The sequence below is a fragment of the Burkholderia sp. AU32262 genome (assembly GCF_020419985.1).
GTDB lineage: Bacteria > Pseudomonadota > Gammaproteobacteria > Burkholderiales > Burkholderiaceae > Burkholderia > Burkholderia semiarida.
The window spans coordinates 1-210,722 of record NZ_JAIZRS010000012.1; the positions used below are offsets into that span (position 1 = coordinate 1).

The window sequence follows — 210,722 nt, forward strand, 5'->3', positions numbered from 1 at the left end:
AACGCTCGTCTTCGCTCAGCACCAGTTCCGCCTTCGGTCGTCCCATCGCCATGCTGACGTCTCCCGTTCCGTTGACGTCAACATGCTACGCGAAGATAGACCAGTTAACAACGGAACAGGACACTAGGTCACCGTTCCTTTCTTCAGTTCGTCGATGCACGTGATGCCCGCGCGCCGTTTCGGCCGCAGGAATTTCGGCACCGTGCTCGCCTGGTCAGCACGAACACACCGTTGGCCACCGCCGGCGCGATCGGCGGCACGCCGGCGTCGCTCAACCCGGTCGGCCGAGCGTCGAATCGCGCGGCGTCGGTGACGCGTCCTTTTGTGTTTCGGGGAACTCCGGCATCGGATGCGGCCATCCCGCACTTCCCGATCTCTTCCCGTCCGCATCGGTTTGCCGCCCGTCGAAGGTCGCGATGTGCCGCTTTCCGCCGTCGTGGTCGAATGAGAGAACGGGACCCGCGCGACCGACGCCACGTCGTTCATTCCCGACGCATACGCCGCATGCACAAGCGCGTGCGTATCGAACCGTCAGTCCGGCGCCGTCCCGGTCGATTCGCGCACGACGAGCTCGGGCGCGCCGATCGTATGCACGGCCACGGCCGGCTCGATTCCGTCGATCATGTCGAGCGTCAGCGCGATCGCCCGCGCGGCGATCTGCGCGGTCGGGAACCGCACCGTGGTCAGCGCGGGACGGAACTGGTGGGCGAGCTGGATATCGGTCATGCCGACGACCGACAGATCGGCCGGCACGCGCAGGCCGAGATCGGCGGCGGCCTGCATCGCGCCGATCGCCATCAGGTCGTTGGTCGCGAACAGCGCGGTGAGGCCAGGCTGCTGCCGCAGCAACGCGGCGGCCGCTTCGTAGCCGCCTTCGATCGAGTCGTGCGCCGATACGGTCGTCAGCGCATTCGCGGGGTGGCCGCGTGCCGCGAGTTCGTCGGCGAAACCGCGCAGCCGCACCGACTGCGGACCGCCCGACCCCTTGCCGACGAGCGCGCCGAACGCGCGATGTCGCAGCCCGGACAGATGCGCGGCCGCCAGCGCGCCCGCCGCCGCGAAATCGACGGTCACGCACGGCAGCGAACGCGACGCATGCACGTGTTCCCACATGCACAGCACGATCGATGCGCCGTGACGCGCGATGTCGGCGAGTTCGGCTTCGGCGAGATCGGTGTTCATCACGATCGCACCGGCCGCGAGCGTCCCCGCGATCCGCTCGAGGTAGTTGCGGGTGATCGCCGGATCGTCGTCGGTATTGGACACGAGCAGGTAATGGCCGCGCTTGCGCGCCTCGCGCTCGGCTGCCAGCACGAATTCCGGATAGAACGGGTTCGTGATGTTCGACAGCATCAGCGCGAGCGTCGACGTGCGGCCCTCGGCGAGCGCGCGCGCGGTCAGGTTCGGCCGGTAGCCGAGTTCGCGGATCGCCGCCATCACGCGTTCGACGGTCGCCGGCTTCACCTTCTGCGGATTGCGCAGCACGTTCGAGACGGTCGCCGCCGTGACGTTCGCGCGCTGCGCGACTTGCGCGAGCGTCACCATGCGCGGCCTCCGATCGGCCGGCTGGCGTGATGCAGCGGAAGTGAAGCGGGAGAGTGTCTGCTCATATTCTGGGAGTGCGTCCCACAAGTTGCACGGCGGTAGCCGATACGCTAATTTCTCGATACATCAGAGGAAGGAGACGACATGGTACGGCGAAGCGGGCGAATCGCGCCATCAAAATTTAAGCGTTTAAATTTTCCGATCCGATGCGTGTGACGGACGACAGGAGAGCGCGATGACCGCCATTTCAATGAAGGACGTCTCGAAGCGCTACGGCGACCATGCGCCGGTGCTGCGCGACGTGAACCTCGAGATCGCGTCGCACGAATTCTGCGTGTTTCTCGGTCCGTCGGGCTGCGGAAAATCCACGCTGTTGCGGATGATCGCCGGGCTCGAGGACGTGACCGAGGGCGAGCTGCGGATCGGCGGCGCGCGGATGAACGACACGCCGCCCGCGGCGCGCGGCGTCGCGATGGTGTTCCAGAGCTATGCGCTGTTTCCGCACATGACCGTGTTCGACAACATCGGTTTCGGGTTGCGGATCGCCGGCACGCCGAAGGACGAGATCCGCCGCCGCGTGACCGAGGCCGCGCGTGTGCTGCAGCTCGAAGCGCTGCTCGATCGCAAGCCGAAGGCATTGTCCGGCGGGCAGCGCCAGCGCGTCGCGATCGGCCGTGCGATCGTGCGCGAACCGCGCGTGTTTCTGTTCGACGAGCCGCTGTCGAATCTCGACGCGACGCTGCGCGGCCAGACGCGGGTCGAAATCGCGCGGCTGCACGCGCGCTTCACGCAATCGAGTTCGGTCTACGTCACGCACGACCAGATCGAGGCGATGACGCTGGCCGACCGGATCGTGCTGCTGCATGCGGGCGACGACGTCGCGCGCTTCGGCAGCATCGCGCAGGCCGGTGCGCCGCTCGAGCTGTATCACCGGCCGGCCAACCGCTTCGTCGCGGGCTTCATCGGCTCGCCGCGGATGAACTTCCTGCCGGCAGTCGTCGACGCGGGCGAGGTGCACGGCTGCCGGCTGACGCTGGAAGGCACCGGCGAAACGCTGACGCTGCGCGATCGCGCGTTGCCGCGCCACGTCGGCCGCGGTGCGCGCGTGACGCTCGGGATTCGTCCCGAGCACCTGCTGCTCGCCGCGTCCGGCGATGCCGGCTTGCCGTCGATCGTGCGCGACATCGCGCTCGTCGAGCAGCTCGGCGAAGCCGCATACGTGCATCTCGACCAGCCCGACGGTGTGCCGCTACTCGCTAAATTGCCGGGGCAGGCCGCGTTGCGGCGCGGCGAACGGCATGCGTTTCTCGTGCCGCCGTCGAGTTGCCATCTGTTCGACGAAGCCGGCATCGCGTTGCCGGCCCTTCACGCCGAAGCGGCGTTCGCGTAGCGGCGCCATGCCGACCGGCCGCGTGCGACGCGGCATTCAACACACCAATATCAGGAGACAACGATGAGATTTCGTGCGAGCCGACTGCTGCTTGCCCTGACGACTGCCGCGGCGTGCGCCGCGGGCGCGGCCGACGCGGGCACGCTGAAAGTGAACGTCGCCGCGCGCGGCAACCAGCGCGCGACGTGGCAGGCCGCGTTCGACCGGTTCCGCAAGGCGAATCCGGATATCGACCTGAAGGTCAGCTACGTCGGCGAGGAGGCGTACAAGGTGCAGATGTCCGGCTGGCTCGCGACCGATCCGCCGGACGTGCTGAGCTGGAATAACGGCGAGCGGCTCGCGTATTTCGCGAAGCGTGGGCTGATCGAGGACCTGAGCGCGGACTGGCGGAAGAACGGCTGGAACGACACGTATGCGTCCGTCAGGCAGTCGTCGACCTACGGCGGCAAGCTCTACAGTTTGCCGCTCGGCTATGACGCGTACGGGCTGTTCTATCGCAAGGACCTGTTCGAGAAGGCCGGCATTCACGTCGAGCCGGCCGACTGGCCGCAGTTTCTCGACGCGTGCCGCAAGCTGAAGGCGGCCGGCATCGCGCCGATCGCGGTGGCCGCGCGCGATGCATGGACCCTCGCCGCGTGGTTCGACTACCTCGACCTGCGGATCAACGGCTATGCGTTCCACCAGAAGCTGATGGCCGGCGACGTCGCCTATACCGATCCGCGCGTGCGGGCCGTGTACGCAGCATGGAAGAAGCTGATCGACGACAAGTATTTCATCGACAACGCATTGTCCTACGACGTCGATTCGCTGAGCCCGTTGATCGTCAACGGTCAGGCCGCGATGACGCTGATGGGCACCTGGTATTCGGCAGGACTGCTGAGCGCGACGCGTAACCCGATCAGCTTCTTCCGCTTTCCGGTGATCGACGCGTCGGTGCCGCTTGCCGAGGACGGCCCGGTCAACGTGCTGATCGTGCCGGCGAAAGCGCACAACAAGGCCGATGCGCGACGCTTCCTCGCGTTCATGGGGCAGCCGGCGGTCAGCGGCGAGTTCGCGAAGGGGATGGGGCAACTGCCGTCGAACAACAAGGCGCCGGAGCCGCAGGACCCGATCTCGAAGATCGGATTCCATACGCTCGCGACGACGCCGGGCGGCATCGCGCAGTTCTACGATCGCGACATGACGAAGGAAATGGCGGACGAGGGGATGAAGGCGATGCAGCAGTTCCTGTCCGACCCGACGCAGCTCGATGCGATCCTGCAACGCCTCGAGCAGACGCGCAAGCGCATCTACCGGAAGTAATGCGCCGCGCGGCCGGGCCGGCGAGGATGTCGGCCCGGTGCTGCGTCGTCACCGTCACGTTCGTTTCATCGAAGGTCATCTCATGTCAACCAGCCTGTCCGAAAGCGCCGCGCGCCGCGATGCCGGCCCACGGCGGCCTGCGCGCGCGTCGCTCGCGCGGCGGCGCAATCGCGCGGCCCTGTGGTTCGTGCTGCCGGGTTTCGCGCTCTTCACCGTGTTCGTGCTGTACCCGATCGTCAGCAGCATCTGGCTGAGCTTCCATCAGTGGGACGGGATGACGCCGATGACGTTCGCCGGACTCGACAACTATCGCGAGCTGCTGCAGTCCGATACGTTCACCGTCGCGCTGAAGAACAACGTGTTGTGGCTCGCGCTGTTCCTCGCCGCGCCGCCGCTCGGCCTCGCGCTCGCGCTGTACCTGAACCAGAACGTGTTCGGCATCCGGCTCGTGAAGTCGCTGTTCTTCGCGCCGTTCGTGCTGCCGGGCGTCGTCGTTGGCCTCGTGTTCTCGTGGTTCTACGACCCGACGTTCGGGCTGCTGAAGCTGATCGTCGGGCACGGGATCCCGGTGCTCGGCGATCCGCGCTATGCGACCTACGGTGTGATCGTCGCCGCGCTGTGGCCGCAGATCCCGTTCTGCATGATCCTGTACCTGACCGGGCTCACCGGCATCAACGGCGAGATCGTCGAAGCGGCGCGGATGGAAGGCGCGCGCGGCTTCACGCTGATGTGGCACGTGATCCTGCCGCAACTGCGGCCCGCGACGTTCATGGCGGTCGTGCTGACCGTGATCGGCGCGCTGCGCAGCTTCGACCTGATCTCGGTGATGACGGGCGGCGGCCCGTTCGACAGCTCGACCGTGCTCGCGTACTTCATGGTCGACCAGGCGATCAAGTACTACCGCGAAGGCTATTCGGCCGCGATCGCCGTCGTGCTGTTCGCGATCATGCTCGTCTATATCGTGTGGCAGCTGCGCAAGCTGGTGCGCGTCGAATCGTAAGGATCGCAAATGTATCCGATGCCCGTGTCCCGCTGGGGACGTCCCGCCCGCCTGCTGTACCGGCTGTCGCTGCCGTGTGCGCTCGCGCTGTGGCTCGTGCCGCTGCTCGCGGTGCTCGTCACGTCGATCCGCTCGACCGACGAGATCATGGCAGGTCATTACTGGAGCTGGCCGAAGCAGTTCGCGCTCGTCGACAACTACGGCGCCGCGCTCACGCAGACGCCGATGCTCCACTACTTCGCGAACAGCCTCCTGATCACGGTGCCGTCGGTCGCCGCGTCGATCCTGCTCGCGTCGCTCGCGGGGCACGCGCTCGCGAACTACCGGTTCCGCGGCAATCTCGTGCTGCTCGGGCTGTTCGTCGCCGGCAACTTCGTGCCGATCCAGATCCTGATGATCCCGGTGCGGCAGATCATGCTCGCCGTCGGCCTGTACAACACCGTATGGGCGCTCGTGCTGTTCCACACCGCGTTCCAGACCGGCTTCTGCACGCTGTTCCTGCGCAACTTCATCCGCGAGCTGCCGTTCGAGCTGATCGAGGCCGCGCGCGTCGAGGGCGCGTCCGAGTGGGCGATCTACTGGCGCGTCGTGCTGCCGCTCGTGCGGCCCGCGCTCGCGGCGCTCGCGATCCTCGTGTTCACGTTCGTGTGGAACGACTACTTCTGGGCACTGTGCCTCACGCAAGGCGACGACGCGGCGCCGATCACCGTCGGCGTCGCCGCGCTGAAAGGGCAGTGGACGACCGCCTGGAACATCGTGTCGGCAGGCTCCGTGCTCGCCGCGCTACCGTCGGTGCTGATGTTCTTCGCGATGCAGAAGCACTTCGTCGCAGGGCTCACGTTCGGCGCGACCAAGGGCTGACCCGTCCATCCTCTTTCTCCAAGGAATCCACGATGCACCTCGGCGTTTGCTACTACCCCGAACACTGGCCGCGCGAACAATGGGATCGCGATGCGCGGCGCATGGCCGAACTGGGCCTGACGCGCGTGCGGATCGCCGAATTCGCGTGGAGCCGGATGGAGCCGGAGCCCGGCCGTTACGACTGGGCATGGCTCGACGACGCGATCGACACGCTCGCACGCCAGCAGTTGAAGATCGTACTCGGCACGCCGACCGCCGCGCCGCCGAAGTGGCTCGTCGATCGTCATCCGGAGATTCTGCCGGTGGGTGTCGATGGCGCGGTGTGGCAGTTCGGCTCGCGTCGCCATTACGACATCGCGAGCCCCGTGTATCGCGAGCACTGCGTGCGCATTGCCGACGCGATGGCGCGGCGCTACGGCGCGCATCCGGCGGTGATCGCGTGGCAGACCGACAATGAACTCGGCTGTCACAACACGTTGCCGAGCTATACACAGGCGGCACTCCAGGGTTTCCGCACGTGGCTCGCCACGCGTCATGGCGATATCGACGCGCTGAACCGCGCGTGGGGCAACGTGTTCTGGAGCATGGAATATCGCGGCTTCGACGAGATCGAACTGCCGCGTCATACGCCGACCGACGCGAATCCCGCCCACCTGCTCGACTTCCGGCGCTATCAGTCCGACGAGGTCGCGCGGTTTCATGCCGCGCAGGTCGACGCGATCCGTCCGCACGCGCCGGGTCGCGACGTGCTGCATAACTTCATGGGTTTTTTCGCCGAGTTCGATCATTACGCGTTCGCGCGCGGTGGCCTCGACGTCGCCGCGTGGGACAGCTATCCGGTGCCGCGCACTGAAGTGCTGCCGCTCGATGAAGCGGACAAGCAACGCTGGGCCCGCACCGGGCATCCGGACGTGTCGGCGTTCTCGCACGACCTGTATCGCGGGGTCGGCAACGGCCGGATGTGGGTGATGGAGCAGCAGGCGGGGCCCGTCAACTGGGGGCCTTACAACCCGGTGCCGCACGCGGGCGCGGTGCGGCTGTGGACGTGGGAAGCGTTTGCGCACGGCGCGGAGCTCGTGTCGTATTTCCGGTGGCGGCAGTATCCGCATGCGCAGGAGCAACTGCATTCGGGACTCAACGCGCCGGACGACCGGCTGTCGCCGGGCGGTCACGAAGTGGCGCGCGTCGCACGCGAGATCGCCGCGCTGGATCCCGCGCTCGTCGCCGGCGAGCGTGACACGGCCCGCGTCGCGCTGCTGTTCGACTACGAGGCCGACTGGATGATCCGGATCCAGCCGCACGGCGCCGATTTCGACTATCAACAGCACGTGTTCGATTGGTATCGCGCGCTGCGCGAGCTGGGCCTCGACGTCGATATCGTCGCGGCTGGCGCCGACGTGTCGCGTTATGCGTTCGTCGTCGCGCCGACGCTGCCGGTCGTCACGGATCGCATCGTCGAGCAGGCCGCGAGCGGACACGCCCACTGGCTGTTCGGGCCGCGCACGGGTTCGCGCACCGCGGAATTCGCGATCGCGCCGGGTCTCGCTCCCGGCAAGCTGCGCAACGTGCTACCGGTGCGGATTGGCCAGGTCGAGTCGCTGCGGCCGTCGCTCGCGCCGCGTGTGTCGTTCGACGGCGTCGATGGTCATGCGCTGAAATGGCGCGATCACGTCGATATGGACGCGGCGCCGGGCGTCGACGTACTGGCCGCATGCGACGACGGTGTGCCGGCGCTCGTGCGGCGCGCTCACGTGACGATGGCGACTGCCTGTTTCGATCGGACGCTGTTGCGCGCGATCGTTGCCCGCTGCGCACGCGATGCGGGGTTGCAAGCGTACGCGCTGCCGGACGGTGTGCGGTTGCGTCGACGCGGGCGCGTCACGTTCGCGTTCAACTACGGTGACACGCCATGCATGCTGCCCGCGCCGGGCGGTGCGCGCTTCGTGCTCGGCAGCCGCGACCTCGGCGCGGTCGACGTGGCCGCCTGGGTCGAGCCGGACTGACGCGATGCAGTCGTTGCGGTCGCCGCGGTTGCATTTCGCGCGCCTTGCGGGAATCGCGTACTTCGTGCCGCTTTCCGCGGCGGCGCTGATGCTCGGCGTCGCGATGTCGTTCACCGCGCCGTACCTGTCGCTGTTCGCCGTCGAGGCGGCGGGGATGTCGCCGTTTCTGGCCGGCGTCTTCCTGACGCTGATCGCGGCGAGCGGCGTCGTCGCGAGCACGTGGGCCGGACGCTGGTCCGACCGTCGCGATCGGCACCGGCCGCTGCTCGTGGTGTCGCTCGCGGCTGCCGCGCTCGGCTTTGCGCTGCTGTGCGTGCTGCGCGCGCATGGGCCGGTGATCGCCGCCGGCACGATCCTGCTCGGCGCGGGCGCCGTGTCGCTGTCGCAGATCTTCTCGTTCGCACGCGCGGTGCTGCCCGTCGCCGACGATGCACAGCGCGAGCTTGCATCGGCCGCGCTGCGCACGATGCTGTCGATCGCGTGGGTGTTCGGTCCCGCGCTCGGTGCGCTGATGCTCGCGCAGACGGGTTTTACCGGACTCTTTCTTGCGGCTTCCGCGGGCTTCGTCGCATGCGCGGCGATCGTCGCACGGATTCCGGAGCCGGCGCGGCGGCCCGCGGCCGTGCACGTGCGGGCAATGGATCGCGCCGGGCCACCGCCTGACGATGCGCGTGCGGCGATGGCCGTCGCGCCGCGCGCCAGCGTGCTGCGCACCCTCGTCGCGCTCACGTTGATCGGGCTCGCGGCGAACGCGACGATGATCGTGCTGCCGCTCTATATCGTGCGCGCGCTCGGCGGCACGCCGGCGAACGTGTCGGCCGCGCTCGGGCTGGCCGCGCTGCTCGAGATTCCGATGATGCTGTGGCTCGGCATGCGCTCGACGCGCCTCGACAAGGCGCGCTGGCTGACCGCGTGCGCGCTCGTGCATGCCGCATATTTCATCGGGCTCGCGGCGGTGACGCGCGCGAACCTGATCCTGCCGCTGCAACTGCTGAGCGCATGCGTGGTCGCGATCACGTCGTGTCTCGGGATGACGCGCGTGTGCGACCTGATGCCCACGCGCCCCGGCACCGCGACCGCGATGTTCTTCAGCACGGCGCGGGTCGGCTCGATCGCATCGGGGGTGCTGTCGGGCGCGTGCGTCGATCTGTTCGGCTATCGCGCGACGTTTGCCGGATGCTGCGGGCTCGCGCTCGTGGCGTGCGCGCTGCTCGCCGTGGATGCGTACGGCGAGCGGGGCGGCGCCGACGGTGAGAGCGGTACGGGCAGTGCGCGCCGCGGCTTCGATTCACCGCACTGACGCGGCATGCGCCGGTGCGGTGAAGCAGCGATGCCGTGACGCGTCAGCGCTGCCGGAACGCGTCGAGCGACGGCAGTGCGTGACCGTGGAAATCGAACAGCGTGTTGTTGTCCCATTGGTCGCCCGCACCGAGCTTCCAGCCGACACCCGGCGTCGGAATCCATTCCGGCTCCCACCAGAATACGCCCTTGCCGCGATTGCCCGGCACGCCCTTCACGATATCGACGACCGCCGCGAGGAATTGCGCCTGGCCGGCCGGCGACGGCGGGAAGGTCGTCGATCCGGTGTTCGTCATCGCGTTCGGCTCCGAATCGCCGTCGCTCGTGGTCCACGGATAGGCGGTCTCCACGACGATCAGTTCCTTGTCGTAACGCACCGCGAGATCGTTCGCGTTGTTGCGCAGATCGTCGAGCGCGCCTTGCCATTGCGGGTAGTACGACAGGCCGATCACGTCGAACGCGACGCCGCGCTGCGTCGCGCTGTCGAACCACCAGCGGCTCTTGCCGTTGTCGCCGCCGCTGTCGATGTGCAGCATCACCTTGATGCGCGGATCGACGGCCTTCACCGCGTCGTGGCCGGTTTTCAGCAACTGCGCGAGGTTGTCCCACTGGTCGTAGCGGCCGAGCGGCCACAGCATGCCGCCCGTGATCTCGTTGCCGATCTGCACCCACTCCGGGCGCACGCCGGCGCGTTGCAGCCGGCGCAGCACGTCGGTCGTGTACGCCGACAGCAGCGCGCAGGTTTCGGTCAGGCTCTTGCCGGCCCATGCATGCGGCGGATACTGCTTGCCGGGGTCGGCCCACCAGTCGCTGTAGTGGAAGTCGATCAGGATGCGCATGCCGAGCGCGGCTGCGCGCTGCGCGAGCGCAACGGCGTGCGCGGCATTGTTGTAGCCCGCTGCAGCGCTCTGGTTCGCGGGGAAGAAATCCGGATTGCCGGGATCGTTCCAGACCTTGATCCGGATCGAGTCGACGCCGTGCGCGCGGAGAATCTTCAGGCAGTCGCGCGGCGCGCCGCCGCGGTCGAAGAAGGCCGCGCCATGCGCTTCGAGTTCCGGCAACGTCGAGATGTCGGCCCCCATCGCGAATGGGCTCGCCGCCGCACGGCGCGGGGCGGGTTGTGCGAAGGCGGGCAGCGGGCCAGCCAGGTCGAGGCACGCAAGCGCCGCGCTCGACATGCTCCAGCGCAGCATCGATCGTCTGTTCATCGTCATCCTCCGTGTGATGGACCCCGTCGGACGCGGGGTCGGCTTCTGAGTGTTTAAGCGCTTAAATTTTGACCCGCGATACGAGGTCGAATGGAGCGTAGCGCACCTGTCGCCGCCGATGCAAAGAACGCACGCGTTGCCTACTATCTGGCGCGCGCCGTCGCGCACCACTCCTCATCGCAGCGCGGCCCGACGCGTGGAACGGTTGGCGCGGACGCGGCCGTCGGCATGCATCCGGCATCGCACCGCGGTCAGCGTGGTCACCGCGATCAGCGAGCGCGCGGCATGCGCGCCGCGCTACGACCGGTCGCGATTCCGGGCGCGCGTCGCGCCCGTGATGACCGCGATGCCGAACAGGATGACGGCCACGATCTCGATGACGTACTGCGCGACATGCAGCGTCATCAAACCCCAGGCGACGCCGCCGATGAAAATGATCCATCCCACCAGATAGATAAGCAGGGTCATCGCTTTTCTCCTTGCAGTGTTGGCCCCATGGCGCCGGTTACCGGTCATGCAAGATTTACCGGGCGCACACGGCGGGCGCGATGAAGGGCGCGAGCCGGGAGAACCGGAGCATATTGCGCGCCCGCCCACGCGGTGCCCGGACGGCGTGCCCGATGCCCGCGGCGCGCCGAGCATTTCATTCGGTTACCGCATCATGCGCATGCAGTCCGAGCCGCGCCATCAGCCGCCCGGCATCGAACGGCGCCTGCGTTTTCGTGTCGTTGTCGAAATAACAGTAGACGTCGCGCGTCTGCGCACGCGGCGGTTGCAGCGCCGGTGCGGCGAGGCGCGCATCGTCGGGCTGCGTGCCCCGGCTCCACGCTTCGATTCTGCGCGCCCATCGTTCGAGCGCCGCATCGGCGTATTCGCCCGAATACTTCGTTTCGGTGCCGTGCAGCCGGATGTAGACGAACCGCGCGCTCAGATCCTCGAACTGCGGCCACGCCTCGGTCGAATCCGACACGACGAGCGCCACCTTGTGGCGGCGCAGCAGCTTCACGAACGCCGGGTCCACGAAGCTGTCGTGGCGGACTTCCACCGCATGACGCAACGGCCGCTTGCGGTCGATCCGCAAATACGGCTCGCGCACCCGCCCGTCGTGCCGGCGGACGAGTGCGAGCGCGGCTTCCGTGTCGGGCGGCAGCAGGCTCAGGAAGCGCTCCATGTGCGCCGGGTCGAACCGCAGCGACGGCGGGAACTGCCACAGCAGCGGCCCGAGTTTCTCCTTCAGCGCGAACAAGCCCTGAGCGAAAAAATTCGCGCACGCGATCGTGGCCGTTTCGTCGCGAAAGCGGAGCATGTGCGTCAGGTAGCGCGAGCCTTTCACGCTGAAAACGAATCCGGGCGGCGTATCGGCATACCAGCGCCGCCAACTGTCGGGCGCTTGCAGGCTGTAGTGCGTGCCGTTGATCTCGATCGTCTGCATCCGGCCCGACGCGTACCGCAGCTCGGCCGCCTGCTTCAGGTCGTCCGGATAGAACGTGCCCCGCCAGCCCGCGTAGCGCCAGCCCGAAATGCCGATGTGAATTTTGCCGGATGTGCGTGTCACGTCGATGCCCGGCTGCGCCGGGGTGCCTGATGCGATCGCGGCGATGCGCAAGATGCGTGCCGCGGCGCGGGCCGCCTGCGCGCGACGGGGTACGGGTTGCGCCGGCGGCCGGTGCGGCGGGCCACCTTCGTGAACCGGCGACCGCGATGACGCCGCCGCCCGCGGGATCGACAATGCGCCACTTTGAACCTGCGGGCAGTGCCGACCGGATTATTTTTTAAAGACCGCGCCACGTTCGGCCGGTATGATCGCTGCGCTCGCGAACGACGCGATCGGCCGGTGCTTGCCGTACGACGCGGCAGCGTCATCGCGAGCACGACAATCACGACATCATCGGGCGGCCCTCCGGCGACATACGGTCCGCCGATCCGGCAGAACGGGCCAACCCAGCACGACGGAGTATCGACACGATGTGGACGGAGACAGGAGCGCGGCGGCGCGCGCGGGCGATCGCGGCCGGCGGGGCATTGTGCGTGGCCGCCGCGGGCGGCGCGCACGCGCAGGCATCGGCGCCGGGCGCGGCGGCGGCGGCCGTGCTGCCGGCCATCGACGTGCGAGGGCCGACGGACGCTTCGTCCGTCGGGCTCGTCGGGCGGCGCACCGCCACCGGCACGAAGACCGACACGCCGATCGACGAGATTCCGCAAACGATCAACTTCGTGACCGCGCAACAGATCGACATGACCGGCGCGGCCGACCTGAACCAGGCGTTGCGCTACGTGCCGGGTTTCGCGACGTTCGGCGCCGACAGCCGCACCGACTGGTATGCGGCATTGCGCGGCTTCACGCCGACGCTGTACGTCGACGGGCTGCCGGCGCCGGACACGGCCGTGATCGCGAACTGGCGGGTCGATCCGTACACGATCGACTCGATCGCGGTGCTGCGCGGGCCGACGTCGGTGCTGTACGGCGCGGGCGAGCCGGGCGCGATCGTCGATGCGCACACGAAGCTGGCCAACGGCGAGCGCGTGCGCGAAGCCGGCGTGCAGATCGGCAACGATGCGCGCAAGCAGGCCATGCTCGACGTCGGCGACAGGCTCGACCCGGACGGCAAGTATGCGTACCGGTTCGTCGGCGTCGCGCGCGACGGCAATGCGGTGACCGGCCCGAACGGCGACCGGCGCGTCGCGCTCGCGCCGTCGTTCCGGTGGCGGCCGAACGCCGACACGTCGCTGACGTTCTCAGCGACGTTTCTGCAGGATAGCGGCGACATCTCGTCGAACTTCCTGCCCGCGTCGGGCACGGTGCTGCCGAACCCGAACGGCCGCCTGTCGCAGGACCTCTACATGGGCGACCCGTCGTTCAACGACTATCGCAAGAAGCAATGGTCGCTCGGCTATGCGCTGGAACACCGCGTGAACGCGATCTGGACGCTGCATCAGGATGTGCGCTGGTCGCATCTGTCGCTCGACGACGCGACGGTGTTCGGCAACGGCCTCGGGCCGCGCAGCACGACGAACATGATGCGTTTCGCGGGGCTGTTCCAGCTCAACTACAGCCGGCTCGACGTCGACAATCACGCGCAGGCGCACTTCGGCACGGGGCCGCTCGAACACACGCTGCTGTTCGGCGTGCAATTCGACCGGCAGACGACGACCAACAGCGTATGGCTCGCGCTCGCCCCGTCGCTCGACCTGTATCACCCCGTCTATCGGCCCGTGACGGCCGCGATCTTCGCCGGGCCGACGTCGCTCGGCCACGTCGATCAGTACACGGCGATGAACTCGGTTGGCGTGTACGCGCAGGACCAGATCCGCTGGCGGCGCTGGACGCTGACGCTCGGCGGCCGCGAGGATTTCGTGAATGCGCGCTTCGACGACCGCACCGCGGGCACGCATGCCCAGCAGGACGTCAGCGCGTTCTCCGGGCGCGTCGGGCTCACCTATCGCGGCGACGCCGGGTTGTCGCCGTACGTCAGCTATTCGACGTCGTTCGATCCGGTCATCGGCGTGCGGATGTTCGGCGGCGGCCTGCCGAAGCCGACGCGCGGTGCACAGACGGAGGCCGGGCTGCGCTGGGAGCCGCCCGGCCGGAACCTGATGCTGAATGCGGCCGTGTATCAGATCGACCAGACCAACGTCGTGACGCCGACGCCGGTGAATCTCGACGCGAGCGCCACGACGTCGGTGCAGACCGGCAAGATACGCTCGCGCGGCATCGAGCTGAGCGCGGTCGGCAAGGTGACGCGCGAGTTGTCGATCGTCGCGTCGTATGCGTATCAGGACGTCAAGAACGTGCAGGCGAACGACGCGTCGCTGAACCACTGGCCGGTGTCCGTGCCGCTGCCGCGGCAGATGGCGTCGATGTGGGCCGACTGGACCTGGCGCACGGGCGCGCTGGCGGGCCTCGGCGTCGGCGGCGGCGTGCGCTACCAGAGCGCGTCGGCCGGCGCGCCCGACAATTCGCTGACGGTGCCGAGCGCGACGCTTTACGACCTCGCGATCCATTACGACCTGCCGCGCTGGCGTTTCGCGGTGAACGTCGCGAACCTGTTCGACCGGCGCTACGTGAGCGGCTGCCAGTCGTATGCCGTATGCGTGTTCGGCAACGAGCGGACCGTGCTGGCCAGCGCGAAATACAACTGGTAGGCGTGACCGTGCCGCATCGGGCCTACGCGCGGCGTTGCGGCTGCCGGGTAGCGGCGCGCGCGCCCGTATCGCGCTGGCGCCGCCATTCCGTTGGCGTGATGCCGAACCGTTCGCGGAACGCGGTCGCGAAATTGGCCGGCGTGGAAAAGCCGATTTCCTTCGCGATGCTGGCGATGCTGAGCGTGGTCGAATCCAGCAGATCCTGCGCGATGCGCAGCCGTTCGTAGCGCAGATATTCGAACACCGTCTGGCCGAGATTGTCGCGAAACGCACGCGACAGGCGCTTCTCGTGCGTGCCGACCGCGCGCGCCAGTTCCTCCACCGTCGGCGGATCGTTCAGCCGGCGCGACAGGTGGCGAATGGCCGCGCGCACGATGATGTCGTCGTCCTTGCCGCCGGCGAACGGGTTTTCCGCCGGTTCAGGGTCGGCCGGCCGTTCGCGTCGCGTCCGCGAGAGCTGCACGCGAATCCGCGCGATCACTTCCGCCGGCTCGAACGGCTTCACCACGTAGTCGACGCCGCCGATCTCGAGCCCCTCGAGCCGCTCGTGCAATGCGCCGGCCACGGTCAGGAAGATGACGGGGATCGCGTACGTCAGCGGATCGGCGGCCAGCAGGCGGCACGCGGTGAAGCCGTCCATGCGCGGCATGCGCACGTCCATCAGGATCAGGTCGGGCCTCAGCGCCTGCGCGCGCTGGCACGCCTGCGCGCCGTCGAATGCGATGCTGATCCGGCATCCCGTGCTGCGCAGGATGTCGGTCAGCAACCGGAGCTGGTCGGGTTGATCGTCGACGATCAGGATATGCGCGTCGCTCAATGCGGAGATCGATGAAGGCATCGTGCACCTGTGGTGAAAAGGCGGTTGGCTGCGTTTCCGCGGGTGGCCTGCCCGGTGCGGAGGAAACGTCGGAGCCCGCTCTGTGGCGATGCACCCGTCGCATCGCACGCTCGCATCGATTCCGGCACGGGCGGACCCGCGCGGCACGCAACCGTTCGACGTATCGCGCGGCGTTCGCTGTCTGGATCGCCGAGTCGGTCGGGACGCGAGGGATTGCCGTGCTCGCGTCGAGGATGGCCGCGGCTGCCGGAATCGGTGCGAGCGGAATTGTAGGAGCATATTTCGAATCCGGCCAGCCATGGCGGCGCTATTCTCGCAATTCCTCCTTTTCGATTATCGAAAATGGCGGTTTTCGACAGGAAACATGAAGCGTCGATGCGCGTCGAGCCTCGTGGTTTACGCGTATTTTTCGTCGCGAATGCGCACCTGCGGCCGGCTTGCCGATTGTCGCTTTCAGAAAAAATATCATTTCAATCCGCTTGGGCAAAGTATTTATCCGCCCGATAAAAGATCTGGATTAATTGCATTGTCGCGAAATCGTTTGCGGAATGGGTGTATTTATCGTAACTCATTGAATGTTTTGAATTTTACAATCTATAAAGAATGCCGCCTTTAATAATTCAGGCTCGTGTCTCATAATTCGTCCGAACTTTGAATGACGGTTGGAGCAGGGCAGCGCAAGCGGTGACGGACGTTGCCCGACCCGGGGGGGGGGCTGCGCATCGATTGATGACGGTCCAGGCAAGTGCTCGCCGCACGGCAATGAAACTCCGGTTTCCGGAGATGAAATAAAAGAAGCGGGGTAGGTCGCGGTCGGCGCGGCAAAAAAATCGGAGATGTCACGACGGCGGATTGAATCTCGGGATTCAGTCGGGGAAAAGCTCGTCCACAATAATCAATATGTATTCCTGATGAAGTTGTCGAATTAACGGAACGGAACATCGATCCGGCGTCATGCCCGGGGCCCTCGAACGCCCTGCCGAAACGGGTGCTCGATACGCATCGTGTCGACATGGCCAGCCCGGCGGCGGAATCCGTTTCAGAACCGAAGTCGCAATCGAAGTCGAAGCTGTCAATAAAAGTAAGTAGTCCGTATTCAAACCAGACGCTACACAACGGAGCAGAAGACCATGAAGAGGAAGCAGATTTCGGCGCTCGCCGCCGCGATGTTCACCGGCGCGGGTGTGCTGATCGCCGGCGCCGCCCACGCGGACAATTTCGTCGACCGCGGCAACCCGGACAACGCGCTGAACGGCCAGTGCATCGACGGCACCAACCCGCTGTGCGTGGCGACGAAGAACGGCAGCTACGTGGCCGTCAGCACCACCAACGTGACGCAAGGCACCAACGCGAAGGCCGGCGCCAGCGGCATCGCGATCGGCGACCAGTCGAACGCGGGCAGCAAGGGCAGCAGCGGCAGCGGCGGCGCGATCGCGATCGGGGTCGGCTCGCAGGCGCTGGCGAACTCGGCCACCGCGATCGGCACGGTGGCGGTGGCACAAGGCAATACGTCGCTGGCGGTCGGCCGCCAGTCGGCGGCGGTGGGCGATTTCTCGATGGCGCTCGGCAACGTCGCCGATGCGCACGGCACGAGCTCGATCGCGCTGGGCCACTCGGCGCTCGCGAGCGGCGACCGCTCGGTCGCGATCGGCGGTGCGAATCCGACGTCGAGCGACGGCGTATCGGCCGGCGCATCGTACGACGCGGCCACGCAGACGCGCGCCGGCGGCACGCAGTCGGTGGCGATCGGCGCCGGCGCGCAGACGAACGACAACAACCAGGTGGCGATCGGCTCGGGCAGCATCGGCGCGAACAACGGCGGCACGCCGGTGTTCGGCGGCACGGCCGCGCCGGTCGGCGGCGCGGTCTCGTTCGGCGCGCTCGGCAGCGAACGCCAGCTCAAGAACGTCGCGGCGGGCGCGGCCGATACCGACGCCGTCAACGTCCAGCAACTGAAGAACTTGAACACTACGCTGAGCACGGGCATCGGCAACGTCGACGCACGCGTGACGTCGGTCGGCAATGCGCTGTCGACCACGATCTCCAACGTCGACCAGCGCGTGACCAGCGTCGGCAACAGCTTGAGCACGAGCATCGTCACGGCGACGCAGAACGTCGTCAAATACACCGACGACTCGCATGCGGCGATCGCGCTCGACGGCGCCACCGGCACGACGATCGGCGGCGTGGCCGCCGGCGTCGCCGATACCGATGCGGTCAACGTCGGGCAGTTGAAGGGCGGCATCGCGCCGCTGCAGACGTCTCTTTCGACCGCGGCGTCGAACATCACGAACCTGCAGAACAGCGTGACCGGCATCAACGGATCGCTGAGCACGGCGGCCTCGAACATCGCCGGCCTGCAGGCGGCCGATACGCGCAACGTGAAGTACGACGGCGCGAGCGGCTTCGACTCGGTGACGTTCGCCGGCCCCGACGGCACCACGCTGCGTAACGTCGCGGACGGCAAGGACGCGCACGATGCGGTGAACGTCGGCCAATTGAACGGCGGCCTCGCGTCGCTGAGCACGAGCGTGACGAACAACCTGAGCACGACGCTCGGCAACCTGAGCACGTCGATCGCGAGCCAGATCGGCAACGCGACGAAGAACGCGGTGCAGTACGACGATGATGCGCACGGCGGCGTCACGCTCGGCGGCACGGGTGCAACGGCGCCGGTCGGCCTGCACAACGTGGCGGACGGCGTGGCCGCGAACGACGCGGTGAACGCGGGCCAGCTCGGCAAGGCGACCGACGCGCTGAACCAGTCGATCACGGCGGTCGGCAACCAGGTGACGACGAATACCGGCAACATCGCGGCGCTCCAGCAGGACGCGCTGCAGTGGAACCCGGCCCTCGGCGCGTACGATGCGAGCCACGGCGGCCACGGCCCGCAACTGATCAGCAACGTCGCGGCCGGCAAGAGCGGCACCGATGCCGTCAACGTCGATCAGCTGACCGCGGCGATTCACGACGGGACGAGTCAGCTCGACGCGCTCGCGGTGAAGTACGACGATGCGAGCAAGCAGCAGGTGTCGCTCGGCGCGGGCAACGGCGGCAGCCCGGTGCGCGTGACCAACGTCGCGCAAGGCAACGTGGCGGCCGGCAGCACCGATGCGGTGAACGGCGCGCAACTGCGTCGCACGACCGACGGCGTGGCGGCCGCGCTCGGCGGCGGCGCGACGGCGAACGCGGACGGTTCGATCGGCGCACCGGACTACAGGATCGGCGGCAACGCGTTCAACAACGTCGGCGACGCGCTGACGAACCTCGACGGCCGTGTCGGCAGCAACACGACGACGCTCGCGAATCACGAAACGCGCCTCGGCAATGCCGAAACGAACATCGCGGGCAACACGGCCGCGATCGCCGGGCTGCAACAGGATGCACTGCAATTCGACCCGACGCTCGGCGCGTTCAACGCCGCGCGCGGCGGTGCGCCGACGAAGCTGACGAACGTGGCCGACGGCAACCTCGCCGCGGGCAGCACGGACGCGATCAACGGCGGGCAGTTGTCGGGCGTGAAGACCGCGCTCGAACAGCAAATCACGAACGTGTCGAACCAGGCCGGCGAAGCGGTGAAGAACGTCGTCAAGTACGACGTCGACCCGAGCGGCAACCGGCTGAATTCGGTGTCGCTCGTCGGCGGCGATGCCACGTCGGCGGTCGTGCTGAAGAACGTCGCGGCGGGCACCAGCGATACCGACGCGGTGAACGTGAAGCAGTTGAAGGACGTGCAGTCGAACCTGAACCAGCTCGGCGCGCTCGCGGTGCAGTACGACGACAGCTCGAAGAGCACGATCACGCTCGGCGGCGCGGGCGGCACGCGCATCACGAACGTGCAGGCCGGCACGTTCGGCGCGACCAGCACCGACGCGGTGAACGGCTCGCAGCTCTACGCGACCAACCAGCAGGTGGCGAAGAACACCACCGACATCTCGAACCTGCAAGGAAGCGTGACCAACATCGCGAACGGCAAGGCCGGCCTCGTGCAGCAGCAGGATCCGAACGGCGCGATCACGGTCGGCAAGGACGCGGGCGGCACGAGCGTGAACTTCTCGGGCACGGCGGGCGACCGCGTGCTGACCGGTGTCGCGGCGGGCGTGAACGACAACGACGCGGTCAACGTAGGCCAGTTCAACAACGCGCTGAAGAACGTGGCGGCCAACGACCGAATCCGCGCGGTCGCGACCGATGCGAATACCACGTGGATCGCACGTGCCGACGCGGGCGCGATCGGCTCGACGGCGACGGCAACCGGCAAGAACGCGGTGGCGGTCGGCCAGGGTTCGGTCGCCGATCGCGACAACTCGTTCTCGGTCGGCGCGAAGGGCAGCGAGCGCCAGATCACGAACGTCGCGGCCGGCACGGCGCCGACCGATGCGGTGAACGTGCAGCAACTGAACGACAATCTCGCGACGGCGTCGACGCAGGCGAAGGGGTATACCGACCAGCGCATCGGGCAGGTGTACAACGCGTTCAACGACCTGAAGAAGGACATGTACGGCGGCGTCGCGTCGGCGATGGCGGTGGCCGGCTTGCCGCAGCCGACCGGCGCGGGGCGCTCGATGGTGTCGGCGGCGACGTCGAACTATCACGGCCAGCAGGGCTTCGCGGCCGGCTACTCGTACGTGACGGAGAGCAACCGCTGGGTCGTCAAGGCATCGGTGACGGGCAACACGCGGTCGGACTTCGGCGCGGTGGTCGGCGCGGGTTATCAGTTCTGATGCGGCTTGCATCGCATTGAGCGATGCGCGGTGCGGGCAACGCATGCGACGCCCGGCATCCGCTGTCGATCCGCGGCCCGGGATTCGTTCGCGAATCCCGGGCCGTCGTCGTTCGTCGCCGCCGGCCGATCGCGCATTTCGCACCGACGATGCCGTCGCGAATGCGAGCAGCGCCTTCCGCCGTGTTCGTCGCCATCCCGTAACGCCCGGCCCCGCAAGGGTTTCGCGCGCCCGCGGCGGAACGTCCAATGCGAGTTGTGGAATGCGAGCTTGCGCTCGTATTCTGAAGTCCTCGGGCGGCACGGCATGGGGCCTGCGCCCATCACTGCATCGGAGCACGCGACAATGACCGACACCACACAGACGATGAAGCTCAACCACCTGAGCTTTCCCTCCGCCGACACGCTGGCGACGGCCCGATTCTTCGAGCGATACCTCGGCTTCACGATCGCGGGAAGCTGGGACAAATCCTGGATCCTCAAGCGCCCGGGCTTCGACGTCGTGATCGATCACGTCGGCGACGGCGTGCCCGCGTGGCCGACCAATTTCCACGTCGGCTTCGAGCTGCCGAGCCTCGATGCCGTGCAAGCGCTGTTCGCGCGCTTCAAGGAAGAGGGCGTCGCGATGGAGACGGACGTCTTCAACAACGGGCGCGGCTCGCGCTTTTTTTGCCGCGCGCCGGGCGGCGTGATGTTCGAACTGAACACGCGAGCGGATGCGGCGCCGGAATATCAGGGCACCTTCGACGACTGACGCGACGCGGTTGCGGCCGCGCATGGGCGTGACCACGGGCCGAAGGTGAAGCCGCGCGGTATGCCCGATGCGCGACGGCCGCCACGCGGCCGTCGTCGCTCGTCGCTCGTTGCGATGCGTCGCGCCGTCAGCGCGGCTGAAAGCGGATCCATGGCGTCGAGTTGTTGGTCGGATAGACCACCCACCAGTGCGCGTACACGTCGACCCGCAGCTCGTTGGCCAGCGCCTGCGCGAAACCGAAGCGGCCAGCCATCCCCGCGAAGCAGGTGACGAGCTTGATCGGCCTGCCCGACGCCGCGGGAAAGTTCGTATCGGCCGCGCCGTAGCCCTGCGCGCGCAGGAACCGCGCCAGCGTGGACGCGGAGATCGGCCGGTTGATCTGCACGCCGTTGTTGCCCGTCCACTCGACCATCGCGCTGCGCGAGATGCCATGCGTCGCCACGACGTCGACGTCGAGGTTGCCGATCCGGGTGAGATTCTGCGCGAACTGCTGTCGCTGCAGATCGGTGGTGAACGCATCCCACGTGCGTTTCACGCTGGTCGTGACCGGATCGTTCGGCATCAGGATCCGCACCTTCCCGACCAGGCCGCTCTGGCCGGGCTCGCTCGGCAGGCCGGGCGTGTTCGGCGGCGGATAGTTCGGGATTTCGCCGGCGTTCTCCAGCGGCGTCGGGTTGACGCCGAGCGATTCCTTGCCGGTGAAGAACGTGAGGTGCGCGCCCGCCGCCATCAGCCCGGCGCCGCCGCCCGCCACCGCGCCGATCGCGATGTTCAGCGCGGTCGCGCGGCTGAAGAACGGCTGCCCGGTCATGCCTGCCGTCACGCCGGCCCCGGCCGCCCCGCCGGCCACGCCGCCCGCGATGCCGGAGACGAGCGACACCGACAGCGTGGTGGCCACCTTGCCCGCGCTCAAGCCGAGCGCCGCGCGCGCGGTCAGGGCGCCGGCGCCGCCGCCGGCCAGCGCACCGGCCGCGCCCGCCGCCGCGCCGGCCAGCGCGTCGATGCCGAACTGCTTCCAGCTGATCTGGTCGCCGGTGGCCATGCTCATGAGGTCGCCGGCCATCGACCCGACCGCGCCGGCCACCACGCCCACCAGGATCGCCGCGCCGATGCCGGTGCCGAGCAGCACCACGCCGGCCACGCCCACCACCAGCGTGACCAGCGCGCCGACGATGATGCCCCACACGTTCATGCCGCTCGGATCGGTGAAGACGAGCGGGTTGTTGCCGACATAGACGTACGGCGACGGCGTTTCCAGCATCGGATCGACGCTGAGGTAACGGCCGTATCCGGGGTGGTAGAAGCGCGCGTTGCAGTCATAGAAACCGGAATCCGCGTCGTAGTTGTGGCCGGTAAACAGCCGCGGCCACGCAAGCGGCGCGGCCACGAGCACGGTGGGCTGGCCGTATACGTCGTACTGCCACGCGCCGACGGTCTCGCCGCTCGCGTCGAGCAGCACGCGCACGCTGCCGAGATGGTCGAGCAGCCCGAAGTAGAAGCGCCCGTCGTGCCATGCCACCTGGACGTCGAGCGCGGCGATGAAGCGGGTCGGCTCGCTCGCGCCGTTTGCCGTATCGATCACGACTTCGCCGTCGGGCATCGACATCTGGAAGCGCTGCGTGGTCGCGCCGCCGCTCGTGCGGGTCAGCGCCGCGCGATTGCCGTCCGCGTCGCGCAGGATCGACAGCGACACGCCCGGATTGGCGTAGCTGACGGGGCGCCCGGTGCCGGCGTCATAGCCGATCTGCCAGCGCGCCGCACCGGCGCCGTCGCTCGCGCCGATGATCCCGCCCGCATGGTCGTAAGCGAACGTGGTGGTGTCTTGCGCGGCCGTGTAGCCGGTCAGTCGGTTGGTGCCGGCCGCATACGTGTAACCGGCCGAATCGGCGCCGCGCGTGTGCCGCTCGAAGTTGCCGTTCAGGTCGATGTCCCAGCGTTGCGCGTCTGTGCCGGCACCGAACGCGGTCAACTGGCCGAGCGAATCCATGGTGGTGCAGGCCGGCCCGAGCGACCCGCCGGGCACGTCCGCCGTGACGGTCTGACTCGCGACTTCGCCGTTGTAGTAGCCGCCGCCCTGACAGGCGCCGGTGTCGTAGCCGAGCGTTTCCCGGAGCACCGCCCCCGCATCGCTGAGGGTGGGCCAGCCGGGCGGCGTGTACGCGAAGCGCCGGGACAACATCGCCGAACCGTTGCCGTCGGGCAGCAGCCGGGTGAGCGCCGGCTTGCCGTTCGGCTCGTACTCGTGCGCGATCAGCACGGTCGTCGTGCCGCCGGTGTCGGCCGCGACCTCGAGCACGCGGCCGAGCGCATCGTAACGGCGCAGGCTGACGAGCCCCGTGGCCGAATCCGTGCTCGACAGCAGGTTGCCGCCGGCTGACCACGTATTCGCGATGACGCAGTCGCCCGCGGGCATCCCGGCGAATTGCCGGCGCCGCGCGAGCACGCGCCCGGCCCGGTCGTACGCGACCGTCTCGGTCAAGGCGGCCAGCCCGGCGTTGCCCTGGTTGACTTCGACCTTCCAGAGCCGGCCGACGAGATGGTCGTCCTGCGTCGCATCCGAGCCGTCGCCGTCGTAGTGGCGGCGCACGCTCCAGGTGGGCGGCGACGGCGGCCAGTCGGGGTCGTCGGCATGCTGCTGAAGCTGCGTGCGATCCCACGCGACGGCGAAGGTGCCTTCCTCGATCACGCGGCTCAGCGTGTCGTATTTGCGATAGGCGACGTAGCCGCCGTTCAACGCATTGCCGTCGGCGAGGAAGCGCATCAGCCCGGCGCTGCTGTAGACGATCTGCGTGGTGCCGCTGTCGGGGTCGGTCGAGCTGAGCCGATGCCCGGCGAAATCGTATTCGGCGGTGCTGCTGCCGGCCGGCACGGTTTTCGTGCCGGCGCCGCCCGCCGCGTACGACGCGGGCGGCACCGACGCGACGGTGCGGCCCTGCGCGTCGTGGATCTGGCTCATGCGCCAGTCGAGGCTGTCGTCGGTGGCCGAGTTCTGCACCACGCGGCCGATCAGGTGCTCGGCCGTGTCCGACCAGGTTTGCGTGAGCGCGCCGTTGGGATCGACGTCCACCGTCAGGTGATATTCGCCGAGCGGCAACGGGTACGCGAAGCGCCCCGCATCGGTATTGACGCCGTAGCCGCGCGTCGCGTAATGCGTGTTGCCGGGCCGGATCGCATAGTCGTAGCCGGGCTGGCCGAACGCCACCGGCCGGCCGAGCGGCGCGTTTTCGTACGCGGTGCGCGAGAACGGATAGCCGCCGGCATCGGGGTGCCAGGCGGCCAGCGCGCCTTCGAGCGGCGCGCCTTCCCAGAGGCTGCCGCCGGCGCCGCCGTTGGTCACCAGGCCGTCCTGGTAGACGAACAGCGCCTGGGCGCCGGACACCGTGACGCGGCTCGTGAGCGCCTGGATCGCGCTGTTGCCGCGCTCGTCGTACACGCCGGTGTCGAGCACGGCGCTATCGACCGATTCGAGCTTGAGCGTCTGCAGGCTGCGCGCGAGGCCGTCCCGGTACTCGACGCTCAGGCCGACGTCCTCGGCCACGGCCAGCGCCGAGAAGCTGCCGGGCGCCGTCATGCCGAGCTGCAGGCCGAACGGGGCGGCGATCGCGGCGTTCGCATATTCGAACACCTTGCGCCCGTCGGCGAAGAACAGCACGCGGCCCGTCACGGCCACCAGCAGCCATTCCCGTGCGGCCGGCGCGCCGCTGTCGGATTGCAGCAGCACCGCGTTCGCGCCGTCGAGCCGCCACAGACGCCAGCCCTGCGCCGGGCTGAAGCCGACGAACCACGTGCCGGTGCCGAGCACCGCGTCGCCGAGCGTGGCGCGATCGACCAGCACGCGTGCGGCGATGCTCGTCGCCGCGAAACCGGTGCGTTCGAGCCGCGCGCCGAGCGGCCCGCCGGCCTCGCCGTGATAGCTGAGCAGGCCGCCGCCCGCGGTCCAGTCGGCCGCATTGCCCGACGCGGCCGTGTAGAACGCCAGCGCGCCGTTGCAGAAGCCGTCGTACACGCCGGTTCCCTGGCCGGTGACGTTGATCGCCGCGTTCGGCGTGGCGCGCGGAAACGGGGCGGCCGGGCCGATCGTCGTGTCCTGCGCGGCGAACCAGGTCATGCTGATCAGGCTCGGGTTGTCCCAGGGGCCGACCGTCACGGACGGCTCGGCGAACGGGTTGTAGAGCGTGCGCGAGCGCACGCCGTTCGGCGCGGTGGTGCCGAGCGTGCGCAGCCGTGCGCCGTCGTAGGCGATCGACTGGAACTGGCAGTCGAGCGGCGTGAAGAACACGTCGTCGAGCCGCAGCCACGCCGCGCCGCCCGCCGGCAGTTCCGCCTGAATGCCGAGCGTGACGGTGGCGTTCGCGCCGAGGCCCAGCGACGACGGATCGACGGTCCATTGCTGCGGTTGCCACTGGCCGGCGGTGGGCGCGAGGCGCCGGCTCACCTGCGCGCCGCCCGGCGCGGTGAGCGTCAGCGTCACGGCGAAGTCGCGCGCGGTCGCGCCGGGCGGGCTCTTGAACCAGAGGCCGAACAACTGCCGCGCGCGGCCGTCGGTCAACGTCACGGCGCGGGTGAGCGTCGCCGACGCGGTGATCTGCAGGCACGCGGTGCCGCTGGCCGCGTCGTCGCGATAGACGGCCGCGCCGGCCGGCAGGCTCCAGGTCGGCCGCTGGTAATCCTCGAAACTGTCGTACGCATTGCCGCTGGCCGAATTGACGAAGCCCGCGATCCGAAAACGCCCCGCGTCGTCGAACAGCGAAGCCATCGGTCGGCCGGTGACGTCGTGCGACAGCAGCACGTTGCCTTCGCCGTCGCGGGTGTCGATACGCTCTTGCAGCAGCCAGCCCGCGCCGGGCTGACCGCCGTTCCACGCGGCGAACGGCGGCGCATCCGCGTCGACCGCGACCCAGCTGTCGGCTTCCGCCAGATAGGTGGTGCCGTCGTCGCGGGCCCAACTGCGGAAGGTCTGCGCTTTCGCGGCCTGCAACAGCCAGCCGCCGTCCGCCTGCACCCGCGTCGACGCACTGGCCACCGGCGCGAGAATGTGCGCGCTCCACATCGCCGGGTAGACCTCGAAACCGAACAGCGACGTGCGCTGCGTGACGTTGAGCTCGCCCCGGCTGTCGTAGTAGGCGGTCTGCACCGTGGCCGGATAGCCCGAGGCCGCGTTGTACGCATAGGTCATGGTGCGCTCGACGCCCTGCAGGCTCTCGATCGACGTCGCGATCTGCGGCACGGCGTCGTAGAGATTGCGCAGCGCGGTGCCGTTCGCGTCGCTCGCGACCTGGTCGGTGTAGGTCCAGTCGCTGGTGGTGGACGACAGCAGCGTGCCGTCGCGGTCGTACACCGAGGTCGACAACAGCAGGCCGGCCGCGAGCGAATACGCGTCGTCGACGGGCGCGGCCGTACCGCATGCGCCGGCACGGACGCGGCAATCGTCCGGCAACTGCAGCGTGCGCGCGGGCAGGCCGTTGTAGAAATGGCTCGTGGTCCAGCCGTAGCGCTGTGCCTGCGGCGTCTCGCACGCCTGGTATTCGGACACCGTCGAGAATTGCACGATGCTGCCCGACGGATCGGTGTTGGCCGACACGTCCGCGTACGCATAGCAGCGCAGCATCGTGTCGTAGCCGCTGTCCATCGCCAGCGCGGTCACGACGAAGGCCGCGAGCGGCGCATGCAGCGAGTGATTCGCATAGCGGTGCAGCGTGACGTGGGTCGATGCGTCGATCTCGTTGCCCGACGGGAAGGTCACGAAGCCCGACGGAATCGCCGGCAGCTTGCCCGAGATGGCCGTCTCGTACTGCAGCGTGCTGTTGAGCAGGCGGAACATCTGCTGCCCGGGGAACCGCTCGACCACCGGCTCGCCCTGCGCGTCCCGCAGCAGCCCGCCGTTGCTGAAGAAGCGCACCTGCGTGTCGAGCGGCGCGCCGTCGGCGTCGAGCGTCATGAACGCGAGGAAATCCGGCGCCTGGTTGATGACGGTCGTGCTGTCGAAGCGATCGACGGTGATTTCGCCCAGCCGGAATCCGGCGAGCGGGTTCCACGCGGGCCAGACCGAACGGCCGTAGAGGTCGCGGTTCTGCGACAGGAATTCGCCGGCCAGCGTCGGGAAGCCCTGCGTCTGGCGATCCGCGGGCGCCGGATCCTCGTCCTGCAGCACCTGGGTGACCCAGGGCGTGTCGGCATCGGGATCGAAACTGTCGAGCGCGGAGTAGAGCGCCGACGTCGTGTTCTCCGTCTTCAGCACGCCGAGCGGGTCCCACGCGTACCAGTAGAACTGGCGGTTCGCGTCGCTGCCGGGCGGGTACTGGATGCCCGCGAAGTGGTAGGACCAGCTCACGCCGTCGAACACCAGCACGTTCGGGCCCGAGCCGATCAGGCTGTTGCCGGTGATCACGGGGCCGAGCGTCTGCATGAACGCGGGCGACAGGTTCGTGAAGCCCGGGCCGTCGAATACGTCGGGCAGCGGGCGCAACGCGAGGTTGCCGTAGTCGTCGTCCCACGCGGGCACCGCCAGGCGGTAGTCGAAGGCCTTCACCACGCCGCCCGACGACGCATAGCGGTCGATCCACGCGGCTGCCGCGAAGCCCTGGCCCATCGACAGCTGGAAATACGACGTGGCGCCGACGGCCGGAATCGTGATCGCGTCGGTGTCCAGCGTGCTGCCGAGCCGCCACGCGAGCGTCGCCGCATCGCGGACCATCAGGCTGAACCGGCCGCGCGCCGTGTCCTCGTCATAGCAGAACACCAGATAGTGATTCGTGGCCGCCGCCACGTACGATTGCGTATTGATGCTGCCGGACGGGCAGCACGTGCCGCTCGCGAGCGCGGGCGCGACGTCCCAGCCGCGCGTCTGCCAGTTCAGCGCGTAGCGGTCGACGCGGCGATCGTCGTTGTCGACCACGACGAAGAAGTCGGCGCCGTTGGCGATTCGCAACTGGCTGCTGGCGTAGCGGTACGGCGTGGGCGCGCCGGGCTCGCCCGCGAAACGCCAGTCCGCGTTCGCGACCGGCCGGCGCGACGCGAGATAGAGCGTCGATTGCGTGTCGTCGAGGCTCGCCAGCACGAGCACGAAGCTGTCGGCGCTGGTCGTGGCCACCGTCCGGTCGAGATCGAGCGCGCCGTCGAAGCGCTGCCAGTCCGTCCAGGCCGGAATCCAGCGGCCCAGCCACGTGTAGACGTTCACCAGCAGCGCGTTCTCGCTGGCCTCGTACCACGCGACGACCACGTAGTCGGCGCCGTACCAGATGCGCGGCGCGCCCGGCCGGCTCGCGCCGAACGGATTGTCGACGGTGAGATTGCGCGAGCCCGGATCGACGTTCTCGTCCGCGCCCACGTCGATCTCGGCGTACGTGTAGCGCAGCACGCCGCCGGTGGGCAGCGTCATCGACGTCATCGCGCCCGGGTTCGGCGCGCCGCCGGCATCGAAGTTGTAGTCGAACGTGATGCCGGGGCGGGCCGCGCCGCCGCTGAACGTGTCCGTCACGCTTTTCAGATAGCGTTTGTAGCAGGCGCCGGTGGCGAGCGGATTGGCGGCGTCGCGCGGCGCGAGAAGGGTCAGGTCGTACCAGTCGAAATCGAGGCGGGTCTGCTGCGCGCCCGAGCCGTCGATCACGTCGACGTGGTCGAGATAGCGCGTCTCGTAACGGTCCTGCCACGCGTTCGGCTGGCCGCCCGGCACCTGGGTCGGGTCGCCGTGCGCGGCCAGGTATTCCTTCGGCGCGTCGAGCGAGCGGGTGTCGTAGGTCATCGGCTGCCACGCGAACCGGCACGACCAGCCGAGATCGTTTTCCATGCTCGCGATCTGGCATTCGCGCGTGTAGGTCAACGTGCCGTCGCCGACCGCCTGCTCGATCGTGCTGTACGAAAATTCGATCCAGTGCCCGAGCGTGTTGCGCAACTGCGCGAGATTCCACGCCACCGCATAGCGCTGCTGGTTTTCCGCGCGGCGGCTCGGGCCGACCCAGTTGCCCCAGCGGATGCCCCACTGGATCAGGTTGCGCGCGGCGGCGGCCGCATCCGAGCCGCCGTAGGTGGCGACCGTGCCGTCCGGGCGGACGACTTCCCAACTGTCCCAGGCCGGGTAGTGCGTGATCTGCCAGAACTGGTAGGGCGCCGTTTCATAGGACTGGCCGTCGGTGGTCACGGCGATCGTGCCGTCCGCTTGCCGGCGCAGCAGATGGGAGCGGCGCAGCGGCGCATCGTCGAGGCGCCACTCGCCGGGGCGGCCGGTGGGCGACACACGCGCGTCGCCCGACGGGCGCCAGCCGTGTCGCTCCAGCGCGGACGCGAGTGCCGCCGGCACGCGATCGCTCGCGAACGGCGCCGCGCTCGCGGCGTCGTCGAACGCGTCGGCGGCCAGCGTGCCGCGGCCCCACGCCGTGGGGATCGGCACGAGCTGCATCGCCTGGCCCTGGCTCATCAGGTAGTACTGCACGTCGAGCGGGCTGCCCGTGCCCTGCGTTTCCGCGACGATGCGCTCGAGCGGCATGCTCCAGCCCACGCCGAGCGCGCCGCTCGGGTTCGTGAGGTTCCATTGCGAGACCTGGTCGGCGACGTTGCTCTGGTACAGCAGGGTCAGGTCGAACGCCAGCCCGCCACGCGCCGGCAGCGTCAGCAGCTTGAGCGGGAAGGCGAGATTGCCGCGGAACAGGTTCACGGCGGAACCGAAGCTGCCGGCGTCGAACTGGAGCACGCCCAGGGCGGGAATGTCGGCCTGCTGGCTGGCGCTGGTGGACATGGCGACTCCTCGAGAAAATGGTCCCCGGCCCGAACGCCGGGCGGAGGACCACGAAAGGCACGACCGCAAACCGGGCAATGGAAACGACGCCGCCGCCCATCGCGGCGGCGCGGCGGCGAACCCCGCTTATTGCGCCCAGGCAATCACCGACGCGATCAGCGAGCAACTGCTCGGATTGAGCTCGTTGCTGCTGTTGTCGATCAACTGGAGCGAGCCCGTGATGGTCACCGTCGGCGAATTGTTCTGCGTCTGCACCTGCACGCTCGCGCCTACCGTGCGCAGGTGGTGGTCGGTGTTGCCGAACGAGACCGAGTAGCTGGCCACCGACGCGCCGGCCGCAATCACGTTGGTCGGGAAGCTGTAGGTGGCCTGGGCCGTGATGACGCCCGAATCGGACGGCTTGGCGTCGCTCAGGGGAATCGAGATGTTCTGCACGTAGACGGACGGCATGAAAGACTCCTGTCGATCGGTAAGGTGGGGAAGACACGCTGCGCGCCGGATGACGCGCACGGGCCGTGCGACTGCCGATTGCCAACTGCCGCGGCGCGGCGGCCCGTCCCGCGCGCGGAACGCGGTTCAGGGCAGGGTGACGCCGTGAGAATCGTTCTCGCCGGTCACGCCCGACTGCGATTCGCTGTTGCGGGTCCAGAAGATGTACAGGTACTTGCGCTCGCCCGGGGCCGGATCGCCCCATTGGTTGCTGGCCGTGAATACGCGCTGGCCGTTCTGGTAGGCCGCCGCCACCTGGCTCGTGACATCGATGGTCGAGTTGTAGACCCCGTAACCGGCACTTTCGATCGTCGTGGTACTCATTTTTATTCCTTTATCAATATATGAAATATCGAAGCGACAGATTTAAGAAAATCCCGAATTGATAATGCATCGCCGGTGAAATTCGGGATCCACCGGATTTTTAAAATGGATATTCCGCGAACATACCGTCTCGCATTGAAACCCGACGCACGAGCGATGCGATCCGGGTGGACGACGCGCGTCGCGGCGCCGCCCCGGTTCTATCGGAAAACCGGCGGCAGGCCTGCGGGGTCGGATGGCTGAATGGCGGGAATCAACCGCCAGGCGGCGGTTTGGTGGTAGCGGACATGGATGTGGCCCCCGGTCGGATCAAGCCTGTTTTACTTCTCGGTCTTGCATTTCGCCGACGCGTATTGCTGCGCGCCGCTGCAAATGCAACTCTCATTCCTGTTTTTCGTCGTGCGGTTTTTCGTATTGCATCGATTGCAATGGCAGTAAATACCACGCGATTCGGCATGTCAAGGATGCGTTTATGAAAAGCGTTTGTAATCGGCGGTAATTGAATATGCCCGTTTTTTCGGCGGCTCGGCGGGCGTGGTGTGCGCGCCGTCGCCGGTCGCGCATTCTCGAACGATTCCGATGTGAAGCGGGTGCCCGAAGGGCGACGCGGGGGCTGATTCGTGCCGGTGAACGCTGGCGCCTCAATCGAGCGGCGGCACCGCGCCATCCTGCAAGGTCTTGATGAGCCGCGCACGCCGCTTTTCCAGATCGGCGATCTGACGGTCGATCGCTTCGAGGCGTTCGCGCTGAACCTCGGAGATCTGATCGCACGAACGCGCGCCCTCGATCAGCAGCATGCAGTCCGGAAAGCCGCGAATGTCGTCGAGGGTGAAACCGGTCGCGATCATGCGCTGGATCTGTCTGACCTGCGTCACCGCGTTGTCGGGGAACATGCGGTAGCCGTTGGCCGCGCGCACCGACGCGAGCAGGCCGTGCTCGTCGTAGTGCCGGATCGAGCGCACGCTCGCGCCGGTGAGCTGCGCGAGTTTGCCGATGGTCAGCAGCGGCTGCGGAGGCGGGTTTTTCATGCGGGGCAGGTTAGCACGATTCGCTTGACTCTCACATCAGTGTGAGGGTTGAGACTGTGCGTCCGTTCATGCCTGGAGGAAAAATCGTGACTACCCGAGTGCTGATCCGCTGGCTGCTGGCCGTGGTCTGGTGGGCGACGCCGTTCGCGTCGGCGTACGATGCGGCGGCCGCGCCGCTCAGCTATACCGTGACGTCGACGGACGGCGTGAAGCTGGCCGTTCAGGAAAGCGGCGACCCCGACGGCGTGCCGGTCATCCTGATTCACGGCCTGCTCGGCAGCCGCCTGAACTGGGACGCGCAGGTCGAGAGCCCCGAGCTGCGCGGATTCCGGATCATCACGTACGATCTGCGCGGCCACGGGCTGTCGGACAAGCCGTCCGGCGCGCGGCCGTATCGCGACGGAGGCCGCTGGGGCGACGATCTCGCCGCGGTGATCGACGGCGCGCATGCGCGCAAGCCCGTCGTGGTCGGCTGGTCGCTCGGCGGCGTGGTGATCTCGAACTACCTCGCCAGATACGGCGACGGAGCGATCGCGGGGGCCGTGTACGTCGACGGCGTGGTCGAACTCGCGCCGGGCCAGATCGTCGATCACCCGGACGTGTACCGTGACATGAACGCGCCGGACCTGAAAACGCATCTCGACGGCGAGCGCACGTTCGTCGGTCTGTGCTTCAACCGCCGGCCGGATGCCGCCACGTTCGAGCGGTTGCTCGCCAATGCCGCGATGGCGTCGTGGGACATGCAAAAGGCCATCCCGACGATGTCGGTATTCGCCGCGGCGGGGCTCGGCCACGCGCGCGTGCCGCTGCTCTTCATCTACGGCGGCCGCGATGCACTGGTCGATACGCCCACGACGCTGGCTCGCGCGGCCGAGCTGAATCCGCGCATCGCCAGCAAGGTGTATGCGGAGTCGGGGCACGCACCGTTCATCGAGGAAGCCGAGCGGTTCAATCGCGATCTGGCCGCGTTCGTGCGGTCGGTGTCCACGCGATGACGTCGTGTGCGGTGCGGGCCGGCGATGTCAGTCCGGCGTGGCCGGGATCCCCGCCGTGTCGCCGGCCGCGCGATCGTGAAAGCGCTGGAACGCATCGAGCAGCCGCGCGCGCAGCGCGGCCAGCGACGGATCGCGCCGATCGCGCGGCCGCGCGACGTCGACGTGGAGTTCGTCGTCGACGCGGTCCGGGTTCGGCGCGAGCATCAGCACGCGATCGCCGAGATACAGCGCCTCGTCGAGATCGTGCGTGACGACGGTCGCGGCCATCCGGCGCCGCTGGACGACATCGAGCAGCAGCGTCTGCAGGCGCATCCGCGTGATCGCGTCGACCGCGCTGAACGGCTCGTCGAGCAGCAGCAGGTCCGGCTCGCCGAACAGCCCGCGCGCGATCACGGCGCGCTGCGCCATTCCGCCCGACAACGTGGCCGGCAGTTGCCGCGCGACGCCGGCCAGACCGACTTCGTCGAGCAAGCGCGCGACGCTCGGGTCGCGTCCGCCCCGCGCACCGGCCGCGAAGCCGACGTTGTCGGCGATCGACAGCCACGGCAGCAGCCGCGGCTCCTGAAAGATCACGCCGACGCGCGCGGACGGCCCGGCGAGCGCGCTGCCGTCGAGCGTCACGCTGCCGCGGAAGTTCGCGTCGAGGCCGGCGACGATCCGCAGCAGCGTGCTCTTGCCGCAACCGCTCGGGCCGACCACGCAGACGATCTCGCGTGGCGCGACCTGCAACGCGATGTCGGCGAGGACCGTGCGATCGCCATACAGCTTGCGGGCGATCCGCCGGTCGAGCAGCGGTGCGGCGAGGCCGGCCGCCGGGCGGCCGGAAGGAGATAGCACGGCCCGCGCAACTTTATGACGCACGCCGATTAATTTATCGGTTTATATCGCTTGGGATTGCCGGGCCTGGAGAACAGAATTTCCGGTGCCGGCAAGCGACGCATTCGACGACGGCCGGAACGCATTCGTTCGACGGCCCGGGCCGCGATGCCCCTGTCGCGGCGGCCGGCATCCTGCAAACTTCGCCGCTCATTCGCCGGCCATCCGGCGACACACTAAGGAATCCGATGAGTTCGATCGACCTGAGCCCCGTTACGCCGGTTTCTTCCCCCATCCGCTCGGTCAGCGACGTCGCGCGCCTGATCAACACGGTCGACAGTTCGGTCAGCCATGCACGGATGATCGTGCTGCTGGCGCTCGGCGGCGTGTTTCTCGACGCGTACGACCTGACGACGCTGTCCTACGGCATCGACGACGTGACGCGCGAATTCGGGCTGACGCCCGCGCTGACCGGGCTCGTCGGGTCGGCGATCATGATCGGCACGATCTTCGGCAGCCTGATCGGCGGCTGGCTGACCGACCGGATCGGCCGCTACCAGGTGTTCATGGCCGACATGCTGTTCTTCGTGGTCGCGGCGATCGCGGCCGGGCTCGCGCCGAACGTCTGGGTGCTGATCGCCGCCCGCTTCGTGATGGGGCTCGGCGTCGGCATCGACCTGCCGGTCGCGATGGCGTTTCTCGCGGAATTCTCGAAGTTCAACGGCCGCGGCAACAAGGCGTCGCGGCTCGCCGCGTGGTGCCCGATGTGGTACGTCGCGTCGTCGGTGTGCTTCCTGCTGATCTTCGGCCTGTACTTCCTGCTGCCGGCCGAGCATGCGGGATGGCTGTGGCGCGCGTCGCTGATCTTCGGTGCGGTGCCGGCGCTCGTCATCATCCTGTTCCGCAACCGCTTCATGAACGAATCCCCGCTGTGGGCCGCGAATCAGGGCGATCTGGCCAACGCCGCGCGCATCCTGCGCCAGTCGTACGGCATTCACGCGCACGAAGCGCAGGACGTGCGACGCGAGCCGAGCCCGCCGCCGGTGCGGATTCGCGTGCTGTTCCAGCGCCCGTATCTCGGGCGCACGATCGTCGCCAGCGTGATGAACCTGTGCATCCCGTTCGAATACACGGCGATCGCGTTCTTCCTGCCGTCGATCCTGTCGCAATTTCTCGGCGCGGGCGTGTTCGAGACGATCGCGGCATCGCTCGCATTGAACGTGCTGTTCGCGTTCACCGGCGGCTTGCTGGGCATGCGGCTCGCGTATCGCCATGCGTCGCGCCACGTCGCGATCGCGGGGTTCGCGCTGCAAACGGTCGCGCTCGTCGCGCTGGCGCTGGCGGGCCATCCGCACGGCGCGCTGGCGGTGGGCGTCGTGCTGCTGATGCTCGGCACGTGGCTGTTCGCCGAAGGCTTCGGGCCCGGCGCGCAGATGATGATCTATCCGACGCTGTCGTATCCGGCCGCTATCCGCGGCACCGGTGTCGGCTTCGGGCGATCGCTGTGCGGCATCGGCCAGGCGCTCGCGCTGTTCGTGCTGCCGATCCTGCAAGCCCGCCTCGGCACCGACATGTTCTGGGTCGTCGCGATCAGCGCGGTCACGCCGATCGTGTTCCTGCTGATCGTGAGGTATGAACCGACGGCGCACGACGTCGACGACGAAAGCGCGGCGTAAGCGCTGACCGGGGCGCTCGCCGTTGCCCCGGAAAATACGCACGGCTTCGTCGGACTGCACGAAGCCGTTTGTGCTGAAGCTGAAGCCGGTCGCCGCGCGAATGCGGACAGCCCGGCTTCGACGTTGCTGGACGTGCCGTTAAGCGCCGACCGTTTCCCGCTCGGCCGCGCGCTTGACCTGCTCGATATCGCGAAACCGCGCGGCCGGATGCTCGTCGGGCAACCGCGCCGTGCCGCCGAACAGTTTTTCGCGCAGCGTTCCGGGCGCATATGCGGTCGGATACACGCCGCGCCGCTGCAACTCCGGCACGAGATGGCGCACGACATCCTCGAAGGTTTCATGCGCGACCGCATACGCGAGATTGAAGCCGTCCACGTCGGTCGCCGCCACCCATTCCTGCAGGATGTCCGCGACGGTCGCCGCCGACCCGACGAACACCGGGCCCATGCCGCCGATGCCGCCCCAGGCGGCCAGCGCCTCGATCGTCCACGCGGTGTCGCTGCCCGACAGGTGCTCGACCGCCGACACGATCGCGTTCGTGTCGACGCGCCGGACGGGATCGGTCGGCGCGTACTGGCCGAAGTCGATGCCGGTCCAGCCGGACATGAACACCAGCGAGCCGTCGTACGACACATAGCGCCGATACTCGTCGAACTTGGCCTGCGCCTTCTCGTCGGTCTCGTCGACGATCACCGTCACGAGGTTGTAGATCAGCACCTTCGCCGGGTCGCGCCCGGCGGCCGCAGCCTTCGCGCGCACGTCGGCCACGTAGCGCGCGAGCTGGTCGCGGGTCGGCGCGGCGACGAACACGCATTCGGCGTGCCGCGCGGCGAACGCCTTGCCGGGGCCCGACGCGCCGGCCTGGAACAGCACCGGCGTGCGTTGCGGCGACGGCTCGCACAGGTGATAGCCGGGCACATCGAAGAAGCGGCCCTTGTGGCCGATCTCGTGCACTTTCTCCGGATGCGTGAACACGCGGCCGTCGCGGTCGCGCACCACCGCGCCGTCTTCCCAACTGCCCTCGAACAGCTTGTACAGCACCTCGACGTACTCGGCCGCGACCGCATAGCGGTCGTCGTGCGTGCGCAGCCCGTGATCGCCGACGTTCTTCGCGCCGCTCTCCAGATACGACGTGACGATGTTCCACGCGAGCCGGCCCTTCGTGTGATGGTCCGCGGTCGACAGCCGGCGCGCGAACGTGTACGGGTGCTCGAACGTCGTCGACGCGGTGATGCCGATGCCGAGATGCTCGGTCGCCATCGCGATCGGCGCGGCCAGTTGCAGCGGATCGTTGACCGGGATCTGCGCGGCCTGGTGCAGCGCGTGATAGTTGCTGCCCTTGTACACGTCGTAGTAGCCGATCACGTCCGCGATGAAGATCGCATCGAAGATCCCGCGTTCGAGCACGCGCGCAAGGTCGGTCCAGTAGTCGAGATCCTTGTACTGCCACGAGCGGTCGCGCGGATGCGCCCACAGGCCGGGCGACTGGTGACCGACGCAGTTCATCTCGAACGCGTTGAAGCGGATGGTCTTGCTCATCGCGCGGCTCCGGTTTCCGCACCGCCGCCCGCACTGTTACCCACGCGCCACACGAACGGCGGCGTGCGGCCGTTGATGATCCAGTCGCCGACGATGCGCGCCTTGTACACGAGCGGATTGTGCGACGACACCGTGCGTGCGTTGCGCCAGTGGCGATCGAGCGCGGTCGTGCTGCGGGTCGCGGATGCGCCGAGCGCGTCGAACAGGCGCGTCGCCGCGCGCAGCACGAGTTCGGACACGACGAGCTGGCTCTGCGCGGATTCGATTTCGGCCGCGACGTTCGCGGCCTGCTCGGCCGCTTCATCGCCGCCGAAGCGCGCTTCATAGGCTTGCTGAAGCGGCTGCGCGGCGCGCAGCGCGAGCGCGTCGGCCGCGTACGCCCATGACGCGATCTCGCCGATCACCTGCTGCAGCTGTGCATCGTCGCCGGCCCGCTGCGCATTGCCGTGGCTGTACACGCGCGTGCGGTTGCGCACGAGCTCGCCCGCATCGCGCACGATCGCGTGGCCGATACCGGCCAGCGTCGCGACGTGGAACAACTGGTAGAACGCGGTCTGGTACTTGAAGCGGCGCGCGAAATCGATCACGTTGTCCGCGTCAACCGCCGCGTTCTCGAAACGCGTCGTGCCGCTGCCGGTGGTGGTCTGGCCGAAGCCGTCCCAGTCGTCTTCGCGGATCACGCCCGGTTGCGCGGTCGCGACGGCGACGATCACGTCGCTGCCGTCGTGCGCGCGCTGCGCGAACACGTCGATCCAGTCGGCGAACAGGCTGCCGGTGCTGTAGAACTTCCGGCCGTTCAGCACGAGCCGGCCGTTGTGCTCCGACACCTTCGTGACGGTCTGGCCGAGCGGCACGTCGCCGGCTTCCGACCACGCATTGCCGACGAGCTGGCCGCTCGCGAAGCGGTCGAACCAGGTCGTGCGCTGCGGCCCGGCCGGTGCATTGAGCCAGTCCTCGACGAACGCGAAGTGCCCGCGCAATGCCTGCGGCAAATTGGAATCGGCGGCGGCGAGCTCGGTCAGCAGCCGGAACAACTGCGGCAGCGATGCGCCGGCGCCGCCGGCGCTCACAGGCAAACGTATCGCGCCGAAGCCGGCCGATTTGAGCCAGCCGATCGCCTCGTGCGGCAATTCGCGGCGGCGATCGCGCTCGGCGGTGCCGGCGGCAATGCGCTCGAAGATCGGCCGGAACCGGCTCGCGAGCGCATCGTAATCGGTACCGGTGGAAAGGTCGGGAACTGCGTGCGATGAAGTCATGCGGATTTCCTCGAAGGGCGTGGCCGTTTGCGCCGGGAGCCCAGTATAGGAAGCGCGACGCGGGCGTTCCAATAACGGATTCTCGGATCGTTATCGTCGCTGCGTATTACTGTCGCCGCGCGGCGCGTATCGACGTTCCGGCATCGATTGCGACGTCAAAACGCGCAATCGCCTTCGCCATTCGCGCATCGTTTGTTATCCAAAGGAATATCGTTTCGAGAATCGCTCGGTTTTCCGGCCCGCGCGGCGCTGCTAGATTGAACGCTTTCACCATTTGACAGGAGAGCCCGATGTCAGACACGAGCGCGACGATTCAGGAACGGCCGTCCGATGCACGACCGCAGGCGGCCCGCGTGATCGCCGACGATGCGGAGGCGATCGAGGTCGCGCATGCGCTGGCGCAACGCCTGGCGCAAGGGGCCGCCGAACGCGACCGCGAACGCCGCCTGCCGCGCGAGGAAATCGAATGGTTCTCGCAGTCGGGGCTGTGGGCGATCACGGTGCCGAAGGCATACGGCGGCGCGGGCGTATCGCATGTGACGCTCACCGAGGTGATCAAGATCGTCGCCGCGGCCGATGCGTCGCTCGGGCAGCTTCCGCAGAATCACTTCGGGCTCGTCGACGTGATCACGCTCGTCGGCAGCGACGCGCAGAAGCGTCATTTCTTCGCCGAAGTGCTGAGCGGCAAGCGGTTCGGCAACGGCTTCTCGGAGAAGGGCACGAAGCACGTGCTCGACCTGAAGACGCGCGTGCGCCGCGACGGCGACGACTATGTCGTCGACGGCACCAAGTTCTACTCGACCGGGGCGCTGTTCGCGCACTACGTGCCGGTGCTCGGGCTCGACGACGCGCGGCAGGCATGGCTTGCGTACGTGCCGCAGCCGACGCCCGGGTTGACCGTGATCGACGACTGGTCGGGCTTCGGCCAGCGCACGACCGCGAGCGGCACGGTCGTGCTCGACGCGGTGCGCGTGCCGGCGTCGCACGTGCTGCCTGCGCAGCGCGTGTCGGACGTGCCCACGCTCAACGGACCGCTGTCGCAGATCATCCAGGCGGCGATCGACGCGGGTATCGCGAAGGCGGCCATCGACGATACGCTCGCGTTTGTCCGGACCCGCGCGCGGCCGTGGGTCGACAGCGGCGTCGAGCGGGCCGCGGACGACCCGCTGACGATTCGCGAAATCGGCCGGCTGCACATCCAGCTGCATGCGGCCGACGCGTTGCTCGAACGCGCGGCGCGCACGCTCGACGAGATCACGGCAAAGGGCGACGTGACCGAGGACGACGTCGCGCGGGCGTCGGTGGCGGTGGGCGAAGCGAAGGTGCTGACGACCGAGGTCGCGCTGCTCGCGGGCGAGAAGCTGTTCGAGCTGGCCGGCACGCAATCGACGCTCGCCGAGCACAACCTCGACCGCCATTGGCGCAACGCGCGCACGCACACGCTGCACGATCCGGTGCGCTGGAAGTATCACCTCGTCGGCAACTACTATCTGAACGGCGCACGCCCGGCGCGCCATGCGTGGAATTGACACGCGGGCGGCAAGCGGCTCGTCCGGCCGCCGCGCATCGCGTTAGCGGTCGGACGCCAGCAGCGCGTGGGTCAACCCCCGCGCGATGCCGTCGAGCGTGAAGCCCAGTGCGCCGATCACGACGATCACCGCGGTCAGTTCCGCATACGCGAGCCGGTCGCGCGTGTCGAGGATCAGGTAGCCGAGGCCCGCGTTGACGCCGAGCATCTCGGCCGGCACCAGCACGATCCACAGGATGCCGATCGCGAGCCGGATGCCGTTGAGCAGCGGCCCCGCGATGGCGGGCAGCACGATATGCACCAGCAGCTCGCGGCGGGTGGCCGCGAGGCTTGCGCCGAGCTGCAGCCAGCGCCGGTCGATCTGCGCGACGCCGGCCGCCGTGCTCATCAGCACCGGCCACAACGCGGCGAACCCGAGCAGGAAGTAGATCGCGCGATCGCCGATGCCGAACGACATGACCGCGAGCGGCATCCACGACAGCGGCGACACCATGCGCAGAAACTGGAACGTCGGCGACAGCATCCGCTCGACCCATCGCACGCGGCCGAGCAACAGCCCGAGCGGGACGCCGGCCAGCAGCGCCGCGCCGAGCCCGACGCCGATGCGTCGGAGGCTGACGAGCGCGTGTTCGAGCAGATGATCGTCCGCGCACAGCGACCGCAGGCTGGCGAGCGCGCTGTCCGGCGCGAACTGCCGGCCGAGCGAGCCGGGCTCGGTCAACGCATGGATCGCGGCCCACCAGACGACGATCGTCGCGACGAGCCCGGCCACGCCGAGCCATCGCGCGGCCGCGCGTGCCGGGTAGCGGGAGCCGCCGGCCCGGCGCGTGTCGGGTGCGGACGAACGGCGGGAGGCGAGCGCATCAGACAACGATGGTCTCCTCGCGCTGGAACGCACCCGATTGACCGAACGCGCTCAGCCCGCCGACCGCGTCGATGCTCTTGCGCACGAACCGGTCGTCGACGAGATCGCGGGCCGCGAATGCCGGGTCCAGCGACGCGAGGAAGGCGCCGTCGCCGTCGACCACCGTGCGTTTCAGCCGTTGAACCAGCGCCTCGGTATAGCTCGGGAACGGATACGGCTGGAAGTCGATCCGCTTTGCGTGCCAGTCGGCATGGCGGATCGCGCCGCTCGCGCGATAGGTGTCGGCCAGCGACGACGACGGCACCAGCACGCGGTCGAGCGACGCGAGCGTATGCGGCGAATAGCGGTGCGTGCCGTCCTTCGACAGCAACTGCGCGGTTTCCTGCGGATGCGTGCGCGCCCACAGCTGCGCCTTCACGATCGCGTTGACGACCTTTTGCGACCACGCGGGGCGCTGCGTCAGATCGTGCTCGTGCATGAACACGACGCAGCATGCATGGTTCTTCCAGACATCGCCGGTGAAGCGCAGGATCTTGCCGATCTTCATCAGTTCCGCGGTCGCGTTGAACGGCTCCGCGACGATATACCCGGCGATCTGGCGCGCGGCGAGCGCGGGCAGCATGTCCGACGGCGCCATCACGACGAGGTTGACCTCGTTCGCCGCGGGCGTGCCGCGCCGCTTGAGCACGGGCACGAGCCCTTGCTGACGCAGCAGGTCCTGCAGCACGACGTTGTGAATCGAGTACCAGAACGGAATCGCGACGGTCTTGCCGCCGAGATCGCGCAGCGAATCGATGTCGGGCGCGACCGTGAGCCCGGAGCCGTTCACGTGGTTCCAGGCGACCACCTTCGCCGGTGCGCGGCTGCCGTAGCGCGCCCAAAGCGTCATCGGCGACAGCAGGTGCACGACGTTGACCTGGCCCGACAGGAATGCCTCGACGAGCTGCGCCCAGCTGCGCAGCAGCTTCGGTTGCTCGACGGTCAGGCCTTCGGACGCGAAATAGCCGTTGTTGTGGGCCACCAGCAACGGGGCCGCGTCGGTGATCGGCAGATAGCCGATCCGGACCGGCGCATCCGGCTCGGCCGCGGCGTGCGCGTTCGCCATCGAGAGCAACGGGGCGGCGCCCGTCGCGGTGAACAGGGCCGCGAGCTTCAGCCATTCGCGGCGCGACATCGGAATCTGGCACATGGATAGGCGGGTCAGGTCAGTCAGTTCAGGGAATGAAGTTCGGACGCGTGCGGGCGCTTCATGCCGGCCTGCAACGCCTTCAGGATGTCGATGCGCATCGTGCCGAGTTCGCTGACGAACGCGTCGCGCGGATGCGGTAAATCGACCCGCCACGCGTCGATGAAGCGCCCTTGCGTGCCGAGCAGCACGATGCGATCGGCCACGAGCAGCGCTTCGTCGATGTCGTGGGTCACGAGCACCGTCGCGCAGCGTGTCGTCGACACGATGTTCACCAGCAACTGCTGCATCGCGGCGCGCGTGACTTCGTCGAGCGCCGAGAACGGCTCGTCGAGCAGCAGCGCGTGCGGCTGACGCGCGAGTGCACGCGCCAGCGCCGCGCGCTGCGCCATCCCGCCCGAGAGCTGGGCCGGGCGCAGCGCCGCGGCGGCTTCGAGCCCGACCGCGCGCAGCGCCGCGCGGACGCGCTCGCGTTGCTGATCGCGCGTGAGCCGAGCCTGATGCGCGAAGGCGAGGCCGAACGCGACGTTCTTTTCGGTCGACAGCCACGGCAGCAGGCACGGGTCCTGAAACGCGATCGCGATCCTCGGGTGCGGGCCCTGCAGCGTCGTACCGTCGATCGACACGGTGCCGGATTGCGGCCGCTCCAGCCCGGCCAGTGCGCGCAGGAGGCTCGACTTGCCGGTCCCGCTCGGGCCGATCAGCGCGACGATTTCGCCGCGATCGACCGACAGCGAGACATCGGCAAGGACGGTATTGCGCCGCTCGCCGTCGTAGCCGAGCGTCAGATGGCGCGCGTCCAGCAGGGGGGCCGTCATGCGGCGATGCTCCGCGTCTGCGCGGCGAGTTGCGCCTTCAGCTGCACCACGCTCGGCGTGACGATCGGAATGAACGCCGCTTCGCGCCAGCGTCGCTCGAAGCCGAGCCCCGCATCGCGCAGATAGCCGCGGCCGCCGCTTGCTTCGAGTTCGAGGTTCACGGCGGTGGCCACGTGCGTCGCGAGCGCGATGCGCAGCTCGAACAGACGGTTGGGATGCAGGCGCAGGCTGCCGTCGGCGATGCCGGACGACAGTTGCGCGCATGCGGCGGCCAGTCCGGCCGCGCAGGATTCGACTTCGGGGCCGAGAATGCCGCGCGTCGTCTCGGCCGCGCGTCGCGCTTCGGCCAGCGCGCGCCGCGCGAGCCCGATCGACAGCCCGCACTGCAAGCCGAGGAAGGCCGGTCGCACCGCCGGCAGGAACGTTTGCGCATCTGGATGGATCAGCCACGCGGTGTCGCTCGGCACGTCGTCGAGATGCAGCGCGGCGGTGTTGCTGCCGCGCAGCGCGATCAGGTCGAGATCCGTGCTGCGTGTCAGGCCGGGCGCGTCATCGGGAATCGCGACGATCGCGGACGGCCTGCCGTCGCCGAACGCAACCGCGGCCGCCACGACGAACCGTTCCGTGCGCAGGTTCGTCACCCACGCCATCCTGCCCGTCAGCCGCCAGTCGTCGGCGCTTTCCGCGTGCGGCGTCGCGTCGATCTGAAGCGACTCGATGCCGGACAGATACTTCATCGCGTTCGACAGGCCGCTCGCGCCCGCGCAACGGCCGTCGAGCAGCGCCGGCAGCCAGCGCTCGCGCAGCGCGGCGTTCGGGCTTTGCAGCAGGTATTCGATGAAGCTGCGCTGGCCCCACAGCACGAAGGCCGCGGTCAGCGAACGTTCGGCCACCGCCGCGATGCCCGCGATGGCGTCCGTGGTCGTCCCGCCCGCGCCGCCGAGGCTCGCCGGCACGCCGGTCCGGAACAGGCCGGCCGCCGCGAGACGCGGCACGACGTCCGCTTTCAGCGCGGCGCTCGTGTCGAGCTGCGTGGCGTTCGCGTCGAGCCAGTCGGCGAGCGACGCGTCGAGTGCGGGCGCCGTCAGGCGGCCTGTGTCCGGGGTTCCCATCGGTATGCGGCCAGTTCGGGGTTGAGTTCGTTGCGCGCCAGGTTGTTCGCGAAGTTGCACAGCGTCGCGAGGCTCACGCCCAGCACCACTTCGAGCGCGTTCGCTTCGGTGAAGCCGGCGGCCAGGAATGCGTCGAGCGCGTCGTCGGTCACGCCGCCGCGCGTCGCGATCACGGCGCGCGTGAAGGCCGCGACCGCGTCGAGCCGCGGATCGGCAACCGGCTCGCCGTCGCGCAGTGCGTCGACGTCGGCGCGATCGACATGGGCTTTCTTCAGCGCGGCGGCGGTGTGTCCGGCCACGCAGAACGCACAGCCGTGGACGGCGGCCGCGGTGATCTGCACGGCTTCGCGCTCGGCGAACGTGAGGCCCGCGCGGCTGTTGATCTCCGCGACGGTCAGATAGGTTTCGAGCGCGACCGGCGCATTCGCGAGCGAGCGCACGAGGTTCGGCAGGAAACCGTTCGCGCGCTGCGACTTTTCCAGGAAAGGCTGGCTGGGTGCGGGCGCGGTTTCGACGGTAGGCAAGGGCAGGCGGCTCACAGGATTCTCCGGAGGGGCAGTGCGATCATTGTCGAGGCGGCGCCCCCGCCGGACAATGCGCGAACATCCGCGATTCCTGTGCGTTCGTCCCGCGTCGTGCGTTTCGACGGCGCGCCGGCCCGTCGGCTAGTGCAGGCGCGCCGCCGATTGCGACGCGTCGTCGCGCCCGCGCCGCCACGCGCCGGGCTGCATGCCCATCGTGCGCTTGAACGCATGCGCAAAGGCCGACTCCGACTGATAGCCGACGAGTTCGCCCGCACGCGAAATCGGCAGGCCCTGTTCCAGCAGGTCCGCCGCGAGCCGCATCCGCACCAGCGTGACGAACTGCATCGGCGGATGGCCGGACGCTTCGCTGAAGTGCTTGCAGAACGCGGTGCGGGACATGTTCGCGAACGCGGCCATCGAGTCGGTGGTCCACGCGTCGGCGGGCGCGTCGATGATCGCGGCGACGAGCGTGCCGAAGCCGGTCCGCTGCATCAGCGACGCGAGCCCGCTGGCGACGGTATCGTGCCCGGCGGCGTCCCGTACCGCATAGAACAGCAGCAGTTCGACCAGCTTGTCGATCAGCGGGGACGGCGCGTCGACGCCGTGACGGCCTTCGGCGCGAATCAGCTCGAACAGCCCGTGGATGCCGCGATAGGCGTCGTCGCCGCGCCGCACGATCAGGTACTCGGGGAAGAGCGACACGATCGCGCGCGACACGGTGGAGTGGAATTCGATGAAACCGCAGGCAAGGCCGACGCTGCCGTCGACCGACGCGTCGAGCGGCTGCATGGACCCGCGTCGCTCGAGCGGGTGGCTGCCCGCGACCGCGCAGGTCTGCGGATTGACCGGGCTCGGCGACAGCCCGTGCGGCACGTCGCGCAACAGAAAGACGGCTTCACCGGCGGCAACCGGAATGCTGTCCCGCCCGTCGGCGAAGTGAAGCCATGCCGATCCATGCAGGAGGATGTGGAAGCTCGCCTTCGCACGGCCGGCGGTGGACGCCTGCCAGTCGCCGCAATACTGGCCGACGTGGAAAAGCTGGCTTTTCGGCTCCAGGCTGGACAGCAGCCAATGGACGACCTTGTCTGTTTGCGCGGACATTCCGATGCTGGAGGATGGGTGACGCGCCCATGCTACGGGCTGCGCCGCGCCGCTCAAACCAACGAATCGTAGAAAGCATTTTCCTGCCGTCGCAATGTCACGGGAAGCGGCGCGGCATCGCGATCGGCCGGAATTCGCACGGCGCTACCCGGGCGCCGGCGATGCAGCCCGCCCGCTATGCATGCACCCCCACCCGATACCGCGTGGTCTGTCGATACACGTCGCCCGGATGAACGATCACGTCGTCGCGCAGGCCGTCCATGTTGACTTGATTCGGGAAGCCGCCCGCCTCGACGCACAGCGCCGCGTGCCGCACGCACGGCGTGCCGCCGCTCACGCGCAGGCCGTCGAGATAATTGCCCGTATAGAGCTGCAGGCCGCGCTGATCGGTCGATACGGTCAGCTCGCGGCCGCTTTCCGGATCGTAGATTCGCGCGACGGGCCGGACTTCGCGCGCGCCGTTGCCGACGACGTAGCAGTGATCGAAGCCGCGCGCCCGCGCCAGTTGCGCATGCGGCCAGTCGAGGCGCGCGCCGAGCGGCGCGCTTTGCCGGAAATCGAACGCCGTGCCCGTCACGTCGGCCGTGCCGGTCGGGATCAGCGCGTCGTCCACTTCGAGGAACGCGTCGGCGTCGATGTGCAGCAGATGGCCGCGCACGTCGCTGCCCGCGCGCCCGTTCAGGTTGAAGTAGCTGTGATTCGTCAGGTTCAGCGGCGTCGGCGCGTCGGTCCACCCCGTGTAGTCGATCGTCAGCGTGCCGTCGTCGTCGAGCGTGTAGCGCACCTGCACGCTCACGTTGCCGGGGAATCCCGCGTCGCCTTCCGGCGAATCGAGCCGCAGCGTGAGCCCGCCGCCATCGTCGAGCACGTCCCACCGCGCGCGATGAAAGCCGTTCGCGCCGCCGTGCAGCAGGTTGCCGTTCTCGTTGCGGTCGAGCAGGTAGTCGACGCCGTCGAGCGTGAAGCGCGCGCCGGCGATCCGGTTCGCCCAGCGGCCGACCGTCGCGCCGAGATAGGCGCCGGATGCGAGGTATTCGGCCGGCGTGTCGTGCGCGAGCACGATATCGGCCAAGCGCCCCGTGCGGTCGGGCGCGAGCCACGACACGACGGTCGCGCCGAGATCGCTGACGACGACGCGCATTCCGTGCGCATTGCGCAGCGTATAGCGCCGCACCGGCTCGCCGTCGGGCAACGTGCCCCACGGCTCGGCGTGCACGCGTGCGACGCCGGGCGTCAGGTATGAGGAATCGGTATCGATATGCATGAGTGGAGGTCGGGTGGGCGGCGGCGTCAGTTCGTGGCGGCCGCGCGTTCCTGATATTCGCGCGGCGTGCAGCCGAGTTCCCGCCGGAACACCGCGTACATGTATTGCAGCGACGTGAAACCGCAACGGATCGCGACTTCGGCGCTCGACGCCTGCCGGCCGGCAAGCAGCGCCTGCGCGGCTTCGAGCTTGTGGCGCAGGATCTCCTGGTGCACGGTGCGCTGCAGTTCGCGCCGGAAGTGCTCCTCGAGCAGCGAGCGCGACACGCCGACATAGTCGGCGACCTGTTCGGTCTTGATCCCCTGGCACGCGTACTGGCGGATGAAATGCCGGGCGCGCATCACGTGCGGGCTCGCCAGCGGCTGGTGGCGCGTCGATTCGAGCACGTTGATGCCGACCGGCGGCACGAGAATGCGCTGCCCGGGAAAGCGCGCGCCGCGCAGCATCCGGTGCAGCAGGTGCGCGGCGGTGCGGCCCATTTCCTCGGTGCCCTGGATGACCGACGACAGCGGAATGCGCGTCAGCGTGCGCGTGAGCGGATCGTTGTCGATGCCGATGATCGCGACCTGTTCCGGCACCGCGATGCCGGCGATCAGGCAGGCCTGCAACAGATGCCGCGCGCGTGCATCGGTCACCGCGATCACGCCGACGGGCTTCGGCAGCGCATGCAGCCAGCCGATCAGTTGCTCGATCGCGTGATTCCAGCCCGACGCGCTCGTCGACAGCCCGCGATAGATCGGCGCGTCGAGCCCGTCCGCGCGCGCGAGCCGGTCGAACGCGAGCTCGCGCTGCTGCGCCCAGCGGTTCTCCTGCGCGACCGGCAGGCTGTACATCGCGAAGTGCGCGAGTCCCGCGCCGATCAGGTGCGTATACGCGAGCGACACGAGCTTCGCGTTGTCCGTCGCAATATATGGGACATCGTCCGGGTATTGCGCCGGGTCCTCGTACGACGAGCCGATCGCGACGATCGGCAGCGGCGAGCCGGCGAGCGCGTCGGCGACGGCCGGATCGTCGAAGTCGGCGATGATGCCGTCGCCGTCGAAACGCTCGATGCCGGTGAGCCGGCAGCGGAAATCGTCTTCGAGGAACAGGTCCCACACGACGCGCGTCGTGTGCAGGTACTGGCCGATGCCGCTGATGATCTCGCGGTCGTAGACCTTGTTCGCGTTGAACAGCAGCGCGATGCGGTGCGGTGTCTGGGCGGAAGGGGCGCGTGTCATCTCGGTGTCGGGGCGCGCGCCTTGCGGGCGCGGTGCCATTGTCTCCGGGGCGCGCCCGGGACGGCGGCGCGCGGGTTGGTGTACGGCGATTGTAGGACGGAACGCGCGCCGCACGCAGCGGCTGGCAAGAAACATCAAGCGTGCTGCGCAATTTCGCAATTGCCGGACGGCAGGCGCGGGGGCACGATCCAGCCAACCGAATTCGGCCGCGTGCGTCGTCGCGATGTACGTTGCGCCGCAACAAGAACCTGCACGGAGACGCCATGTCGTATTTCGAACACATTCCCGCGATTCGCTACGAAGGCCCGCGGTCGGACAACCCGCTCGCCTATCACCATTACGACCCCGAGCGGCGTGTGCTGGGCAAGACGCTCGCCGAGCATCTGCGGATCGCGGTGTGCTACTGGCACACGTTCGTGTGGCCGGGCCACGACATCTTCGGGCAGGCCGCGTTCCAGCGGCCGTGGCAGCAGCCGGGCGACGCGCTCGAGCGCGCGCGGCAGAAGGCCGATGCGGCGTTCGAGTTCTTCACGAAGCTCGGCACGCCGTTCTATACGTTCCACGACACCGACGTCGCGCCGGAAGGCGACAGCCTGCGCGAATACGCGGCCAATTTCGCGCGCATGGTCGACTATCTCGGCGAGCGCCAGCAGGCGAGCGGCGTGCGGCTGCTGTGGGGCACCGCGAACCTGTTCTCGCACCCGCGCTTCGCGGCCGGCGCCGCGACGAACCCGAACCCCGACGTGTTCGCGTGGGCCGCGACCCAGGTGTGCCATGCGCTCGACGCGACCCACCGGCTCGGCGGCGAAAACTACGTGCTGTGGGGCGGCCGCGAAGGCTACGAGACGCTGCTCAATACCGACCTGAAGCGCGAACGCGAGCAGTTCGCGCGCTTTTTGTCGATGGTCGTCGAGCACAAGCACCGGATCGGCTTCAAGGGCGCGCTGCTGATCGAGCCGAAGCCGCAGGAGCCGACCAAGCACCAGTACGACTACGACGTCGCGACCGTGCACGGCTTCCTCGTGCAGTACGGATTGCAGAACGAGATCCGCGTGAACATCGAGGCGAATCACGCGACGCTCGCGGGCCATTCGTTCCATCACGAGATCGCGAACGCATTCGCGCTCGGCGTGTTCGGCAGCGTCGACGCGAACCGCGGCGATCCGCAGAACGGCTGGGACACCGACCAGTTCCCGAACAGCGTCGAGGAGCTGACGCTCGCGTTCTACGAGATCCTGCGCCACGGCGGCTTCACGACCGGCGGGATGAACTTCGACTCGAAGGTGCGCCGCCAGAGCATCGACCCGGAAGACCTGTTCTACGGTCACGTCGGCGCGATCGACGTGCTCGCGCTCGCGCTCGAACGCGCGGCGGTGCTGGTCGAGAACGACCGGCTCGACGCGCTGCGCCGGCAGCGCTACGCGCAGTGGGACGACGCGTTCGGCCGCAAGATCCTGTCGGGCGGCTATACGCTGGAGTCGCTCGCGGCCGACGCGCTCGCGCGCGGCGTCGACCCGCGGCACGTGAGCGGCGCGCAGGAGCGGCTCGAGAACATCGTGAACCAGGCGATCTACGGGCTGCGCTGACGCCATGTACATCGGACTCGATCTCGGCACGTCCGGCGTGAAGGCGGTGCTGCTCGACCGCGACGGCGCGGTGCGCGCGAGCGCGAACCGCCCGCTGACGGTGAGCCGGCCGCAGCCGCGCTGGTCCGAACAGGCGCCGCGCGACTGGTGGGGCGCCGCATGCGGCGCGCTCGCCGCGCTCGTGGCGGATGCACGCGCGGCCGGCATCGACCCGCGCGACATCCACGCACTCGGGTTGACCGGTCAGATGCACGGCGCGACGCTGCTCGATGCGCATGGCGACGTGCTGCGCCCCGCGATCTTGTGGAACGACGGCCGGGCGGACGCCGAGTGCGAGGAGCTCGAACGGCTCGCGCCCGCGCTGCGCACGGTGGCCGGCAACGTCGCGATGCCGGGCTTCACGGCGCCCAAGCTGCTGTGGGTGCGTCGGCACGAACCCGACGTGTTCGCGCGCATCGCCTACGTGCTGCTGCCGAAGGATTATCTGCGCTACCGGCTGACCGGCGCGTTCGCGACCGATCCGTCGGATGCCGCCGGCACGCTGTGGCTCGACGTCGCGAAGCGCGACTACGACGACACGCTGCTCGCCGCGTGCGGGCTGTCGCGCACGCAGATGCCGGCCGTGTTCGAGGGCAACGCGGTGACCGGCACGCTGCTGCCGGCCGTCGCGCGCGCGCTCGGACTGCGCGAGATTCCGGTGGTGGCCGGCGGCGGCGACAACGCGGCCGGCGCGGTGGGCGTCGGGATCGTGCGGCCCGGCGACGCGCTGCTGTCGCTCGGCACGTCGGGCGTGTATTTCGCGGTGTCGGACGGGTTTCGCGCGAATCCCGAATCGGCGGTGCACAGCTTCTGTCATGCGCTGCCCGATACGTGGCACCTGATGTCCGTGATGCTGAACGCGGCCGGCTGCGTCGACTTCACCGCGCAACTGGCCGGTTACGACGGCGTCGCGGCGCTGCTCGACGATGCGCGGACGAGCGCACGCGAGAGCCGCCCGTGGTTCCTGCCGTACCTGAGCGGCGAGCGCACGCCGCACAACGACGTGAACGCGAAGGGCGTGTTCTACGGGCTCACGCCCGACACGCGGCGCGCGGATCTCGCGAACGCGACGCTCGAAGGCGTGGGCTTCGCGCTGCTCGACGGCATCGACGCGCTGCATGCGGCCGGGCTCGCGCCCGACAGCATCACGGTGATCGGCGGCGGCTCGCGCAGCGCGTACTGGACGCAGATGCTCGCCGACCTGAGCGGCCGTGCGCTGACGCTGCGCGCGGGTGGCGAGATCGGGCCGGCGCTGGGCGCCGCGCGCCTCGCCCGTCTCGCGCTCGAACCGGATGCGGCGCTTGCCGACGTGTGCCCGCAGCCGAGCGTCGTCGCGGTGCGCGAGCCCGATCCCGGGCGGCACGCGTGGTATCGCGACGTGCGGCGGCCGACGTTTCGCGCGCTGTACCGTGCGCTCGAACCGGTATTCGCGACGGGCGCCTGACCGGCGGTGCGCCGGCGCGGGCCCGCGCGCGGCAGTGACTCGATGCGGGTGGTGCAATCCGGCGGCCGCCCGCGATTCGTGAGGTGGTTCCATAACAAGGAGTGGAGACATGAAATCCGTGACGCGTCGTACCGTACTGAATTCCCTGGCCGGCGCCGCCGCGCTGGCGGTGTTCGCGTTGGGCACGCCGCTCGCGCACGCGAGCAAGGACAAGCCCGAGATCGGCTTCTGCATCGACGACTTGCGCGTCGAGCGCTGGTCGCGCGATCGCGACTATTTCGTTGCAGCCGCAACCAAGCTCGGCGCGAAGGTGTCGGTGCAGTCGGCCGATGCGAGCGAGGCGCGGCAGATTTCCCAGATCGAGAACCTGATCTCGCGCGGCGTCGACGTGATCGTGATCGTGCCGTTCAACTCGAAGACGCTCGGCAACGTCGTGGCCGAAGCGCGCAAGGCCGGCATCAAGGTCGTGTCGTACGACCGCCTGATTCTCGACGCGGACGTCGACGCGTATATCTCGTTCGACAACGAGAAGGTCGGCGAGCTGCAGGCGCAGGGCGTGTTCGACGCGAAGCCGAAGGGCAACTACTTCCTGCTGGGCGGCGCGCCGACCGACAACAACGCGAAGATGCTGCGCGAAGGGCAACTGAAGGTGCTGAAGCCGGCGATCGACCGCGGCGACATCAAGGTCGTCGGTCAGCAGTGGGTGCCCGAGTGGAGCGCGTCGACCGCGCTGCGGATCGTCGAGGACGCGCTGACCGCGAACAACAACAAGATCGACGCGATCGTCGCGTCGAACGACGGCACGGCCGGCGGCGCGATTCAGGCGCTCGCCGCGCAGCATCTGGCCGGCAAGGTGCCGGTGTCCGGGCAGGATGCGGATCTGGCCGCGGTCAAGCGCGTGATCGCCGGCACGCAGACGATGACCGTCTACAAGCCGCTGAAGCTGATCGCGAGCGAAGCCGCGAAGCTTGCCGTCGATCTCGCGAAGGGGACGAAGCCCGCGTTCAATGCGCAATACGACAACGGCAAGAAGAAGGTCGATACGGTGCTGCTGCAGCCGACGCTGTTGACCAAGCGCAACGTCGACGTCGTCGTGAAGGACGGCTTCTATACCCAGGCCCAGCTGGCGAGCCAGTAAGCGGGCGACGGACGCGACGCGCGGCCGCCGCGACGGCGGCCGCGTTTACTGCGAGGCAATGAACGAATGACGGAACCCTTGCTGACGATGCGCGGCATCGTCAAGGCCTTCGACGGCGTGAAGGCGCTCGACGGCATCGACCTGAGCGTGCGCCCCGGCGAATGCGTCGGGCTGTGCGGCGAGAACGGCGCCGGCAAGTCGACGCTGATGAAGGTGCTGTCGGGCGTGTACCCGCACGGCACGTGGGACGGCGAGATCCGCTGGGAAGGCGCGCCGCTCGTCGCGTCCGGCGTGCGCGACACCGAGCGCGCGGGCATCGTGATCATCCATCAGGAGCTGATGCTCGTGCCCGAGCTGTCGGTCGCCGAGAACATCTTCCTCGGCAACGAGATCACGCTGCCGGGCGGGCGCATGCACTACGCGGAAATGGTGCGACGCTCGGAAGCGCTGCTGCGCGAGCTGCGGATCGATGCGATCAACGTCGCGCAGCCGGTGATGAACTACGGCGGCGGCCACCAGCAACTGATCGAAATCGCGAAGGCGCTGAACAAGCGCGCGAAGCTGCTGATCCTCGACGAGCCGTCGTCGTCGCTGAGCGCGTCGGAAACGCGCATCCTGCTCGACATCGTGCGGGACCTGAAGCGGCGCGGCGTCGCGTGCGTCTACATCTCGCACAAGCTCGACGAGATCGACGCGGTGTGCGACACCGTGACCGTGATCCGCGACGGCCGCCACGTCGCGACCGAACCGATGCGCGCGCTGACCACCGATCGGATCATCGCGATGATGGTCGGCCGCGAGATCCGCGACCTGTATCCGCGCGAGCCGCACGAGATCGGCGACGTCGTGCTCGACGTGCATCACGTCACCTGCCACGACGTGACGAATCCGCGCCGCAAGCGTGTCGACGACGTGTCGTTCAGCGTGCGGCGCGGCGAGATTCTCGGCGTTGCCGGGCTGGTCGGCGCGGGCCGCACCGAGCTGATGCAGGCGATTTTCGGTGCGTATCCGGGCGACTGCACGGCGAGCGTGCGGATGAACGGCCGGCCGCTCGCGATCCGCTCGCCGGCCGATGCGATCCGTGCGGGTATCGCGATGGTGCCGGAGGACCGCAAGCGCCACGGGATCGTGCCGCAGCTCGGCGTCGGCCACAACATCACGCTGGCGGTGCTGCGCCGGTTCGCCGCGCGCGGCCGGATCGACGCGGCCGCCGAACTCGACGCGATCCGCACCGAGATGCAGCGGCTGTCGGTGCGTGCCGCGCATCCGTTCCTGCCGATCGCGAGCCTGTCCGGCGGCAATCAGCAGAAGGCGGTCCTGGCCAGGATGCTGCTGGCCGACCCGCAGGTATTGATTCTCGACGAGCCGACCCGCGGCGTCGACGTCGGCGCGAAGGCGGAGATCTACCGGCTGATCTTCGCGCTCGCGAAGCGCGGCGTCGCGCTGATCGTCGTGTCGTCGGAGCTGCCGGAAGTGCTCGGGCTCGCGGATCGCGTGCTCGTGATCGGCGAGGGCGAGCTGCGCGGCGATTTCGTCAACGACGGCCTCACGCAGGAACAGATTCTCGGCGCCGCGCTGACGCCCGCGCGGCGTCCGGCCGAACCCATTGCAGCGAGCACGACATGAACACCGAACTTTCGTCTTCCCGGCCCGTGTCGCCGGACACCGATACGCGCGTCGCGCGCGGCCATCCGCTGCGACGCATCTTCGTGCGCTACAAAATCCTTGCGCTGCTGTTCGCGGTGGCCGCGATCTGGGCGTTCTTCTCGGTGCTGACGGACGGCGCGTTCGTCACGCCGCGCAACCTGTCGAACCTGCTGCGGCAGATGTCGATCACCGGCATGCTCGCGTGCGGGATGGTGTTCGTCATCATCGCGGGCGAGATCGACCTGTCGGTCGGCTCGCTGCTCGGGCTGCTCGGCGGCGTCGCCGCGATCCTCGACGTCAACCGCCACTGGCCGGTGGCGGCGACGGTCCCGGCCGTGCTCGCGCTCGGCGTGCTGATCGGGCTCTTCAACGGCTGGTGGTCGACCTATCGGCGCGTGCCGTCGTTCATCGTCGGGCTCGGCGGGATGCTCGCGTTCCGCGGCATCCTGCTCGGCGTCACGGGCGGCTCGACGATCGCGCCGGTGTCGGACGGCTTCGTGTTCATCGGGCAGGGCTATCTGCCGCGCGTGGCGGGGGACGGCCTCGCGGTCCTGCTGTTCGCGCTCGCGGCGCTGCTGGTGGTGCGGCAGCGCGGCACGCGGCATCGCTACCGGCTCGCGGTCGCGCCGCTGTGGCAGGACGTCGCGAAGATCGTCGGCGCCGGCGCCGTGCTGTTCGCCTTCGTCGCGACGCTCGACCGCTACGGCGGCATTCCGGTGCCGGTGCTGCTGCTGCTCGCGTTGCTCGGCGTGTTCTCGTGGATCGCGACGCAGACGGTATTCGGCCGGCGCATCTATGCGGTGGGCTCGAACCTGGAGGCCACGCGGCTGTCGGGCGTGGATACCGATCGCGTGAAACTCGCGATCTTCGCGCTGATGGGGCTGATGTGCGCGTTTGCCGGCCTCGTGAACACGGCGCGGCTCGCGGCCGGGTCGCCGTCCGCCGGCACGATGGGCGAGCTCGACGCGATCGCCGCGTGCTTCATCGGCGGCACGTCGATGCGCGGCGGATCGGGCACGGTGTACGGCGCGCTGATCGGTGCGCTCGTGATGGCGAGCCTCGACAACGGGATGTCGATGCTCGACGTCGACGCGTACTGGCAGATGATCGTCAAGGGCGCGGTGCTGGTGCTGGCGGTGTGGATCGACGTGGTGTCGCGGTCGAACCGGCGGTGACGGGCCGGCCGGTCGCGTGCCGGAAAAGGGAAGGACCATGGAACGAAACACGATGCGCGTGCCGGATGTTTCCGTGCGGGCGGCCGGGCCGTTCGCGATGCGCATCGCCAACCAGTGCGGCCGTCCCCGGCCCGACGCGGCCGACTTCGCGCCGACCGACATCATTCGGCTGGCGCGCATCGTCGAGCGGATCGAGCGGGACGGCGCGTAGAAGCGCGCTGCCGTATCCGCGGGTGCGCGCCGACGGCCGCGCTTGACGTCGACGGTGCGGCCGTTCGGCAGCACGATCGACGCGTTTCTCTCTCCCTGGCGACTCGGTCCCACCGCGAACAACCGGATCGGGCGCTCCTCGTTCGAGGCCGATCCGGCGGCTCGCGCCGTACGATACATGGCGGCCGTGACGGCTTCACGTCGCATGCAATACGCTATGCTGTCGTCCTCGACCGCCAGCCTGATCCGATGAAGCGTCCGTCGTTTTCCACCCAACTCGTCATGCTCTGGGCACTCGTCGCGGCGCTGTGCGCGACGCTGGTCGCGGTCGTCTGGGTCACGGCGAGTTCCGCCGAGAGTCAGCAGGTGGCCGGCGCGAAGGCCGCCGGCGCGTCGGCGTGCGAAGCGGTGGCGTCGCGTTACGGCGCTTCCGCGTCGGCGGGTGCCGAGCCCGCCCCCGAACTGATGCACGCGATCCTCGACATCGTGCTCTCGCGTGCCGCGGACATGGAGGGCGGGTTCTGGATGCCCGGCGCCGCGCCTGCCGCGAGCGGCTTTCTCGCGTATTCGTTTCCTACTTATCAGGGCAGCGGCGTCAAACGCGACGTTCCGGAAGCGGAAACGCCGCTGATTCTCCGCACGCTGCGAGCCGCGGCCGCGACGCATGCCGCGACGGCGAACGTCGTCGAAAGCGCGCAGGACGCCGTGATCGCGGCGGCGTGTCCGGTGCGCGGCGGATCGGGGCTGTACGTGTGGATGCTGACACGCGCGCGCCCGCCGCTGGGCCGGCACGGGGAATTGCTGGCAACGGGGCTCGCCGCCGTGCTCGCGGTGATTCTCGCGATCGCGGCGGCGCTGGCCGTGGCGCTGCGCCGATGGAAGCGCAATCTCGCACGGATCGAGAGCGGGCTGGGGCCCGACGGTCGCGAGCATCACCTGCCGTACGTCGGCGAACCCGATCTCGACCGCGTCATCGATGCGTTCAACGAGCGGGCGCGGCGCGCCGACCTGCTGCAACAGCAGGCCGCCGAGCTCCGCACGCGCCTCGCGCAGGCCGAGCGCTTCGGGATGCTGGGCAAACTGGCCGCGCAGGTCGCGCACGAGATTCGCAATCCGATGGGTGCGATGCGGCTGAAGGCGGAAAACGCGCTGGCCGGCGACAGCCGGCGGCAGCAGGATGCGCTGCGCGTGATCCTCGCGCAGATCGAGCGCATCGATGCGCAGTTGTCGAGCCTGCTCGCGCTGACGCAGCCGGTGCGTCCGCATGCGACGCGTGTCGACGTCGACGCGTGGCTCGCGCAGGTCGTCGACGCGCACCGCGAGCTGGCGCAGCGGCAGGCGATCGACTTGACGCTGTCGCTCGCGGGGCAGGGCGAACGGCTCGCGTGGCCGTCGGATTTTCCCGCCTTCGATCCCGACCAGATGCGGCGCGCGCTCGACAATCTGCTGCTCAACGCGCTGCACCACGCGGGCGCGGGCGGCGCGGTCACGCTCGCGGCCGAACGATATCCGTTCGCCGGGCGCGACTGGTTGCGCATCACCGTGTCGGACAGCGGCCCCGGCGTGCCGGCCGCGCAGCGCGAGCGGATTTTCGAGCCGTTCGTGACGGGGCGCGCGGACGGAACGGGCCTCGGTCTCGCCGTCGTCCGCGAAGTGGCGGCGGCGCACGGCGGGCACGCGCGGCTCGACGAGGGCGCCGCATTCGTGATTGAAATTCCATGGCAAACATCCTCATAGTCGACGACGACGCGGCATTTCGCGACGGCCTCGCCGAAACGCTGGCCGATCTCGGCCATCGGGCCGTCGAGGCCGCATCCGGCCGGGCCGCGCTGAGCGCGCTGCGCGACGGCGGCAACATCGAATGCGTCTTTCTGGACTTCCGCCTGCCGGACCTGGACGGGCTGGCCGTGCTGGCGCAATTGCGCGACGATCCCGCCCTGGCCGCGATGCCGGTCGTCATGCTGACGGCCCACGCGACCAGCGACAACACGATCGAAGCGATGCGGCTCGGCGCATTCGATCATCTGACGAAGCCGATCGGGCGCCGGGACATCGCGCAACTGCTCGAACGCATCGTGTCGGCGAATCAGCCGCCCGCGCTCGCGCCGGTGGAAGGCGGTTTCGCGGGCGAGCCTTCGGCGGACCGGCCGCGACTGCTCGGCGTGAGCGCCGCGATGCGCGACGTGCAAAAGCAGGTCGGCCGGGCCGCGATGAGCGACGCGACCGTGCTCGTGACCGGCGAGACGGGTACGGGCAAGGAAGTGGCGGCCCGCGTACTGCATGCCGCATCGGCACGGCACGCGGGGCCGTTCGTCGCCGTCAACTGCGCGGCCATTCCGGCCGACCTGCTCGAAAGCGAGTTGTTCGGGCATCGTCGCGGCGCGTTCACGGGCGCGCATGCCGATCGCGCGGGGCGCCTCGTCGAGGCCGACGGCGGGACGCTCTTTCTCGACGAGATCGGCGACATGCCCGCCGCGATGCAGGCCAAGCTGCTGCGCGCGCTGCAGGAGCGCCAGGTGACGCCGCTCGGCGCGGATCGCGCGACGGCGATCGACATTCGCGTCGTGGCCGCGACGCACCGCGACCTCGCCGCGGCCGTCGCGAACGGTACGTTCCGCGAAGATCTCTTCTATCGGCTGAACGTCATTCCGCTGCACCTGCCGCCGCTCGCCGATCGCGTGGCCGACATTCTTCCGCTCGCCGCGCATTTCCTGGGTAGCGCGGCTGGCATGCGGCCGTTGCACCTGACGAACGACGCGCAACGGGCGTTGCTCGATCACCGCTGGCCGGGCAATGTCCGCGAACTGCGCAACGTGATGGAGCGCGCGGCCGCGCTCGCTCCCGGGCCGGCCGTCAGTGCGGCCGATCTCGGCCTGCCCGCCGTGCCCGCGCGCCAGCCGGGCGCCGATGCGGTGCCGGCGCACCTGCTCGACATGCCGCTGCCCGATGCGCTGGCGACGGTCGAGCGCGCGGCGATCCTGCGTGCGCTCGAGCGCGCGAACGGCAATCGCGCGGAAGCCGCGAGGCAGCTCGGGATCGGCCGCCAGTCGCTCTACGCGCGCATGGCGAATCTCGGGATCGAGCGCGACGACTAGGGCGTGTTCACGCTAATAACGGGCTTGCGAACGTGCCTTTCCGCCCGCAGTGCAAGGAGTAAGGAGCGCCGTTTGGCCGTGCCAAACAAGCGACGCACGACGCCGCAATGTGGGCGGAAAGGCACGTTCCCCTGTCTGAAAAATGCATTCGTGGGGCTGGCCCCCAGAAGGGCCGATCGCTGCGTCATGCTCCTCGCGAATGCGTCGAGTATTCGCTTCGTCGCAATCCTCGCGCTCGGCCCTTCTGGGGGCCAGCGCAAGCCCGTTATTAGCGTGAACACGCCCTAGGCGTCGAGTCGCGCGGTTTCGACTGTCGGAATGGCCGACAGCCGGTGAAGCCACGTGTCGGAAAACCCGACACGTTGGGCGTACGTCGGCGCTCGGCGCACGGCCGCGCGGTGCGTCGCGGGTTGGCACGGGTATTGCGGATATCGATGCATCGCAACCCGTCGCCGGAACCCGTCATGAAGCCGTACCCGCCTGTCGTTCGATCGCGGCCGCGAGGCCGCACCGCCGTTCGCCGGTCGTCTCGCATGCTCTGCGCCGTCGCGTTCGTTGCCGTCGCAACGGTCAGCGTGGCGCAGGTGCCGCCGGCACCGCGCGCGCAAGACCCGGCCGGCGCCATGCCGCCTCCGCCTCCGTCCGGGCCGCGTGCGCTTTTGCCCGTCGGGCCCGGCAACGACACCGGATCGGATGCGCTGGTTTCCGGCACGCTGTCGCGCCTGACGATCAATCCGGAAGGGACCGTCGACGGCTTCGTGCTGACCGACGGCACGCTCGTCCGTCTGCCGCCGCATCTCGGTTCGCAACTGGCTGCGCTCGTGCGGTCGGGCGAGCGTGTCACGGTGGCCGGCGAACGGCGCTTCGACGATGAAATCCATGCACGCGTGGTCCGCAACGACGGCACCGGCGCGTCGCTGTCCGATCAGCCGCCCGCGCCCGTCGCGCCCGTGCCTGCCATGCTGCGCGGCGTCAACCTCGCGCGCCTGAGCGTGTCCGGCGTCGTGCGCCGCGTGACGCACGCGCCGCGCGGCGAGCCGGACGGCGTGATGCTCGACGGCGGCGCCATCGTCAAGCTGACCGTGCCGGCCGCCCGGCAATTCGGCGCGCTGCTCGCGCCCGGCGAGCGCGTGGCCGCGATCGGCTACGGCACGCGCAACGCATACGGCGAAGCGCTGCAGGCCACGGCGTTCGGCGCGCCGGGCCATGTCGTGAATCTCTATGACGATGTCGCGCGCTGAAACGCGCGGCGCCGTTCCGCAATCCATCGAAAGGAGTTCTGTCATGCACTGGATCGATCCCGCCTGCCTGCCCGAAACGCGCGGCCGCGTCACGCAGTTCCTGCTCGATCCGCACGGAGAAATCGACGGCCTGATCCTGAACGGCGACCTGCAGGTTCACGTGCCGCCGCATCTGGGCCGCGAACTGGTGCGCCATGTCGCGGTGGGCGACCGCATCCGCGTGCGGGGCATCAAGCCGCGTCGCGCGGCGATGATCGCGGCCGTGCAACTGACCGGGCGTGGCGGCGTCGACATCGTCGACGCCGGGCCCGAGCACGCTGTCCCGAAGCCGCCGCGACCGGCTCGACGGCCGATGGAATTCAGCGGAGAAGTCGCGTTCGGGCTGTACGGCCCGAAAGGCGGGTTGAACGGCGCGTTGCTGACGAGCGGCGTCGCGTTGCGGCTGCCGCCGCATGCGGCGCAAGCATTGCACGACTACCTGCAGGCCGGCATCCATGTGCAGGCGTGGGGGCACGGCGTCGTCACGCCGCACGGTGCGACGCTCGACGTGAGCGACATTGCCGAGCTCGTCGATGCGGATGTCGCATGACGGTGCGGCGACCGTGAGACCGGCACGCGCGCTCGAAGTGCTCAATTTCTTCCTGGCCGACGTGCAGGCCGGCATCGGTCCGTTCATCGGCGTCATCCTGCTGTCGCGCGGCTGGGGCGCCGATGCGATCGGCACGGTCATGACGCTGGCCGGGCTCGCCGCGATGGCCGCGACACCGTTGGCCGGCGCGCTCGTCGATGCGGTGCGCGCGAAGCGGGCGCTGATCGTCGTGGCGACCGCGGCGACGGCACTCGCGTCGCTGGCGCTGATGTTCGTGCGCGGCTATCCGGCGGTGGCGGTGTCGCAGATCCTGGCGGCGGTCGGCGGCGCGGTGCTGGCGCCCGCGGTCGCGGGCGTGACGCTCGGCATCGTGCGTCGCCAGGGTTTCGACCGGCAATTCGGGCGCAACCAGATGGCGAACCATGCCGGCAACGTCGCCGGCGCGGCGCTCGCGGGGTGGCTCGGCTGGCATGTCGGATTCGACGCGGTGTTCGCGCTCGTCGGCGTGTTCACGGTCCTTGCGATCGCGAGCACGTTGGCGATTCCCGGGCACGTAATCGATCATGCTTGCGCACGTGGTCTCGAGCCTGATGGCCGCGCACCGGGAACGGATGCTGCGCATCCGCATGCGTTGGACGCGGCGTCGACGTCGCGCGTCGGCGGCCTGCGCACGCTCGCCGAAAACCGGCCGCTGGTACTGCTCGGCGCGTCGCTCGCGCTGTTTCGTCTCGGCAACGCCGCGATGCTGCCGCTCTACGGGATGGGCGTCGTCGTCACGCATCGCAGCAACGCGAGCGCGTTCACCGCGCAGACCATCGTCATCGCGCAGTGCGTGATGATCGCGGCGGCCTGGCTCGCGCCACGGCTGATTCGCGCGCACGGTTACTGGCGCGTGCTGCTGTTCTCGTACCTCGTGCTGCCGGTGCGCGGGCTGGTCGCCGCGGCGTGGATGAGCGAAGCGGGCGTGTGGCCGGTGCAGGTGCTCGACGGCATCGGCGCCGGCCTGCAAAGCGTGGTCGTGCCCGCGCTCGTCGTTCGCCTGCTGCATGGCTCCGGCCGCGTGAACGCCGGGCAGGGCGCCGTCGCGACCGCGCAGGGTATCGGCGCGGCGCTCAGCCCCGTGCTCGGCGGCGTGCTCGCGCAGCACTTCGGCTATCCGGCCGCGTTCGTCGTACTGGGCGCCGTGTCGACGGGCTCGCTCGCGCTGTGGCTCGGTCATGCGCGATCGCTGAGCGGCGCGTGCGGCAAGCCCGCCGATCTATCGGCGACATCATCGTGAAAGCGATTTCGATTTCCATGCCTGTGTCGACTTGCCCATGAATCCTGTTTCGCTTGCCTGGCTGATTTCCGCGCTCGCCACCGCGGGCGTCATCACGCGTCCGTTCGGTTGGCCCGAGGCCACGTGGGCCGTGAGCGGCGCGCTGCTGCTGGTCGCGTTGAACCTGTTGCCCGTCGTGCAGGCGCTGGACGCCGTCGCGAAAGGGGGCGACGTCTACCTGTTCCTGACGGGCATGATGCTGTTGTCCGAGGCGGCCCGTCGCGAAGGGCTGTTCGACTGGGTCGCGACGCGCGTCGTCAATCTCGCGCAGGGCTCGCCGCGGCGATTGTTCGCGCTGATCTACGGGGTCGGTGTCGTCACCACGGTGTTCCTGTCGAACGATGCGACCGCCGTCGTGCTGACGCCCGCGGTTCTTGCCGCCGCGCGCCGCGCGAAGGCCGACCCGATGCCGCTGCTGTACAGCTGCGCGCTCGTCGCCAATGCCGCGAGTTTCGTTTTGCCGATTTCGAATCCGGCGAACCTGGTGCTGTACGGCGCGCACATGCCGGCGCTCGGCGTATGGCTCGCGCATTTCGCGGCGCCGTCCGTCGCGTCGATCGCCTGTACGTTCGTGATGCTGAGGATCGTGCAGCGACGTGCGCTTGCCGGCCACTGCGAATCCGGGCTGCCGGTGCAGCCGCTGACGGGCGGCGGGCGCATCGCGCTCGTGGGCATCGCGGCAACGGCCGTCGCGCTGATGGCGGTGTCGGTCCTCGATCGCCCGCTCGGGTTGCCGACCGCGCTCGCGGGTGTCGTCACGGTCGCGTGCGTGCTGATACGGGATCGCGCGGCCGGCGTGCCGATCGTTCGCGCGATTTCATGGAGCGTGCTGCCGCTCGTCGCGGGGTTGTTCGTCGTCGTCGAGACGCTCGACCGGACCGGCGCGGTGCGCGTACTGGCGGGGCTGCTGCGCGAGCTGACGCAACGCGGCGAGCACACCGCCGCGGCCGCGGCCGGCGTCGCGGTCGCGCTCGTGTCGAACGGTGTCAACAACCTGCCTGCCGGGCTGATTGCAAGCTCGACGATCCAGGCCGCGCACAGCCCGCAAACGGTGATCGACGCGATTCTGATCGGCGTGGATCTCGGCCCGAACCTGTCGATCACCGGATCGCTCGCGACGATCCTGTGGCTGGCGGCGATCCGGCGCGAAGGGTTGCAGGTCGGTTTCCGCGCATTTCTCGCGATCGGCGCGTGCGTGATGCCGCCTGCGTTGCTGCTCGCGCTGGGCGCGCGATTCGTGGTCGGCGGCTGACGCGCGATGCGCGTCGCGTCAGCCGTCCTGGTCGTGCTAGAACGAGTAGGCGAGCGACGCGAACAGGCTGCGCGGCGCGCCCGGCGTGACCCACAGGCTGTTGTACGAGCTGACGTACGTGGTGCGATTGAACAGGTTGTTCAGCACGACCGACGCACGCAGGTGCTTGTTGACCTGAACGTAGCCGTTGAGCTGGACGGTCGCGTAGGCCGGCAGCTCGAAGCCGTCCTGCGTGTTTGCCGTGTTGCCGGCGCGGCGCCCGACGTAGATCAGGCCGGCGCCGGCGCCCGCCTTGTCCGCGAACGGCAGGGTCGTCTCGTACATCAGCAGCGCGCTGCCGCTCAGCCGCGGTACGTCGACGAGGCGTGAACCGGGCGCCAGCACGGTGTCGCGCGTGACCTCCGCATCGACGTACGCGAGATTGGCGATGCCGCGCAAGCCGTGTCCGAGGTCGCCGCTCCATTCGAATTCGATGCCGCGGCTGCGTACTTCGCCGGCCGCGCGCGAGAAGCCGGCATTCGCCGGATCGGCGGTGAGCACGTTGCGCTTGGTCACGTAGAACGCCGAGACGGTCGTGAGCGAGCGCGTGCCCGCCCATTTCGCGCCGGCTTCGTAGCCGTGGCCCTTTTCGGGATCGAACGCGCGGCCGCCGACGTCGGCGCCGTTGTTCGGCCGGAACGAATACGCGGTGTTCGCATACAGCGACAACGCGGGGCTCATTTCATACACGACGCCGAGACGCGGGCTCAGCGCGGTCTGCAACTGGCTCGTCGTCACGCCCTTCAGGCGGTTGTCGATCGACTGGTGGAAGCGATCCCAGCGCAGCCCGGCCAGGATTTTCCAGTGCGGCCCGAACGCGAGCGTGTCCTGCGCGTAGACGCCTTGACCGTCGTCGCGTTCGAGCAGGTTGGTCGCGGTGCGCGGCGTGGGCGCGGGCTGGCCGTAGACCGGATCGAAGATGTCGATTGCGTACGGCGCCGCGGCGCTCGGCGTGGAGCGCGTGACGAACTGGTCGTAGTTGAAGCGGTACGCGTCGACGCCCATCACGAGCGTATGGCCGATGCCGCCCGTGCGGAACGAGCCGGTCGTCTCGAGGCGGCCTTGCAGGTCGTTCGAGTGAAACGCGACTTGCCGGTAGCGGCGCCACAGCGTGCGGCCGTCCGGCTGCAATGCGAACGCTTCGGACGAGCGTCCCGACAGGTCGGTGTTGCGTTGCGCGACGCCCGCGTTGATCGACCAGCCTGAATCGATGCGATGCTCGAGCGTGAACTGGTGGCCCGTGTTGCGCACGTCGTAGTCGCCGTCGCGCGGCTCGCCAAGGAAGCGCGACGCGGGGATCACGCCGAGCTGGCCGTTGACCGCCAGCACGCCGCGATCGAGCGGCGCGCGCTGACGCGCGCTCTCGAACTCGTAGTGCACCGTCGTGTCCGCGCCGATGTCCCAGGTGAACGACGGCGAGAACAGGTAGCGCTTGCTCGACACCGTGTCGCGAAAGCTGCCGTTGTTCTCGTTCATCGCGACGAAGCGGTACGCCAGCGATTTCGTGACGGGGCCGGTCGAATCGAGCGTCTGGCGCAATGCGCCGTAGCTGCCGGCCGACACGCCGATGGTGTTCGCGCGGGTGAACTGCGGCTGCTTCGTCGTATAGCTGATGATCCCGCCCGGATCGCCGCGGCCATACAGTGCGGATGCCGGCCCCTTGAGCACTTCCATGCGCTCGAGGTTCACGGTGTCGCGCGGCACGCTCATGCCGCGATTCCACGAAAAGCCGTTGACCAGGTAGTCGGTGCCGGACGTGTTGCCGTCGCCGGCGAAGCCGCGCACCGCGTAGTTGTCCCACAGGCCGCCGAAGTTGTTCTGGCGCGAGACGCCCGCGACCCAGTCGTAAAGATCGTCGCCGCGTGTCGCGGCCACGGTCTGGATCAGCTTCGTATCGACGCTGCTGACCGCGAACGGAATCTCCATCACGTCCGCCTCGCTGCGCGTCGCGCTCGTCGATTCGCGCGTGCGGAACGGCGCCGTCGCGCGTTGCGCGGACACCTCGATGGTCGGCAGCGCCGTTTCCTGCGCGTCGGCGGCGCCCATGCCGGCCGTGCCGACGACGATGGCCATCGGTGCGGCCGCCCAGTTCCTCCTGCTCATACTCCTCCCTTTTGATGTGCTTCGCGTTCGGGCACGGCGGGCGGCCTTGCGCCGACATCTGTGTTCCAAACAGTACATTCGCGCGGCAATTTAATGCAAATGAGAGGCATTTGCAATCGTAATTTTGAGATTGAGTGCGGGAAGCAAAACGGCGCGCCCGACGGATGCGATCGATCTGATGTGTCGATTTCGTTAAATTCCGAATTGTGGGAAATAGGTCGTTGGTTGATGGAGGCTGAACAGTTCGCCTGTCTTGTTACTTGCAGAATTGAACGGTGAGATTACGGGTAAACGCGGGCCTCGATGGAGTGCGAAATTGAAACTGGATGGTTTGACAAATCCCGTAATTCGGGATTACAGTAAAACACTTCAGCCAAACCCGTCGAGCAGCCGCATGAACATTCCAGCGTTGAACAGCGATATCGAAGCAACAAGCGGGGCGAGCGTCGTGCTCACCACGGCGCGTGATGCCGGCGTCGACGTCTGTTTCGCCAATCCCGGCACGACCGAGATGCCGTTCGTCGGTGCGCTCGACACCGTGGCGGGCATGCGCTCGATCCTCGGGCTGTTCGAGGGCGTGTGCACCGGCGCCGCGGACGGCTATGGCCGCATGGCCGGCAAGCCCGCGATGACGCTGCTGCACCTCGGGCCCGGCCACGCCAACGGCATTGCCAACCTGCACAATGCGCGCCGCGCCCGCACGCCGATCCTGAACATCGTCGGCGATCACACGCGCGAGCATCTGAAGTACGACGCGCCGCTGACGTCCGACATCGAATCGCTCGCCCGTCCGGTGTCCGTGTGGTATCGCAGCGTGGCGCGCGACGCGGACCTCGCGACGGATACGGCCGACGCGATTTCGGCCGCGATGGGCGCGCGGCGCGGCGTCGCGACGCTCGTGCTGCCCGTCGATCTCCAGTCGGCCAAGGTGCGCGGCGCTGCGTGGCCCGCCGTCGTGCGCCCGGCCGCGGTGTCGTTCGATGCCGCTCGCGTCGAACAGGTTGCCGATCTGCTGCTCGGCGGCCATCGCGCCGTCCTGCTGATGGGCGCCCGCGCGCTGTCGGCGCGCGGCCAGCGTGCGGCGGCGCGCATCGCGGCGGCAACCGGTGCGACCTGCTTCAGCGAGACGTTTCCCGCGCGGGCGGAGCGCGGCGGCGGCCTGCCGGACATCGACCGCCTGCCGTATTTCCCCGAGCCGGCGCTCGCGGCGCTGGCCGGCCGGCGCGTGGTGCTGGCCGGCGCGCTCGCGCCCGTCACTTACTTCGGCTACGAAGGCATTCCGGGCGAACTCGCGCGGCCGGAGGACATCGTGACGCTGGCGGCGCCGGGCGACGCGGCGGACGACGCGCTGGAGGCGCTGGCCGATCGCATCGGTGCGGCGGCAACGAATGACGATGGCGTGCGCGTCGAGCGCTGGCGCGTGGAGGACGGGCCGCTCACACCGCAGGCCGTCGGCCGCGTGCTCGCGAATGCACTGCCCGACGATGCGATCGTGTCGATCGAGGGCGGCACGTGCGGCTACCCGTTCGTGACCGCGTCGGCACGCGCGCGCCGCCACACCATTCTCACGAACACGGGCGGCGCGATCGGCCAGGGGCTGCCGGTGGCGCTCGGCGCCGCCGTCGCGTGCCCGGCGCGCCGCGTGTTCGCGCTGCAGTCCGACGGCAGTGCGCAGTACACGATCCAGTCGCTGTGGACGATGGCGCGCGAGCGTTTGCCGATCGTGATGCTGATCGCATCGAACCGGCGCTACGGCATCCTGCAGACCGAGCTCGCGCGCAGCGGCCTGTCGGCCGACACGCCGCACGCCAGCCGCCTGACGCTGCTGGACGATCCGCCGATCGACTGGCTCGCGCTGTCGCGCGGCTATGGCGTGCCGGCCCAACGCGTGAGCGACACGCATGCGCTGGTGCAGGCGCTCGACGGCGCGCTCGCGCGCACCGACGGGCCGACGCTCGTCGAAATGCGGTTGTCCTGATCGCGTCACGCGCTCGTTTCCTCAATCCCGACTCTCACCTTTCATCGACATGGATCTGCAACTGCACGGAAAAGCCGCGTTCATCACCGGCGGCAGCATGGGCATCGGCAAGGCCGTCGCGCTCGAACTGGCGCGCGAAGGCGTCAACGTCGCGATCGCCGCGCGACGCATCGAACACCTCGAAGTCGCGGCCGCCGAGATTCGCGCGGCGCTCGCGCCGCTGGGCAGCGCGGCCGGCGCCATCGTGCCCGTCACGGTGGACACGACCGACATGGCGTCGGTCGAAGCGGCGATGGCAGCGAGCGTCGAGCGCTTCGGCCGGCTCGACATCCTGCTGAACGGCGCGGCGCACCCGGGCGGGCTCGTGCGGGCGGAGCTGGAGCATGCCGATCCGCAAGGGTTGCTGCAGGACATCGATATCAAGGTGGTCGGCTACCTGCGTTGCGCGAAGGCGGCCGCGCCGTACATGCGGCGCAACGGCTTCGGCCGGATCGTCAATATCGGCGGCCTGACCGGCCGCGGCAGCAAGCAACTGTCGGGCATGCGCAACGTGGCGATCGTCCACCTGACCAAGACGCTGTCCGACCAGCTCGGCCCGTTCGGCATCACGGTCAACACGATTCACCCGGGTGTCGTCGAAACGCCGCACATCCACGAGCTCTACGAGACGGAGGCGCGCAAGCAGGGGCTCACGGCTGCGGAGGTCGAGGCCAACTACGTGAAGGTCACGCCGATCCGCCGCGTGCTGCAGCCGGAAGAAATGGGGTGGATCGTCGCGTTTCTCGCGTCGCCGAAGTCCGGCTCGATCACCGGCGAATCGATCGGCTGCGACGGCGGGCTCACGCGCGGCATTTTTCTCTGACACGAGGAGCATTTCATGACCGCAACCGTACTGGTCGCCACCGCGGGGCAAGGCATCCTGCGCTCGAACGACGACGGCAAGACCTGGCATCGCCTCGGGCTCGCCGAACCGATCGAGTTCGACGGCATCGTGCGCTCGCTCGCGGTGGATCCCGCGACGCCGTCGCGCGTCTATGCCGGCGCCGATTCGGGGCTGTGCATCAGCGAGGATGGCGGCGCGCACTGGTTTCGGCCGGACAACCTGCTGAACGGGCAGACGGTCTGGTCCATCGCGATCGATCCGGCGAACCCGGCGGTGCTCTATGCCGGCACCGGCGCGCCGTCGCGTGCCGCGCTTTACAAGTCGAGCGACGCGGGCTTGACCTGGGCGAGAACGGCCCCCGAGCTGCCGGAGTTCTGCTCGGGCGTCAACCGTCCGCGGCTGCTGACGATCTGCGTGGATTCGGACGACAGCAGCAACGTCTGGTACGGCGTGGAGGAGGGCGGCGCGTGGCGCAGCCGGGATGCCGGTGCGAGCTGGGCGCGCGTGGACGGCCCCGGCAGCGCGATCCGCAACAGCGACATTCACGCGATCGCCGTGCTGCCCGCCGCGCAAGACCGGCCGAAGACCACGGTGCTGCTGACGGTCAACGCCGTGTACGTGAGCGAGGACGACGGCCGGACCTGGGACGGCAAGCTGTCGCGCGACCGCTTCGACGGGCTGTACTACACGCGCACCGTCGTACAACTGCCGGAGCCGGAAGGCGACCTGCTGATGGCGATCGGCGACGGCACGCCGGGCACCCGCAGCCGAATCTACCGCTCGGCCGATCGCGGCCACGCGTGGCGCGAGATGGACCTGCACACGCCGCCGAACTCCACGTTCTGGGCGTTCGGCGTGCATGCGGCCCGGCCGGCGCTCGTCTATGCGGGCACCAAGTATGGGCACCTGTTCCGTTCGAGCGACGGCGGCCGGAACTGGATCAAGGAATGGCGCGATTTCAGCGAGATCACGGCGGTGGCGTGGACGCCGTTCGAGGCGCCGCTGGCCGCCCACGCGCAGTCGACCCACTGAGCGGAGCGAACGATGACACCGTCCGATATCCGGCAACACGCCGAGCGCGCGAACGCGAGCGGCCTGCCGCTGCCGACGCCGCGCGTGCAGCGCACGCACCTGTCGCTGTTCGTGCGCGACCCCGTCCGTTCGAGCACGTGGTACGCCGAGGTGCTCGGCATGACGGAAACCGCGCGCGGCGAGCAGTGGGTGTTCATGTCGTTCGGCCAGAAGCACCACGACATCGCGCTGATTCGCGCGGCGTCCGATGCGGAGCTCGGCACGATCGGCCTGCAGCACTACGGCCTCGAGATCGCCGGCGGGCTGACCGAATTGCGTCGCCTGTACGGGATGCTGCTTCGCCGCGGCGTGCCGATCGTCAAGATCACCGATCACAAGGTCGGGATCGGCGTGTATTTCACGGACCCCGACGGCAACCGGCTCGAATTCTTCTGCGAGACCGTCACGGACGACGAAGAGGGCAAGCGCGTGCTGCATCGATACAACGCGCCGAGCGATCCGTTCCAGCTCGAACCGTTGTTCGACTGAAGCGCCGCGTCTCAATCCGCATCATCGACGTTTTATAAAGGAATACTGATGAGCAAGACCGCCAATTTCGAAGGCTTTCATATCCGCAAGTGGTACACGCAGATCGAGGATTCGCTCGCGAACGAAACCGGCCAGCTCGCGGATGGCGAGCCGCTGCGCAAGATCGTGATCGCCGCGGCCGTTCACAACCCGTACGCGGGACGATTCAGCGAAAACCTCGACGATCTCGTGCGCCCGTCGCCCGCGCTCGGCAAGGAATTCGCGCGACGCATCGAATCGCTCGCCGCCGGCCGCGCGATCGAGAGCTACGGCAAGGCCTGCCTGGTCGGCTCGGCCGGCGAATACGAACACGGCAACGCGTTCCTCACGTCGATCTTCGCCGAGCCGATCCGGGCGGCGCTGGGCGGCGGGAAAGCGTGGGTGCCGTCGAGCGGCAAGCGCGGCCCGATCAATACGGTGATCGACGTGCCGCTCGCGCACAAGGATGCGCTCTACGTGCGCTCGCACTACGACACGGTGACGTGCCTGTTTCCCGATGCGCCCAACGACGACGAAGTGCTGGTGATCTTCGCGTTCGCGACGCGCGGCCGGCTGCATGCGCGGCTCGGCGGCCTGAAGGCGAGCGAGATCGTCGGTCGCGACGGTCTGGTCTGATCGCGCATGCCGGCCGGGGAGCACATGATGAACGCGGCATCCGCCAGGGATGGATGGATCGACAACGATGGATTGCGGCTGCACTACGTGAGCTGGGGGCGTGACGATGCGCCGGCCGTGGTGATGCTGCACGGCTTGCGCAGTTACGCGCATACCTGGGCGAGCGTCGCCGATGCGCTGGTCGACCGCTACCGGGTCGTCGCGCTCGATCAGCGCGGGCGCGGGCTGAGCGACTGGGATCCTCGGCGGGACTACTACGCGGCGGCCTACGTGCGCGATCTCGACGCGCTGGTGCGGGCGCTCGACCTGCGACGGTTCGTGCTGGCCGGGCACTCGATGGGCGGGGCCAACGCGTTCGTCTACGCGGCGGCACGACCGGAGCGGCTCGCCGGTCTCGTGATCGAGGACATGGGCCCCGGTGCGTCGGCCGGATCGCCGGGTTCCGAGCGCATCAAGCGCGAGCTGCGGGACACGCCGGACGCGTTCGCGTCGTGGGACGACGCGCGCGCGTTCTGGCGACGCCAGCGGCCGAACGTCGCGGAATCCGCGCTCGACTCGCGCCTCGCACACTCGCTGAAGGCGGACGCGCGCGGCCGGATCGTATGGCGGCACGACGCGCAAGGGATCGCGGCGGCCCGGCTGGCCGCGACACCGGCGCAACTCGTCCATCTTTGGCCGCTGATCCTCAATCTGCACGTGCCCACGTTGTTGTTGCGCGGCGGAGACTCGGATTTCCTGTCCGCGGACGTGGCGGCCGAAATGGCGGCCGCCAATGCGGAGATCGAACGGATCGACATACCCGGCGCGACGCATTACGTGCACGACGATCGGCCCGATGCATTCAATCACGCGCTGCGCACCTGGCTCGATCGTCTCGACGACGCCGCATGGCGCGCGGGAGGCGCCGGCGAATGAAAGCGAACAACCGGAACCGGACCAAGGTCGCCATCGTCGGCGCGGGGCCGAATGGTGCGGCCATGGCCAACCTGCTCGGCCTGTATGGCGTCGATACGATCGTCGTCGAACGCGAGGCGCGGATCGTCGAGTTCCCGCGTGCGGTCGGCATCGACGACGAGGCGCTGCGGCTGTTTCAGACGGCCGGTCTGGCCGACGAGCTGAGCCGCGACATCATCCAGAACGTGCCGCTGCGCATGTTCAAGGCGAACGGCGAATGTTTCGCCGACATCCGTCCGTCGATACGCGAGTTCGGCTGGTGGCGACGCAACATCTTCATGCAGCACCTGGCCGAGCGTACGCTGCGCGACGCGCTGGCGCGCTATCCGCACGTGTCCCTGCGCACGGGCGAAGAGGTGGTCGGCCTGGAGCAGGACGACGAAGGCGTGACGCTTCAGGTGCGTGCCGCCGACGGGCGGCAATACGAACTCGATGCCGACTACGTGGTGGCGGCCGACGGCGGACGCAGCCCCGTGCGCGAGATGCTCGGCATCAGGCTGGCCGGTACGACGCATCCGATCAAATGGGTCGTGGTCGACGTGAAGAACGCGCAGCTCGACCAGCCGTGTACCGCGCTGAACTGCGACCCGCGACGCCCGAACGTCTGCATCTATCTGCCGTTCAACTACCGACGCTGGGAATTTCTCGTGTTTCCGCACGAGGACGAAGCGGCGATCGCGCAACCGGAGTCGATCCGCGCGCTGATCGAACCGTACGTCGACGACGTCGATCGCATCGAGATCGTGCGTGCGCGCACCTACACGCATCACTCTCGCGTGGCCGAACGTTTCGTCGCCGGACGCGTGGCGCTCATCGGCGACGCCGCCCACCTGAGCCCGCCGTGGATCGGCCAGGGGCTGAACGCGGGGCTGCGCGACGTGGGCAATCTCGCATGGAAGCTCGCGGGGGTCGTGAACGGCACGTTGCACCGGAGCGTGATCTCGACGTACGAATCGGAGCGCCGCGATCACGCGAAGGCGATGATCGATCTCGCGGACACCTTCGGCGCGATGCTGATGCCGACCAGCCGTCTGGTCGCGTTCCTGCGCGACCGGTTCCTCGGGCTCGCGCGCCATGCGCCCGGCCTGAAGGATTACGTGCTGCAGATGCGCTTCAAGCCGATGCCGAGCTATACGCACGGGATCGTGGTCACCGGCGCGTCGGGCGCCGTCGGGCGCATGATCGTCCAGCCCGACGTCGAAACGGCCGACGGCGCCCGTCGCAAGCTCGACGACGTGCTCGGCCCGTGGTTTTCGGTCATCGGCTGGCGATGCGACCCACAGGCGTGCCTGAGCGACGACGATCGCGCGTTCTGGGCCGCGCTGGGCGCGAAATTCGTGCAGATCGTCCGTTCGCGCAGCGGAAAGTGCCGCGAGCAGCGCATCGCGAGCGCGCACGGCAGCGAGTGCGTCGAGGACGTCGACAACGCGATGGCCGAATGGTTCGACAGGCACGCGGGGCCGCTCGTCGTCGTCCGTCCGGACCGCTATGTGGCGGCGCAGACGGACGCGGCCGGCATGGCGGGCGTGACCGCGGCATTCCACGCGTTTGCGGCGCGACAACGGGAGAGCGCGCATGTTTGTTGAGCAACGCACGTACACGCTGGTGCCGGGCGGCGTCGCCGAGTATCTGCGGCTGTACGCGGAATGCGGTCGCGCACCGCAGGAGCACGCGCTCGGCACGATGGTCGGGTGTTTCGCGACGGAGATCGGACCGCTGAACCAGCTCGTCTATCTGTGGGCGTTCGATTCGCTGGACGATCGTGCCCGGCGTCGTGCGGTGCTGATGGCCGATCCCGAATTCAGGACGTTTCGCGGCAAGGTCCGGCATCTGCTCGTCCGGCAGGAAAACCAGATCCTCCGACAGGAAATCGGCGGCCTGCTGCGCGCACCGCCATCGGCCGCGTGATGCGATCGTCGCGTTGCCCGGCCCATCGTGCAGTTTCTACCGAGGTATCCGTCTTGATTCCGTTTACGCCCTTGACCTCCCACATAGCACCCGATGTGCGGCGCGATTACGCGTCGCTCCATCTGTATATCGACGGCCGGTTCTTTCAGGCCGACGGCCGGCGCACGCAGCCCGTTCTCGATCCGGGCACCGGCGACGTGCTCGGCGACCTGCCGCATGCGACGCCGGCCGATATCGACGCCGCGGTGCGCGCCGCGCATCGCGCGTTCGCGACGTGGCGCCGCGAGTCGCCGCTCGCGCGCTCGGACATCCTGCGCCGCGCGGCTGCGCTGGTGCGCGAGCGCGCCGACGCGATCGGACGTCACATCACGATGGACCAGGGCAAGCCGCTTCGCGAGGCGATCGCCGAGGTCGTGTCGTCCGCCGAGCAGCTCGAATGGCACGCGGAGGAAGGACGTCGCACGTACGGCCGCGTCGTGCCGTCGCGCTCCCCGGACGTCGCCCAGACGGTGCTGCGCGAACCGATCGGCGTGTGCGCGGCGTTCTCGCCGTGGAATTTCCCGTTCAGCCAGGCGATGCACAAGATCGCGGCGGCGCTTGCGTCCGGGTGCACGCTGGTGCTGAAAGGGCCGGAGGAATCGCCGAGCGCGATCGTCGCGCTCGCGCGCATCTTCCACGACGCCGGATTACCCGCGGGCTGCCTGAACATCGTCTGGGGCGTGCCGGCCGACGTGTCCAGGCAACTGATCGAGTCGCCGCTCGTGCGCAAGATCTCGTTCACGGGTTCGGTGCCGGTCGGCAAGCAACTGGCGGCGCTTGCCGCGTCGCACATGAAACGCATGACCATGGAACTAGGCGGCCATGCGCCGGTGCTGGTCTGTGCGGACGCCGACGTCGAACGCGCGGCGACGATGCTGGCCGCATACAAGTTTCGCAACGCCGGGCAGGTCTGCGTATCGCCGACGCGTTTTTTCGTGCAGCGCCCGGTGTTCGACCGGTTCGTCGCCGCATATCTCGAGGCGGTCGGCAAGATCCGCGTCGGCTACGGGCTGGAAGAGGCGACCACGATGGGGCCGCTTGCGCATGCGCGACGCGTAGCCGAGATCGACGCGTTCGTCGCCGACGCGAAGGCAAAAGGGGCGGAGATTGCCGCAGGCGGGGCGCGCCTGCCGACGGCGGGGCCGGGGCACTATTTCGCACCGACGGTCGTGCTGGGGCCGGCGCGTGATACGCGGCTGATGAACGAAGAGCCGTTCGGGCCGATCGTCGGGATCGTGCCGTTCGACGCGCTCGACGATGCGCTCGACGAAGCCAACCGCTTGCCGTTCGGCCTCGCGTCGTACGCGTTCACGACGTCGGCGCGCCATGCGCACCGGATCGGCCGTGCGCTCGAAGCCGGCATGGTCAACATCAATCACTTCGGCATGGGGCCGGCGGAGATCCCGTTCGGCGGCGTGAAGGACAGCGGCTTCGGCAGCGAGGGCGGAACGGAGACGTTCGACGGCTACCTGGTCACCAAGTTCATCACGCAGATGAACTGACCGCGCACGTGGGCGTTTCGGATGCGGCATCGTTCGCGATGCGATGCCGCGCGAATGCTCAGGTGGCGTCGCCGATCCGTGCGGTGGCGTCGATCAGGAGCTTGCCGAGTACGTGTTCGTCGAACAGCGCGAAGTGTTCGGCGCGAAAGATCAGCGACAGGCTGCTGTTGACGTCGCCGCTGCTGGCCGTGCGAATCGGTGCGGCGATGCCGACGAACCCGGCGTCGAGCTCGCCGCGCGAGATCCAGTATCCGGCCTCGACGATCTGCTGGCAGGCGCGCCAGAACTGCGTCCAGTCGGCGGCGAACTCGCCCAGCTCGGCGTTGTGCCGTTCGTGCAGGCGCTTCAGCCGCGCGCGCGACATCGCGGCGACGATCACCTTCGACGACGCGCCCTGGAACAACGGCATGATGCGGCCGCGGCCGAAGCCCAACTGCAGATTCTCGGCGCCGGTCTCGTGCATCACGTTGATGATCTGCTCGTCGAACAGCGTCGAGACGAGCGCATCGCCGCCGGTGACCTGAACCAGTTTCTGGATGACGGGTTTCGCGGCGGTGAGCGTCGGGTCCGACTGCCGCATGTTGTAGTCGAGATGGATGATGCGCGGGCCCAGCGTATAGCGGCCGTTGGTGCCGACGAGCAGGCCGACGGACGCCAGTTCCTTCACGTAGCGATAGCACGTGGTGCGCGAAAAGCCCATGTGTTCGGCGATTTCCTCGGCGGTCATCGACGTCGCGGACGAAGAGAAGACGTCGAGGATGGACAGCATTTTGGTGAGGCTCGACATGACGTGATCCGGGATTCAGACGGCTTGCGGCAATGGAACGGGAAGGACGCACGCGCTGCGGGCTGCCGGGGTGCGGCACGGCATGCGCCGCCGCGGGCGACAGGCCGTAGTCTAACTTATGTCGTGCGGGCGGCGACCGGGACCACGGCGGCGAATGGGCGCGGTGCGGGCCGGCCGCGTCGGGGAGGATCGTTTCACCTTGAATGATATGGATTCCTATTTTAATGGAAGAAATCGCACCCGGTCGAGGTTGCCGCCGAGCCGGTCGGATCGCGCGCGCATCGGCCGGGAAGTTTCGATGAGGAGAAGACGATGAAAGGGTGGTTTCGGATGATGGCTTTATGCGGCTGCGGAACCGTCGCACCGACGTTCGCGCAATCGAGCGTGACGCTCTACGGTTCGCTGGACACGGGCGTGACCTATACGAGCGACGTGGCGTCCGCCCCGCATGGCGGGCGTCAGGTCGCGTTGCAGGCCGGCGTGTCGCGCAACGACGTGTGGGGCCTGACGGGCAGGGAGGATCTCGGCGGTGCCGGCTACGCGGTGTTTCGGCTCGAAAGCCAGTTCCAGACGTCAGACGGCGCGCTGACCGTGCCGGGCTCCGCGTTCAGTTCGCAAGCGTACGTCGGGCTCGGTGGCGACTGGGGGACCGTGACGCTCGGGCGGCAGTTCGATTTCGTCGGCGATCTCCTGCCGGCGTTCGCGATCGGTGCGAACACGCCGGCCGGCCTGCTCGCGTGGGGCTTGCCGGCGAACGCGTCGGCGGGCGGCGCGCTCGACAACCGTGTATGGGGCGTCCAGGTGAACAACGCGGTGAAGTACGTGAGCCCGTCATTCGGCGGATTGTCGTTCGGCGGCATGTGGGGGTTCGGCAACGTGCCCGGGACGGTCGCGCGCGGCAGCGTGCAAAGCGCGATGCTGTCCTACGCACAGGGCGCGTTCAGTGCCGCCCTCGCTTATTTCGGCCAGCACGACGTGACCGCCGGCGGCAATCTGCGCAATTTCTCGGTCGGGGCCGGCTACAACGTCGGTCCGCTCCGCGTCTTCGGCATGGTGTCGGACGTGCGGATCAGTGCCGCCGCGCCGCTGCGGGCCACCACTTGCGACGCCGGGCTGACCTATGCCGTCACGCCGTCGTTGCAACTGGGCGGCGGGTTCCAGTACCAGCAGCGCGGCGGCGACGTCGGCTCGGCCAATCAGGTCACGTTGAGCGCCGACTATTCGCTGTCGAAACGTACGGGCCTGTACGCGGTATTCGCACGCGGGCACGACGGTGCTTACGGCGCCCAGGTCGAAGCGGCGCTTGGCGGGCCGGCGTCCGGTGCGGCGCAGACGGCGGTTCGGCTCGGCGTGCGGCATCAGTTCTGACGGTTCGGGAAAGCACGGGCTGCCGCGCACGCTGCGAGCCCGTGTGGTCCGCCGGGTTCAGAAGCGATGCATCATCCCGACGCGCAACGCCAGCTGATTGCGGCCCGACGACTGCCCGGCCGTGCCGAGCACGTGTGCGTAGTCGAAGTCGGTGCCGGTATTGCCGGTTGCATGCTGATACGCGCCCTGAATGTACGTCGAGGTCCGCTTGCTGAGATCGTAGTCGAGCATCATCGATAGCTGGTGCCAGCTCGGCGACGCATCGCCCGCCGCCGTCGCGACATGTGCATGCGTGTAGGTATAGGCCGCGCCGAGCCAGACGTCCGGCCGGAAGAAATACTGGCCGTTGACCTCGAAGTTGTCGAATTTCCACGCGTGCTGCGAGCCTGCCGCCGGCTGGTTCGCGAAGTAGAGATTCAATTCCGGGTTGGTCACGTCGACATGCGAATACGCGGCGGACAGCGTCAGCTTGTCGCTGAACTTGTACGATGCGCCGGCATCGATGTTCTGCTGCGAGCGGCCGCTGAAAACCGTATCGTCGCTCGACAACGCGCCGCCCGCGGTTGCGCCGCCATTGTCGGCCTTCAGGTACGCGACGGCAGCGGAAAATGCGCCCGCCTGGTACTGCACGGCGGCGCTGTACACGCGGTTCCGCGCGAAGCCGCCCGCCTGATTCGCGAGCCCGTACAGCACTTCGCCCTTGAAGCCGCCGTACATCGGCGACACGTACTTGATGCTGTTCTGGATGCGGTAGTCCCAGTCGGCGTTGTCGTTGTCGTACGGATGCGCGCCGAAGTCGCCGAGCCAGTTTCCGGTGGCCGTGAAAGGGCTCCATATGTCGAGCGTGGGATCGTACTGGCGGCCGAACGTCAGCGTGCCGAACCGATCGGAATCGAGCCCGACGTAGGCCTGCCTGCCGAACATCCGCGACGTGACCCCGAGCGCACCGGTGCTCGCGTTGAAACCGTTCTCGAGCTGGAACAGCGCTCTCAGCCCGCCGCCGAGGTTCTCGGTCCCTTTCAGGCCCCAGTTGCTGCCGACGGTATCGCCGCTGACCATCTGGTAAGCGTGGCTGCCGCCCGCGTTGCTCGTGAAATTGACGCCCTCGTCGATCAGGCCGTACAGCGTCACCGTGCCTTGCGCATGGGCCGTCAGGCCGAAACCCATGGCGCTCGCGGCCGATACGGCCGCCATTATCTTTTTCATCGTCGATCTCCAGGTGTGGGCGGCCCACGCGGCGCGGTTTCCGACGGCGTGCGACGGCGCCGGACGCGTGCGGCGGGTCCGCTTGTCGTTAGTAAAACGAAATATTTATGGTGAAGAAGATCGGCCCGCCGCGATCGGGCGGACCGGATGCGGAAGCTCACCGGGCGCGAGGTTTCCGCGTGGCGGCGTTACAGCATTCGCCGCAGCACGTCGTTTTCCGGGTTGCGGTCGAAGAATCGGTGCTTCAGCGCGCCGAGCACATGCAGCACGACGAGCGCGAGCAGCGTGTAGGCGAGCGTCCTGTGCAACCACTGAAACGCCTCGAACCAGTGGTCGTTCTTCGGCAGCAGCTCGGGTACGCGGAAAAAGAAGAACGGCACGCCGTCGCTCTGCGTAAACGTGCTCGACATCGAATAACCCATCAGCGGCACGACGATCGCCAGCGCATACAGCAGGTAGTGGCCGATCTTCGCGAGCTTGCGGTCGAGCGTCGGCAGGGTCGAAGGCAGCGGCGGCAACGGCTTCATCGAACGGATTGCCAGTTGCGTGACGACCACCAGCAGCGTGAGCACGCCGAATTCCTTGTGCGTCGGGTAGTACCAGTCGAACTTGGCCGGCAGGTTGTCGTCGAGCCGGACCATCGTCCAGCCGGTCCAGAGCTGCGCGCCGATCAGGATCGCCCTGACCCAGTGCAGCAGTCGAAGCGCGAGCGGGTATTTCTCCACCGTGAATGCAACGGCCCGGTTTTCCATTTGACTTGTCTTCCTTTAAAACGAAACGGGAACAGGCGGGATGCCGATCGTCGACTTCGGCGCCCCGCGGCGATCGTCGTCGAACCGAAGCCGGACGGCGACGCGCACGAACCTTCGACGAAAAGCCCGTGCGCCGGGCCGGTTCGCGCTCAGGCGATCGCCAGCGAATCCGCGCAGCATTCCTGCAGCGCTTCGCGCAGCGTCACCGCGATGAAGTCGGCTTCGTCCTGCCGCAGCGTCAGCGGCGGCGACATCACGACCTTGTTCGCGATCGCGCGGACCAGGACGCCGCGCCGGCGCGCGGCATCTGCCACGCGGGCGGCGAACCCCTTGCCCGGATCGAGCGGCGTGCGGCTGGCCTTGTCGGTCACCAGGTCGAGCGCCAGCATCAGCCCCTTGCCGCGGACGTCGCCGACGGTCTCGAAGTCTGCCTTCAGCGGCAGCAATTGCTCGAGCAGGCGCTGGCCGACCCGCGCCGCATTGCCCGGCAGATCCTCGGCCTCGACGATGTCGAGCACCGCGAGCGACGCGGCGCAGGCGAGCGGATGGCCGCTGTACGTATAGCCGTGCATGACCACGTGCGAGAAGCCCGCCCCATGTTCGATCGCGTCGGCGATCCGCCCGTTGTACAGCGTCGCGCCGAGCGGCACGTAGCCGGCGGAAATGCCCTTGGCGACGCACAGGATGTCGGCGGCGACGCCCCAGCCGCGGCTGCCGAGCAGGCTGCCGGTGCGGCCGAAGCCGGTGACCACCTCGTCCGCGATCAGCAGGATGCCGTTGCGGTCGCATACGGCGCGCACGCGAGCCCAGTAATCGGCCGGCGGGACGATCAGGCCGCCGGCGCCCTGCACGGGTTCGGCGACGAACGCGGCAATGGTCTGCGGGCCGTGGAACGCGATCGTTTCCTCGATCTGCCGGATGCAGTGCTCGACGAGCTGTTGCGGATCGTCGCAATTCCACGGATTGCGATAGAGCCACGGCGTGTCGAGCAGCACGCAGCCGGGCAGCAGCGGGCCGTGATTGTAATGGTAGACGCCGTTGCCGCCAATCGACGTGCCGCCCATGTGCACGCCGTGATAGCCGTTGCGCAGCGACAGGAATTTCGTGCGCGACGGCTCGCCCGCGGCGACCCAGTACTGGCGCGCCATCTTGAGCGCGGTCTCGATCGCGTCGGACCCGCCGCTGCCGAACATGACCCGCTGCATGTCCTCCTGCGCGAACATCGCGCACAGGCGGTCGGCCAGATCGTAGACGCGCGGATGGGCGACGCCGTCGAAGGTCTGGTAGTACGACAGTTCGTCCATCTGCCGGGCGATCGCGCTTTTCACTTCCGGCCGGTTATGCCCGACGTTGACGTTCCACAGGCCGCCCACGCCGTCGAGCATGCGGTGGCCCTCGACGTCGTACACGTAGTTGCCGTCGCCGCGCGCGATGATCACGGTGGGAGTCGTATGCCCGGCGGCCGCCGAGCTCATCGGGTGCCAGAATCGTTTTTGACGCTTTTGATAGTCCATGGTGTCTCTCGTCTCTCTTGCGAAGTGCTTGAACAGGGTTGTGGCGCGGTGCGCGCCGTCGGGTCACAGGGCTGCGGTGACGATCTTTTCCTCGAGGTACGCATCGAGCGCGGCCTTCGACAGGTCGCGCCCGATCCCGCTTTGCTTGGTGCCGCCCCACGGCAGGCGTGCGTCGATCGGGCTCCACGCGTTGATCGCGACCGCGCCGACGTCGAGCCGTTCGGCGACGCGGTGCGCGGTGCCGACGTCCTGCGTCCACACCGAGGCGGACAGACCGAACGGCGTGTCGTTGGCGATGCGAACGGCGTCGTCCTCGGTGTCGAACGGCATGACCATGCCGACCGGGCCGAATACCTCGTCGCGGGCGATCCGCATGCCCGGATGGACGCCGCCCAGAATCGTCGGGCGCATGAAGCACCCGCGCGGCGGCACCTGTTCGTCGCCGGCGAGCATCACCGCCCCTTCGGCGAGCGCGCCGTCGACGAGCGCTCGCACGCGTGCGAGGTGCCGCGGGTTGATGAGCGCGCCCATCTGCACGCCGGGCTCCGATGGCGGACCGACGCGCATCGCCCGGGCCGCGTCGGCAAGCCGTTCTTCGAGCGCCTGGGCGATCGAGCGGTGCGCGAGCACGCGCGAGCCGGCCGCGCACGTCTGCCCCTGGTTCGCGAACATGCCGGCCATCAGCGACGGAATCGCACGGTCGAGATCGGCGTCCGCGAAGACGATCTGCGCGGCCTTGCCGCCGAGTTCCAGCGTGACGCGCTTGAAGGTCCTTGCTGCCACGCCCGCGATCGCGCGGCCGACTTCGGTGCTGCCGGTGAAACTGATCTTGCTCACGAGCGGGTGCGCGACCAGCGCGGCGCCGACTTCCGCGCCCACGCCGTGGACGATGTTGACGACCCCGGCGGGAAGGCCGGCTTCGCAGACGAGTTCGCCGAGCCGGGCGACGGCCAGCGGCGTGTCCTCCGACGGCTTGACGACCACCGGGCAGCCGGCCGCCAGCGCCGGCGCGAGCTTCCACACGGCGATCATCAACGGCGCGTTCCACGGGATGATCAGACCGGCGACGCCCACCGGCGCACGCCGCGTGTAGCTGAGCGTCGGGCGGCCCATGAAGCCGTCGGTCGGAATCGTGCGGCCCTCGAGCTTGTCGGCCCAGCCGGCGAAGTAGCGCAGCGTGTCGATGCACATCGGGAGGTCCATCATGCGCATCTCGGCAAGCGGACGTCCCTGTTCGACGGCCAGCAATTCCGTCAGCGCATCGGCGTCGCGCTCGACCAGGTCCGCCAGCCGAAGCAGCCAGCGGGCGCGGGCCGCGCCGCCCGCGCGCGCCCAGGCGTCGTCTTGCAGCGCCGCGTGCGCGGCGCGCACCGCGCGATCGACGTCCTCGGCGGTCGATGCGGGCACGGCGGCCACGTAGTCGCCGGTCGCCGGCGCCAGTTTGTCGAAGGTGCGGCCGGCCGCTGCGTCGCAATGCCTGCCGTCGATCAGATTCTGAATTTTCATCATGGTGTCCGTGTTTCCAGGGGCGAATCGTCGGGCGGAACGGGGCGGCGGCGGGGGCGGCCGCCGCCGTGCTGCTTCGACGTCGCCTTTACTGTATGTCGATGGAATCGCGCGCCTTGTCCGCTATCGGCAACCGTTGCGGCGCGATCGGGATAGGGAATACCCGTGCCGGCGCGACACGTCGCATGGCGCGTGGGCGGCGGGAAAGCGTCGGGGCGGCGACGGGACGGCGGTGCGGCACCGTCCGGGCGGCGGTTATTGGACGGCGCGTCCGAGTGCGCGGTACAGGTCGGGGTCGCTGCGTTTCAACCGCAGCGCGGCGCGGATGCCGAGCGCGCCGACGGCGGCGAGGAAATACGGAAACATCGCGACGAAGGTCGAATCCGATCCGCTCAGCACCGACAGGTTGCGCACGACCAGCACGAGGCAGGCGCCGAGCGCGATCACGCTGACGAGCGGCGCGATCAGGCGGTGCACGAGGCTGGCGTCCCGATGGTCGCGCGCGAAGAACGCGATCACCGAGGCCGCCACCAGGATCTGCACCGCGATGATGCCGATCGTGGCCAGCGCGCTCATCCACGAGAACACGACCGCGAACGGGTCGAGGCGAAAGGCCGCCGATCCGGCGATGGCCGCGAGCGCGATCAGCGTCTGCACCTTGCCGGCGACGTCCGGGCAACGATGCACGGGGCACGTATGGCCGAGCTTGCGCCACAGCACGCGTTCGCGGCCCATCGCGTAGAAATAGCGCGTGATCGTGTTGTGGAACGACAGGATGGCCGCGAACAGGCTCGTGACGAGCAGGACGTTCATCGCGTCCGTCGCGATGCCGCCGAGCAGTCGACCGCTGACGGCGAACCAGAGGTTGGCCGGATCGCGTGCGGCCTGCGCGGCGATCGCGCGCTCGCCCCAGGCCTCGACGATCGCCCACGACGACAGCGCGTAGAACGCCATGATGAGGATCACGGCCACGTACGTGGCGCGCGGAATCGTGCGCTTCGGGTCGCGCGCCTCCTCGGAGAAGATCGCCGTGGCCTCGAAGCCCATGTACGAGCCGAGCACGAACACGAGCGCGGTGCCGAGCCCGGGCGCGAACACCATTGCCGGGCTGAACGGTTTCGCGCTGAAGCCGCCGGCGCTCGCGCCGTGCGCGATGATCGCGAGATCGAGCAGCATCACGATCGCGATCTCGCCGATCATCAGCATGCCGAGCAGCCGGCCGCTGAACTCGATGCGTCGCGCACCGCAGAAGTGCACGGCGACGACGCATGCGAGCGCGAATGCCCACCACGGCACGTCGACGCCGTAGTGCCGCTGGATGCTGTCGTTCAGGAAGAAGCCGAACATGCAGTAGATCGCGATCTGCACGGCGTTGTACGCGACGATCGCGACGAACGCGCCGCCCACGCCGGCGGGGCGCCCGAGCCCGTTCGCGATGTAGGCATAGAATGCGCCCGCATTGGAGATGTGCCGGCTCATCGCCGCATAGCCGATGCTGAAGATCAGGTACATGACGCCCGCCAGCACGAAGACGCCGGGCACGCCGGGGCCGTTGCCGAGCGAGAACGCCGCGGGCGTCGCGCCGACCATCGCGGTGAGCGGCGCGGCCGCGGCGACGACGAAGAAAACGATGTGTGAAAGTCCGACGGCGTTCTTGCCGAGCCCCGCTTCGGACCGGGGTGACGATTCGTTCATGAGTAGTCCCGCTGGCCGGATCGTCCGTCAGGAATCGACACCGGCATGCCTGATCGATATCCCCGTGCCGCGCGCCGATGCTGACGAGCCGGCAATCGCTGCCGACGTTCATCGACGACACGGGTATGCGCTTGGACGGCCGCTCCATGCGGTGCAGCGGGCATGCGAGCGGAGCCGACGACAAAATTTACGGTGCCGAAAACACGGGCGTTGTCCGTTATCGGCAATCCGCATGCACCACGCGGCAGGGGATTACCCGGATGAGGCGGCGCGTGCGGTGCGCTCAGCTCAGCCGCGGCGTGTGCGACGGCAACTCGTGGAAATGCTGGTGGTAATACGCGGAGAAACGCCCGAAATGGCAAAAGCCGAATTGCGCTGCCGCGTCGCCGATCCGCATCGTCTCGGGCGTCGTCATCAGGAAGCGCCGCACCGCGTTCAGCCGGATCGAGCGGAGGTAGGCGGTCGGCGTGGTGCCGACCACGTTCTGGAAGCTGTATTGCAGCGTGCGGCGGCTGATTCGGAGGTGGTGACAGAGATCGATGACCGTCGGCACGTCGTCGCACTCCAGCGCGATTTCCTGGCTGCGGCGAACGATGTAGCTTTGCGTCGACGCCGACGGCAGCGCACCGGCATCCGGGTCGTCGGGCTGCACGAGGTCGAGCAGGATGCCGACCACACTGTGCGCGAGCACGCGTTCGTCGAACGCATCGCGCGCGGTGAGCGAGTCGCCGTCGAGCGCTTGGCGCAGCACGCGCTCGAGGCCGTCCAGCGCATTGCCGTAGCGTGCGGGCGAGATCGGCAGCACCGGCTGCTTCAGGATGCGGGCGGGCAGGTTCGCGAGTTCGTCCAGTTCGCGATCGGCGGTGAGCGTGCGGTCGATCGTGAAGGCGAGCACCTCGGTGTCGCACGGCAGGTGGGCGACGAATTCCTCGCCGCCGCGCAAGGTCAGCAGGCTCGGTCGCTCGACGGTGCGACCCTGGACCACGGGCGCGACCGCGCTGGCGATCGGCAGCGCGAAGCAGAGCCGGCCGCGCGGCGCGAGGCCGTGCTGCATCACGCGCTGGTTGATGCGTTCGCGAAAGACGTGGAAACGCTGGCCGGCGACCTGACGCAGCGTGGTCGTGGCGGTGCCCGGACTGATCTGGTCGTAGTGCTGCGACCAGTTCACGATCGCCTGGGAATGGAGGAACACATCGGAGAAGCACAGTGTTTCAGCGTGCAGGTTCATGGTGTGGCTAACGCATTCCGTCTGAAATTCGATGCCGGCCGAAGCCGGCCCATGTTGCCCGGGCGCGGGCAGCGCGCTCGCGCCATGCGCGCGGGTCGACTGGACTCGCCCGGATGGACGGCTTCCGAAGGCGCCGTGCCACGCGGCTAGTCCCGCCGACGATCATATCCAGAAAAAAACACCGGGTGACGCGATCGAAACCCGATCGGCACTCGCTTGAAGGATGTTTTTGCAAATCTCATTATAGGGGATTGAATTTATCTTTATGGTGGGGTTTACATAGGGTGCGACGTGAGACCTTGCAGTAAGGGCAAAGCAGCGATTGGATGAGCATTGACCCGGTGCTTTCTTAAAAATCTGACGAATGTGGGTTGGAGGCATGACACGGTTAGCGTCCGAGGCGTTTTCTCGTGTTAACTACCAATGAATCCCGAATTGTGAGATTCGTATAATTCCCTCGCGACGCTTCGCGCAGCCTCTGTGCGCGCAACGCGTGGCGGCGCCACCGACGGCGGCCGCGAGCAACCCACGCGACGGCCGACGCATGTCCACATACCGGGAGCGGTCCATGTCCGAGTCACCCCCTGCCGTCTTGTATCGCCGGATCGCGCTGCGCGTGATTCCGTTTCTGTTCCTCTGCTACGTCGTCAACTTCGTCGATCGCGTCAACATCGGGTTCGCCAAGCTGCAGTTCCTGCAGGACCTCGGCTTGAGCGAAGCCGTATTCGGCTCCGCGACGGCGATCTTCTTCATCAGTTACGCCGCGTTCGAGGTGCCGAGCAATCTGGTGCTCGCGCGCATCGGCGCGAGCCGCACGCTCATGCGAATCATGGTGCTGTGGGGGCTTTGCACGGTGGCGCAGATGTTCGTGACCGGCAGCGTGTCGCTGTACGTGGTGCGCTTTCTGCTCGGCGCCGCCGAGGCCGGCTTCTTTCCGGGCCTGATCCTGTACCTGTCGTACTGGTTTCCGGATACGGTGCGCGCCCGTGTCAACAGCGTGCTGCTGCTCGCGGTGCCGGTCGCCGGCATGATCGGCGGGCCGCTGTCCGGCTGGATCATGGCGCACATGCAGGACGCGATGGGCATGCGCGGATGGCAGTGGCTGTTTCTGATCGAGGGATTGCCGGCCATCGCGCTCGGGCTGGTTGCGCTGCTGATGCTGAGCGACCGGCCGGAACAGGCGGCATGGCTGTCGCCTGCGGATCGGCGGGCGCTGTTGCGCGATCTCGACGCGGATCGGGCCGCGGCAGTGGTCGGCCATGATGGGGCCCGCGTGCTCGACATCGTTCGCAACGGTCGCGTGCTCGGGCTTGCCGCGATCTATTTCTGCGTCTACGTCGGGATGGGGACGGTGACGTTCTGGTCGCCCACGGTGCTGAAGGCGGCCGGGGTGTCGAGCGTCTCCGGAATCGGTTGGTTGTCCGGACTGATTTCCGTATTCACGATGATCGGCAACGTGGCGATCGCATGGAGTTCCGACCGATACGGCGAGCGCCGATGGCATACGGTGGCCTGCATGCTCGTCACCGCGTGCGGTTTGCTGCTTCTGCGCTTCTCGGTCGGCCACGTCTGGATCACCGTGACCTTGCTTGCGATCGCGCAGTTGTGCGCATTCACCGTGCCGATCGTTTTCTGGACGATTCCGGCGGCCCAACTGACCGGCCGCGCGGCGGCGGCGGGCATCGCGGTGATCAGCATGCTCGGTTCGCTCGGCGGCGCGTTCAGTTCGTGGCTGGTCGGTGCCCTGTTCGTGCGTACCGGCGCGCCGTATGCCGGGTTCGGCGTGGTCGCGGGGCTGCTGGTGGTCGGCTCGGTGCTGGTGACGAGCCTAGTGCCGCGCACGCTGCCGCCGCGCCGCACGGCGAGCGATCGGGCAGCGTTGCAGGGCGTTGAATAGCGCGTTGCCGGCGCCCGTGCGCCGGTCAATCCGGCTCCGAATCCGGCTCGGCTTTCAGCCCGCCCTCGATCCACCGCGCTTCGGACGCGCGAAGATGCGCGCGAATGGCCGTCTGGGCCGCGATCGGATCGCCGGCCTGCAGCGCGAGCAGCACGTCCTCGTGCTCGCGCACGGCGGCGGTCCACGTCTGCGGATTTTCCGCGTGGCCGCGCATGGCGGCCGCGATCGGGTCGTGGCGGCTGTCGAACAGCTCGCCGACGAAGCGCGTGAGCACCGAATTGCCGGCGGCTTCCGCGATCAGCATGTGGAATTGCCGGTCGGCCTCGACGGGCGATTTGCCGGCCTCCGCGAGCCGCTTCATGCGCTGAACCGTGCGGCGCAGGCGTTCGAGCATCGCGGCCGTCATCCGTGCGGCGGCCAGCGCTGCCACGCTGCCTTCGACGGCCGCGCGGGCCTGCATCAATTCCGACGGACTGTCGCCGAGCGTGGCCATCGGGCCGACGGCGTCGGCCGCCGTGTCGCGGACATAGACGCCGGAGCCCATCCGGATTTCGATCTGGCCGCCGATTTCCAGCGCGATCAGCGCCTCGCGAAGCGACGGACGCGATACGCCGAGCGTCAGCGCCAACTCGCGCTCCGGCGGCAGCCGCTCGCCGATCGCGAATTCGCCCTGGCGAATCAACGCGACGATCTGGGCCGCGACCGATTGGTAAAGCCGCTTGGGTTCTGTCGATTTCATTCGATCGATTGAGGTCAATGCGCTCTCGGCACAAGCGCGTGTCGCGGAGTCTATCACGCCTGCCTCATCGCCCCATGCAGCGGCTCATTCAGCCGGGTGTCCGGGTTTTTACCATTGGTAAGATCAGATTGAAATAGATAAATTGGCTTGACCAAAACGGGTTTGATTGCTGTAATTCATCCAAATTGGACTGACCAGGCGAAGCCGAGGTCGATCCGCCTCAAGGAGACGCAATGGCAATGCCTCGCAATCTGCCCGGTCAGGCCGCACAGGACGAAGCGGACCGGGAGATCCTGCGCCTGGAAGGGATTCGCAAGCGCTTTCCGGGCGTCGTCGCGCTCGACGGCATTCGCCTCGACTTGCGCCGCGGCGAGGTGCATGCGGTGTGCGGCGAAAACGGCGCGGGCAAATCCACGCTGATGAAGATCATCAGCGGCCAGTACCTGCCCGACGAGGGCGTCGTTCACTATCGCGGCGCGCCGGTGCGGTTTCGTTCGGCTTCCGAAGCGCAGGCGGCCGGCATCGCGATCATTCACCAGGAGCTCAATCTCGTCCCGCACCTGAGCGTGGCGGAGAACCTGTTCCTCGCACGCGAGCCGCTGCGCGGGCCGTTCGTCGACGCGAAACGCATGAATGCGGATGCGGCGCGCTGCATCGCGCGAATCGGCCTGAACGTCGCGCCGACGACGAAGGTCGGCGTGCTGTCCATCGCGCAGCAGCAGATGGTCGAGATCGCGAAGGCGCTGTCGCTCGATGCGCGCGTGCTGATCATGGACGAACCCACGTCGTCGTTGACGGAAGCGGAAACGGTGCAGCTCTTTCGCATCATCGAGGAACTGCGCGCCGACGGCGTGGCGATTCTGTATATCTCGCACCGGCTCGACGAAATGGCGCAGATCGTCGATCGTGTGACCGTGCTGCGTGATGGACGCCACATCTCGACGGACGATTTCGCCGACGTCAGCATCGACGACATCGTCGCGCGCATGGTCGGACGCACGCTCGACGACGCCTATCCGTCGCGGCAGTCGGCGCCGACGGACGACGTGCTGCTCGACGTGCGGGACCTGCGCCGCGACGGCGTGTTCGGACCGGTGTCGTTCGCGCTGCGCCGCGGCGAGATCCTGGGTTTCGCGGGATTGATGGGTGCCGGACGCACCGAGATCGCCCGCGCGATCTTCGGCGCGGATCGCCCGGACGGCGGCACGATCGCGCTGCACGGCCGGCCCGTGACGATCCGCTCGCCGCGCGAGGCGATCCGGCACGGCATCGCGTATCTGTCGGAGGACCGCAAGAAGGAGGGGCTCGCGCTGCCGATGCCCGTCACGGCGAACCTCACGCTCGCGAACGTGCGCGGCATCGCGTCGCGCTTCGGATTCCTGCGCTTCGACGACGAGCTCGACGTGGCGCGCCGCTACGTGCAGGACCTCGCGATTCGCACGCCGTCCGTGCACCAGCGCGTGCGCAACCTGTCCGGCGGCAACCAGCAGAAGGTCGTCATCGGCAAATGGCTGTACCGCGGCTCGAAGATCCTGTTCTTCGACGAGCCGACGCGCGGCATCGACGTCGGTGCGAAATTCGCGATCTACGGGCTGATGGACCGGCTCGCCGCCGATGGCGTCGGCGTCGTGCTGATCAGCTCGGAATTGCCCGAACTGCTCGGCATGACCGACCGGATCGCCGTCTTTCACGAAGGTCGAATGACCGCATTGCTCGACACGAAACACACCAGTCAGGAGGAGATCATGCACTACGCGTCGGGACGTTCCCATGCTTGAAATGACATCCGATCGAAGCCAGGCCGACGAGCGGGCGGCGCGACAGCGGCGGCGCGACCTGATCCAGAAATTCGCGGCGCTCGGCAGCCTAGTCGTGCTCGTGTTCGCGTTCTCGATATCGAGCGCGGCGTTCTTCTCGGTCGACAACCTGATGACCGTCGGCCTGCAGGTCACGTCCATCGCCTATCTGGGCGTGGCCGCCACCTGCGTGATCATCACCGGCGGCATCGACCTGTCGGTCGGCTCGGTGCTCGCGCTGGCCGGCGTGTGCGCGGCGCTGCTCGTCAAGGCGGGCGTGCCGGTGCCTGCCGCGATGGCGGCCGGCATCCTGGTCGGTGCGCTATGCGGGCTCGTCAACGGCATCTGCGTGACGCGCATGGGCCTGCCGCCGTTCATCGCGACGCTCGGCATGATGCTCGTCGCGCGCGGCATCGCGCTGCAGATCACGGGCGCGCGGCCCGTCTCGGATCTCGGCGACGCGTTCGGCGCGCTCGGCAACGGCGCGCTGCTGCGGATCTCGCGCATCGGCGCGGACGGCTTCCCCGACACGACGTTTCCCGGCATCCCGTATCCGGTCGTGATCATGGTCGTGCTGTTCGTCGTGGTGTCCGTGCTGCTGTCGAGAACGTCGCTCGGCCGTCATATCTACGCGGTCGGATCGAACGCGGAAGCCGCGCGGCTGTCGGGCGTGAACGTGCAGGGCGTGAAGCTGTTCACCTACGTGCTGTCCGGCGCGCTCGCGGGCGTGACCGGCTGCGTGCTGATGTCGCGGCTCGTCACCGGGCAGCCGAACGAGGGCGTGATGTACGAACTCGACGCCATCGCCAGCTCGGTCATCGGCGGCACGTCGCTGATGGGCGGCGTCGGCACGATTTCGGGCACGGCGATCGGCGCGTTCGTGATCGGCGTGCTGCGCAACGGCCTGAACATGAACGGCGTGTCGAGCTTCATCCAGCAGATCATCATCGGCGTCGTGATCCTGGGCACGGTGTGGATCGACCAGTTGCGCAATCGCCGGCCCTGACCGGCGGCAAGCAGTCCCTACCAACGAGAAGCGGAGCGAGACATGAACAAATCCATCCTGCTGGCGGCATCGGCGTGCGTGTTCGCGGCGGCGTGCAACAGCGGCGCGTATGCGGCGGGCGGCGAGATCGCCGTGATCGTCAAGACGGTCAATTCGAACTACTGGCAGAACGTTCAGAAAGGCGCGAAGGCGGCGCTCGACGGCGCCAAGGGCTACACGATGACGTTCCAGGGGCCGGCGGCCGAGTCCGACATCAGCGGGCAGGTCAACATGGTCGACAACGCGGTCACGCGTCATGTGGCGGGCATCGTGCTCGCGCCGTCCGATCCCGATGCGCTCGTGCCCGCGATCAAGAAGGCGTGGGAAGCGCACATTCCCGTCGTGCTGATCGACTCGGCCATCTCGGATGCCGGCAAGCCGTACTACCAGGCGTTCCTGTCGACCGACAACGAGAAGGCCGGCGCGTTGTGCGCGAAAGCGCTGATCGATCGCGTCGGGCAGTCCGGCAAGATCGCGATCATGTCGTACGTGCCGGGCGCGGGGTCCGAGGTCAGCCGCGTCGGCGGGTTCCGCAAGTACATCGAGAGCCATTCGAAGCTGCAGATCGTCGGCCCGTACTACTCGCAATCGCAAATGGCGACCGCGCTGAACCAGACGACCGACGTGCTGTCGGCGAACCCCGACCTGAAGGGCATCTTCGGCGCGAACGAGCCGACCGCGGTCGGCATGGGCCGCGCGCTGAAGCAGTCGGGCAAGGCGGGCAAGGTCGTGGCGATCGGCTTCGACGGCAACGAGGACCTGCAGGGCTTCGTGCGCGACGGCACCGTGCAGGCGATCGCCGTGCAGGGTTCGTGGCAGATGGGGAACCAGGGCGTGCGCACGGCGCTCGACGTGATCGAGCGCAAGCCCGCGCCGAAGCTGATCGATACCGGCGTCGTGATGGTCGACAAGCAGAACCTCGATTCGCAGGCGGCGAAGAATGTCCTGTACTGATCGCCCGTGCCGCTTTCCCGCATCGAGTTGCCGCTCATGAACGCGAACGATACGCGCACCTTGCCCCGCAGCGGGTTGACGGTGTCCGCGCTCGGTCTCGGCTGCTCGCAGCTCGGCGGCCTGTATCGGCCGATGTCGGCGGCCGACGCGGCCGCGCTCGTCGACGCCGCGTGGGCGGCCGGCCTGCGCTATTTCGACACCGCGCCGTATTACGGCTACACGCTGTCCGAGCGGCGCGTGGGCGCGGGGCTCGCCCCGCGCGCGCGGCGCCTTCACGCTCAGCACGAAGGTCGGGCGGCTGATGCGCGCCGACCCGAGCGTGCGGCCGGGCGACGACGGCTGGGCCGAGCCGCTGCCGTTTCGGCCCGTCTACGACTACAGCTACGACGGCATCCTGCGCTCGTACGAGGACAGCCGGCAACGGCTCGGGCTCGCGCGGATCGACATGCTGTACGTGCACGACATCGGTGCGATGACGCATGGCGATCGTCACGCGCACTACTGGGAACAGTTGACACGCGGCGGCGGGTTTCGCGCGCTGGAGGCGCTGCGCTCGGGCGGCGAGATCGGCGCGTTCGGTCTTGGCGTGAACGAGTGGGAAGTCGCGGCCGACGCGATGAACGAAGCGGCGCTCGATGCCGTGCTGCTGGCCGGACGCTACACGCTGCTCGAACAGACGGCGCTCGAACCGCTGCTCGACGCGTGCGCCCGTGACGGGACGGCGATCGTGATCGGCGGCGTGTTCAATTCCGGCGTGCTCGCCGGCAACGGCAAGTTCAACTATGCGGACGCGAGCGCCGACGTGATCGACAAGGCGACGCGCCTGGGCGCGCTGTGCAGGCGCTTCGACGTGCCGCTTCCCGCCGCCGCCTTGCAGTTTCCGTTCGGCCATCCGGCCGTCGTGTCGTGCGTGATCGGCGCGCGCAGCGTGGCGCAGTTGAAGCAGAACATCGAATGGCTCGAGCGCCCCGCGCCGGCCGAACTGTGGGCTGCGTTGCGCGACGAAGGCTTGATCGACGCGCGCGCGCCGCTTCCGGGAGCACGTGCATGACCGTGCGCATCGATTCCCATCAGCACTACTGGCGAATCGGCGCGCGGGCCGGCTGCTGGCCGCCGGCCGAGCTCGACGCGATTCACCGGGATTTCGGCCCCGCCGACCTGGCGCCGCTGCTCGACGCCGCGCGTATCGACACCACCGTGCTCGTGCAATCGCTGCCGAGCGAAGCCGACACGCGCTTTCTGCTCGATCTCGCGGCCGACACCCCGACGGTCGGCGCCGTGGTCGGCTGGGTCGACCTGAAGGCCGACGACGCAGCGGCACGGATCGCGGCATTTGCGGCCGCGCCGAAGGCGCGCGGCTTGCGTCCGATGCTGCAGGATCTGCCCGACGACGCATGGATCGACGATCCGCGGCTGGATCGCGCGGTCGCCGCGATGCTCGAGCACGCGCTGCGTTTCGATGCGCTGGTGATGCCGCGCCATCTCGATGCGCTGCACACGTTCGCGCGACGCCATCCCGATCTGCCGATCGTGATCGATCACGGTGCGAAGCCGTTCATCGAGCGCGGCGAATTGCAGCCGTGGCTGTCGGCGATGCGCCGGCTCGCGAGCCTGCCGAATCTTCATTGCAAGCTGTCCGGCCTCTGGACGGAGGCCGGGCCGTCTGCCGGCCCGGACGTGGTGCGGGCGCGCACGCGGCCGTATGTCCACGCACTGGCCGACCTGTTCGGGCCGACGCGCCTGATGTGGGGCAGCGACTGGCCGGTGCTGCGGCTGGCGTCGGCGTGCGGCGGCTACGGCGAATGGCTGGCCGCGTGCGAGGACGATTGCGCGCGGTGGCTCGGCGCCGCGGCGCTGGACGGCCTCTTCGGCGGCAATGCATGCCGCTTCTACCGGATCGACACCGCACGCCACGACGAATGAACCCGAACGAAAGGAACCCGACATGCTCAGCGTGATTTGCGAATCCCCCGGCGTGCTGCGCGTGCAGCAGCGCGATCTGCCCGTGCGCGGCAGCGGCGAAGTGCTGTTGCGCGTGCAACGGGTCGGCATCTGCGGCACCGACCTGCACATCTTCACCGGCAACCAGCCTTACCTCGAATATCCGCGCGTGATGGGCCACGAGCTTTCCGCGGTCGTCGTCGAGGCGGAACCGGCGTCGGGGCTCGGCGCCGGCGACGCGGTGTACGTGATGCCGTATCTGTCGTGCGGACACTGCGTCGCATGCCGTCACGGCAACACGAACTGCTGCGTGAACATCAAGGTGCTCGGCGTGCATCGCGACGGCGCGCTGGCCGAATACCTGAGCGTACCCGCGCAGTTCGTGCACAAGGCCGACGGCATTTCGCTCGATCAGGCGGCGATGCTGGAATTCCTCGCGATCGGCGCGCATGCGGTGCGCCGCGCGGACGTTCGCGCCGGGCAGCGGGCGCTGGTCGTCGGCGCCGGGCCGATCGGCATGGCCGCGATGATCTTCGCGAAACTGCGCGGCGCCGACGTCACGTGCCTCGACACGCGGGCGGATCGACTGGCGTTCTGCCGGCAGCATCTGGCCGTCGACGCGACGGTGGAGGTGGGCGCGGACGATACGGCGCGTCTCGCGGAATTGACGAACGGCGAGTATTTCGATGCGGTGTTCGACGCGACGGGCAACCTCGATGCGATGAATCGCGGCTTCGAGTTCGTCGCGCACGGCGGCAAATACACGTTGATCTCGATCGTGCGCGGGCACGTCGCGTTTTCGGATCCCGAATTCCACAAGCGGGAGACCACGCTGCTCGCGAGCCGCAATGCGACGGCCGAGGATTTCGCGACGGTGCTCGACGCGATGCGTGCCGGGCGCATTCCCGACCGCGCGCTGAACACGCACCGGATGCGGCTCGAGGACGTGCCGGACGCGCTTCCGCGGCTGCTGGAAGCGGGGCAGACCGTCGTGAAGGCGCTCGTCGAATGCTGAGCGATCGAATCCGGCACGCGGAGCGCACGCGATGACGCCGCCAATCCTGCAGTTCGGCACGAGCCGCTTCCTGCTGGCGCACGTCGACCTGTTCGTCTCCCAGGCGCTGGACGACGGCAACGCGATGGGCGGCATCGGCATCGTGCAGACGACGGGCAATCCGGCCAGCCGCGCGAGAATCGACGCGCTGCGCGCCACCGGTCGCTATCCGGTGCGGATTCGCGGGCGGGAGCGCGGCGGTGTCGTCGACGAACTCGTCGAGTGCCACGCCGTGCATCGCGCGTGGGATGCCGAGCGCGACTGGGCGGAAATACGCGGCGCAGCGATCGAGACGGTGCGCGTGATCGTGTCGAATACCGGCGACGCAGGCTATCGTGCCGATCCGCGCGACGCCGCGGACCTGCTGGCCCGGCCGGAGCACGCACCGCGCGGTTTTCCGGCGAAGCTGCTGGCGCTGCTGCATGCGCGCTGGCAGGCGCGGCCCGATGATGGCGTCTCCATCCTGCCGTGCGAACTCGTGACGAACAACGGCGACACGCTGCGCGACATCGTAATGGGCCTCGCGCGCGCGTGGCGGCTGCCCGGCGCGTTCGCCGACTATCTGTGCAACCGCTGCGTGTGGGTCAACTCGCTCGTCGACCGCATCGTGTCCGAGCCGCTTCATCCGGTCGGCGCGGTCGCGGAGCCGTACGCGCTGTGGGCGATCGAACGGCGTGCCGGCATGGCGCTGCCGTGCCGGCACGCGCAGATCGTCGTCACCGACGATTTGCGCAGCTACGAGCGCCTGAAGCTGTTCTTCCTCAATCTCGGGCACAGCTGGCTCGCGCAGCAGTGGCTCGAGGCGGGGCGCGACGCATCGGAGACGGTACTGGACGCGATGAACGATGCGCGGCTACGCGACGGTCTCGAGGCCGTGTGGCGCGATGAAGTCGCGCCGGTATTCGTGGCGCTGGGCTTGCGCGAAACGGCCGAACGCTACGTCGACAGCGTGCGCGAGCGTTTTCTCAATCCGTTTCTCGCGCATCGCATCGCCGATATCGCCGTCAACCATCGCGAGAAGGTGGCGCGGCGGATCGAGCCGTTGCTCGCGCTCGCGGATTCGCTGGCGCTGTCGGCCGGACAACCGCGCTTGCGGCAACTCGTCGCCCGCCATGAACCGGCGGCCGGCGCTCCGGCGGCCGGCATCGCAACGACAGGGAGAGATGCATCGTGAAGCCACCGGCAATCGTGATCCTTCACGGCGACGACAACGTCGCCGTCGCACTCGACGCGCTGGCGCCGGACGTGCCGATCGACGTGCGCGGCGCACCGCTGCGGCTGGCGAACGCGGTGCCGGCCGGCCACAAGCTCGCCACCGCGCCGATCGCGCGCGGCCACGCGATCGTCAAATGCGGGCAGCCGATCGGCATCGCGCTGCTCGACATCGCCGCCGGCGAGCACGTGCACGTGCACAACGTCGGGATGCCCGAGCGGCATGCGCACGATGACGGGCCCGCCGGCGACGCGCACGACGTGCCCGCGGATCGCCGCGACACCTTCGACGGATTCGTGCGGCCCGACGGCAGCGTGGGCACCCGCAACTACGTCGGCGTGATCGCGAGCGTCAACTGTTCGGCGAGTGTCTGTCATGCGATCGCCGATGCATACCGGCACGGCGCGCTCGATGCATTCGGCCATGTCGACGGCGTCGTCGCGATCACCCATCAGAGCGGCTGCGGCATGTCGGCGACCGGGGACGGCATCGAGCTGCTGAGGCGCACGCTCGTCGGCTATGCGCGCAACCCGAATTTCGCCGGCGTGCTGCTCGTCGGCCTCGGCTGCGAGGTCAACCAGGTCGGGGCGCTCGCGCAACGGCTCGACGCGGCGGCGCCCGGCACGGTGCGCACGCTGGTGATCCAGGACGAGGGCGGCGTGCGCGACACCGTCGCCTGCGGCGTGTCGATCGTGCGGGAGTTGGTGGAGGCGGCCGACGGCGCGCGGCGCAGCACCGTGCCGGCATCGCGGCTGACCGTCGGCCTGCAATGCGGGGGTTCGGATGGTTACTCGGGCATCACCGCGAACCCGGCGCTCGGCGCGGCCGTCGACCTGCTGGTTCGCAACGGCGGCACCGCGATTCTGTCGGAGACGCCCGAGATTTACGGCGCCGAGCATCTGCTGATTGCGCGGGCGGCGTCGCGCGACGTGGCCGGGCGTCTGCTCGGCAGGTTGCAATGGTGGGAGCGCTACGTCGCCGACAACGGCGGAGAAATGAACAACAACCCGTCGCCCGGCAATCTCGCCGGCGGCATCACGACGATTCTCGAGAAGTCGCTCGGCGCGGTGTCGAAGGGCGGCCGCTCGCCGCTTCGCGCCGTCTACGATTATGCGGAGCCGGTGCGGCAAGCGGGGCTCGTGTTCATGGATACGCCCGGTTACGACCCGGTGTCGGCCACTGGGCAGATCGCCGGCGGCGCGAATCTCGTGTGCTTCACGACGGGCCGCGGTTCGGTGTTCGGCTCGAAGCCGGTGCCGACGATCAAGATCGCGACGACGAGCGGCCTGTTCGAGCGAATGCAATCGGACATGGATTTCGACAGCGGCGGGATCGTCGCCGGTTCGCTCACGGTCGACGAAGCGGGCGCGCGGCTGTTCCGGCTGATGCTCGACGTCGCGTCCGGACGACGATCGCGCAGCGAGGACAACGGCATCGGCGAACGCGAGTTCGTGCCGTGGCTGCGCGGCGCGGTCATGTGACGCTAGAGTCGGTGTGCGGCCTTGCGCGCAATCGGACAGCGAAGGAGAAATCCGCGATGGAAACCAGCATGAGCGAGCCGGCGATCGGAGAAACCGGCCACGACGGCTCGCTGTCGGAACTGGAGAAGGGCTTGCTCGACGAGGCGCTGCGCTTGCTCGCCGAGACCCGCGCGCGTGCGCTGGAGCTCTGCGTCGAGGTGAGCCGGCGGCAGGGTGGCGCCGCGCCGGACGTCCATGATTTCAACCTGCCCACGATCATCGAACTGCAACGGCGCTTCGGTAGCCAGTCTCGCCCGTGGGCGGCGCCGTTGCAGGATCGATCTTCCGTGCCGGTCAGGCGGCCGACAACGTGATCGACACGCCCGCCGCGGTGTAGACCGGCGTGGCCTTGAACCCGTCGACCGTCACCGTCGCGAACTTCGCGGCGGCCGCCGCGCCGTCGATCAGCGCGATGGTGTCGCCGGCCTTCGGCGCGTAGCCGTTCACGAATTTCACGTGCAGCGTGCCGCCCGCGATGGTGAGCGGCCCGCCCACGCGCAGACGTCCGCCGCCGTTGCCGTCGATGTCGAGTTCGAGCGTCGTGTTGTCGAGCTGCGTGTAGCGGGTCGCGACCGTCACCGGCGCGGCGGCCGCGATCCGCACGCTGCCGCCCGGGCCGACGTACACGTCGCCCTTGCCGAATGCCGTCGCCGACGCGGCCGCCAGCGTGCCGCCGCTCACCTGCGTGCCGCCCGTGTAGCCGTTGTTGCCCGCCAGCGTCAGCGTGCCGCTGCCCTGCAGCGTCAGTTTGCCTGCGCCTGAAACGTCGTTGCGCCATACGTCGGCGGCATTGAGCCCGCCCTGCGACGCATCCATCGATACGATCACGTTGCCGTTGAACGCGCCGTAGCCGTCGGCGGCCGCGAACAGGTTCAGGCGGCCCCAGCCTTCCGCGTCGTCCATCACCGGATAGCCGGACGGCAGCTCGGTGGTCTTCAGCACGACGCGCCGCTGGTCGGGGCTCAGGTACGGGAAGCGCGTCTGCAGCAGGATCTCCGCGCCCTTCGGCACGACCGGCGGCGCGTTCGTCGATTCGATCGCACCGAAGCCGAACGTCATGCGGCGCAGGAACGCGGCCTTGTTCGCCGCGTAGTCGGCGAAGCGGTCGGTGGCCGTCGTGCCCGAGTGCGCGAATGCGGAGAACGTCGTGGCGCTCGTTCCCGTCAGTTGTTGCAGCGTCTGATGGGCTTGCGTGTAGGCAGCCTGCGCGTCGCTGGCGTACGCGGTCAGGTTGGCCGCGCTGACGGCCAGCGCGAGCATGCGCCCGCCGATCACGTCGAGTGGCGAATGCATGCCGGCGAGGATCCGGTTCTCGCCGAGCTCGAGGCCGCGGCTGATCATCTCCTGGAAGCGTTCCGGCACGAGCCACGCCATCGTCGTCGCATCGCGCATCGCTTCGGCCGTGTGGCCGCTGATGAAGCCGCCGTCGGTCGCGGGCGTCGCGCTTTCGGCCGGCACGAGCGTCGGCGCGACGACCACGCTCGTGCTCCAGCGGTACGGGCGCGCGTATTTGAAGAAGCGCTTGGACGGTTCGGTCGACGCGTTGTTGCCCATTTCGTTGAGCAGATCGACGACCTTCCCGAAGCTGGCGTTACCGCTGCTGCTGCCGACGCCGACGTTGTTGCCGGCGTCGTTGTACAGCACGGTCGTCGCATCGGCGGGCACGGTGGTGATGCTGGTCGTCTGCTGGGCGGCGGTGCGCCACGCGGCGGTCAGCGGGCCCATGCCGTCGGTCACGCTGTATCCCTTGCCGCGCCGGTCGTCGTAGTACGCGGCGTCGGCCTGTCGCGGCGTACGGGCGGTCGTCGCGTTGATCACGTACTGCACGTTGGCCGACAGCACCGCGTCGTTCAGGATCGTGCCGCACGGCATGCCGCTGTTCGGCAGCCCGGAGCAGGGCGATGGCGAGATGGCGGGGAACGCGCCGTTCGCCGGCGCGCTCACGCCCGCGTCGACCAGCATCGTCGCCGGTTGCCAGAGATCGAGGAAGCGGCCCAGCACGCGCACCGCGGCGTTGGTCGACAGCGTCGCGTAGCGCGCGTCGCCGCGCTGGTTGGTCGCGACGTTGTCGACGAAAGCCGGCGCGCTCGGGATCGGCGCGCTGTCGACGAAGCCGGGGTCGGCGGGCGGCGCCGGAACGGCCGCGGCGATCGTGCCGGTCGACGCGACGTCGTCGCCGCCGCCGCAGGCAGCCAGTACGATCGCACTCGACAATGCCGCGACGTGCAGCGGGAAACGGCTTCGTGACGCAAACATGCAAGACTCCATCCTGATGGTAAAGATGGAGGATTGTGGTGAGCGATCGTTACGCGGTCGTTACGGAATTGTTTCGCGCCGTACGCAGCGGGCGGAAATTCCCACTATTTGGTTAATTTCCGGTGCTGAACATGACGGACGCGAGAATCCATGCGTCGTCCGTCACCGATACGGGTGGCAGGCGCCGGCCTACGCGTTCGCCGTGCGCGTCTCCAGCCGGAACAGCGAGACGGCCTCGGCAAGCCGGAGTCCCTGTTCCTCGAGCGACTTCGACGCGGCGGCCGCCTGCTCGACGAGCGCCGCATTCTGCTGCGTGACCTCGTCCATTTGCGTAATGGCCAGATTGACCTGCTCGATGCCGCGGCTCTGCTCGCTCGACGCCGCGGCGATCTCGCCCATGATGTCGGTCACGCGCGAGATCGCGTGCGTGACCTGGCTCATCGTCTCGCCCGCGTTGTTCGCGATCTGCGAGCCGTCCTGGATTTTCCGGACCGATTGCGAGATCAGCTCGCGAATTTCCTTCGCGGCGCTCGACGAACGCTGCGCAAGACTTCTGACTTCGCTGGCCACCACCGCGAAGCCGCGGCCCTGTTCGCCGGCGCGCGCGGCTTCGACGGCCGCGTTGAGCGCGAGAATGTTGGTCTGGAACGCGATCCCTTCGATGATCCCGGTAATCTCGGCGATCTTGGCGGAACTCGCGCTGATGTCCGTCATCGTGTCGACCATCAGGCCGACGGCCGAGCTGCCGCGCTGCGCGACCTCCGATGCGTTGTCGGCCAGGCCGCTCGCCTGCTGCGCGTTGTCGGCGTTCAGGCGCACGGTGGACGTCAGTTGCTCCATGCTCGACGCGGTTTCCTGCAGCGACGCGGCCTGCTGTTCCGTGCGGGACGAAAGATCCTGGTTGCCGGACGCGATTTCGCCGGCCCCCGTCGCGACGTTGCCCGAGGCGGTACGGACTTCCGAGATCAGCCGGATCAGGTTCGCCTGCATGTCGCGCATGGAGGCCAGCACGCTGCCGGCCGGCGCGGCGCCGGTCGCGGATTCGGCGCCGAGATCGCCGGCGGCGATATGGCGGGCGATATCGCTGAGCGCGGCAGGCTCCGTGCCCAGCGCGCGCAGCAGGCCGCGGGTGATGAAGAGGCCCGAGATCGCGGCCGCGGCTGCGGCGGCGATGCAGATCGCGATCAGCATCAGTCTTCGCGACGTGTAACGGTCATCCGATTCCTTCACCCGTTGGGCGGCCATCGTGCGCGAGAACGTCGCATACGCATCGGTGGCCGCGACGAGCCGGGCCAGCAACGGTCGGCACTGTTCGTTGATCATCGTGATCGCCTGATCGCGCCGGTTGTTCGCCGCCGCTTCGACGATGGCGCGCGCCACGGGGCCGTACTGCGCCTCGATCGCCCCGATTTGCCGAACCAGTTCGCGGGCCTTGTCGGTCGCGCCGCTGCCGACGCGGACCGTATTCGTCAGTTCACCCAGCAGCGCGCCGACTTCGCGGTCGGCCTGCAGTGCGGCTTCCTTCTCGACGTCCGCATCGCGTGGCCCGGACGCCAGGACCTGGTTGCGGGCGGCAATCGCGCGCCGGTCGACCGCGGCGAGAACCTTGTCCGCCAGGGTCGCGCGGGCGTTGATGCCGTTGACATAGTCGTCGAATGCCGCGTTCGCGTTGCCGAGCGACACGATGCCGACGAGCGAGACGAGCACGACCGTGCACGTAAGAAGTCCGAAAGCCATGATCAGCTTCATGCGAACCGTTAACCGTCGATCATTCATAGGAAGAATCCAGGGGTGTTATTAAATAGATTTCCTGATTATCGGAACCCTGGATGAACAGTTTAGGAACGCTGCGCGCGGCAATCGTTTGCGAGTGACTCGCCGTCAAAAAAATTTCAGACGGCGCCCGGCGTGCGTCACGCCGAGCGGGTGAACGGCTCCGGTTCCGCACGACACACGCGGTTTCTGCCTTCGCGCTTCGCGCGATAGAGCGCCAGGTCCGCCTGATGCGACAGCGCGTGCACGGTTGCGGGGCGTGCGCGATGGCCGGTCGCGCAGCCGATGCTGACGGTGAAGGGCGGCACCGCATCCGCAAACCCGTCGAGCCGGTTGCGTTCCACCTCGCGGCGAATCGCCTCCGCGACCTGCGCCGCGCCGGTTTCGTCCGTATCGGGCAACACCGCGACGAACTCCTCGCCGCCGTAGCGCGCGGCGAGGTCGCCGCGCCGCCGCGTATGCGCGCGGATGCATTCGGCGAGAAAGCGCAGCGCGGTGTCGCCCACCGCGTGGCCGTGCCGGTCGTTGTACTGCTTGAAGTGATCGGCGTCGATGAACAGCAGCGACAGGCTGCCGTCGCCGCCCCGTTGCAGCCGCTCCCATTCGTCGGCCAGCGCGGTATCGAGCGCGCGGCGATTGTGCAGGCCCGTGAGCGGGTCGGTTCGAGTGAGCTCGGTCAGCAGCGTCTGCTTGCGAAGGTTGTCGCGCAACGCGAACGCTAGCAGCCAGACCACGGCGCAGAACAGCGTGCTGATCACGATGGCCGACACGCCGACCGTCCACGACAGACGACGGATGCCGGCCAGCACGTCGCTTTCGGCCGGCGCGACGACCGCGATCAGCGGCGTGCCCGGTATCCGCTGGTACGTATACAAGCGCACGACGCCGTCGATGCTCGAACGGGCGGGATAGAAGCCCGATTCGCTGTTCACCATCCGCTTGAACGATTTCGAGCGACGCAGGAGATTCATCTGGCCGTCGTTCAATGACGGGTTTCTCGCGAGGATCGTGCCGTCCGCGCGCACGATCGCGCTGACCCCGTTCGGGCCGACGTCGAGCCGGGACAGGAGCTGCTCGAAGTAAGCGAGATCGATGGCGACGACCACGATCCCGTTGAACGCATGATCGGGCCGCTCGATGCGCCGCGACAGCGCGATCGACTCCTTGCCGCCGCGCGAGCGTGCCCGATAAGGCTGGGACACGTAGAGCCCGACGTTGTCCGCGTCGCGATGGACCTTGAAGTAGTCGCGATCGCTGAAGTCCCAGCGATGGGTCGTGCCGCAGCATCCGTCGATCAACTGGCCGCGCCGGTCGGTCACGCCCATGCCGGTGAGGTACTGGGCCGCGGTGCGCTCGAACAGCAGGTCGTGCCGCAACCCGGTGTCCATGCGCTGTACGGCCTGCTTGCCCAGGTCGGCAGCCAGCGCGACCAGCGCGTTGTTCGACGTTTCGACCGTCCGCGCGATCTGGCTCGCGAGCACGGCCGCGACGTTGCGCGACGTCTCGTGCGCATGCTCGATGACTTCGATGCGCGCGGCCCACAGCGTCGCCGCGCTGATCCCGAGCGCCGCGAGCGACATCAGCGTGCCCAGTGCGCCGACGACGAGCGGGTGGCGTCCGGCCCAGTCGGCGATTTTCTCGATCGAAGTGAAGGCGGGCATGCTCGCGCTCATAGGGGAAGCCGGCTGCCGGGGCGTCGGCGCGGGTCAAATCCGGGTTAACGGCATGGTTAACCGAAAATCGAGGCCCGCGGGCGACCCCGTCGGCGCGCGCGATCCGCCCACTGCGACGCAAACGTGTGCGACCGAAGCGGCTGGCCGCATCGCACGCATCGTATCGGCTGCCGGCCGCGAATTTGTCCTTATGGTCGGCCTCCGCGCCGGCCATTCGGCACGACTCAATTTCCTGCCGTCGGTGCCGTTAAGTGAATAAGGGTCGGCTCGTTCATCGATCCAGTTCAATCACGCGGCAACGGAGACCGAAGTCATCATGCTGTCATCAATTCGCGCACGGATACTGGCGACGTGTGTCGCCATCGTCGTGACGGCGCTGGCCGTAACGGGAGGGCTCGTTTATTACGTCGTCAAGACCCACAACGACGAGGCCATCGACCAGAATCACAAGTCCATCCTGGCCGGCCACGCGCTGGCGATCGACGAATGGGTGGCGAGCCGGTCGCGCGAAACCCAGGCGCTCGCGGATACGATCGCGATCGGCGAAGGCGACCCGGTGCCGGCGTTGAAGCTGCTCGGCAAGTCGGGCGGCTTCGAGGTGCTGACGCTCGGCCTGCCCGACAAGACGGCGTTCTCGAACGTGCCGCTCGCGCCCGGCTACGACCCGACCGCGCGGCCCTGGTACAAGCAGGCCGTCGGCGCGGGCCATCTGGTCGTGACGGCGCTCTACCGCGATGCGACGAGCGGCAAGCCGGCCGTCGCGTTCGCGGTGCCGGTGGTGCGCGACGGCGTGGTGAAGGGCGTGCTGGCAGCCAGCCTGTTCATGGAAAACGTGAGCTCGATCGTGACCTCCGTTCACCCGACGCCGGCGAGCTTCGCATTTCTGGTGGACAAGGGCGCTCGCGTGATCGCGTCGGCCAAGACCGACCTGATCATGAAGCCGGCCACCGGTCTGTCTCCGGAACTCGATGCCGATCGCCTCGGCGCGCTGCAGACGGCGTCCGCGCCCGTCGCGGTCGACATCGACGGCGCCGCCAAGCTGATGCGTGCCCGGCCGATCGCCGGCACCGACTGGTCGCTGGTGCTCGCGCTCGACAAGGGCGACGTGACGGCCGGCATGCGCGCGGTCGCGACGACCACGCTGCTGGCGATCGTGATCGTCGCCGTCATCGCGGCCGCGCTCGTCGGCGCGATGACGAACGCGGCCTTCAAGCGCATCCTGATGGTGCGCGACGCGCTCACGGACGTATCGAGCGGCAGCGGCGACCTGACGAAGCGGCTGCCGGCCGACGGCGCGGACGAAGCCGCGCAGATCGCGCACGCGTTCAACGCGTTCGCCGAAAAGATCAGTGCGATCCTGCTGCAGATCCGTGCGTTCAGCGCGTCGGTCAACCTCGCGAGCGCCGAGATCGCCCAGGGCAACCAGGATCTGTCGGCCCGCACCGAACACGCGGCGTCGAGCCTGCAGGAAACGGCCGCCGCGCTCGAGGAGATCGCCGGCACGGCCCGCAACTCGGCCGACGCGGCGAGCCAGGTGAACCGTCTGGCGGAATCGGCGTCGGATGTCGCGCTGCGGGGCGGCACGGTCGTGCGCGAAGTCGTCTCGACGATGAACGACATCACGCAGGCGTCGGCAGAGATCGCCAACATCGTCGGCGTGATCGACGGCATCGCGTTCCAGACCAACATCCTCGCGTTGAACGCCGCCGTCGAGGCGGCGCGCGCGAACGAGCACGGCCGCGGCTTCGCGGTCGTCGCCGGGGAAGTGCGTGCGCTCGCGCAGCGCAGCGCGCAGGCCGCGCGGGAAATCAAGCAGCTGATCCACTCGTCGGTCGAGAAGATCGAAGGCGGCTCCGGGCTCGTCCAGACCGCCGGTGCGACGATGGACGAAATCGTCGACGGCGTGCGCAACATCACGAGCGTGATCGCCGAGATCAGCGTCGCCGCGAAGGAGCAGAGCACGGGGCTCGAGCAGGTGAATCAGGCGGTGTCGCAGCTCGACGACATGACGCAGCAGAACGCGGCGCTCGTCGAGCAATCGGCGGCCGCGGCGACGTCGCTGCGCGAGCAGGCGGCCCGGCTCGCGCAGACGGTCGGCGAGTTCAAGCTGGCGGAGCGCGCCGTGCCGGCGTGACGGTCCGGTTGGCTGGGCCGCAGGGCGTCGGCTTCGTGCGACGCCCTGTCGGAATATCGCGGCGGCGCAAAACCGGTCCGTTCAGGCGAGCACCGCTTCTCACGCAGGTGAAGCCGAACGCCGCGCGGCCCCGCCTTTGCGATACAGCGACAGGGTCGCGAACAGCCCACAGCATGCGGCGAAGCTGAGCCAGTATCCGGGCGCGGCCTTGTCGCCGGTCACCTCGATCAGATAGGTCGACACCGCGGGTGTGAAGCCGCCAAAGACCGCGGTCGCGAGGCTGAATGCAAGCGAGAAACCGGCCACGCGGACGCTGGCGGGCATGATTTCGGTCAGCGCCGCGACCATGGCGCCGTTGTACATGCCGAAGAAGAAGGAGAGCCACAACAGCACGGCGAGCATGCGGCCGAAGCTGGGCGCGGATGACAGCCAGGCAAGCGCGGGATACGACGTCACGATGGCCGCGACCGCGATGGCCACGAGAATCGGCTTGCGTCCGATGCGGTCCGACAGCGCACCGCCCACGGGCAGCCAGAAGAAATTCGACACGCCCACGCACAGCGTGACGATCAGGCTGTCCGCCGTGGACAGTTTCAGCACGGCCCGGCCGAACGTCGGCGTGTAGACCGTGATGAGGTAGAACGTCGTCGTGGTCATCGCGACGAGCAGCATGCCGGCAAACACCGTGCGCCAATTCCGCAGCATCGTCGCGAATACCTCGCGTGCACGCGGATGATGGGTGCGCGCCTTGAATTCGTCCGTTTCCTGCAGCGTTCGGCGAAGCAGGAAAATGACCGGCACGATCGCGCAACCGATGAAGAACGGGATGCGCCAGCCCCACGCACCGATTTCCTGGCTCGTCAGCAGATGATTCAGCAGATAGCCCAGGGCCGCCGCGATGACGATCGCCACCTGCTGGCTTGCCGATTGCCAGCTCGTATAGAAGCCCTTGTGCCCCGGCGTGGCCATTTCCGCGAGATAGACCGACACGCCGCCCAGCTCGGCCCCGGCGGAGAAGCCCTGCAGCAGGCGTCCCAGCAACACCAGCGCCGGGGCGGCGAGCCCGATCGTCGCGTACCCCGGCACGCACGCGATCAGGATCGTGCCGCTCGCCATGATCGAGAGCGTCACGATCAGCCCTTTGCGTCTTCCCACTTCGTCGATGTAGGCGCCGAGCACGATCGCGCCGAGCGGGCGCATCAGGAAACCGGCGCCGAAGACGGCGAACGTCAGCAACAGCGACGCGAACTCGCTTGCCGCCGGAAAGAAGACTCGCGAGATGCTGGTCGCATAGAAGCCGAACAGGAAAAAATCGAATTGCTCGAGAAAATTGCCGCTGGTCACGCGCAGGACCGCGCCGAGCTTCGACGTGCCTGCGGCCGCGCCATCCGGCGCGATCGACGGTGAGGGATGCATGGGATGTCTCCGTTGGATGTATTGTGCGAAGCGGCCCGGAAGCCGGACCGCTTCGATTGGCCCGGTTCAGTCCGAGCCCAGTCGCAGGCGGTCGGCCTGGCGCTTTTCGATCGACGACTTGAGGAGCGCCGCGCAGCGAAAGATGCCGTGGGCGAATTTCCCGTACGGCAACGTTGCGAAGAGGGCCATCACGATGCCGAGATGAACGGCGAGCAGCGCCGCCATTGCGCTGCTGTCGCGCCACGCGAGCAGCGCCAGTCCCGACGCGCTTACGAGCATCAGCAGCGCAATGAAGCTGCGGTCCATCGGGCGTTGTGCCGGATCGGTCCGCGCGGGGTCGCGCCGCAGGTTGAGCCACAAGAGGCCGGCAGGCCCGATCAGCAGACCGATTCCGCCGGCGGTGCCGAGCAGCACGGGCAGGCTCAGGAACGCATACGGTGCGTGCAGGTCCAGCGCGTAGTGATAGAAGGTCGCGACGAGCGTGGCGGCAAAGCACAGCATGAAGCCGTAGAACGCGAAGTGGTGAAACCGGCGCCGCGCGAGCGTGAACGCATCGTCCGATTCGTTGCAGCCGTCACCGTGGCCGCCGTCGAGATAGGTGAGCGCGAGCGCGTGCTTCGCCGCCTCGGCAACCGCCGGCATGCTTGCCGTGCCCGACGACACGTCGCGCCAGAAGCGCGTCACGCCCACCCCGAGCGCCAGAATGGCGAGCCCGAACACCGCGCCGAACATCGCGGCGAGCAGATTGTGCGGAAAGACCGCATAGAAACGGCCGCCCGACGGGCCATTCAGCAGCGAGCCGTGCATCGCGACGCCGAGCATCAGGAACAGCACCAGCCCGATCGCGAGCGCGAGCGCGACGGTCAGGCCGTTGCGCCTGTAGAGCTTGCCCAGCGCGGCGGGCCACGCATACTCGACATATGTATCGAGCCGGACCTGCGCCATCGCCTTCGGCACGTTCACCGCGAATTCGTGCGGCGGCGCATATTGGCATGCGTGATAGCACGCGCCGCAGTTGTGGCACAGGTTGGCCAGGTAGTTGACGTCTGCCTTCGCGAACTCGAGCCGGCGCGTCATCGCCGGAAAGACCGCGCAAAATCCTTCGCAGTAGCGGCACGCATTGCAGATCTGCATCTGGCGCGCGACTTCCGCTTCGTTGTCGGTGACGGGCGCGATGCGAATCACGGCGGCGCCGCTCGCGCGTGTCGACGGTCGGCCGGCGGGCGCGAGCGCCCGGGCGTCGCGAAGGTGTTCTTCAATATCGTTCACGTTGAACTCCGGTCGTTTGCGCGGCCTTCGCCGCCTCGGTGCCCGCGATACGGCCGAACGCGGTGCCGATCGACATCCCGACGCCCGCCGTGTAACCCTTGCCCAGCACGTTGCCGGCCATCATTTCGCCGGCAACGAACAGGTTGCCGCTCGGCCGTCCGCCGAAGTGAACTTGCGCGCGCTCGTTGACCTTGAGCCCGAGATACGTGAACGTGATGCCGGGACGCAGCGCGTAGCCGAAGAAGGGCGGCGTATCGATCGGGCGTGCCCAGTGGGTTTTCGCGGGGCTGACGCCTTCGGTGCGACAGTCGTCGAGCACGGTGTGATCGAACGTGCCTGCCCGGCATGCGGTGTTGTACGCGCGCAGCGTTTCCACGAATGCACGTTCGGGCAGGTTCAGCCGGCGCGCGAGTTCCGGCAACGAATCGGCGCGGACACCCGGAAATACCGGCGGCATGAAGCGCCCGACGGCCTTGGCATCGATGATCGAATAGGCTGTCTGCCCCGGCTGCTGCGCGACGAGGCGGCCCCAGATCGCATAACGCTTCGGCCAGAAGTCTTCACCTTCGTCATAGAAGCGCTGCGCATCGCGGTTGACGACGATACCGAGCGATACGCAATCGATCCGCGTGCAGATGCCGCCGTCGTAGAGCGGCGCGCGCGCGTCGATCGCGACGCAATGCGACTGCGACGGGTCGCCGATCGCATCGGCGCCGGCGTCGAGCATCGCCTTGAGCAGGACACCCTGGTTGAACCGCGTGCCGCGGATGAGGAAATTGTCGGCGGGCCACTCGCCACGCTGGTTTTGTCCCCACGCCTCGCGCAGCCATTCGCGGTTGGATTCGAAGCCGCCCGCCGCGAGCACGCAACTGCGCGCCTCGAAGCGCCGGTTTCCGCTACGCGCGGCGACGAAGCGTTCGCCGTCGAGCTCGATTGCGTCGACGGGCGTGTCGTAGCGAATCCGTACGCCCAGCGCTTCGGCGCTGCGGTAATACGCGTTCACCAGCGCTTTGCCGCCGCCCATGAAGAATGCATTGGTGCGCGCCACGTGCAGTGCGCCGGACAGCGGCGGCTGAAACCGCACGCCATGTGCGCGCATCCACGGGCGACAGTTCGCCGACGCGCGGATCGCGAGCCGGGCCAACGCCTCGTTCGTGATGCCGCCCGTGACCTTCAGCAGGTCCTGCCAGTACTCTTCTTCCGGATAGGCGCCGACCAGCACGTCCTGCGGGCCGTCGTGCATGCAACGCAGGTTGCGGGTGTGCTGGGAGTTTCCGCCGCGCCACTCCCGCGGCGCCGCTTCGAGCAGCAGCACCGACGCGCCGGCTTCACGCGCCATCAAGGCGGCGCACAGCGCCGCGTTGCCGCCGCCGATAACGAGAACATCGATCATCTGAGTTGTCTCCTTTGAGACGCACTCTACGGATCGGCCTCGTTAGCCGCCATCAGCGGCGCGGCAACACGTCTTCAGTTTTTGTGAAGAGGCGGCTCGCGGAGCGTGGCGCCGGGCCACCCGCCGGACGCGACGATCTCGCGCGCCACGTCGGCGAGGACGACTCGCGCGGCGAGCCCGGCGGGCGACAATTCATCGTCGGAGACGCTCGCGATCAGGTTCGGCCTCGTCGCGTGGTCGTCCGCGACCGGGACGCTCGCGAGCGCGGCATTCTCTAGCCGCGCGAGCGCCGCGCCTGGTTGAATGGTTGCACCGAGCCCGCCGCGCACCGCATCCATCAACATCGCGAGGCCGTCGACTTCGGCGGCGATGTGCGGGGTGAAGCCGGTGCGGGCGAATGCGACATCCAGCAATGCGCGCAGGCCATGCGGGCCGCTCGGCAGGATCAGCGGCACGGCGCCGAGGTTCGCCAGGTGCACGTGCGTCCCGTCGGGCATGCCGGGCAGGCCGGGCGCGCCGATCACGAACAGATGCTCGTCGAGCAACGGCATCACGCTCCAGCGCTGCGCGGGTTCTTCGCGAAACAGGATCGCCAGGTCGATTTGCCGCGCACTCAGCATTGCGCCGAGATAGCCCGACAGGCTCTCGACCATGCGCAGCCGGACATCCGGATAGCGCTGCCGCATCGCCTGCATGAACGCGAGACCGAGTACGCCGGTCGTACTGGGCGCAAGCCCGACGCTGACGTGCCCCGACAGGCGCGCCTGACGCGCGGCAAGCGCCGCATCGTCGACGTGGCGCAACGCGAGCTGCGCCTGTCGCCAGAATGCAAGACCGGCGTCCGTCGGCACGACGCCCGTGGAGGTGCGTTGCAGCAGGCGCGTGGACAGCTCGCTCTCGAGCCGGCTGATCTGCTGGCTCAGTGCGGACGTCACCACGCCCAGTTCGAGCGCGGCCTTGCCCATGCTGCCGTGTTCCACGACGCAGACGAAATAGCGCAGTTGCCTCAGTTCCATCGACACCTCGAATTGACTCAGCCGCGGTATTGTCGCAGCCGACGAGGCGCCGGTGGGGCGAATCGCGCTGATCGAAGCCGTGGATCGCCGCCGGAAAGAATCTGGGGTTGCGGGATGAGCTGGCGGCGCCGCTCGCGGCGGCCGCTCCGGCTCGGCGAGTGTTCAGGTCGCGCAGTGAAGGCCGGCTACGTGTGTGCCGGCGCGAACGCCCTCGTGTCATACCGCCTCGCCTGCTGCCCGTCGATGTCGTTCGCGAAGGGCTTCATGTCGTCGCGTCTCCCGGTTTCATTCGGCAAGCAGCCCGCGCGCGGCCAGATTCGCATACAGCGCGCGCACGCCGAAGGTCCACGGCGCGATCTCCGTGCAAAGCCGCACGGTGTTGACGAGCGCGCCGAGCGCGGGCGTCGAGATCGTCACGCGGTCGCCGAGGTGATGCGTGAATCCGCCGCCGGGCGCGTCGCGATCCTGGATCGGCGAGAACATCGTGCCGAGGAACAGCATGAAGCCGTCCGGATACTGGTGATGCGCGCCGCAGGTCTGCGCGACGAGGTCGGCCGGGTCGCGGCTGATCTCGCGCATGTGGCTGATGCCGTCGAGGACGAAGCCGTCGTCCGCGCCTTCGACGCGCAGCGACACGCTGCATTCCCGCACGCCATCGAGCGTGAAGCCATCGTCGAACAGCCGCACGAACGGGCCGATCGCGCATGAACCGTTGTTGTCCTTGCATTTGCCGAGCAGCAGCGCCGAGCGGCCTTCGATGTCGCGCAGGTTCACGTCGTTGCCGAGCGTCGCGCCCACCGGCCTGCCGTCGCTGGCCACGGCCAGCACGATCTCCGGTTCCGGGTTGTTCCACACCGACACGGGCAGCAGCCCGACGTCCGCGCCGAAGCCCACCGCGGACATCGGCTGTGCCTTGGAGAACACCTCGGCGTCCGGGCCGATGCCGACTTCCATGTATTGCGACCACGCGCCGCGGCGCTCGAGTTCCGCCTTCAGGCGCATCGCCGCTTCCGAGCCGGGCACGATCCTCGACAGATCGGTGCCGATGGTCGACGCGATGGTGTCGCGTACCTCCCGCGCCTTGGCCGGATCGCCGCCGGCCTGTTCCTCGATCACGCGCTCGATCAGGCTCACGGCAAAGGTGACGCCGCACGCCTTGACGGCCTGCACGTCGCACGGCGCGAGCAGGTGCGTGGCGCCCGGCGTGCCGTCCAGCGCCGCCTGCAGCAGCGGCTCGACGCGGCCGAGCGATTCGCCGGGGGCGGTGCGCGCGACGGCAACGGCATCGGGGCGGTCGAACAGGTCGGCGGTGGTCGGCGCGGTGCGCGTGATGTCGAACACTTCGCCGCCGCGTACGGCGACGACGCTCGGGCCCGCGTGGGCGCCGTCATCCCGCCAGACGCGGCCGATCAGCAGCGCTTGGGCGAGGTCGTGCGGCAGGCAGTCGGAAACGGAAGGAGTACGCATGATCAGCTCGGCAAGATTGGGGGGGGGGCGGTGGGGTCAGTGCGAATGGCGCGGGTTGCCGCGCTGCTCGATCACCTTCAGGTACAGCGTGGCCGGTTCGAGGCAGCCGCCGGTGGACAACTGGCCGACGAACCGGCGATAGAGTTCCTGCCACGGCGTTTGCGCCTGCGGCACGGTGAAGCTTGCGGTTTCGCGGCGGCGCGCGAGTTCGTCCTCGTCGACGAGCACGTCGACGCTGCGGCGATTCAGGTCCACGCGAATACGGTCGTTCGTGCGCAGCAGCGCGAGGCCGCCGCCCACCGCGGCTTCCGGCGACATGTTCAGGATCGACGGGCTGGCCGACGTGCCGCTCTGGCGCCCGTCGCCCATGCACGGCAGCGACGTCACGCCGCGCTTCACCAGCTCGGCGGGCGGCGCCATGTTCACGACTTCCGAGCTGCCCGGGTAGCCGACCGTGCCGCAGCCGCGGATCACCAGGATGCAGCGCTCGTCGATGTTCAGCGCGGGATCGTTGATGCGGGCGTGGTAGTCCTCCGGGCCGTCGAACACGATCGCGCGCGCCTCGAACGTATTCTCGGCGCCCGGCTCGGCCAGGTAGGTGCGGCGGAACGCGTCGCCCACCACCGACATCTTCATGATCGCGCTGTCGAAGAAGTTGCCCGACAGCACCATGAAGCCGGCGCCGTGCTTGAGCGGCGCGTCGGGCGTACGGATCACGTCGCGGTCGGCGTCCTGCGCGGTGTCGGCGATTTCCCCGATCGCGCGGCCCGACACGGTCAGGCAGTCGCGCCGCAGCAGGCCGGCCGCATCGAGCTGGCGCAGCACGGCAGGCACGCCGCCGGCGCGATGGAAGCTCTCGCCGAGGTATTCGCCGGCCGGCATGCAGTTGACGAGCAGCGGCACGGCTTCACCGAAGCGCTGCCAGTCGTCCAGGCTCAGTTCGACGCCCATGTGGCGCGCAATGGCGATCAGGTGCGGCGGGCAATTGGTCGAGGCGCCGAGCGCGGACGCGACGACGATCGCATTCTCGAACGCCGCGCGCGTCATGATCTTCGACGGGCGCAGGTCTTCGCGAACGAGTTCGACCGCGCGCTTGCCGGTCGCGTAAGCCATCTGGCCGCGCTCGCGGTAGGCCGCGGGAATGCTCGCGCATCCCGGCAGCGACATGCCCAGCGCCTCGGCGAGGCTGTTCATCGACAGCGCCGTGCCCATGGTGTTGCAATGGCCGATCGACGGCGACGATGCCGTGGTCAGCTGCATGAAGCCTTCGTAGTCGATCTCGCCGGCCGCGAGCAGGTTGCGCGCATGCCAGATCACCGTGCCGGAGCCGACGCGCTTGCCCTCGTGCCAGCCATCGAGCATCGGGCCGCCCGACAGCACGATGGCGGGCAGGTCGACGGTGGCGGCCGCCATCAGGCAGGCCGGCGTGGTCTTGTCGCAGCCGGTCGTCAGCACCACACCGTCCAGCGGAAAGCCGTGCAGGACTTCCACCAGCCCGAGGTAGGCGAGGTTGCGGTCGAGCGCGGCGGTGGGCCGGCGGCTTTGCTCGGCCAGCGGATGCACGGGGAACTCCATCGGAATGCCGCCCGCGTCGCGAATGCCGGCCTTGGTGCGCTCGGCGAGCTCGATGTGGTGACGATTGCATGGCGCCAGATCGCTGCCTGTTTGCGCGATACCGATGACAGGGCGGCCCGACTGCAGCTCCTCGCGCGTCAACCCGTAGTTCATGAAGCGCTCGACATAGAGCGCGGTCATGTCTGCATGCGCGGGGTCGTCGAACCATTCCTGGCTGCGCAGACGGCGGGGTGTGTGTGACATGGCAGGCTGTCTCCGAAGGGCCTTCTTGATTTTGCGTACCGGATGGTACCGGTAACATCGTCTGGATGTTAGCACGGGTTTTTTGCGTCGCGGAAGGGATTTCGTGCGCGCGTCGCGAAGGTGTGGGCCAGGGGAGCGGTGCGAAGCCGCGCATGCCGCGTGTCGGCACGCGCCTGGCGGTCGGCCGGTCAGGCGCTTTCCCGCGGGATGATCGTGTAGTCGATCCGGATGCTTTTCGACTCGGTCGGCGCGCCGCCGTCGCGCGCCTGCAACGCCGCCAGCAACGCTTCGCCCGTGCGCCGCCCGATGCCGTACGCGTCGACCGACACCGTGGTGATCGTCGGGTGGCAGCATGTCGCCACTTCGAAATTCCCGAAGCCGGCCACGGCGATGTCGGCCGGCACGGCGAGCCCGCGCCGGTGACATTCCATGATCGCGCCGAACGCCGACATGTCGCTCACGCACATCACCGCATCGGTATCCGGCCATCGCTCCAGCAGGGCCGCCATCGCGGGCCCGCCGTGGCTCATCGTGATCGGCGATTCGCCCAGCCGCACGACGCGCGGCTCGCCCAGCCCCAACGCCTTGATCTCCGCCTGGTATCCCTTGAGCCGGTCGAGGCCGCGGCGATCCAGTTCGCTGGCGCCGACCAGAAAGCCGATGCGCCGGTACCCGCGTTCGGCCAGGTGGCGCACCATCGCACGGGCGGCGCGCACGTTCGAGAAGCCCACGGCGGTGTCGATCGGGTGCGTGGGCAGGTCCCACATCTCGACCACGGGAATCGCCGAGCGCTCCAATACCTTGCGCGTCGCATCGGTGTGCTGCGACCCCGTCAGCGCGATGCAGCGCGGCTGGTGCCTCAGCATCGAGCGCACCAGCCGCTCTTCGCGTTCCAGGTCGTAGTCGGTGTCGCCGAGCAGCAACTGAAGGCCATGCGGCTCGAGCGCATCGGTCAGGCCGCGCACGGTGTCCGAGAAGTTGGAGCTCGACAGCGACGGCACCAGCACCGCGACGAATTCCGACCGCCCCGACGACAGCGCACCGGCGGCCGCGTCGGCCACGTAGCCGAGCTGGTCGATCGCCTCGCAGACCCGTGCGCGCGTCTCCGCGGCCACGCTGTGGCCGGCGAGCACGCGCGACACCGTCATCTTCGATACGCCGGCAAGGCGCGCTACGTCGGACATGCGGGGCGGCCCGGCGGGCCGGACGGCGGTAGGACTGGGCATCGGAATCGCGGTCGGGAGAGGGCTGGAAAGGCTACATCATACCGGTGCGGCATACCGTGCAGACCAGCCCACGCGTGCACGTTGCCGCCATGCCCGTACTAGGGAAACCACGCGTTCGGCGGCACTTGTACGTGCGTATCGCCGCGTGCTACCTTCGAATTTGTTACCGGTATCAGCTTGCCGATCGCTCCCGTCGCCTCGTCGGCTTTTTTTTGCCACGGAATGTTATCGGTAACATCGATGCGTCAAACGCACTCGCCGGTACGAAGAAGACCTACACAAACTGGAGACAGACCGATGCCATCCCTAACGCAGGCCGCTGCCGCACCGGCCGCGGCCGATTCGTCCGAGGACGCGCTGTACCGCAAGGTCATGCGGCGCATCCTGCCGTTGCTGCTGCTGTGCTACGTCGTGGCCTACCTGGACCGCGTCAACGTGGGTTTCGCGAAGCTGCAGATGCTCGACGACCTGAGCCTGAGCGACGGCGTCTACGCGCTCGGCGCCAGCATCTTCTTCTGGGGCTATTTCCTGTTCGAGATGCCCAGCAATCTGCTGCTGCACCGCTACGGCGCACGCTTCTGGATCGCGCGGATCATGATCACGTGGGGCATCGTGTCGTCGTCGATGGCCTTCATCGTGCCGCTCGCGCAGTTCTTCCACGTGCAGACGACCACGATGTTCTACACGCTGCGCTTCCTGCTGGGGCTGTGCGAAGCGGGATTTTTCCCCGGCGTCATCCTGTACATGAACTACTGGTTCCCGGCGCGGCGCCAGAGCGTGGCGATGTCGGGCTTCCTGGTCGCGATCCCGCTGAGCCTGACGCTGGGCAGCGTCGTGTCCGGCTGGCTGATGGAGCAGACGCACGGCTTGTCGGGCATGAGCGGCTGGCAATGGATGCTGCTGCTCGAAGGGCTGCCGTCGATCGTGGTGGCGTTCATCGTGCTGGCCTGCCTGGGCGACGGCCCGCAGTCGGCGAAGTGGCTGTCCGCTGACGAAAAGGCGGTGCTGTCGCGCAACCTCGAATCCGAGGCCGTGCACAAGTCGCACAGCATCGGCGCCGCACTGCGTAGCCCGCGCGTCTGGCTGCTCACCTTCATCCTGCTGACGTTCAATACCGGCTTCTACGGGCTGGCTTTCTGGCTGCCGTCGATCATCCGCGCGTCGGGCGTGCAAAGCCCGCTGCATATCGGAGTGCTGACCGCCATTCCGTATCTAACGGCCATCTTCGCGATGGTGTGGAACGCATCGCACTCGCGCAAGACCGGCGAACGCCGCCTGCATGCGGCGATTCCCGCGCTGACCGGCGGCGTCTTCCTGATCCTGAGCGCGGCGTTCGCGCAGAACGTCGCGCTATCGATCGTATTCCTGACCATCGCCACCTGCGGCATTCTCGCGCTGATGCCGATCTACTGGACCTTTCCGGGGCAGATCCTGTCCGGCACGGCCGCGGCCGCCGGCATTGCGCTGATCAACTCGGTGGGCAACCTGTCCGGGTTCACGGGCTCGATGATCACCGGCGTCGCCAAGCAAATGACCGGCAACATCAACAACGGTACCTATGCGCTGGGCGCCTGCCTGCTGGTCAGTTGCGTGCTGATTGCGTCGATTCCGCGCGATATTCTGCAGCCGCCGGCCGGGCGGTAGGGCGTTCGCTCGATGTGACGTCCGGCCAGGGGGGGGCATCGCGCCGCCCCGGCGCCGGATGCATCACGCCACACGAATTGTCACGAGCGGTACTTTCGCAAAAGACGGTGTCTCGTGTGAGTCCGTGCGACCGTTACAAACGGAAACCGTGATACCTCCCGCCAGGGACGCTCGGCGCACTACGCAGCGTTCTCGTGGGCGCCGTCATGCGCCCTCCAGTGCGAAGCGCACCTTGTCCCCGAGCGTGCGCAAGCGCTCGACCGGTTCGTTCGCGAACACGAAACGGACATACGCGTCGCCGTGCGCAACGCCCCATCCGGTCATGGCCGTTGCACATACACCGTGGTTCAGCAACCGCTCCGACATCTGCGATCCGGTCAGGCCGAAGTCGGAGACGCGCAGCAGCATCGACCAGCCGCCCGCCGGCATGCCGAACGGGAGCCCCGACAGTTCGGCGGCGACCGTGTCCCGTCGCCTCTCGAGTTCGCTCACGTAGCCAGGCAGATCGGCTGCGGAATGTTCCAGCGCGACCGCCGCGGCCTCCTGGGCAATGCCGACCGGTACCACGACATTGGCGAGCGACACGGCTACGAGGTCGGGAATCAGCCATTCCGGCGCGACGATCCAGCCTACCCGCCAGCCTATCATGCGCAGCTCTTTCGACGCCGCGCCGACCGTGACCGTGCGCTCGGCCATGCCGGGCAGGCCTGCGGGATGGATCACCGTGCGTCCATCGAAGAGCAGCCGTTCCATCGCACTGTCGAGGATGAGCAGCAGATCGTTCTGCACACACAGGCTCGCGATCAGTTGCCAGTCGGACGCATCGAAGAAACCGCCTGACGGCATCGACGGAGACATCAACAGCATGGCTCGCGTTTTCGGGCCGATCGCTGCGCGCAGCGCGGCCTGGTCCAGCTTCCATTCGCCGCCCGGCGTGAAGGCGAACGGTACTTGCCGGGGCACGCCGCCCGCCAGGCGGACGCGATTCAGCAGACCCGCGTACGTCGGATCGGTGACGATGACTTCGTCGCCTGTCTCGACGGTGGCGAGCAGCGTGTTCAGAATGCCGGAGAGACCGCCCGCCGACACCACCACCTGGTCGGCCGTGAAGTGCCGCCCCGAAAGCGCCGACACGTGAGCGGCAGCGCTCGCGCGCAGCCGATCCTGACCGACGAATGGCAAATAGGAGTTGGCCGAGTCTCGCTGGATTGCCGCGCGGGTGAACGCGAGTGCCTCCGCAGTAGGCGGAATGTCGGTATCGAGATTTTCGAGTCGCAGAAGGTCGACGTCGGCATGATCGGCGATCGAACCCATGCGATCGACGCCGATTCCGGCGATGTGCCGCAGACGGGCAGGGCGGTGGTGGCGCATCGGGCCTCCGATTTTGTTACAATTTAATAGATAATATATGCATGGTGGTCGGGATGAATTTCGAAGTCAAGGAGGATCGCTCGCTGGCCGACCGGATCGCTGCCGCATTGGCGGACCGCATCATTTCGGGTGCCATCGCGCCGGGGGAGTGGCTGCGTCAGGACCACATCGCCGCTGAATTCGGCGCGAGTCATGTGCCGGTACGCGAGGCATTCAGACGGCTGGAAGCGCAGGGGTTGGCCGTGGTGGAACCGCGACGAGGCGTGCGGGCGGCGCCGCTCGAGGCGGCGGATGTGCTTGAAATGGCCAAGATGCGCGCTGCTTTCGAGGCGCTGGCGCTGCGTGAGGCGATCCCGGCGCTCGACGCAGGTGCGCTGGAGGAACTCGATGCGATCCTCGATCAGGAGTCGGCGGCGCATGGCGTAGCCGTGCTCGGCATGCTGAATCTGAGGTTTCATCGCGCATTGACCGCGCGGTGCGGGATGCCGCGGCTCATCGCCGCGATTGGCGACATGCATCGGGCCAGTTCGCGGCATCTGTATGCGACGTGGCAGCGACTTGAGTGGCAGGATCGCTCGAACGACGAGCATCGGAACATCGTTCGGGCGATACGCGAGGGGGATGTGGACGCAGCGTGTGCAGTTTTGTCCGCGCACATTCTGGCTGCGGGCGACGCACTGGCTCAGGCGTTGCGTAGCCAGTAGGGATGTGGGTCGAGCCGGGGGCGTCGACCGGTCCATGGTTTTTCTCGCGGTGATTTGGTTCACACTAGCGCGAAAGGTCTACACGCTTTGTGCTCTCCAACGCCGAGCGGCTGCTTCCCGCTGCCGAACTCTGACGGATCGTACACTCCACCACACTAACGACTGATGGAACTCACAGCCGAGCAAGCAAAGGAAGTCGCCCAACGTGCCATCACCAAGACAGTTGGGGAAGGCTGCGACGCGGTTGTTATCGACGAATACACTCAAGAGTTCGATGTTGGCTGGGTCTTCTACTATCAATCATCGCGCTTCCTTGAGTCAGGCGACATGAGAGATCGCCTGGCGGGGAATGCGCCATTATTTGTCAGTCGAGCTGATGGCCAAGCCACCTCCATCAGCTATCACAGGCCAATTGCCGAGTCGATCCGCGCCTACCGCGCATGCGGGGACACTAATGGTTATGAAGAGTCGCAGATTCGACTCATGCGATGGTCTGCCGGGGGGAACAAGGTTCAAGCGATACGGTTGATTCGTCAACATTCGCCCGTAAGTCTTGCGGAGGCAAAGCATGCGGTCGATCAATGTCTCGCCGGGCATGAGGTAGTGGTCGCAGTGAGGGACGTCGCATCGGCCAAGCAACTGGAGATCGACCTTGCCGAGGTCGGTCTCCATGGGGTTGTCATGTTTCGTAGTACCCGCCGATAGTAATCGGTCGACTGATGATCGATTACGCTCGTCCTGCAAGGACTGCGCGTCGCTGCGCCGTGGTCGGCCGCGTTCGGCCACGGGCGGCCAGTCGACAGTGAGATCAAGTATTGAGTCATTCGCTACTGGACGTCTAAAGAACCTCGTTGCAAGGACGATAATCGACATATCACCGCAATCAATTCCCTTTCTACGATGCCATCAATCTTAATGATCCATCCCACAATGCCGGAGCGGCGCGTGAAGCTCGGTTTCAACTGGTCTGCCCTGATATTCGGCATAATCTGGGCATACTCCGAAAGGTTGGTTGTTCAAGGAGGGCGGATGGCCGCTGTCGATGCCGCCTCCGGTCTCCTTTGTTCCTTTGGCCATCCGGCCCTTTTGATTGCGGCTTTGATACTCTTCGTGGCAAAGAACATCTACAGTGCCCGACATGGCAGCGCCTGGGTATGTCAGCGATTGCTGAATCAAGGCTACCGAGCGCTCCAGTAGTCATACATTCGACGCGCGGTGACGAGCCCTGAATTGAAGCTCCGTTCAGGGTGGTCGTAATTGTCCGCTCGGGTCGATCGGTGACGGTCGCGTGTTGCAGGACGGCGGCCGACCGTCGGCCTTTCGACCAGGTTAAGCCGTTCGACATTAGTGCCTGGATCGCCGACAATCGACCGCGCTGTCGCGTGATGGCGAATTAGTCGGGCGCCGAACTTAACCGCCGAGCGGCGATAGCGGTCGAAGCTTTCCGCCCAACAACCCTGGGAGGGCACATGGACGCGTTCAAGTTCGAGCAATATTGTTTCCTCCGCCTCTACGCTATCGACCTCGATACGGCCGTTCACACAATTAAGGTTCTTCGGCGCCACAAGCGAGCCGATGCTCAGTATCCCCTGCTCCGTGACATCGCAGTGACTTATGCACGGCCATTCTCAGGAAACGAAGGGAAAAAAATTAATAGACATTACCTTTCGACCCGACATGTTCCCGCAACAATGAGAGATCTTCACAGCGAACTTCTCCGTCTTCGGAAGGAGCAGTTTGCGCACACCGATCTGAAATTCTATCGCCTCAATATTTCAAAATTTCATGGTGAATTAAAATCGCGGTTTCCAATGTCACTAAAAAGCTACGACTATGAATCTCTTCTCAAGAAGCTCCCGGAGATCGAGTCACTAATTCACGCGGTCGACGACAGCATCCAGGCAGAGATGGCTGCATATGAAGCCAGCGTATAATATTCGTCCCTTGAGTATCTGCGTACTGTATTCACCGATTTTCTTCAGATTCACCTTCAGCCAAACTCTGAACTCAAACACTCATGATCTTATGAGTATTTTTAGGATATTCATCAACGAATCCAAACGACTCGATGACATCGCGAGCATCGCTGGCCAGTTCATACGATGTCGTGCTCAATGGCTGGCGACCTTATTGACTAAGGGAACAACGCAACGGGCCTACTTGAGTTTTCCTATGGTATCGACGCAATGTCGCATAAAGCTGGACCAGACGTTCGTCTGCTTTGTGGAGAATTGCGAGACTGCATCGGGTCGACTACAGCCCACCGCGTCGGGTTGAATCCGCAGCCAATACCGGACATTGGATCGGCGAGACTGAATCGGCGACAATCTATTGAAACCAAGTGAAACATCGACACAGGGGGCGCTGGTGTCCGTCAATGGAAGCGAAACGAAAGGCACATTTCCAACGCTGACAACTTCCCGGCTGTCATTGCGGGAGCTTTTGCCCAGCGACGCGCCGTCGCTGTTCGCGGTACATGGCGACGCTGAGGGTATGCGCTGGTTCGGTACCGATCCGATGACCGATATAGGAGAGGCCGACAAGTTGATTCAGGTATTTGCCGACTGGCGGCGCAGTGGCTCCGGCGTCCGTTGGGCCATCGAGAGACTTTCGGACGGCCTTTTACTTGGTACGTGTGGCCTCTTCCGATGGAATCGAAATTGGCGAAGCTGCGCCGTTGGCTATGAGCTAGCTACGTTTGCGCGTGGCAAGGGGTACATGAACGAAGCGCTTTCTGCCGCGATCGATTACGGTTTCGACATGATGCAGATAAACCGTATCGAAGCCCAGGTTCACCCTGAGAACGCATCCTCTATACAAGTGCTGGAGACGCTCGGCTTTGTCCGGGAAGGGTATCAGCGTCAAGCCGGGTATTGGCGTGGTGCCTATCACGATCTCCTGCGGTTTTCGTTGTTACGTTCCGATTGCCTACGTCGCGGCTAACGCGCGGGTCAAAGCCCTCGGCTTTGCCACATGAGCGGCCGCTTCCGAGCGAACCGACTGACCGTTCCGGGGCGTTCAGACCCGTTCGCGTCGGCCACGACTGCCGTTCGCAGCTACGTGCAGGTCCTGCTGTGTCGGGGCCTGCACGCGGCTGCGAAATAAGCTCCGTTTTTCACCACTCCGATCATCCGCAGGAGCCCATGCTTTGCACAACGCGTGGCCTCGACCGCAGGCACAGCGATGCCGACCTGTGGAACGACATCTTCCTTTCGACCGCCGGCTCACGACACACTGCGCCGCATCCCCCGCACCTGCAACCAAATCGCGGATATCAGAAAATAAAGCGCACCGACTCCCGCGTATCCCGCGATCTTCACGATCGCGAGCGGCATCGGCGCGTGGCTTTGGATAATGAAGAACACCCCGGCCAGCGCCGATTGCGCACCGCTGAGGATCATCACCCACTGTGCGCCGGCATGCTTCCAGCGCCGCACGGCGGTGCCGAGTTGCAGCGCGCCGGAGAGAATCGCCCAGACGCCGAACACCGCGAGTACCGTGGGCAGGCCCGCATTCAACGCGGGAAATACCGCCAGTGTCGTGACGGCGCTGATCGCGACGTTTACCGCCTGCGTGCGGTTTGCCGCCATCCCGCCGCTGCGAGAAAGGTCGACGAAATTGGCGAGCGCATCCCAGGCCGGATAAACGATCAGCAGGACCGCCGCGCCGGCCGCGCTTTGCCGGCCGACGGAAAACGCCAGCGCGACCCAGATCAGCGAGAACACCGCCCTGGAAAAGTAGTACCGTTTCAGCCATGGTTCGTCGGCAGGGGGATGAAATTCGGGGTAGCGGTCAGCCATTTGCACTCCTTCGTACATTGAATCGTCGTTCCGGCCGGCATGCAGGGTTTCCACCACGCAGATGCGGCGCCGACCGGATCTCCAGTGCGCCGAGTATCGCAATCGCCAGGGCCCGCCGCCATCGGTCAGATGTCCGATAGCGAAGTCCGCTGCCGGTTGTTTGCACCGATGCGGGCGAACATCGCGCCGGGCTGGCCGCGGCGAGCCCCGATGCGCATGCTCATGCACGCCGCCACACCGTCGCGTATGATCGTTTTCCCGCCCTCGCGAATGTCTCCACCTGCCCAATGTCCGACGCCGAAGCCCATCACGCCCCGCTGCGCATAGTCGACGCCGTACGCGCGCTGGCCTTCATCGGCGATCTCAGCATGGGCCAACCGACCGACCATTCGCCGCGCACCAGTTGGCTGGCGGCACAGCTCGCGCACGCGGCACGATTCGACGCATCGGTGTGCGACACGGCTCGCGAGGTGGCGCTGTTGCGCTGGTCGGGCTGCACGGCGAACGCGGCGGGCTTCGCGCAGGTATTCGGCGACGACGTCGCGATCCGCGCGACGATGCTCGAGAGCCGGCCCGGCATGGCCGAAGCGATCGGCGCCGCGGGTGTCGCGCTGATCCCGCTCGCGCAGATTCATTGCGAAGTCTCGGGCGATGTCGCGCGAATACTCGGTCTGTCCAGCGCGACGGAAACGGCGCTACGCCACATTTTCGAAACCTGGGACGGCAACGGGCTACCCGCGCGGCTCGCGCGCGAACAGGTGCCGCCCGCCGTGTCGATCGTCGCGCTGGCGGGCGACCTCGACGTGTTCAGCCGCACGTACGGCATCGAACGGGCCCTCGAATTGATTGGCCAACGCGCGGGATCACGCTATCCGGCCGTGCTCGTCGAGACGGCTGCGCGCGACGCACCGCGCTGGCTGGCAGCGCTCGAGCACATGGCGCCCGCCGGCCTGGACGCCGCATTGGCCACGCCGGACATGCAGGGCGCGACGTCCGCCGAATTGATTGCGGACGTCATCGATCTGAAACTGCCGTGGATGACGGGTTTTTCGCGTTCGGTCGCCGCGACGGCGGCCGCGTGTTACGGCCGTCTCTCGCCGGACGAGGCCGCGCGCGAACGCGTGTACCGCGCCGGGCTGATTCATGGCATCGGCAGGGCCGCGGTGCCGAACGACGTGTGGAATCTGCCGGCGCGGCTACCTGCGAGTGCCTGGGAAAAGGTGCGACTCGTGCCGTACTGGACCGAGCGCGCCGGCAGGCAGACCGGCGCGCTCGGCGAAGCCGCGGTGCTTGCGTCGTATGCCTACGAGCGGCAGGACGGTTCGGGCTATTTTCGCGGCGCGCGCGATGCGGCGCTGACGCTGGAAGCGCGCGTGCTGGCGGCGTCGCTCGCGTGGGTCGCGTTGCGCTCGGCGCGTCCGTGGCGCGCGGCGCTGAGCGATGCGGCCGCCGCCGGCCAGTTGCAGGAAGAAGCGGCGTGCGGCCGGCTATGCGGCGAAGTGGTGGCCGCGCTCGTGACGGGCGGCGCGCCCGCGCTCCGGCGTACCACCACGCGCCCGTCGTCCGCCGGCCCGCGCCTGTCCGCGCGGGAAATCGACGTCCTGCGGGCGATCTCCCGCGGCGCGAGCAACAAGCAGGTCGCGCAGGCGCTCGCGATGAGTCCGAGCACGGTGCGCACCCATGTCGAGAAGGCGTTTCGCAAGCTCGAATGTTCGACACGCGCCGCGGCGACCCTCAAGGCATCGACGCTGGGGCTGCTCTGACGCGATCCGCGATGCGGACGCTTGCGTGTGTTTGCGCGGACAGACGGCCCGGCCGGTGCGGCCTTTGAAGCCCGTTCGTCCGATGGTTTATCCCGCGTGTCGAAAACGGCGGTTGCGCCGTTCAAGTCGGCCAGTCGTTCACCCGTTTCCGCCGAGTCGTGGCCGTTGCGTCGGTGTCGGCCCAACCGTACCCCAACGCCGCGATCGCGAAGTAGACGGCACCGACGGCTTCGCACGAAAGCAGCGCGCCGGCCAGCGCGGTCCGCGCCCCGCATGAGATCGTTCGCGACGGCGCTCCCGCGTGCTTTCCGCGACGCACCGCGATGCCGATCCGAAACAGGCCAGTCACGACGGCGAGCACGCCGAATGCACGGGGCAGGCCGCTCGCCAATTCGACGATGAAGATCTGACGTACCGACATTGCAGTCATCCTCCCGGTCAGTGTATTCGCGTGACGGTTGCCTATCCTGACACCCGGTCGTTCGCGGCGCTATCGGACAAGTGACCGATGGTGCCGGCAGAACCGATGCACGGAAGCGCGCGATCGCCGTTACGGCACCGGCGAGAACACGTCCGCGATGTGCCGATCGGGTTCGATGTCGGTGAACGCATCGATGTCGGCCATGACGTCTGCCGTCCGCGCGGATGCGAACGCGGCGTCCAGCGCGGCTCGATCCGTGAAGCGGCACATCGCCACGACGATTAGTTCGCTATCCTCACGTGCCGGAAAGAAAGCGTCGACGTATTCGAGCCCGTACGGTTTCCAGGATTTTTCCACGAGCGGAATGTGTTGCTCGACGTAGTAACGTGAATCGAACCGCGTGCCCGCGGCTCGGCGATAGGAAACGACGAAATACATGCGGAACCTCCAGGTCGGACTGCCACAGCGATGAGTGCCGATACGGGCGACGACGGGCGACTACGGCCGTTCGCGTTCGGCGCTGAATACCGGCCGGGCAGCAGCCCGCATCGACGTGTGCGCGGCGGGCGCGCGTGCGAGCGAGATGCCCAGCGCGGCGCCGACGGCAAGGAAAAACGAGATCGACAGGAGTGCGACGATGAACGCGTGCGCGATGGACGCCGGATCCTGGTGCGTGCCGAGCGTCGCATAAAAAATGCCGCCGATGATCGCCACGCTGAGCGACGTGCTGACCTGCAGCGTCGAACTGGCGATGCCGGCGATCATGCCGGACAGCGCCGGTGCAACGCGCCCGGTTACCATGCGCATCAGCGTCGGCAGCGCGAGGCCCTGTCCGAAACCGATGACGAAGAGAGCGGCGGCGAGCGGCGCGGCAGCGAGCGGCATCCCGACCGGCGTGGCATCGATCAACCCTGCGAGGCCGACGAGCCCGACGATCTCCAGGCTGATGCCGAACGGATTGACGTAAGCGCCGATGACACGTGCACAGAAAGGCGTCGACAACGGGCCGAGCAGGAACCCCACGCCGAACGGCAAGAACACGAGGCCCGCGCTCAGCGCGTCGACGTGCAACGCATTCTGCAGGTACACCGAGAACAGCAGGAAGAACGCGCCGATCGAATACAGCACCAGCGCGATCAGCAACGCGCGGCCCAACCCCGGTGCGCGCAGCGCGGCCGGGTCGAGCAGCGGTGCGCCGCCGCGGCCGCCCAGCCGGCGCTCGTAGCGCCAGAAGCACCACGCGAGGGCCGGCACCGCGAGCAGCGACGCCCATGCCCATACGGGCCAGCCTGCTTCGCGCCCCTCGATCAGCGGCACGATCAGCGCGCCCAGCGTCAGCATCGACAGCGCGGTGCCGCCGAGGTCGAGCTTGCGCGCATGCTGCGCACGCGTTTCCTTCAACAGTCGAATCCCGAACAGGACGACCAGAATCGCCAGCGGCAGGTTGACGAGGAAGATCGTGCGCCAGCCCAGATTCAACAGATTCAGCGAGATCAGAATCCCGCCGAGCGCCTGCCCGACCACGGCGGCGAGGCCGAATACCGCGCCGTACAAGCTGAGCGCGAGCGGCTTTTCCGTTTCGGGGAAGATCGCCTGGATCGAAGCGAGCGCCTGCGGCGCCATGATCGCGGCCGTCACGCCTTGCAACGCGCGACCGACGATGAGCGTCCACGGCGAATTCGCGAGACCGCACAGCGTCGAGGCGATCGCAAAGCCGACCAACCCGAGGAAAAACACGCGGCCGCGGCCGAACAGGTCGCCCAATCGCCCGCCGGTGATCAGCGTCACCGCGTACAGGCCCGCATACGATGAAATGACGAGTTGCTCGGCCGACGACGAGGCGCCCAGTTCCGCGCGGATCGACGGCAGCGCGACGTTGACGATGAAGAAATCCAGCGGCGGCAGGAACGCGCCGACGAGCAGGACCGCAAACATGGCCCAGCGACGCGGGTCGGGTGACACAGGGTCATTCCGTGACATGGATGGCTCTCCATACGGAACCAATCGGTTCCAAATTGGGTAAAAAATATCAGTTGAGGATGCGCATCGTGCGGTCGACCAACGCGAGCATGTCTTGCTCGGACATACCGGTTTTCCCCAGCACGCGCATGCCCTCGATCTGGCAGACGAGCAAACGTGCCAGCACCTGTTCGTCCTGCTCGGGGATCTCGCCGCTCGCCTGGCCACGGACGATCGCGCCCGCATAGAGTTGCTGCAGGCGCCGGAACAGGCGCCCCGTGCGTTCCGCGACATCCGCGTCGCGCGCGGCCAGTTCCGTGGTCATCGCGACCGCGAGACATCCGCGCCGGCCCGCCTCGCCGACGGACAGCCGCGCATAGCGCAGCAGCGAATCGCGAATCGCATTCTTCACGGGGCCCGGTTGCGACAGGATGTCCGCGGTCGCCTTGAGCCCGTCGGCCATATACAGATCGAGCGCCGCCAGCAGCAGCGCCTTCTTGTCGCCGAACGCCTTGTACAGGCTGCCGCGCGACAGCCCGGTGCCGGCGATCAGGTCGGGCAGGGACGCGCCTTCGTAGCCGCGATCCCAGAAAACGTCCATCGCGTCGCGCGCGGCATCGCCAAGTTCGAATTCGCGGGGACGGCCCACGCCAGCGGGATTTGCCATTGATCGGTTTCGCGAACGATGCGGTGCCTGAAGTTGGATTCATTATATGGACCAATCGGTTCCGATGTCAACGCGTGTATGTCGGCCGGGCGCGGCGATGGCCGTCCTCGCGGACGGCCCCCATTCATCCGATCATTCGAGCCCGCCCTGGCACAGATACTTGATCGACAGGTAATCGTCGAGGCCATAGCGCGAGCCTTCGCGGCCATAGCCCGATTCCTTCACGCCGCCGAACGGCGCGGCCTCGCTCGCGAGCGCGCCTTCGTTGATGCCGACGATGCCCGTTTCGAGCCGTGCCGACACGCGCGCGATGCGCCGCACGTCCTGCGTGTAGAAATACGCGGCGAGTCCGAACGGCGTGTCGTTCGCGGCGTCGACCGCTTCGTCCTCGGTATCGAAGCGGAACAGCGCGGCGATCGGACCGAAGGTTTCCTCGCAGGTGAGCTGCATGTCGGCGGTGGCGTCGGCGAGCACCGTCGGCGCGTAGAAGTTCGCGCCAAGCTCGGTCAGGCGCTTGCCGCCCGTCAGCACGCGCGCGCCGCGTTCGACGGCATCGCCGACGTGGCGGGCGATCTTGTCGACCGCGCGCGCGTTGATCATCGGGCCGATCTGCGCGGCCGGATCGGTCGCCGGCGCAACCTTCAGCGCGGCCACGCGCGCGGCGAGCTTCCGCGCGAACGCATCGTAGACGCCGGCCTGCACGTACACGCGGTTCGGCGATACGCAGGTCTGCCCGCCGTTGCGAAACTTGGCGGCCATCAGCCCGTCCACCGCGGCATCGAGCTCGGCGTCGTCGAACACGATGAACGGCGCATTGCCGCCAAGCTCCAGCGACAGCTTCTTCAACGTCGCCGCCGATTCGCGCGCGAGCAGCTTGCCGACGGGCGTCGAGCCGGTGAACGTGATCTTGCGCACGCGGCCGTCGGCGAGCCAGTCGGCCGCCGCGTCAATGCCGCGTTCGCGCGACGCGGTGATCAGGTTCAGCACGCCGGCCGGCACGCCGGCTTCCTGCGCGAGAAACGCGAGCGCGAGCGCGGTCAGCGGCGTGTCCTCCGCCGGCTTCGCGACCACCGTGCAGCCGGCCGCGAGCGCGGGTGCGATCTTGCGCGCGATCATCGCGAGCGGGAAATTCCACGGCGTGATCGCGGCGACGACGCCGATCGGCTCCTTCACCGCGCTGAGCCGCTTGCCGCGCTGCTGCTGCGGGATCAGGTCGCCATACGTGCGGGTCGCTTCCTCGGCGAACCACAGCACGTACGACGCGCCGTACGCGACTTCGCCGCGCGCTTCGGCAAGCGGCTTGCCTTGTTCGCGCGACATCAGCTTCGCGAGATCGTCGGTGTGCGCGACGATCGCCGCATGCCAGGCGCGCAGGATCGCGGCGCGTTCGCGCGCGGGCGTCGCGCGCCATGCGGGCAGCGCGCGTGCCGCTGCATCGGTCGCCGCGCGTGCGTCGGCGGCGCCGCTGTCGGGTGCGTGGGCAACGGTCTCGAGCGTCGCCGGATCGGTGACGTCGAAGCGGCGGCCGTCGTGCGCGTCGCGCCACGTGCCGTCGATCAGGTTGGCGGAGCGCAGGAGTTCGGTATGGGTCAGCGTAAGCGGCATGGCAGGTCCTTGGATGAGGCGGTTCGGTGACGAAGGCGGCACGGCGGGGCGCGACGCCCCCTGCGCGAACAGCGGGCTGTCGCGTTCCGGGGTGACGCGGCCGTGCGTCAGTGACGTTCGCCGAACAGCGATTCGAGCGGGTAGTGCCGTTTGACGAACGGCGATTTGATGATCACGTAACTGAAATACTTCTCGATGCCGATGTTCTGCTCGAGCAGGCCTTCGACGATCGTCTGGTAATGGCTCACGCTGCGCGTGATGAACTTCAGCAGGTAGTCGTAGCCGCCGCTCGCGAGGTGGCATTCGACGATCTCGTCGACGTTGCGGATCGCCGCGACGAACCGGTCGAAGTCCTCGCGGCGGTGGTCGGCCAGCGTGACTTCGGTAAACACGACCTGCACGTCGCCGAGTTTCTCGAGCTGGATGTGCGCGCCGTAGCCGCCGATGTAGCCGGCCTTCTCGAGCCGCTTCACGCGGATCAGGCATGGACTGGGCGACAGCCCGACTGCATCGGCCAGTTCGACGTTGGTCATGCGGCCGCGCTTCTGCAACTGGGAGAGGATGCGCAGGTCGATGCGATCCAGCTTGCTGTCCGTCATGTTCACGTGAGTCGGAAAAATGGAATGTCCGGTTACTTTAGAGTCGAACGATTGCCGCCACAAGCCCGGCTTTCCCTTGGCCCGTCAGGCCGGCTGCGCATGCGCGGCGTCGAGCGCGCGCTGCACGCCGGCGTCGGCCAGCACGTCGTCGAGCGTCTTGCGCACGCGTTCGAACAGCAGGTCGAATTCGCCCGCGGTGAAACTCAGCGCCGGCGCGAAGCCGAGCACGCCGTCGCCGAACGCGCGGAACACCACGCCGTTCGCGTACGCGGCGGCCGCGATCTTGTCCGGCACGTTCAGCGCCGGGTCGAAGCGCGTCTTGTGCGCCTTGTCGGCCACCAGTTCGAGCGCGCCGAGCAGGCCGAGCGAGCGTGCGTCGCCCACGAGCGGATGCGCGCGCAGCGCATCGAGCCCGGCCGCGAAGCGCGGCGCCATCGCCTGGCCGTTCGCGAGCAGCCCGCCTTCGTGATAGAGCTTCAGCACCTCGAGGCCGATCGCCGCGCTCACCGGATGCGCGGAATACGTATGGCCGTGCCCGACCACCGGCGAATCGGCGCGATTGCCCGCGATCCCTTCGTAGATTTCGTCGGACATCAGCACCGCGCCCATCGGCGCATAGCCGGCGGTCAGTCCCTTCGCGACGGTCATCAGGTCCGGATCGACCTGTTCGGCCTCGCATGCGAACAGCGGGCCCGTGCGGCCGAAGCCGGTGATTACCTCGTCGGCCACGAACAGGATGCCGAGGCGCCGGCACGCGTCGCGCATCGCCTTCAGCCAGCCGACTGGCGGCACGATCACGCCGCCGGAGCCTTGCACCGGCTCGCAGAAGAACGCGGCGACGTTGTCCGCGCCGAGTTCGGCGACCTTCGCCTCGAGCGCGGCGACCGACGCGGCGATCAGCGCCTGCGGATCGTCGCCGAGCGGATGGCGGTATGGGTAGGGCGACTGAATATGGTGCTGGTCCGCGCGCGGCAGGTCGAAATGACGGTGGAACGCGGGCAGCGCGGTGAGCCCGGCGCCGATCGACGACGAGCCGTGATAGCCGCGTTCCAGCGCGATCATCTGCTTCTTCGACGGGCGGCCGGTCGCGTTGAAATAGTGCGTGATGAAACGGATCGCGGAATCGACCGCGTCCGAGCCGCCGAGCGTGAAGTACACGCGGTTCAGCGACGGCGGCGCCAGCGCGGCGAGCCGCTCGGCGAGCTCGATCGCCGGCTGCGAGCCGAAATGGAAATAACCGGTCGCGTAGGGCAGCTTCGCCAGTTGGTCGGTGGCGGCTTTCACGATGCTGTCGCGGCCGTAGCCGACGTTCACGCACCACAGGCCCGAGAACGCGTCGAGCAGCGTGTGGCCCGCGGCGTCGCGCAGGAACACGCCGTCCGCGGATTCCAGCACGGTGACGCCGCGCGCCTCGTGCGCACGGTAATTGACGACGGGGTGGATCAGGTGTTGACGATCGGCTTCGATCAGCGCGGCTTGGTTCATGGAGGGCAGGACTCTCGTCGGGTGTCAGCGGTGAGTTCATGCTAACGGGCGAGAAATCCGCATGCGTCTTCAATTTGCGGCCCGAAACGTACGCACGCGGCGTTTGCACGGGGCGCTTCGGCATTTTCTGCTGCGCGCCCGGCGGGCCGGGCGCGCACGTCAGTAGCCGCGCGCGCGATCGACGACGCCGATCATCGGCTGGCCCGCGCGATGGCGGGCGAGGTTCGCGAGCACCGCGTCGACCGCGGTGTCGGGCCGCGTCGCGCTGGCGATGTGCGGCGTGATGCGAATGCGCGGGTGCGTCCAGAACGGATGGCCGGCCGGCAGCGGTTCGGGATCCGTCACGTCGAGGATCGCGCTGTCGAGGCGGCCGCTCGCGAGCGCCGCGAGCAGCGCCGCCGAATCCAGTTGCGGGCCGCGCCCGACCTGCACGAGCGACGCGCCGGCCGGCAGCGCATCGAACACGCGCGCGCCGAGCAGGCCGCGCGTGCTGTCGGTCAGCGGCAGCAGGCAGATCAGGATGTCGGTGCGGGCGAGGAACGCGTCGAGCGCCGCGTCGCCCGCGTAGCAGTCGACGCCGTCGAGCGTGCGCGGGGTGCGGCTCCAGCCGGCGCACGGGAAACCGAAGCGCCGCAGCGTGTCGAGCACGGCCTGGCCGAGCGTGCCGAGCCCGAGCACGCCGACGCGCCGCGACGCGGCCGCGCGCACGGGATGCTCGCGCCACACCTGGTCGCGCTGCTGGGCCGCATAGTCGAACAGGTCGCGATGGATCGTCAGCACGGCCTGCGTCACGTATTCGACCATCCCTTCGACGATGCCCGGCTCGATCATCCGCACGACGGGGATGTGCGAAGGCACGCGCGACAGGTCGAACTGGTCGATGCCGGCGCCGACCGAGAACACGACTTCGAGGTTCGGCAGCAACGCGACGGGATCGTCCGGCGGCTGCCATGCGGCGAGATAGCGGACGGCTTCGGCGTCGCCGAGGTCCGGCCAGATCCGGAACGGCAGATCGGGCGCCTGTTGCGCGAAGCGCGCCGCCCACTGCGCGCCGCGCACCGGGTCGGCCTTGTAGAGAAAGCTCATCGTGCGTCCTGTCAACCGAGCGCCTGGTTCACGATCGCGTACGTGCGCAGCGCCGGGTCACGCGCGGGCGTTGCGCCGCGCGCCATCGCGACGACGGTGTCGACGCGCGGCAGCCCGAGCCCCTGCAGCCAGTCGGACAGCCCGCTGTCGCCCGGCACGTCGAGCCGCACGAACATGCCCTCGTTCAGCGCGAGCCAGTGGCTGATCAGCGCTTGCGCGCGCAGTGCATCGGGTGCGACCACCGGGCCGATCACGTGGCCGCGGCCGAACCGGCGGAACAGCGCGAAGCCGAGCAGCTCGCCGTCGCGGTCGAGCGCGATCCCGTTCGCGGCGTCGAGCAGCGCATCGATCACCGCGCCGCGTTCGTAGCCGGCGGCGCGCGACGCGAGCGCGGCGAGGCGCGGCCCGTCGTTGGTGCCGAGCGGGCGCAGGCGCTCGCCGGGCGGCAGCGAGATCAGCGGAGGCTGGAACGCGGCGCCCTGGTGCTGATCGATCGTATCGATCACGTCGAATCCGAATTTCGCGTACAGCGGCTCGCCCGCCGGCGTCGCATGCAGAAAGATGGTTCGCGTGCCGAGGCTGTCGACCACGCGGGTCATCAACTCGCGCCCGATGCCGCGGCCCTGGCGCTCGGGGGACACGATGACCATGCCGAGCGACGCGTGCGATTCGCCGAAGCGCCAGCCGAGCGCGGTGCCGACGACGCCGGTTTCGTCTTCGGCGACGAAGCCGCCGCCGAGCTGGAACACGAAGCGCCAGTCATCGAGCCGGTGCGGCCACTTGACGGCCTCCGACAGACGATGGGCGGCGGGCAGGTCCGTTTCGGCGAACGGGCGATAGGTGAGCGTGCGGGAAGGATTGAGGTCGGACACGCCGGACTCCGGATGGGTGGAAATGACTCGTTCACTCTGCCAGCGCGGTGGCGGCGCGGATAGGACGATTCGCCTGTTTTCCCGCGCCGGCGGGCGCTGGCGCACGATCGACGCAAATCCGCGCGATCGGCGCGCACGAACGCGCGGATCGTGCCGGCGCGGCCGGTCGATCCGACCATTCGTGCTGTGGGAATGCCGCTACGATGAATACACGGCGGCAGTGCCGCCTGCCGAAGGGTCTCACCGGCAGGCGAGCCGGCCGCGGTGGCGCGGCGCCCATCGACCGGCTCCGCGGCGCCCGCCGGATCGCACCGCAGATCGTGCTGCATGTGCCGCGCAACACGCGGCGATTCTGCGTTTTGAGCGGCGCCGAACGACGCGCGAACGACTTTTTGCCCTGATTCAATTTCGTACAACCCAGCCCGCCCCCGGCCCTGCCGGGGCTTCACACCGACAGGACGTCACCATGATCCAGTTTGAACCGAAGTACATCACCTTCGACTGCTACGGCACGCTGACCCATTTCCGGATGGCCGAGACGGCGCGCGAAATCTATGCGGACCGGCTGACGCCGGCCGCGATGGAGGCATTCGTGCGCGCGTTCGCCGCCTATCGGCTCGACGAGGTGCTCGGCGCGTGGAAGCCGTACCGCGACGTCGTCGTCAACGCGGTCCGCCGCACCTGCGCGCGGATCGGCGTGACGTTCGACGAAGCCGAGGCCGAGCGCTTCTATCTGGCGGTGCCGACGTGGGGCCCGCACCCGGACGTGCCGGCCGGGCTGTCGCGGCTGGCGTCGAAGTACAAGCTCGTGATCCTGTCGAACGCGATGGACGAGCAGATCATGAGCAACGTCGACAAGCTCGGCGCACCGTTCCATGCCGTGTTCACCGCGCAGCAGGCGCAATCGTACAAGCCGCGGATGCAGGGCTTCGAATACATGTTCGACAAGCTCGGCTGCAAGCCGGAGGACGTGCTGCACGTGTCGTCGAGCCTGCGCTACGACCTCATGACGGCCGAGGATCTCGGGATCAAGCACAAGGCGTTCGTGAACCGCGGCCACGAGCCGAGCACGCCGTTCTACAACTATTACGAAGTGTCGGACATCGGCCATCTCGCGACGCAGCTCGGGCTGTAAGCCGCCGGCGCCGGCAGATCCATCGAACGCGCGACGGGACGCGGCCGCGATGCCGCAGGGGCCCGTCGCGTTCGGTCGCGCGTTCGTTCAGCGCACGAAACGAGGGTAATTACCGATATTGAATCGTTCAAGGCCGGCCCGCCCGGGCCGATATATGTACCGAACGGTTAATATTGCGAGGCCCCCGCATGAAGTTGTCCACGAAACTGCTGATGCTCGTCGTCGCGGCGCTGCTCGGCGTCGTTCTGCTCGCCGCGTTGTCGCTGCATACGCTGCGCGACGCGCTGATCGACAGCCGCCGCGAAGAGGTCGTCATTCTGCTGACCAAGGCCGAGCATCTGGTCGATTCGTATCGCGCGATGCAGACGAACGGCACGCTCACGCAGGAGCAGGCGCAGCAGCAGGCCAAGGCCGCATTGTCGGCGCTCAACGCGAATTCGAAGAGCTACTTCTGGGTCACGACGTCCGACGGCGTCAACCTCGTGCACCCGAACGCGAAATTCATCGGCACGCGCGCGAAAGGCAACCGCACGACCAGCGGCCTGACCGACAGCGAGGCGTACCGCGCAGGGATGGCGCAGGCGCATTTCGCGCTCGTCGACGTGCTGGTCAAGCGCAGCCCCGATGCGGACCTGGAGCCGAAACTCCAGGGCGTGGTCGCGATTCCCGACTGGAACTGGTGGATCGGCACGGGATTTTTCTACGACGACATCAATGCGGCGTTTACCCGGCTCGCGACGGTGCTGGGCGCCGTCGCGCTCGTCATCGCCGCGGCGCTCGCGGCCATCGCATGGGGCGTGCTGCGCAGCGTCAGGCGGACGCTCGGCGGCGAGCCCGCGCATGCGACGCAGATCGCCGCCCGCATCGCCGCCGGCGAGCTGGACGTGCAGTTCGATACGGCGCACGCCGCGCCAGGCAGCCTGCTCGTCGCGCTGGGCGACATGAAGGCGCGGCTGACCGACACCATCGCCGAGATCCAGACCACGACCCACTCGATCGCCACCGGCACCGGCGAGATCGCGCAAGGCAACCTGGATCTGTCGCAACGCACGGAGCAGCAGGCCGCGTCGCTGCAGGAAACGGCCGCGAGCATGGAGCAGATCACGTCCACGGTCAAACAGAATGCCGACAACGCACGCCAGGCGAATGCGCTCGTGGCCCAGGCGAAGGATGCGACCGAACTCGGCGGCGCCGCCGTGCAGGCGGTCGTCGAAACGATGCGGCAGATTTCGGACGGATCGGTGCGGATCGCCGACATTACCGTCGTCATCGAAAGCATCGCGTTCCAGACCAACATTCTCGCGCTCAACGCCGCGGTGGAAGCCGCGCGAGCCGGCGAGGAGGGGCGCGGGTTCGCCGTCGTCGCGTCGGAAGTCCGCTCGCTCGCGCAACGCAGCGCCGCGGCCGCGAAGGACATCAAGGGACTGATCGACGCGTCGGTCGAGCGGGCCGGCAGCGGCAGCCGGCTCGTCGAGACGGCCGGTGAGCGCATGACGGAGATCGTCCGGTCGATCGACCGGGTGGCCGACATCATGGGCGAGATTTCGGCGGCATCGGCCGAGCAAAGCACCGGCATCGAACAGATCGGGTTGGCGGTCGCGCAAATGGACGAAGTCACCCAGCAGAACGCCGCGCTCGTCGAGCAGGCGGCGGCCGCCGCATCGTCGCTGGACGAGCAGGCCGCGCGCCTGCGGGCCGCCGTATCGGTATTCCGGCTGGCGGCCTGACGATCGTGTGCCGGCCGCCTGAGGACGGTACATTGTTCGCCACGTCGGCGTGAGCCCGCGCGGCGCGTTAGCGTGCCGGTGACGGCCGCGACGCCGCAAAATGCGATCACTTCGCTGCAGCAGCCTCGATCGCGTCCGTGTCCCACTTCCCGCGTCGCGTTGCCTCGACCAGCATGCCCAGGGTCAACGGGTGACGCTTCGGCGGCCGGAGCCGCTTTACGAACAGCCCGATGAGGGACGACAGCAGTTCCTGACCTTCGGGGCCGAAATAGCGCCGGTACGGGAATCCATCGGCGTCGACGTTGAATGTTTTGGCCCAGTTGTCGATAAACTCGACGCCGTCAAGGCCAGTCACGCCGAGATCCTCCTCGAGCCGCGTTTCCGGCTGGAGATTCAGCTTGCCGAACAGCGGCCGGCCAAGCTCCTTGCGAGCAAAGGCTTCAAAACGTTCCCAGGTATCGTCGTTCATGGCTCAGAGTACCCTGTCTTCGGGCTTCACAAGTCGGTTGTAGGTCGTCACGGTGTTGCGCATGATCAGGTAGGCATCGCGTGCCAGGAACACCTCGCCTACGATGGGAATCGTTCTGCCGACCCAAGCACCGAGGCGGTGGGTGAACGAGATCCGTATACCCGACAACCCGACACCCGTGATCATCGGCAAGCGAAACGGCAGCGTCTGGGGAAACAGCTTGCGGGCGGCAAGCGAGGTGACGGAAGTGCCCGGCGTAGCTCCGGCCACCTTGCCAGGGACAGGGACATCACCCTGACCGAGCAGCATTGCCGACGCGGCGGCCAGATCGTCGAGGCCGAGCTGCTTGCGCGTCTCGTCGAACGCTACCAGGGCGAAGACGTCGACAGGACGCAGATTGTGCCAAGTACCGTACGTGTATCGATTTTCGCTCATTCTTTTTTCTCCTGAACCAGCAAGGGCGCTGCTCTCTCAGCGCGTACTCCTAGGGAGGCGCTACTGTACCGCATTGCCTGGAACAGCCTGGCCGGCGCTACCTCTCGGCCCGGCTGTACACGATCAGTTTCAGTTCGCTCCGCACGGCCTCGCGGCCATTCCGGCCGACCGTGTAGCTCAGAACCCAGCCAACGGCTCACGGAATCCCGTATTTCTTGCACCGATCCCCTTGGATTTATCTTGCGCTCCATCAGCCCGGTTTCCGGGCGCTCCGGCCGTCTCCCGGTCACTTTCCGGTCTTTATGCCGCGCCGTTCCGATCGCGCGGCATTCTTCTGAACTTTCCTGCGCGACGCACCGTCGCGACCGCCACCGCCGACGCCCGTGCATGCGGCGATCTGCCGCAACGTGCCGCGCATTTCGACCGCGCTCGGCGCGCACACGCCCGTTCGACACAAACGCGTGGTTTGGGTGAGCCAAACGCGCGCCGGATGCCGAATGGGCAATTTTGTCGGCGCAATCTGCGGTGGCTACGGCCTTACGATTTCCTGCATCGACACGGGTTCGGCAACCGCCGCGACACGCCGCCGGGCCAACGGCGACACGTGCGCGCACGCAGCAATTCATGCTGCGCGGGTGGCCCAAAACGGTCGATTCGTATCGTGCGGGCGGCCCGAATCGCGACAAACCGCATTTTGGCGATGCTTAAATGAATTGCATGTGTACGACGTCGCGCCCGCCACCAGCAAGCGGACGTAGCGGGATTGAACAACCACGCTGGACCCTTGGACCCACTTCCCACAGTCAGGAGCAGTTCGGATGAGCGACGATATCGACAATGACGGCAAGGGCGGCTTCACGCGCCGCGACATGATGAAGGTCATGGCGGCGAGCGGCATGATGGCCGTCGGCGGCGGGCTGCTGGTGGATGCGCAGCCGGCGTTCGCCGCGCCCGCGCCGAAGCGCGGCGGCAAGATCCGGGTCGCGAACGAATCCGGCTCGACGGCCGATACGCTCGACCCGGCCAAGGGCTCGACGGGCGCGGACTACACCCGCTTCTTCATGTTCTACAGCGGCCTCACGCAGCTCGACCAGAGCCTGACGCCGCAAATGAATCTCGCCGAATCGCTGCAGACGACCGACGCGAAGACCTGGATCATCAAGCTGCGCAAGGGCGTCACGTTCCACGACGGCAAGCCGGTCGGCCCGGCCGACGTGGTGTTTTCGCTGATGCGCCACAAGAATCCGGCCACCGCGTCGAAGGTCAAGACGCTCGCCGAACAGTTCGCGGATGCGAAGGCGACCGGCCCCGACGAAGTCACGTTGACGCTCGCGAGCGCGAACGCCGATCTGCCGGTGATCCTCGCGACACCGCAGCTCGTGATCGTCAAGGACGGCACGACCGATTTCTCGACCGGTATCGGCTGCGGCCCGTACAAGCTGAAGTCGTTCAAGCCGGGCGTGTCGACCGTCGGCGTGCGCAACGACAGCTACTTCAAGCCGGGCAAGCCGTATCTCGACGAGATCGAGATGATCGGCATCAGCGACAGCGCCGCGCGCCTGAACGCGCTGCTGTCGGGCGACGTGCATCTGATCAATGCGATCGATCCGCGCTCGACGCAGCGGGTCGCGTCGACGCCGGGCTACGCGCTGAAGGAAACCAAGTCGGGCCTCTACACCGACCTGATCATGCGCAGCGACAACCCGATCGTCGCGAACCCCGATTTCGTCGAAGGGATGAAGTACCTGTTCGATCGCGAGCAGATCCGCTCGGCGGTGTTTCGCGGCTACTCGGTGATCGGCAACGACCAGCCGATTCCGCCGGGGCACCGCTACTTCAACGCGTCGCTGCCGCAGCGGCCGCACGATCCGGACAAGGCGAAATTCCTGCTCCGGAAGGCGGGCGCGCTCGGCGCGACGCTGCCGCCGATCTATGCGACGTCCGACGCGAACGGGTCGATCGAAATGGCCGTGCTGCTGCAGCAGGTCGGCCAGAAGATCGGGCTGAACCTGCAGGTCAACCGCGCGTCGCCCGACGGCTACTGGTCGAACCACTGGATGAAGCACCCGCTCACCTTCGGCAACATCAATCCGCGCTCGAGCGCCGACGTGCTGTTCACGCAATTCTTCAAGTCGGATGCGCCGTGGAACGAGTCGGGCTGGAAGAACGCGAAGTTCGACCAGCTGCTGCTCGCCGCGCGCTCGGAAACCGACGACGCGAAGCGCAAGCAGATGTACGGCGACATGCAGGTGATCGTGTCGCAGCAGGGCCGGGTCGGCATTCCGGCGTTCATCAGCTTCCTCGACGGCTACGACAAGCGGCTCGCGGGCCTCGGTTCGATCCCTACCGGGCCGATGATGGGCTTCACGTTCGCCGAGAACGTGTGGTGGAACGCATGACGTTGTGGCTGGCCGCCGTCGCGCGGCCGGTGCGGGCCACCGCGCCGGCCACGCGCGGTTTTTTCGGGAGTGCTGCACCATGAACCGAATCCTCATCGGGCTGATCGGCCGGCGCATCGCGGTCACCGCGCTGACGCTGCTGATCGTGTCCGCGATCATCTTCACGATCACGAACCTGCTGCCAGGCGACGCCGCGCAGGCCGCGCTCGGCCAGTCGGCGACGCCGGAGACGGTCGCCGCGCTGCGCCAGCAGTTCGGTCTCGACATGCCGGCGCACGTACGTTACGCGCACTGGCTCGCGGGGCTCGCGCACGGCGATTTCGGCCGGTCGCTGTCCGGCGACATGCCGGTGTCGGAGCTGATCGGCGGGCGCCTGCCGAAGTCGCTCACGCTTGCGGCGATCACGACCGCCGTGTCGGTGCCGATCGCGCTGCTGCTCGGCATCCTCGCGGCCGTCAAGCGCGAGTCGGTGGTCGACCGCGTGATCAGCCTCGGCACGCTGTCGCTCGTCGCGACGCCGGAATTCCTGATCGCGACGGTCGCCGTGCTCGTGTTCGCGGTGAAGCTGCACTGGCTGTCCGCGCTGTCGTACAGCGGCCCGATCGAGAGCCTGCACGATTTCCTGCGTGCGTATGCGATGCCGGTGCTCACGCTGTGCGCGGTCGTGATCGCGCAGATGGCCCGGATGACGCGCGCTGCGGTGATCGAGCAACTGAGTGCGTCGTATGTCGAGATGGCCGTGTTGAAAGGCGCGAGTCCCGCGCGCGTCGTGCTGCGCCATGCGCTGCCGAACGCGATCGGCCCGATCGCCAATGCGATCGCGCTGAGCCTGTCGTATCTGCTCGGCGGCGTGATCGTCGTCGAGACGATCTTCAACTATCCGGGCCTCGCGAGCCTGATGGTCGACGCCGTCAGCAACCGCGATTTCCCGTTGGTCCAGGCGTGCACGCTGATCTTCTGCGTCGCTTACCTGACGCTCGTGCTGTTCGCCGACCTGTGCTCGATCGTGTCGAACCCGCGACTGCGCACCTGAGTGTTTCGTCTTCCTTCCGAGATGCCGCCCATGCAACCGATCGAACCCGTTCAACGCAGCAGCGCGCTGCCGCCATCCGGCGATCCGCCCCTGGGGCGGGGCGGCCTGCCGCCTGCCGCGCCTGCCCCCGACCAGCCGCGCAAGCGCCGCGCCGCGCGCATCGCCTTGACGACCGGCGGCCGCGTCGGCTTGTCGATGGCCGGCCTGATGCTGTTCGTCGCGCTGTTCGCGCCGCTGATTGCGCCGCATGACGTCGGCGCGATCGTCACGCCCGACGTGTTCGCGCCGTTCAGCGCGAAGCTGCCGTTCGGCTCCGACTTCCTCGGCCGCGACATGCTGAGCCGGATCCTGTACGGCACGCGGCTGACCGTGCTGCTCGCGCTGGCCGCGGTGCTGCTCGCCGCGGTGACCGGCACGACGCTCGGGCTGCTCGCGACCGTGTCGGGCCGCGCGGTCGACGAGACGATGAGCCGGCTGCTCGACGCGCTCACGTCGATTCCGTCGAAGATGTTCGCGCTGATGTTCGTCGCCGCGTTCGGCTCGTCGCTGCCGCTGCTGATCCTTACCGCCGCGGTCAGCTACATGCCGGGCTCGTACCGGATCGCGCGCGCGCTCGCCGTCAACATCAGCACGCTCGAATTCGTGCAGGTGGCCAGGGCGCGCGGCGAAAGCGCGCTGTACATCGCGTGCGTGGAGATGCTGCCGAACATGATCCACCCGATGCTCGCGGACACCGGCCTGCGCTTCACGTTCGTCGTGCTGCTGCTGAGCGGCCTGAGCTTTCTCGGGCTCGGCGTGCAGCCGCCGTATGCGGACCTCGGCTCGCTCGTGCGCGAGAACATCGCGAGCCTCGGCGACGGCTCGGCCGTCGCGATCATGCCCGCGGTCGCGATCGCGATCCTGACGGTGGGCGTCAACCTGTTGATCGACGGCCTGCCGCATCGCGGCCGCCGCAAGGGCGCGGCCGGCGCCGCCGGAGGACACTGATGCGACACGAATCGAACCCGCTCGTCGAGGTGCGCGGGCTGCGCGTGGTCGGCGGCCGGCCGGGTGGCGAGGAAACGACGATCGTCCACGGCGTCGACTTCGACATCGGGCGCGGCGAGGTGCTCGCGCTGATCGGCGAATCGGGCTCCGGCAAGACGACGATCGCGCTGTCGCTGATGGGCCACGCGCGCGCCGGATGCCGGATCGCCGGCGGCTCGGTCAAGCTCGACGGCACCGACGTGTGCACGCTTTCCGGACCGGCGCTGACCGCGCTGCGCGGCCGCAAGGTCGCGTATATCGCGCAGAGCGCGGCCGCCGCGTTCAACCCGTCGCGCACGATTCTCGATCAGGTGATCGAGAGCGCGCTGATCCACGGGACGATGACGAAGCGCGACGCGCAGGCGAAGGCGATCGAGCTGTTTCGCGCGCTCGCGCTGCCGGAGCCGGAGACGATCGGCAAGCGCTATCCGCACCAGGTATCGGGCGGGCAGTTGCAGCGGCTGATGGCCGCGATGGCGCTGATCACGGATCCGGAGCTGGTGATCCTCGACGAGCCGACCACCGCGCTCGACGTGACCACGCAGATCGACGTGCTGCAGGCGTTCAAGAACGTGATCCGGCGCTACGGGATGAGTGCGGTGTACGTGTCGCACGACCTGGCCGTGGTCGCGCAGATGGCCGACAGGATCGTCGTGCTGAGCGATGGCGTGATCCGCGAGGCGGGCGCGACCGAACAGATCCTGCATGCGCCGGCGCACCCGTACACGCAGAGCCTGATCGCGGCGGTCACGCCGAACGATGCCGGACGCGACGCGCAGGCGCAAGCGCCGGCCGAGCCGGCGCCGCTGCTCGACGTGCGCGGCGCGATCGCCGGCTACGGCGGCCGCGCCGCGAACGGCTGGCCCGCGAAGGTGATCCTGCATGAAGTCGACCTGCGCATCGGGCGCGGGCAGACGGTCGGCGTGATCGGCGAATCGGGCTCCGGCAAGACGACGCTCGCGAAGGTGATCGCGGGCCTCGTGCCGGCGACCGGCGGCGAGATCCTGCTCGACGGCGAGCCGCTTGCGCGCGATATCGGCAAACGGACGAAGGAGCAGCATCGCCGCGTGCAGATCGTGTTCCAGAACGCCGATACCGCGCTCAACCCGGTGCATACCGTCGAGCGCACGCTCGCGCGGCCGCTCGCGTTCTATCACGGGATCAAGGGCGCGCGTGCACGCCAGCGCGTCGCGGAGCTGCTCGAACTCGTGCGGCTGCCGCCGGCGGTCGCGTCGCGGCGTACCGGCGAGCTGTCGGGCGGACAGAAGCAGCGCGTGAACCTCGCGCGCGCGCTCGCGGCCGAGCCCGACCTGATCCTGTGCGACGAGGTCACGTCGGCGCTCGACACCGTCGTCGGCGCCGCGATCATCGATTTGTTGCGCGACCTGCAGGCGAAGCTCGGCGTGTCGTACGTGTTCATCACGCACGACATCGCGAAGGTGCGCGCGATCAGCGACGACATCGTCGTGCTGTATGCGGGCCACCGCGTGGAGACGGGCAGCCGCGACGCGCTGTGCGCGCCGCCTTATCACCCGTATTCGCACTTGCTGGTGTCGTCCGCGCCGGAGCTGCGCGCGGGCTGGCTCGACGATGCGGCCGAGCGTTGCCACCGGCCGCTGGTGTCGATCGGCGAGCGCGAGAACGAGGCCGAGCTGTGTCCGTTCCTGTCGCGCTGCGCGATGCGCGTGGACGGCGTGTGCAACCGGACGGCGCCGTCGCTGCGCACGCTCGGCAACGGCGCGCAGGTGCTGTGCCATCGCAGCGAGGAGGATCTCGCGCGCTTCCAGGCGGAGCCGATTCCCGCGGGTGTCACGCCGGTGCAGCTGTAGTGCGTGGCGCGCGAACCATTCATCGCGCGGTGCGGTGAACGGCCCGCCGCATAGTCTGCCGCGGCGGTCGTGCAAAACGGCAATTTATGCGCGTGCCGTGCGCGAATACGCGGCAACTGCGGTTTTTGACGGTGATTAAATGATTCTCATTGAACGGTCGCCGATCGTCGTTGCCGGCATGCCCAAGAAGGATCCGATGAAACTGGAATCGTACTGGCTGGATACCCGCCCCGCGTTTCGCGACGCAAGCGTTGGCCCTGTCGAGGGGCGGGCCGACGTCGTCGTGATCGGCGGCGGTTTCACCGGCTTGTCGGCAGCGCTCGCGCTCGCGCAGCGCGGCGTCTCGGTGGTCGTGCTCGAAGCCGCGCAGGTCGCCGGCGAAGCATCCGGCCGCAACGGCGGCCAGTGCAATACGGGCGTCGCGCAGGATTACGCGTCGCTGGCCGCGCGCATCGGCGCCGCGCAGGCGAAGCAGTTTTATCTCGCGTACGAAAGCGCGGTGAAGAGCGTCGAGACGATCGTGACCGAACAGGCGATCGACTGCGATTTCCGGCGCGCCGGCAAGCTGAAGCTCGCCGCGAAACCGCAGCATTTCGCGGGGCTCGCGAAGACGTTCGATGCGTTGCGGCGCGATGTCGATCCGGACATCGAACTGATCGAGCCGTCGCGGATCCGCGATGAAATCGCGTCCGAAGGTTTCTACGGCGGGCTCCTGCAGCGCAACGGCGCGCAAATGCATATGGGCAAGTTCGGCGTCGGCCTCGCGCAGGCGGCCGTGCGGGCGGGCGCACGCGTGTACGAGCACGCGGCCGTCACGCAGATCGAGCGGCTCGACGGCGAGCGCCACACGATCACGTGCACGCGCGGCACGATCGTCGCCGACCGCGTGCTGGTCGCGACCGGCGCGTCGCAACATGGGCCGTTCGCGTGGTTCCGGCGGCGCATCGCGCCGGTCGGCAGCTTCATCGTCGTGACCGAACCGCTACCCGACGCGCAGTTGAACCGGCTGTTTCCGCACCGCCGCGCGTACGTGACGTCGCGCCAGATCGGCAACTACTTCCGCGTGACGCCCGACAACCGGCTGCTGTTCGGCGGCCGCGCGCGTTTCGCGATGTCGAGCCCGCGCTCCGATGCGAAGAGCGGCGACATCCTGCGCGCCGGCATGGCGGGCTATTTCCCCGAACTGGCCGGCGTGCGGCTCGACTACTGCTGGGGCGGCCTCGTCGACATCACCGCCGACCGGCTGCCGCGCGCGGGCCAGCATGACGGGCTTTATTACTCGATGGGCTACAGCGGCCACGGCGTGCAGATGTCGGTGCACATGGGCCGTGTGATGGCCGACGTGCTGTATGGCGCGGCCGCGTCGAACCCGTGGCGCGAGCTCGAATGGCCGGCGATACCCGGCCATTTCGGGCACGCGTGGTTCCTGCCGCTCGTCGGCGCGTATTACCGGATGCAGGATTTCCTGCATTGAAGCGAGCGCCCCGGAGAATCCGATATGACAGTGCAATTCATTGGCTCGCCTCGTGTCGCCCGGCCGGTCTCGCCGGCGATCGACGACGTGCTGCGCACGATCGACGCGTCGTTCGCGCAGCCGCTGAACCTGGACACGCTCGCGGCGGTGGCCGGGTTGAGCGTATCGCGTTTCACCGCGCGCTTTCGCAGCGAAACCGGGCTGTCGCCGCACCGGTATCTGTGTCTCGTGCGGGTACGCCGGGCGCAGGACCTGTTGCGCGCCGGTCTCGCGCCGTCGGTCGTCGCGACCGACGTCGGCTTCTTCGACCAGAGCCATCTGTGCCGGCATTTCCGGCGCGTGCTCGGGATCACGCCGCGCGATTACGTGGTCGCCCGAACGGGCGGCGCGCCGGTGCGAACGCCATCGGCGCGCCTGCGCGCCGAACACCGCGATGCGTCGTGTCACGCGGCGTAAGCACGGGCATGGACGACATGCCCCGCTGAGTATTTTCCGGCAGAAGAGCCGGCGAACGACGATTTCCGATATCGCGTGACGGCGTTGAACCAGACCGCCACGCATTGCACAGGAGCAGAAATGACCGCAGCTTTCGTGTTGCACCGTGCCGACGGCGCACCTTCTTCCACCGCGTTTCGCCGGCAGGCGTTCGGCGCGAACGATCCGTTCGCGTCGCATCGCGAGATCGCGTGGGAAGGCCCCGACGCGATGGCCGCGGGACGCATCGGCTTCGTCGGCGAGCTGGACGTGTCGAGCTTTCCGCACATCGAAACCCTCGTCGTCGTCCAGGGCGAGCTGACGCTCGAAGCGGCCGGGGCCGCTCCGCTGGTGCTCGGCCCGGGGCAAGGCGCCGTCATCGGCGGCGGCACGGCGCTGCGCATCGCCGCGCAATCGCCGGTGCTGCTGACGTTCTGCGCGGCAGCGTGCGAGACACCGACGAAACGCGGCCTCTTCGAGTTGCGCGCCGACGCGGACTTCAAGCCGTCCGCCACGCTGCCGGCCGAGGTGCTGCTGAGCCCCGCGCCGCAATGCCGCAGCGACAACGTGTTCACCGACGACGGCGCCGAATACTGCGCGGGCACGTGGGATTCGACACCGTATCACCGGATCGTCCGGCCGCATCGCGCCAACGAGTTCATGTTCCTGCTGGACGGCGGCGTACGGTTCGCGGCGCCCGACGGCAGTATGCTGTCGCTCGGCGCCGGCGATGCGCTGTTCGTGCCGCGCGGCGCGTCGATCGGGTGGGAAAGCAGCGAACGCGTGGCGAAGTTCTACGTGATGCAGAACGTCAAACCCTCCACCGAACGAGACTGAGCATGTCCCCTCCGCTGCGTCATATCGAAACCTTGTCCACGCCGCCGGCCGCGGCCGACGTCGTCGTGATCGGCGGCGGCATCATCGGCGTCTTCACCGCCTACTATCTGGCCCGGCGCGGGCTGTCGGTCGCGCTCGTCGAGAAAGGGCGCATCGGCGCCGAACAATCGAGCCGCAACTGGGGCTGGTGCCGGCAGCAGAACCGCGATGCGCGCGAGTTGCCGATGGCGAGCAAGAGCATCGATCTGTGGGAACGGTTCGCCGCCGAATCGGGAGAGGACACGGGCTTTCATCGCTGCGGGCTGCTGTATCTCAGCAACGACGAGGCCGAGCTGTCCCGCTGGGCCAGTTGGGGCGAATTCGCGAAGACTGCGGGTGTGACCACGTACATGCTCGACAGCAAGCAGGCCGCCGAGCGCGGACGGGCGACCGGGCGGCAGTGGAAGGGCGGCGTGTTCTCGCCGACCGACGGCACGGCCGACCCGGGCAAGGCCGCGCCGGCCGTGGCCGCCGCGCTGATGAAGCTGGGCGGCAGTGTCCATCAGTACTGCGCGGCGCGCGGCATCGAGCTCGAGGGCGGCCGCGTGGCCGGCGTCGTCACCGAGGCCGGCGTCATCAGGACGAGGACGGCCGTGATGGCCGGCGGCGCATGGGCGTCGTCGTTCTGCCGCCAGCTCGGCATCCGGTTTCCGCAGGCGTCGATCCGTCAGTCGATCCTGAGCGTGTCCCCCGTCGAAACGCCGCTGCCGGATGCGATGTACACGTCCGGCGTGTCGGTGACGCGCCGCAGCGACGGACGCTACGCGCTGGCGATCAGCGGCCGCGCGCGCGTGGACCCGACGCCGCAGTTCCTGCGTTTCGCGCCGCAATTCGTGCCGATGTTCGCGAAGCGCTGGCGCAACCTGCTGCCGGGCGGTCTCGAAGGCGTGCGCGGCGGCCATGAAACGTTGAAGCGCTGGCGCCTCGATGCGCCGACGCCGATGGAAGCGGTGCGCATTCTCGACCCGAAGCCCGACATGCCGACGGTCGCCGAAACCTACCGCCGCGCGGCCGAACTGCTGCCGGAACTGCGCGAAGCGACGATCACGCATGCATGGGCCGGCTTCGTCGACAGCACGCCGGACGGCGTGCCGGGCATCGGCGAAGTGCCGGGCGTGCCGGGGCTGATCCTCGCGGCGGGCTTTTCGGGGCACGGCTTCGGGATCGGGCCGGGCGCCGGGCATCTGATCGCCGATCTCGCATCCGGCGCGCAGCCGTTCGTGGACCCGACGCCGTACCGGCCCGGCCGGTTCAGCGAGTCCGCGTGGGGCAAGGTCGCGGATTTCTAGTACAAGGCCGTCGCGCCGGTCCGGATCGCACGCGCGACCGGGTCGGGGCGGCGAACGTTCGCCGGCTCGTCAGCGCGCGTGTGATGCGATGCGACAGCTTGGGAGTTCCAGATGCGTTTCAGTTCCTACTGGCTCGATACGTCGGAGCCATTCGTGAGCCACACGCCGGCGTTGCCCGGCGGAAGTTGCGACGTGGTGGTGGTGGGCGGCGGCATCACCGGTTCGGCCGCCGCACTGGCGCTGGCCAAAAAAGGCGCGCGCGTGATCGTCTGCGAGGCGGGCACCGTCGGGCAGGCGGCATCGGGACGCAACGGCGGCATGTGCAACAACGGCTTCGCGCAGGATTACGCGTCGCTGTCGCAGCGCATCGGCACGGAGCTCGCCAACCGGCTCTATCTCGCGTTCGACGCGGGCGTCGACACGGTCGAACGGCTGGTCAGGGAGGAGTCGATCGATTGCGATTTCGCGCGCCGCGGCAAGCTGAAGCTCGCGGCGAAACCCGAGCACTACGACAAGCTCGTGCGCAGCCAGGCGCTGCTCGCGGCGAGCGTGGACCCCGACACGCGCATGGTCACGAAGGCCGAACTCCGCGACGAGATCGGTTCGAACCGTTATCACGGCGGGCTGCTTTTCGGCAAGAGTGCCGGGATGCATGTCGGCCGTTACGTGCGCGGGCTGGCGAGCGCCGCGCAGACCCGCGGCGCGCATATTCTCGAGCACGCGCCGGTGCTCGGCCTGAAGCGGCAAGCCGGCGGCGCCTACGCGGTGCACACGCCGCTCGGCGAGATCCGCGCGCGCCAGGTGCTGCTCGCGAGCGGCATTTCGCAGGTCGGGCCATTCGGCTGGATTCGCCGCAGGATCGTGCCGGTCGGTGCGTTCATCATCGTCACCGAGCCGTTGCCGAAGGATCTGCTCGACCGGTTGCTGCCGACGCGCCGGATGGTGACCGACACGAAGAACTTCGTCAATTTCTTTCGTGTCACGCCCGACAACCGGATCCTGTTCGGCGGGCGCGCGCGGTTTGCCGCGTCGAACCCGCATTCAGACGCAAAGAGCGGGGCGATCCTGCGGCAGCAGATGGCCGCCGTGTTTCCCGAATTGGCCGACGTACGCATCGACTACTGCTGGGGCGGGATGGTCGACATGACGGCCAACCGGCTGCCGCGCGCGGGCGAGCGCGACGGCGTTTATTACTCGATGGGCTATAGCGGCCACGGCACGCACATGGCCACGCTGATGGGCACGCTGATGGCGGAGATCATGGACGGACGCGCGGAGCTGAACCCGTGGAAGGGTTTCGACTGGCCCGCGATTCCGGGCCACTTCGGCAAACCGTGGTTCTTGCCGTTCGTCGGCGCGTGGTATCGACTCAAGGACACTCTGCAATGAATTCCCCAGTTGTTCACCTGATGCAAGCCGGCAGGCTCGATCGCTTTTTCATCGACGGCGATTGGGTGCAGCCCGACGGCAGCGACCGGTTTGCGGTCGTCAGCCCGTCGACTGAAGACACGCTGTGCGAGATTCCGCTCGGCAGCGCGCGCGACGCCGACCGCGCGGTGCAGGCCGCGCGCCGCGCGTTCGAACGCTGGTCCGCGACGTCACCGCAGGAACGCGCGGCGCTGCTCGATCGTATCCATGCGTTGATGCTGGCGCGCGCCGAGCTGTTCGCCACGGCGCTCGCGCTGGAGATGGGCGCGCCGATCGGCTACGCACGCGGCGCGCATGTGCCGCTCGCGGCTGAACATATCCGCGTCGCACGCGACAACCTCGCGCGCTACCCGTTCGTCGAGCGGCGTGGGACGACCGCGGTCGCGCGCGAGCCGATCGGCGTGTGCGCGTTGATCACGCCGTGGAACTGGCCGATCTACCAGATCACCGCGAAGGTCGGGCCGGCGCTCGCCGCAGGCTGCACGGTGGTGCTGAAACCGAGCGAGCTGTCGCCGCTCAGCGCGCTGCTGTTCGCGGAAGTGATTGCCGACGCGGGCGTGCCCGCCGGCGTATTCAACCTCGTGAGCGGCAGCGGCGAAACGGTGGGCGCCGCGCTTTCGTCGCATCCGGAAGTCGACATGGTGTCGATCACCGGTTCGACGCGGGCCGGCGTGCTCGTCGCGCAGGCGGCCGCGCCGACCGTCAAGCGCGTCGCGCAGGAGCTGGGCGGCAAGTCGCCGAACCTCGTGTTGCCGGATGCCGATTTGCAGCGTGCGGTGCCGCCGGGCGTCGCCGCCGCGTTCCGGAACATGGGCCAGTCGTGCAGTGCGCCGACCCGCATGATCGTGCCGCGCGACGCGCTCGGCGAGGTCGAGGCGCTGGCCGTCGCGACCGCGCAAACGCTCGTCGTCGGCGATCCGTTCGACGAGGCGACGACGCACGGGCCGCTCGCCAATCGCGCGCAATTCGGACGGGTCGCGCAGATGATCGACGTGGGCATCGACGAACGCGCGAAGCTGATCGCCGGCGGCCCCGGCCGGCCCGCGGGTTTCGACAAGGGCTTCTATGCGCGGCCGACGATTTTCTCCGACGTGCGCACCGACATGGCGATCGCGCAGCAGGAGATCTTCGGCCCGGTCCTCGCGATCCTGCCTTACGACACCATCGACGAAGCGATCGCCATCGCGAACGACACCGTGTACGGGCTCGGCGCGCACGTGCAGGGCACCGACATGGAGCGGGTGCGCGCGGTGGCCGGACGGATCCGTGCGGGGCAGGTGCACCTGAACTATCCGGCATGGGATCCTCAAGCACCGTTCGGCGGATACAAGCAGTCGGGCAACGGCCGCGAGTACGGGATCGAAGGGATGGAGGAGTATATGGAAGTCAAGTCGATCGTCGGCTTTTACGATTGACGCAGCCGCTGCGCGCGATTCGCGCCGGCAGTACAGTGGGAAGCCCGTTACATTCCGAAGGTGCCGAAATTGGACAACCCCGTCATCTCCGACTCATCGCTGCAAACGCATCACGCGCACTGGGCGAAGCTGCGCCGCGACCTGCATGCGCATCCCGAGTTGCGATTCGAAGAACATCGGACGGCCGACGTCGTCGCCCGCGAGCTCGAGGCGCTCGGCTATGCGGTATCGCGCGGGCTGGGCGGCACGGGCGTGGTCGCGAGCCTGCCCGGTGCGGACCCGCGCCGCGGCATCGTGCTGCGCGCCGATCTGGACGCATTGCCGATTCACGAAGCCAACGACTTCGCACATGCGTCATGCACGCACGGGATCATGCATGCGTGCGGCCATGACGGTCATACCGTGATGTTGCTCGGCGCCGCACGGGTGCTGAAGACGCTGCCGCAGTTGCCGGGCACCGTCCATTTCGTGTTTCAGCCGGGCGAAGAGGGCGGCGCGGGCGCGCGCAGGATGATCGACGACGGCCTGTTCGAGCAATACCCGACGGAAGCGGTATTCGGCATGCACAACTGGCCGGGGTTGCCGGCCGGGCATTTCGGGTTGCGCACGGGCCCGATCATGGCCGCGGGCTCGCGCTTCAGGATCACGGTGACGGGCAAGGGCGCGCACGCGGCGCAGCCGCATCTGGGCATCGATCCGGTGCCGCTCGCATGCTCGATGGTGCTGCAGTGTCAGACCATCGCCGCGCGGCACAAGGATCCCGTCGACCCGGCGGTCATTTCCGTCTGCATGTTCCATGCGGGCACGACGGACAACGTGATTCCCGACACCGCCGAGCTGCGCGGCACGATCCGCACGCTGTCGTCGGCATTGCAGCAGAAGCTGCAGCACGACGTCCGGCTCGCTTGCGAAGGGCTCGCGGGCGCCTACGGCGCGCAGGTCGACGTGGAGTTTTTCCAGTACTACCCGGCGACGGTCAACACGCCGGCCGAGACGGCGCTGTGCGAAGCGGTGATTCGCGCTACGTTCGGCGACGAACGCCTGTCCGCCAACGTGCCGCCGAACATGACGTCCGAAGACTTCGGCTTCATGCTGGAGGAGCGGCCGGGCGCTTACGTGTTGATCGGCAATGCGCAGGACGGCACGAGCGCACCGGCGCTGCATCATCCGAAATACGACTTCAACGACGACATCATTCCGGCCGGCGTCCGGTACTGGGTCGCGTTGGCGCAGCGTTATTTCACGCGATCGCCGTGATGCGTCGGGGCGGCGTTGACACCGGCTGACTTTGGGGCGATCGGGCGTCAGGTCCGGGAACGGCGTGCTTCCTGATCGTCGTGCACTCATGCCAGCCGGGGAGCGCCGTGCAATTTGTCGCCGCTTCGATGTCATCGCCGTGCATTTATATGATGTGCCGTGTCGCACAGCGACACTATTTGAAAGGATTGCTGAATGAACCAGGAACATGAAGTGAAGGAGCACGGCGCGACGTCGGCACTTCGCTACCGCAGATTCACCGCGGCGGACGTCCCCGCCGCCCATGCTCTTTCCATGGCGCTTCGCTGGCCGTTCCGCGCGGAAGACTGGCAGTTTTCCGCGGAAACGTCGGTCGCGTTCGCGGCCGAGGAAAACGGCGAAGTCATCGGCACGGCGATGTGCTGGAAGTACGGTGCGGATCGCGCGGCGATCGGGCATGTGATCGTCTCCGACGCGCATCAGGGCCGAGGCATCGGCCGCAAACTGATGGAAATGCTGCTCGACGAACTGGGGCCGCGCATCACGTTTCTGCACGCGACGCCGGCCGGTCGGCCGCTCTACGAGAAACTGGGGTTCACCGTGTGCGGGTCGCTGGGCCAATATCAGGGGAACGTCGATCGGCCTGCCGCCGTTGTCGTGCCCGACGGCGAGCGGCTGCGTGCCGGATCGCCGGCCGACTGGCCGCGCCTGGTCGAACTCGCCACGCGTGCGTCCGGCCTCGAGCGCGAGGCGCTGTTGTCCGCATTGCAGAAGCGGGGAGAAAGCGTCGTGCTCGAACGTGACGGCGAGGTCGTCGGGTTTTCGGTGCTGCGGCGCTTCGGTCGCGGTGACGTGATCGGTCCGGTGGTCGCGCCGCGTTCGAGCGACGATGCGCGTGCGAAGGCGCTGATCGGCTATTGGCTGACGAAACGAGACGGTGAATTCGTTCGTATCGATGTGCCTGACGGGAGCAGTTTGCCGGACTGGTTGAGCGAACAGGGACTGAAACACGTGGATACCTGTTCGAAGATGGTTCGCAACGCGCCGGCCGCGGCGCACGAGGGCGCGGCCGACCCGATCTACGGACTGTACGGGCTCGTCAGTCAGGCCATGTTGTAGGCCATCGGCCGGATAGGCGATCGTGGCGGCAGGCGGGAACAACCGATTGTATCGACGCCGCCGCTTCGCTGCCCGACATCCGAATGCCGGGCCATCCGGTACGTGTTCCGCGCTGCCGCTGCGCGATCGCCGTCGCCGGCGGCGGCACAGCGATCGCGGCGAACCGGTCGCGCGCGATGCCGGTTCAACCGCCTGGCGACCGCCTGCACTCCCGCACGGAGCATGAAGGCGCGGCATCGCGTTCAACGCAGCAGCGCGGCCGCGAAGGCGCGATATGTCCGCAGCGGGCGGCCGAGGATCGCGGCCAACCGCTCGACGTCGCCGGCCTCCGGCACCATGCCGTCGCTGACGTAGCGTTCGGCCATCAGCCGCATTTCGTACGCCATCCATTTCGGCATGAACTGCGCCAGATTGCGTTCGAACGGTGTCGGATCGTCGCCGCCATAGGCAACGGCGCGGCCCAGCGTGTCCGACCAGATCGATGCCAGTTGTTCGCCCGTCAGCGTGTCGGGCCCGACGAGGTTGATGGTCTCGAGCGGCAGCTTGCCCGGCGCGTCGTTGCGGCGGATCAGCTCGATCGCCGCGACTTCCGCGATGTCGCGCACGTCGACCATCGCGACGCCCTTGCCGCCGATCGGCATCGGGTAGACGCCGTGGCCGACGATCACGTCCTTGACCATCGATTCGTTGTCCATGAAATACGCAGGCCGCAGGATCGTCGCGCTGAAGCCCATTCGCTCGATCATCCGCTCCGCGCCGGACTTCACCGCGAAGTGCGGCACGTTCACGAAGCGGTCGGCGTGGAGCACCGACAGATAGACGACGCGCTCGATACCCGCTTCGCGGGCGAGGTTCAGCGCGATCAGCGCCTGCGTGAATTCGTCGCCCGCCACGCCGTTGAGCAGGAACAGCGTGCGGACGCCGGAGAACGCCGTACGAAGCGCGTCGACGTCGAGCATGTCGCCCTGCACGACGGTCACGGCCGCCGGAAAATCGGCCTTGGCCGGATCGCGCACCAGCACGCGCACGTCGGCGCCGCGATCGACGAGTTGATGGACGACCTGGCGGCCCACGCGGCCGGTGGCGCCGGTAACGAGAATGGTCATGATGTTCGCTCCTGAGATAACGATAGGGTTGACTGCCCACGTAAGTTAAGTGATCCACATGCGATCCGGAAGATGTGATAAATAGACGTATCGTCTCACTGGTGGAACACATGGACCTGCTTGCACTCGCCGATTTCAATCTCGTCGCCCGCCATGGCAGCTTCGGGGAGGCCGCGCGGGTGGCCGATCGCCCGAAAGCGACGCTGTCGCGCCGCGTCGCGGAACTGGAGAACAGTCTGTCGCTGCGTCTGTTCGAGCGCGGCTCGCGCGGCGTGAAGCTCACGCAGGAAGGGCGCGCGCTCTACGAGCGGACAGGCGCGCTGCTCGCGGAACTCGCCGACAGCGCGTCGGCCATTGCAGCGGGAAGCGAACGGCCGCGTGGCCGGCTGCGCATCAGCGCACCGATGGTCTTTTCCCAGTTCGCGATGGGGCGGCTCGTGGCGACGTTCGCGCTGAAATACCCTGACGTCCGGCTGGAGGTGACGACCGAAGACCGGCCCGTCGACATGATCGAGGAGGGCTACGACCTCGTGATCCGCGTGAACCCGGCCGCTGACGAAAGCCTGATCGGGCGCGTGTTCCTGCGCGACCGGCTGGTCGTCGTCGCGCGGCCCGAGCTGGCGCGACCGAGCGGCGACGCACCCGCACCGGCCGTGGTTCGCGGCACAAGCGACGGCCGTGCGGCATGGGAGGTCGCGGGCCCGGACGGTACGGCGCGCATAGCGGTCGAACCCGTGGCGCGGCTGTCGTCGCTGAGCATGGTGCGCGATACGGTCCGCCTCGGCCTGGGCGCCGCGTGCCTGCCGGTGTCGCTCGTGAGCCGCGACCTGGCGGCCGGCACACTCGTCAGTTGGGGCGACGTGCCGGGGCCCGATATCGCGCTGTGGGCGTTGTATCCGTCCAGGCGATTATTGAGCGCGCGCGTTTCCGCGTTTCTCGATCACCTGAAGGAGGCGTTTCCTTCAGGCAAGCCGGAAGAACTGGCTGCGTATATCGAACCGGGGCAGTGAAACGGTCGCGGCAGCGCACGCGCGTCGCGATGTCGTGAGCCGGATGCCGGCGCCCTTTCGGAATCGAACCGGCGCTTTCACGCCGGCTGCGCGACCGGCTCCGCCTGCGCACGGCACACACGATTCCTGCCTTCGCGCTTCGCGCGATAGAGCGCCAGGTCCGCCTGATGCGACAGCGCGTGCACGGTTGCGGGGCGTGCGCGATGGCCGGTCGCGCAGCCGATGCTGACGGTGAAGGGCGGCACCGCATCCGCAAACCCGTCGAGCCGGTTGCGTTCCACCTCGCGGCGAATCGCCTCCGCGACCTGCGCCGCGCCGGTTTCGTCCGTATCGGGCAACACCGCGACGAACTCCTCGCCGCCGTAGCGCGCGGCGAGGTCGCCGCGCCGCCGCGTATGCGCGCGGATGCATTCGGCGAGAAAGCGCAGCGCGGTGTCGCCCACCGCGTGGCCGTGCCGGTCGTTGTACTGCTTGAAGTGATCGGCGTCGATGAACAGCAGCGACAGGCTGCCGTCGCCGCCCCGTTGCAGCCGCTCCCATTCGTCGGCCAGCGCGGTATCGAGCGCGCGGCGATTGTGCAGGCCCGTGAGCGGGTCGGTTCGAGTGAGCTCGGTCAGCAGCGTCTGCTTGCGAAGGTTGTCGCGCAACGCGAACGCTAGCAGCCAGACCACGGCGCAGAACAGCGTGCTGATCACGATGGCCGACACGCCGACCGTCCACGACAGACGACGGATGCCGGCCAGCACGTCGCTTTCGGCCGGCGCGACGACCGCGATCAGCGGCGTGCCCGGTATCCGCTGGTACGTATACAAGCGCACGACGCCGTCGATGCTCGAACGGGCGGGATAGAAGCCCGATTCGCTGTTCACCATCCGCTTGAACGATTTCGAGCGACGCAGGAGATTCATCTGGCCGTCGTTCAATGACGGGTTTCTCGCGAGGATCGTGCCGTCCGCGCGCACGATCGCGCTGACCCCGTTCGGGCCGACGTCGAGCCGGGACAGGAGCTGCTCGAAGTAAGCGAGATCGATGGCGACGACCACGATCCCGTTGAACGCATGATCGGGCCGCTCGATGCGCCGCGACAGCGCGATCGACTCCTTGCCGCCGCGCGAGCGTGCCCGATAAGGCTGGGACACGTAGAGCCCGACGTTGTCCGCGTCGCGATGGACCTTGAAGTAGTCGCGATCGCTGAAGTCCCAGCGATGGGTCGCGCCGCAGCACCCGTCGATCAGCCGGCCGCGCCTGTCGGTCACGCCCATGCCGGTGAGGTACTGGGCCGCGGTGCGCTCGAACAGCAGGTCGTGCCGCAACCCCGCGTCCATGCGCTGCACGGCCGGTTGGCCGAGATTGGCAGCCAGCGCGATCAGCGCGTTGTTCGACGTTTCGACCGTCCGCGCGATCTGGCTCGCGAGCACGGCCGCGACGTTGCGCGACGTCTCGTGCGCGTGCACGACGACTTCGCTGCGCGCGGCCCACAGCGTCACCGCGCTGATCCCGAGCGCCGCGAGCGACATCAGCGTGCCCAACGCGCCGACGACGAGCGGGTGGCGTCCGGCCCAGTCGGCGATTTTCTCGATCGAAGTGAAGGCGGGCATGCTCGCGTGCGGTTTCCGATGCCGGCTGCAATTGCGCCGGGCAAATCCGGGTTAACGGCACGGGTAACGGAAAATCGAGGCCGACATGGCCGCCGGCGGACGGCCGCGGCATCGCGAGACGAGGCGGCGCGCGCGGCCACTCCCGGAGCGGCGGAGATCCCGGTCGATTGATAACCATATCGCATCAATCATTCCGAAAATCGCACTTATCGTTTCATCAATACCGCGCCAACATGCCGGAAAACGACAATCGACCCGCCCTCCCGCGTATTCCAGGATTTTCAGGAGACACCCCGATGCATCCCTCGTCCAGCCTTCCGGCCGAACGTTCGAAGGCCGCCGCGATCTTTCGCGTCACGGCCGGCAATTTTCTCGAGCAGTTCGACTTCTTCCTGTTCGGCTTCTACGCCACGCAGATCGCCAACGTCTTCTTCCCCGCGCAAAGCGAATTCGCGTCGTTGATGATGACCTTCGCCGTGTTCGGCGCCGGCTTCCTGATGCGGCCGCTGGGCGCCATCGTGCTGGGCGCGTACATCGACGAGGTCGGCCGCCGCAAGGGCCTGATCGTCACGCTGTCCATCATGGCGAGCGGCACCATCCTGATCGCGTTCGTGCCGGGCTACGCGACGATCGGGCTGCTCGCGCCCGTGCTCGTGCTGATCGGCCGGCTGCTGCAGGGCTTCTCCGCGGGCGCCGAACTCGGCGGCGTATCGGTCTATCTCGCCGAGCTGGCGACGCCGGGCCGCAAGGGCTTCTTCACGAGCTGGCAATCGGCGAGCCAGCAGGTGGCGATCGTCGTTGCCGCGGGCCTCGGCTTCGCGCTCAATCAGTGGCTGAGCGCGGCGCAGATCGCCACCTGGGGATGGCGCGCGCCGTTCTTCGTCGGCTGCATGATCGTGCCGTTCATCTTCATGCTGCGCCGCAACCTGGAGGAAACCCGGGAATTCAAGGCGCGCAAGCATCGCCCGGGCATGAAGGAAGTGTTCGGCACGCTGGTCCAGAACTGGGGCGTCGTGATCGCCGGCATGATGCTGGTCGCGATGACCACCACGAGCTTCTACCTGATCACCGTCTATGCACCGACCTTCGGCAAGACGGTGCTGCATCTGAGCACCGCCGACAGCCTGCTCGTGACGCTCTGCGTCGGCGTGTCGAACTTCGTGTGGCTGCCGATCGGCGGGGCGCTGTCCGACCGGATCGGCCGCCGGCCGCTGCTGGTCGGCATGACGATGCTCGCCGTCGTGACCGCCTACCCGGCGCTGTCGTTCCTCGCTCACGCGCCGTCGTTCGCGAACATGCTGCTCGTCCTGCTCTGGCTGTCGTTCATGTACGGCATCTATAACGGTGCGATGGTCGTCGCGCTCACCGAAGTGATGCCGGTGCAGGTGCGCGTCGCGGGCTTCTCGCTCGCGTACAGCCTCGCGACGGCCGTGTTCGGCGGCTTCACGCCGGCCATTTCGACCGGGCTCATTCACATGACGGGCGACAAGGCCGCACCGGGCTACTGGATGAGCTTCGCCGCGGTGTGCGCGCTGCTCGCGACGTTCGCGCTCTATCGTCGCCACGCGGCGACGTTGACGCCCGCGCATTGATGTCCCGCTCATCCGGAACGTTCACTCGTACCCACGAATCCGCACGACCACGACCACGACCATGAGAAATCCGCTTCTGAAATTCTGCGCGACCGCGCTCGTCGCCACCGCGGCGGTGGCGGCCAACGTCCACAACGTACAGGCCGCCGAACTGCACGTGATGAGCTCGGGCGGCTTCACCGCCGCCTACAAGGTGCTCGGCCCCCGGTTCGCGTCCACGTCGGGCAACACGCTCGCGACCGCGCTCGGCCCGTCGATGGGCAAGTCGCCCGAAGCGATTCCGAACCGGCTCGCGCGCGGCGAGCCCGCCGACGCCGTGATCATGGTCGGCTACGCGCTGGACGACCTGATCAAGCAAGGCAAGGTCATCCCCGAATCCCGCGTCGAGCTGGCCGATTCGCGCATCGGCATGGTCGTGCGCGACGGCGCGGCGAAACCCGACATCAGCACCGCCGAAGGCCTCAAGCAGGTGCTGCTGCACGCGAAATCGATCGCCTATTCGGACAGCGCGAGCGGCGTGTACGTCGAGCGCGAGCTGTTCAGGAAGCTCGGCATCGAGGAGCAGGTGAAGTCGAAGGCGAAGATGATTCCGCGGATTCCGGTGGCGTCGGTCGTCGCGAACGGCGACTACGAAATCGGCTTCCAGCAGGTCAGCGAGCTGCTGCCCGTCAAGGGCGCGACCTTCGTCGGCAAGATTCCCGAATCGCTGCAGTCCGTCACGCGCTTCGCCGCAGGCATCCCGGTCGGCGCGCAGCACCCGCGGGAAGCGAAGGCGCTGCTCGACTATCTTGCGTCGCCCGACGTGCAGGCCGACGTGAAAGCGACCGGCCTGGATTCCGTTTCCGCACATTGAGCCCGATCGACGGAAGGCTTGGCGTCAGACCGCCTTCCCGTCACCGCCGCCGTTGGCGGCGGCAGCGTCTTCATCGGCCGCGTCCGCCGACGCCGGCCCGGCCACGGCGAGCCGCCGCACCAGCCGCGTACGATCACACGCGCCTTCCCACGACGACACGAAAATCACCGCGCACGCATTGCTGATCACGCTGGTCAGCGCGCGCGCCTCCGACATGAAGCGATCGATGCCGACCAGCAGCGCGACGCCGGCGACGGGCAGGTCGGGCATCACGGCAAGCGTCGCGACCAGCGCCACGAGCCCGCTGCCGGACACGCCGGCCGCTCCCTTGGACGTGAGCAGCATGATCGCGAGCATCGTCGCGATCTGCGGCGCGGAAAGCGGGATGTCGCACGCCTGCGCGATGAACAATGCCGCGAGCGTCAGATAGATCGCGGTACCGTCCAGATTGAACGAATAGCCGGCCGGCAGCACGAGCCCCACCACGCCCTTGTCGCAGCCGAGCGCTTCCAGCTTGACGATCAGGCGCGGCAGGACCGGCTCCGTGGACGAGGTCGCGAGGACGATCAGCAACTCCTCGCGCAGGTAGCGCAGGAGCCGCCACAGCGCGAAGCCGTGCAGCCGCGCGAGCACCAGCGCGACGAACAGCACGCAAGCCACGTAGAAGCACACCATCAGCTTCGCGAGCGAGCCGACCGAGCCGATGCCGAAGCGGCCCACCGTGAACGCCATCGCGCCGAATGCGCCGAGCGGCGCGAGCCGCATGATCATCGCCAGCACGCGAAAGACGACCTGGGCGATGCCGTCGATCAGCGCAAGAACGGGCCGGCCGGCGCGCGGGTGCGCATTCAGCGAGAAACCGAACAACAGCGACAGCAGCAGCACCGGCAACACTTCGCCGGCCGCGAATGCACCGAGCATCGTGTCCGGAATCACGCCGAGCGCGAACGCCACGAGGCTGCGTGGCTCCGCATGCCTCGCATACGGCGCCAGGATGCTCGCATCCAGATGATGAACGTCGATGTGCATGCCGGCGCCCGGTTGCAGCACGTACGCGGCGGCGAGCCCGAACGCGAGCGCGGCGGCCGTCAACAGATAGAAGAGGGCGAGCGCCCGCACGATCGTGCGGCCGATGGCCCGCCCGTCCGACAACGACGTGATGCCCGACACGATCGTGCAAAAGACGATCGGGGCGATGGTCATCTTCACGAGCGCGACGAACGCGTCGCTGAGCGGCTTGAACATCGCGCCTGCGGCCGGCCACGCGTGACCGATGCCGATGCCGAGCATCATCGCGAGCAGGACCTGCACGTAGAGCGATTTGAACAGCCGGGCCCACCTCACGATGCCGTCTTCCTTCGTTTGCGTGCCGTCGTCGTCATGCCGATGTGCCGTTGCCGGCGGCGCCGCCGCGCTTCGCGTCGACGATCATCCGGTGAAACGCCTCGGCGGCCGGCGTCAGCGAGCGCCCGCGCCGTTTGACGATGCCCACGCGCCGTTTCACGGCCGGCTCGACGAGCGGCACGCTCGTGAGGACAGGGTGGTCATGCCCCGGCATCGCCATCGACGGCACCGCGGCGACGCCGAGCCCCGCCTCGATCAGGCCGAGCAGGGTCGTGACGTGGCGCGCCTCGCACACGCTCGGCTTACGCGGCGCGACGGCCGCCAGCGCCTGGTCGAGCAGCAGGCGGTTACCGGAAGTCTTGTCCACCGACACGTAATCGTGCTCGTAGAGTTCGCTCCAGGTCACGCGCTTCCGGCGCGCGAGCGGGTGGTCGCGACGACAGGCGGCGACGAACCGTTCCTGGAGCAACACCTTGAACTCGATCTCGGCCTCCTGGCTGCCGAGGAAGCTCACGCCGAAATCCGCCTCGCCGCTGATGACGGCGCCGAGCACGTCGTTCGCGCCGGCGTCGAGCAGTTTCACCCGGATGCGCGGAAAGCGCTGATGATAGCGGGCGATGATGGGCGGCAGGAAGTAGTAGGCGACCGACGGCACGCAGGCGATCGTCACATGGCCCAGGCGGCTCGACGACACGTCGCGGATGCCGAGCAGCGCGGCGTCGAGATCGTCGAGCAGTTGTTCGGCGCTCTGCGCGAACACGCGGCCGACGGTGGTGAGCGCGACGCGGCGCGTGGTGCGCTCGAAGAGCCGCACGCCGAGCGCGTCTTCGAGCTTGTCGATCCGGCGGCTCAACGCAGGCTGGGAAAGGTTGACCGCATCGGCGGCCTTGCGGAAACTGCCCGTTTCCACCACCGCGCGAAACGCCTGCAAGTCCGTCAAATCGAAGTTGATGCTCACGGGTGAATCTCCGCCACTCAGGATGCGCAGCATTTTGCATGATTCCGCCGGCATCATGCGTGTGGCGTCGTCCGTGCGGCGGCGATCGCGCGGCGCGGCGTGCCGCCGGGCCGGTCACGATGCCGAGGGCCGCGGCGCGAATCGATCGATCCGCGCCGCTTCCTGATGTACCGTATCGCTTTTGGCCGGGCAATGCTTCGGCGCGGCGCCGGCCATTCGGGCGAGCCGCTCTCTTCAACGGATTCCAGCATGCGCATTCCACCGCTCAAGGCCATCATCGCGTTCGAAAGCGTCGCCCGGACCAAAAGCGTCAACCGCGCGGCGGAAGAGCTCGGCCTGACCGCGTCCGCCGTGAGCCATCAGCTCAGCAACCTCGAATCGCAGATCGGTCAGCCGCTGTTTCAGCGCGCCGGGCGCGGCCTCGTCCTCACGCCGACCGGCGAGCGCTATCTGGCCGACGTCACCGGCTCGCTGGCCGACCTGAGCCGCGCGACCGAGCGCGCGTCGAGCCGCACGGAAGTCGATATCCTGCGCGTGCATTCGAGCCCGAGCTTCGGGCTGATGTGGCTGCTGCCGCGACTGTCGTCGTTCCAGGAGGCGAACGGCGATATCCAGCTGAACCTCGCGTGCTCATACGAAAACGTGTCGTTCTCGAATGGCTTCTACGACATCGACGTCCGGCACGGCTACGGCAACTGGGACAATCTCGAGGTCCGGACCGTGCGCGGCGAATTCATCGCGCCGCTCGCGTCGCCGCGCTATCTCGAACGGCATTCGGTGAACGCGCCGGAAGACCTGCTCGCGCATCGTCTGATCTATTCCGAAACGCCGCTGGTCCAGTGGAAACAGTGGTTCGGGCGGACCGGCGTCCCGCTTGCGGCCCAGAAGACCTTCGATTTTTCGTTCGACCGTTCATACATGTCGCTCGAAACCGCCGCGCTCGGCCTCGGCATCGCGCTCGAAAGCCTGATGCTCGCGTCGGTGAAGATCCGCGAAGGGCTGCTGGTGCCGGTCTTCGGCGCGGCCCACGCGGTCGAAGTCGGCGCGCATCATCTCGTGTACCCGCGGCAGAACGCGGAACTGCCGCGCGTGAAGCGCTTCCTCGCGTGGATCGAGCGGGAGGTCGCCGCTCACGAGCGGGCGGATTGAACGACACGTCCGGCGGCGCCCCCCCGATGTTGCGGTGCAGCACCGGCAGCCGGCCGATATCTGAAATTTTCTCAACTATGGCTGAACGTTTCCGCGTTGATGCGGGTGCCCGGTGAGCCGACACTCTGGACAACACATCAACACAGGAGACAAGCGATGTTGCTCGACAACCAGGCCATCATCGTGACCGGCGCCGCGTCGCCACGCGGTATCGGCAAGGCCACGGCCCGCGCGCTGGCCGCGCAGGGCGCACGCGTGGCGATCCTCGACCTTCGCCGCGAAGACGCGGAAGCGGCCGCCGCCGAACTCGGCCGCGACCATCTCGGCCTCGCATGCGACGTCACCGACCGCGACGCATGCGTGGCGGCCGCCCACGCGGCGCTGGAGCACTTCGGCCGCATCGACGGCCTCGTGAACAACGCCGGCATCACGCAGCCCGTGCGCACGCTGGATATCTCGGCGCGCGACTTCGATGCGATCGTCGACGTGAACCTGCGCGGCACGCTGTACATGTCGCAAGCGGTGCTGCCCGCGATGAAGGCGCAGCGCGGCGGCAGCATCGTCTGCATGTCGTCGGTCTCCGCGCAACGCGGCGGCGGCATTTTCGGCGGGCCGCACTACAGCGCCGCCAAGGCCGGCGTGCTCGGCCTCGCGAAGGCGATGGCGCGCGAATTCGGCGCCGACCGGATCCGCGTCAATTCGATCGCGCCCGGCCTGATCCAGACCGACATCACCGGCGACAAGCTGACGCCCGACATGCGCGAGGACATCATCAAGGGCATTCCGCTCGGCCGGCTCGGCGATGCCGCCGATGTCGCCAATGCGTGCCTGTTCCTGCTGAGCGACCTGTCGAGCTACCTGACGGGCGTCACGCTCGACGTCAATGGCGGGATGCTGATTCACTGAGAACGGCGTCGCCCGATAAGCGGCGCCAACCATCATGCACCCGGGACAACCCGGGGCCATGGCAGGAGACAGACATGAGAGCAAAGTACCCCGCATCGCCGGTTCAGGGCGAGACGCTGCAACGGGACGACGCGCAGACCTTCGAGACCGCCACATACGCGAAGGTGGCGCGCAGGCTGATCCCGTTCCTGATGTTGTGCTACCTCGGCGCGTATCTCGACCGCGTCAACGTCGGGTTCGCGAAACTGCAGATGCTCAACGACCTGCGTTTCAGCGAGGCCGTCTACGGCATGGGCGCGGGCATCTTCTTCCTCGGCTATTTCGTGTTCGAGGTGCCGAGCAACCTGATCCTGCATCGCGTCGGCGCGCGCCGCTGGCTCGCGCGCATCATGCTGACGTGGGCGGTGATCTCGGCGAGCTTCGTGTTCGTCAAGTCGCCCACCGCGTTCTACGCGCTGCGGTTTCTGCTCGGCGTCGCCGAAGCGGGCTTTGCGCCGGGCGTGATCCTGTACCTCACGTACTGGTTCCCGTCCGCGCGGCGCGCGAAGGCGCTGTCGCTGTTCTTCATGGCGATTCCGCTCGCCGGGATCGTCGGCGGGCCGCTGTCGGGCGCGATCATGCACGCGCTGCACGGCGCGATGTCGCTGGCCGGCTGGAAGTGGTTGTTCCTGCTCGAGGCGCTGCCGTCGTTCGTGCTGGGCTTCGCGATCCTGCTGTATCTCGACGACGGCATCGCCGGCGCGACATGGCTGACCGACGCCGAAAAGGCCTTGCTCGCACGCAACGTATCGGCCGACGCCGAGCACACCACTGCCCATGCATCGATCCGTACGTTCGTCGCGGACCGTCGCCTCTGGCTGATGGCGGCGATCTACTTCTGTGTCGTGCTCGGGCAATACGGCCTCACGTTCTGGCTGCCGACGATCATCCGCAAGGCGGGCGTGGCCGATCCGCTGTGGGTCGGCCTGTTGACCGCGATTCCGTATGCCTGCGCGATAGTCGCGCTGCCGCTGATCGGCATCAGCGCGGATCGCCGCCGCGAGCGCCGTTTCCATCTCGCGGTGCCGATGCTGGTCGCGGCGGCGGGGTTCGCGACGTTGCCGATGCTCGGTAGCGTCGGCGCGTCGATCGTATGCCTGAGTATCGCGTCCGCCGGCATCCTCGCGTCGTCGTCGCAGTTCTGGTCGCTGCCCACCGCATTGCTGGGCGGGATGTCGGCGGCAGCCGGCATCGCCGCGGTCAACTGCTTTGCCAACCTCGCGGGTTTCTTCTCGCCGGCGATCGTCGGCTGGCTGAACGACCTGACCGGCAAGTCGACCGCGGGACTCGTGTTCATCTCCATCGCGATCACGGCCGGCGCGCTGCTGGTGTTCCTCGTGCCCCGATCCGTCAACCGCTGATTCGATTCGTATTCCTTCCCACATGGAGCTATCGATGGATACCGAAACCACTCATGAACCGGTCACGCTCGCCGAGCGCGCGTACCGCATCCGAAGAAACGCCGTGCTGATGGGCGAAGTGCAGGGGCAGGGCTATGTCGGCCAGGCGCTCGACATCGCCGACGTGCTGGCCGTCGCGTATTTCGGCGCGATGCGCTATCGCGCCGACGATCCCGAATGGGAAGGGCGCGACCGCTTCCTGCTGTCGAACGGGCACTACGCGATCGCGCTGTACGCGGCGCTGTTCGAAGCCGGCATCCTGCCGGCCGCTGAACTCGAAACCTATGGCAGCGACGACAGTCGCCTACCGATGTCGGGCATGGCGAGCTACACGCCCGGCATGGAAATGTCCGGCGGCTCGCTCGGGCAGGGGCTGACGATCGCGGTCGGCCGTTGTCTCGGCCTGAAGCGTAAGGGCTCGGATGCGTTCGTCTATACGCTGTTCTCGGACGGCGAGCTCGACGAAGGCGCGATCTGGGAAGGGCTGATGTCGGCCGCGCACTGGAAGCTCGACAACCTGATCGCGATCGTCGACGTGAACAACCAGCAGGCCGACGGCCCGTCGACCCAGATCATGGCGTTCGAGCCGCTGGTCGACAAGCTCGAGGCGTTCGGCTGGTACGTGCAACGCGTGGACGGCAACGACATCGATGCGGTCAAGCGCGCGTTCGACCACGCGCGCCGGCATCACGCGCCGCAGCCGCGCATCATCGTCTGCGACACGAGGATGGGGTGCGGCGTGCCGTTCCTCGAAGCACGCGAAAAAAGCCATTTCATCCGGGTCGATGCGCACGAGTGGCAACTCGCGCTCGACGCACTCGAAGCAGGGAGACACGCATGAGCACCGTCGACAACAAGCCGCGCCTGAAGACCTCGGCGATGATCGCCTCCATCGCGGCGGAAGGGCAGGCGACCCGCGCCGCGCCGTTCGGCCATGCGCTGACCGAACTCGCACGCACGAACGGCAACGTGATCGGCATGACGGCCGATCTCGGCAAGTACACCGACCTGCACGTCTTCGCGAAGGCATTTCCCGAGCGTTACTACCAGATGGGCATGGCGGAGCAATTGCTGATGGGCGCCGCCGCGGGATTTGCGCACGAAGGCGCGCAGCCGTTCGTCACGACCTATGCGGTGTTTGCAACGCGCCGCGCGTACGACTTCATTCATCAGGCGATTGCCGAGGACAATCTCGATGTGAAGCTCGTCTGCGCGCTGCCGGGGCTCACGACCGGCTACGGGCCGAGCCACCAGGCCGCCGAGGATCTCGCGCTGATGCGCGCGATGCCGAACATGACCGTGATCGATCCGTGCGACGCGCTGGACATCGAGCAGATGGTGCCGGCCATCGCCGCGCACAACGGGCCGGTGTATGCCCGTCTGCTGCGCGGCAACGTGCCGGCCGTGCTCGACGAATACGATTACCGTTTCGAACTCGGCAAGGCCAAGCTGCTGCGCGACGGCAACGACGTTCTGATGATCTCGTCCGGCATCATGACGATGCGTGCGCTCGAGGTCGCGAAGGCGCTCGAAGCCGACCGCGTCGACGTCGCCGTGCTGCACGTACCGACGATCAAGCCGCTCGACACGGCGACCATCGTCCGCGAGGCCGCGCGCAAAGGGCGCATGGTCATCGTCGCGGAGAACCATACGGCGATCGGCGGGCTTGGCGAAGCGGTGGCGACCACGCTGCTCGGGGCCGGCGTTACAGTGCCGTTTCGGCAGATCGCCCTGCCGGATGCGTATCTCGCGGCGGGCGCGTTGCCGACGTTGCACGAGCGGTACGGGATCTCGGTCGGCGCGATGCGAGCGACTATCAGGTCGTGGCTCGGATGATCGGCCGACCGTCCTGGCGTCGCGTGCGCCGTTCGCGATCCGAATCGCTGCTTGACCCGGCTCGGTTACGTCTGACATACCGGTCCGACACGACGGACCGTCGCTGGATCCACGCGACGGCGAGTTCGAGCGCCTGGTCGCATGCTTCGCGGGTATCGGCGAAGTCGCCGTCGACGCCGAGCGTCCGGGTTTCCCCGTCGCGATCCGTGAGGATCGCCGCCGCCGAGTAGCGGCCCGTCTCCGTGTCGGTCACCACGGCCCGGACCTCATATCCGCCATGTTCGAGCGTCCTGTTGGTATGCATCGGGTGCCTCCTGCAGGAAAATTCGACAGGTGTGACGACGCGCTGGCGCCGCCGCGAAAGCGGGGCGCCAGCACTTCATGCCGCAAGCGCAAGCGCGGGATGCCGGCAAGCGTCGCGGGTCGCGCCGGTCGATGAAACGCGGCCGGCGCGTCCGCTTACGCCGCCGTCACCTGGATGCGCCGCGGCTTCGCTTCTTCGCGCCGCGGGATGCTCAGTTTCAGCACGCCGTCGCGCAGTTGCGCGTCGATGCGCGACACGTCGAAGTCCGGGCTGAGCGTAAAGGCGCGCGAGAAGTGCGGATGCTGCACTTCGCCGTGCTGCAGGCGCAGCCCCGGTGGCGTCGGAATGACGGCCTCCGCTTCGATCGCAAGGCTGCCGTCATGCACGCGGACGTCGAGCTTTTCGCGCGGCACGCCCGGCAAGTCCGCGTACAACGTGATGCCGTGCGTATCCTCGACGATGTCGACGGCTGGCGCAATCCGCGTGCGCGGCGTGTCGCGCCGAGCCGGTTCGCGGCTCGTCACGGCCGTCCCGGTATCGGCCGAACGGGTCGTCAATTCAGTCGTGTTGGTGTCACTCATGATGTCCTCCGTCATGCGCTCGTGACGTTGCGCTGTTGTTTACTGGACGGTAATCGCCCGCGGCTTCGATGCTTCCGACTTGCCGACGGTGATCGTCAGGCAGCCGTTCGTATAGCGGGCCTCGATCTTGTCGGGGTCCGCATGCGGCGGCAGTTCGACCACGCGGCGGAACGCGCCCATGAACCGCTCGTTCGCGTAGACGCGCCGCTCGTCGTCGGCCGTGGCGCCGTCCGGGGGCGTGCGCTCGCCGCTGATCGTCAGCAGCCGGCGATCGACCGAGATGTCGATCTTCGCGGGGTCGAGACCCGGCGCGAACGCGACGATCTCGACCGTATCGTCGGTGCTGCCGATATTGACCGGTGGAAACGCACCGGGCCGCGGGGCGCGCAGGCTGGCCGGAAAACCCGTGAACATGCCGGCCATCTGCCGTTGCAGGCGGTCGAATTCCGCCAGCAGATCGGAGGGGAAGAAGATATCGCTCATGACTCGCTCCTGTTGTACCCCTGCGGGGGATGAACCGGACCACGCGCTCCAGTTCGTCCATCCGCGATGAGGGTCGCTGACTAACAAATCGAAACACGCAGCGCGTAAGCCGCGACTGCCTTGAGCGATACCTAAAATAGGATGCGTCGAGCGAATTTCAAGAGGGGAGCGCACGCGATCCGCAGGTAGTCGGTCACGTGGCGCGTAGCCGGCTCGCTGCCGCGCATTGGCGGCTGGTGGAGAGAGCGGGCACGGAGAGGAAGAAAAGGCGGAATTTGCAACGCATGCGAATGGACGCGGCGGCGTGGCTACGCCGTCGCGCCGGTTTCGTGCGCTCAACGCGCCGGGCCCGACGGCGGCTTCACTTCGGAGAGGTCGTCCTCGCGAACCTCGGCCTGACGCACCGTGGTACCGTCGTCGCCGGTTTCGGAAATATCGGTTTCGAAGGTCGACTGCCCGTCGTCGGGTTTCTGGGCAGGTTTCGCGTCGCCGTCCTGTTTGTCCGGCTGTTGCTGTTGACGTGTCATTTTGCGCTCCTTGTCGCAACGGGGAATGTTGCGCACCTAGCAGTGAGCAAGGCGCGGGCCACGCGCATGCGGATCCCGACCCGAGCGGTACGGCCCCATTCGTTGTCGCCGAAAATTGACGCCGCTGGGCCAGGGACTGCTGCCGGCGATTACGTCCATCGTGGAGGTCGGGTCGCGCCTGCTCCTTTCCGGCCACGCGGCGATCACCGCGGCCCGCCGCCATCGCGCGGGCTATTGCGCCCCCGTCGTCCGCATCCGCTTCGTATTCGGCAACGGCGCGTGCTGCATCGGCCCCTTGACGAGTTCGCTCATCCCGTCGCGGATCCAGCAGTTGGCCGGCTCGTGATGAAAGCGCGGATGCCAGTGCAGATAAAGCTCGTACGTGGGGGCGGCAGTCAGATCGCGATGCTGGCAGGGCTGCGGCATCGCTTCTAGCGTACGAACGGCGCGCACCGGCCTGCGCGCGTGCCGATCCGGACAGTCTCGTCACGACGATCCGTGAACGAATCGCCGTGTACGACATCACGCCGGAGCCACGCTTTACGCGTCTTTCAGCCAGGGCATTTCCACGGGCGACACGACCAGTTGCCGGAATTCGCGTTTCAGATCGAAGATGAATCCGACCAGAATCATCGAGTCGGCGTAAGGAATCGGAAAGACTTGCGGATTTTCCGGCGTACGCAGCGGGCGCTCCGGCGTGTCCGCCGTCGCCGCGGCGTTTTCGCGAACGCTTTCCAGGTCGTCTGCCATGGCCGGGCCACCGGCTTTCAGCACGCGGCTACGCAGGTCGCTGAAGGGTTCGATGCGCGCGGCGTCTTCGTGGTACTCGGGCACTTCATAAACGAACCAGGACATTGTCGTCTCCCATGAGAAGGGGCGCTATTCTAACGCTACGCGAGGATCCACCGAAAATGGAGGCCGCCCACTTCTCCACGCATGTCTACGCGCCCTGCGAAGTCATCGCATCTCAGGCGGATCGCGGCAATGTCACGCTTCGGATAAAGCCTGATGCGCCGCGCGAACAACCGCGTCTACCGTAATGTCGAACTTGTCGTACACATCCTTGATTTTCCCGGACTCGCCAAAGCCGTGCATTCCGACGAACCGGCCTTGCGGACCGATGTACCGCTCCCATCCCAGTTCGACCGCTGCCTCGACCGCGACTCTCGCGGGAGAAGTGCCGAGCACGGCCCGTTGATAGTCGCGTGGCTGTTCCTCGAAGAGCAGGCGGCACGGCATCGATACAACGGCTGTCGGCACTCCTTCCTGTTGCAGGATGTCGCGCGCCTGGACGGCGAGGTCGACTTCCGAACCTGTCGCGAGCAGCGTGAGTTGGCGCGGCCCGCCATCGGCCTCCCGCAAGATATAGGCGCCCCGCGCCGACTTGTTTTCGTTTCCAGGCTCGTTGCGCAGGAGCGGCACCGGCTGGCGCGACAATGCGAGCAGTGCGGCCCGGCGGGGCTGTTCGAGAATCAGTTCCCAACACTCTGCCGTTTCGACCGGATCGGCCGGCCGGTAGACGGCGAGTTGGGGAATGGCCCGAAGGGCGGCAAGGTGTTCGACGGGTTGATGAGTCGGGCCATCTTCTCCGAGACCGATGGAATCGTGCGTCATCACGAAGATGGATCGCACCCGCATCATCGCGCTCAACCGGATCGCCGGACGGCAGTAGTCCGAAAAACACAGGAAGGTGCCACCGTACGGAATGAGGCCTCCATGAAGCGCGATGCCGTTCATGGCCGCGGCCATGCCGTGTTCGCGCACGCCGTAGTGGAGGTATGAACCTTTGAACCGGCCGGGCTCGATCGCGATCTGGTTCTTCGTCCTCGTATTGTTGGACTGCGTCAGATCCGCGGAGCCGCCCAGCAATTCCGGAATCGCGTCGACGAGATGATCGAGCACCGCACCGCTGGCCTTGCGGGTGGCCATTGCACTGCCACTGGCAATAAATGCCTGCCGTGCCGCCGCGATCGCCGCCTGCCAGTTATCCGGGAGCTTTCCGGCATTGCGCCGGTCGAATTCGGTGCGTAGCGCCTGCGGCGCCCGGCGGACACGCTCGTCCCACGCGAGTCTCGTCTTGCGGCCGCGCGCGCCGATCTCCCGCCATGCTTTCAGCAAGTCATCCGGGATTTCAAACGGCGGCGAATGCCAATCGAGGGCTTGGCGTGCGCCCGCGATTTCATCCTCGCCCGGCGCATCGCTATGGGCTTTCTCGGTTCCAGCCTTCGTCGGAAAGCCGAACCCGATGATCGTCTTGCATGCGATCAGGGTCGGCCGGTCAGGCGTTGCGCGGGCGGTCGCGATAGCGTTCCGGATCGCATCCGTGTCGTGACCGTCGATTTCCAGGACGTGCCATCCCGCCGAGTGAAAGCGCTCGATCTCGTTGTCCGAGACCGCGAGCCGGGTGGCGCCGTCGATGGAAATCGAATTGTTGTCCCAAAACGCGATCAGTCTGCCCAACCGTAGGTGGCCGGCCAACGAAATGGCCTCGTGGCTGATGCCTTCCATCAGGCAACCGTCACCGAGAAATACGTATGTGTAGTGATCGACGAGATCGTCGCCGAAGTGCGCATTCATCACGCGCTCGGCCAACGCCATGCCGACGGATTCCGCGATGCCTTGTCCGAGGGGACCGGTAGTCAGTTCGATTCCGTCGGCGTGCGAGTACTCCGGGTGACCCGGCGTCTTGCTGCCGACTTGCCGGAACCGCTTCAGCTCGTCAATGGTCATGTCGGCATAGCCGGTGAGATAGAGAAGGCTGTAGAGCAGCATCGACGCGTGTCCGTTGGAAAGGATCAACCGGTCGCGATCGATCCAGTGGGGCGCCGATGCATCGAATTGCATGAACTCCTTGAACAGGACCGTCGCGACGTCAGCCAGCCCCATTGGCGCACCAGGATGGCCGCTGTTGGCTTTCTGTACTGCGTCCATGGTGAGGAAGCGGATACAGTTCGCCAGCGCGCGAAGATGGGGGTCTCGTGGGGACGGTATTGCTTTTGCAGCCGTCCCGGAGTTTGCGGTGGGATCGCTCATCGGTTCTCCTGTCTTGGTCGGGAAAGACGAGGCTGCGGTGCAATATGCATACCTTCTCGACGGGGATGGGGTCTCTGGCTGGTTTGGGATTCGACCCTTTTAAATTGATAAACAGCATTATGTAAAATGAAATCCTAACTTTGATATACGAGCTGTATCTGGCCTTGGAGGACATCGACCATACCCGGACAAAGGCCAAGTCGCCGCAAACCAACGGGATCGTCGAACGGCTGCACAAGACCATGCTCAACGAGTTCTATCGCATCGTCTTCCGAAAGAAGATCTACGATTCGATCGCCATGTTGCAGACAGACCTTGATGCGTGGCTCGACCAGTACAACAATGAACGAGAGCATCAGGGGCGCTGGTGTTACGGCAAGACGCCGATGCGCACTTTCCTCGATTCGCTCGATCTCGCTAAGGAGAAACTCATCCCCCATTGATGACTCATGCCCTGTCGGTCCGACTACCTGTCAGATCGAGTCCCGGCTAATACAGATTTTGCACGAAAAGGACGATTACCCCGACAAAGTGTCGGCCGCCACTTCGAGCGCACCAACGAGCCTCTCGAGCTGTTCGGGTGCGCCGGCCAGCACGGGGCGCACTTGATCGCGCGCCTTGCTTTCCCGATATGCTTCAAGCCATCGCTCAAGCAGCTTGCGCTCGTCGCGGGACAGAGTGTCAAGCAGCCCAGTCGGGACAGGTTCATCGACACGAAACGTACCGATGACGCATTCGCGCGCCCGCGCCCTGATGGAAGGCCGCTTCGGCGGCACGGCCCGAAGCAACTTGATGAGGCGCCCTTGTTCTCGAATGAGCATCGTTCGTCTCTGATTCCATACGATCACACCAGAGCATAACAAAACAGGACGTCATGAGCGATTGAGCAACGGCCCATATCCTATCGCGTCATTGCCCGCCAAAGACGTCCTCACTGAGCTGAAACGCGCCGGCGCGCCGCACATCTGGTTGAATAGCTCACCTCCCGACCGCTTCATGTCGCCGCTTGCGGCGAGTCCTTTCGGTTGTCGTGATACTGATGAAATAACACCGAGCACACCAGTGGCCACGTCGAATCGTATTCGGTGTGGCGAGCCATCGATGTCCTCGGGCACATTCCCACTCAAGTCTGGTTGCGCTATTCACATAGGTCGCTGAGACACACTTCCCACCGCGCTCAAGCGCAATGCTTTTCATCAGCTCGAGCCCGAGCCTGGACCCGTCGCGGCTGCACACTGGGCACCAATGCCCGCGAACAACAGCCCCAGGAGCGGCCTCCCAGCGATGCCCGTGTTCGCACTCCCATTTCAGGCGCGTCGCCGCGTTTCGGTATGTTTCGGACAAGCACCGCCCGCCGAGTTCCCTCGCCCACAGGCGCATGCGCTCGATCCCAAAGCGCATTGCCTCACGCTGACACTCCGGGCACCAAGCGCCACGAAAGATTCTCGCGCCTTGCGTCTCCCACTCGTGGTCTGCACCACATCGGAACCTATAGTAGGCCTTGCTGCCCTCGTAGACCTTCGAGAGACAGACTCCACCATGGCTCCTCGCTCGTTCACGCAACCTTGCCAGGCCGTCCTTGTGACGATATGCGTGTACCTTCTCTCGGTCCGCGCAAATGCGGCACCAGGCGCCCCGCACGATCTCACTACCGGAAGTCTCCCATTCATGTCCTGCAGCACACCGGAAACGATAGCGCTCTGTCAGTTTCGTGTAGCCGGTCGACAAACACTTGCCGCCTCTCGCGTTTGCAGCCCCTCGCATGCGCGTCATCCCGTCCGGATCGGCCATGCGTTTCGAATGTTGCGCCCTCGCGCAGAGCACGCACCAAGAGCCCTTTCGCAGATTCTCGGCGGTCTTCTCGAAAACGTGCCCTGCCCTACATACAAACTGGAGTGGTGTGCCGCGGCCCGCATACTGCTCCGAAAGACAGCGGCCGCCGGCCTGCCGCGCGAGTTGATGGATCTGACGAAGCACCCCGTCAACGCGACATGCCGGGCACTGGACCATCGTGTAGAACAGATAGGAGCCGCATCGGCTGGATTCGTGTCCGTTGCGACATCGAAATCGATATTGCGCGTGCCAACCTTTCCATTCTGATTCCAGCAACTTCAGTCCGTATGGACGAAGTGCCTCTCGCATTCGCTTCAACTGATCGAGTGACAACGTTGCTGCTCCGCTAAATTCCTATCGGGGCCTACCCCAGCATAGAGGCCGAGAAGTCGACCACCTCAACGTTTGATTTTCACACGTTACTCTCGTGAAATCGCGGCCACCCGTGCCATGCCCTGGTCAATCAACGAAAGTCGCGAAATCCTACTTATCAGATTGCGAAATGACCTCTCCGAACTCGAACCCTTTTAACTTATTCTGCTCCACAAGCTCCCTAAAACGCTCGGATACAAATAAAGTAGCAGGGCTTTCTTTTAGGCGAAATATATCAACCCCTTCGACGCGACCCTTCAGAAGAAATATTTTATTAAAAACCGTCGCCTGAGGGTAGACTTTGAATTTTGACGCATCCATATCGACAGCATTCTCTACCACCCGGGTTACATGAAATCCGAACATGCCTTTTATCGGGGCCTCGACCTGCAATATCTCCCCGCTGTCACGAAGTACCGGCGCCAATACATCAAGCGCCCTCTGACTAAACACGAGAAACGGAGATAGCATCGTATGAACGCCGCTGGTCTTTTTTCTGCGCGAAGTGCCCCACGTAAGCTTAACGGGGTCATAATCTTGACCAAACCCTCGTCCGCATAGAGCGGTTGCTCGCATAGCTACGCTCTTGTCATATGCGATTTCACCGTCATCATCGACTTGGACGAGCGGCTGAAATTCTTCATCCTGCCTCAGATCATAGACGTCACTCACGCATTACCCCGCATCCAAATGATAGAGCCAAGATAAATAGCGGCCTACGGTGCCTCGCCCCAAGGGTCATAGGAATAGCTTTCATCGATCGGCAAAAATTCAATACCTTTCAATGCACATCGCTCCACCTCCGATTTAAACTCCTGGCTACATACCAGCTCCATTGTTTCGGTACATCTAAAAAGATTGCTAGCGCAATCGTCGCGCGGAATGAAATTTTTGATCCAACTATACATCGGAGTCCCTGGAAACAACTTATTCTCGGCAACCTCTTTTGTTTCAAGATCCCGGTCCTCGGAATAGTTCGACCTTTGTCGATCAAGCAGAGACTCATGATCTGCCGGCAAGAAAATTGAATACACTTTATTACCCGCCGGCTTTCCATTCGCAACGATGCTAATGGGGATTGCCCTATACCTAACCCCCAATTTTTCACATGCAACCAAAAACTCCTTTGACACGTAATTCGTTTGCGCTCCGTAGAAATCGAAATCAATCGAAACCGATGAATCTGATAGCGTGAAAATATACTCATGCTTTACATCCACTCCAAACGGATCAGCCACATACATCGGCCACTCCCATTCATCACGGTTCAATTCCCCCGACAGGTATGGAGGGCAGCCCGAGTCTCCAGCGCGATATTTAACAACGAAGAAACGTGCATTCATCAAAGTAACCTTCCCGTTATTGCATCAACCAAATATTTACCGGACTCCAATCCTTCTCTCGCCATATTTTGAATGCGCCCGACCCCGAGCACAAGTTGCGTATCACTGAGACGGCCCGCCAGGAATTGTTGGTTAAGCTTCGTTAGCTCAGTTTCAATGGCCGCAGTGTATTGCCCGTGGTTCGACCAGTGTCCAGGAAGCTCAAGCGTTTGGGCGAGCTTGGAGCTTCCGGGCAGGAATATGCCATTAGACGCACCATCACCGTCGAATCCCATCCCGCGCAACCGGCTGAACATGGCTGCAAAGTCAGGGTGCTTCATCAGTTCTTCAGGAATCAGGTGGTGGTTCGCCATACCATCATGCGGGCGAGCCCCCATATTTTCCCCGAGCTTTGTGGAACACCACCCCATCGGATCAATTCGGGTCAATGGGTTTGATGCGTACGCGTACAAATTGTCGCCGCCTACCAACCCAATCGGATCCTGATTGATAAACCGTCCCACGTCCGGATCATAGAACCGGAACGTGTTGTAGTGTAGTCCCGTACTTTCGTCGGCATACTGACCGGCATAGCGTAGCGGCTGATCCGTCCGCGCGGTTGTGAGCTGCCCCCGGCTCGGCTCGACTTTGCCCCACGCCGTGTATTGCCCCGCCCACGCCAGTTCGCCTGCCTCGTCGGTGAGCTCTTGCGGCGCCCCTGCCAGATCCGTATGGAAGTGATAGATCCTCGACGCGCGCTTCGCCGTATCGATCGCGGCCGCGGCCAGGGCCTCCGCGATCACCGCATCGACGCGGGCCGCTGGCGAGTACGGATCATCAGGACTGTACACATAGCTGCTCACGCCAGTCTCGCGCACCTCCTGCGCGAGGCGCAAGCCTTCCCATACGAACCGTTTCGTTTCGCTGCGCAGTTTCACGCCACGCACGTCGAAAGTGTTATCGGTCTTCGAAATACGCCGGCCCAGCGAATCGTAATGGAAGCGCGTTTCGACCGCGCCACGCGCGTCCTGCGTGCGCACCGCGATCAGCCGATCCTGCCCATCGTAAGTGAAGCGCTGCTGCTGGTTGGCTCCGCGAAGCTTCGTCGCCAGATTGCCGAACGGATCGTATTCGAAGCGGATGTCCTGCCACATCCGCAGACGGTTGCCTTCAACGTATCCGCGACTCTTGCCATGTACGTCGTCGAGCATATTGCCTGCGGCATCCCAAGCAAATTCCTCGAGCTGCCGATCCATGGTGTTCACACGACGCGTCAGCTGCCCAGCTGGATCGTAGCTGTACTGCGTGCTGCCACGCAGGCTGTCGCTGGTCTCGATCAATTCGCCCGCCGCGTCGTAGCCGTAGTTACGCCATAACTGTCCGCGTCCGCGACCGAGTGCGTCCGGTTGGAAGCCAGCGGACTGCCAGACTTTTCGGCCAAGCGGATCGTAGGCAAAACGCTGGGCCAGACGCCCCTGCGTTCTCGCGATCTCGCGATGCAAGTCGTCACGCTCGAAATCGCTCACCACCTGATCACCGCAGCGGATCTGGTGAACGTGGCCGGAGCCATAACGTAGCATCTTTAGAGTCTGATCGTTGGGTAGCGCAAGCGATATCACGTTGCCGAGTTCATCAAGCTCATACCCGACGTCGCCATTCGCACCATGCTCGGCGACAAGACGACCGGCCTTGTCGTATTCGAAACGCACCACGTCCGGCGTGATGCCGAGTGCTTTACCCGCGGCCGTCGGTGTACGCTCGACCTTCACAAGTTGATCGTTCTTGTTACGCTCGTAACGTGTAACGTCAGTCGGCGTATGCTGGACCTTCAGGTTACCCATCCGGTCGCGCTCAAAGCGAATAGTGCGAATCGGGCGATTCGCACTAGCGCCATTGACCGGCGCCCCTACGATATCGAGCGTGTGCAATTCGCCAGCGTCCCCATACCCGTACCGCCGTTGCACGCCGTCGGGTCGCGTCTCGGTCAAGAGTCGGCCGCCAGCGCTATAGGTGAACGCGTAGCGTGCGTGGTCCTGCTGGAGTTCGCGAAGGCGCCCCGCCGCGTCATAGTGATAGCGGGTCCGCCGCCCTGCAGGATCGATCGCTTCGACAAGTTGACCGCGGGCATTGCGTAGCGACTGCTGTATCCGCCCTCCGAGGCCGACATGCCGCACGACGAGCCCAGCCGCGTCGTATTCGAAAGTCTCCGTGCTGCCGTCGGGATACGTGATGCGACGTGGCTCGCCGGTCGGACGTACGTCATATGCGACGCGCTGCCCCAGAGCGTTCTCCCGTGCAAGCGGCAGTCCAAACGCGTCGAAACTGCTGCGCGTGGTTTTACCGGAGCAGTCTGTATAGGCAATCAATTCTCCGAGACGATTCCACTCAAGCGTCTTGCGTCCACCGCGCGCGTCGATATGTGCGATCGGCAACGCGGTCAGTCCCTTCGGATACTCGTAGCGATTCTCATGGCCAAGGGGATCCTTGGTCGACAGCAACCGGCCTTGTGGATCGTATTCCGCGCGCCAAGCGCCGCCATCGGCCCCGACAACTTCCACGGGCCGCATGCTGTTGCCGTCGTAACGAGTGCGTGTCGTGCGGCCAAGCGGATCAGTCTCGGCAACGATCCGGCCTGCGTCGTCGTACTCGAACTCGGCCGTGCGCTCACCCGGTAGCATCAGCATCACGGGCATGCCGGCGTCGTTGTATTTGATTCGGTAAAAGCCGCCGTCGAGATCGGTGTACTCGACAATCTGAAACTGTGCGTCGAAGCGCCAGTGCGCGGTGCGACCATCGGCGTGCCGGACGCGCGTCTGCCGGCCGTCTACGTCGTATTCGAACGACCAGTCCTCACCTTCACTGGTGCTTGTCGCGACAACCCGCGGCTGCCCTTCGATCGTCGACCAGACGTAACTCGACGTGAAACCCAGTGCGTTGACGTGGCTCGCCATCAGGCCGTTGGTATATGCGAACCGCCGCACGACCGCCCCATTTGCGTCCGTCACCGACGCCAGTTGGCCGTTCTCATCGTATCCGTAAGCGACGGCCAGCCGGCGCTCATTGCCATGAACGAGCGTGACCGCGCTAAGCCGTCCGTGTTCCTGCTCGTAATCGAGCACGGCATTCAATCCGCCGCACGTCAGAATCTCGGTGACGCGGCCGCGGCTATCGCGCTCGAACTGGCACCACTGTCCCGCCTGATCCTCGATGCGGCGCACCCAAGCAATGCGGCCGGAGTCCGGCTCATATCGGCCGAAGTCGTAATACGTCTCGCCAATGTCATGCAGGATGTAGCGGCCGTCGGGCGTACAGGTCAGATACCGTTGCTCGGCCTCGCTGAATGCGGCTTGCCCGGCACGCAGCAACGGAAATCCGCTCTCGCGCCCTTGCGCGTCGGTGTACCAAAGGCGTCCGTCGCGAGCGTGCAAACGAAGCTCCCACGGGGCGACCCAGCCGCGCCCGAGCGTCCCCGCATAGTCGATGCTGCTCGAATAAAACCGCTTGATCGCAACCGGCATCGGGCTCGGGATCACGAAGTCCGTTTCCGATTCGGCCAACAGGATCTTTCTTCCGGTCGTGATGTCGACTGGGTTGCCGAACATCCCGCCGAGCGCCTTGTTGATCGCGGGCCCGGCAACGTACCGCCCGAACGCCTCACCGAGCACGTACCCGCCGATGAACTTCGCAGCGCAAGGAAGGACCGCGCGCGACAGCCCACCAGCCTGCTTCAACAACCCACCTAAGCCGCCGACCAGCCCCGCCAGCACGAACGCCCATTCCGTCGTTGTTCGCAGCCAAGGCGGCACTTCGTCGTCGACCGGCAGGTAAGTCTGCGTGCCGCCGTGAAAGAAGGTGTCGGGCGAACCGCCGGAGATCGTCGCGCCGCACTTGATCTTGTCGTCCTTCCGCGCCGCTGGCCGCCCGTTGATGAAGATGTTCGTCGATCCTTGCGCGACAAGCGGAATGGGATTGTGCTTGCTGCAAGCCACGCCGCTCAGCGTCGCATAGGCCGCCGAGAGCGAGTTGACGTAGACGTCCGGCGAACCTGTAATGATGTTGCCGGATTGCGAGCTGAACATCTTCCCGATCGACTCCCCTATTGATAGGAGAGCCTGCGCTCCGATACCGGCCATCATGCCGGCCAGCAACGCCACGCCGAATCCGCATGTGAATGTGGCGAAGGCAACCGCGGCGATCAGGGCAATGCCCAGCACGGCGCCGACCAGAAAGCCCGCGAGCGCGCTGGTGTGATCGATCGGGTCAGTGACTCGTGCGGCTTCGTACACGATGATTGTCCTTTGCTGTTGTTATGCCGACTCTTGTTCTGCCGGGCGGTAACCGTCGAGCCAGTTGCGCCACAATGCGTCGAGCGCTTCGCCGAAGCTCTTCGCGCTCGACGCGGTAAAGATCAGCACGCGTCCTGGGGCAACGATGAATGCGCCTTGCCGTTGAAAAACGGTCTTGGGACCGTTCCGATAGGCAGCGTCGATGCGCTCCCCAGGCATTCCATCGGTTTCAGGCCCAAGCCGTTCAGCCTGACGCGAAAGCACCCGGTGTCCCTGCAACCTCGATTTGAGCAGCGCGATCTGCCGATCGATATACGGCGCAAGGGTCTCTCCGTCCTTGAGCCAGTCGCGTGCGACACTGAGGTTCGGTTGCGCAGCCGTATCGGCCGGCACGAAGAGGTTCGTCGTGCGATCCTCGAAACCGTCCGGCAGAACGATGCTGCCTTCGTGAATCCGGATACGGTTTTCGGAATCCGTCATGCTAGTTCTCTCGTGATGTGTAGTTGTTCGAATAGGTCGAAATGGGCGCGCACACGCGCCGACGCTCATTTTCCCTGCAACGCGACGATGCTTTCCCGGCGCAAGCGCAAACTGCCCGCGAGCAATACGATATGCGCGACGAGCCACACGTAAAACGCGACGCCGTAGCCGGATATCGGCGTCGCGTCTGCTTCGTTGAAGTACCACTTTGTCGTGAACAATGAACAGAGCGCACACGCGAGCCCAGCGGCCGAAAGCTGACTCGCGCGGTTATATCGGCTCCGGGCGAGCTGGACAGCCGCAACGACGTAGAGCGGATTGGCGAGCCATGCCGGATTGAGCATGAACAGTCCCCACCAGCCCTGAGCGAGAACCGACAGCCCGCTGAGCGACGCTTCTTTCTCGAAATGCATCGCCGGCATCGTCAGCGAGAGAGCGTACAGCGCCCCGGATACGCCGAGGACCACCTCTCGCCTGACACGCGGCGTCGAATCAAGAACGTTCGTCATCTCCCGAATCCATTGCACGACACTTCAACGGTCGCGCATGCGTTCAATCTGTCTGGCCGGCAGGTGTCACGACCTTCTCGCCGCGTGCGCGCATCGCTGAGCGTTGCGCCTTCGGATCGAGCGGCGGCCAGGGCGCGCCGGCCGTAACGATCTTGCGACGAATCTCTTCGATACGCGTACGCGCCGGCGAGTCCGCAGACGTATGGTTCTTCAACTCGTTCTGCAGCACCCATCCGTACGACACGCCGAGCTGGCTGGCAATCTTCGGATCCGCGCCGTGCGCGAGCAGGTAATCGACGACATCCCACTGCTGAATCATCGTCGCCTCGAAGAGTGCCGTCTTTCCGAGCGAATCACGAGCATTCACGTTCGCCTTGTGCTCAACCAGCAGCTTCAGCTGGGGCAGCAGCCGGTTCTCTGCAACTGCAAAAATCATCGGCGTGTCGCCGTTGTATTGCCAGTTGGGATCGAGCCCGCTGTTCAACAACACGCGCAGGAGGTTGGGCGTATCGGCCCGCAATGCGACGTCGACTACCGATCCGCCGCTGGCACCGACCGGCGCCTTGGGATCTGCGCCGTTCTTCACGAGCACCGAAATGATCTGGTAGCGCGGATTAGACGCGTCGTTCTTGACCGGAACGATTTCCTGAACTGCATACGACAGCAGCGTCGTATTCTTCGCGCCCGGCGCATTCAGATCGGTCTTGGGCGCGAGCTGCTGAACGCGGGTGAGATCGCCGTCATGAATGGCCTGAGCCAACGTGAGTTGCTGCCCCGAAAAGAAATCTTCCGGTGCGTAACGCTTGAAGCCAGTCATGTTCGTCCCTTGGGCTTGAGTGGGCCACCACAGCGGCGAGGACACTCCAACGAGTGCGGCAATCGCGCCGGCGGTTATCGCTTTCTTGTATCGCATCAGTGAGATGAATTCAGTTGGGAGAGCAGGTCGAGCTGATCCTTCGCGACCTGCTGGTTGATCCCGTTCGTCACGTCACCCATCAGGTGACGGCCGACCGTGGTCACGCTCTCACCATCGAGCGTGACGGGGCTACCGACAGCCTTGGGCATCAGTGCCGCCGTACCGTCGCTGATCGGCCCGAGTCGGCCTTCCTGCAGGCCGGTCAGGATATCGCCGTCGACGCGATAGGCCGTGATGTTGGCCGGCTGGGCTGTTCCGCCGTATTGCGCGACCGTCTCCGGATTGAGGCCTGCAGCATTGAAGGTCACAGCCGAACCGCCGCTGGCCTCGGCTGCAGCGGACGCCAGGCCACCGCCGAGCGAATGCCCGGTGAAATCGACGCCGGCCGACGCGCCCGTGGTCTCGATGTTCTTGCCGATCGTGACCGCATTGCGGTAGTACGGCGCATCGGCGCCGAGCCCTTGCGCCATGTTGTTGCTCATGTCTTCGCCGAAGAGCTGCTGGGTACCCTTGAACGCGATCGTCGGCTTCATGCTGTCGCCGAAGACATTCGGATCCGGGATATACATCTGCGACCCGAAGTTGCTACCGCTTTTCTCGAAATCGCTCGGCTTGAGCCCGAAAGCCTTCAACGCTTCCGGATCGTTGGTCGCCATCTTCCACCCGGTCGGCGGCGGATCGTTCGGGTGATACACGTGATCTGCAAGCTTCGCCAGTTGCTGCGCCTTCAGCGAGCTCGCCAGCTTGGCCGCCGCCGCGCGCGTCGCCGGATCGGGGCTCGCCAGCCCCTTCGCGATCGTCGCCTGCTCTGCTGCCCACTCAAGCGCGAGCGCCTGTTCCGCGGATTGCGCACTGCCGCGATTCAGATGGATGACCGGCCCGTCGAGATAGATGCCGTTCGCGTTGATGACGATCGTTGACGGACCGAAGGTCAGCTTGATGCTGTCCGGCGTCATCGTCACGACGCCATCGCCGACACGATGCTCGATGCCGTCGCTCGCCTGGTGGCTTTGCATGCCGGGCCCGGCCTTGCTCGCGATGGCCTTCGTATTGATCACGTTCGCCGTGGTGTCGCGCGTCAGCGCGATGGTTTCCTTCAATCCGCCCTGCGCGATCTGCTTCGTCTCGCTGCCCTTGAGCAGCGACACCGTCCGGCCGCCGGCTTCGACCGTGTGCGTTTCCGAATCCTTGATGACCGTGTTCATATCCTTCTGCGCGTGCAGAAAGACTTCTTGCGCGCCGTTCACGTCGGAGAATCGCAATTCGTTTGAGCCTGCGCCCTTGTGGGTCTGGCTCTTGATCCCCATCGTCTGTCCGGCAGCACCGTGATAAGGGTTACCCTGCTGGCCGTTGTAGACGCGGCCCACAATGACCGGATTGTCGGGGTCCCCTTGATTAAACGCGACCAAGACCTCCTGATTGATCCGTGGGATGGCGGCCGCCCCCCACCCGTCGCCCGCCCACGGTTGGGACACGCGGATCCACATCGAATCCGAGCCGTCCGACTTGCCGCGGCGATCCCACAGGAAGTGCACCTTCACGGCACTGCCGTTCGTGTGAATTTCTTCGCCCTTTGGGCCGACCACGATTGCCGACTGCGTGCCGTGAATGACGGGCTTGGGCGTATTTCTGGGTGAACGATACGGAAACTTCTTCGGGAGCAGAGAAAATGTATTGCGGTACGGCAGCTTTGCGTTGTGTTCCGTGTAATCGTTCACGGCCTCGTGACGAACATGCAGGATGGCGTATTCCTGATTGTTGGCCATGACTGGATGGTTCATCACCGTCACGCTGCCTGCAGTGGTCATCCGCCACGCATAGCCGCTGCCCGTATACCGATGCGCGCTTGCTTCTTCTGCTTGCATCGCAATGCGAGCGTAACGGTCGCCGTCATCGCCGTGATCGAACAACGACTGGTGTTCGAAACGCTCCGTTGTCTCGAGCCCCGCATGCCGGAGATTCTCCGGCTCGGCCTGCACCAGCATCAGCGGCGACGACGGGTTCTGGTGATTGAAGTCACGAAAGGCGATCTTGCCGACGCCGAAGCGCCGACCTTCATGCAACTGGTCGATGCCGTTGTCTTCACTCGCCGCAGTGGCGGCATACGGCAAATTGGCCAGCCCGTCGATCGGACGGAAAACGAAATTCGTATCGCCAATGACAAGGAAGTGCTTTTCCTTTTCGTAGCGGTGCGTCCAGATCAGGCCTTCCTGCTCCATCAGCCGCGCGCAGAAGTTGTAATACGACTCCTGATACATCACGATATATTCGAGCGGCTTTTGCGCAATCCGGATGTCGAATTCGAAATCGGTGAACCCGTGATCCTGGAAAATCTCGGTGAGGATATCCTGCGCGGTCTTGTTCTGGAAAATCCGGCAGTCGGTCGAGCGCGTCAGAAACCAGAACCACGGCGCCACCGTCATTTGATATTGCGTCACCTTGCCCGGGTTGCCCGCCCGATCGAACGACGTGACGTAGCCGTCGAAGTAACGGATGCTGTCGGCCCCGCCTGACGACACGATGCGCTCAAGCGTGGATTGCCGTGCGCTCTGGTCGAATCGGATCTTGATCGGTTGCCCGATCAATTGATCGGGCACCAGATCATGCTGGTGTGACAGCAAATCCAGGTGGATCTCCGGCAATCGATTGACGTGTTCGTCGATAACCGCGGTGCTGACCAGCAGCACGTCCGGACCGAGCGGCGAGTCGATGGTCACGTATCGATTTAGCTGAGTCAGTCGAGCAACGCCACCGGCCGCATTGTTGAGCGCGTCCGCAATCGCGGCCGGCGTCTTGTTCATCAGCGAGAAACCGGTCTGCGCGAGCTGGACGGCGCGTTGCACGGTGTCGATATGACTTGCGACGCCGGCGAGCGGGCCAATCTGGCCTGCTACCGTGGACGCAACCGGCCCGGCAAGGCCGCCGAGCGCACTCAGCGAGCCGAATAGATTCCCGCCGGAACCAGCCGGAATACCGCCATTCGGGGCGAAACTCATTTGAATTCCCTTTATTTTCGTCTCAGGTTCTGTCCCCAATTTGATCGCCAACTTGAGGCCTCGCTACTGTAGGACAAAACGTTTGCCAGCGAAAGATACCTGAAATTCCTTTGCAATTTCCCTGCTGATACCCTTTCCACCCGCCAATCAAATAAGTGGTTGGGTGCCGGCGCAGGGTTCGCCGCGTCGCAATACCGCACCGGTCTCCGCCGAGACCAAGACGATTTGCACGAAGCTGGTGACAGGAGCGTACGGGGAAAATAGTCGATCCATTACGCGTCCCAATCCGGCGAGACTGAACTGGACGAAACGCTGCTCGTCGATCACGAGCCGGATCTCCAATCCTTGGACAAACGCTGAAGCCGGCTTGCCCGGCAACCAGCGCCGCACCCGCTCAGTCGACAGGGATACGAGCGCGTCGAAACGCCGCCCGGCGTCGGGGGCAAACTTGCCGAAGCGGGTGCACAGCTGCTTGAATCCATTGAGGCCTTCGGCGTTCAGCCGCACTGCCTGCGGAACCAGCCACGACAGCAATTCCCACAGCTCGCCGCGGCGAAGCATCGGCGCGGGACTTGCGCTGGGCTGCGCCAATAGCTCGATTTCGTCGCCGGAGTCCCCGTCACGCACGGCCAACTGGCGTTCGCGTATGTCCGCCAGGTTGCCATTTGTGCAAGACAGCACGATGTCGAGTTGGCGCTGAGCGGCCGGATCAACGGGCTCGCCGCGAGCATTCACAAGTGCGAGTTCCAAGCCACGCAACCCGTCTGCGCGCGCTCCAGTTGCCTGTCCGCGCAGCGCTTCCTGTCCCGGCTTGGCGGGCTCGGACGGCTGCCTCGGCGCGCGCCGGGCTTCGTCGCGCAAAACAACCCAATACAGGCCTGGCGCTGCGTCAAACGCGTGCTGCAGAGATTCGAAAGGCGGCAAAATCGCGGTGCCCCGGGCGGTCGTTATGCGAACCTGATCAACTGACCACACCTCGCTCGTGGCTGCGGTCTTGAGCGAAAACGGTTTCAGCGGATAGTACGCTTGCCCGGCCTTCGTTTCGATCGGCTCCGCATTGCTCGAGAACAAGTTGACTACTGGTGTGCAAAAAAGCCGGAGATTGTCGGTCGACGCCGCGCCCAACCGTCGAGCGCGACGTGAGTCCGGATGGATGCCGGCAAGGGCCAAATGCAAAGTGATCCGGCGCGCGCCAACCGCCAACCGTTTCAACCGCGCCAAATTCAGATCGAGGTTGTCAAATCGAGCGGGAAACGCGCCGTACTCCATCAGCAGATGAAACGGAGCAATCGTGTTGTCGCGAGGGGGCGGAAGCAGCGCGTCGGCATCGTCGAAACCTGCGGCCGTCAGCGGCATGTCCATCCGACGCCAGCGCCCGTTGCCGTCCAATTCAACAAAGGCACGCGTGGCGTGCAACAGCACGCCGTCGGCGAGCGCGGCCACCACCTCCCTCTCCCCCGCCAAGTGCAGCCGCAGCATGTCCGGAGCATCCGAGAACTGGGTTGACGGCGATGTGAGCTCAAGGGTGAAAGACAAAATCCCCGTCGTGTCGGGCGGCAGTGTGGTTTGCATCGGCGCGACGGTCGACGTCGCGTAACGTACACCGGAGACCGTCAACGGCACCAACGTGACGTCGGCGGCGGTGCGGAACACCTGACGGCTATTCGGCGCCACCAGTTGCGTGCCGCGTGGAACAAGCCGCGGCTCGGCTTGCTTGCTGGCTCGATCCACGTGGAATTGGGCCATTGCACAAGACGGAAACGGCCGCAGGAACGCTCCGTGGATTGAGTCAATCAACGCGTGAGTAAACTCCGGCACCTCATCTTCGAGTCGGATGTCGTGCCGAGCGCACATCAACGCGAACGATTGCAGCAGCCGTTCGACATGTGGATCATCCGAGTGCTCACCGGACATTGCAAGGCGAGCTGCGATTTTGGGGTAAAGCTCGGCAAATGCGCGCGTCGAGCGGCGCAGCAGACCCAACTCACGCTCAAAATGCGGTAGAAGATCCTCGGGTTCGATGGCCATACGCTTTTCAGACGGTCACACCGATCTGTCAATCGGTACCGTGCTCATAGGTTGACGCGGCGATTCTAACCGGGCGCCGCGCACGCTTATCTCGAATTTATCGAGTCGGGGGCGAACAAATCAGAATGCTCGAAATACGCAAGCCATGAGGACCGCCAATTTTATGAAGCGCGGGTCGCCACTATGGCCCTCGTGACAGCCCTCTGGGCTTCGGGAGGTCCGGTTGCCCATCGCCAAGCGAGCAAAAACGGTGGGCACGCACTCGAAACTTGTCGGCGTCGCAGCAGAGCACGTTCGTTCGTCGTGACCGTTTAACGATTGTTTACCGATTGCCAGCCCTGCGCTCAATATCGCTCGTTCGCAGGCACCGATCGCGAACGCTTTCCTCGTCGACCCAACTCCCAGTGGGGCCAAACGATCTTTGTAACGAGTACGTGCCCGTTCCTCGCCCCCAGCGGCCGGCGCCATCGGCAACCACTCAGTATGCAGGAATGCGCCGGCCCGCCCGGGAAATGGTGTTCGCTTGCAGAACGAAGTCGGCAGTAGCAAAGGTCATCGAGCGTCTTGATGGCGAGGAGCCTGGCCATGCGCATCAGTGTTTGCCGCGAACGCCCTGCGCGATTTGATATGCTTCTTGTGGAGGGAGGACCGAATCCCAACGCCCCATCTTGATGCCAATATTAGCGATGGCCGCTCCGGTCAATTCGGTTAGCTCACGAAGTCTGTCACGAGCATCATCGGCTTCGTTGATTTTTTCATCTAGCTGACGGGTTTTTGCCTCGACACCTAGTCCCTTCAATGATTCGAAACGATCGATCGTTGCTGCAAAGAGCAATACTAAGCCAGCAGTGCGGGACGTCGCCGCACCAGCGACGTTAGTCTCGATAGCGGAGAGAGTGCCAACGTAGAGGTTCGCGGCTCCGGCGACAAAGAGGCCCACATTAGTCAGCGTGTATAGCCCCCGTTTCGGCCAAGTCAGCCATCGCGATTGAACATCTTGGGTCATATTTCCGACCTCTATCAGACGTGTGCAGCACGTTCGAGCACTTCGCGCGCGGCGCGCCCTAATACCTCTTCCGACCATTGATTCACGCTCTTCCCTGCAACGGCCGCCGCGACGCCTACGGCCGCGTGTGTCTCAGGATTGAGTCGCAGCATCAGCTTTCCAGACGCAGGCTTTTGCGGCGATCGCCCCATGCGTGCGCATTCTTCGAGATAGTGGTCGACGGCCGCATGAAAATCCTGCGTCAGCTCGGCGACCGTCTCACCGTGAAAACTGATCTTGTCGTCGACGCCGAGCACGTGCCCGACAAAAATATTGTCGCGGCCGTCGAAATCGACGCGAGCGTAATAGCCCTTGTACGTCATTGCGTTGGTCATGGCTTTATCCCCTATTCGTTGACCCAGTCGCGCGCCTCCTCCACCTGATAGCGCTTTGCCTCGTGGATGCGGGCGATGCAGGTATCGGCGCCCCCCGTTCAGCTTGAAGGCGATGCGCGACCCGGCGCTTGCGTGAATGCTGCCGCCCAGCGCGACAACCAAAGCTTCGATATCCGCGCACACGATGCCGCCGAAGGTTGGCTTCGTATAGATCTCGGTCAGCGTGCGAGCGCGTTTGGTTTTCATGGGTGGGTGATATCAGAAATTGATATCACCAAACGGGTGAATGATAGCAAAATGTGCTATCTGCTCCCCCCGACGCGATAGCAGGCCATTGGCGCCGCTGGCCGTTGGGGCGGTCTCGGGTATTCCTGCGAGGCCGCAAGCCCGGCAGGGGGCGGACGTCGGCCGGCCGGCCGGGCCGGGTTAGGGGCCGGGGCAGGTGCACGAGCCTCCGACCCCGGGGCCCGGAAATCGCAGTCCCCTCCCCGCCGGCCTCTCTCTAAATAGGTCGTTTTTGATGCACCGACGGCCAACCGCGCAAACCCCACCGGCGCGGGGTTCCGGGTACTTCATCTGATCACACCCTGCCTCGCCCGAATATCACAAAGTTTCGACGTTATCCACCGCAGTGGGCCGCCTCCGATATTCCCGCCGCACCCGACATAATCATTTAAAATTCCTCACCAAATACCGACTTGATTAACGGCAGCGAAATGAAAAATCAATAATAAAGAAAATATCTTGTAATTATAAAAACGACCTCCTAGCATCCCCCTGCTGTTCGCGACATGTCTTGTTTAAAAGTCATCACTTGATGCATTCCTCGAACAAACCCATTCATAACCTGGGGAATTACATGAAGAAACTGTCTCGACTGCTGCCCATCACCGCGATTACCATCGCGAGTCTCAGCGCTTTTGCCCAGGCCGGCGACCCGCCGGCCGCGGTCGACAAGGCGCTGCAACTGATCCAGCAGAACCCGGCCGCCTTCAGTGTGGCTACCGGCGGCACGGCACGCACGTTGAAGTTCGCGGGGCCGCAAGCAACCGCACCGACCGATGGCGATCAGTTCCAGGTACGTGACGTGATCGTCGATCCCGACGGCACCGAGCACGTGCGCTTCGACCGGTTCCATGCGGGCCTGCCCGTGATAGGCGGCGACGTGGTGGTCCACTCGAGCAAGGGGCAACTGAAGCAGGCCAGCGTGACCCAGCTCGCACCGATCAATCTCGCCGGCACGATCGGCAAGGTCGGGAACCGCGCCGTGGTGCGCAACGCACCCGACGTAGGCGCGACGCGGGCCAGGCACATCGCGGCCGCGCGCTTCAACTCGGACGTGCGCCGCGTCGACGACCCGGAACTCGTCGTGTTCGCACGCGACGTCACGCCGACGCTGGCCTATGCGGTACGCGTCTACGGCAAGGCGACCGACACGCACGGCGACGCCGTGCTGTACTACGTCGATGCACGCACCGGCACCGTGCTCGACGCACAGGACCCGATCAAGACCGCCGCCGCGACCGGCACCGGACGCTCGCTGTACTACGGCAACCTGACGCTCACGACGGACCAGACCGGCACGAACGCGTACCGGATGCTCGACCCGGGCCGCGGCGGCGGTTCCGTCTACGATGGCCGCGGGCTGAGCTCGGACGAAGTCGAACAGGCGACCGACCTGCCGATCTTCACGAGCAGCACGAACGTGTGGGGCAACAATACGACCACCGACCGGCAGACCGTCGCGGCAGACATCGACTACGGGCTCGCGTTGACTTGGGACTACTACAAGACCACGCACAACCGCAACGGCATCTTCAACGACGGCCGCGGCGTGAAAAGCTACGCCCACGTGGTGTTCAATACCGGCAGCGGCACGACCGGCGCGAACGCGGCATGGCTGTCGTCGCGCGTGATGGCATACGGCGACGGCGAGCCGGGCACGCGCCTGCCGAAACCCGTGGTGTCGGTCGACGTTGCCGGGCACGAAATGAGCCACGGCGTGACCGAGGCCACCGCCAACCTGAACTATTCGGGCGACGCGGGCGGCCTGAACGAGGCGACGTCCGACATCTTCGGCACGCTCGTGAAGTTCTACGCGAACAATCCGAACGATCCCGGCAACTACGTGATCGGGGCGCGCGTGGTGAGCGGCGGCCTGCGGAAGATGTACAAGCAGGATCTCGACGGCCGGTCGTACAGTTGCTATCCGTCCGGCGGCTTCTCGTGGTCGAATCCGCGCCACGATCCGCATTTCACGTCGGGTGTCGGCAACCGCTTCTTCTACTTGCTGTCGGAAGGGCCGACGGTGCCGTCCACCGACACCGGCCTGTCGAGGACACAACTGGTCTGCAACGGCGACACGACCTTCAGCGGGTTGGGCCGCGACAAGGCCGGCAAGATCTGGTACCGGACGCTGACCGTGTACCTGAACGCCAACTCGAGCTACCCGAACGCGCGGCGTGCGTCGATCCAGGCGGCGAATGACCTGTACGGCGTGAACTCGGCCGAAAGCGCGACGGTCGCGCGCGCGTGGAGCGCGGTCGGGGTGAACTGACGGCGTGCGGGTGAACGCGTCGATCGCCGGACGGCGCGTGGCGGGCCTTGCTTCGGAGCAAAGCCATTCGGTCATCGTCACGCGGCGCTCGAGTGAATGACGGGAACATGCCAACCGGCCGCCTATACGCACAGGCGGCCGGTGGCGCCGCGGGTTTCGCATCATCCCGCCGCGACCAGCGGATTGAACGACGTGTCCCACAACGGCGCGACATGGGCCGGCCCGTCCAGCACGCCGATGCGGGCAAACACGTCCGCGACCTGCTGGTGCTGGGCGACCACGTCGGGCGTCACCGGCAGCAGCGCGTAGTCCTCGCTGCGCTGGTCGAACATCGTGACGAGATCGGCAACCGGCACGCGCGTCTCGCGATTCTGCGCGATGGCGTAGTCGCGGAAATGCCCGTTCGCCCACGCATACGCACGCCGGAACCGCAGCAGCAGATCGCCGGTTGCCGCGCGGCGGCGCGCGTCGTCGAGCGTGCGCGGATTCGCGTACACCGGAAAATTGCCCGACAGATAGCCCTTCCCCGTTTTCAGCACGCGGGCGCCGTAGCGATTGCGCGCGAGCTGGCCGTTGTAGCCATAGATCGCCCACGCGTCGATGTCGCCGCGATCGTACGCGGACAGCCCGTCGGTCGGAGACAGATTGATCGGCCGGATATCGTCGAAGGTCAGGCCGGCTTCGGCCAGTTGTCGATACAGGAAATAGTGCGAGGTCGTCGCGCGCACGTAGCCGACGCGCTTGCCCTTCAGATCGGCGATGCCACGAATCGGCGTGTCCTTGCGCGCGAGCGTGACCTGGTTGTTCAGGTCTTCGCGCACACGCGAGATGAATCTCACATTGGCTTTCTGGCGCGCGGCGAACACGGCGGGAATTTCGCTACCCGAACCGATATCGAGCGCGTCCGCGTTGAGCGCCTCGATATGCAGCACGCCGTTGTTCAGCTCGCGCCACTCGATCCGGTACGGCGTGTCGCCGAGCCCGGCTGCCTGCAGCAGCGCGCGCCAGCCGCCCTTGTAGGTCGCGACGCGCAACGTCGTGCCGGCCAGATCGGCGTCGGCGGCCGGCGCGGCGAACGCGGCCAATGGATGCGCCGCCACTGCGGCGCCGGCAAGCAGCAGGCGGCGACGTACTGCCGACATTGACGACATCGGATGCTCCTGTCGATCGGATGGAATAGGATGGAAAGCGAAACCGCCGCGTCAATGCAGCGCCGGAAAGCCGTGGCGCTCGGCCAGCAGTTCGAGGATGCGGCGCGCGTCGGTGACGAAGCGCACGTCGCCGAGCGTCTGCGCATCGTCCGGCGCGGGCCGGTCGCGGCCCAGCACGAGCACCGGCAGACCCTGGTGCGCGTCGTCGAGCGCGTCGATCACCGCAGGCCGCGGCCGCTCGAAGCCGACGCGCTTCACGTCGAGGCGCGCCGCGAGATCGGGCGCGCTCGCCAGCAGCCCCTCGATCGGCAGTCCATGCGGACAGACGAAGCGCTGGCCCGGATGCTTCGGATCGGCAAAGCCCGGTTCCAGCAGAAACAGTACATCGCGACTCATGTCAAACGGCTCCTTTGTCGTTGATCGGCCCAATCGGCAAGCGCGCATGCCGAGCGCCTTGCCGCTCACGAGGCATGCTGGCCCGCGGCCGGATGCCAGACTCTACCGTTGCGCCCCGCACGGCCCTACCAACGTTTTGCGAAATCGATATGCGAACGCGCATAGCGCATCGGCCGCTCGCCGCCTAGCGGTCGTTGCGTAAACGCATCGCCGTGCACAGGACGGGTATTGCGCACATCGAATGATTTCATCGATCGATATGACCGCATACGTGCATTTCCGGCGAGCGACGTTCGCGGTCGGCGCGATGCGTTCGCCGCAGCAGGCGCGCCGGACGCGATCGCGGCGCACCTGCCGGGCCGACGGCAGCGCACATTACAAATCGGCCGCGCAGCGAATTACAAACCACGGATCGGCCGTTCATCGGCGCGTCCATCGTCAATAGCATCGTGATCCTCACAAACGTACTGATAAAAACAGAGGATGGTCATGATCAAAAAAACGGTGGTACTGGGTTTGGTTTCGATCGGTTCGGTCGGCGCGCATGCGCAGAGTTCGGTGACGTTGTACGGCGTGGTCGATGCCGGCATCGCGTATACGAACAACCAGGGCGGCGCGAGCAACATCCAGCAGACGAGCGGCAAGCTGAGCGGCAGCCGCTGGGGCCTGAAAGGCGCGGAAGATCTCGGCGGCGGCGTGCAGGCGGTGTTCACGCTCGAAAGCGGGTTCCGCCCGAGCGACGGCGGACTCGGCCAGGGCGGCCGCCTGTTCGGCCGCTCAGCGTACGTGGGCCTCGGCAAGAAAGGCCTCGGCACGCTGACGTTCGGCCGTCAGTACGAGCCGATCACCGATCTCGTCGCGCCGTACTCGGGGCCGGGTTTCTGATCGCCGGCCACGCACGTGGGCGACAACGACAACCTGAACCAGAGCTTCCGGCTGAACAACGCGGTGAAGTTCCGCAGCGACACGATCGCCGGCTTCACGGCCGACCTGCTCTATGCGTTCAGCAACCAGGCCAATGGCGGCGCGGGCACCGGATTCTCGAACAACAACGCGTGGGGTGCATCGGCGAACTACGTGAACGGGCCGCTGTCGATCGGCGGCGGCTATGTGCGGTTCAATCATCCGAATGCGACGTCGAACACGAGCGGCGCGGTGGGCGGTGCGACCTCGACCACCGGCAACGACTACAGCGGCGCGTTCTTCTACGGGCTGAACGGCGGCGTACTGAAGCAGCAGATCGGCGCGGTGGGCGCGAATTACGCGCTTGGCCGCGCGACGCTCGGCTTCGCGTGGAGCCACACGCAGCTCGACTATCTCGACGGCTCGTCGCGCAAGTTCAACAACTACGACGTGAACGCGCGCTACCAGCTCACGCCGGCGGCCACGCTGATCGGTGTCTATACGTTTACCGACGGGCGCGCGAGCGGTCTGCCGGGCACGAGCGGCCAGACGCTGAAACCGCGCTGGCACCAGTTCACGCTCGGGTTCGACTATGCGCTGTCGAAGCGCACCGATATCTACGTGTCGGGCATTTACCAGCTCGCGGCCGGCGATGCGAGCACCTCGACCTCGGGCGGTTATCGCAAGATCGCGGCGATCTCGAACATCGGCAGCGCATCGTCGACGAACCGTCAGCTTGCGTTCGTCAGCGGGCTGCGCGTGAAGTTCTGACGGCATGCGCATCGCGCGCGGCGCAATCGTCACGATAAGCAAAGCGGGAATCGTTGTTTGCCGCGCCGCGCCCGGTTGCAGAAAATGATCGTTTCTCAGCGCGCGGCCCCCGCGCGCGACACGCGTTCGACCATGACCGATTCCCGTTTCCCTCCCCGTGCGCCGCGCGCCGGCCGACGCGCGGCGCTGCGTCAGCTCGCCGGCGGCTGGGCGGCCGCGATGCTGCCTGCCGGCGGCGCGCTCGCGAGCCCGCCCCTCGACGTGCCGCCGTGGACGCGCGCGCCCGGCGCGCCGCTGCTGTCGCCACCGTACGGTATGCCTGGGCAGCACGAGCGCGACGTGATCCGTCGCAGCGCCCGCCCCCCTGCGCTACCCGGTTCCGGCTCGTCGATGACGCCGCTCGCCGACCTGTTCGGCGACATCACGCCGAACGGGCTCGTCTACGAGCGTCATCACGCGGGCGTGCCGGACATCGATGCGCAACGCCATCGCGTCGTCGTGCACGGCCTCGTGCGCGAGCCGCGCGTCTTCACGCTCGACGACCTGCTGCGCTTCCCGTCCGAATCGCGGATCCACTTCCTCGAATGCTCGGGCAACACCGGCAGCGAATGGAACGGCCCGAGCGGGCTGCCCGTTCAGTTCACGCACGGGTTGCTGTCGTGCTGCGAATGGAGCGGCGTCCGGCTGTCGACGCTGCTCGACGAAACGGGCATCGATCCCGACGCACGCTGGCTGCTCGCCGAAGGCGCGGACGGCGCGGCGATGACGCGCAGCCTGCCGCTCGACCGGATCCTCGAGCGCGCGCTGGTCGTCTATGCGCAGAACGGCGAACGGCTGCGCCCGGAGAACGGCTACCCGGTGCGGCTGATCGTGCCGGGATTCGAAGGCAACACGAACATCAAGTGGCTGCGACGGCTGAAGCTGGTGCGTGCGCCGGAGATGACGCGCGAGGAAACGTCGAAATACACGAACCTGCTGCCCGACGGCTGCGCGCGGCAGTTCGTGTTCGAGATGGACGCGAAGTCGGTGATCACGCGGCCGTCGGCCGGCCATCGGCTCGCCGCGCACGGCTATTACACGATCGGCGGCTACGCGTGGTCGGGCCGCGGCCGGATTCGCGCCGTCGACGTGTCGACCGATGGCGGCCGCACGTGGCGCCCCGCGCGGCTCGCCGGCGACGTACGCGACCGCGCGCTGACGCGCTTCGAGGCCGACTGGGTGTGGCGCGGCGAGCCGGCCGACCTGCAAAGCCGCGCGACCGACGAGACCGGCTACGTGCAGCCGACCCGCGACGCGCTCGTCGCCGCGCGCGGCCTGAACTCGCAGTACCACTACAACGGCATCCAGAACTGGCGTGTCGACACGGACGGCGAGGTGCGCAATGCGTAAGCCGCTCGCTTGCCTGCTGGCGGCCTGCATGATGACGTCGGGCGCGTTCGGCGCCGGCTTGGGCCTCGGGCAGCCAGTCGATCGCGCGGCGTTCGCCGCGTGGGACATCGACGTCGCGCCGGACGGCAGCGGCCTGCCGCCCGGCGCGGGCACGGTCGTACGCGGCGGCCATGTGTTCGCCGACAAATGCGCGATGTGTCACGGCGCCGGCGGCGAAGGCGGCGTCGGCGATGCACTCGTCGGCGGCATCGGCTCGCTCGCGAGCGCGAAGCCCAGAAAGACGGTCGGCAGCTACTGGCCCTACGCGACGACGCTGTTCGACTACATTCGCCGGGCGATGCCGTACAACGCGCCGCAATCGCTGAGCGCGGACGACGTCTATGCGGTCACCGCGTATGTTCTCCACCTGAACGGCATCGTGCCCGGCGACGCCCGGCTCGACGCGCGCACGCTGCCGCGCGTGCGGATGCCGAACCGCGACGGCTTCGTGCCCGATCCGAGGCCGGGCAAGCTATGACGCGTCCCGCACCGCTCGTCGCCGCATCGAGCCGCGCACCCGCGTGCGTCGCGCCGCACCTTTCAGCAAGGACCCTGTGATGAGCGACTCCTCCGTCACCGCCCCGCTCGCGCCGTCGCCGTTCGTCGACGTGCATTCGCCGGCGGATTTCCCCGACAGCCCCGTGTCGCGCACGCTCGCGCAGCCGTTGATGCTCGGGCTGTTCCTGCCGATCCAGGCCGGCGGATGGAGCGCATCGACGCTGCCGCGCTCGACCGACTGGACGTTCGACTACAACGCCGATCTCGTGGCGCGCGCCGAAGCGCTCGGCTTCGATCTCGTGTTCGCGCTGTCGCAGTGGCTGCCGAAAGGCGGCTACGGCGGCGTGTTCGACGGTCAGGCGCTCGACTCGTTCATGACGCTCGCCGCGCTGACCGCGCGCACCGAGCGGATCATCCTCGTCGCGACGAGCCACGTGCTCTACGGGCCGTGGCATCCGCTCCATTTCGCGAAGTTCACCGCGACGCTCGACCACATCTCGCGTGGACGCTGGGGCATCAACGTGGTGACCGGCCACCGCGCGATCGAGCACGAGATGTTCGGCTGGAACCGGATCGAACACGACCGGCGCTACGAGATGGCCGCGGAATTCCTCGACGCGGTCCAGCAGTTGTGGGCGCAACCGGATAATTTCAGCTACGCGCCGGAACTGTCGAGCTGGCGGCTGGGCGGCGCATTCGTGACGCCGAAGCCGCGCTATGGCCGCCCGCTGCTGATCAACGCGACGGGCTCCGACGCGGGCATCGCGTTCGCCGCACGCTATTCGGACATCGTGTTCGTCACGAGCCCGGCCGGCCCCGACGCCGAACGCGCGATCGACGCGCTGCCCGCGCACACCGCTCGCGTGAAGGCGGCCGCCGCCGCGCGCGGCCGCGCGATCCGCACGCTGCTCAATCCGCTCGTGATCTGCCGCGAGACGGCGGCCGAAGCGCGCGCGTACCGCGACGCGATCGTCGCGCATGCGGACGAAGGAAGCTTCCACCGCTTCGACAGCGACGCGCACGCGTGGCGCGGCGGTTTCGAGCTGCGTGCGCAGGCCGCCGCACGCGCGATCGGCGGCAACATCTCGATCACCGGCTCGCCCGACGAAGTCGCCGATACCATCGTGCGGCTGCACCGCGCGGGCATCGACGGTATCCAGTTGAGTTTCTACGACTTCAAGCCCGATCTCGACTTCTTCGGCGAGCGCGTGCTGCCGCTGCTGCGCGAAGCCGGCTTGCGGCGTTGAAGCCGGATTTGGAACGCGGCGTGCCGGCACCGCCATAGCCGGCGGCTGCCGTCGTCAGAACACGCGCCCTTCGGTCAGGTGCGTCGTCACGCCGTTCAATTCGTAATCGCCGACCACGCGTGCCTTGTGCAGCAGCGGGTTGTGGCTGAAGATCGTGCGCAGGTTGCGCCAGTGGCGATCGAAGTTGTGCGTGCGCGCCGTCGCCGACGCGCCGCCCACTTCGAACAGCCGCTCGGCCGCATGCAGCGCGAGCTTGCTGACGATCAGTTGCGTGCGGGCAGTGGCGAGCGCGCTGTCGAGCACGACCGCATCCGCATCGGCTGCGCCCGCTTCGATCGCGTCGGCGGAGCGGTCGAGCGCGCGCGCGTTTTCTCGCACGAGCGCATCGATCGCGTGGCTGTGCGCGGACAGCTCGCCGACGATCTGCTGGACGAAATGATCGTCGCGCGCGGTCGGCGCGGGGCTGTGCAGCGCGGGACGGCCGTGCGCGAGCACATAGCGGCGCGCGTCGGCCACCACGTTGCGCACGATGCCCGCGCCCGTCGCGACGAGATGAAGTTGCCGCAGCGCGCCGCAATGACGGCCGACGAGCGTCGATCCGTCGCGCGGAGCCACTTCGTCCGCGAACACCTGCACGTCGTTCAGCAGCAGGCTGCCGCTCGCGGTCATGCGCTGGCCCATGCCGTCCCAATCGTCGAGCACCTGCAGGCCGTCGCGCGCCACGGGAATGATCACCGCGAGCGCGTCGCCCTGCTCGTTCTCCACGTTGATGCGCGCGAAATCGGCGAACGCGGTGCCCGTCGAATAGTATTTGCGGCCCGTCACGCGATGGTGATCGCCGTCGCGGCGCAGCACGGTCGTGTTCTCGCCCGGGCGCGACGTGCCGCGCTCGGTCGACGCGCCGCCGAAGATCGCACCGGCCAGCACGCGCTCGAGCTGCACGTCGTTGAATGCGGTGCGAGGCGACAGCCGCAGCGTCTCGGTCTGGTCGTAGTGGATGCGCAGCGCGTGCGCGAGATTCGAATCGGCGGCCGCCAGCGTCGCGATCGTATCGAACAGGTCGACCAGCGTGCCGCCCAGGCCGCCGCGCGCGACCGGAATCCGCAGCGCGCCCAGCGCCGAGCGCCGGAAGATCGCGAAGCCTTCGAACGGCAACTCGCGACGCGCCTCGCGCTGTGCGGCATCGTGCCCGATCGCGGTCGCGAGATCGGGCAGCGCGGCAAGCGCGTCGCGCAATGCTTCACGCGGATCGACGGCGTCACGGGCAGTCATTCGGCAGGTCCTTGTTTGGGAGATGGGGAGCGTCGCGGCAATGCGCGACACGGCGTCCGTTACACGCGTCCGTTACACGGCGTCTGTTACACGCGTCCGCAAAGTATAGAGACGCGCCACTGCGCGTGAAAAACCGATTTCAGCTTACGTTATGCCCGCGCCGGGATTGATCGCGAACGGACGCGTCAGTGCTGAATGCCCCACCGCCGCACGGTCGCGCGTTCGAGCGTATCGAATACGAGGTTCTCGACCAGCAGCCCGATCACGATGACGGCCGCAAGCCCCGCGAACACGCGGTCCGTATACAGCTCGTTGCGGTTCTGGAAGATGTACCAGCCGAGCCCGCCCTGCCCCGCGCTCGCGCCGAACACGAGCTCGGCCGCGATCAGCGTGCGCCACGCGAATGCCCAGCCGACGCGCAGCCCCGACAGGATCGACGGCAGCGCGGCCGGCACGAGGATCAGCGCGATCTGGCGCAGGCCCGTGAGCCCGTAATTGCGCCCGGCCATTTTCAGCGTGGCGGGCACGCCGGCGAAGCCGGTATACATGCTGAGCGCGAGCGGCCACAGCACCGCGTGCACGAGCACGAACAGCAGACTGCCGGTGCCGAGCCCGAACCACAGAAGCGCGATCGGCAGCAACGCGATGGACGGCAGCGGATTGAACATCGACGTGAGCATCGTCAGCAGATCGCGGCCGATGCGCGTGGATACCGCGAGCGACGTCAGCGCGAACGCGAGCAGGACGCCCAGCGCATAGCCGCGCAGCAGCACGGACATCGAGATGCCGGTCTTGACCAGCAGTTCGCCCGACTCGATGCCTTGCACGAACGCGGCCAGCGTCGCGCCGAAGGTGGGGACGAGCAGATCGTTCGCGACGATGCGCGCGACGATCTCCCATGCGGCGATCAACACGAGCGCGATGACGCCGCGGCGAAACCACGCGGCGCCGGCGACGCGGCGCAGCAACGGCGCCGGCGCCGCACGCTCGGCATCGGGCGGCGTGTCGAGCGTGCGCGTATATTCGGCGCGCACGGGCGGCAGCGGCGGCAGGACCGGATCGATCGTACTCATGATGCGGCGTCCTCCGTCGTGGGTGCCTGGGATGTGTCGGTGTCGAACAGCAGGCGGTGGATCCGCGCGACGTTGTCGCGGAAGTCGCCGGTGTCGACGTTCGCGAGCGAATGTTCGTGACTGTTGAGCTCCGCGCGCACGCGGCCCGGATGCGGCGACAGCAGCAGAATCCGGTTGCCCACCACGAGCGCCTCCTCGATCGAGTGCGTGACGAACAGCAGCGTGAAGCGGAATTCGTCCCACAGCCGCAGCAGTTCCTCCTGCATCTTGCGGCGCGTGAGCGCGTCGAGCGCGGCGAACGGTTCGTCCATCAGCAGCACGCGCGGCTGCATCGCCAGCGCCCGCGCGATCGCGACGCGCTGTTTCATGCCGCCCGACAGCGTATGCGGATACGCATCGGAAAACGTGCTCAGCCCGACCTTGTCGAGATAGTGCAGCGCGCGCTCGCGTGCCTCGGCGCGCGACAGCTTCGCGGCGGCGCGCAACGGAAACGCGACGTTCTCGACGACCGTCTTCCACGGCGGCAACTGGTCGAATTCCTGGAACACGACGATGCGGTCGGGGCCCGGCCCGCGCACGGGCCGGCCGTCGAGCGCGATCGAACCCGACACGGGCTCGATGAAGCCGGCGATCGCCTTCAGCAGCGTCGACTTCCCGCATCCCGACGGGCCGAGCAGCACGAAGCGGTCGCTGCCGTATACGTCGAAGCTCACCTGATGCGTCGCGCGAACGATCCGCGTGCCGCTGCGGTATTCGAGGCTGACCTGGTCGATCGCCAGCAGGCGTTCGCTGTGCGTGCCGGCCGGTGCGGCGCTCGCGGCCGGGCGATCGCCGGCACGTGTATCGGGCACGGCGGACGCGGCCGGCGACACGCCGCCACGTGCCGCATACGGCGGCAACCAGGTTCGGGGAGAAGTGGCGTTCACGATCGAATCTCTTGCGGGGAAAACATCAACATACGGCCGGGCACCGTGCGGACCAACCATCGATTGCGCATATCGAAACCGCGCCGACGCATAAGCGTCGATCGCGGCGCCGCTGCATCGGCGCCGTTCAACTGCCGCCGGCCGTCGCGGGATCGTCGAAGAAGTAGTCGCGCCACGACTTCGGCTCGTTGCGGATCGCCCCGGTGCGATGCATGAACTGCGCGAGCGGCAGCGTGTTCTGCGGCGCGGTCTTGAACTGCACCTGCGGATTGCGCAGGATCTTCAGCAGCAGCGCGCGATCGATCTTCGACCCGTTCACGCGAATGTAGGTATCGGCAGCGCGCTCGGGGTCGGCCGCGATCTGCCGTGCGGCGTCGGCCAGCGCGGCGACGAACGCGCGATACGTCTTCGGGTTGTCGTCGCGGAATTTCTCGGTCGCGTACAGCACCGTCGCGGAGCTCGGGCCACCGAGCACGTCATACGAATTCAGCACGATGTGCGCGTTCGGGTTGCCGGCGAGCTCCTGCTCCTGGAACGGCGGATTGCCGAAGTGGCCGGTGATCACGTTGCTGTTCGCGAGAATCGCGGCCGTCGCGTCGGGATGCGGAATCGCCTGCGTGAGCGCGTCGAGCTTGTCGAACTGCTTGTCGCCCCACTGCTTCGCCGCTGCGTACTGCAGCACGCGCGACTGCACCGACACGCCAACCGCCGGCACCGCGATGCGGTCCTTCGCGCTCAGATCGGCGATCGTCTTCACGTTCGGGTTGCTGCTCACGAGGTAGTACGGGAAATTGCCGAGCGACGCGACACCCTTCACGTTCTGCCGGCCGCGCGTGCGATCCCACACGGTCAGGAGCGGGCCGACGCCCGCGCCCGCGACATCCACCGCGCCGGACAGCAGCGCGTCGTTCACGGCCGCGCCGCCCGACAGCCGCACCCAGTCGACCTTGATGTCGAGGCCGGCCTTGCGCCCTTCCTTCTCGATCAGTTGCTGGTCGCGCGCGACGTTCAGCATCAGGTAGACGACGCCGAACTGCTCGGCGATACGGATGCGGCCCTCCGCGTGCGCGGCTTGCGGGATCACCGCACCCGCGAAGGCGAGCGCGGCGGTGAGCGTGGCCGCCAGCGCGCGGCGCGCCGGCAAGAACGAAAACGACATCGGAACTCCGGTCAGGAAGGGACGAAAATGAAGGACGCGGCGCGCGGCTCAGAAAGGCGCGTCGCCTTCGATCGTCGTGCGGTACAGCTTGCGGCGCAGGTGGTCGGGCGTGCCGGCGGCCAGATGCATCAGCGAACGGTTGTCCCAGAACACCAGATCGTGGTCGCGCCACGCGTGCCGATACAGGTGCTCGGCGCGCACGCTGTGCGCGAACAATTCGTCGAGCAGCGCACGGCTTTCGTCGTCGGGCAGCCCGACGATGCGCGTCGTGAAATGCTCGCTGACGAACAGCGCCTTGCGGCCGGTTTCCGGATGCGTGCGCACGACGGGATGAACGACTGCCGCGACCTGCGCGATCTGTTCGGGCGACAGGTTGGGACGCCACGGGCTGCGCGCCTGCAGCTCCGCATAGCGCGCGAGATACGTATGCTCGGCGCGCCGCCCTTCGACCGCGCGGCGCAAGTGGGCCGGCAGCGTGTCCCACGCGAGGTGCATGTTCGCGAACAGCGTGTCGCCGCCTTCCGCCGGCAATTCCTGCGCGTGCAGCAGCGAGCCGAGGCTCGGCTTTTCCTTGTACGACAGGTCGGAGTGCCAGAAATGGCCGGCGTCGCCGAGCCCGACCGGTTTGCCGTTCTCGACGATGTTCGACACGATCAGCACTTCCGGGTGGCCGGCCAGCGCGAACTGGTGCAGCACGTGAATCTGCAGCGGCCCGAAGCGGCGGCTGAATGCGATGTGCTCGTCCGGCGTGATGCGCTGGTCGCGAAACACCAGCACGTGGTGATCGAGATGCGCACGATGGATGCGCGCGAAATCGTCGGCGTGGAGCGGTTGCGACAGGTCGACGCCGATCACCTCGGCGCCGAGCGGCGCGTCGAACGGCACGATGTCGAAATGCTGCGCCGCGCCGTCCGGCCGCAAGGCGGGATGCCCGGCGGAAAGCGTTGCGGCGTCGCGGATGGCGGTAGTCGTCACGGCACGGCCCCTGATTCGGTCAAAACGCGAATCTACGAGGCCGCGCCAACGTGCGTCAACGAAGCGATTCGGATACGTTTATCTGCTGCGGTGATAAAGATCGCTGCTCGCGCATACGGCGCCGATCGGGGGGTCGTGCAACCGGTGCCGATGACCGGAGACTCCGCCCGGGTTCATCTCGGCGTCGGCCTGCACCGCGAGCCGCGCTACAGCGGCCGCGGCCGACTGCCCGAATCGTCCGGCGCGTCGTGCTCGTCGGGCCACGGCTTGCCGGCCGGATCGCGCACCTCGGTCTGGCGCGGATCGTCGGGCACGACTTTGCGCGCCTCGTCCTCCGGAATCGTGTCGAGTTCGCCGCCACCGGGCGCATGGCCGCGGCGCGCGGTCGATTCGCCATCGGGCGCCGGCTTGCGCCGGTCCGACGCGTCGGTCGTCTCGCGTGCCGCATCGGGCGACGCGGTGTGCTGTCGTTGGGTGTCCTGCGTCATGACGTTCTCCCTGTCCGGATGCTGACTGCGCCGCACCACGCGACGGCGGGCGGTGCGGCAGCCTGCAACGCTTCCAGCAAGCGACATGCCGTTATCGGGCCGCCTCGCCGCACGGCCAGCGGGTGAATCCGCTGAAGAAATTACAAGCGACGCATCATCCGATGCAGGAGCGGCAATCCGCGTGGCACGCGCGATGCTCGATAGCGACATGCCGGCTGCGCGCCGGTGCCCTGTCGACACCGAGGAGGACGATCATGATCCCGACGCACGCGACAAACGCGACACCGAACGACGACGATATGACCGACACGCCGGACATTCCGCCACCGGAGCGCGACGACCGTCACGACGACCTGCCCGACTTGCCGGACCCGACCGAAGTGGGCGAGGACGGTTAGCACGCGTGTCGCCGCGGCGCGCGTTGCCGGTCTGCGCGTCGCGCGAAGCGAAGTGCGCGGCCCGCATCACCTTACTGCTTGTTGCCCGGTTCGCGCGTTCGCTCGCCGTACGTGTCGTTGCCGCAATGCGGGCACTTCGGGATCGGGTGCCCGCCTGCACGTGCGTCGACCGGTTGCATTTCTCGCATCGAAAGTCCCCGGTCTTTTCCGCCTTTTCGCCTGCATGCGCCGTCATCGTCGTCCTCCTTCCGGCTCTGCCTTACCCGCGCTTCACCGCGTACGCCGCCTTTCATGCGCGACCTCGCTGGTCGGCACCGCATCGACGTCCTGCAGCGGGTCGCCCGGAATGCGGCGCTTCGCGGACTGATCGACCGGCGAATCGGCCGTCTGCCCGACGCGCCCGTCCGCGCTGCCGCCCTCGGCATCGAGCTGCTGCTCGGCGCGCTGCCAGTATTCGTCGGCCCGGCCGTCCGGCGCGCCATCCGCCTGCCACAGCCGATACGCACGCTCGCGGACCTGCGTTTCCCTGTCTTCGTTCATGTCGTTCTCCGTGTCTGTCATGGCACTTCACCGATCCGGGCGCGCCGGCGCCGACACCGCGCCGAGCGTCGACGACATCGCGCCGTCCGCGGCCGTCGCCAGATCGCCCAGCGCGACGATGCCGACCAGCCGCTTCTGCCGGTCGACCACCGGCACGCGGCGAATCTGCGCATCTTCCATCTTATTTTGCACCACTGAAATGTCGTCGTCCTCATAACACCAGTTCGCGGGTCCGCTGACGACGCCCTCGATCGACTCGTTCGGCGGCACGCCCATCGACACCGCGCGCACGACGATGTCGCGATCCGTCAGCATCCCGATCAGCCGCGTGCCATCGCAAACGGGCAGCGCGCCGACGTTCAACTCGCTCATCAGCCGGGCCGCCTCGCGCAGGCTCTGCGTCGGGCCGATGGTCGCGGCGTCGCGTGTCATCACCTCCGATACACATGTCATGTTTCGCTCCTGGGTAAGCCGCCCACGGCGGCCTGCTGCACGAGCATCGCGCGTTCCAGCGGCCGCGCGCGTCAGTTCTCCGTCGAGCAACGGACCGACGTCAGGCCCGCGGATTCGACGATCCGCATCAACTGCTTCAGCATCACGTCGGCGCTGGCCGCTTCGCGCCACTGCACGAACAGTTCTTCCTCGCGCACCGTGCGTGCAGCCGTTTCGCAAAAGCTTTTCGTCCGGCACGTGAATCCCGCCCCGCACAATTTCGCGATCAGTTGTTCGCGCGCAACCGAGCCCGGCGGATATTCGATCGTGACCAGCGCGGTCCGGACGCGCCGCAAACGCTGCTCGACCAGCCGCAGCGGCCAGACGACGAGCAAGGCGAGCACCAGCCCGAGCGCGCCGAGTGACAACTGGCCGCCGCCGACGCACAGCCCGATGATGGTGACGAACCACAGCGTCGCGGCCGTGGTGACGCCGGATACGAGGCCATCGCGATGAAGGATCGCGCCGCCGCCGATGAAGCCCATTCCGGTCAGGATGCCGAGCGGCAGCCGCATCAGATCGAGCACCGAAAACGCCCCCTCCGGCTTGCCCGCCTGCAGCAGCAGCGCATTGACCTGCAGCATCGACAGGCATGCGGCGAGACAGACGAGGATCGTCGTTCGCAGCCCGGCCGTCTTGCCGGATTCGCTGCGATCGAGGCCGATCAGCCCGCCCGCGACGAGCGCCAGCGCGATCCTGACGAGAACGTCGTGCCACTGCAGTACGACCGGCATCGGTTCCATGCGCGCCTCCCGTGCAAATCGTCATGTGGCGGGGCGCGAACGCCGCCGCCGACGCCTGCCCGGCGCAAGGACCGGGCCTGCTTTTCGGGTGCGGCGGCGCCTGTAGTACGTCGGACGGAATTGTAGAAAGGGCGTGCGGCGCGCACCGTGCCACGGTGGTGAAGGTGTTCGGCGCTCGTCCGCGGAATGATCGTGCGTCGCCACGCCGGCCGCGGACCGCGACGAACCGACCGCCGCCCGCGAACATCCGCCGGGCGCTTTCCCTGGCGTGGCTGGGCGGACGCACATGCAAAGGCGCCCGGCGCCCGCGCTCCGTATCCGATCAGATACGCGGACGGCTCTCAACGGCCGTTTCCGGACAATCTGTTCCCGATCGGGTACGAAATGCTGTCCCCCTGCCTCGGAAGCATCTGTTCGTTCCCGTACGAATACGAATCAGCGCCGGATCTGCCGAGTTATGCGATACTGTTCCCGCTCAGATACGAAGCACGGAGAACGTCATGTCGGAGTCCCGGTCCGTCGACACGATCGGCGCGCTCGCCCACCTCATTCGCTCCGCGCGGATCCAGCAGGGGTTCACGCGGGACGAACTCGCCAACGCGACCGGCCTGTCGCCGAAATTCATCAGTCAGGTGGAAGCCGGCAAGCCGACCGCGCAAATCGGCAAGGTCATGCTGCTGCTGGCCGAGCTCGGCGTGCACCTGTACGCCGAGTCGTCGGTCGAGATATCCGAAGCCGCTGCGCTGAAGGCCGCGCAACGCCGCAGGAGCAGCCATGGCGGCTAGAACGCTGATCGCGTCCGCCAACGGCGTGCGCATGGGCATGCTGACCGACGACAAAGGCATCTGGTCGTTCGCGTACGACCCGCAATGGCTCGCGTCACCCGCCGCGTATCCGCTGTCGCCGGCGTTCCCGCTGCGCGCGGGCGTGTTCACCGACACGTCGACCGATCGCCCGGTCCAGTGGTTCTTCGACAACCTGCTGCCCGAGGAAGGCATGCGCACATCGCTCGCGCGCGAGGCGAAGGTCGATGCGGCCGACGCGTGGGGCTTGCTCGCGTACTTCGGCCGCGAATCGGCCGGCGCGCTGACGCTGCTGGCCGATGGCGAACGCGAAGCGCCCGGCGGCCTGCAGCCGCTGCCGCTCGACGAGCTCGAACGGCGCATCCAGGCGATGCCCGAGCGCGCGCTGACGGCGACGGCACCCAAGCGCATGTCGGCGGCCGGCGCGCAGCAGAAGCTGCTGCTGGTGCTGCGCGGCGACGCGCCCGACTACGCGCTGTTCGAGCCGGTCGGCAGCGAACCGTCGATGCACCTGCTCAAACCCGACATGCGTGCGGCCGGCTATCCGCATTCGGCGATCAACGAGTTCTTCTGCATGCGGCTCGCGAAGAAGATGGGGCTCGACGTACCGGACGTGCATTTCCTGCGCGCGCCGTCCGCGTGCTACGTAATCGACCGGTTCGACCGCGACGTCGCGTCCGAACCGGCCGGGCGCGTGCATACGATCGACGCGATGCAGTTGCTCAACTACGACCGCGGTTTCAAATATCAGCGGGCGAACGCACAGGAACTGGCCCGCGCGATCGAGCGCACCAGCACGAGAGCGCTCACGCGCCTGTCGGTGTTCCGCTGGACCGTGTTCAACGTGGTGGTCGGCAATGCCGACGCGCACCTGAAGAACCTGTCGTTCTTCGTCGACGCGCGCGGCTATCGGCTCGCGCCGTTCTACGACATCGTCAGCACGGTCGTGTATCACACGCCGACGCACCGGCCCGACCATCGCGGCGATCACTGGCCGCACTGCGAGCTGACGATGCCGCTCGGACATGCGACGCGGTTCGCCGATATCGACATGGACGCACTGGTCGTGTTCGGCCAGGCGCTCGGTCTCAGGGAGAAAGCGGCCGCCAGCGAACTGCGGCGCTTTCTTGAACCGCTCGATCGTCTCGTCGAGCAGGCGCTCGATGAAGTGCGGCACATCGCGCGTCCGGACGCCGGGGAAATGCGATTGCTGAATTCGATCGTCGCGATGCCGATCGCGGAGATGGGGCGCGCGCTGCGGTAGACGTGCGGATAGGCTGCCGCGCGCGGATGGCGTGCCGCCGCCGGACACCCGCGCGGCGCGCGGCCCGGCGAATACCTGGGCGTCAGCGCCGAACGGCAAAGGCATCGACGCCCGTCGCGGCCGCGGACCACGCCCACAGCCGCGCCGCTTCCTCCGGATCGATCGCATGCGGCCGCACGCCTGATTCCTCGTTGCCGCGCGTCACTGTCGCGACGTCGCAATCCTCGCAATAAACACCGCCGAGATCGGCAACGCGCGGCGACGTCGCCGCCCATACCTGGGTTGCCGCACCCTGCTCAGGTGTCTTGAAAGTCGGATCGATCGGCACGCCGTGCTCGTCCACCCAACCTTGCGCCATCATTTCCTCGCGCGTCAGATGGCGCTGCAGCGGCGTCGCGATCTTGCCGGGATGCAGCGAATATGCGCGAACGCCGAATGGCGCACCGAGCACGTCGAGCTGCACCGCGAACAAGGCGTTGGCGGTTTTCGACTGGCCGTACGCCAGCCATTTGTCGTAACCGCGCGTGAACGCGATATCGTCCCAACGGATCGGCGACAGCCGGTGCCCGAGCGACGACACCGCGACCACACGTGCGCCGTCGCCGTGCGCGAGCGCAGGCCATAGGCGGTTGACGAGCACGTAGTGACCGAGGTGATTGACGGCCATCTGCGCTTCCCGACCGTCGCCGACGCGGGTCTCGGGGCAGGCCATGATGCCCGCGCTGTTGATGACGATATGTACGTTGCGCCGCGCGTCGACAAACCGGGCCGCGAATGCATCCACGCTCGCGGGGTCCGCGAGATCGAGCGTCGCGATCTCCACGCCGGCGATGCCGCGCGTCGCCTCGCGCGCGGCCGCGACGCTCCGTGCGCCGACGACGACGCGCGCGCCGGCTTGCGCCAGTGCACGCGTGGTTGCGAGCCCGAGACCCGAATGGCCGCCCGTGACGATCGCGGTCTTGCCGCGCAGGTCGAGACCGGCCAGGACGTCGCTCGCCGTCGATGCAGCGTCGAATCCGGAATAAAGGGGGTGCTGCCTGCTCGTCATTGAAAGCTCCAGGAACGGCGTGCGAAGCACGCGGCCGCCCATCGGCCGCGTCACTGCATGAGCCCATTCTCCGGCCGCGCATCCGGACTGTGAATGCAATAGAATCCGGTTTTTCGTCGAGATCGTCCGGGATTGCGCGTGGACCCGCTATCGGAAGTGCTGTCGCTGCTGGAAACGCGCGACTCGTTTTTCACTGGCCTGCGGGCCGGTGGCCCATGGGCCATCGACCTGCCCCCGCCCGACGGGATCAAATTCAACGCAGTGGTCGAAGGCAGTTGCTGGCTGACCGTCGACGGTGCGGGGCCACCCGTCCGGCTGCGCACGGGCGACTGCTTCCTGCTCGCCGCGCCGCGGGCATTTTCGCTGGCGAGCGATCCGTCGGTCGCGCCGGTGCCCGCCGCCGACGTGTACCGACATGTCGACCGCGGTATCGCGCACTATGGCGAACCGGCCGATTGCTTTCTGATCGGCGGCCGCTTCGCCTACGAAGAACGGATGCCGCTGCTGCTCGGCAGCCTGCCGCCCGTGGTGATCGTGAGCGGCGATTCCGAACCGGCGGCGGTACTGCGCTGGTCGCTGCAGCAACTCGCACGGGAGTTCGTCGCGGCGTCGCCGGGCGGCTCGCTGATGGTTCGGCATCTCGGACACATGATGCTCGTGCAGATCCTGCGGCGCTATGTGGACGCCGGCGCGAACGGCGACGTCGGGTGGCTGGCCGGATTCGCGGATCCGCGGGTGAGCGCGGCGCTGGCCGAGATTCACGCGGCGCCCGAGCGACGCTGGACCGTCGACGCGCTGGCGGCCTGCTGCCATGTGTCGCGTTCGACGTTCGCGCTGCATTTCAAGCGGCGGCTCGGGTTCGGCCCGCTCGAATACGTGTTGCGGTGGCGGATACAGCTGGCGATGCGCGAACTGCGCCACTCCACGGCGTCGATCTCGGCGATCGCGCAGCGGCTCGGCTACGACTCGGATAGCGCGTTCGGCCATGCGTTCAAACGCATCGTGGGCTGCTCGCCGCGTGCCTATCGTCATGACGTGACGAAGGAATCGGGCAACTAGCGTCGTTACGGCCCTCCTCGGGCACGCGGTGGTGCGAATACGTCAACGCCCAGAACTTGCATCGCGACCATCGGGATAAGTATTCTTATCAATATACCTGCATTTCATTTAAAAACTCGGCCGGCCGATACTGCGCCTGCCCACTCCCCGTTGGTATGCCGCAATTCGCCGCCGATATGCTGAGGCAGTCTCCGCAAGTTGAAGATCCGGCCGACTGTTTAAGCGCCTGATATGCAGCCGACCGGTACGATCGAACACCCACGCCGCATCGAAAACAGCCCGCCGCGTCCGGCGCACGCCCCGTATCCGCTGGCGGTCCGCTGCGCATGTCCTACACGACTGTAGAACAGGCACGGTGCCGTCTCGATAGGTTTGCGCCTGGTTGGATTGCCGCGGGAAGACTCCCGCTCGGCTCCAGTTGATCCCGAGTGCGTTCTCATCAAAACTGGGCCGTCAGCTGAAACCCGAGCGTCACGCGGGCCGTCGGAAAGCCGGACGGCTTGTACACCGGCGTGCCGGCGAACAGGTCGTAACCATAACCGCCGAAGCGTGTCGCGACGCTGCCCTTGACGCCGATCACGGCGCCGGCCAGTTGCGTGCCGACCAGCGCGACCGGCTGCGGTCCCCACACGCGCCCGTAGTCGAGGCCCGCGTAAGCCGCGAGCCCCGTCTGCCCGATCGGCGCCTGCAGCTCGTTGCGCCAGTAGAAGCCGCGTGCCGCGGCCAGCATCGTCTCGCCGTCGAAACCACGTACGGTGTAGCGGCTGCCGATCGTCAGGTCGTCGATGTAGTACAGCGTGTTGCCCGTGTACTGGCCGTGAAATGTCGTGACGTACCGAAACGGCTGCTGCGCGATCGCGAACGGCACCGACAGGTTCGCGTCGAGCACCGCCATCTTGTAGCGATAGGTCGGTCCGCCGTCGGCCGCCAGGCTGTCGTCCTGCGCGCCGAATGCGCCAATCCCCTGCCGGTACGCGAGCGTGCCGTCGAACTGCGCGTTGCCGAAATAGTGGCGATCGGTCAGGCCGAGTTCGATGAACGTGTTGTTGCGGCGCTGCTGCGGGATTTCGGTGTCTTCGATGAAACTCTGGCCGAAGCGGCGCGAGAGCCGGACCTGCGCGCCGAACACGTCGTTCTGGCTGCGCGACAGCACGCGGTTCAGCTTGAAATCGACGGTCTTCGAGTTGCCGCTTGCGACGAACGTCTGGTTCACGCCGGCGATCTGCTGGTAGTACGTGTTCGTGTAAGCCGAGAGCGTCGCGGTCCAGTAGCCCCACGGGATCGAATAAAACCCGTTCCAGCCGTGCGAGCCAAGCCGCTTGTCGCCTAGCTCGAGATCTTGGCTCACACCGATGTTGAAGATGTCGTTCAGGCCCAGTGGATTGTCGATACCGAGCGACAGGTTGCCTTGCAGCCGGCCGGTCGCGCGCGTGCCCGAGTTGTCGATCGACGCGACGACGGTCCAGGGTTTGCCGCGCTTCACGTCGAGCACGACGTCGCTCTCGCCCGGCACGTCGGCGGGGACGATCTGCATCGACACGTCCTGGCTCGACACGCGCTTCATCTGCTCGAGACCCTGTTCGAGGTCGCGCAGGTTTAGCAGTTCGCCGTCGCCGGTCGGGAAGGCGGTTCTCCAGGTACCGCGCAGTTTCTCGTCAGCGAAACGCACATGGCGGATCACACCGGGGATCAGCGACAACTTGAGGGTGCCGGTCGACAGATCCTGTTCAGGCAGCAGCACGCGCGTCGTGACGTACCCGCGCGCCAGGATCGCTTGCGACAGGCCCTTGACGAGCACGTCGAGGCCTTGTTTGCCGATGCACTGGCCGGCGTAGTGCGCAAGCCATTCGCGCGCGAACGCGAAGCGGTCCATCGGCAATGCCGACGCGCCTCGCGCTTTCACGGACGCGGGCAGTGCGTCGGGCACGTCGAGTGTGAATCGTTCGATGCGGAAGCACGGTGTTTCAACGGGGAGGGCCGGATACGCCTCGGCGCGCGGCACGTCGGACCGAACCGACGGCGCTTGCAATGCCGCATTACGTTGCTCAGCTTCCCGTTGCTGCTGCGCTTGTCGCTCCTGTTCGGCGTTCGCACGTGCGGCCGCCGCGCGGTCTTCCGGCGTCGGAGCCTGCTGCGCATAGACAGCGAACGAAGCGACCGTCAACGACAGCATGACAAGCTCTCTAGCAATTCTCATTTATTTTTTCCGTGGCGTCGCGACTGTCTCGCGAGAATGTCTTTCAACACAAAATTAAACGGCAAACGGCCCCACATGAGTGAAATCGAAACGGCCAGATCACCAAATGTTCGCCGGGCAGCGCTGTCGAAAAATACATCCTCGATCGTTATGAAAGAGCGTGAAAATAATCGGCGGGCCGCCCCCCGCCAAAGCGAACATCATTTGAACCAGGGGCCAAATTTTCTTGGAGAATCACTTATGAAGCCAGATTTGCGGAATTGTGACGGAAATCGCTTTGCGAAAAAAATAAACAACCCAATGAAAATGGGTAGGCCAATGAAAAATATTGAGATATTTTCACTTACCCCCATAATTTTCTGCGCACCCAATATCACCAAGAATGCATAAAACCCTGCTGCTGCAACAGATGCTCCTCCGACAACAAAAAATATTTGAACGGTTGCATACAAACGCATCCAATTCACTTTTTGCCTCCCGATCCTTGAATATCATTTATGACCGTCATACCTTTTGAGCCAACCCCAAAAAGCAACATTCCTTGCGTCGTACCATATGGCATCTCTTTGCCTACAAATGGAATCAACGTCTTATTGTTAATTTTTGGAACCATCACTCCGAAAATTGAATTAGGACGATTCAGCCCATCGGCGACCCCCATTTTCAGCGGGACTGGGGCGTAAACAGCTGCAAGAGATGCGGCCAGACTCAGCCCATCATATACAATTGGCCCCCAATATCCCGAAAATGTCTGGTTAAACTGATCGCGCAGCGCGTTTGTTCCAGGCTGACTAATCCCATTATATCGATTATACAGACCATCGGCACCTTCAGCGATTTCGCTTGTGCCAAATGCAATCATTGGAACACCAGCGGCGCATCCAAGGCCAGTCGTACAGAATCCCACCCCGGTTTTTGTCGTAAAGCTGCCGAGAGCCACTTTGACCGCGTCCTTTGCGACTCCAACCGGATCGTTCTTGATGGCGTCGCCGCCTTTCTGCAGAGCAGTATATTCAAAGAGACCAGAGCTCTTCTGTTGATTCACCCAGTCGAGTTCGTTTGTGAGCGATGCCGCCTCTACTTCACTCACAAAATTCTTGTTTCGCTCGTCGCTACCTGCCGCATACTCTGCCCAGCATTTGACGGCGTAACAGGCAGCACGCGTGAGGCGTTTCTCTTCATCCTTATCACCGTTTGCCTTGTCGTGGATCGCCTTCGTCTCGTCCGGATGCAACTGCCGGTTGAACCGGTCAACGTTGTATCCGGAGAACGCCCCCGCTTCACCACCCACGGCCGCACCAGCTCCGGTCGCAAGCGCGTTCGCCACAATATTGCCCAGCGCCTGATTCATATTGGCGTTGCCGGTCGGATCGCTGCCGGCGATCGCGCTGCTCAGTTCGTTCAACTTGCCCGATGCAATCGACGCGATCGCCGCACCAGCTGCGCCACCTACTGCGTTGCCGCCAGCCAACCCCGTTACCAGCGCCGCACCGGCACCTTGCATCAGCGCGCGATTCGCTCCACCTTCCTTCCACGCGTCGACTCCCGCCTGGTCACCGTTCGCGGCGGCGTCTTTCATCATCTTGTCCGCGTAATCCCCAATCC

General features: G+C 67.0%; 168 protein-coding genes and 5 pseudogenes. 84 read left to right on the plus strand and 89 right to left on the minus strand.

All coding sequences use genetic code 11. From position 1 onward, the window contains the following. Nucleotides 1-531: 531 nt before the first annotated feature. Complete coding sequence (locus LGN10_RS16020) at nucleotides 532-1,545, minus strand: LacI family DNA-binding transcriptional regulator (protein ID WP_226224218.1); 1,014 nt, start codon at nucleotides 1,543-1,545, stop codon at nucleotides 532-534. 235 nt (nucleotides 1,546-1,780) lie between these two features. Between LGN10_RS16020 and LGN10_RS16025 the strand changes: the two genes are divergently transcribed. The 6 genes from LGN10_RS16025 to LGN10_RS16050 all read left to right on the plus strand — a co-directional run bounded on the left by LGN10_RS16025 (nucleotide 1,781) and on the right by LGN10_RS16050 (nucleotide 9,401). Next, nucleotides 1,781-2,935 carry an ABC transporter ATP-binding protein gene (locus tag LGN10_RS16025; protein ID WP_226224220.1) on the plus strand — a complete coding sequence of 385 codons (1,155 nt, stop codon included), beginning with the start codon at nucleotides 1,781-1,783 and terminating at the stop codon, nucleotides 2,933-2,935. 63 nt (nucleotides 2,936-2,998) lie between these two features. Beyond that, nucleotides 2,999-4,237, plus strand: a complete 1,239-nt coding sequence (locus LGN10_RS16030; protein WP_226224222.1) for an ABC transporter substrate-binding protein — start codon at nucleotides 2,999-3,001, stop codon at nucleotides 4,235-4,237. A gap of 82 nt (nucleotides 4,238-4,319) precedes the next feature. Then, entirely contained in the window at nucleotides 4,320-5,237 is a 918-nt protein-coding gene (locus LGN10_RS16035) for a carbohydrate ABC transporter permease (protein ID WP_226224224.1), read from the plus strand. Nucleotides 5,238-5,246: 9 nt separating this feature from the next. Then, entirely contained in the window at nucleotides 5,247-6,098 is an 852-nt protein-coding gene (locus LGN10_RS16040; RefSeq protein WP_059577686.1) for a carbohydrate ABC transporter permease, read from the plus strand. 32 nt (nucleotides 6,099-6,130) lie between these two features. Further along, nucleotides 6,131-8,101 (plus strand): beta-galactosidase, encoded by a 1,971-nt coding sequence (locus LGN10_RS16045; RefSeq protein ID WP_226224226.1) that lies wholly within the window; start codon nucleotides 6,131-6,133, stop codon nucleotides 8,099-8,101. Nucleotides 8,102-8,105: 4 nt separating this feature from the next. Continuing rightward, a complete protein-coding gene (locus LGN10_RS16050; RefSeq protein WP_226224228.1) occupies nucleotides 8,106-9,401 on the plus strand; it encodes a sugar efflux transporter in 1,296 nt (431 codons plus the stop codon). A gap of 43 nt (nucleotides 9,402-9,444) precedes the next feature. On the opposite strand, the gene LGN10_RS16055 is transcribed toward LGN10_RS16050, so the two are convergent. The 3 genes from LGN10_RS16055 to LGN10_RS16065 all read right to left on the minus strand — a co-directional run bounded on the left by LGN10_RS16055 (nucleotide 9,445) and on the right by LGN10_RS16065 (nucleotide 12,163). After that, nucleotides 9,445-10,608 (minus strand): arabinogalactan endo-beta-1,4-galactanase, encoded by a 1,164-nt coding sequence (locus tag LGN10_RS16055; RefSeq protein ID WP_059578019.1) that lies wholly within the window; start codon nucleotides 10,606-10,608, stop codon nucleotides 9,445-9,447. 297 nt (nucleotides 10,609-10,905) lie between these two features. Then, entirely contained in the window at nucleotides 10,906-11,076 is a 171-nt protein-coding gene (locus LGN10_RS16060; protein WP_167351632.1) for a hypothetical protein, read from the minus strand. A 175-nt stretch (nucleotides 11,077-11,251) separates the two neighbouring features. Then, nucleotides 11,252-12,163 carry a DUF72 domain-containing protein gene (locus LGN10_RS16065; RefSeq protein WP_226224230.1) on the minus strand — a complete coding sequence of 304 codons (912 nt, stop codon included), beginning with the start codon at nucleotides 12,161-12,163 and terminating at the stop codon, nucleotides 11,252-11,254. A 410-nt stretch (nucleotides 12,164-12,573) separates the two neighbouring features. Here LGN10_RS16065 and LGN10_RS16070 point away from each other — a divergent pair, with 410 nt between their 5' ends. Continuing rightward, nucleotides 12,574-14,751 carry a TonB-dependent siderophore receptor gene (locus tag LGN10_RS16070; protein WP_226224231.1) on the plus strand — a complete coding sequence of 726 codons (2,178 nt, stop codon included), beginning with the start codon at nucleotides 12,574-12,576 and terminating at the stop codon, nucleotides 14,749-14,751. Nucleotides 14,752-14,773: 22 nt separating this feature from the next. Here the strand turns inward: LGN10_RS16070 and LGN10_RS16075 are convergent, their stop codons facing one another. Continuing rightward, nucleotides 14,774-15,589 (minus strand): response regulator, encoded by an 816-nt coding sequence (locus LGN10_RS16075; RefSeq protein ID WP_226224232.1) that lies wholly within the window; start codon nucleotides 15,587-15,589, stop codon nucleotides 14,774-14,776. Nucleotides 15,590-16,719: 1,130 nt separating this feature from the next. Here LGN10_RS16075 and LGN10_RS16080 point away from each other — a divergent pair. Next, a complete protein-coding gene (locus tag LGN10_RS16080) occupies nucleotides 16,720-20,313 on the plus strand; it encodes a YadA family autotransporter adhesin (protein ID WP_226224233.1) in 3,594 nt (1,197 codons plus the stop codon). 345 nt (nucleotides 20,314-20,658) lie between these two features. Next, nucleotides 20,659-21,066: a VOC family protein gene (locus LGN10_RS16085; protein WP_179231829.1), complete on the plus strand. Its 408-nt coding sequence runs from the start codon at nucleotides 20,659-20,661 to the stop codon at nucleotides 21,064-21,066. Nucleotides 21,067-21,193: 127 nt separating this feature from the next. Here LGN10_RS16085 and LGN10_RS16090 read toward each other — a convergent pair whose 3' ends face one another. The 4 genes from LGN10_RS16090 to LGN10_RS16105 form a co-directional block, all read right to left on the minus strand. Beyond that, on the minus strand, nucleotides 21,194-29,797 hold the full coding sequence (locus LGN10_RS16090) for an RHS repeat domain-containing protein (RefSeq protein ID WP_226224234.1): 8,604 nt from the start codon (nucleotides 29,795-29,797) through the stop codon (nucleotides 21,194-21,196). A gap of 126 nt (nucleotides 29,798-29,923) precedes the next feature. Next, nucleotides 29,924-30,247: a hypothetical protein gene (locus LGN10_RS16095; protein ID WP_059577704.1), complete on the minus strand. Its 324-nt coding sequence runs from the start codon at nucleotides 30,245-30,247 to the stop codon at nucleotides 29,924-29,926. 126 nt (nucleotides 30,248-30,373) lie between these two features. Beyond that, entirely contained in the window at nucleotides 30,374-30,610 is a 237-nt protein-coding gene (locus LGN10_RS16100) for a hypothetical protein (protein ID WP_059637675.1), read from the minus strand. A 641-nt stretch (nucleotides 30,611-31,251) separates the two neighbouring features. Further along, a complete protein-coding gene (locus tag LGN10_RS16105) occupies nucleotides 31,252-31,638 on the minus strand; it encodes a MerR family transcriptional regulator (RefSeq protein WP_059577708.1) in 387 nt (128 codons plus the stop codon). Nucleotides 31,639-31,724: 86 nt separating this feature from the next. Here LGN10_RS16105 and LGN10_RS16110 point away from each other — a divergent pair, with 86 nt between their 5' ends. Then, on the plus strand, nucleotides 31,725-32,633 hold the full coding sequence (locus LGN10_RS16110) for an alpha/beta fold hydrolase (protein ID WP_226224235.1): 909 nt from the start codon (nucleotides 31,725-31,727) through the stop codon (nucleotides 32,631-32,633). Nucleotides 32,634-32,660: 27 nt separating this feature from the next. Here LGN10_RS16110 and LGN10_RS16115 read toward each other — a convergent pair whose 3' ends face one another. Continuing rightward, nucleotides 32,661-33,470, minus strand: a complete 810-nt coding sequence (locus LGN10_RS16115) for an ABC transporter ATP-binding protein (protein ID WP_226224236.1) — start codon at nucleotides 33,468-33,470, stop codon at nucleotides 32,661-32,663. 227 nt (nucleotides 33,471-33,697) lie between these two features. Between LGN10_RS16115 and LGN10_RS16120 the strand changes: the two genes are divergently transcribed. Then, nucleotides 33,698-35,125, plus strand: coding sequence for an MFS transporter (locus LGN10_RS16120; protein WP_226224237.1), 1,428 nt, complete (start codon nucleotides 33,698-33,700; stop codon nucleotides 35,123-35,125). 138 nt (nucleotides 35,126-35,263) lie between these two features. Here LGN10_RS16120 and LGN10_RS16125 read toward each other — a convergent pair whose 3' ends face one another. Both LGN10_RS16125 and LGN10_RS16130 read right to left on the minus strand, forming a co-directional pair. Beyond that, nucleotides 35,264-36,664: an LLM class flavin-dependent oxidoreductase gene (locus LGN10_RS16125; protein WP_226224238.1), complete on the minus strand. Its 1,401-nt coding sequence runs from the start codon at nucleotides 36,662-36,664 to the stop codon at nucleotides 35,264-35,266. Beyond that, the gene (locus LGN10_RS16130) at nucleotides 36,661-37,920 is read right to left on the minus strand and encodes an acyl-CoA dehydrogenase family protein (RefSeq protein ID WP_226224240.1); all 1,260 of its coding nucleotides are present in this window, start codon (nucleotides 37,918-37,920) and stop codon (nucleotides 36,661-36,663) included. The genes LGN10_RS16125 and LGN10_RS16130 overlap by 4 nt, the downstream gene beginning before the upstream one ends. Before the next feature lie 290 nt (nucleotides 37,921-38,210). Between LGN10_RS16130 and LGN10_RS16135 the strand changes: the two genes are divergently transcribed. Continuing rightward, entirely contained in the window at nucleotides 38,211-39,449 is a 1,239-nt protein-coding gene (locus tag LGN10_RS16135) for an SfnB family sulfur acquisition oxidoreductase (RefSeq protein ID WP_226224242.1), read from the plus strand. Between the two features lie 42 nt (nucleotides 39,450-39,491). On the opposite strand, the gene LGN10_RS16140 is transcribed toward LGN10_RS16135, so the two are convergent. The 8 genes from LGN10_RS16140 to LGN10_RS16175 form a co-directional block, all read right to left on the minus strand. Further along, nucleotides 39,492-40,319 carry an ABC transporter permease gene (locus LGN10_RS16140; protein ID WP_124657492.1) on the minus strand — a complete coding sequence of 276 codons (828 nt, stop codon included), beginning with the start codon at nucleotides 40,317-40,319 and terminating at the stop codon, nucleotides 39,492-39,494. Continuing rightward, the gene (locus LGN10_RS16145) at nucleotides 40,312-41,502 is read right to left on the minus strand and encodes an ABC transporter substrate-binding protein (protein ID WP_124657491.1); all 1,191 of its coding nucleotides are present in this window, start codon (nucleotides 41,500-41,502) and stop codon (nucleotides 40,312-40,314) included. The genes LGN10_RS16140 and LGN10_RS16145 overlap by 8 nt, the downstream gene beginning before the upstream one ends. 20 nt (nucleotides 41,503-41,522) lie before the next feature. Further along, nucleotides 41,523-42,317, minus strand: a complete 795-nt coding sequence (locus LGN10_RS16150; protein ID WP_226224244.1) for an ABC transporter ATP-binding protein — start codon at nucleotides 42,315-42,317, stop codon at nucleotides 41,523-41,525. Further along, a complete protein-coding gene (locus LGN10_RS16155) occupies nucleotides 42,314-43,429 on the minus strand; it encodes an acyl-CoA dehydrogenase family protein (RefSeq protein WP_059577734.1) in 1,116 nt (371 codons plus the stop codon). Before LGN10_RS16155 ends, LGN10_RS16150 begins: the two co-directional genes overlap by 4 nt. Then, nucleotides 43,402-43,968, minus strand: coding sequence for a carboxymuconolactone decarboxylase family protein (locus LGN10_RS16160; protein ID WP_059577736.1), 567 nt, complete (start codon nucleotides 43,966-43,968; stop codon nucleotides 43,402-43,404). The genes LGN10_RS16155 and LGN10_RS16160 overlap by 28 nt, the downstream gene beginning before the upstream one ends. Before the next feature lie 126 nt (nucleotides 43,969-44,094). Further along, entirely contained in the window at nucleotides 44,095-45,054 is a 960-nt protein-coding gene (locus LGN10_RS16165) for an AraC family transcriptional regulator (RefSeq protein WP_226224245.1), read from the minus strand. Between the two features lie 175 nt (nucleotides 45,055-45,229). Further along, nucleotides 45,230-46,318: an aldose epimerase family protein gene (locus LGN10_RS16170; RefSeq protein WP_059608811.1), complete on the minus strand. Its 1,089-nt coding sequence runs from the start codon at nucleotides 46,316-46,318 to the stop codon at nucleotides 45,230-45,232. A gap of 26 nt (nucleotides 46,319-46,344) precedes the next feature. Continuing rightward, the gene (locus tag LGN10_RS16175; RefSeq protein ID WP_059577745.1) at nucleotides 46,345-47,538 is read right to left on the minus strand and encodes a XylR family transcriptional regulator; all 1,194 of its coding nucleotides are present in this window, start codon (nucleotides 47,536-47,538) and stop codon (nucleotides 46,345-46,347) included. A 263-nt stretch (nucleotides 47,539-47,801) separates the two neighbouring features. Here LGN10_RS16175 and xylA point away from each other — a divergent pair, with 263 nt between their 5' ends. From xylA to LGN10_RS16235, 12 genes are all read left to right on the plus strand, one after another. Next, the gene (gene xylA / locus LGN10_RS16180; RefSeq protein ID WP_059578027.1) at nucleotides 47,802-49,124 is read left to right on the plus strand and encodes a xylose isomerase; all 1,323 of its coding nucleotides are present in this window, start codon (nucleotides 47,802-47,804) and stop codon (nucleotides 49,122-49,124) included. A gap of 4 nt (nucleotides 49,125-49,128) precedes the next feature. After that, a complete protein-coding gene (gene xylB, locus LGN10_RS16185; protein ID WP_226224246.1) occupies nucleotides 49,129-50,607 on the plus strand; it encodes a xylulokinase in 1,479 nt (492 codons plus the stop codon). Nucleotides 50,608-50,716: 109 nt separating this feature from the next. Further along, nucleotides 50,717-51,745: a D-xylose ABC transporter substrate-binding protein gene (gene xylF / locus LGN10_RS16190; RefSeq protein WP_059577750.1), complete on the plus strand. Its 1,029-nt coding sequence runs from the start codon at nucleotides 50,717-50,719 to the stop codon at nucleotides 51,743-51,745. Between the two features lie 66 nt (nucleotides 51,746-51,811). Next, nucleotides 51,812-53,371, plus strand: coding sequence for a D-xylose ABC transporter ATP-binding protein (gene xylG / locus LGN10_RS16195; RefSeq protein WP_226224247.1), 1,560 nt, complete (start codon nucleotides 51,812-51,814; stop codon nucleotides 53,369-53,371). Beyond that, nucleotides 53,368-54,567 (plus strand): sugar ABC transporter permease, encoded by a 1,200-nt coding sequence (locus tag LGN10_RS16200; protein WP_059637630.1) that lies wholly within the window; start codon nucleotides 53,368-53,370, stop codon nucleotides 54,565-54,567. The genes xylG and LGN10_RS16200 overlap by 4 nt, the downstream gene beginning before the upstream one ends. Nucleotides 54,568-54,604: 37 nt before the next feature. Then, nucleotides 54,605-54,778: a hypothetical protein gene (locus LGN10_RS16205; RefSeq protein WP_226224248.1), complete on the plus strand. Its 174-nt coding sequence runs from the start codon at nucleotides 54,605-54,607 to the stop codon at nucleotides 54,776-54,778. A 248-nt stretch (nucleotides 54,779-55,026) separates the two neighbouring features. Further along, a complete protein-coding gene (locus LGN10_RS16210; RefSeq protein ID WP_226224249.1) occupies nucleotides 55,027-56,514 on the plus strand; it encodes a sensor histidine kinase in 1,488 nt (495 codons plus the stop codon). Next, complete coding sequence (locus tag LGN10_RS16215; protein WP_059577757.1) at nucleotides 56,496-57,872, plus strand: sigma-54-dependent transcriptional regulator; 1,377 nt, start codon at nucleotides 56,496-56,498, stop codon at nucleotides 57,870-57,872. Before LGN10_RS16210 ends, LGN10_RS16215 begins: the two co-directional genes overlap by 19 nt. Nucleotides 57,873-58,495: 623 nt before the next feature. After that, nucleotides 58,496-59,113, plus strand: a complete 618-nt coding sequence (locus tag LGN10_RS16220) for a hypothetical protein (protein WP_226094203.1) — start codon at nucleotides 58,496-58,498, stop codon at nucleotides 59,111-59,113. A 43-nt stretch (nucleotides 59,114-59,156) separates the two neighbouring features. Further along, nucleotides 59,157-59,702 carry a hypothetical protein gene (locus LGN10_RS16225; RefSeq protein ID WP_226224250.1) on the plus strand — a complete coding sequence of 182 codons (546 nt, stop codon included), beginning with the start codon at nucleotides 59,157-59,159 and terminating at the stop codon, nucleotides 59,700-59,702. Nucleotides 59,703-59,715: 13 nt separating this feature from the next. Further along, on the plus strand, nucleotides 59,716-60,981 hold the full coding sequence (locus tag LGN10_RS16230) for an MFS transporter (protein WP_226224251.1): 1,266 nt from the start codon (nucleotides 59,716-59,718) through the stop codon (nucleotides 60,979-60,981). A 37-nt stretch (nucleotides 60,982-61,018) separates the two neighbouring features. Beyond that, nucleotides 61,019-62,272: an arsenic transporter gene (locus LGN10_RS16235; protein WP_226224253.1), complete on the plus strand. Its 1,254-nt coding sequence runs from the start codon at nucleotides 61,019-61,021 to the stop codon at nucleotides 62,270-62,272. Nucleotides 62,273-62,308: 36 nt separating this feature from the next. Here the strand turns inward: LGN10_RS16235 and LGN10_RS16240 are convergent, their stop codons facing one another. Next, nucleotides 62,309-64,414 (minus strand): TonB-dependent siderophore receptor, encoded by a 2,106-nt coding sequence (locus LGN10_RS16240; RefSeq protein WP_226224255.1) that lies wholly within the window; start codon nucleotides 64,412-64,414, stop codon nucleotides 62,309-62,311. A gap of 394 nt (nucleotides 64,415-64,808) precedes the next feature. Between LGN10_RS16240 and LGN10_RS16245 the strand changes: the two genes are divergently transcribed. From LGN10_RS16245 to LGN10_RS16285, 9 genes are read left to right on the plus strand one after another with little or no spacing between them, the layout of a single operon-like run. Continuing rightward, on the plus strand, nucleotides 64,809-66,392 hold the full coding sequence (locus LGN10_RS16245) for an acetolactate synthase large subunit (protein WP_226224257.1): 1,584 nt from the start codon (nucleotides 64,809-64,811) through the stop codon (nucleotides 66,390-66,392). A gap of 49 nt (nucleotides 66,393-66,441) precedes the next feature. Next, on the plus strand, nucleotides 66,442-67,254 hold the full coding sequence (locus tag LGN10_RS16250; RefSeq protein WP_059577770.1) for an SDR family NAD(P)-dependent oxidoreductase: 813 nt from the start codon (nucleotides 66,442-66,444) through the stop codon (nucleotides 67,252-67,254). 15 nt (nucleotides 67,255-67,269) lie between these two features. Then, complete coding sequence (locus LGN10_RS16255) at nucleotides 67,270-68,307, plus strand: WD40/YVTN/BNR-like repeat-containing protein (protein WP_059577773.1); 1,038 nt, start codon at nucleotides 67,270-67,272, stop codon at nucleotides 68,305-68,307. A gap of 12 nt (nucleotides 68,308-68,319) precedes the next feature. Continuing rightward, a complete protein-coding gene (locus LGN10_RS16260) occupies nucleotides 68,320-68,835 on the plus strand; it encodes a VOC family protein (protein ID WP_059577776.1) in 516 nt (171 codons plus the stop codon). A 48-nt stretch (nucleotides 68,836-68,883) separates the two neighbouring features. Further along, nucleotides 68,884-69,489 carry an amino acid synthesis family protein gene (locus LGN10_RS16265; protein ID WP_059577779.1) on the plus strand — a complete coding sequence of 202 codons (606 nt, stop codon included), beginning with the start codon at nucleotides 68,884-68,886 and terminating at the stop codon, nucleotides 69,487-69,489. 27 nt (nucleotides 69,490-69,516) lie between these two features. Further along, nucleotides 69,517-70,404, plus strand: a complete 888-nt coding sequence (locus LGN10_RS16270; protein ID WP_179231827.1) for an alpha/beta fold hydrolase — start codon at nucleotides 69,517-69,519, stop codon at nucleotides 70,402-70,404. Further along, nucleotides 70,401-72,029 carry a bifunctional 3-(3-hydroxy-phenyl)propionate/3-hydroxycinnamic acid hydroxylase gene (locus tag LGN10_RS16275; protein ID WP_226224258.1) on the plus strand — a complete coding sequence of 543 codons (1,629 nt, stop codon included), beginning with the start codon at nucleotides 70,401-70,403 and terminating at the stop codon, nucleotides 72,027-72,029. The genes LGN10_RS16270 and LGN10_RS16275 overlap by 4 nt, the downstream gene beginning before the upstream one ends. Further along, a complete protein-coding gene (locus LGN10_RS16280) occupies nucleotides 72,019-72,351 on the plus strand; it encodes an NIPSNAP family protein (RefSeq protein ID WP_059577785.1) in 333 nt (110 codons plus the stop codon). The genes LGN10_RS16275 and LGN10_RS16280 overlap by 11 nt, the downstream gene beginning before the upstream one ends. Nucleotides 72,352-72,404: 53 nt before the next feature. After that, nucleotides 72,405-73,892, plus strand: coding sequence for an NAD-dependent succinate-semialdehyde dehydrogenase (locus LGN10_RS16285; RefSeq protein ID WP_226224260.1), 1,488 nt, complete (start codon nucleotides 72,405-72,407; stop codon nucleotides 73,890-73,892). 58 nt (nucleotides 73,893-73,950) lie between these two features. On the opposite strand, the gene LGN10_RS16290 is transcribed toward LGN10_RS16285, so the two are convergent. Next, complete coding sequence (locus LGN10_RS16290) at nucleotides 73,951-74,679, minus strand: IclR family transcriptional regulator (protein WP_059577791.1); 729 nt, start codon at nucleotides 74,677-74,679, stop codon at nucleotides 73,951-73,953. Between the two features lie 312 nt (nucleotides 74,680-74,991). On the opposite strand from LGN10_RS16290, the gene LGN10_RS16295 reads away from it, so the two are divergent. Then, nucleotides 74,992-76,047: a porin gene (locus LGN10_RS16295; protein WP_059577793.1), complete on the plus strand. Its 1,056-nt coding sequence runs from the start codon at nucleotides 74,992-74,994 to the stop codon at nucleotides 76,045-76,047. A gap of 57 nt (nucleotides 76,048-76,104) precedes the next feature. Here LGN10_RS16295 and LGN10_RS16300 read toward each other — a convergent pair whose 3' ends face one another. The 6 genes from LGN10_RS16300 to LGN10_RS16325 form a co-directional block, all read right to left on the minus strand. Beyond that, nucleotides 76,105-77,253, minus strand: coding sequence for a porin (locus LGN10_RS16300; RefSeq protein WP_059577796.1), 1,149 nt, complete (start codon nucleotides 77,251-77,253; stop codon nucleotides 76,105-76,107). A 188-nt stretch (nucleotides 77,254-77,441) separates the two neighbouring features. Then, entirely contained in the window at nucleotides 77,442-78,005 is a 564-nt protein-coding gene (locus tag LGN10_RS16305) for a cytochrome b (protein WP_059577799.1), read from the minus strand. A gap of 149 nt (nucleotides 78,006-78,154) precedes the next feature. Continuing rightward, nucleotides 78,155-79,519 (minus strand): aspartate aminotransferase family protein, encoded by a 1,365-nt coding sequence (locus tag LGN10_RS16310; RefSeq protein ID WP_099318514.1) that lies wholly within the window; start codon nucleotides 79,517-79,519, stop codon nucleotides 78,155-78,157. 63 nt (nucleotides 79,520-79,582) lie between these two features. After that, nucleotides 79,583-81,028 carry an aldehyde dehydrogenase family protein gene (locus tag LGN10_RS16315; RefSeq protein ID WP_226224262.1) on the minus strand — a complete coding sequence of 482 codons (1,446 nt, stop codon included), beginning with the start codon at nucleotides 81,026-81,028 and terminating at the stop codon, nucleotides 79,583-79,585. Nucleotides 81,029-81,280: 252 nt separating this feature from the next. After that, nucleotides 81,281-82,720, minus strand: a complete 1,440-nt coding sequence (locus LGN10_RS16320; protein ID WP_059577807.1) for an APC family permease — start codon at nucleotides 82,718-82,720, stop codon at nucleotides 81,281-81,283. A 283-nt stretch (nucleotides 82,721-83,003) separates the two neighbouring features. Then, a complete protein-coding gene (locus LGN10_RS16325) occupies nucleotides 83,004-83,948 on the minus strand; it encodes a helix-turn-helix domain-containing protein (RefSeq protein ID WP_059577810.1) in 945 nt (314 codons plus the stop codon). Between the two features lie 568 nt (nucleotides 83,949-84,516). On the opposite strand from LGN10_RS16325, the gene LGN10_RS16330 reads away from it, so the two are divergent. Next, on the plus strand, nucleotides 84,517-85,845 hold the full coding sequence (locus LGN10_RS16330) for an MFS transporter (protein ID WP_059577812.1): 1,329 nt from the start codon (nucleotides 84,517-84,519) through the stop codon (nucleotides 85,843-85,845). Between the two features lie 25 nt (nucleotides 85,846-85,870). On the opposite strand, the gene LGN10_RS16335 is transcribed toward LGN10_RS16330, so the two are convergent. Beyond that, nucleotides 85,871-86,584 carry a FadR/GntR family transcriptional regulator gene (locus tag LGN10_RS16335; RefSeq protein ID WP_059577814.1) on the minus strand — a complete coding sequence of 238 codons (714 nt, stop codon included), beginning with the start codon at nucleotides 86,582-86,584 and terminating at the stop codon, nucleotides 85,871-85,873. Between the two features lie 233 nt (nucleotides 86,585-86,817). Here LGN10_RS16335 and LGN10_RS16340 point away from each other — a divergent pair, with 233 nt between their 5' ends. The 9 genes and pseudogenes from LGN10_RS16340 (at nucleotide 86,818) to LGN10_RS16380 (ending at nucleotide 96,421) form a co-directional block, all read left to right on the plus strand. After that, nucleotides 86,818-88,362, plus strand: coding sequence for a sugar ABC transporter ATP-binding protein (locus LGN10_RS16340; protein WP_226224263.1), 1,545 nt, complete (start codon nucleotides 86,818-86,820; stop codon nucleotides 88,360-88,362). After that, a complete protein-coding gene (locus LGN10_RS16345) occupies nucleotides 88,355-89,386 on the plus strand; it encodes an ABC transporter permease (protein ID WP_059577820.1) in 1,032 nt (343 codons plus the stop codon). The genes LGN10_RS16340 and LGN10_RS16345 overlap by 8 nt, the downstream gene beginning before the upstream one ends. 42 nt (nucleotides 89,387-89,428) lie before the next feature. Then, the gene (locus tag LGN10_RS16350; RefSeq protein WP_059577823.1) at nucleotides 89,429-90,379 is read left to right on the plus strand and encodes an ABC transporter substrate-binding protein; all 951 of its coding nucleotides are present in this window, start codon (nucleotides 89,429-89,431) and stop codon (nucleotides 90,377-90,379) included. A 132-nt stretch (nucleotides 90,380-90,511) separates the two neighbouring features. After that, a pseudogene (locus LGN10_RS16355) lies at nucleotides 90,512-91,430 on the plus strand (aldo/keto reductase). After that, complete coding sequence (locus tag LGN10_RS16360; protein WP_226224265.1) at nucleotides 91,427-92,302, plus strand: amidohydrolase family protein; 876 nt, start codon at nucleotides 91,427-91,429, stop codon at nucleotides 92,300-92,302. The pseudogene LGN10_RS16355 and the gene LGN10_RS16360 overlap by 4 nt, the downstream one beginning before the upstream one ends. 22 nt (nucleotides 92,303-92,324) lie before the next feature. Further along, on the plus strand, nucleotides 92,325-93,335 hold the full coding sequence (locus LGN10_RS16365) for a zinc-binding alcohol dehydrogenase family protein (protein ID WP_060967064.1): 1,011 nt from the start codon (nucleotides 92,325-92,327) through the stop codon (nucleotides 93,333-93,335). Between the two features lie 31 nt (nucleotides 93,336-93,366). Then, nucleotides 93,367-94,548, plus strand: coding sequence for a mannitol dehydrogenase family protein (locus LGN10_RS16370; RefSeq protein WP_226224267.1), 1,182 nt, complete (start codon nucleotides 93,367-93,369; stop codon nucleotides 94,546-94,548). Continuing rightward, complete coding sequence (locus LGN10_RS16375) at nucleotides 94,545-96,068, plus strand: UxaA family hydrolase (protein WP_226224268.1); 1,524 nt, start codon at nucleotides 94,545-94,547, stop codon at nucleotides 96,066-96,068. Before LGN10_RS16370 ends, LGN10_RS16375 begins: the two co-directional genes overlap by 4 nt. A 56-nt stretch (nucleotides 96,069-96,124) precedes the next feature. Next, nucleotides 96,125-96,421 (plus strand): hypothetical protein, encoded by a 297-nt coding sequence (locus LGN10_RS16380; RefSeq protein WP_226224269.1) that lies wholly within the window; start codon nucleotides 96,125-96,127, stop codon nucleotides 96,419-96,421. On the opposite strand, the gene LGN10_RS16385 is transcribed toward LGN10_RS16380, so the two are convergent. From LGN10_RS16385 to LGN10_RS16395, 3 genes are all read right to left on the minus strand, one after another. Continuing rightward, nucleotides 96,402-98,363, minus strand: coding sequence for a phosphatase PAP2 family protein (locus LGN10_RS16385; RefSeq protein WP_226224271.1), 1,962 nt, complete (start codon nucleotides 98,361-98,363; stop codon nucleotides 96,402-96,404). The two genes, LGN10_RS16380 and LGN10_RS16385, sit on opposite strands and share 20 nt — an antisense overlap. A gap of 189 nt (nucleotides 98,364-98,552) precedes the next feature. Next, entirely contained in the window at nucleotides 98,553-100,139 is a 1,587-nt protein-coding gene (locus LGN10_RS16390; protein WP_226224273.1) for a methyl-accepting chemotaxis protein, read from the minus strand. Between the two features lie 137 nt (nucleotides 100,140-100,276). Then, nucleotides 100,277-101,797 carry a diguanylate cyclase gene (locus tag LGN10_RS16395; RefSeq protein ID WP_226224275.1) on the minus strand — a complete coding sequence of 507 codons (1,521 nt, stop codon included), beginning with the start codon at nucleotides 101,795-101,797 and terminating at the stop codon, nucleotides 100,277-100,279. 328 nt (nucleotides 101,798-102,125) lie between these two features. Here LGN10_RS16395 and LGN10_RS16400 point away from each other — a divergent pair, with 328 nt between their 5' ends. Next, nucleotides 102,126-103,943 carry a methyl-accepting chemotaxis protein gene (locus LGN10_RS16400; protein WP_226224277.1) on the plus strand — a complete coding sequence of 606 codons (1,818 nt, stop codon included), beginning with the start codon at nucleotides 102,126-102,128 and terminating at the stop codon, nucleotides 103,941-103,943. Nucleotides 103,944-104,042: 99 nt separating this feature from the next. On the opposite strand, the gene LGN10_RS16405 is transcribed toward LGN10_RS16400, so the two are convergent. The 7 genes from LGN10_RS16405 to LGN10_RS16435 form a co-directional block, all read right to left on the minus strand. After that, nucleotides 104,043-105,359 carry an MFS transporter gene (locus tag LGN10_RS16405; protein WP_226224279.1) on the minus strand — a complete coding sequence of 439 codons (1,317 nt, stop codon included), beginning with the start codon at nucleotides 105,357-105,359 and terminating at the stop codon, nucleotides 104,043-104,045. Between the two features lie 66 nt (nucleotides 105,360-105,425). Next, nucleotides 105,426-106,628 carry a tricarballylate utilization 4Fe-4S protein TcuB gene (tcuB, locus tag LGN10_RS16410; protein ID WP_302106948.1) on the minus strand — a complete coding sequence of 401 codons (1,203 nt, stop codon included), beginning with the start codon at nucleotides 106,626-106,628 and terminating at the stop codon, nucleotides 105,426-105,428. After that, entirely contained in the window at nucleotides 106,615-108,021 is a 1,407-nt protein-coding gene (gene tcuA, locus LGN10_RS16415) for an FAD-dependent tricarballylate dehydrogenase TcuA (protein WP_226224281.1), read from the minus strand. The genes tcuB and tcuA overlap by 14 nt, the downstream gene beginning before the upstream one ends. Before the next feature lie 74 nt (nucleotides 108,022-108,095). Next, on the minus strand, nucleotides 108,096-109,037 hold the full coding sequence (locus LGN10_RS16420; RefSeq protein WP_060310323.1) for a LysR substrate-binding domain-containing protein: 942 nt from the start codon (nucleotides 109,035-109,037) through the stop codon (nucleotides 108,096-108,098). Nucleotides 109,038-109,322: 285 nt separating this feature from the next. Then, nucleotides 109,323-110,504 carry a fumarylacetoacetate hydrolase family protein gene (locus tag LGN10_RS16425; RefSeq protein ID WP_226224282.1) on the minus strand — a complete coding sequence of 394 codons (1,182 nt, stop codon included), beginning with the start codon at nucleotides 110,502-110,504 and terminating at the stop codon, nucleotides 109,323-109,325. Between the two features lie 36 nt (nucleotides 110,505-110,540). Continuing rightward, nucleotides 110,541-112,322, minus strand: coding sequence for an IlvD/Edd family dehydratase (locus LGN10_RS16430; RefSeq protein ID WP_226224283.1), 1,782 nt, complete (start codon nucleotides 112,320-112,322; stop codon nucleotides 110,541-110,543). Nucleotides 112,323-112,510: 188 nt separating this feature from the next. Then, nucleotides 112,511-113,548 carry a LacI family DNA-binding transcriptional regulator gene (locus LGN10_RS16435; RefSeq protein ID WP_226224284.1) on the minus strand — a complete coding sequence of 346 codons (1,038 nt, stop codon included), beginning with the start codon at nucleotides 113,546-113,548 and terminating at the stop codon, nucleotides 112,511-112,513. 297 nt (nucleotides 113,549-113,845) lie between these two features. Here LGN10_RS16435 and LGN10_RS16440 point away from each other — a divergent pair, with 297 nt between their 5' ends. After that, nucleotides 113,846-115,192 (plus strand): MFS transporter, encoded by a 1,347-nt coding sequence (locus tag LGN10_RS16440; protein WP_226224285.1) that lies wholly within the window; start codon nucleotides 113,846-113,848, stop codon nucleotides 115,190-115,192. 204 nt (nucleotides 115,193-115,396) lie between these two features. Here LGN10_RS16440 and LGN10_RS16445 read toward each other — a convergent pair whose 3' ends face one another. Then, nucleotides 115,397-116,563 carry a pyridoxal phosphate-dependent aminotransferase gene (locus LGN10_RS16445; protein WP_226224287.1) on the minus strand — a complete coding sequence of 389 codons (1,167 nt, stop codon included), beginning with the start codon at nucleotides 116,561-116,563 and terminating at the stop codon, nucleotides 115,397-115,399. Nucleotides 116,564-116,616: 53 nt separating this feature from the next. Between LGN10_RS16445 and LGN10_RS16450 the strand changes: the two genes are divergently transcribed. The 4 genes from LGN10_RS16450 (at nucleotide 116,617) to LGN10_RS16465 (ending at nucleotide 120,210) form a co-directional block, all read left to right on the plus strand. After that, entirely contained in the window at nucleotides 116,617-117,267 is a 651-nt protein-coding gene (locus LGN10_RS16450) for a GntR family transcriptional regulator (protein ID WP_226224288.1), read from the plus strand. A gap of 165 nt (nucleotides 117,268-117,432) precedes the next feature. Next, nucleotides 117,433-117,972, plus strand: a complete 540-nt coding sequence (locus tag LGN10_RS16455) for a YrhB domain-containing protein (RefSeq protein WP_059577870.1) — start codon at nucleotides 117,433-117,435, stop codon at nucleotides 117,970-117,972. Nucleotides 117,973-118,736: 764 nt separating this feature from the next. After that, the gene (locus LGN10_RS16460) at nucleotides 118,737-119,201 is read left to right on the plus strand and encodes a hypothetical protein (RefSeq protein WP_226224290.1); all 465 of its coding nucleotides are present in this window, start codon (nucleotides 118,737-118,739) and stop codon (nucleotides 119,199-119,201) included. 433 nt (nucleotides 119,202-119,634) lie between these two features. After that, nucleotides 119,635-120,210 (plus strand): GNAT family N-acetyltransferase, encoded by a 576-nt coding sequence (locus tag LGN10_RS16465; RefSeq protein ID WP_104013410.1) that lies wholly within the window; start codon nucleotides 119,635-119,637, stop codon nucleotides 120,208-120,210. Between the two features lie 281 nt (nucleotides 120,211-120,491). Here LGN10_RS16465 and LGN10_RS16470 read toward each other — a convergent pair whose 3' ends face one another. Then, nucleotides 120,492-121,067 carry a DUF308 domain-containing protein gene (locus LGN10_RS16470; protein ID WP_059577877.1) on the minus strand — a complete coding sequence of 192 codons (576 nt, stop codon included), beginning with the start codon at nucleotides 121,065-121,067 and terminating at the stop codon, nucleotides 120,492-120,494. Nucleotides 121,068-121,192: 125 nt separating this feature from the next. Continuing rightward, the gene (locus LGN10_RS16475; RefSeq protein ID WP_226224351.1) at nucleotides 121,193-121,456 is read right to left on the minus strand and encodes a hypothetical protein; all 264 of its coding nucleotides are present in this window, start codon (nucleotides 121,454-121,456) and stop codon (nucleotides 121,193-121,195) included. Here LGN10_RS16475 and LGN10_RS16480 point away from each other — a divergent pair. Continuing rightward, nucleotides 121,355-122,830: an HD domain-containing phosphohydrolase gene (locus LGN10_RS16480; RefSeq protein ID WP_226224291.1), complete on the plus strand. Its 1,476-nt coding sequence runs from the start codon at nucleotides 121,355-121,357 to the stop codon at nucleotides 122,828-122,830. The genes LGN10_RS16475 and LGN10_RS16480 overlap by 102 nt on opposite strands. 121 nt (nucleotides 122,831-122,951) lie before the next feature. Here LGN10_RS16480 and LGN10_RS16485 read toward each other — a convergent pair whose 3' ends face one another. From LGN10_RS16485 to LGN10_RS16525, 9 genes are all read right to left on the minus strand, one after another. Next, nucleotides 122,952-123,251 carry a hypothetical protein gene (locus LGN10_RS16485; RefSeq protein WP_060967046.1) on the minus strand — a complete coding sequence of 100 codons (300 nt, stop codon included), beginning with the start codon at nucleotides 123,249-123,251 and terminating at the stop codon, nucleotides 122,952-122,954. 129 nt (nucleotides 123,252-123,380) lie between these two features. Further along, nucleotides 123,381-123,689, minus strand: coding sequence for an EthD family reductase (locus LGN10_RS16490; RefSeq protein ID WP_124657459.1), 309 nt, complete (start codon nucleotides 123,687-123,689; stop codon nucleotides 123,381-123,383). 60 nt (nucleotides 123,690-123,749) lie between these two features. Beyond that, a complete protein-coding gene (locus LGN10_RS16495; RefSeq protein ID WP_226224292.1) occupies nucleotides 123,750-125,231 on the minus strand; it encodes an MFS transporter in 1,482 nt (493 codons plus the stop codon). Nucleotides 125,232-125,280: 49 nt separating this feature from the next. Further along, nucleotides 125,281-125,877 (minus strand): TetR/AcrR family transcriptional regulator, encoded by a 597-nt coding sequence (locus LGN10_RS16500; RefSeq protein ID WP_226224293.1) that lies wholly within the window; start codon nucleotides 125,875-125,877, stop codon nucleotides 125,281-125,283. A gap of 132 nt (nucleotides 125,878-126,009) precedes the next feature. Then, nucleotides 126,010-127,482, minus strand: coding sequence for an NAD-dependent succinate-semialdehyde dehydrogenase (locus LGN10_RS16505; RefSeq protein ID WP_226224294.1), 1,473 nt, complete (start codon nucleotides 127,480-127,482; stop codon nucleotides 126,010-126,012). A 107-nt stretch (nucleotides 127,483-127,589) separates the two neighbouring features. Beyond that, on the minus strand, nucleotides 127,590-128,081 hold the full coding sequence (locus tag LGN10_RS16510; RefSeq protein WP_006749694.1) for an Lrp/AsnC family transcriptional regulator: 492 nt from the start codon (nucleotides 128,079-128,081) through the stop codon (nucleotides 127,590-127,592). Between the two features lie 84 nt (nucleotides 128,082-128,165). Then, the gene (locus LGN10_RS16515; protein WP_226224295.1) at nucleotides 128,166-129,566 is read right to left on the minus strand and encodes an aspartate aminotransferase family protein; all 1,401 of its coding nucleotides are present in this window, start codon (nucleotides 129,564-129,566) and stop codon (nucleotides 128,166-128,168) included. A gap of 159 nt (nucleotides 129,567-129,725) precedes the next feature. Next, the gene (locus tag LGN10_RS16520) at nucleotides 129,726-130,652 is read right to left on the minus strand and encodes a 2-hydroxyacid dehydrogenase (protein WP_059637512.1); all 927 of its coding nucleotides are present in this window, start codon (nucleotides 130,650-130,652) and stop codon (nucleotides 129,726-129,728) included. A gap of 11 nt (nucleotides 130,653-130,663) precedes the next feature. After that, nucleotides 130,664-131,524, minus strand: a complete 861-nt coding sequence (locus LGN10_RS16525; protein ID WP_059577911.1) for a GNAT family N-acetyltransferase — start codon at nucleotides 131,522-131,524, stop codon at nucleotides 130,664-130,666. Between the two features lie 466 nt (nucleotides 131,525-131,990). Between LGN10_RS16525 and LGN10_RS16530 the strand changes: the two genes are divergently transcribed. Next, entirely contained in the window at nucleotides 131,991-132,659 is a 669-nt protein-coding gene (locus LGN10_RS16530) for a haloacid dehalogenase type II (protein WP_226224296.1), read from the plus strand. A gap of 188 nt (nucleotides 132,660-132,847) precedes the next feature. Next, nucleotides 132,848-134,386, plus strand: coding sequence for a methyl-accepting chemotaxis protein (locus LGN10_RS16535; protein WP_226224297.1), 1,539 nt, complete (start codon nucleotides 132,848-132,850; stop codon nucleotides 134,384-134,386). A gap of 106 nt (nucleotides 134,387-134,492) precedes the next feature. On the opposite strand, the gene LGN10_RS16540 is transcribed toward LGN10_RS16535, so the two are convergent. Together LGN10_RS16540 and LGN10_RS16545 are read right to left on the minus strand one after the other, a co-directional pair. Continuing rightward, nucleotides 134,493-134,855, minus strand: coding sequence for a DUF1493 family protein (locus tag LGN10_RS16540; RefSeq protein ID WP_059577921.1), 363 nt, complete (start codon nucleotides 134,853-134,855; stop codon nucleotides 134,493-134,495). Between the two features lie 3 nt (nucleotides 134,856-134,858). Then, on the minus strand, nucleotides 134,859-135,290 hold the full coding sequence (locus tag LGN10_RS16545; RefSeq protein ID WP_059577923.1) for an STM2901 family protein: 432 nt from the start codon (nucleotides 135,288-135,290) through the stop codon (nucleotides 134,859-134,861). Nucleotides 135,291-136,108: 818 nt separating this feature from the next. On the opposite strand from LGN10_RS16545, the gene LGN10_RS16550 reads away from it, so the two are divergent. From LGN10_RS16550 to LGN10_RS16605, 12 genes are all read left to right on the plus strand, one after another. Continuing rightward, complete coding sequence (locus tag LGN10_RS16550) at nucleotides 136,109-137,689, plus strand: ABC transporter substrate-binding protein (RefSeq protein ID WP_059577926.1); 1,581 nt, start codon at nucleotides 136,109-136,111, stop codon at nucleotides 137,687-137,689. Between the two features lie 79 nt (nucleotides 137,690-137,768). Continuing rightward, on the plus strand, nucleotides 137,769-138,722 hold the full coding sequence (locus tag LGN10_RS16555; RefSeq protein WP_059577929.1) for an ABC transporter permease: 954 nt from the start codon (nucleotides 137,769-137,771) through the stop codon (nucleotides 138,720-138,722). 30 nt (nucleotides 138,723-138,752) lie between these two features. After that, nucleotides 138,753-139,709 (plus strand): ABC transporter permease, encoded by a 957-nt coding sequence (locus LGN10_RS16560; RefSeq protein WP_059637497.1) that lies wholly within the window; start codon nucleotides 138,753-138,755, stop codon nucleotides 139,707-139,709. Next, on the plus strand, nucleotides 139,709-141,577 hold the full coding sequence (locus tag LGN10_RS16565) for an ABC transporter ATP-binding protein (RefSeq protein ID WP_089466188.1): 1,869 nt from the start codon (nucleotides 139,709-139,711) through the stop codon (nucleotides 141,575-141,577). The genes LGN10_RS16560 and LGN10_RS16565 overlap by 1 nt, the downstream gene beginning before the upstream one ends. A gap of 139 nt (nucleotides 141,578-141,716) precedes the next feature. Next, entirely contained in the window at nucleotides 141,717-143,051 is a 1,335-nt protein-coding gene (locus tag LGN10_RS16570; RefSeq protein WP_226224298.1) for an NAD(P)/FAD-dependent oxidoreductase, read from the plus strand. Nucleotides 143,052-143,075: 24 nt separating this feature from the next. Next, on the plus strand, nucleotides 143,076-143,507 hold the full coding sequence (locus tag LGN10_RS16575; protein ID WP_060967032.1) for a helix-turn-helix domain-containing protein: 432 nt from the start codon (nucleotides 143,076-143,078) through the stop codon (nucleotides 143,505-143,507). Between the two features lie 120 nt (nucleotides 143,508-143,627). Continuing rightward, complete coding sequence (locus tag LGN10_RS16580) at nucleotides 143,628-144,362, plus strand: cupin domain-containing protein (protein ID WP_226224299.1); 735 nt, start codon at nucleotides 143,628-143,630, stop codon at nucleotides 144,360-144,362. A 2-nt stretch (nucleotides 144,363-144,364) separates the two neighbouring features. Next, on the plus strand, nucleotides 144,365-145,690 hold the full coding sequence (locus LGN10_RS16585; RefSeq protein ID WP_059577943.1) for an NAD(P)/FAD-dependent oxidoreductase: 1,326 nt from the start codon (nucleotides 144,365-144,367) through the stop codon (nucleotides 145,688-145,690). Between the two features lie 111 nt (nucleotides 145,691-145,801). Beyond that, nucleotides 145,802-147,079, plus strand: a complete 1,278-nt coding sequence (locus LGN10_RS16590) for an NAD(P)/FAD-dependent oxidoreductase (protein WP_089466185.1) — start codon at nucleotides 145,802-145,804, stop codon at nucleotides 147,077-147,079. Next, nucleotides 147,076-148,533, plus strand: coding sequence for an aldehyde dehydrogenase family protein (locus tag LGN10_RS16595; RefSeq protein ID WP_124860513.1), 1,458 nt, complete (start codon nucleotides 147,076-147,078; stop codon nucleotides 148,531-148,533). Before LGN10_RS16590 ends, LGN10_RS16595 begins: the two co-directional genes overlap by 4 nt. A 69-nt stretch (nucleotides 148,534-148,602) precedes the next feature. After that, the gene (locus LGN10_RS16600) at nucleotides 148,603-149,790 is read left to right on the plus strand and encodes a M20 aminoacylase family protein (RefSeq protein WP_226224301.1); all 1,188 of its coding nucleotides are present in this window, start codon (nucleotides 148,603-148,605) and stop codon (nucleotides 149,788-149,790) included. 195 nt (nucleotides 149,791-149,985) lie between these two features. Then, complete coding sequence (locus LGN10_RS16605) at nucleotides 149,986-150,888, plus strand: GNAT family N-acetyltransferase (protein WP_226224302.1); 903 nt, start codon at nucleotides 149,986-149,988, stop codon at nucleotides 150,886-150,888. Nucleotides 150,889-151,130: 242 nt separating this feature from the next. Here LGN10_RS16605 and LGN10_RS16610 read toward each other — a convergent pair whose 3' ends face one another. Next, nucleotides 151,131-151,994: an SDR family oxidoreductase gene (locus tag LGN10_RS16610; protein ID WP_226224304.1), complete on the minus strand. Its 864-nt coding sequence runs from the start codon at nucleotides 151,992-151,994 to the stop codon at nucleotides 151,131-151,133. Between the two features lie 110 nt (nucleotides 151,995-152,104). On the opposite strand from LGN10_RS16610, the gene LGN10_RS16615 reads away from it, so the two are divergent. Next, on the plus strand, nucleotides 152,105-153,004 hold the full coding sequence (locus tag LGN10_RS16615) for a LysR family transcriptional regulator (RefSeq protein WP_104013390.1): 900 nt from the start codon (nucleotides 152,105-152,107) through the stop codon (nucleotides 153,002-153,004). A 77-nt stretch (nucleotides 153,005-153,081) separates the two neighbouring features. On the opposite strand, the gene LGN10_RS16620 is transcribed toward LGN10_RS16615, so the two are convergent. Further along, complete coding sequence (locus LGN10_RS16620) at nucleotides 153,082-154,602, minus strand: sensor domain-containing diguanylate cyclase (RefSeq protein ID WP_226224306.1); 1,521 nt, start codon at nucleotides 154,600-154,602, stop codon at nucleotides 153,082-153,084. Between the two features lie 296 nt (nucleotides 154,603-154,898). On the opposite strand from LGN10_RS16620, the gene LGN10_RS16625 reads away from it, so the two are divergent. Further along, nucleotides 154,899-156,194 (plus strand): MFS transporter, encoded by a 1,296-nt coding sequence (locus LGN10_RS16625; RefSeq protein WP_124657445.1) that lies wholly within the window; start codon nucleotides 154,899-154,901, stop codon nucleotides 156,192-156,194. A gap of 61 nt (nucleotides 156,195-156,255) precedes the next feature. Beyond that, complete coding sequence (locus tag LGN10_RS16630; protein ID WP_059577966.1) at nucleotides 156,256-157,047, plus strand: substrate-binding domain-containing protein; 792 nt, start codon at nucleotides 156,256-156,258, stop codon at nucleotides 157,045-157,047. Between the two features lie 24 nt (nucleotides 157,048-157,071). Here the strand turns inward: LGN10_RS16630 and dctA are convergent, their stop codons facing one another. Continuing rightward, nucleotides 157,072-158,391, minus strand: coding sequence for a C4-dicarboxylate transporter DctA (dctA, locus tag LGN10_RS16635; protein WP_226224307.1), 1,320 nt, complete (start codon nucleotides 158,389-158,391; stop codon nucleotides 157,072-157,074). A gap of 34 nt (nucleotides 158,392-158,425) precedes the next feature. Continuing rightward, nucleotides 158,426-159,349, minus strand: a complete 924-nt coding sequence (locus tag LGN10_RS16640) for a LysR family transcriptional regulator (protein WP_059578053.1) — start codon at nucleotides 159,347-159,349, stop codon at nucleotides 158,426-158,428. Nucleotides 159,350-159,598: 249 nt separating this feature from the next. On the opposite strand from LGN10_RS16640, the gene LGN10_RS16645 reads away from it, so the two are divergent. The 5 genes from LGN10_RS16645 to LGN10_RS16665 all read left to right on the plus strand — a co-directional run bounded on the left by LGN10_RS16645 (nucleotide 159,599) and on the right by LGN10_RS16665 (nucleotide 164,679). Further along, entirely contained in the window at nucleotides 159,599-160,498 is a 900-nt protein-coding gene (locus LGN10_RS16645; protein WP_104013333.1) for a LysR substrate-binding domain-containing protein, read from the plus strand. 156 nt (nucleotides 160,499-160,654) lie between these two features. Next, nucleotides 160,655-161,404, plus strand: a complete 750-nt coding sequence (locus tag LGN10_RS16650) for an SDR family NAD(P)-dependent oxidoreductase (protein ID WP_059577973.1) — start codon at nucleotides 160,655-160,657, stop codon at nucleotides 161,402-161,404. Between the two features lie 74 nt (nucleotides 161,405-161,478). Then, entirely contained in the window at nucleotides 161,479-162,804 is a 1,326-nt protein-coding gene (locus LGN10_RS16655; protein WP_099318467.1) for an MFS transporter, read from the plus strand. Nucleotides 162,805-162,838: 34 nt separating this feature from the next. Then, nucleotides 162,839-163,684 carry a transketolase gene (locus LGN10_RS16660; RefSeq protein WP_099318466.1) on the plus strand — a complete coding sequence of 282 codons (846 nt, stop codon included), beginning with the start codon at nucleotides 162,839-162,841 and terminating at the stop codon, nucleotides 163,682-163,684. Next, nucleotides 163,681-164,679, plus strand: coding sequence for a transketolase family protein (locus tag LGN10_RS16665; protein ID WP_060310363.1), 999 nt, complete (start codon nucleotides 163,681-163,683; stop codon nucleotides 164,677-164,679). Before LGN10_RS16660 ends, LGN10_RS16665 begins: the two co-directional genes overlap by 4 nt. 67 nt (nucleotides 164,680-164,746) lie before the next feature. On the opposite strand, the pseudogene LGN10_RS16670 reads toward LGN10_RS16665, so the two are convergent. The 7 genes and pseudogenes from LGN10_RS16670 to tkt all read right to left on the minus strand — a co-directional run. Next, nucleotides 164,747-164,983, minus strand: a pseudogene (locus LGN10_RS16670) (hypothetical protein); the annotation flags it as partial. Nucleotides 164,984-165,138: 155 nt separating this feature from the next. Further along, a complete protein-coding gene (locus LGN10_RS16675; RefSeq protein WP_059578060.1) occupies nucleotides 165,139-165,564 on the minus strand; it encodes an Hsp20/alpha crystallin family protein in 426 nt (141 codons plus the stop codon). A gap of 39 nt (nucleotides 165,565-165,603) precedes the next feature. Continuing rightward, nucleotides 165,604-166,047 carry an Hsp20/alpha crystallin family protein gene (locus tag LGN10_RS16680; protein ID WP_059577984.1) on the minus strand — a complete coding sequence of 148 codons (444 nt, stop codon included), beginning with the start codon at nucleotides 166,045-166,047 and terminating at the stop codon, nucleotides 165,604-165,606. A 335-nt stretch (nucleotides 166,048-166,382) separates the two neighbouring features. Further along, nucleotides 166,383-166,574 (minus strand): hypothetical protein, encoded by a 192-nt coding sequence (locus LGN10_RS16685; RefSeq protein WP_059637432.1) that lies wholly within the window; start codon nucleotides 166,572-166,574, stop codon nucleotides 166,383-166,385. 231 nt (nucleotides 166,575-166,805) lie between these two features. After that, nucleotides 166,806-167,000: a hypothetical protein gene (locus tag LGN10_RS16690; protein WP_226224309.1), complete on the minus strand. Its 195-nt coding sequence runs from the start codon at nucleotides 166,998-167,000 to the stop codon at nucleotides 166,806-166,808. Between the two features lie 114 nt (nucleotides 167,001-167,114). Next, a complete protein-coding gene (locus tag LGN10_RS16695; protein WP_060011064.1) occupies nucleotides 167,115-167,429 on the minus strand; it encodes a hypothetical protein in 315 nt (104 codons plus the stop codon). A gap of 132 nt (nucleotides 167,430-167,561) precedes the next feature. After that, nucleotides 167,562-169,607, minus strand: a complete 2,046-nt coding sequence (gene tkt / locus LGN10_RS16700) for a transketolase (protein ID WP_226224310.1) — start codon at nucleotides 169,605-169,607, stop codon at nucleotides 167,562-167,564. A 146-nt stretch (nucleotides 169,608-169,753) separates the two neighbouring features. Between tkt and LGN10_RS16705 the strand changes: the two are divergent. Then, nucleotides 169,754-170,050, plus strand: a pseudogene (locus LGN10_RS16705) (integrase core domain-containing protein); the annotation flags it as partial. Nucleotides 170,051-170,125: 75 nt separating this feature from the next. On the opposite strand, the gene LGN10_RS16710 reads toward LGN10_RS16705, so the two are convergent. The 11 genes from LGN10_RS16710 to LGN10_RS16760 all read right to left on the minus strand — a co-directional run bounded on the left by LGN10_RS16710 (nucleotide 170,126) and on the right by LGN10_RS16760 (nucleotide 185,975). Beyond that, nucleotides 170,126-170,428 carry a hypothetical protein gene (locus LGN10_RS16710; RefSeq protein ID WP_226224311.1) on the minus strand — a complete coding sequence of 101 codons (303 nt, stop codon included), beginning with the start codon at nucleotides 170,426-170,428 and terminating at the stop codon, nucleotides 170,126-170,128. Nucleotides 170,429-171,923: 1,495 nt separating this feature from the next. Further along, nucleotides 171,924-172,484, minus strand: a complete 561-nt coding sequence (locus tag LGN10_RS16715; RefSeq protein WP_226224312.1) for a double-CXXCG motif protein — start codon at nucleotides 172,482-172,484, stop codon at nucleotides 171,924-171,926. Between the two features lie 44 nt (nucleotides 172,485-172,528). Next, nucleotides 172,529-173,155: an Imm43 family immunity protein gene (locus LGN10_RS16720; protein WP_226224313.1), complete on the minus strand. Its 627-nt coding sequence runs from the start codon at nucleotides 173,153-173,155 to the stop codon at nucleotides 172,529-172,531. Next, nucleotides 173,155-177,420: an RHS repeat-associated core domain-containing protein gene (locus LGN10_RS16725; RefSeq protein ID WP_226224314.1), complete on the minus strand. Its 4,266-nt coding sequence runs from the start codon at nucleotides 177,418-177,420 to the stop codon at nucleotides 173,155-173,157. The genes LGN10_RS16720 and LGN10_RS16725 overlap by 1 nt, the downstream gene beginning before the upstream one ends. A 21-nt stretch (nucleotides 177,421-177,441) precedes the next feature. Beyond that, nucleotides 177,442-177,900, minus strand: coding sequence for a DUF1795 domain-containing protein (locus LGN10_RS16730; RefSeq protein WP_226224315.1), 459 nt, complete (start codon nucleotides 177,898-177,900; stop codon nucleotides 177,442-177,444). A gap of 65 nt (nucleotides 177,901-177,965) precedes the next feature. Further along, complete coding sequence (locus LGN10_RS16735) at nucleotides 177,966-178,409, minus strand: hypothetical protein (RefSeq protein WP_226224316.1); 444 nt, start codon at nucleotides 178,407-178,409, stop codon at nucleotides 177,966-177,968. Nucleotides 178,410-178,452: 43 nt separating this feature from the next. After that, complete coding sequence (locus LGN10_RS16740; protein WP_085538565.1) at nucleotides 178,453-179,322, minus strand: ankyrin repeat domain-containing protein; 870 nt, start codon at nucleotides 179,320-179,322, stop codon at nucleotides 178,453-178,455. After that, nucleotides 179,322-182,321 (minus strand): type VI secretion system Vgr family protein, encoded by a 3,000-nt coding sequence (locus tag LGN10_RS16745; RefSeq protein WP_226224317.1) that lies wholly within the window; start codon nucleotides 182,319-182,321, stop codon nucleotides 179,322-179,324. Before LGN10_RS16745 ends, LGN10_RS16740 begins: the two co-directional genes overlap by 1 nt. Before the next feature lie 147 nt (nucleotides 182,322-182,468). Further along, nucleotides 182,469-184,349 (minus strand): type VI secretion system baseplate subunit TssF, encoded by a 1,881-nt coding sequence (gene tssF / locus LGN10_RS16750; RefSeq protein WP_226224318.1) that lies wholly within the window; start codon nucleotides 184,347-184,349, stop codon nucleotides 182,469-182,471. A gap of 592 nt (nucleotides 184,350-184,941) precedes the next feature. Then, nucleotides 184,942-185,355: a hypothetical protein gene (locus tag LGN10_RS16755; protein WP_226224319.1), complete on the minus strand. Its 414-nt coding sequence runs from the start codon at nucleotides 185,353-185,355 to the stop codon at nucleotides 184,942-184,944. Nucleotides 185,356-185,369: 14 nt separating this feature from the next. Continuing rightward, a complete protein-coding gene (locus LGN10_RS16760) occupies nucleotides 185,370-185,975 on the minus strand; it encodes a type II toxin-antitoxin system HicB family antitoxin (RefSeq protein WP_226224321.1) in 606 nt (201 codons plus the stop codon). A gap of 613 nt (nucleotides 185,976-186,588) precedes the next feature. Here LGN10_RS16760 and LGN10_RS16765 point away from each other — a divergent pair. Next, nucleotides 186,589-188,286, plus strand: a complete 1,698-nt coding sequence (locus tag LGN10_RS16765; protein ID WP_226224322.1) for a M4 family metallopeptidase — start codon at nucleotides 186,589-186,591, stop codon at nucleotides 188,284-188,286. 161 nt (nucleotides 188,287-188,447) lie between these two features. Here LGN10_RS16765 and LGN10_RS16770 read toward each other — a convergent pair whose 3' ends face one another. Next, complete coding sequence (locus LGN10_RS16770; protein ID WP_226224324.1) at nucleotides 188,448-189,437, minus strand: ABC transporter substrate-binding protein; 990 nt, start codon at nucleotides 189,435-189,437, stop codon at nucleotides 188,448-188,450. 51 nt (nucleotides 189,438-189,488) lie between these two features. Beyond that, nucleotides 189,489-189,833: a DUF3088 domain-containing protein gene (locus tag LGN10_RS16775; RefSeq protein ID WP_006481897.1), complete on the minus strand. Its 345-nt coding sequence runs from the start codon at nucleotides 189,831-189,833 to the stop codon at nucleotides 189,489-189,491. 489 nt (nucleotides 189,834-190,322) lie between these two features. On the opposite strand from LGN10_RS16775, the pseudogene LGN10_RS16780 reads away from it, so the two are divergent. The 4 genes and pseudogenes from LGN10_RS16780 (at nucleotide 190,323) to LGN10_RS16795 (ending at nucleotide 194,680) form a co-directional block, all read left to right on the plus strand. Next, nucleotides 190,323-191,507 (plus strand): annotated as a pseudogene (locus LGN10_RS16780) (porin). A gap of 132 nt (nucleotides 191,508-191,639) precedes the next feature. Next, a complete protein-coding gene (soxC, locus tag LGN10_RS16785) occupies nucleotides 191,640-192,896 on the plus strand; it encodes a sulfite dehydrogenase (protein ID WP_226224326.1) in 1,257 nt (418 codons plus the stop codon). Next, nucleotides 192,889-193,413 (plus strand): c-type cytochrome, encoded by a 525-nt coding sequence (locus LGN10_RS16790; protein ID WP_226224328.1) that lies wholly within the window; start codon nucleotides 192,889-192,891, stop codon nucleotides 193,411-193,413. Before soxC ends, LGN10_RS16790 begins: the two co-directional genes overlap by 8 nt. A 79-nt stretch (nucleotides 193,414-193,492) precedes the next feature. Next, nucleotides 193,493-194,680: an LLM class flavin-dependent oxidoreductase gene (locus tag LGN10_RS16795; protein ID WP_226224330.1), complete on the plus strand. Its 1,188-nt coding sequence runs from the start codon at nucleotides 193,493-193,495 to the stop codon at nucleotides 194,678-194,680. A gap of 54 nt (nucleotides 194,681-194,734) precedes the next feature. Here LGN10_RS16795 and LGN10_RS16800 read toward each other — a convergent pair whose 3' ends face one another. From LGN10_RS16800 to LGN10_RS16825, 6 genes are all read right to left on the minus strand, one after another. Continuing rightward, nucleotides 194,735-195,952 carry an acyl-CoA dehydrogenase family protein gene (locus LGN10_RS16800; protein WP_226224332.1) on the minus strand — a complete coding sequence of 406 codons (1,218 nt, stop codon included), beginning with the start codon at nucleotides 195,950-195,952 and terminating at the stop codon, nucleotides 194,735-194,737. Nucleotides 195,953-196,137: 185 nt separating this feature from the next. Further along, nucleotides 196,138-197,025: an ABC transporter permease gene (locus tag LGN10_RS16805; RefSeq protein WP_060967012.1), complete on the minus strand. Its 888-nt coding sequence runs from the start codon at nucleotides 197,023-197,025 to the stop codon at nucleotides 196,138-196,140. Next, on the minus strand, nucleotides 197,022-198,011 hold the full coding sequence (locus LGN10_RS16810; RefSeq protein ID WP_226224334.1) for an ABC transporter ATP-binding protein: 990 nt from the start codon (nucleotides 198,009-198,011) through the stop codon (nucleotides 197,022-197,024). Before LGN10_RS16810 ends, LGN10_RS16805 begins: the two co-directional genes overlap by 4 nt. Before the next feature lie 67 nt (nucleotides 198,012-198,078). Then, nucleotides 198,079-199,110: an ABC transporter substrate-binding protein gene (locus LGN10_RS16815; RefSeq protein WP_059575161.1), complete on the minus strand. Its 1,032-nt coding sequence runs from the start codon at nucleotides 199,108-199,110 to the stop codon at nucleotides 198,079-198,081. A 48-nt stretch (nucleotides 199,111-199,158) separates the two neighbouring features. Continuing rightward, on the minus strand, nucleotides 199,159-200,085 hold the full coding sequence (locus tag LGN10_RS16820; protein WP_124860473.1) for a TauD/TfdA dioxygenase family protein: 927 nt from the start codon (nucleotides 200,083-200,085) through the stop codon (nucleotides 199,159-199,161). A gap of 206 nt (nucleotides 200,086-200,291) precedes the next feature. Beyond that, the gene (locus LGN10_RS16825) at nucleotides 200,292-200,573 is read right to left on the minus strand and encodes a hypothetical protein (protein ID WP_226224335.1); all 282 of its coding nucleotides are present in this window, start codon (nucleotides 200,571-200,573) and stop codon (nucleotides 200,292-200,294) included. A 254-nt stretch (nucleotides 200,574-200,827) separates the two neighbouring features. Between LGN10_RS16825 and LGN10_RS16830 the strand changes: the two genes are divergently transcribed. Continuing rightward, nucleotides 200,828-200,971, plus strand: a complete 144-nt coding sequence (locus tag LGN10_RS16830) for a hypothetical protein (protein WP_180278297.1) — start codon at nucleotides 200,828-200,830, stop codon at nucleotides 200,969-200,971. A gap of 270 nt (nucleotides 200,972-201,241) precedes the next feature. Here the strand turns inward: LGN10_RS16830 and LGN10_RS16835 are convergent, their stop codons facing one another. From LGN10_RS16835 to LGN10_RS16845, 3 genes are all read right to left on the minus strand, one after another. Beyond that, nucleotides 201,242-201,511 carry a DUF2934 domain-containing protein gene (locus LGN10_RS16835; RefSeq protein ID WP_226224337.1) on the minus strand — a complete coding sequence of 90 codons (270 nt, stop codon included), beginning with the start codon at nucleotides 201,509-201,511 and terminating at the stop codon, nucleotides 201,242-201,244. Nucleotides 201,512-201,538: 27 nt separating this feature from the next. Beyond that, nucleotides 201,539-201,964 (minus strand): CBS domain-containing protein, encoded by a 426-nt coding sequence (locus LGN10_RS16840; RefSeq protein WP_226224339.1) that lies wholly within the window; start codon nucleotides 201,962-201,964, stop codon nucleotides 201,539-201,541. A 71-nt stretch (nucleotides 201,965-202,035) separates the two neighbouring features. After that, nucleotides 202,036-202,746 (minus strand): MgtC/SapB family protein, encoded by a 711-nt coding sequence (locus LGN10_RS16845; RefSeq protein ID WP_060011083.1) that lies wholly within the window; start codon nucleotides 202,744-202,746, stop codon nucleotides 202,036-202,038. 500 nt (nucleotides 202,747-203,246) lie between these two features. On the opposite strand from LGN10_RS16845, the gene LGN10_RS16850 reads away from it, so the two are divergent. Both LGN10_RS16850 and LGN10_RS16855 read left to right on the plus strand, forming a co-directional pair. Beyond that, nucleotides 203,247-203,531 (plus strand): helix-turn-helix domain-containing protein, encoded by a 285-nt coding sequence (locus LGN10_RS16850; protein WP_226224341.1) that lies wholly within the window; start codon nucleotides 203,247-203,249, stop codon nucleotides 203,529-203,531. Then, a complete protein-coding gene (locus LGN10_RS16855) occupies nucleotides 203,521-204,813 on the plus strand; it encodes a HipA domain-containing protein (protein WP_226224342.1) in 1,293 nt (430 codons plus the stop codon). Before LGN10_RS16850 ends, LGN10_RS16855 begins: the two co-directional genes overlap by 11 nt. An 82-nt stretch (nucleotides 204,814-204,895) precedes the next feature. Here LGN10_RS16855 and LGN10_RS16860 read toward each other — a convergent pair whose 3' ends face one another. Further along, nucleotides 204,896-205,861 (minus strand): SDR family NAD(P)-dependent oxidoreductase, encoded by a 966-nt coding sequence (locus LGN10_RS16860; RefSeq protein WP_060011089.1) that lies wholly within the window; start codon nucleotides 205,859-205,861, stop codon nucleotides 204,896-204,898. A 138-nt stretch (nucleotides 205,862-205,999) separates the two neighbouring features. Between LGN10_RS16860 and LGN10_RS16865 the strand changes: the two genes are divergently transcribed. Continuing rightward, nucleotides 206,000-206,920 (plus strand): AraC family transcriptional regulator, encoded by a 921-nt coding sequence (locus tag LGN10_RS16865; protein ID WP_226224343.1) that lies wholly within the window; start codon nucleotides 206,000-206,002, stop codon nucleotides 206,918-206,920. 439 nt (nucleotides 206,921-207,359) lie between these two features. Here LGN10_RS16865 and LGN10_RS16870 read toward each other — a convergent pair whose 3' ends face one another. Next, nucleotides 207,360-209,117: a ShlB/FhaC/HecB family hemolysin secretion/activation protein gene (locus LGN10_RS16870; protein ID WP_226224345.1), complete on the minus strand. Its 1,758-nt coding sequence runs from the start codon at nucleotides 209,115-209,117 to the stop codon at nucleotides 207,360-207,362. A gap of 75 nt (nucleotides 209,118-209,192) precedes the next feature. Between LGN10_RS16870 and LGN10_RS16875 the strand changes: the two genes are divergently transcribed. Continuing rightward, nucleotides 209,193-209,507: a hypothetical protein gene (locus LGN10_RS16875; RefSeq protein ID WP_226224347.1), complete on the plus strand. Its 315-nt coding sequence runs from the start codon at nucleotides 209,193-209,195 to the stop codon at nucleotides 209,505-209,507. 73 nt (nucleotides 209,508-209,580) lie between these two features. On the opposite strand, the pseudogene LGN10_RS16880 reads toward LGN10_RS16875, so the two are convergent. Continuing rightward, nucleotides 209,581-210,722: pseudogene (locus LGN10_RS16880) on the minus strand (filamentous hemagglutinin); the annotation flags it as partial.

Excerpts from the sequence above, each read along its gene's own strand:
- LGN10_RS16275 (WP_226224258.1), top strand. The coding sequence starts at position 70,401 with ATGAAAGCGAACAACCGGAACCGGACCAAGGTCGCCATCGTCGGCGCG.
- LGN10_RS16535 (WP_226224297.1), top strand. The coding sequence starts at position 132,848 with ATGAAGTTGTCCACGAAACTGCTGATGCTCGTCGTCGCGGCGCTGCTC.
- LGN10_RS16310 (WP_099318514.1), bottom strand. The coding sequence starts at position 79,519 with ATGGACTATCAAAAGCGTCAAAAACGATTCTGGCACCCGATGAGCTCG.
- LGN10_RS16790 (WP_226224328.1), top strand. The coding sequence starts at position 192,889 with ATGCGTAAGCCGCTCGCTTGCCTGCTGGCGGCCTGCATGATGACGTCG.
- LGN10_RS16860 (WP_060011089.1), bottom strand. The coding sequence starts at position 205,861 with ATGACGAGCAGGCAGCACCCCCTTTATTCCGGATTCGACGCTGCATCG.
- LGN10_RS16840 (WP_226224339.1), bottom strand. The coding sequence starts at position 201,964 with ATGACATGTGTATCGGAGGTGATGACACGCGACGCCGCGACCATCGGC.
- xylB (WP_226224246.1), top strand. The coding sequence starts at position 49,129 with ATGTACATCGGACTCGATCTCGGCACGTCCGGCGTGAAGGCGGTGCTG.
- LGN10_RS16560 (WP_059637497.1), top strand. The coding sequence starts at position 138,753 with ATGCAACCGATCGAACCCGTTCAACGCAGCAGCGCGCTGCCGCCATCC.
- LGN10_RS16580 (WP_226224299.1), top strand. The coding sequence starts at position 143,628 with ATGACCGCAGCTTTCGTGTTGCACCGTGCCGACGGCGCACCTTCTTCC.
- LGN10_RS16445 (WP_226224287.1), bottom strand. The coding sequence starts at position 116,563 with ATGCGCCACCACCGCCCTGCCCGTCTGCGGCACATCGCCGGAATCGGC.
- LGN10_RS16060 (WP_167351632.1), bottom strand. The coding sequence starts at position 11,076 with ATGACCCTGCTTATCTATCTGGTGGGATGGATCATTTTCATCGGCGGC.
- LGN10_RS16395 (WP_226224275.1), bottom strand. The coding sequence starts at position 101,797 with ATGCCCGCCTTCACTTCGATCGAGAAAATCGCCGACTGGGCCGGACGC.
- LGN10_RS16585 (WP_059577943.1), top strand. The coding sequence starts at position 144,365 with ATGTCCCCTCCGCTGCGTCATATCGAAACCTTGTCCACGCCGCCGGCC.
- LGN10_RS16100 (WP_059637675.1), bottom strand. The coding sequence starts at position 30,610 with ATGAGTACCACGACGATCGAAAGTGCCGGTTACGGGGTCTACAACTCG.
- LGN10_RS16475 (WP_226224351.1), bottom strand. The coding sequence starts at position 121,456 with ATGGTCGGTCGGTTGGCCCATGCTGAGATCGCCGATGAAGGCCAGCGC.
- LGN10_RS16730 (WP_226224315.1), bottom strand. The coding sequence starts at position 177,900 with ATGACGGATTCCGAAAACCGTATCCGGATTCACGAAGGCAGCATCGTT.
- LGN10_RS16330 (WP_059577812.1), top strand. The coding sequence starts at position 84,517 with ATGTCCGAGTCACCCCCTGCCGTCTTGTATCGCCGGATCGCGCTGCGC.
- LGN10_RS16250 (WP_059577770.1), top strand. The coding sequence starts at position 66,442 with ATGGATCTGCAACTGCACGGAAAAGCCGCGTTCATCACCGGCGGCAGC.
- LGN10_RS16815 (WP_059575161.1), bottom strand. The coding sequence starts at position 199,110 with ATGTCGTTTTCGTTCTTGCCGGCGCGCCGCGCGCTGGCGGCCACGCTC.
- LGN10_RS16075 (WP_226224232.1), bottom strand. The coding sequence starts at position 15,589 with ATGCCTTCATCGATCTCCGCATTGAGCGACGCGCATATCCTGATCGTC.
- LGN10_RS16220 (WP_226094203.1), top strand. The coding sequence starts at position 58,496 with ATGCCGCCTCCGCCTCCGTCCGGGCCGCGTGCGCTTTTGCCCGTCGGG.
- LGN10_RS16340 (WP_226224263.1), top strand. The coding sequence starts at position 86,818 with ATGGCAATGCCTCGCAATCTGCCCGGTCAGGCCGCACAGGACGAAGCG.
- LGN10_RS16470 (WP_059577877.1), bottom strand. The coding sequence starts at position 121,067 with ATGGCTGACCGCTACCCCGAATTTCATCCCCCTGCCGACGAACCATGG.
- LGN10_RS16710 (WP_226224311.1), bottom strand. The coding sequence starts at position 170,428 with ATGCTCATTCGAGAACAAGGGCGCCTCATCAAGTTGCTTCGGGCCGTG.
- LGN10_RS16615 (WP_104013390.1), top strand. The coding sequence starts at position 152,105 with ATGGACCTGCTTGCACTCGCCGATTTCAATCTCGTCGCCCGCCATGGC.
- LGN10_RS16685 (WP_059637432.1), bottom strand. The coding sequence starts at position 166,574 with ATGACACGTCAACAGCAACAGCCGGACAAACAGGACGGCGACGCGAAA.
- LGN10_RS16390 (WP_226224273.1), bottom strand. The coding sequence starts at position 100,139 with ATGAATGATCGACGGTTAACGGTTCGCATGAAGCTGATCATGGCTTTC.
- LGN10_RS16630 (WP_059577966.1), top strand. The coding sequence starts at position 156,256 with ATGAGAAATCCGCTTCTGAAATTCTGCGCGACCGCGCTCGTCGCCACC.
- LGN10_RS16135 (WP_226224242.1), top strand. The coding sequence starts at position 38,211 with ATGTCAGACACGAGCGCGACGATTCAGGAACGGCCGTCCGATGCACGA.
- LGN10_RS16435 (WP_226224284.1), bottom strand. The coding sequence starts at position 113,548 with ATGCCCAGTCCTACCGCCGTCCGGCCCGCCGGGCCGCCCCGCATGTCC.
- tkt (WP_226224310.1), bottom strand. The coding sequence starts at position 169,607 with ATGAGCGATCCCACCGCAAACTCCGGGACGGCTGCAAAAGCAATACCG.
- LGN10_RS16555 (WP_059577929.1), top strand. The coding sequence starts at position 137,769 with ATGAACCGAATCCTCATCGGGCTGATCGGCCGGCGCATCGCGGTCACC.
- LGN10_RS16125 (WP_226224238.1), bottom strand. The coding sequence starts at position 36,664 with ATGAGCAAGACCATCCGCTTCAACGCGTTCGAGATGAACTGCGTCGGT.
- LGN10_RS16070 (WP_226224231.1), top strand. The coding sequence starts at position 12,574 with ATGTGGACGGAGACAGGAGCGCGGCGGCGCGCGCGGGCGATCGCGGCC.
- LGN10_RS16385 (WP_226224271.1), bottom strand. The coding sequence starts at position 98,363 with ATGTTTGCGTCACGAAGCCGTTTCCCGCTGCACGTCGCGGCATTGTCG.
- LGN10_RS16460 (WP_226224290.1), top strand. The coding sequence starts at position 118,737 with ATGGACGCGTTCAAGTTCGAGCAATATTGTTTCCTCCGCCTCTACGCT.
- LGN10_RS16650 (WP_059577973.1), top strand. The coding sequence starts at position 160,655 with ATGTTGCTCGACAACCAGGCCATCATCGTGACCGGCGCCGCGTCGCCA.
- LGN10_RS16575 (WP_060967032.1), top strand. The coding sequence starts at position 143,076 with ATGACAGTGCAATTCATTGGCTCGCCTCGTGTCGCCCGGCCGGTCTCG.
- LGN10_RS16045 (WP_226224226.1), top strand. The coding sequence starts at position 6,131 with ATGCACCTCGGCGTTTGCTACTACCCCGAACACTGGCCGCGCGAACAA.
- LGN10_RS16855 (WP_226224342.1), top strand. The coding sequence starts at position 203,521 with ATGGCGGCTAGAACGCTGATCGCGTCCGCCAACGGCGTGCGCATGGGC.
- LGN10_RS16520 (WP_059637512.1), bottom strand. The coding sequence starts at position 130,652 with ATGAGCTTTCTCTACAAGGCCGACCCGGTGCGCGGCGCGCAGTGGGCG.
- LGN10_RS16165 (WP_226224245.1), bottom strand. The coding sequence starts at position 45,054 with ATGTCCGCGCAAACAGACAAGGTCGTCCATTGGCTGCTGTCCAGCCTG.
- LGN10_RS16505 (WP_226224294.1), bottom strand. The coding sequence starts at position 127,482 with ATGCCGCTTACGCTGACCCATACCGAACTCCTGCGCTCCGCCAACCTG.
- xylA (WP_059578027.1), top strand. The coding sequence starts at position 47,802 with ATGTCGTATTTCGAACACATTCCCGCGATTCGCTACGAAGGCCCGCGG.
- LGN10_RS16270 (WP_179231827.1), top strand. The coding sequence starts at position 69,517 with ATGAACGCGGCATCCGCCAGGGATGGATGGATCGACAACGATGGATTG.
- LGN10_RS16595 (WP_124860513.1), top strand. The coding sequence starts at position 147,076 with ATGAATTCCCCAGTTGTTCACCTGATGCAAGCCGGCAGGCTCGATCGC.
- LGN10_RS16215 (WP_059577757.1), top strand. The coding sequence starts at position 56,496 with ATGGCAAACATCCTCATAGTCGACGACGACGCGGCATTTCGCGACGGC.
- xylF (WP_059577750.1), top strand. The coding sequence starts at position 50,717 with ATGAAATCCGTGACGCGTCGTACCGTACTGAATTCCCTGGCCGGCGCC.
- LGN10_RS16305 (WP_059577799.1), bottom strand. The coding sequence starts at position 78,005 with ATGGAAAACCGGGCCGTTGCATTCACGGTGGAGAAATACCCGCTCGCG.
- LGN10_RS16570 (WP_226224298.1), top strand. The coding sequence starts at position 141,717 with ATGATTCTCATTGAACGGTCGCCGATCGTCGTTGCCGGCATGCCCAAG.
- LGN10_RS16545 (WP_059577923.1), bottom strand. The coding sequence starts at position 135,290 with ATGAGCGAAAATCGATACACGTACGGTACTTGGCACAATCTGCGTCCT.
- LGN10_RS16765 (WP_226224322.1), top strand. The coding sequence starts at position 186,589 with ATGAAGAAACTGTCTCGACTGCTGCCCATCACCGCGATTACCATCGCG.
- LGN10_RS16240 (WP_226224255.1), bottom strand. The coding sequence starts at position 64,414 with ATGAGCAGGAGGAACTGGGCGGCCGCACCGATGGCCATCGTCGTCGGC.
- LGN10_RS16120 (WP_226224237.1), top strand. The coding sequence starts at position 33,698 with ATGAGTTCGATCGACCTGAGCCCCGTTACGCCGGTTTCTTCCCCCATC.
- LGN10_RS16655 (WP_099318467.1), top strand. The coding sequence starts at position 161,479 with ATGAGAGCAAAGTACCCCGCATCGCCGGTTCAGGGCGAGACGCTGCAA.
- LGN10_RS16800 (WP_226224332.1), bottom strand. The coding sequence starts at position 195,952 with ATGACTGCCCGTGACGCCGTCGATCCGCGTGAAGCATTGCGCGACGCG.
- LGN10_RS16770 (WP_226224324.1), bottom strand. The coding sequence starts at position 189,437 with ATGTCGTCAATGTCGGCAGTACGTCGCCGCCTGCTGCTTGCCGGCGCC.
- LGN10_RS16665 (WP_060310363.1), top strand. The coding sequence starts at position 163,681 with ATGAGCACCGTCGACAACAAGCCGCGCCTGAAGACCTCGGCGATGATC.
- LGN10_RS16225 (WP_226224250.1), top strand. The coding sequence starts at position 59,157 with ATGCACTGGATCGATCCCGCCTGCCTGCCCGAAACGCGCGGCCGCGTC.
- LGN10_RS16315 (WP_226224262.1), bottom strand. The coding sequence starts at position 81,028 with ATGATGAAAATTCAGAATCTGATCGACGGCAGGCATTGCGACGCAGCG.
- LGN10_RS16345 (WP_059577820.1), top strand. The coding sequence starts at position 88,355 with ATGCTTGAAATGACATCCGATCGAAGCCAGGCCGACGAGCGGGCGGCG.
- LGN10_RS16565 (WP_089466188.1), top strand. The coding sequence starts at position 139,709 with ATGCGACACGAATCGAACCCGCTCGTCGAGGTGCGCGGGCTGCGCGTG.
- LGN10_RS16380 (WP_226224269.1), top strand. The coding sequence starts at position 96,125 with ATGGAAACCAGCATGAGCGAGCCGGCGATCGGAGAAACCGGCCACGAC.
- LGN10_RS16335 (WP_059577814.1), bottom strand. The coding sequence starts at position 86,584 with ATGAAATCGACAGAACCCAAGCGGCTTTACCAATCGGTCGCGGCCCAG.
- LGN10_RS16035 (WP_226224224.1), top strand. The coding sequence starts at position 4,320 with ATGTCAACCAGCCTGTCCGAAAGCGCCGCGCGCCGCGATGCCGGCCCA.
- LGN10_RS16105 (WP_059577708.1), bottom strand. The coding sequence starts at position 31,638 with ATGAAAAACCCGCCTCCGCAGCCGCTGCTGACCATCGGCAAACTCGCG.
- LGN10_RS16350 (WP_059577823.1), top strand. The coding sequence starts at position 89,429 with ATGAACAAATCCATCCTGCTGGCGGCATCGGCGTGCGTGTTCGCGGCG.
- LGN10_RS16265 (WP_059577779.1), top strand. The coding sequence starts at position 68,884 with ATGAGCAAGACCGCCAATTTCGAAGGCTTTCATATCCGCAAGTGGTAC.
- LGN10_RS16155 (WP_059577734.1), bottom strand. The coding sequence starts at position 43,429 with ATGGGAACCCCGGACACAGGCCGCCTGACGGCGCCCGCACTCGACGCG.
- LGN10_RS16550 (WP_059577926.1), top strand. The coding sequence starts at position 136,109 with ATGAGCGACGATATCGACAATGACGGCAAGGGCGGCTTCACGCGCCGC.
- LGN10_RS16090 (WP_226224234.1), bottom strand. The coding sequence starts at position 29,797 with ATGTCCACCAGCGCCAGCCAGCAGGCCGACATTCCCGCCCTGGGCGTG.
- LGN10_RS16605 (WP_226224302.1), top strand. The coding sequence starts at position 149,986 with ATGAACCAGGAACATGAAGTGAAGGAGCACGGCGCGACGTCGGCACTT.
- LGN10_RS16405 (WP_226224279.1), bottom strand. The coding sequence starts at position 105,359 with ATGCATCCCTCACCGTCGATCGCGCCGGATGGCGCGGCCGCAGGCACG.
- LGN10_RS16500 (WP_226224293.1), bottom strand. The coding sequence starts at position 125,877 with ATGGCAAATCCCGCTGGCGTGGGCCGTCCCCGCGAATTCGAACTTGGC.
- LGN10_RS16295 (WP_059577793.1), top strand. The coding sequence starts at position 74,992 with ATGAAAGGGTGGTTTCGGATGATGGCTTTATGCGGCTGCGGAACCGTC.
- LGN10_RS16805 (WP_060967012.1), bottom strand. The coding sequence starts at position 197,025 with ATGAGTACGATCGATCCGGTCCTGCCGCCGCTGCCGCCCGTGCGCGCC.
- LGN10_RS16795 (WP_226224330.1), top strand. The coding sequence starts at position 193,493 with ATGAGCGACTCCTCCGTCACCGCCCCGCTCGCGCCGTCGCCGTTCGTC.
- LGN10_RS16020 (WP_226224218.1), bottom strand. The coding sequence starts at position 1,545 with ATGGTGACGCTCGCGCAAGTCGCGCAGCGCGCGAACGTCACGGCGGCG.
- LGN10_RS16480 (WP_226224291.1), top strand. The coding sequence starts at position 121,355 with ATGTCCGACGCCGAAGCCCATCACGCCCCGCTGCGCATAGTCGACGCC.
- LGN10_RS16485 (WP_060967046.1), bottom strand. The coding sequence starts at position 123,251 with ATGTCGGTACGTCAGATCTTCATCGTCGAATTGGCGAGCGGCCTGCCC.
- LGN10_RS16875 (WP_226224347.1), top strand. The coding sequence starts at position 209,193 with ATGAGTGAAATCGAAACGGCCAGATCACCAAATGTTCGCCGGGCAGCG.
- LGN10_RS16835 (WP_226224337.1), bottom strand. The coding sequence starts at position 201,511 with ATGAACGAAGACAGGGAAACGCAGGTCCGCGAGCGTGCGTATCGGCTG.
- LGN10_RS16450 (WP_226224288.1), top strand. The coding sequence starts at position 116,617 with ATGAATTTCGAAGTCAAGGAGGATCGCTCGCTGGCCGACCGGATCGCT.
- LGN10_RS16050 (WP_226224228.1), top strand. The coding sequence starts at position 8,106 with ATGCAGTCGTTGCGGTCGCCGCGGTTGCATTTCGCGCGCCTTGCGGGA.
- LGN10_RS16030 (WP_226224222.1), top strand. The coding sequence starts at position 2,999 with ATGAGATTTCGTGCGAGCCGACTGCTGCTTGCCCTGACGACTGCCGCG.
- LGN10_RS16290 (WP_059577791.1), bottom strand. The coding sequence starts at position 74,679 with ATGTCGAGCCTCACCAAAATGCTGTCCATCCTCGACGTCTTCTCTTCG.
- LGN10_RS16245 (WP_226224257.1), top strand. The coding sequence starts at position 64,809 with ATGAACATTCCAGCGTTGAACAGCGATATCGAAGCAACAAGCGGGGCG.
- LGN10_RS16625 (WP_124657445.1), top strand. The coding sequence starts at position 154,899 with ATGCATCCCTCGTCCAGCCTTCCGGCCGAACGTTCGAAGGCCGCCGCG.
- LGN10_RS16320 (WP_059577807.1), bottom strand. The coding sequence starts at position 82,720 with ATGAACGAATCGTCACCCCGGTCCGAAGCGGGGCTCGGCAAGAACGCC.
- LGN10_RS16845 (WP_060011083.1), bottom strand. The coding sequence starts at position 202,746 with ATGGAACCGATGCCGGTCGTACTGCAGTGGCACGACGTTCTCGTCAGG.
- LGN10_RS16720 (WP_226224313.1), bottom strand. The coding sequence starts at position 173,155 with ATGAATGCACGTTTCTTCGTTGTTAAATATCGCGCTGGAGACTCGGGC.
- LGN10_RS16870 (WP_226224345.1), bottom strand. The coding sequence starts at position 209,117 with ATGAGAATTGCTAGAGAGCTTGTCATGCTGTCGTTGACGGTCGCTTCG.
- LGN10_RS16540 (WP_059577921.1), bottom strand. The coding sequence starts at position 134,855 with ATGAACGACGATACCTGGGAACGTTTTGAAGCCTTTGCTCGCAAGGAG.
- LGN10_RS16370 (WP_226224267.1), top strand. The coding sequence starts at position 93,367 with ATGACGCCGCCAATCCTGCAGTTCGGCACGAGCCGCTTCCTGCTGGCG.
- LGN10_RS16025 (WP_226224220.1), top strand. The coding sequence starts at position 1,781 with ATGACCGCCATTTCAATGAAGGACGTCTCGAAGCGCTACGGCGACCAT.
- LGN10_RS16745 (WP_226224317.1), bottom strand. The coding sequence starts at position 182,321 with ATGAGTTTCGCCCCGAATGGCGGTATTCCGGCTGGTTCCGGCGGGAAT.
- LGN10_RS16235 (WP_226224253.1), top strand. The coding sequence starts at position 61,019 with ATGAATCCTGTTTCGCTTGCCTGGCTGATTTCCGCGCTCGCCACCGCG.
- LGN10_RS16175 (WP_059577745.1), bottom strand. The coding sequence starts at position 47,538 with ATGACACGCGCCCCTTCCGCCCAGACACCGCACCGCATCGCGCTGCTG.
- LGN10_RS16510 (WP_006749694.1), bottom strand. The coding sequence starts at position 128,081 with ATGACGGACAGCAAGCTGGATCGCATCGACCTGCGCATCCTCTCCCAG.
- tcuA (WP_226224281.1), bottom strand. The coding sequence starts at position 108,021 with ATGATCGATGTTCTCGTTATCGGCGGCGGCAACGCGGCGCTGTGCGCC.
- LGN10_RS16145 (WP_124657491.1), bottom strand. The coding sequence starts at position 41,502 with ATGTGCCAGATTCCGATGTCGCGCCGCGAATGGCTGAAGCTCGCGGCC.
- LGN10_RS16690 (WP_226224309.1), bottom strand. The coding sequence starts at position 167,000 with ATGCCGCAGCCCTGCCAGCATCGCGATCTGACTGCCGCCCCCACGTAC.
- LGN10_RS16645 (WP_104013333.1), top strand. The coding sequence starts at position 159,599 with ATGCGCATTCCACCGCTCAAGGCCATCATCGCGTTCGAAAGCGTCGCC.
- LGN10_RS16610 (WP_226224304.1), bottom strand. The coding sequence starts at position 151,994 with ATGACCATTCTCGTTACCGGCGCCACCGGCCGCGTGGGCCGCCAGGTC.
- LGN10_RS16170 (WP_059608811.1), bottom strand. The coding sequence starts at position 46,318 with ATGCATATCGATACCGATTCCTCATACCTGACGCCCGGCGTCGCACGC.
- LGN10_RS16205 (WP_226224248.1), top strand. The coding sequence starts at position 54,605 with ATGGAACGAAACACGATGCGCGTGCCGGATGTTTCCGTGCGGGCGGCC.
- LGN10_RS16675 (WP_059578060.1), bottom strand. The coding sequence starts at position 165,564 with ATGAGTGACACCAACACGACTGAATTGACGACCCGTTCGGCCGATACC.
- LGN10_RS16495 (WP_226224292.1), bottom strand. The coding sequence starts at position 125,231 with ATGTCACGGAATGACCCTGTGTCACCCGACCCGCGTCGCTGGGCCATG.
- tssF (WP_226224318.1), bottom strand. The coding sequence starts at position 184,349 with ATGGCCATCGAACCCGAGGATCTTCTACCGCATTTTGAGCGTGAGTTG.
- LGN10_RS16755 (WP_226224319.1), bottom strand. The coding sequence starts at position 185,355 with ATGACCCAAGATGTTCAATCGCGATGGCTGACTTGGCCGAAACGGGGG.
- LGN10_RS16515 (WP_226224295.1), bottom strand. The coding sequence starts at position 129,566 with ATGAACCAAGCCGCGCTGATCGAAGCCGATCGTCAACACCTGATCCAC.
- LGN10_RS16825 (WP_226224335.1), bottom strand. The coding sequence starts at position 200,573 with ATGACGCAGGACACCCAACGACAGCACACCGCGTCGCCCGATGCGGCA.
- LGN10_RS16130 (WP_226224240.1), bottom strand. The coding sequence starts at position 37,920 with ATGACTTCATCGCACGCAGTTCCCGACCTTTCCACCGGTACCGATTAC.
- LGN10_RS16150 (WP_226224244.1), bottom strand. The coding sequence starts at position 42,317 with ATGACGGCCCCCCTGCTGGACGCGCGCCATCTGACGCTCGGCTACGAC.
- LGN10_RS16430 (WP_226224283.1), bottom strand. The coding sequence starts at position 112,322 with ATGTCACACACACCCCGCCGTCTGCGCAGCCAGGAATGGTTCGACGAC.
- soxC (WP_226224326.1), top strand. The coding sequence starts at position 191,640 with ATGACCGATTCCCGTTTCCCTCCCCGTGCGCCGCGCGCCGGCCGACGC.
- LGN10_RS16325 (WP_059577810.1), bottom strand. The coding sequence starts at position 83,948 with ATGAACCTGCACGCTGAAACACTGTGCTTCTCCGATGTGTTCCTCCAT.
- LGN10_RS16365 (WP_060967064.1), top strand. The coding sequence starts at position 92,325 with ATGCTCAGCGTGATTTGCGAATCCCCCGGCGTGCTGCGCGTGCAGCAG.
- LGN10_RS16080 (WP_226224233.1), top strand. The coding sequence starts at position 16,720 with ATGAAGAGGAAGCAGATTTCGGCGCTCGCCGCCGCGATGTTCACCGGC.
- LGN10_RS16360 (WP_226224265.1), top strand. The coding sequence starts at position 91,427 with ATGACCGTGCGCATCGATTCCCATCAGCACTACTGGCGAATCGGCGCG.
- LGN10_RS16455 (WP_059577870.1), top strand. The coding sequence starts at position 117,433 with ATGGAACTCACAGCCGAGCAAGCAAAGGAAGTCGCCCAACGTGCCATC.
- LGN10_RS16300 (WP_059577796.1), bottom strand. The coding sequence starts at position 77,253 with ATGAAAAAGATAATGGCGGCCGTATCGGCCGCGAGCGCCATGGGTTTC.
- LGN10_RS16040 (WP_059577686.1), top strand. The coding sequence starts at position 5,247 with ATGTATCCGATGCCCGTGTCCCGCTGGGGACGTCCCGCCCGCCTGCTG.
- LGN10_RS16425 (WP_226224282.1), bottom strand. The coding sequence starts at position 110,504 with ATGCGTACTCCTTCCGTTTCCGACTGCCTGCCGCACGACCTCGCCCAA.
- LGN10_RS16850 (WP_226224341.1), top strand. The coding sequence starts at position 203,247 with ATGTCGGAGTCCCGGTCCGTCGACACGATCGGCGCGCTCGCCCACCTC.
- LGN10_RS16210 (WP_226224249.1), top strand. The coding sequence starts at position 55,027 with ATGAAGCGTCCGTCGTTTTCCACCCAACTCGTCATGCTCTGGGCACTC.
- LGN10_RS16255 (WP_059577773.1), top strand. The coding sequence starts at position 67,270 with ATGACCGCAACCGTACTGGTCGCCACCGCGGGGCAAGGCATCCTGCGC.
- xylG (WP_226224247.1), top strand. The coding sequence starts at position 51,812 with ATGACGGAACCCTTGCTGACGATGCGCGGCATCGTCAAGGCCTTCGAC.
- LGN10_RS16085 (WP_179231829.1), top strand. The coding sequence starts at position 20,659 with ATGACCGACACCACACAGACGATGAAGCTCAACCACCTGAGCTTTCCC.
- LGN10_RS16620 (WP_226224306.1), bottom strand. The coding sequence starts at position 154,602 with ATGCCCGCCTTCACTTCGATCGAGAAAATCGCCGACTGGGCCGGACGC.
- LGN10_RS16095 (WP_059577704.1), bottom strand. The coding sequence starts at position 30,247 with ATGCCGTCCGTCTACGTGCAGAACATCTCGATTCCCCTGAGCGACGCC.
- LGN10_RS16590 (WP_089466185.1), top strand. The coding sequence starts at position 145,802 with ATGCGTTTCAGTTCCTACTGGCTCGATACGTCGGAGCCATTCGTGAGC.
- LGN10_RS16530 (WP_226224296.1), top strand. The coding sequence starts at position 131,991 with ATGATCCAGTTTGAACCGAAGTACATCACCTTCGACTGCTACGGCACG.
- LGN10_RS16055 (WP_059578019.1), bottom strand. The coding sequence starts at position 10,608 with ATGAACAGACGATCGATGCTGCGCTGGAGCATGTCGAGCGCGGCGCTT.
- LGN10_RS16280 (WP_059577785.1), top strand. The coding sequence starts at position 72,019 with ATGTTTGTTGAGCAACGCACGTACACGCTGGTGCCGGGCGGCGTCGCC.
- LGN10_RS16420 (WP_060310323.1), bottom strand. The coding sequence starts at position 109,037 with ATGGAACTGAGGCAACTGCGCTATTTCGTCTGCGTCGTGGAACACGGC.
- LGN10_RS16440 (WP_226224285.1), top strand. The coding sequence starts at position 113,846 with ATGCCATCCCTAACGCAGGCCGCTGCCGCACCGGCCGCGGCCGATTCG.
- LGN10_RS16810 (WP_226224334.1), bottom strand. The coding sequence starts at position 198,011 with ATGGTTGGTCCGCACGGTGCCCGGCCGTATGTTGATGTTTTCCCCGCA.
- LGN10_RS16400 (WP_226224277.1), top strand. The coding sequence starts at position 102,126 with ATGCTGTCATCAATTCGCGCACGGATACTGGCGACGTGTGTCGCCATC.
- LGN10_RS16260 (WP_059577776.1), top strand. The coding sequence starts at position 68,320 with ATGACACCGTCCGATATCCGGCAACACGCCGAGCGCGCGAACGCGAGC.
- LGN10_RS16760 (WP_226224321.1), bottom strand. The coding sequence starts at position 185,975 with ATGAAAACCAAACGCGCTCGCACGCTGACCGAGATCTATACGAAGCCA.
- LGN10_RS16490 (WP_124657459.1), bottom strand. The coding sequence starts at position 123,689 with ATGTATTTCGTCGTTTCCTATCGCCGAGCCGCGGGCACGCGGTTCGAT.
- LGN10_RS16680 (WP_059577984.1), bottom strand. The coding sequence starts at position 166,047 with ATGAGCGATATCTTCTTCCCCTCCGATCTGCTGGCGGAATTCGACCGC.
- LGN10_RS16695 (WP_060011064.1), bottom strand. The coding sequence starts at position 167,429 with ATGTCCTGGTTCGTTTATGAAGTGCCCGAGTACCACGAAGACGCCGCG.
- LGN10_RS16200 (WP_059637630.1), top strand. The coding sequence starts at position 53,368 with ATGAACACCGAACTTTCGTCTTCCCGGCCCGTGTCGCCGGACACCGAT.
- LGN10_RS16660 (WP_099318466.1), top strand. The coding sequence starts at position 162,839 with ATGGATACCGAAACCACTCATGAACCGGTCACGCTCGCCGAGCGCGCG.
- LGN10_RS16775 (WP_006481897.1), bottom strand. The coding sequence starts at position 189,833 with ATGAGTCGCGATGTACTGTTTCTGCTGGAACCGGGCTTTGCCGATCCG.
- LGN10_RS16740 (WP_085538565.1), bottom strand. The coding sequence starts at position 179,322 with ATGCGATACAAGAAAGCGATAACCGCCGGCGCGATTGCCGCACTCGTT.
- LGN10_RS16735 (WP_226224316.1), bottom strand. The coding sequence starts at position 178,409 with ATGACGAACGTTCTTGATTCGACGCCGCGTGTCAGGCGAGAGGTGGTC.
- LGN10_RS16830 (WP_180278297.1), top strand. The coding sequence starts at position 200,828 with ATGATCCCGACGCACGCGACAAACGCGACACCGAACGACGACGATATG.